This window comes from Methylobacterium sp. FW306-05-D (genome assembly GCF_058782155.1).
The window spans coordinates 1-223,386 of record NZ_JBYSXL010000001.1 but is presented as its reverse complement, the minus strand read 5'-3'; the positions used below and the strand labels follow the sequence as shown (position 1 = coordinate 223,386).

211 protein-coding genes, 3 tRNA genes and 1 riboswitch (1 of these 215 only partly in view) are annotated in these 223,386 nt (G+C 68.8%); of the genes, 128 read left to right on the top strand and 86 right to left on the bottom strand.

Translation table 11 applies throughout. The features are described 5' to 3' along the window. The 7 genes from rpoD to AC3WLN_RS01040 all read left to right on the top strand — a co-directional run. On the top strand, positions 1-1,449 hold the 3' portion of the coding sequence (rpoD, locus tag AC3WLN_RS01070; RefSeq protein WP_492478999.1) for an RNA polymerase sigma factor RpoD. 546 nt of this gene lie to the left of the window's left edge; 1,449 of the gene's 1,995 nt are visible here — the last part of the coding sequence; the start codon falls outside the window, past its left edge; its stop codon occupies positions 1,447-1,449. Between the two features lie 314 nt (positions 1,450-1,763). Then, a complete protein-coding gene (locus AC3WLN_RS01065) occupies positions 1,764-3,011 on the top strand; it encodes an adenylate/guanylate cyclase domain-containing protein (RefSeq protein ID WP_492478997.1) in 1,248 nt (415 codons plus the stop codon). Positions 3,012-3,067: 56 nt separating this feature from the next. Further along, a riboswitch (TPP riboswitch) is annotated at positions 3,068-3,196 on the top strand. A gap of 77 nt (positions 3,197-3,273) precedes the next feature. Then, positions 3,274-4,479 carry a glycine oxidase ThiO gene (thiO, locus tag AC3WLN_RS01060; protein ID WP_492478995.1) on the top strand — a complete coding sequence of 402 codons (1,206 nt, stop codon included), beginning with the start codon at positions 3,274-3,276 and terminating at the stop codon, positions 4,477-4,479. Further along, a complete protein-coding gene (gene thiS, locus AC3WLN_RS01055) occupies positions 4,476-4,688 on the top strand; it encodes a sulfur carrier protein ThiS (protein ID WP_492478994.1) in 213 nt (70 codons plus the stop codon). The genes thiO and thiS overlap by 4 nt, the downstream gene beginning before the upstream one ends. A gap of 2 nt (positions 4,689-4,690) precedes the next feature. Continuing rightward, positions 4,691-5,476 carry a thiazole synthase gene (locus AC3WLN_RS01050; RefSeq protein ID WP_463770141.1) on the top strand — a complete coding sequence of 262 codons (786 nt, stop codon included), beginning with the start codon at positions 4,691-4,693 and terminating at the stop codon, positions 5,474-5,476. Positions 5,477-5,531: 55 nt separating this feature from the next. Next, positions 5,532-6,188, top strand: coding sequence for a thiamine phosphate synthase (locus tag AC3WLN_RS01045; protein WP_492478992.1), 657 nt, complete (start codon positions 5,532-5,534; stop codon positions 6,186-6,188). A 17-nt stretch (positions 6,189-6,205) separates the two neighbouring features. Beyond that, on the top strand, positions 6,206-7,279 hold the full coding sequence (locus AC3WLN_RS01040) for an NAD(P)H-dependent flavin oxidoreductase (protein WP_492478991.1): 1,074 nt from the start codon (positions 6,206-6,208) through the stop codon (positions 7,277-7,279). On the opposite strand, the gene AC3WLN_RS01035 is transcribed toward AC3WLN_RS01040, so the two are convergent. The 6 genes from AC3WLN_RS01035 to map (AC3WLN_RS01010) form a co-directional block, all read right to left on the bottom strand. Next, positions 7,280-8,032, bottom strand: a complete 753-nt coding sequence (locus AC3WLN_RS01035) for a proteasome-type protease (protein WP_492478990.1) — start codon at positions 8,030-8,032, stop codon at positions 7,280-7,282. It abuts the gene before it with no gap. 31 nt (positions 8,033-8,063) lie between these two features. After that, a complete protein-coding gene (locus AC3WLN_RS01030; RefSeq protein WP_492478989.1) occupies positions 8,064-8,891 on the bottom strand; it encodes a transglutaminase family protein in 828 nt (275 codons plus the stop codon). A 37-nt stretch (positions 8,892-8,928) separates the two neighbouring features. Continuing rightward, positions 8,929-9,873, bottom strand: a complete 945-nt coding sequence (locus tag AC3WLN_RS01025) for an alpha-E domain-containing protein (RefSeq protein WP_463770131.1) — start codon at positions 9,871-9,873, stop codon at positions 8,929-8,931. A 143-nt stretch (positions 9,874-10,016) separates the two neighbouring features. Beyond that, positions 10,017-11,456 (bottom strand): circularly permuted type 2 ATP-grasp protein, encoded by a 1,440-nt coding sequence (locus AC3WLN_RS01020; protein WP_056467379.1) that lies wholly within the window; start codon positions 11,454-11,456, stop codon positions 10,017-10,019. A gap of 102 nt (positions 11,457-11,558) precedes the next feature. After that, positions 11,559-12,287, bottom strand: a complete 729-nt coding sequence (gene radC / locus AC3WLN_RS01015; protein WP_463770129.1) for a RadC family protein — start codon at positions 12,285-12,287, stop codon at positions 11,559-11,561. A 10-nt stretch (positions 12,288-12,297) separates the two neighbouring features. Then, complete coding sequence (gene map, locus AC3WLN_RS01010) at positions 12,298-13,128, bottom strand: type I methionyl aminopeptidase (protein ID WP_492478988.1); 831 nt, start codon at positions 13,126-13,128, stop codon at positions 12,298-12,300. 195 nt (positions 13,129-13,323) lie between these two features. Here map (AC3WLN_RS01010) and AC3WLN_RS01005 point away from each other — a divergent pair, with 195 nt between their 5' ends. The 3 genes from AC3WLN_RS01005 to AC3WLN_RS00995 all read left to right on the top strand — a co-directional run bounded on the left by AC3WLN_RS01005 (position 13,324) and on the right by AC3WLN_RS00995 (position 14,903). Next, the gene (locus tag AC3WLN_RS01005; protein ID WP_463770125.1) at positions 13,324-13,578 is read left to right on the top strand and encodes a zinc-finger domain-containing protein; all 255 of its coding nucleotides are present in this window, start codon (positions 13,324-13,326) and stop codon (positions 13,576-13,578) included. 17 nt (positions 13,579-13,595) lie between these two features. Then, on the top strand, positions 13,596-14,780 hold the full coding sequence (locus tag AC3WLN_RS01000; RefSeq protein ID WP_492478986.1) for an FAD-dependent monooxygenase: 1,185 nt from the start codon (positions 13,596-13,598) through the stop codon (positions 14,778-14,780). Between the two features lie 37 nt (positions 14,781-14,817). Further along, a tRNA-Leu gene (locus AC3WLN_RS00995) sits at positions 14,818-14,903 on the top strand. Between the two features lie 32 nt (positions 14,904-14,935). Here the strand turns inward: AC3WLN_RS00995 and AC3WLN_RS00990 are convergent. Together AC3WLN_RS00990 and AC3WLN_RS00985 are read right to left on the bottom strand one after the other, a co-directional pair. Beyond that, positions 14,936-15,790, bottom strand: a complete 855-nt coding sequence (locus tag AC3WLN_RS00990) for a DUF4336 domain-containing protein (protein WP_492478984.1) — start codon at positions 15,788-15,790, stop codon at positions 14,936-14,938. A gap of 506 nt (positions 15,791-16,296) precedes the next feature. Further along, complete coding sequence (locus AC3WLN_RS00985) at positions 16,297-16,698, bottom strand: hypothetical protein (RefSeq protein WP_492478983.1); 402 nt, start codon at positions 16,696-16,698, stop codon at positions 16,297-16,299. Between the two features lie 279 nt (positions 16,699-16,977). Here AC3WLN_RS00985 and AC3WLN_RS00980 point away from each other — a divergent pair, with 279 nt between their 5' ends. Together AC3WLN_RS00980 and AC3WLN_RS00975 are read left to right on the top strand one after the other, a co-directional pair. Continuing rightward, complete coding sequence (locus tag AC3WLN_RS00980; RefSeq protein WP_492478982.1) at positions 16,978-17,415, top strand: globin family protein; 438 nt, start codon at positions 16,978-16,980, stop codon at positions 17,413-17,415. A 98-nt stretch (positions 17,416-17,513) separates the two neighbouring features. After that, entirely contained in the window at positions 17,514-18,149 is a 636-nt protein-coding gene (locus AC3WLN_RS00975; protein WP_492478981.1) for a L,D-transpeptidase, read from the top strand. Between the two features lie 38 nt (positions 18,150-18,187). Here the strand turns inward: AC3WLN_RS00975 and AC3WLN_RS00970 are convergent, their stop codons facing one another. Beyond that, positions 18,188-19,231 (bottom strand): GGDEF domain-containing protein, encoded by a 1,044-nt coding sequence (locus AC3WLN_RS00970; protein ID WP_492479030.1) that lies wholly within the window; start codon positions 19,229-19,231, stop codon positions 18,188-18,190. A gap of 532 nt (positions 19,232-19,763) precedes the next feature. Here AC3WLN_RS00970 and AC3WLN_RS00965 point away from each other — a divergent pair. The 7 genes from AC3WLN_RS00965 to AC3WLN_RS00935 all read left to right on the top strand — a co-directional run bounded on the left by AC3WLN_RS00965 (position 19,764) and on the right by AC3WLN_RS00935 (position 29,893). Further along, entirely contained in the window at positions 19,764-21,242 is a 1,479-nt protein-coding gene (locus AC3WLN_RS00965) for a SulP family inorganic anion transporter (RefSeq protein WP_492478980.1), read from the top strand. A 213-nt stretch (positions 21,243-21,455) separates the two neighbouring features. Further along, the gene (edd, locus tag AC3WLN_RS00960) at positions 21,456-23,279 is read left to right on the top strand and encodes a phosphogluconate dehydratase (protein WP_492478979.1); all 1,824 of its coding nucleotides are present in this window, start codon (positions 21,456-21,458) and stop codon (positions 23,277-23,279) included. Positions 23,280-23,311: 32 nt separating this feature from the next. Further along, positions 23,312-23,932: a bifunctional 4-hydroxy-2-oxoglutarate aldolase/2-dehydro-3-deoxy-phosphogluconate aldolase gene (gene eda / locus AC3WLN_RS00955; protein WP_492478977.1), complete on the top strand. Its 621-nt coding sequence runs from the start codon at positions 23,312-23,314 to the stop codon at positions 23,930-23,932. Between the two features lie 230 nt (positions 23,933-24,162). Beyond that, entirely contained in the window at positions 24,163-25,440 is a 1,278-nt protein-coding gene (locus AC3WLN_RS00950) for a dicarboxylate/amino acid:cation symporter (protein WP_492478976.1), read from the top strand. Between the two features lie 71 nt (positions 25,441-25,511). Beyond that, positions 25,512-26,411, top strand: coding sequence for an amino acid ABC transporter substrate-binding protein (locus tag AC3WLN_RS00945; protein ID WP_492478975.1), 900 nt, complete (start codon positions 25,512-25,514; stop codon positions 26,409-26,411). A 616-nt stretch (positions 26,412-27,027) separates the two neighbouring features. After that, positions 27,028-28,653: a porin gene (locus tag AC3WLN_RS00940; RefSeq protein WP_492478974.1), complete on the top strand. Its 1,626-nt coding sequence runs from the start codon at positions 27,028-27,030 to the stop codon at positions 28,651-28,653. A 310-nt stretch (positions 28,654-28,963) separates the two neighbouring features. Next, a complete protein-coding gene (locus AC3WLN_RS00935; protein WP_492479029.1) occupies positions 28,964-29,893 on the top strand; it encodes an amino acid ABC transporter substrate-binding protein in 930 nt (309 codons plus the stop codon). A 40-nt stretch (positions 29,894-29,933) separates the two neighbouring features. Here AC3WLN_RS00935 and AC3WLN_RS00930 read toward each other — a convergent pair whose 3' ends face one another. Beyond that, complete coding sequence (locus AC3WLN_RS00930) at positions 29,934-32,810, bottom strand: ATP-binding protein (protein WP_492478973.1); 2,877 nt, start codon at positions 32,808-32,810, stop codon at positions 29,934-29,936. Beyond that, positions 32,807-33,496, bottom strand: a complete 690-nt coding sequence (locus AC3WLN_RS00925; RefSeq protein ID WP_492479027.1) for a TerC family protein — start codon at positions 33,494-33,496, stop codon at positions 32,807-32,809. Before AC3WLN_RS00925 ends, AC3WLN_RS00930 begins: the two co-directional genes overlap by 4 nt. A gap of 583 nt (positions 33,497-34,079) precedes the next feature. On the opposite strand from AC3WLN_RS00925, the gene petA reads away from it, so the two are divergent. From petA to coaA, 11 genes are all read left to right on the top strand, one after another. Further along, positions 34,080-34,655: a ubiquinol-cytochrome c reductase iron-sulfur subunit gene (gene petA / locus AC3WLN_RS00920; RefSeq protein WP_492478972.1), complete on the top strand. Its 576-nt coding sequence runs from the start codon at positions 34,080-34,082 to the stop codon at positions 34,653-34,655. 33 nt (positions 34,656-34,688) lie between these two features. Beyond that, the gene (locus AC3WLN_RS00915) at positions 34,689-35,975 is read left to right on the top strand and encodes a cytochrome b (protein WP_492478971.1); all 1,287 of its coding nucleotides are present in this window, start codon (positions 34,689-34,691) and stop codon (positions 35,973-35,975) included. 22 nt (positions 35,976-35,997) lie between these two features. After that, a complete protein-coding gene (locus AC3WLN_RS00910; protein WP_492478970.1) occupies positions 35,998-36,888 on the top strand; it encodes a cytochrome c1 in 891 nt (296 codons plus the stop codon). 100 nt (positions 36,889-36,988) lie between these two features. Further along, positions 36,989-37,864 (top strand): S-methyl-5'-thioadenosine phosphorylase, encoded by an 876-nt coding sequence (locus AC3WLN_RS00905; protein ID WP_492478969.1) that lies wholly within the window; start codon positions 36,989-36,991, stop codon positions 37,862-37,864. Between the two features lie 97 nt (positions 37,865-37,961). Beyond that, a complete protein-coding gene (gene hisB, locus AC3WLN_RS00900; protein ID WP_492478968.1) occupies positions 37,962-38,564 on the top strand; it encodes an imidazoleglycerol-phosphate dehydratase HisB in 603 nt (200 codons plus the stop codon). 37 nt (positions 38,565-38,601) lie between these two features. Beyond that, positions 38,602-39,087 (top strand): DUF2628 domain-containing protein, encoded by a 486-nt coding sequence (locus AC3WLN_RS00895; RefSeq protein WP_492479025.1) that lies wholly within the window; start codon positions 38,602-38,604, stop codon positions 39,085-39,087. Continuing rightward, a complete protein-coding gene (gene hisH / locus AC3WLN_RS00890; protein ID WP_492478966.1) occupies positions 39,084-39,746 on the top strand; it encodes an imidazole glycerol phosphate synthase subunit HisH in 663 nt (220 codons plus the stop codon). Before AC3WLN_RS00895 ends, hisH begins: the two co-directional genes overlap by 4 nt. 48 nt (positions 39,747-39,794) lie before the next feature. Beyond that, entirely contained in the window at positions 39,795-40,553 is a 759-nt protein-coding gene (hisA, locus tag AC3WLN_RS00885) for a 1-(5-phosphoribosyl)-5-[(5-phosphoribosylamino)methylideneamino]imidazole-4-carboxamide isomerase (RefSeq protein WP_492478965.1), read from the top strand. Positions 40,554-40,572: 19 nt separating this feature from the next. Then, the gene (hisF, locus tag AC3WLN_RS00880) at positions 40,573-41,349 is read left to right on the top strand and encodes an imidazole glycerol phosphate synthase subunit HisF (RefSeq protein ID WP_492478963.1); all 777 of its coding nucleotides are present in this window, start codon (positions 40,573-40,575) and stop codon (positions 41,347-41,349) included. A gap of 93 nt (positions 41,350-41,442) precedes the next feature. Then, positions 41,443-41,766 carry a phosphoribosyl-ATP diphosphatase gene (locus AC3WLN_RS00875; RefSeq protein ID WP_492478962.1) on the top strand — a complete coding sequence of 108 codons (324 nt, stop codon included), beginning with the start codon at positions 41,443-41,445 and terminating at the stop codon, positions 41,764-41,766. Positions 41,767-41,810: 44 nt separating this feature from the next. Next, positions 41,811-42,815, top strand: a complete 1,005-nt coding sequence (gene coaA, locus AC3WLN_RS00870) for a type I pantothenate kinase (protein WP_492479024.1) — start codon at positions 41,811-41,813, stop codon at positions 42,813-42,815. A 20-nt stretch (positions 42,816-42,835) separates the two neighbouring features. Here the strand turns inward: coaA and thpR are convergent, their stop codons facing one another. Together thpR and AC3WLN_RS00860 are read right to left on the bottom strand one after the other, a co-directional pair. After that, the gene (thpR, locus tag AC3WLN_RS00865; protein WP_492478960.1) at positions 42,836-43,375 is read right to left on the bottom strand and encodes an RNA 2',3'-cyclic phosphodiesterase; all 540 of its coding nucleotides are present in this window, start codon (positions 43,373-43,375) and stop codon (positions 42,836-42,838) included. 4 nt (positions 43,376-43,379) lie between these two features. After that, entirely contained in the window at positions 43,380-44,060 is a 681-nt protein-coding gene (locus AC3WLN_RS00860) for an arylesterase (protein ID WP_492479023.1), read from the bottom strand. 94 nt (positions 44,061-44,154) lie between these two features. Between AC3WLN_RS00860 and AC3WLN_RS00855 the strand changes: the two genes are divergently transcribed. Then, positions 44,155-44,868, top strand: coding sequence for an ABC transporter ATP-binding protein (locus AC3WLN_RS00855; RefSeq protein ID WP_492478959.1), 714 nt, complete (start codon positions 44,155-44,157; stop codon positions 44,866-44,868). A 4-nt stretch (positions 44,869-44,872) separates the two neighbouring features. After that, positions 44,873-47,449 carry an ABC transporter permease gene (locus AC3WLN_RS00850; RefSeq protein WP_492478958.1) on the top strand — a complete coding sequence of 859 codons (2,577 nt, stop codon included), beginning with the start codon at positions 44,873-44,875 and terminating at the stop codon, positions 47,447-47,449. Between the two features lie 9 nt (positions 47,450-47,458). Here the strand turns inward: AC3WLN_RS00850 and AC3WLN_RS00845 are convergent, their stop codons facing one another. Then, positions 47,459-48,457 carry an aldo/keto reductase gene (locus AC3WLN_RS00845; protein ID WP_492478957.1) on the bottom strand — a complete coding sequence of 333 codons (999 nt, stop codon included), beginning with the start codon at positions 48,455-48,457 and terminating at the stop codon, positions 47,459-47,461. Between the two features lie 100 nt (positions 48,458-48,557). On the opposite strand from AC3WLN_RS00845, the gene AC3WLN_RS00840 reads away from it, so the two are divergent. Then, positions 48,558-49,469, top strand: coding sequence for a LysR family transcriptional regulator (locus tag AC3WLN_RS00840; protein WP_492478956.1), 912 nt, complete (start codon positions 48,558-48,560; stop codon positions 49,467-49,469). On the opposite strand, the gene AC3WLN_RS00835 is transcribed toward AC3WLN_RS00840, so the two are convergent. Further along, positions 49,453-50,637 carry a hypothetical protein gene (locus AC3WLN_RS00835; protein WP_492478955.1) on the bottom strand — a complete coding sequence of 395 codons (1,185 nt, stop codon included), beginning with the start codon at positions 50,635-50,637 and terminating at the stop codon, positions 49,453-49,455. The genes AC3WLN_RS00840 and AC3WLN_RS00835 overlap by 17 nt on opposite strands. A 119-nt stretch (positions 50,638-50,756) precedes the next feature. Between AC3WLN_RS00835 and AC3WLN_RS00830 the strand changes: the two genes are divergently transcribed. The 3 genes from AC3WLN_RS00830 to der all read left to right on the top strand — a co-directional run bounded on the left by AC3WLN_RS00830 (position 50,757) and on the right by der (position 53,644). Then, the gene (locus tag AC3WLN_RS00830; protein WP_492478954.1) at positions 50,757-51,365 is read left to right on the top strand and encodes an NnrU family protein; all 609 of its coding nucleotides are present in this window, start codon (positions 50,757-50,759) and stop codon (positions 51,363-51,365) included. A 160-nt stretch (positions 51,366-51,525) separates the two neighbouring features. After that, positions 51,526-52,239, top strand: coding sequence for a tetratricopeptide repeat protein (locus AC3WLN_RS00825; protein WP_492478953.1), 714 nt, complete (start codon positions 51,526-51,528; stop codon positions 52,237-52,239). A gap of 46 nt (positions 52,240-52,285) precedes the next feature. Next, positions 52,286-53,644 carry a ribosome biogenesis GTPase Der gene (gene der, locus AC3WLN_RS00820; protein WP_492478952.1) on the top strand — a complete coding sequence of 453 codons (1,359 nt, stop codon included), beginning with the start codon at positions 52,286-52,288 and terminating at the stop codon, positions 53,642-53,644. A 10-nt stretch (positions 53,645-53,654) separates the two neighbouring features. On the opposite strand, the gene AC3WLN_RS00815 is transcribed toward der, so the two are convergent. From AC3WLN_RS00815 to AC3WLN_RS00795, 5 genes are all read right to left on the bottom strand, one after another. Next, the gene (locus tag AC3WLN_RS00815; RefSeq protein WP_492478951.1) at positions 53,655-54,782 is read right to left on the bottom strand and encodes a carboxylate-amine ligase; all 1,128 of its coding nucleotides are present in this window, start codon (positions 54,780-54,782) and stop codon (positions 53,655-53,657) included. A gap of 36 nt (positions 54,783-54,818) precedes the next feature. Then, on the bottom strand, positions 54,819-55,238 hold the full coding sequence (locus AC3WLN_RS00810; RefSeq protein WP_492478950.1) for a dihydrofolate reductase: 420 nt from the start codon (positions 55,236-55,238) through the stop codon (positions 54,819-54,821). A gap of 41 nt (positions 55,239-55,279) precedes the next feature. Further along, entirely contained in the window at positions 55,280-56,029 is a 750-nt protein-coding gene (locus AC3WLN_RS00805; protein WP_492478948.1) for an SDR family NAD(P)-dependent oxidoreductase, read from the bottom strand. A 7-nt stretch (positions 56,030-56,036) separates the two neighbouring features. After that, positions 56,037-57,527, bottom strand: coding sequence for an amidophosphoribosyltransferase (gene purF / locus AC3WLN_RS00800; RefSeq protein ID WP_492478947.1), 1,491 nt, complete (start codon positions 57,525-57,527; stop codon positions 56,037-56,039). Between the two features lie 107 nt (positions 57,528-57,634). Next, the gene (locus AC3WLN_RS00795) at positions 57,635-58,240 is read right to left on the bottom strand and encodes a CvpA family protein (protein WP_056218968.1); all 606 of its coding nucleotides are present in this window, start codon (positions 58,238-58,240) and stop codon (positions 57,635-57,637) included. A 165-nt stretch (positions 58,241-58,405) separates the two neighbouring features. Between AC3WLN_RS00795 and AC3WLN_RS00790 the strand changes: the two genes are divergently transcribed. Next, positions 58,406-59,095 carry a queuosine precursor transporter gene (locus AC3WLN_RS00790; RefSeq protein ID WP_492478945.1) on the top strand — a complete coding sequence of 230 codons (690 nt, stop codon included), beginning with the start codon at positions 58,406-58,408 and terminating at the stop codon, positions 59,093-59,095. Here AC3WLN_RS00790 and radA read toward each other — a convergent pair. The 17 genes from radA to AC3WLN_RS00705 form a co-directional block, all read right to left on the bottom strand. Next, positions 59,092-60,528 (bottom strand): DNA repair protein RadA, encoded by a 1,437-nt coding sequence (radA, locus tag AC3WLN_RS00785; protein ID WP_492478944.1) that lies wholly within the window; start codon positions 60,526-60,528, stop codon positions 59,092-59,094. The genes AC3WLN_RS00790 and radA overlap by 4 nt on opposite strands. A gap of 49 nt (positions 60,529-60,577) precedes the next feature. Next, complete coding sequence (gene alr, locus AC3WLN_RS00780) at positions 60,578-61,690, bottom strand: alanine racemase (protein ID WP_492478943.1); 1,113 nt, start codon at positions 61,688-61,690, stop codon at positions 60,578-60,580. A 439-nt stretch (positions 61,691-62,129) separates the two neighbouring features. Next, positions 62,130-63,617, bottom strand: coding sequence for a replicative DNA helicase (locus AC3WLN_RS00775; RefSeq protein ID WP_492478941.1), 1,488 nt, complete (start codon positions 63,615-63,617; stop codon positions 62,130-62,132). 290 nt (positions 63,618-63,907) lie between these two features. Beyond that, the gene (rplI, locus tag AC3WLN_RS00770; RefSeq protein ID WP_492478939.1) at positions 63,908-64,471 is read right to left on the bottom strand and encodes a 50S ribosomal protein L9; all 564 of its coding nucleotides are present in this window, start codon (positions 64,469-64,471) and stop codon (positions 63,908-63,910) included. Between the two features lie 30 nt (positions 64,472-64,501). Then, complete coding sequence (locus tag AC3WLN_RS00765) at positions 64,502-65,515, bottom strand: DUF2232 domain-containing protein (RefSeq protein WP_492478938.1); 1,014 nt, start codon at positions 65,513-65,515, stop codon at positions 64,502-64,504. A gap of 167 nt (positions 65,516-65,682) precedes the next feature. After that, positions 65,683-65,970 (bottom strand): 30S ribosomal protein S18, encoded by a 288-nt coding sequence (gene rpsR / locus AC3WLN_RS00760; protein ID WP_056173092.1) that lies wholly within the window; start codon positions 65,968-65,970, stop codon positions 65,683-65,685. Positions 65,971-65,973: 3 nt separating this feature from the next. After that, positions 65,974-66,450: a 30S ribosomal protein S6 gene (rpsF, locus tag AC3WLN_RS00755; RefSeq protein WP_055956175.1), complete on the bottom strand. Its 477-nt coding sequence runs from the start codon at positions 66,448-66,450 to the stop codon at positions 65,974-65,976. Between the two features lie 245 nt (positions 66,451-66,695). Continuing rightward, complete coding sequence (locus AC3WLN_RS00750; RefSeq protein WP_492478937.1) at positions 66,696-66,962, bottom strand: hypothetical protein; 267 nt, start codon at positions 66,960-66,962, stop codon at positions 66,696-66,698. Between the two features lie 29 nt (positions 66,963-66,991). Beyond that, positions 66,992-67,696 carry an MgtC/SapB family protein gene (locus AC3WLN_RS00745; RefSeq protein ID WP_492478936.1) on the bottom strand — a complete coding sequence of 235 codons (705 nt, stop codon included), beginning with the start codon at positions 67,694-67,696 and terminating at the stop codon, positions 66,992-66,994. Between the two features lie 48 nt (positions 67,697-67,744). After that, positions 67,745-68,008 carry a PepSY domain-containing protein gene (locus AC3WLN_RS00740; protein WP_492478935.1) on the bottom strand — a complete coding sequence of 88 codons (264 nt, stop codon included), beginning with the start codon at positions 68,006-68,008 and terminating at the stop codon, positions 67,745-67,747. 64 nt (positions 68,009-68,072) lie between these two features. Then, the gene (locus tag AC3WLN_RS00735; RefSeq protein ID WP_492479021.1) at positions 68,073-68,810 is read right to left on the bottom strand and encodes a pseudouridine synthase; all 738 of its coding nucleotides are present in this window, start codon (positions 68,808-68,810) and stop codon (positions 68,073-68,075) included. Between the two features lie 26 nt (positions 68,811-68,836). Continuing rightward, complete coding sequence (locus tag AC3WLN_RS00730) at positions 68,837-69,757, bottom strand: class I SAM-dependent methyltransferase (protein WP_492478934.1); 921 nt, start codon at positions 69,755-69,757, stop codon at positions 68,837-68,839. 127 nt (positions 69,758-69,884) lie between these two features. Then, on the bottom strand, positions 69,885-70,787 hold the full coding sequence (gene era / locus AC3WLN_RS00725; protein ID WP_463780651.1) for a GTPase Era: 903 nt from the start codon (positions 70,785-70,787) through the stop codon (positions 69,885-69,887). Between the two features lie 124 nt (positions 70,788-70,911). After that, positions 70,912-71,706, bottom strand: a complete 795-nt coding sequence (gene rnc / locus AC3WLN_RS00720) for a ribonuclease III (RefSeq protein WP_492478933.1) — start codon at positions 71,704-71,706, stop codon at positions 70,912-70,914. 13 nt (positions 71,707-71,719) lie between these two features. Next, positions 71,720-72,520 carry a signal peptidase I gene (gene lepB / locus AC3WLN_RS00715; RefSeq protein WP_463770040.1) on the bottom strand — a complete coding sequence of 267 codons (801 nt, stop codon included), beginning with the start codon at positions 72,518-72,520 and terminating at the stop codon, positions 71,720-71,722. A gap of 116 nt (positions 72,521-72,636) precedes the next feature. Beyond that, positions 72,637-73,050, bottom strand: coding sequence for a holo-ACP synthase (gene acpS, locus AC3WLN_RS00710; RefSeq protein WP_492478932.1), 414 nt, complete (start codon positions 73,048-73,050; stop codon positions 72,637-72,639). After that, positions 73,047-73,808, bottom strand: a complete 762-nt coding sequence (locus AC3WLN_RS00705) for a pyridoxine 5'-phosphate synthase (protein ID WP_492478931.1) — start codon at positions 73,806-73,808, stop codon at positions 73,047-73,049. The genes acpS and AC3WLN_RS00705 overlap by 4 nt, the downstream gene beginning before the upstream one ends. 95 nt (positions 73,809-73,903) lie before the next feature. Between AC3WLN_RS00705 and AC3WLN_RS00700 the strand changes: the two genes are divergently transcribed. From AC3WLN_RS00700 to dxr, 9 genes are all read left to right on the top strand, one after another. Then, complete coding sequence (locus AC3WLN_RS00700) at positions 73,904-74,278, top strand: PH domain-containing protein (protein ID WP_492478930.1); 375 nt, start codon at positions 73,904-73,906, stop codon at positions 74,276-74,278. A gap of 169 nt (positions 74,279-74,447) precedes the next feature. After that, positions 74,448-75,515, top strand: a complete 1,068-nt coding sequence (locus AC3WLN_RS00695; RefSeq protein ID WP_492478929.1) for a 30S ribosomal protein S2 — start codon at positions 74,448-74,450, stop codon at positions 75,513-75,515. 173 nt (positions 75,516-75,688) lie between these two features. Continuing rightward, positions 75,689-76,612 (top strand): translation elongation factor Ts, encoded by a 924-nt coding sequence (gene tsf / locus AC3WLN_RS00690; protein ID WP_492478928.1) that lies wholly within the window; start codon positions 75,689-75,691, stop codon positions 76,610-76,612. Positions 76,613-76,795: 183 nt separating this feature from the next. Beyond that, positions 76,796-77,518 (top strand): UMP kinase, encoded by a 723-nt coding sequence (gene pyrH / locus AC3WLN_RS00685; RefSeq protein ID WP_056219019.1) that lies wholly within the window; start codon positions 76,796-76,798, stop codon positions 77,516-77,518. 162 nt (positions 77,519-77,680) lie between these two features. Beyond that, complete coding sequence (locus AC3WLN_RS00680; protein WP_492478927.1) at positions 77,681-78,157, top strand: BLUF domain-containing protein; 477 nt, start codon at positions 77,681-77,683, stop codon at positions 78,155-78,157. A 147-nt stretch (positions 78,158-78,304) separates the two neighbouring features. Next, a complete protein-coding gene (gene frr, locus AC3WLN_RS00675) occupies positions 78,305-78,871 on the top strand; it encodes a ribosome recycling factor (protein ID WP_056189640.1) in 567 nt (188 codons plus the stop codon). Positions 78,872-78,935: 64 nt separating this feature from the next. Continuing rightward, entirely contained in the window at positions 78,936-79,769 is an 834-nt protein-coding gene (locus AC3WLN_RS00670) for an isoprenyl transferase (protein WP_492478926.1), read from the top strand. Positions 79,770-79,771: 2 nt separating this feature from the next. Further along, on the top strand, positions 79,772-80,635 hold the full coding sequence (locus AC3WLN_RS00665; protein WP_492478925.1) for a phosphatidate cytidylyltransferase: 864 nt from the start codon (positions 79,772-79,774) through the stop codon (positions 80,633-80,635). A 12-nt stretch (positions 80,636-80,647) separates the two neighbouring features. Then, on the top strand, positions 80,648-81,811 hold the full coding sequence (gene dxr / locus AC3WLN_RS00660; RefSeq protein ID WP_492478924.1) for a 1-deoxy-D-xylulose-5-phosphate reductoisomerase: 1,164 nt from the start codon (positions 80,648-80,650) through the stop codon (positions 81,809-81,811). Positions 81,812-81,850: 39 nt separating this feature from the next. Here dxr and AC3WLN_RS00655 read toward each other — a convergent pair whose 3' ends face one another. After that, on the bottom strand, positions 81,851-82,495 hold the full coding sequence (locus tag AC3WLN_RS00655) for a TetR/AcrR family transcriptional regulator (RefSeq protein ID WP_492478923.1): 645 nt from the start codon (positions 82,493-82,495) through the stop codon (positions 81,851-81,853). Between the two features lie 141 nt (positions 82,496-82,636). On the opposite strand from AC3WLN_RS00655, the gene AC3WLN_RS00650 reads away from it, so the two are divergent. From AC3WLN_RS00650 to lpxD, 5 genes are all read left to right on the top strand, one after another. Continuing rightward, positions 82,637-83,872: an HlyD family secretion protein gene (locus AC3WLN_RS00650; protein ID WP_492478922.1), complete on the top strand. Its 1,236-nt coding sequence runs from the start codon at positions 82,637-82,639 to the stop codon at positions 83,870-83,872. Positions 83,873-83,880: 8 nt separating this feature from the next. Continuing rightward, positions 83,881-85,461 (top strand): DHA2 family efflux MFS transporter permease subunit, encoded by a 1,581-nt coding sequence (locus tag AC3WLN_RS00645; protein WP_492478921.1) that lies wholly within the window; start codon positions 83,881-83,883, stop codon positions 85,459-85,461. 181 nt (positions 85,462-85,642) lie between these two features. Beyond that, positions 85,643-86,803, top strand: coding sequence for an RIP metalloprotease RseP (gene rseP / locus AC3WLN_RS00640; RefSeq protein WP_492478920.1), 1,161 nt, complete (start codon positions 85,643-85,645; stop codon positions 86,801-86,803). 322 nt (positions 86,804-87,125) lie between these two features. Then, positions 87,126-89,714, top strand: coding sequence for an outer membrane protein assembly factor BamA (gene bamA, locus AC3WLN_RS00635; RefSeq protein WP_492478919.1), 2,589 nt, complete (start codon positions 87,126-87,128; stop codon positions 89,712-89,714). Between the two features lie 45 nt (positions 89,715-89,759). Beyond that, positions 89,760-90,818: a UDP-3-O-(3-hydroxymyristoyl)glucosamine N-acyltransferase gene (lpxD, locus tag AC3WLN_RS00630; protein ID WP_492478918.1), complete on the top strand. Its 1,059-nt coding sequence runs from the start codon at positions 89,760-89,762 to the stop codon at positions 90,816-90,818. Between the two features lie 3 nt (positions 90,819-90,821). Here lpxD and AC3WLN_RS00625 read toward each other — a convergent pair whose 3' ends face one another. Further along, positions 90,822-92,237 carry a Crp/Fnr family transcriptional regulator gene (locus AC3WLN_RS00625; protein ID WP_492478917.1) on the bottom strand — a complete coding sequence of 472 codons (1,416 nt, stop codon included), beginning with the start codon at positions 92,235-92,237 and terminating at the stop codon, positions 90,822-90,824. Positions 92,238-92,563: 326 nt separating this feature from the next. On the opposite strand from AC3WLN_RS00625, the gene fabZ reads away from it, so the two are divergent. Genes fabZ through lpxB form a run of 4 tightly spaced genes read left to right on the top strand, consistent with a single transcriptional unit; the run spans position 92,564 to position 95,908 of the window. Then, on the top strand, positions 92,564-93,019 hold the full coding sequence (fabZ, locus tag AC3WLN_RS00620) for a 3-hydroxyacyl-ACP dehydratase FabZ (RefSeq protein ID WP_463780649.1): 456 nt from the start codon (positions 92,564-92,566) through the stop codon (positions 93,017-93,019). After that, positions 93,016-93,828: an acyl-ACP--UDP-N-acetylglucosamine O-acyltransferase gene (gene lpxA, locus AC3WLN_RS00615; protein ID WP_492478916.1), complete on the top strand. Its 813-nt coding sequence runs from the start codon at positions 93,016-93,018 to the stop codon at positions 93,826-93,828. The genes fabZ and lpxA overlap by 4 nt, the downstream gene beginning before the upstream one ends. Then, positions 93,825-94,739 (top strand): LpxI family protein, encoded by a 915-nt coding sequence (locus tag AC3WLN_RS00610; protein WP_492478915.1) that lies wholly within the window; start codon positions 93,825-93,827, stop codon positions 94,737-94,739. The genes lpxA and AC3WLN_RS00610 overlap by 4 nt, the downstream gene beginning before the upstream one ends. Next, on the top strand, positions 94,736-95,908 hold the full coding sequence (lpxB, locus tag AC3WLN_RS00605) for a lipid-A-disaccharide synthase (RefSeq protein WP_492478914.1): 1,173 nt from the start codon (positions 94,736-94,738) through the stop codon (positions 95,906-95,908). The genes AC3WLN_RS00610 and lpxB overlap by 4 nt, the downstream gene beginning before the upstream one ends. 4 nt (positions 95,909-95,912) lie before the next feature. On the opposite strand, the gene AC3WLN_RS00600 is transcribed toward lpxB, so the two are convergent. Further along, the gene (locus AC3WLN_RS00600) at positions 95,913-96,356 is read right to left on the bottom strand and encodes a DUF805 domain-containing protein (RefSeq protein WP_492478913.1); all 444 of its coding nucleotides are present in this window, start codon (positions 96,354-96,356) and stop codon (positions 95,913-95,915) included. Beyond that, entirely contained in the window at positions 96,353-98,857 is a 2,505-nt protein-coding gene (gene hrpB / locus AC3WLN_RS00595; protein WP_492479020.1) for an ATP-dependent helicase HrpB, read from the bottom strand. The genes AC3WLN_RS00600 and hrpB overlap by 4 nt, the downstream gene beginning before the upstream one ends. 160 nt (positions 98,858-99,017) lie before the next feature. Here hrpB and map (AC3WLN_RS00590) point away from each other — a divergent pair, with 160 nt between their 5' ends. Continuing rightward, positions 99,018-99,767: a type I methionyl aminopeptidase gene (map, locus tag AC3WLN_RS00590; RefSeq protein ID WP_492478912.1), complete on the top strand. Its 750-nt coding sequence runs from the start codon at positions 99,018-99,020 to the stop codon at positions 99,765-99,767. Here the strand turns inward: map (AC3WLN_RS00590) and AC3WLN_RS00585 are convergent. Further along, positions 99,751-99,981: a hypothetical protein gene (locus tag AC3WLN_RS00585; protein ID WP_492478911.1), complete on the bottom strand. Its 231-nt coding sequence runs from the start codon at positions 99,979-99,981 to the stop codon at positions 99,751-99,753. The two genes, map (AC3WLN_RS00590) and AC3WLN_RS00585, sit on opposite strands and share 17 nt — an antisense overlap. A 234-nt stretch (positions 99,982-100,215) precedes the next feature. Here AC3WLN_RS00585 and AC3WLN_RS00580 point away from each other — a divergent pair, with 234 nt between their 5' ends. After that, on the top strand, positions 100,216-100,392 hold the full coding sequence (locus tag AC3WLN_RS00580; protein WP_492478910.1) for a hypothetical protein: 177 nt from the start codon (positions 100,216-100,218) through the stop codon (positions 100,390-100,392). A 161-nt stretch (positions 100,393-100,553) separates the two neighbouring features. Here AC3WLN_RS00580 and AC3WLN_RS00575 read toward each other — a convergent pair whose 3' ends face one another. From AC3WLN_RS00575 to AC3WLN_RS00540, 8 genes are all read right to left on the bottom strand, one after another. After that, the gene (locus tag AC3WLN_RS00575; RefSeq protein WP_492478909.1) at positions 100,554-102,119 is read right to left on the bottom strand and encodes a c-type cytochrome; all 1,566 of its coding nucleotides are present in this window, start codon (positions 102,117-102,119) and stop codon (positions 100,554-100,556) included. Positions 102,120-102,174: 55 nt separating this feature from the next. Continuing rightward, a complete protein-coding gene (locus AC3WLN_RS00570; RefSeq protein ID WP_492478908.1) occupies positions 102,175-102,495 on the bottom strand; it encodes a hypothetical protein in 321 nt (106 codons plus the stop codon). A 3-nt stretch (positions 102,496-102,498) separates the two neighbouring features. After that, the gene (locus tag AC3WLN_RS00565) at positions 102,499-102,996 is read right to left on the bottom strand and encodes a TspO/MBR family protein (RefSeq protein ID WP_492478906.1); all 498 of its coding nucleotides are present in this window, start codon (positions 102,994-102,996) and stop codon (positions 102,499-102,501) included. Beyond that, on the bottom strand, positions 102,993-104,189 hold the full coding sequence (locus AC3WLN_RS00560) for a geranylgeranyl diphosphate reductase (protein WP_492478905.1): 1,197 nt from the start codon (positions 104,187-104,189) through the stop codon (positions 102,993-102,995). Before AC3WLN_RS00560 ends, AC3WLN_RS00565 begins: the two co-directional genes overlap by 4 nt. 4 nt (positions 104,190-104,193) lie before the next feature. Next, positions 104,194-105,537, bottom strand: coding sequence for a BCD family MFS transporter (locus tag AC3WLN_RS00555; protein WP_492478903.1), 1,344 nt, complete (start codon positions 105,535-105,537; stop codon positions 104,194-104,196). After that, a complete protein-coding gene (gene chlG, locus AC3WLN_RS00550; RefSeq protein ID WP_492478901.1) occupies positions 105,537-106,421 on the bottom strand; it encodes a chlorophyll synthase ChlG in 885 nt (294 codons plus the stop codon). Before chlG ends, AC3WLN_RS00555 begins: the two co-directional genes overlap by 1 nt. A 130-nt stretch (positions 106,422-106,551) precedes the next feature. Continuing rightward, positions 106,552-107,997 carry a transcriptional regulator PpsR gene (ppsR, locus tag AC3WLN_RS00545; protein WP_492478900.1) on the bottom strand — a complete coding sequence of 482 codons (1,446 nt, stop codon included), beginning with the start codon at positions 107,995-107,997 and terminating at the stop codon, positions 106,552-106,554. A gap of 85 nt (positions 107,998-108,082) precedes the next feature. Further along, the gene (locus tag AC3WLN_RS00540) at positions 108,083-108,967 is read right to left on the bottom strand and encodes a cobalamin B12-binding domain-containing protein (RefSeq protein WP_492478899.1); all 885 of its coding nucleotides are present in this window, start codon (positions 108,965-108,967) and stop codon (positions 108,083-108,085) included. Positions 108,968-109,278: 311 nt separating this feature from the next. On the opposite strand from AC3WLN_RS00540, the gene bchF reads away from it, so the two are divergent. The 22 genes from bchF (at position 109,279) to AC3WLN_RS00430 (ending at position 133,144) form a co-directional block, all read left to right on the top strand. Beyond that, complete coding sequence (gene bchF, locus AC3WLN_RS00535; protein ID WP_492478898.1) at positions 109,279-109,782, top strand: 2-vinyl bacteriochlorophyllide hydratase; 504 nt, start codon at positions 109,279-109,281, stop codon at positions 109,780-109,782. Beyond that, on the top strand, positions 109,779-111,056 hold the full coding sequence (locus AC3WLN_RS00530) for a ferredoxin:protochlorophyllide reductase (ATP-dependent) subunit N (RefSeq protein ID WP_492478896.1): 1,278 nt from the start codon (positions 109,779-109,781) through the stop codon (positions 111,054-111,056). Before bchF ends, AC3WLN_RS00530 begins: the two co-directional genes overlap by 4 nt. Before the next feature lie 4 nt (positions 111,057-111,060). Beyond that, positions 111,061-112,605 (top strand): ferredoxin:protochlorophyllide reductase (ATP-dependent) subunit B, encoded by a 1,545-nt coding sequence (gene bchB, locus AC3WLN_RS00525; protein WP_492478895.1) that lies wholly within the window; start codon positions 111,061-111,063, stop codon positions 112,603-112,605. Then, positions 112,580-116,290: a magnesium chelatase subunit H gene (locus AC3WLN_RS00520; RefSeq protein WP_492478893.1), complete on the top strand. Its 3,711-nt coding sequence runs from the start codon at positions 112,580-112,582 to the stop codon at positions 116,288-116,290. The genes bchB and AC3WLN_RS00520 overlap by 26 nt, the downstream gene beginning before the upstream one ends. Next, a complete protein-coding gene (gene bchL, locus AC3WLN_RS00515) occupies positions 116,287-117,180 on the top strand; it encodes a ferredoxin:protochlorophyllide reductase (ATP-dependent) iron-sulfur ATP-binding protein (protein ID WP_471755076.1) in 894 nt (297 codons plus the stop codon). Before AC3WLN_RS00520 ends, bchL begins: the two co-directional genes overlap by 4 nt. Before the next feature lie 13 nt (positions 117,181-117,193). Further along, the gene (gene bchM, locus AC3WLN_RS00510; RefSeq protein ID WP_492478892.1) at positions 117,194-117,895 is read left to right on the top strand and encodes a magnesium protoporphyrin IX methyltransferase; all 702 of its coding nucleotides are present in this window, start codon (positions 117,194-117,196) and stop codon (positions 117,893-117,895) included. Then, complete coding sequence (locus AC3WLN_RS00505) at positions 117,892-119,310, top strand: MFS transporter (protein ID WP_492478890.1); 1,419 nt, start codon at positions 117,892-117,894, stop codon at positions 119,308-119,310. Before bchM ends, AC3WLN_RS00505 begins: the two co-directional genes overlap by 4 nt. 12 nt (positions 119,311-119,322) lie before the next feature. Then, positions 119,323-120,099 (top strand): photosynthetic reaction center subunit H, encoded by a 777-nt coding sequence (gene puhA / locus AC3WLN_RS00500; protein ID WP_492478888.1) that lies wholly within the window; start codon positions 119,323-119,325, stop codon positions 120,097-120,099. A gap of 56 nt (positions 120,100-120,155) precedes the next feature. Beyond that, positions 120,156-120,809: a photosynthetic complex putative assembly protein PuhB gene (puhB, locus tag AC3WLN_RS00495; protein WP_492479019.1), complete on the top strand. Its 654-nt coding sequence runs from the start codon at positions 120,156-120,158 to the stop codon at positions 120,807-120,809. Positions 120,810-120,820: 11 nt separating this feature from the next. After that, complete coding sequence (gene puhC, locus AC3WLN_RS00490) at positions 120,821-121,288, top strand: photosynthetic complex assembly protein PuhC (RefSeq protein WP_492478887.1); 468 nt, start codon at positions 120,821-120,823, stop codon at positions 121,286-121,288. Next, the gene (locus AC3WLN_RS00485) at positions 121,285-121,587 is read left to right on the top strand and encodes a hypothetical protein (protein WP_463769956.1); all 303 of its coding nucleotides are present in this window, start codon (positions 121,285-121,287) and stop codon (positions 121,585-121,587) included. Before puhC ends, AC3WLN_RS00485 begins: the two co-directional genes overlap by 4 nt. A gap of 20 nt (positions 121,588-121,607) precedes the next feature. Further along, on the top strand, positions 121,608-122,660 hold the full coding sequence (gene acsF / locus AC3WLN_RS00480) for a magnesium-protoporphyrin IX monomethyl ester (oxidative) cyclase (protein ID WP_492479018.1): 1,053 nt from the start codon (positions 121,608-121,610) through the stop codon (positions 122,658-122,660). A 1-nt stretch (position 122,661) separates the two neighbouring features. Further along, entirely contained in the window at positions 122,662-123,513 is an 852-nt protein-coding gene (puhE, locus tag AC3WLN_RS00475; RefSeq protein WP_492478886.1) for a putative photosynthetic complex assembly protein PuhE, read from the top strand. Between the two features lie 121 nt (positions 123,514-123,634). Next, positions 123,635-124,852, top strand: coding sequence for a 5-aminolevulinate synthase (gene hemA, locus AC3WLN_RS00470; protein ID WP_492478885.1), 1,218 nt, complete (start codon positions 123,635-123,637; stop codon positions 124,850-124,852). A gap of 243 nt (positions 124,853-125,095) precedes the next feature. Next, positions 125,096-126,067 carry a magnesium chelatase ATPase subunit I gene (gene bchI / locus AC3WLN_RS00465; RefSeq protein WP_492479017.1) on the top strand — a complete coding sequence of 324 codons (972 nt, stop codon included), beginning with the start codon at positions 125,096-125,098 and terminating at the stop codon, positions 126,065-126,067. Continuing rightward, positions 126,064-127,761: a magnesium chelatase subunit D gene (locus tag AC3WLN_RS00460; RefSeq protein ID WP_492478884.1), complete on the top strand. Its 1,698-nt coding sequence runs from the start codon at positions 126,064-126,066 to the stop codon at positions 127,759-127,761. Before bchI ends, AC3WLN_RS00460 begins: the two co-directional genes overlap by 4 nt. Positions 127,762-127,771: 10 nt before the next feature. Continuing rightward, entirely contained in the window at positions 127,772-128,683 is a 912-nt protein-coding gene (gene bchO / locus AC3WLN_RS00455) for an alpha/beta fold hydrolase BchO (RefSeq protein WP_492478883.1), read from the top strand. A gap of 89 nt (positions 128,684-128,772) precedes the next feature. Next, positions 128,773-129,372 carry a GNAT family N-acetyltransferase gene (locus AC3WLN_RS00450; protein ID WP_492478882.1) on the top strand — a complete coding sequence of 200 codons (600 nt, stop codon included), beginning with the start codon at positions 128,773-128,775 and terminating at the stop codon, positions 129,370-129,372. 213 nt (positions 129,373-129,585) lie between these two features. After that, complete coding sequence (locus AC3WLN_RS00445; RefSeq protein ID WP_492478881.1) at positions 129,586-130,218, top strand: LysE family translocator; 633 nt, start codon at positions 129,586-129,588, stop codon at positions 130,216-130,218. 94 nt (positions 130,219-130,312) lie between these two features. After that, positions 130,313-131,839, top strand: coding sequence for a phytoene desaturase (locus tag AC3WLN_RS00440; RefSeq protein ID WP_492478880.1), 1,527 nt, complete (start codon positions 130,313-130,315; stop codon positions 131,837-131,839). A 70-nt stretch (positions 131,840-131,909) separates the two neighbouring features. Further along, the gene (locus AC3WLN_RS00435; RefSeq protein ID WP_492479016.1) at positions 131,910-132,986 is read left to right on the top strand and encodes a phytoene/squalene synthase family protein; all 1,077 of its coding nucleotides are present in this window, start codon (positions 131,910-131,912) and stop codon (positions 132,984-132,986) included. Next, positions 132,983-133,144, top strand: a complete 162-nt coding sequence (locus tag AC3WLN_RS00430) for a hypothetical protein (RefSeq protein ID WP_492478878.1) — start codon at positions 132,983-132,985, stop codon at positions 133,142-133,144. Before AC3WLN_RS00435 ends, AC3WLN_RS00430 begins: the two co-directional genes overlap by 4 nt. Positions 133,145-133,150: 6 nt before the next feature. Here the strand turns inward: AC3WLN_RS00430 and AC3WLN_RS00425 are convergent, their stop codons facing one another. Then, on the bottom strand, positions 133,151-134,050 hold the full coding sequence (locus AC3WLN_RS00425) for a carotenoid 1,2-hydratase (RefSeq protein WP_492478875.1): 900 nt from the start codon (positions 134,048-134,050) through the stop codon (positions 133,151-133,153). Beyond that, on the bottom strand, positions 134,008-135,594 hold the full coding sequence (crtD, locus tag AC3WLN_RS00420; protein WP_492478874.1) for a 1-hydroxycarotenoid 3,4-desaturase CrtD: 1,587 nt from the start codon (positions 135,592-135,594) through the stop codon (positions 134,008-134,010). Before crtD ends, AC3WLN_RS00425 begins: the two co-directional genes overlap by 43 nt. Before the next feature lie 30 nt (positions 135,595-135,624). Between crtD and AC3WLN_RS00415 the strand changes: the two genes are divergently transcribed. From AC3WLN_RS00415 to pufC, 12 genes are all read left to right on the top strand, one after another. Continuing rightward, complete coding sequence (locus AC3WLN_RS00415; protein ID WP_492478872.1) at positions 135,625-136,494, top strand: polyprenyl synthetase family protein; 870 nt, start codon at positions 135,625-135,627, stop codon at positions 136,492-136,494. 1 nt (position 136,495) lies between these two features. Continuing rightward, positions 136,496-137,647, top strand: a complete 1,152-nt coding sequence (locus tag AC3WLN_RS00410) for a methyltransferase (protein WP_492478871.1) — start codon at positions 136,496-136,498, stop codon at positions 137,645-137,647. Between the two features lie 111 nt (positions 137,648-137,758). Then, positions 137,759-138,694: a chlorophyll synthesis pathway protein BchC gene (bchC, locus tag AC3WLN_RS00405; RefSeq protein ID WP_492478870.1), complete on the top strand. Its 936-nt coding sequence runs from the start codon at positions 137,759-137,761 to the stop codon at positions 138,692-138,694. Next, the gene (locus AC3WLN_RS00400) at positions 138,691-139,707 is read left to right on the top strand and encodes a chlorophyllide a reductase iron protein subunit X (protein ID WP_492478868.1); all 1,017 of its coding nucleotides are present in this window, start codon (positions 138,691-138,693) and stop codon (positions 139,705-139,707) included. Before bchC ends, AC3WLN_RS00400 begins: the two co-directional genes overlap by 4 nt. Positions 139,708-139,713: 6 nt before the next feature. Further along, on the top strand, positions 139,714-141,294 hold the full coding sequence (bchY, locus tag AC3WLN_RS00395) for a chlorophyllide a reductase subunit Y (RefSeq protein WP_492478867.1): 1,581 nt from the start codon (positions 139,714-139,716) through the stop codon (positions 141,292-141,294). Beyond that, entirely contained in the window at positions 141,294-142,760 is a 1,467-nt protein-coding gene (bchZ, locus tag AC3WLN_RS00390; RefSeq protein WP_492478865.1) for a chlorophyllide a reductase subunit Z, read from the top strand. The genes bchY and bchZ overlap by 1 nt, the downstream gene beginning before the upstream one ends. A gap of 134 nt (positions 142,761-142,894) precedes the next feature. After that, a complete protein-coding gene (locus AC3WLN_RS00385; protein ID WP_492478864.1) occupies positions 142,895-143,110 on the top strand; it encodes a hypothetical protein in 216 nt (71 codons plus the stop codon). A gap of 152 nt (positions 143,111-143,262) precedes the next feature. Continuing rightward, positions 143,263-143,484 carry a light-harvesting antenna LH1, beta subunit gene (pufB, locus tag AC3WLN_RS00380; protein WP_492478863.1) on the top strand — a complete coding sequence of 74 codons (222 nt, stop codon included), beginning with the start codon at positions 143,263-143,265 and terminating at the stop codon, positions 143,482-143,484. 13 nt (positions 143,485-143,497) lie between these two features. After that, the gene (pufA, locus tag AC3WLN_RS00375; protein WP_238278141.1) at positions 143,498-143,686 is read left to right on the top strand and encodes a light-harvesting antenna LH1, alpha subunit; all 189 of its coding nucleotides are present in this window, start codon (positions 143,498-143,500) and stop codon (positions 143,684-143,686) included. 111 nt (positions 143,687-143,797) lie between these two features. Then, positions 143,798-144,622: a photosynthetic reaction center subunit L gene (pufL, locus tag AC3WLN_RS00370; RefSeq protein WP_108034998.1), complete on the top strand. Its 825-nt coding sequence runs from the start codon at positions 143,798-143,800 to the stop codon at positions 144,620-144,622. A gap of 27 nt (positions 144,623-144,649) precedes the next feature. Continuing rightward, a complete protein-coding gene (gene pufM, locus AC3WLN_RS00365; RefSeq protein WP_492478862.1) occupies positions 144,650-145,642 on the top strand; it encodes a photosynthetic reaction center subunit M in 993 nt (330 codons plus the stop codon). Further along, a complete protein-coding gene (gene pufC, locus AC3WLN_RS00360; RefSeq protein ID WP_492478861.1) occupies positions 145,639-146,742 on the top strand; it encodes a photosynthetic reaction center cytochrome PufC in 1,104 nt (367 codons plus the stop codon). Before pufM ends, pufC begins: the two co-directional genes overlap by 4 nt. Positions 146,743-146,841: 99 nt before the next feature. On the opposite strand, the gene AC3WLN_RS00355 is transcribed toward pufC, so the two are convergent. Continuing rightward, positions 146,842-147,204: a c-type cytochrome gene (locus AC3WLN_RS00355; protein WP_492478859.1), complete on the bottom strand. Its 363-nt coding sequence runs from the start codon at positions 147,202-147,204 to the stop codon at positions 146,842-146,844. Positions 147,205-147,398: 194 nt separating this feature from the next. On the opposite strand from AC3WLN_RS00355, the gene AC3WLN_RS00350 reads away from it, so the two are divergent. From AC3WLN_RS00350 to AC3WLN_RS00325, 6 genes are all read left to right on the top strand, one after another. Then, positions 147,399-147,650 (top strand): helix-turn-helix domain-containing protein, encoded by a 252-nt coding sequence (locus AC3WLN_RS00350; RefSeq protein WP_492478857.1) that lies wholly within the window; start codon positions 147,399-147,401, stop codon positions 147,648-147,650. Between the two features lie 182 nt (positions 147,651-147,832). Further along, entirely contained in the window at positions 147,833-149,155 is a 1,323-nt protein-coding gene (locus tag AC3WLN_RS00345; RefSeq protein WP_492478856.1) for an MFS transporter, read from the top strand. Positions 149,156-149,232: 77 nt separating this feature from the next. Continuing rightward, positions 149,233-150,117 (top strand): LysR family transcriptional regulator, encoded by an 885-nt coding sequence (locus tag AC3WLN_RS00340; protein ID WP_492478855.1) that lies wholly within the window; start codon positions 149,233-149,235, stop codon positions 150,115-150,117. A 136-nt stretch (positions 150,118-150,253) separates the two neighbouring features. Further along, the gene (gene gudD / locus AC3WLN_RS00335) at positions 150,254-151,615 is read left to right on the top strand and encodes a glucarate dehydratase (RefSeq protein ID WP_492478854.1); all 1,362 of its coding nucleotides are present in this window, start codon (positions 150,254-150,256) and stop codon (positions 151,613-151,615) included. 43 nt (positions 151,616-151,658) lie between these two features. Next, complete coding sequence (locus AC3WLN_RS00330) at positions 151,659-152,423, top strand: HpcH/HpaI aldolase family protein (RefSeq protein WP_492478853.1); 765 nt, start codon at positions 151,659-151,661, stop codon at positions 152,421-152,423. A 22-nt stretch (positions 152,424-152,445) separates the two neighbouring features. After that, positions 152,446-153,330 carry a 2-hydroxy-3-oxopropionate reductase gene (locus tag AC3WLN_RS00325; RefSeq protein ID WP_492478852.1) on the top strand — a complete coding sequence of 295 codons (885 nt, stop codon included), beginning with the start codon at positions 152,446-152,448 and terminating at the stop codon, positions 153,328-153,330. Between the two features lie 20 nt (positions 153,331-153,350). On the opposite strand, the gene AC3WLN_RS00320 is transcribed toward AC3WLN_RS00325, so the two are convergent. From AC3WLN_RS00320 to AC3WLN_RS00260, 13 genes are all read right to left on the bottom strand, one after another. After that, positions 153,351-154,205: a shikimate 5-dehydrogenase gene (locus AC3WLN_RS00320; RefSeq protein WP_492478851.1), complete on the bottom strand. Its 855-nt coding sequence runs from the start codon at positions 154,203-154,205 to the stop codon at positions 153,351-153,353. Positions 154,206-154,207: 2 nt separating this feature from the next. After that, positions 154,208-154,786: a hypothetical protein gene (locus AC3WLN_RS00315; protein ID WP_492478850.1), complete on the bottom strand. Its 579-nt coding sequence runs from the start codon at positions 154,784-154,786 to the stop codon at positions 154,208-154,210. 47 nt (positions 154,787-154,833) lie between these two features. Continuing rightward, positions 154,834-155,073: a hypothetical protein gene (locus tag AC3WLN_RS00310; protein WP_492478848.1), complete on the bottom strand. Its 240-nt coding sequence runs from the start codon at positions 155,071-155,073 to the stop codon at positions 154,834-154,836. A gap of 48 nt (positions 155,074-155,121) precedes the next feature. Continuing rightward, complete coding sequence (locus AC3WLN_RS00305; RefSeq protein ID WP_492478847.1) at positions 155,122-156,162, bottom strand: formate dehydrogenase subunit gamma; 1,041 nt, start codon at positions 156,160-156,162, stop codon at positions 155,122-155,124. Positions 156,163-156,236: 74 nt separating this feature from the next. Further along, entirely contained in the window at positions 156,237-156,833 is a 597-nt protein-coding gene (fdh3B, locus tag AC3WLN_RS00300; protein WP_056467736.1) for a formate dehydrogenase FDH3 subunit beta, read from the bottom strand. A gap of 16 nt (positions 156,834-156,849) precedes the next feature. Further along, positions 156,850-159,792 (bottom strand): formate dehydrogenase subunit alpha, encoded by a 2,943-nt coding sequence (locus AC3WLN_RS00295; RefSeq protein WP_492478846.1) that lies wholly within the window; start codon positions 159,790-159,792, stop codon positions 156,850-156,852. Positions 159,793-159,799: 7 nt separating this feature from the next. Continuing rightward, a complete protein-coding gene (locus AC3WLN_RS00290; RefSeq protein ID WP_492478845.1) occupies positions 159,800-160,039 on the bottom strand; it encodes a formate dehydrogenase in 240 nt (79 codons plus the stop codon). Between the two features lie 67 nt (positions 160,040-160,106). Continuing rightward, positions 160,107-160,763: a TorD/DmsD family molecular chaperone gene (locus tag AC3WLN_RS00285; protein ID WP_492478844.1), complete on the bottom strand. Its 657-nt coding sequence runs from the start codon at positions 160,761-160,763 to the stop codon at positions 160,107-160,109. Positions 160,764-160,869: 106 nt separating this feature from the next. After that, positions 160,870-161,544, bottom strand: a complete 675-nt coding sequence (locus AC3WLN_RS00280; protein WP_492478842.1) for a DUF3306 domain-containing protein — start codon at positions 161,542-161,544, stop codon at positions 160,870-160,872. Further along, on the bottom strand, positions 161,541-162,041 hold the full coding sequence (locus tag AC3WLN_RS00275; protein ID WP_492478841.1) for a DUF3305 domain-containing protein: 501 nt from the start codon (positions 162,039-162,041) through the stop codon (positions 161,541-161,543). Before AC3WLN_RS00275 ends, AC3WLN_RS00280 begins: the two co-directional genes overlap by 4 nt. Before the next feature lie 74 nt (positions 162,042-162,115). Beyond that, positions 162,116-163,126: a DUF6352 family protein gene (locus tag AC3WLN_RS00270; RefSeq protein ID WP_492478840.1), complete on the bottom strand. Its 1,011-nt coding sequence runs from the start codon at positions 163,124-163,126 to the stop codon at positions 162,116-162,118. A 35-nt stretch (positions 163,127-163,161) separates the two neighbouring features. Continuing rightward, positions 163,162-163,737, bottom strand: coding sequence for a DUF6505 family protein (locus AC3WLN_RS00265; RefSeq protein WP_492478839.1), 576 nt, complete (start codon positions 163,735-163,737; stop codon positions 163,162-163,164). Beyond that, entirely contained in the window at positions 163,734-164,447 is a 714-nt protein-coding gene (locus tag AC3WLN_RS00260; protein WP_492478838.1) for a biotin/lipoate--protein ligase family protein, read from the bottom strand. Before AC3WLN_RS00260 ends, AC3WLN_RS00265 begins: the two co-directional genes overlap by 4 nt. A 316-nt stretch (positions 164,448-164,763) precedes the next feature. Between AC3WLN_RS00260 and AC3WLN_RS00255 the strand changes: the two genes are divergently transcribed. Both AC3WLN_RS00255 and AC3WLN_RS00250 read left to right on the top strand, forming a co-directional pair. Next, entirely contained in the window at positions 164,764-166,761 is a 1,998-nt protein-coding gene (locus tag AC3WLN_RS00255; RefSeq protein ID WP_492478837.1) for a 4Fe-4S binding protein, read from the top strand. A gap of 41 nt (positions 166,762-166,802) precedes the next feature. Next, positions 166,803-167,282, top strand: a complete 480-nt coding sequence (locus AC3WLN_RS00250; protein ID WP_492478836.1) for a GNAT family N-acetyltransferase — start codon at positions 166,803-166,805, stop codon at positions 167,280-167,282. Between the two features lie 7 nt (positions 167,283-167,289). On the opposite strand, the gene AC3WLN_RS00245 is transcribed toward AC3WLN_RS00250, so the two are convergent. After that, positions 167,290-168,798, bottom strand: coding sequence for a c-type cytochrome (locus AC3WLN_RS00245; protein ID WP_492478835.1), 1,509 nt, complete (start codon positions 168,796-168,798; stop codon positions 167,290-167,292). Between AC3WLN_RS00245 and AC3WLN_RS00240 the strand changes: the two genes are divergently transcribed. Genes AC3WLN_RS00240 through AC3WLN_RS00225 form a run of 4 tightly spaced genes read left to right on the top strand, consistent with a single transcriptional unit; the run spans position 168,773 to position 173,704 of the window. Next, entirely contained in the window at positions 168,773-169,930 is a 1,158-nt protein-coding gene (locus AC3WLN_RS00240) for a molybdopterin-binding protein (protein WP_492478834.1), read from the top strand. The genes AC3WLN_RS00245 and AC3WLN_RS00240 overlap by 26 nt on opposite strands. Then, positions 169,927-171,921, top strand: a complete 1,995-nt coding sequence (locus AC3WLN_RS00235) for a molybdopterin biosynthesis protein (protein ID WP_492478833.1) — start codon at positions 169,927-169,929, stop codon at positions 171,919-171,921. The genes AC3WLN_RS00240 and AC3WLN_RS00235 overlap by 4 nt, the downstream gene beginning before the upstream one ends. Next, positions 171,918-172,463: a molybdopterin-guanine dinucleotide biosynthesis protein B gene (gene mobB / locus AC3WLN_RS00230; protein WP_492478832.1), complete on the top strand. Its 546-nt coding sequence runs from the start codon at positions 171,918-171,920 to the stop codon at positions 172,461-172,463. The genes AC3WLN_RS00235 and mobB overlap by 4 nt, the downstream gene beginning before the upstream one ends. Continuing rightward, entirely contained in the window at positions 172,451-173,704 is a 1,254-nt protein-coding gene (locus AC3WLN_RS00225) for a molybdopterin molybdotransferase MoeA (RefSeq protein ID WP_492478831.1), read from the top strand. Before mobB ends, AC3WLN_RS00225 begins: the two co-directional genes overlap by 13 nt. Here the strand turns inward: AC3WLN_RS00225 and AC3WLN_RS00220 are convergent. Beyond that, positions 173,680-174,672, bottom strand: a complete 993-nt coding sequence (locus AC3WLN_RS00220; RefSeq protein ID WP_492478830.1) for a substrate-binding domain-containing protein — start codon at positions 174,670-174,672, stop codon at positions 173,680-173,682. The genes AC3WLN_RS00225 and AC3WLN_RS00220 overlap by 25 nt on opposite strands. A gap of 73 nt (positions 174,673-174,745) precedes the next feature. Between AC3WLN_RS00220 and AC3WLN_RS00215 the strand changes: the two genes are divergently transcribed. Genes AC3WLN_RS00215 through AC3WLN_RS00205 form a run of 3 tightly spaced genes read left to right on the top strand, consistent with a single transcriptional unit; the run spans position 174,746 to position 176,959 of the window. Beyond that, positions 174,746-175,441: an ABC transporter permease gene (locus tag AC3WLN_RS00215; RefSeq protein ID WP_492478829.1), complete on the top strand. Its 696-nt coding sequence runs from the start codon at positions 174,746-174,748 to the stop codon at positions 175,439-175,441. Positions 175,442-175,445: 4 nt separating this feature from the next. Further along, positions 175,446-176,162, top strand: a complete 717-nt coding sequence (locus AC3WLN_RS00210) for an ABC transporter ATP-binding protein (protein WP_492478827.1) — start codon at positions 175,446-175,448, stop codon at positions 176,160-176,162. After that, the gene (locus AC3WLN_RS00205) at positions 176,135-176,959 is read left to right on the top strand and encodes an ABC transporter substrate-binding protein (protein ID WP_492478824.1); all 825 of its coding nucleotides are present in this window, start codon (positions 176,135-176,137) and stop codon (positions 176,957-176,959) included. The genes AC3WLN_RS00210 and AC3WLN_RS00205 overlap by 28 nt, the downstream gene beginning before the upstream one ends. 61 nt (positions 176,960-177,020) lie before the next feature. Here the strand turns inward: AC3WLN_RS00205 and AC3WLN_RS00200 are convergent, their stop codons facing one another. Then, positions 177,021-177,269 carry a hypothetical protein gene (locus AC3WLN_RS00200; RefSeq protein WP_492478823.1) on the bottom strand — a complete coding sequence of 83 codons (249 nt, stop codon included), beginning with the start codon at positions 177,267-177,269 and terminating at the stop codon, positions 177,021-177,023. 11 nt (positions 177,270-177,280) lie between these two features. Further along, entirely contained in the window at positions 177,281-177,928 is a 648-nt protein-coding gene (locus tag AC3WLN_RS00195) for a PRC-barrel domain-containing protein (protein ID WP_492478822.1), read from the bottom strand. Between the two features lie 149 nt (positions 177,929-178,077). On the opposite strand from AC3WLN_RS00195, the gene AC3WLN_RS00190 reads away from it, so the two are divergent. The 4 genes from AC3WLN_RS00190 to AC3WLN_RS00175 all read left to right on the top strand — a co-directional run bounded on the left by AC3WLN_RS00190 (position 178,078) and on the right by AC3WLN_RS00175 (position 184,311). After that, positions 178,078-179,466: a Wadjet anti-phage system protein JetA family protein gene (locus AC3WLN_RS00190; RefSeq protein ID WP_492478821.1), complete on the top strand. Its 1,389-nt coding sequence runs from the start codon at positions 178,078-178,080 to the stop codon at positions 179,464-179,466. Between the two features lie 191 nt (positions 179,467-179,657). After that, positions 179,658-179,927 (top strand): hypothetical protein, encoded by a 270-nt coding sequence (locus AC3WLN_RS00185; RefSeq protein WP_463769848.1) that lies wholly within the window; start codon positions 179,658-179,660, stop codon positions 179,925-179,927. Between the two features lie 101 nt (positions 179,928-180,028). Further along, entirely contained in the window at positions 180,029-180,664 is a 636-nt protein-coding gene (locus AC3WLN_RS00180) for a DUF4194 domain-containing protein (protein WP_492478819.1), read from the top strand. Positions 180,665-180,855: 191 nt separating this feature from the next. Next, a complete protein-coding gene (locus AC3WLN_RS00175) occupies positions 180,856-184,311 on the top strand; it encodes an SbcC/MukB-like Walker B domain-containing protein (RefSeq protein ID WP_492478818.1) in 3,456 nt (1,151 codons plus the stop codon). A 10-nt stretch (positions 184,312-184,321) separates the two neighbouring features. On the opposite strand, the gene AC3WLN_RS00170 is transcribed toward AC3WLN_RS00175, so the two are convergent. Continuing rightward, positions 184,322-184,780, bottom strand: coding sequence for a cupin domain-containing protein (locus AC3WLN_RS00170; protein ID WP_492478817.1), 459 nt, complete (start codon positions 184,778-184,780; stop codon positions 184,322-184,324). 793 nt (positions 184,781-185,573) lie between these two features. On the opposite strand from AC3WLN_RS00170, the gene AC3WLN_RS00165 reads away from it, so the two are divergent. Continuing rightward, positions 185,574-186,362: a Crp/Fnr family transcriptional regulator gene (locus AC3WLN_RS00165; protein WP_492478816.1), complete on the top strand. Its 789-nt coding sequence runs from the start codon at positions 185,574-185,576 to the stop codon at positions 186,360-186,362. Positions 186,363-186,406: 44 nt separating this feature from the next. On the opposite strand, the gene AC3WLN_RS00160 is transcribed toward AC3WLN_RS00165, so the two are convergent. Together AC3WLN_RS00160 and AC3WLN_RS00155 are read right to left on the bottom strand one after the other, a co-directional pair. Continuing rightward, positions 186,407-186,610 carry a ribosome modulation factor gene (locus AC3WLN_RS00160; RefSeq protein ID WP_492478815.1) on the bottom strand — a complete coding sequence of 68 codons (204 nt, stop codon included), beginning with the start codon at positions 186,608-186,610 and terminating at the stop codon, positions 186,407-186,409. A gap of 138 nt (positions 186,611-186,748) precedes the next feature. Then, positions 186,749-189,172 (bottom strand): PAS domain S-box protein, encoded by a 2,424-nt coding sequence (locus AC3WLN_RS00155; RefSeq protein WP_492478814.1) that lies wholly within the window; start codon positions 189,170-189,172, stop codon positions 186,749-186,751. Between the two features lie 314 nt (positions 189,173-189,486). Between AC3WLN_RS00155 and AC3WLN_RS00150 the strand changes: the two genes are divergently transcribed. The 6 genes from AC3WLN_RS00150 (at position 189,487) to AC3WLN_RS00125 (ending at position 195,116) form a co-directional block, all read left to right on the top strand. Beyond that, a complete protein-coding gene (locus tag AC3WLN_RS00150; protein WP_492478813.1) occupies positions 189,487-190,578 on the top strand; it encodes a sensor histidine kinase in 1,092 nt (363 codons plus the stop codon). Beyond that, positions 190,575-191,027, top strand: a complete 453-nt coding sequence (locus tag AC3WLN_RS00145; RefSeq protein WP_492478812.1) for a response regulator — start codon at positions 190,575-190,577, stop codon at positions 191,025-191,027. Before AC3WLN_RS00150 ends, AC3WLN_RS00145 begins: the two co-directional genes overlap by 4 nt. Positions 191,028-191,137: 110 nt before the next feature. Then, positions 191,138-192,436 carry a nickel pincer cofactor biosynthesis protein LarC gene (gene larC / locus AC3WLN_RS00140; RefSeq protein ID WP_492478811.1) on the top strand — a complete coding sequence of 433 codons (1,299 nt, stop codon included), beginning with the start codon at positions 191,138-191,140 and terminating at the stop codon, positions 192,434-192,436. Next, the gene (gene larE / locus AC3WLN_RS00135) at positions 192,433-193,260 is read left to right on the top strand and encodes an ATP-dependent sacrificial sulfur transferase LarE (protein ID WP_492478809.1); all 828 of its coding nucleotides are present in this window, start codon (positions 192,433-192,435) and stop codon (positions 193,258-193,260) included. The genes larC and larE overlap by 4 nt, the downstream gene beginning before the upstream one ends. Beyond that, positions 193,257-193,958 (top strand): nickel pincer cofactor biosynthesis protein LarB, encoded by a 702-nt coding sequence (gene larB, locus AC3WLN_RS00130; RefSeq protein WP_492478808.1) that lies wholly within the window; start codon positions 193,257-193,259, stop codon positions 193,956-193,958. The genes larE and larB overlap by 4 nt, the downstream gene beginning before the upstream one ends. Positions 193,959-194,006: 48 nt before the next feature. Continuing rightward, a complete protein-coding gene (locus AC3WLN_RS00125) occupies positions 194,007-195,116 on the top strand; it encodes an aldo/keto reductase (RefSeq protein WP_492478807.1) in 1,110 nt (369 codons plus the stop codon). Positions 195,117-195,410: 294 nt separating this feature from the next. Here AC3WLN_RS00125 and cynS read toward each other — a convergent pair whose 3' ends face one another. The 4 genes from cynS to AC3WLN_RS00105 are packed head-to-tail and all read right to left on the bottom strand — an operon-like array spanning position 195,411 to position 199,139. Then, positions 195,411-195,899, bottom strand: a complete 489-nt coding sequence (gene cynS / locus AC3WLN_RS00120) for a cyanase (protein WP_492478805.1) — start codon at positions 195,897-195,899, stop codon at positions 195,411-195,413. Positions 195,900-195,948: 49 nt separating this feature from the next. Next, positions 195,949-196,929 carry an ABC transporter ATP-binding protein gene (locus AC3WLN_RS00115; RefSeq protein ID WP_492478804.1) on the bottom strand — a complete coding sequence of 327 codons (981 nt, stop codon included), beginning with the start codon at positions 196,927-196,929 and terminating at the stop codon, positions 195,949-195,951. 5 nt (positions 196,930-196,934) lie between these two features. Next, positions 196,935-197,774, bottom strand: a complete 840-nt coding sequence (gene ntrB / locus AC3WLN_RS00110) for a nitrate ABC transporter permease (protein WP_492478803.1) — start codon at positions 197,772-197,774, stop codon at positions 196,935-196,937. 3 nt (positions 197,775-197,777) lie between these two features. Further along, the gene (locus AC3WLN_RS00105) at positions 197,778-199,139 is read right to left on the bottom strand and encodes a CmpA/NrtA family ABC transporter substrate-binding protein (protein WP_492478802.1); all 1,362 of its coding nucleotides are present in this window, start codon (positions 199,137-199,139) and stop codon (positions 197,778-197,780) included. A 172-nt stretch (positions 199,140-199,311) separates the two neighbouring features. On the opposite strand from AC3WLN_RS00105, the gene AC3WLN_RS00100 reads away from it, so the two are divergent. Beyond that, on the top strand, positions 199,312-201,216 hold the full coding sequence (locus AC3WLN_RS00100; protein WP_492478801.1) for a sigma 54-interacting transcriptional regulator: 1,905 nt from the start codon (positions 199,312-199,314) through the stop codon (positions 201,214-201,216). A gap of 38 nt (positions 201,217-201,254) precedes the next feature. Here the strand turns inward: AC3WLN_RS00100 and AC3WLN_RS00095 are convergent, their stop codons facing one another. Beyond that, positions 201,255-202,988 (bottom strand): hypothetical protein, encoded by a 1,734-nt coding sequence (locus AC3WLN_RS00095; protein ID WP_492478800.1) that lies wholly within the window; start codon positions 202,986-202,988, stop codon positions 201,255-201,257. An 892-nt stretch (positions 202,989-203,880) separates the two neighbouring features. After that, positions 203,881-204,102 carry a hypothetical protein gene (locus AC3WLN_RS00090; protein WP_492478799.1) on the bottom strand — a complete coding sequence of 74 codons (222 nt, stop codon included), beginning with the start codon at positions 204,100-204,102 and terminating at the stop codon, positions 203,881-203,883. A gap of 351 nt (positions 204,103-204,453) precedes the next feature. Here AC3WLN_RS00090 and AC3WLN_RS00085 point away from each other — a divergent pair, with 351 nt between their 5' ends. Beyond that, complete coding sequence (locus tag AC3WLN_RS00085) at positions 204,454-204,927, top strand: Ros/MucR family transcriptional regulator (protein ID WP_492478798.1); 474 nt, start codon at positions 204,454-204,456, stop codon at positions 204,925-204,927. A 111-nt stretch (positions 204,928-205,038) separates the two neighbouring features. Here the strand turns inward: AC3WLN_RS00085 and AC3WLN_RS00080 are convergent, their stop codons facing one another. The 6 genes from AC3WLN_RS00080 to AC3WLN_RS00055 form a co-directional block, all read right to left on the bottom strand. Continuing rightward, a complete protein-coding gene (locus tag AC3WLN_RS00080; protein ID WP_492478797.1) occupies positions 205,039-205,311 on the bottom strand; it encodes a hypothetical protein in 273 nt (90 codons plus the stop codon). Positions 205,312-205,317: 6 nt separating this feature from the next. Further along, positions 205,318-206,418 carry a YncE family protein gene (locus AC3WLN_RS00075; protein ID WP_492478796.1) on the bottom strand — a complete coding sequence of 367 codons (1,101 nt, stop codon included), beginning with the start codon at positions 206,416-206,418 and terminating at the stop codon, positions 205,318-205,320. A gap of 164 nt (positions 206,419-206,582) precedes the next feature. After that, a complete protein-coding gene (locus tag AC3WLN_RS00070; RefSeq protein WP_463769801.1) occupies positions 206,583-206,741 on the bottom strand; it encodes a hypothetical protein in 159 nt (52 codons plus the stop codon). Positions 206,742-207,435: 694 nt separating this feature from the next. Then, positions 207,436-208,926, bottom strand: coding sequence for a peptidoglycan L,D-endopeptidase MepK (locus tag AC3WLN_RS00065; protein ID WP_492479015.1), 1,491 nt, complete (start codon positions 208,924-208,926; stop codon positions 207,436-207,438). A 292-nt stretch (positions 208,927-209,218) separates the two neighbouring features. Continuing rightward, entirely contained in the window at positions 209,219-211,321 is a 2,103-nt protein-coding gene (locus AC3WLN_RS00060; protein ID WP_492478795.1) for a L,D-transpeptidase family protein, read from the bottom strand. A 99-nt stretch (positions 211,322-211,420) separates the two neighbouring features. Continuing rightward, on the bottom strand, positions 211,421-212,914 hold the full coding sequence (locus AC3WLN_RS00055; RefSeq protein ID WP_492479014.1) for a sigma-54-dependent transcriptional regulator: 1,494 nt from the start codon (positions 212,912-212,914) through the stop codon (positions 211,421-211,423). Between the two features lie 297 nt (positions 212,915-213,211). Between AC3WLN_RS00055 and AC3WLN_RS00050 the strand changes: the two genes are divergently transcribed. From AC3WLN_RS00050 to AC3WLN_RS00010, 9 genes are all read left to right on the top strand, one after another. After that, positions 213,212-215,101 carry a M3 family oligoendopeptidase gene (locus tag AC3WLN_RS00050; RefSeq protein ID WP_492478794.1) on the top strand — a complete coding sequence of 630 codons (1,890 nt, stop codon included), beginning with the start codon at positions 213,212-213,214 and terminating at the stop codon, positions 215,099-215,101. Between the two features lie 507 nt (positions 215,102-215,608). Beyond that, positions 215,609-216,973: an ABC1 kinase family protein gene (locus AC3WLN_RS00045; RefSeq protein ID WP_492478792.1), complete on the top strand. Its 1,365-nt coding sequence runs from the start codon at positions 215,609-215,611 to the stop codon at positions 216,971-216,973. A gap of 124 nt (positions 216,974-217,097) precedes the next feature. After that, on the top strand, positions 217,098-217,391 hold the full coding sequence (locus AC3WLN_RS00040; protein ID WP_055955629.1) for an aa3-type cytochrome c oxidase subunit IV: 294 nt from the start codon (positions 217,098-217,100) through the stop codon (positions 217,389-217,391). 70 nt (positions 217,392-217,461) lie between these two features. Next, complete coding sequence (locus tag AC3WLN_RS00035; protein WP_492479013.1) at positions 217,462-218,601, top strand: Re/Si-specific NAD(P)(+) transhydrogenase subunit alpha; 1,140 nt, start codon at positions 217,462-217,464, stop codon at positions 218,599-218,601. A 17-nt stretch (positions 218,602-218,618) separates the two neighbouring features. Beyond that, positions 218,619-219,068 carry a proton-translocating transhydrogenase family protein gene (locus tag AC3WLN_RS00030; RefSeq protein WP_108035050.1) on the top strand — a complete coding sequence of 150 codons (450 nt, stop codon included), beginning with the start codon at positions 218,619-218,621 and terminating at the stop codon, positions 219,066-219,068. Between the two features lie 3 nt (positions 219,069-219,071). Further along, positions 219,072-220,469 (top strand): NAD(P)(+) transhydrogenase (Re/Si-specific) subunit beta, encoded by a 1,398-nt coding sequence (locus tag AC3WLN_RS00025; RefSeq protein WP_492478790.1) that lies wholly within the window; start codon positions 219,072-219,074, stop codon positions 220,467-220,469. A 247-nt stretch (positions 220,470-220,716) separates the two neighbouring features. Then, the gene (gene recJ / locus AC3WLN_RS00020; RefSeq protein WP_492479012.1) at positions 220,717-222,405 is read left to right on the top strand and encodes a single-stranded-DNA-specific exonuclease RecJ; all 1,689 of its coding nucleotides are present in this window, start codon (positions 220,717-220,719) and stop codon (positions 222,403-222,405) included. Positions 222,406-222,473: 68 nt separating this feature from the next. Beyond that, positions 222,474-222,557: transfer RNA gene (locus AC3WLN_RS00015), tRNA-Tyr, on the top strand. Positions 222,558-222,628: 71 nt separating this feature from the next. Next, a tRNA-Gly gene (locus tag AC3WLN_RS00010) sits at positions 222,629-222,702 on the top strand. 480 nt (positions 222,703-223,182) lie between these two features. On the opposite strand, the gene AC3WLN_RS00005 is transcribed toward AC3WLN_RS00010, so the two are convergent. Next, positions 223,183-223,386 (bottom strand): hypothetical protein (locus AC3WLN_RS00005; RefSeq protein ID WP_492478789.1); only part of this gene is annotated, 204 nt, incomplete at its 5' end.

The following is a 223,386-nucleotide window of genomic DNA, read 5'->3' as shown; positions in this document are numbered from 1 at the left end:
CGCGACGAGCTCGTCGACGGCCGGGTGCTCCTGCGCGAGATCATCGACCTCGAGGCCACCTATGCGGGCCCCGACGCCAAGAACGCGATGCAGATCGCCGAAGGCGCCGAGGAGGGCGAGGAGAGCGAGGGAGATACGCCGGCGCCGCCCGAGGGCGACGACGAGGACGACATGGAGAACAACGTCTCCCTGGCGGCCATGGAGACGGAGATCAAGCCGCGCGTCCTCGAGACGTTCGACAACATCGCCAACAACTATCGCAAGCTGCGCAAGCTGCAGATCGAGCATGCCGAGCTCAAGGCCTCGGGCGGCACCCGCACGGCTGCGCAGGAGCGCAAGCAGGACGAGCTGAAGGACGCCGTCGTCACCGACGTGAAGTCGCTCTCCCTCAATGCCAACCGCATCGAGGCCCTGGTCGAGCAGCTCTACGACATCAACAAGCGCCTCATCTCCCATGAGGGCCGCCTGATGCGCTACGCCGAGAGCCACGGCGTCGCCCGCGACGAGTTCCTGCGCCACTACCAGGGCTGGGAGCTCGACCCGAACTGGATGGAGCGCGTCGGCAGCCTCGGCGGCCGCGGCTGGAAGAACCTCGTCGAGAAGGGCTCGAGCGAGGTCGCGCGCCTGCGCGAGCAGATCCTGACCCTCGCCTCGGAGACGGGCCTGGAGATCGGCGAGTACCGCAAGATCGTCAACATGGTCCAGAAGGGCGAGCGCGAAGCCCGCCAGGCCAAGAAGGAGATGATCGAGGCCAACCTGCGCCTCGTGATCTCGATCGCCAAGAAGTACACCAACCGCGGCCTGCAGTTCCTGGACCTGATCCAGGAGGGCAATATCGGCCTGATGAAGGCCGTCGATAAGTTCGAGTATCGCCGCGGCTACAAGTTCTCGACCTACGCCACCTGGTGGATCCGCCAGGCGATCACCCGCTCGATCGCCGATCAGGCCCGCACGATCCGCATCCCGGTGCACATGATCGAGACGATCAACAAGATCGTCCGGACCTCGCGCCAGATGCTGCACGAGATCGGCCGTGAGCCGACCCCGGAGGAGCTGGCCGAGAAGCTGGCCATGCCGCTGGAGAAGGTGCGCAAGGTCCTCAAGATCGCCAAGGAGCCGATCTCGCTCGAAACCCCGATCGGCGACGAGGAGGATTCGCACCTCGGCGACTTCATCGAGGACAAGAACGTCGTCCTGCCCATCGATGCGGCGATCCAGTCGAACCTGCGCGAGACCACCACGCGCGTGCTCGCCTCGCTCACGCCCCGCGAGGAGCGGGTGCTGCGCATGCGCTTCGGCATCGGCATGAACACCGACCACACCCTCGAGGAGGTCGGCCAGCAATTCTCGGTGACCCGCGAGCGCATCCGTCAGATCGAGGCGAAGGCCCTGCGCAAGCTCAAGCACCCGAGCCGCTCGCGCAAGCTTCGGAGCTTCCTCGACAACTGAAGCCTTCGATCGCGCCGGTTCGTCCCGGCGCGCCGATCTTCCGGAAGAGCCGGCTCCTCTCGGGGGCCGGCTCTTTCGTTTCATGATCTTCCACGCCGCCGACACAGGAACGGGGCAGCATCCGACGGTGCGCGGGCTTCGGGTCCGCCTCCCGGCGACCAGTCATCGACGGAACAGGCCAGGCGTGTGTCGCCACGTTGGCGTCGGTGCTCGACGCCTAATCTGTGCGGTTGAAGCGGTCACGCCCGCACGATACTCACGAAACCCGAACGGTCGCCGTTGCCGGACGCCGCTTCTCAACCCACCTTGGCCATATGCTCGATCGAGGCCCGCCCCAGCCTTCCCCCACCGCCGAAGCCGATGGCTCCGAGGCGGCCGATGTCCCGTTCGGCGCGCTTCAGGAATGCGTGGCGCTGCGCGACTGGCTGCTGAGCGAGGGCGCGCGGATGCCGAAGGCCGAGGAACTGCTCTCGGGGCTCGCCGAGCGCCTGATCCGGCTGGACGTGCCGGTGGATCGCGCCACCACGGCCATCGACGCCCTGCATTCCGAGTATTCCGGCGTCGGCCGGTTCTGGACCCGGGAGGCGGGATCCTCCGTCCGCCTGTTCCCGCACGGCGAGGCCTCCGACAAGGCCTACCGCGAGAGTCCGTTCTTCCGCGTCCACGAGACCGGCGAGTGGCTGATCCTCGACCTCGCCGAGACGCCGGACGACGCCTTCGCGGTGATCCCCGATTTGAAGGCCGAGGGCTATCGGCACTACATCGTCGCGCCGCTGTTCTTCACCAACGGCACCCGCAACGGCATCTCGTTCGCGACCCGGTCCGAGGTCGGCTTTCGCGACGAGGACGTGGCGATCCTGCGCTTCATCATGCCGACCCTGGCCGCCGTCATGGAGATGCGCAGCGTCAACAAGCAACTCGACCACGTCCTGCGCATCTATGTCGGCGACGAGCCGCACAAGGCGATCCTCGGCGGCTCGATCCGGCGCGGACACGTCCAGCGCATCCGCTCGGCGATCCTGTTCGCCGACATGCGCGACTATACCCGCATCTCCGCCGACATGACGCCGGAGGAGGCGGTCGACCTCCTGAACATCTTCTTCGATTGCCTGGTGCCGGCCATCGAGCGCGAGGGCGGCGAGGTTCTGAAGTATCTCGGCGACGGCCTGCTGGCGATCTTCCGCGAGCCCGGCGACGACCTGGGGGGCGCCGCCAAGGGGGCGCTCACGGCCTCGCAGAGCGCCATGGCGGCCCTCGCCGAGGCCAATGCGCTCGGGCGCTTCGCCAACCCGGTGGCAGCCGGCATCGCGCTGCATCACGGCGAGGCGGCCTACGGCAACGTGGGCTCGGGCGCGCGCCTCGACTTCACGGTGATCGGGCGCGACGTGAACCTCGCCAGCCGCGTCGCCCGCCTCAACCGGACGCTGGGCGAGCCGATCCTGATGACGAAGCCCTTCGTCGACTTCCTGTGGGACATGCCGGAGCCCCTGGGCGAACACGCCCTCGACGGGTTCGCCCAACCGATGGGCGTCTACCGCCCGGTGCGCCCGCCCGCCGCCTGACGCGCCGGCGCGGCGCAGGCGGGGATTGACCCCGGCGCTCGGACGGCCCACATCAGGGCTGTTCCAGGGAGATCCCCGGCAAGGGGCTGAGAAACCGATGGCCGTCCGTTCGCGGATGGCGGCGCGGAAATCCTTCGAACCTGACCCGGTTCATACCGGCGTAGGGATTGGACCGCGGGTTTCTCCTCAAGCCCGGCACGCTTCACCGCCCGAAGCTGCAGCCCCACCAATCTCGTCGCCCGTTGCGGAGATTGCGTTGGACGTGACCCCGAGTTCCTTCCTCAACCTGCGACGGACGCACGGCGCTGCGCCCCCGGCGGCGGCCGCTTCGGCGCGCAGCGATGTGGTCGTCGTCGGCGCGGGCCTGATCGGTCTGTCGGCGGCCTGGCGCCTGGCGCAGGCCGGGCGGTCCGTGACCGTGCTGGAGCGCGACACCGTCGGCGCCGGTGCGAGCCTCGCCGCCACCGGCATGCTGGCGCCCGCAGCCGAGCACGAGCCCGGCTCCGACCCGCTGCTGCCCCTGGCCCTGGAGAGCCTGTCGCGCTGGCCGGGCTTCCGCGATGCCCTCCAGAATGCAGCCGGGCTCGACATCGACTACCGGGAGGAGGGCACCCTAGTGCTCGCCATCGGCCGCGACGAGGTCGAGCGCCTGCGCTTCCGCCACGACCTGCAGAAGCGCTCCGGGCTCGACGCGCGCTGGCTGACCAGCGCCGAGGTCCGGGCCCGCGAGCCACGCCTGCGGCCGGCCGTCACCGCCGGCTTGTACTGCCCGCACGACCATCAGGTCGACCCGAGCCGGGTGATGGCCGCCCTCGTGCGCGCCTGCCTCGCCGCCGGAATCGTCATCGTGGAAGGCTGTGCGGCGAGCTCCCTGGATTGGAGCGCCGGCCGGGTCACGGGCGTGCACACGGATCAGGGGCTGACCCGGGCCGATACCGTCGTGCTCGCCTCCGGCGCCTGGAGCGGGGAGGCGGGACTCCTGCCCGATCATCTCGCCCTTCCGGTTCGTCCCCTGCGCGGCCAGTCCCTGGCCCTGCGGACCACCGCCCGCACCGGCACCCTCGCGCACATGGTCTGGACCGAGCAGGTCCACATGGCGCCCAAGAGCGACGGCCATCTCGTCGTCGGGGCCACCGTGGAGGATTGCGGCTTCGTGCCCGGCGTCACCGCCGGCGGGCTCTACGCCCTGCTGGAGGGCGCGCGCCGCGTCCTGCCCGGCATCGAGGAGATGGCGGTCGAGGCGGTCTGGAGCGGCTTCCGGCCAACCTCGGACGACGATGCGCCGATCATCGACACGCTGGCACCCGGCCTCGTCGTCGCCACGGGCCACCACCGCAACGGCTACCTGCTGGCCCCCGCCACCGCCGATGCGGTCGCGGCCCTGGTCGTCGAGGGGGCGTTGCCGGACTTCGCCCGGGATTTTGGTCGCGCTCGCTTCGCGCCCGCGCCGCAGAGGGCCATCGCATGAGGCTCACGGTGAATGGCGAAGCCCGCGAGAGCGCGGCCGCCGATCTCGATGCCCTGTTCCGGGAAGAAGCCGAGGAGATCGGCATCGACGGCCCGCAGGGCATCGCCATCGCGCTGAACGGCGCCGTGATCCGCCGCCGCGACTGGGCGGCCACCGTCCTCGCCGACGGCGACCGGGTCGAGATCGTCCGCGCCATGCAGGGAGGCTAGACATGACCGAGATCGCGAACGACACCGATACGCTGACGATCGGGGGCGTGAGCCTGGGCTCGCGCCTGTTCATCGGCACCGCCGGCTACCCGACCCAGAGCATCCTTTTCGACGCGGTGGCGGCCTCCGGCGCAGAGGTCGTGACGGCCTCGATCCGCCGGGTCTCGCTGCAGGGGCACGGCTCCGACACCCTGCGCCGTCTGAAGGGCCACCGCTTCCTGCCCAACACGGCCGGCTGCGAGACCGCGCGCGACGCCATCATGACCGCCGAGCTCGCCCGGGAAGCCCTCGACACGAACTGGATCAAGGTCGAGGTCATCGGCGACCGTGAGACGCTCTATCCGGACGTGGCCGAACTGCTGGAGGCATGCCGCCACCTCGTCGACGACGGCTTCACCGTTCTGCCCTATTGCAACGACGATCCCGTCGTCTGCCAGCGCCTCGCCGATCTCGGCTGCGCCGCCGTGATGCCGATGGGTTCGCTGATCGGCTCCGGCATGGGCGTGGCCAACCCGGCGAACCTCGAGCTGATCTGCCGGCGCTCGCCCGTGCCGGTGATCGTCGATGCCGGCATCGGTACCGCCTCCGACGCGGTCATCGCCATGGAACTCGGCGCCGCCGGCTGTCTCCTCAACACCGCGGTCGCCAAGGCCGACGATCCGGTGCGGATGGCCCGAGCCATGCGCAACGCCGTCCAGGCGGGTCGCGACGCCTACCTCGCCGGGCGCATTCCGAAGCGGGGCCGCGCCGAGCCGTCGAGCCCGCAGCTCGGTCTCGTGGGCTCGTGAACCGGGGGACGGTCGGCGCGACCGCTCTCGGCGCCACGGCGATGGGCGCTCTGCGATGAGCCGATTGCCGTCGCGGCTGCTGGTGGTGACGGACCGGTGCGCGACCCGCGCAGCCGAGGACGCCGCCGGCCAGCTCCGCGACACCCTCGAACGCCTCCTGCGTGCCGGCGCCCGCTGGATCTGGTTTCGCGAGCGCGACCTGGCGCGGGAGACGCGGCGCCCGCTGGCCCGGGACATCGCGCGCCTCGTGACGGCCGAGGGCGGCGTTCTGACCATCGGCGCCGATGCGGCGCTCGCCGCGGAACTGGGAGCGGACGGCGTCCACCTGTCTGGCGGGGCCTCGGCCGCCGCCATCGCCGAGGCTCGCCGATACCTGCCGACGGGCTGCATCGGGGTCTCGGCGCATACGCCGGACGAGGTCGCGAGGGCGGCGCGGGCCGGCGCCGATTACGCCACCCTGAGCCCGATCTTTCCGACCCCGAGCAAGCCGGGATACGGTCCGGCCCTCGGACCGGATGCGCTCGCGACCGCGGCCGGATTCGGCATCCCGGTGATCGCCCTTGGGGGAATCACGGTCGGCCGCGTAGATACCTGCCGCGCCGCGGGCGCCGCGGGCGTGGCGGTGATGGGAGCGCTGATGCGGGGGCCCGATCCGGAGGCCGAGGCGCGCGCCTATCTCGCCTGCCTCGGCGCGGACTCCGACGGTCGGTGAGGAGAGGGAGCCAGCAGATGTGGGGCCAGAACCGTTTCCTCGCGCGCGTGCCGGTGCGGCACCCGATCATCCAGGCGCCGATGATCGGGCCGAAACCGGCGCTCGCCGCCAGCGTGAGCGCGGCGGGCGGCCTCGGCTCCCTCGCCTGCGCGGCCATGACTCCGGAAACCGTGCGCAGCGAGGCCGCGGCGATCCGGGCCAGGACGGACGCCCCGTTCAACCTGAACTTCTTCTGCCACGTGCCGGAGGCCCCCGATGCGGCGCGCGACGCGGCCTGGCGCCGCCGGCTGGCGCCCTACTACCGCGAGCTCGGTCTCGACCCGGAGGCCCCGATCGCGATGGCGCAGCGTTCGCCGTTCGACGCGGCGATGCTCTCGGCCGTCGCGGAGGTCCGACCGGCAGTGGTGAGTTTCCATTTCGGCCTGCCGGAGGCGGCGCTGCTCGAGGGCGTGCGAGCGCTCGGCTGCATCATCCTGTCCTGCGCCACCACCGTGCGCGAGGCGCGTTGGCTGGCCGAGCGCGGCGTGGACGCGATCATCGCGCAGGGGGCCGAGGCCGGCGGACATCGCGGCCTCTTCCTCGGCACCGATCCCGCGACGCAGGTCGGCACGATGGCGCTGGTGCCCCAGGTAGTCGACGCGGTGGACGTGCCCGTGATCGCCGCCGGAGGCATCGCCGATGCGCGCGGGATCGCCGCCGCCTTCATGCTCGGTGCCTCCGCCGTCCAGCTGGGCACGGCCTATCTCCGCTGCCCCGAGGCCGGCCTCTCGACGCCCCACCGCGACGCCCTGCGGCAGGCGCGGGACGAGGACACGACGATCACCAATGTGCTGACCGGCAAGCCGGCGCGGGGGCTCGTGAACCGCATCATCCGGGAACTCGGACCGTTGCGTGCCGATGCGCCGGTGTTTCCCACCGCCGCCATCGGCCTCCAGCCCCTTCGCGTCGAGGCGGAGCGGCGCGGCTCCGGCGATTTCTCGCCCCTCTGGGCGGGGCAGGGGGCGCCCCTTGCCCGCGAGACAGCGGCCGGGCGGCTGACCGCCGACCTCGCGGAGGGCGCGCTCAGCCTTCTCGGCGGCTCGCGACCCTGATCACTTCCCCGTCGCCGGCCCGTAGGGCGGTCGGGGGATCGCCCGGTGGGCGGCTCGCAGGGCCGCCGACCAGCGCTCGCGCAGGTCGTGGAAGTAGCTCTCGCCGGCCTCGATCCGGTGGTTCACCTCGAGGTCCAGGGCATTGCGCCGGGCGACCGCGATGTCGATGGGCAGGCCGACGCCGAGATTCGAGCGCATCGTCGAATCCATCGAGACGAGCCCGACCTTCAGGGCGTCGTAGAGGTCGGTCTCGTACTTCACCGCCCGGTCGAGGATCGGCTTGCCGTACTTGTGCTCGCCGATCTGCAGGAAGGGCGCATCGCCGCTGCACTCGATGAAGTTGCCCGCCGAGTAGATCAGGTAGAGCTTCATCGGATCGGTGCCGATCTGGCCCCCGAACAGCAGCGAGACCGAGAAGCGCAGGTTGGCCGCTTCGAACCCCGCCTTCTCGATCTCCCGCACCCGGCGGATGGCGCGGCCCACGAGCTGCGCCGCCTGGAACATCGTCGGCGCCTCGACGAGCTTCATCTTCGGCTCGCCGGCATCGCCCTCGACGCCCTCGGCCAGGAGGCTGAGGACCGATTGGGTGATGGAGAGGTTGCCGGCGGAGGCCAGCATCATCACGCGCTCGCCCGGTACGTTGAAGTGGTGGAGCTTGCGGTAGGTCGAGATGTCGTCGAGCCCGGCATTGGTCCGGGTGTCGGCGATCATCACCAGGCCCTCCTCGACGAGGACACCGACGCAGTAGGTCATGGTGCGGTCTTTCTCGCACGCCCGTCCGATGTCAGGACTGGACGGATGCCTGTGCCTGCTCGACGCGCAACGTCACGTCGAGCGTTTCTGTCCCGCCGCCCATGCGGCTGCCGCGGATCGGCGCGGCCCCAAGATAGTCGAGGGCCACGGCGACGCGGATATGCGCCTCGGTCGTGGCGATGCCGTGGGCAGCGTCGAATCCAATCCAGCCGAGGCCCGGCACCAGCGATTCGGCCCAGGCATGGCCCGAACCCTGGTCCGCGTCACGGTCGGTGTGATGGTAGTAGCCCGAGACGTAGCGCGTGGGAATCTCGAGGTGGCGCGCCGCCGCGATGAAGAGATGGGTAATGTCCTGGCAGACGCCCTTCTCCTGTGCGAAGGCCTGGGCCGCGTTCGTGCTGGCGCTCGCCGGGCCGGGCGAGAAGGCGACGCGCTCGTGCACGGCGGCCAGCAGCCGGTGCAGGCAGGGCAGGGGTGCCGGATCGCCGGCCGCGGCGACCCCCTGGGCGAAGGCCTGGATGGCGTCGTTGGCGAGGGCCAGGTCCGAATCGCGCAGGTAGAAGACGTCGGGCAGGCGCTCGACGGTGCCACGGACGATGCCGTGCATCTCCAGGGTGTCCACCTCGCCGGTGACGCGGATCGACAAGGCCTCGGCCGGCTCGTCCGCCGTGAACCAGTGCACCACGTTGCCGAAGCCGTCCTCGCGCTCGCTCACCCGGCCGTCGACGGACGGCTCGATGCGCCAGCGCCGGACATACTGCCCGTCATGGTCGCGCGGGCGCAGGCGCAGGACCTGGATCAGACCGCGGGCGGGCTGCTCGTAGGTGTAGTTGGTCTCGTGGAAGACGCGGATTCGCATGCGGCGACCTTTGCGCGGCGTCGGGCCGGGGCCGGCCCTATACCAGATATTGCTCGATGACCGCGGCGCCGAGGCGATTGTTCTCGACAATGAACTCCGTCACGAACTCATGCAGGCCGGAGGAGAAGATGCGGTTGATGTTCTCGCCCTCCAGGCGGGCCAGGGTGTTGCTGGCCAGGCGCTGGCTCGCGCCGCGCCGCCCGTAGGCGTCCGCGATGAGGTCGAGATGCTCCACCAGCATGCCGTAGCAGTTTGTGAAGGAGCGCGGCATCTGCCGGTTCAGGATCAGCAGGTCGGCCACCAGCAGGGGCTTCACGCTCTCCCGGTAGACCCAGTGATAGGCGTTGAAGGCCGAGACCTCGCGCAGGATCGTGGTCCACTGGAAATAGTCGAGGCTGCCGCCGATCTTCTCCGAGGCCGGCAGCAGGATGCGGTACTTCACGTCGAGGATGCGCGCGGTGTTGTCCGCCCGCTCGATGGCGGTGCCGAGCCGGGTGAACCAGTAGGCGTCGTTGCGCAGCATCGTCCGGTAGGCCGAGCCGTCGAAGGCGAGGGAGACGCCCTTCACCCAGTCGAGGAAGCGGGTGAACTCGTCGCGGTTGAGCTCGCGTCCCTCGTAGTTGCGCAGTTCGAGCCAGGCGCCGTTGATGGCGTCCCACATCTCGGTGGTGAGCGCGGTGCGCACGCTGCGGGCGTTCTCGCGGGCGGTCTCGATGCAGGAGCGGATCGAGGACGGATTGTGGGGGCTGAAGGCGAGGAAGTCGCAGACGGTCGCTTCCGTGACGCTGTCGTAGAGGGGCTTGAACACTTCCGGGTCGCCGGCCGAGGCCAGGGCGGAGGCCCATTCGTTGGTCTCGCCGCCGCCGTAGCTCGACGGGAGCGCGGCCAGCCGGAGGGCCGCATCGAGGATGCGGGCGACGAATTCCGCCCGCTCGGCGTAGCGCGAGAGCCAGTACAGGTTGTCGGCGGTCCGGGACAGCATGGGTTTCCATCGGGACGTCGGCCGGCGTCGGGAGCGCAGGCCGCAGGGCGGAAAGGACTATGCCGGAGGCGGCACTGGCTTGGAAAGGCACCCGGCGCGAAAGGCCGGGCCGGATGCCCGGCAATGTCTCTGGCGTCGATGGCTCAGGCGTCGAGGACCCAGGTGTCCTTGGTGCCGCCGCCCTGGCTCGAATTCACGACGAGGGAGCCTTCCTTGAGGGCGACCCGCGTCAGGCCGCCGGGGACGATGCGGATCTCGTCGGAGCCGCACAGCACGAACGGGCGCAGGTCGACGTGCCGGGGCGCGACGCCGGACGCGACGAAGGTCGGGCAGGTCGAGAGCGCCAGGGTCGGCTGGGCGATGAAGCCGTCCGGGGCGTGCTTCAGCTTGCGCCCGAACTCCTCGATCTCGCGCTTGGTGGCGTGCGGCCCCACCAGCATGCCGTAGCCGCCCGACCCGTTGACCTCCTTCACGACGAGGTCGCCGAGGTTGTCCATGACGTAGGCGAAGGCGTCCTTCTCGCGGCAGCGATAGGTCGGCACGTTGTGCAGGATCGGCTCCTCGCCGGTGAAGAACTTCACGATCTCCGGCATGTAGCTGTAGACCGCCTTGTCGTCGGCGATGCCGGTCCCGACCGCGTTGGCGAGCGTCACGGTCCCACGCTCGTAGGCGTTCATGATGCCGGGGACGCCGAGCACCGAATCCGGACGGAAGACCAGCGGATCGAGGAAGTCGTCGTCGAGGCGGCGATACAGCACGTCGACCCGGCGTGGACCCTCGGTCGTGCGCATGTAGACGACGTCGTCCTTGGTGAAGAGGTCGGAGGCCTCGACGAGGTCGACTCCGAGCTTGTCGGCCAGGAACGAGTGTTCGTAGAAGGCCGAGTTGTAGCGGCCCGGGGTGAGCAGCGCCACGGTGGGGTCGCGCGTGGCCGTGGAGGGCGCGAGGCTGCGCAGGGTCGCCAGCAACGCGTCCGGGTAATTCTCCACCGGCGCGACCCGGTGGCGGGAAAACAGCTCCGGGAAGAGCCGCAGCATCACCTCGCGGTTCTCCAGCATGTAGGAGACGCCCGAGGGGGTCCGCGCGTTGTCCTCCAGCACGAAGAAGTCGTTCTCCCCCGTGCGGACGATGTCGATGCCGGCGATGTGCACGTAGAGGTCGTGCGGCACCCGGAAGGCGCGCATCTCCATGCGGTAATGCGGGTTGCGGTAGACGAGATCGGCCGGGATCACGCCGGCCTTGATGCATTCCTGCGCCCCGTAGATGTCTTTCAGGAACGCGTTGATCGCGGTGACCCGCTGCTTGAGGCCCCGTTCGAGGAAGCCCCATTCGGGCTTGGTGATGACGCGGGGGATGATGTCGAAGGGGATCAGCCGTTCGGTGGATTCGTTCGCGCCGTATACCGCGAAGGTGATGCCGATGCGCCGGAACAGCATCTCGGCCTGGCTGCGGCGAGTGTTGAAATGCTCGGGGGGCGTCGTGTCGAGCCAGTGCTTGAGGCTGTCGTAGGCTTCGCGCACGGCGGGGTTGCTCAGCGCCCCGTCGGGCAGCCCGGTCATCTCGTCGAATGCAGCGAGCGCCATTCGCGTCTCCCCCTTGAACACCGTTCTTGTCCAGGCAAGAGGCGCGCCAGCGACCGGAGATCGGAGCCCGCGCACACCGCCCTTGCGTGTACGGTAGCACGTTCAGATCAACTTCAAGCCCTTGAAGCTCGCATGTCCCTCGCGACCCAGGATGATGTGATCGTGGATGACGATGCCGAGCGGGTCCAACACCCCGACGATCTCGCGCGTCATCCGGATGTCCGCCGCCGAAGGCGTCGGATCGCCGGAGGGATGGTTGTGGGCGAGGATGATGGCGGTGGCCGAGAGTTCGAGGGCCCGGCGCGCCACTTCGCGGGGATAGACCGGCGTGTGGTCGACGGTGCCGCGTCCCTGGACCTCGTCGGCGATGAGGTGGTTGCGGCGGTCGAGGAACAGCACGCGGAACTGTTCGCGCGCGGCGAAGGCCATGGTGGCCCGGCAATATTCCAGCACGGCGCTCCACGAGGAGAGGAGGGGACGCTCGGCGATGGCCCCCCGCGCGAGCCGGTGCCCTGCCGCTTCGATGAGCTTCAGGTCGGCGATGACCCCGGGGCCGATGCCTTCAATTTCAGCAAGTCGGGCGGGCTCCGCGCTCACCACCTCGGCAAAGCTTCCGAAGCGGCGGATCAGCGCCTTGGCCAGGGGCTTCACGTCCCGGCGCGGAATGGCCCGGAACAGGGCGAGTTCGAGGAGTTCGTAATCCGGCAGCGCGTCGGCACCCCCTTGCGCGAAGCGGGCGCGCAACCGGTCGCGATGACCGAGATAGTGGGGTTCCGCCTCCTTCGGCGCGTCGTCCGAGGGATCGGGAGCGGACGGCGGCCGGGCGTTCACGGGAGCCGGATCAGCCGGCGGTGGGCGCAGGCTGGTGCAGGCCCTTGGGCGAGAGGGTGAAGATCTCCGCTCCCGTCTCCGTCACCGCGACCGTGTGCTCGAACTGCGCCGAGAGCGAGCGGTCGCGGGTCACCGCGGTCCAGCCGTCGGACAGCACCTTCACGGCGGGACGGCCGAGATTGATCATCGGCTCCACGGTGAAGAACTGGCCGGGCTGGAACTTTACGTCATAGCTCGGCTCGACGTAGTGCAGGATGGTGGGCGCGTCGTGGTAGGTCCGCCCCAGGCCGTGCCCGCAGAAGTCGCGCACCACCGAGCAGCGCTCCGCCTCCGCATAGGCCTGGATCGCCCGGCCGATATCCGTGGTGGAGCCGCCCGGCTTGATCGCCGCGATACCGCGCATCAGGCATTCGTGGGTGATCTCGCACAGGCGCTGGGCCTTGCGGGGCACGTCGCCGACATAGGCCATCCGGCTCGAATCCCCGTGCCAGCCGTCGACGATGAGGCAGATGTCGAGATTGACGATGTCGCCCTCGCGCAGGGGCTTGTCGTTCGGGATGCCGTGGCAGACCACGTGGTTGATCGAGGTGCAGATCGATTTCGGATAGCCCCGGTAGAGCAGCGAGGCCGGGTAGGCGCCGTGGTCCATCGCGAAGGTGTAGGCGAGCTTGTCGAGATGTTCCGTGGTGACGCCGGGCGCGGTCGCCTCCATCAGCACGTCGAGCGCCTCCGCCGTCAGCCGGCCGGCCTTGCGCATGCCCTCGAAGGCCTCCGGTCCGTGAATCGGCGGCTGGGGCGCGCGGCGTCCGCTCTCGGACACGGCCTGTTCGTTCTGGGTCATGGGGACGTTTCGCGGAGGGCATCGGGGCGGGGTCACGCCTTATGTACGGTGACGCGCGCGCGAGGCCAACCCTTCGCGCCCTCCGCACTAGGCTTGCGCCGGGGGAGCGGCTAGAGACGGTTCCCGGCAGACCCCGGCAACACGGATGCCCGCACGAGGACGCGTCTTCGGCGGGCCGGCAGGCAGGACGAGGCGATGGCTGACAAGGCGGTCCCGCATTTCCACAACGAGCCCGGCGTGGCGGTGATTCACGTCGGCTCGAAGGAGTTCATGTGCATCGGGGCCAAGCCCCCGTTCGACCACCCGCACATCTTCCTCGACATGGGCACGGACGACGAGACCATCTGCCAGTACTGCTCGACGCTGTTCCGCTACCGGCCGACGCTGGCGGCCGGCAATGCCGACCCGGCGATCTGCGTCTGGGACGACCGGGCCCCGGCCGCCGCCTGACCCGGCATAGCGGCGCCGTGCCGGCCCTGAACATCGCCATCGTCGGCGCGGGAATCGGCGGCCTGACGGCCGCGCTCACCCTCGATGCCGCCGGCCATTCCGTCACCCTGATCGAGCGCCGCACCGGCTTCAGCGAGGTCGGAGCGGGCATCCAGCTCTCGCCCAATGCCAGCCGGGTGCTGATCGGCCTCGGGCTCGGCGCGGCGCTGCGGCGCGCGGCGAGCGAGCCGCCGGCCGTGGTGGTGCGCGCCCTGCGCAGCGGCGCGGTCATCGGCGGCGTCGCCCTCGGCGCCGGCCTGCGCGAGCGCTTCGGTGCGCCCTATTACGTCATCCACCGGGCCGACCTGCAGACCCTGCTGCTCGACGCGCTGCGCGGGCGGCCCGGCATCCGCCTCCTCGTCGGCCGCGACGTCACCGCCCTCGCCGAGCGGCCGGACGGGGTCGACCTCACCCTGGAGAGCGGTGCCGGGACCCGGACCGAACTCTTCTCGGCCGATCTCGTCATCGGGGCCGACGGCGTCCGCTCGCGTCTGCGGGGCCATCTCGATGGACAGGACCTGCGCTCCGGCCGCGCCGCGGCGTGGCGGGCCATCGTGCCGCGCGAGGCGCTGCCGCCGGAGCTCGACGGGGAGGCGACCGGCCTCTGGCTCGGGCCGGCGCGCCACGTGGTGCATTACCCCATCCGCGGCGGCCAGCACGTCAACGTGGTGGCGGTGGTGCCCGAGCGCACGGGGAGCGAGGGCTGGGGACAGCTCGGCGAGCCGGCGGTGCTGCGGGCGCGTTTTCGCGATGCCGCCGCGCCCCTCGCGGCCCTGCTGGCGGTGCCGGATTCCTGGCTCGTCTGGTCGCTGGAGGATCGCGCCGCGGCCCGTCCCATGGCCCGTGGCCGGCTCGCGTTGATCGGCGACGCCGCCCACCCGATCCTGCCCTTCCTCGCCCAGGGCGCCGCCCTGGCGATCGAGGATGCGGCGATCCTCGCCCAGGTGCTGGACGTCGCCGGTGACGACCCTGGCACGGCCCTGGCCCGCTACACCGCCCTCCGGACGAAGCGGGTGCGACGGGTCCGCCGGGCGGCCCGGGCCAACGGCCGGACCTACCATGCGGGACCTCTCGTCGGCACCGTCCGCAACGCGGTGATGCGTCGGCTCGGCCCGGACGGCATGAACCGCCGCTACGCCTGGCTCTACGGCTGGACGCCTTGATCTGCGCCAGCCGTCCCGCTACCGCTGATCCCGGCATGCGGACGTGGCGAAACCGGTAGACGCACGAGACTTAAAATCTTGCGGCCTTTGGCTGTGCGGGTTCGAGTCCCGCCGTCCGCACCATTGTCCCTGGTAGCTCGGTCAGTTCCAGACCTTCAGCGTCTCGCCCGTCTCAGATAGGCCAGGAGCCCAAGGGCGCCGACGACGACCAGGCCGGCCAGCGCCGTCGAGGTCCGGGCCGGAAGGCCGGACGCTCCCTCCGATCGCGCGCGCCGATCGCCGAGAATCCAGGCGAACGCGTGCCTCAGCTCCGCGGTCGCGTCGCGATCGAACCATTGGCCATGGGCGAAGATGACCCGGTCCGGCTCGAAGGCCACGAGGCGCCGGGCCGCCCTCAGCGTGTCCCGACGCTTCAGACGCAGGAGGAGGCGCAGGTAGAGGGGTGCCTTCCCGTCCGGAGCGACGATTCCGAGCAGGCGGGCGAGGGGCCGCGCGAAGGCCGGCAGCAGATCGCCTTCGAGGTTGATGACGAGATCCGTGAGGAGGAGCGTCCGGCTCGGCCGATGGTAGAGGCAGACCTCCTTGAACACCGGCCCGGCGACCAGAACCTGATCGATCTCGCCCGCCCAGACGCGGGGCGCCCTGTCCGTCAGTTCGGCATCGATCTCCATCCCGGCGCGGCGGACCTGCCCGCGATCCTGGAGCCCCGGCACCGCCCAGGTAATCGCGTCCGGGCACGCCGCCTGCCAATCCTTCAGGAACATCCAGTGACCGATGCTCGGAGCCACGAGGTGCCCGATGCGCCCGAGCCGTTCCAGGGCATGCTGAAGCTCGGGGCGGTAGGCCACCGGCGAGTGCAGCAGCAGTTCGCCACCGGACAACCGCAGCACCGTCATGCGCAGGGGAAGCGGGATACCGCCCGCATGGATGGGTGCGGCGTCGACGATCCAGACATCCTCCGCCACCGGCTTCGGGACATTCAGGGGCGGGTAGCTGAGGTCATGCGCCAAAATTCGGCACTCCGGCTGCGCGGCGGTCTCCACTCAGAACGCCTCGGCCGGACCGGCGGGTCCCTCGCTCGATCCCCGTCAGGACAGGTGGCGGGAGAGGCCCGCCGTGAGTCACGGCGCGGTCACGCCGTGTGACCTCAGGCCGAGCCGGCTCCGCCGTCCGGTTCGCCCCGCACCGCCATGGCGGCGATCAGGGCGTCGAGCGCCAGGGCCATACGGTCCGGCAACGGGGCATCGACCGGCGGAGGAAATGAAAGGGCAAGGGCACGATCGACGCCGATCCGGAACGGGCTTCGATGGCAGTTGTCGGGACGCGGAAAGCAGAGGGACGGGTATTCGAGCTGCATCTAAAATATCGGCTACGGCGCCGTTCGCTGACGGATAGCGAATCTACCCGCGAAGGATGGCAACGCGGGTCTCGCGACGCGGTTGCGCCTCGCGTCGCAGATCGATGGCGGCAGGGGCCGCCGGGATTTCCCCCTGGCGGCCCCTGCGCGTCGATCCGGTTACCAGCCGCCGTGCCAGCGGGGTCGGTCGCAATCGCGCCGATCACCGTAGCCGGCCCGGCGATAGCCGTAGTCGCCATATCCGTCGTCATAGGCACGGACCGCGCGCGGTCTGCGGTAGACCGGGATGTCCTCCTCGTAGCGGTGGACGACCGGCGCCGGGCGGTAGCGGACCACCGGGCCCTCGTCCTCGTCGTCGTAGACCGGAGCGGGCCGGCCGTAGCCGTAAGCCGGCGCTGCGTGGGCCTCGGAGACGGCGGCTCCGAGGAGGGCGCCCGCCGCCAGGCCGCCGATGACGCCGGCCGCGATCGCCCCGCCATTGCCCCGGGCCTGAGCCTCGGGCGTTCCGATCGTGCCGAAAGCCACCAGCGCAGCGGCTGTCAGTGCTGCCAACGTCTTCATCGTCCATCCCCTGCTTCGTCGAGGAGGCCGGCATCGTGCGCGGTCTCGGTGGCACAGCCGGTGTCGTTCCGGCTGTCGAGGAGGAGATTGGCAGGGTGGCGCTGCACGAATGCTGAAGCTTGCCGGCAGGATCCGTTCAGCTTCGGCGTTCGTACAGCTTTGGACGCAGGCGCTGTTCTCGCTGGATGCGGATGCTTTCTCCTTGAGAGATGCCGCGGGTCGGCGCAACAACGGTCGGGATCGCCCCAATACGCCCCTCCCTCCCGCACAGAGTCTTGCATGACCCCGGATCAAGTCGCCCTCGTCCAGGACAGCTTCACCAAGGTGCGGCCGATCGCCGATACGGCCGCCGACCTCTTCTACGGACGCCTGTTCGAGATCGCACCCGAAGTCCGACCGATGTTTCCCGAAGACATGCGCGACCAGAAGAAGAAGCTGATGGCGATGCTCGGGCTCGCGGTGACCAATCTGCACAAGCCGGACGTGGTGGTGCCGGCCCTACAGACCCTGGGCCGCCAGCACGTCTCGTTCGGCACCAAGGCCGCCCATTACGAACCGGTGGGCGCGGCCCTGCTGTGGGCGCTGGAACAGGGTCTGGGCCCGGATTTCACGCCCGAGGTCCGCGAAGCCTGGGTTGAGACCTACGGGCTCGTCGCGGGCGTGATGATGGCGGCGGCCGCCGAAGTCCGGCGCCCGGATGCCACGCCGACCGCCTGATCCCCGGGCGTACGCAGTCCGGTGGCGCGCTCGGGTGGAACCAATGCGTGGCGCAAGCGTAGGCGTTGAGAATCAGTCTGCTGTCCCAAGGGCTTAAGATGCGCTCCCGTCTCACGTCAGTCATCTCCGGTCTCGCCCTGGCGACCATCCTCGCCTGTCCCGCCCTGGCGGAGGTCGTGATCGCCGTCGACAAGGACGCCCAGCGCATGACCGTCACGGTCGACGGCCAGGCGCGCTACGACTGGCCTGTCTCGACCGGTGTCGACGGCTACGACACGCCGAGCGGTGCCCATCGCCCCTTCCGGATGGAACGCACGCATTTCTCGCGCGAATTCGACGATGCGCCGATGCCGAACGCCATCTTCTTCACCGGACAGGGCCACGCCATCCACGGCACGAACCATACCCGGCGTCTCGGCAGCGCGGCGTCTCACGGCTGCGTCCGCCTCGCGCCGAAGAATGCCGCGACCCTGTTCAGCCTCGTCAAGACGCAGGGCATGGGCAAGACGCGGGTCGTGATCGAGGGCAGCACGGTCATGGCTTCGCGTCGCCGGCGGGGAGACGAGGAGGACGGCGTGATGTCGGCCGGGATGCAGATGGGCCGCGAGTCCTACGGCCGTGCCTACCGGCCGGTGGCGGTCGCGCGGCCGGTGCAGCGCCGCGCTCCGGTCTACGAGATTCGCGATCCGTCCGGGTACGGCGACGCCTATTTCGTCGGCGACGGTCTCGACTGAACCGAACTGACGCCACGCGTTCCGCTCAGATCCCGGCATCAGCCCGAGGCGCCGACGGGATACGCGTCCGAGTTGGCCGGTGCCGGCGAGACGCGGACGGAGTCGACCCGGTTCCGGCCGCCGCGCTTGGCGCGGTACAGGGCATCGTCGGCGGCCTTGAGGAGGTCGGTGACGGTGACACCGAGCGCGCCGAAGCTTCCATGCGCAGCCGCAACGCCGACGCTTACGGTGATGCAAGCGCCGTTCGGCAGGCCCGGATGCGGATGGGCGAGTTGCTCGATCGCCAGCCGCAGGCTTTCTCCGATCGCCGCCGCTCGAACCGGCTCCGCCCCCGACAGGAACACGATGAACTCTTCGCCGCCGTAGCGTGCGACCTGGCCGCCATGACGGATTGCAGCTGTCTCGAGCGCCTGCGCCACCTGCCTCAGGCAATGGTCACCGGCCGGATGGCCGGCGGTATCGTTCAGGCGCTTGAAGGAATCGATGTCGATGAGGGCGAGCATGGCCCATTCGCCCCGGTCGCAGGCGTCCGCCCAGCCCGTCTGCAATTGGGCCGTGGCGCTGCGCCGGTTGCGCAACCCGGTGAGGCTGTCCGTCTCGGACAGGATCGTGAGGCGCGCATTGGCGGCGGCGAGGTCGACGTCGCGCGCCGACTTCTCGAGCGTGAGCAGGAACGCCTCCTTGGAGGTCCATTCGCGTGAATAGGCGAGCTTGATCGGTACAAGCGTGAGGCTTGCGATCAGCAGCGGCAGGCCGGTCGCCGCGCTGTGCGGCAGGACGAAGCCCACCACGTAGGCGGCGTAGAGCCCGAAGGCACTGCCGCACAGAACGACGCTGTGTCGGAAGGACAGGGGTGCGATCATGCCGACGGCCATCGGCACGATCACCGCGAGGATAAGGTAGGTGTCCGCATGGATGGCCGGCGCGATCCGGGCACTGTTCAGCACGATGGCCATGTCGAGCAGCGAGATTCCCGTCACGATCCAGGCCTGCCGCCGGGTGCTGGTGACGCCGTGCAGCGCCAGGATCGACAGAAGCCCGGCGGGAAGGAATACACCCAGAGTCAGGAAGGCCGGCACCATGAAATGCTCCGGGCCGAACAGGTCGAAGTCCATCTTCAACGAGATCACGTTGAATACGATGAAGACGAGAAGCCATGACTGAAGGTAGGTGCCCTGAGATCGACTCGTCATTTCTGCGAACTGAGCTTCGAGATCTGCCGGCAGGTGCAGACGATACCAGGGCCTGTGGCGGGCAGCCTCGATCAGGCTTGGACTTGCTTCTGGCATAGGCTCGATTCACCGACGACCCCGGCACGGTAGACGAGATGTGCTTGCAGGCGTGTAAACGGCTGCTGCGTCTGCGGGCGTGCCGGGTCCACCCTGACGACGTCGATGCCCTCCATTGCATCGTGGCGCGATCCTGCTAAGACCCGACCCATGCTGAAGGATCGAGCCAGATTGTACGCACGGCTGACGCCGCCGTAGCCGCCGCTCTCCCGAAGGCTGTCTTCTCCCCCGAGACCCCGTCATGCCCGGCCCGCACCGGTGCCGGGATTCCCGATTCGATTCCCTGCTGCCTAAGGGGCGCGGGGACGATTGGACGTCCGTACCCATGTCCCTGACCAACCTGCGGAGCCAGTGGGCTCCCGATATCACGCGCGAAATCCTGGCCGGCACCGTGGTCGCCCTGGCCCTGATCCCGGAAGCCATCGCCTTCTCGCTCATCGCCGGCGTCGATCCGAAGGTCGGACTCTACGCCTCGTTCTGCATCGCGGTGATCACCGCCTTCGCGGGCGGTCGCCCGGCGATGATCTCCGCCGCCACCGGGGCCATGGCCCTGGTCATGGTGAGCCTCGTCAAGGATCACGGCCTCGGTCATCTCTTCGCCGCCACGATCCTGACCGGGGTGCTGCAGATCGGCGCCGGCGCCCTGCGGCTCGGCAACCTGATGCGCTTCGTCTCCCGCTCCGTGGTCACCGGCTTCGTCAACGCCTTGGCGATCCTGATCTTCCTGGCACAGATGCCCGAACTGATCGGGCAGGGGACCACCGTCTACCTCATGACGGCACTCGGCCTCGGGCTGATCTACGGGCTTCCCTACCTCACCAAGGCAGTGCCCTCGCCGCTGGTCACCATCCTGGTCCTCACCGCGGTCTCGATGGCCATGGGCCTGCCGATCCACAAGGTGGGCGACATGGGCGCCCTGCCCACCGAACTGCCGGTCTTCGCCCTGCCGCAGGTGCCGCTCACCTGGGAGGCCCTGCGGATCATCCTGCCCTACGCGCTGACGCTGACCATGGTCGGCCTGCTGGAGAGCCTGATGACCGCCGCGATCCTCGACGAGATGACCGATACCGGCTCTGACAAGAATCGCGAATGCGCAGGTCAGGGCCTCGCGAACATCGGCGCCGGCCTGTTCGGCGGGATGGCGGGCTGCGCGATGATCGGCCAATCGGTGATCAATGTCTCGTCGGGCGGCCGCGGCCGGCTCTCGACGCTCTGGGCCGGGGCGTTCCTGCTCTTCCTGATCGTGGTGCTCGGGCCCTACGTGGCGCAGATTCCGATGGCGGCGCTGGTGGCGGTGATGATCATGGTCTCGATCAACACCTTCCAGTGGGGATCGCTCAAGACCCTCGCGACGCATCCGAAGAGTTCGAGCCTCGTGATGGTCGGAACCGTCGCCGTGGTGGTGGCGACCCACGACCTCGCCAAGGGAGTTCTCTTCGGCGTCGTGCTCAGCGGCCTCCTCTTCGCCCACAAGGTCACGCGCTATGTCTCGGTGGCATCCGAGCGAAGCGGCACGATCAGGACCTATCGCGTCACCGGGCAGATCTTCTTCGCCACGGCGGAGGCTTTCCACGGCGCCTTCGACTTCCGCGAGACCGGACTGACGGGAATCGTCGTCGACCTGACGACGGCCCATTTCTGGGACGTCACCGCCGTGAATGCCCTGGATCGGATGGTCCTGAAGTTCCGCCACCATGGTATCGCGGTGGAGATCGTGGGCATGAACGACGCCACCGCCACGATGGTGGAACGCCTCGGCACCCATCACAAGCCGGGAGCGGCCCTGGCGGCCGGTGGCCACTGAGGCATAGGCTGGCCCGCAAACTGCAGCGCCCCCCGCAGCGGATGCGGGCCGGCACGGTGCCCCGGTGCCATTGACCGTACGAAGTCTGGTCCGAAATCAGGCCACGCCATCGCGCATCCGTCGCGCTGGCACGATAGATAGATGCTGGTGCGAGCGGTCGCCCCTGGCGCAAGCTGGGAGCGGACTTCGCCTGGATGCGAGGAGAGATTGGCCATGAGCGCGCTTCACCCGGAAATCGCCGCCGTCACGGCGCGCGTGGTCGAACGCTCCGGACCGACCCGGAAGGCCTATCTCGATCTGATCGCACGGGAGCGCGACTCGGGCGTCCACCGCCCGATGCTGAATTGCGGGAATCTCGCGCACGGCTTCGCCGCTTCGGGCGAGGACAAGGCGGTCATCAAGTCGGGCCGGGCGATGAACATCGCCATCGTGACCGCATACAACGACATGCTCTCGGCGCATCAGCCCTACGGCCGCTACCCGGAGCAGATGAAGCTGTTCGCCCGGGAGGTCGGGGCCACCGCACAGGTGGCCGGCGGCGTCCCGGCCATGTGCGACGGGGTCACGCAAGGCCAGCGCGGCATGGAGCTGTCACTGTTCTCGCGCGACACCATCGCGCTTTCCACCGCCGTGGCGCTCAGCCACGGCATGTTCGACGGCGCGGCGCTGCTGGGCATCTGCGACAAGATCGTTCCCGGCCTGCTCATCGGCGCGCTGCGCTTCGGCCACCTGCCGATGATCCTGATTCCGGCCGGGCCGATGCCCTCGGGGCTCGCCAACAAGGAGAAGCAGCGCATTCGCCAGCTCTACGCCGAGGGCAAGGTCGGCCGCGACGAGCTGCTGGAGAGCGAATCGGCCTCGTATCACGGCGCCGGCACCTGCACCTTCTACGGCACCGCCAACTCGAACCAGATGATGATGGACGTGATGGGCCTGCACATGCCCGGCGCCTCCTTCATCAATCCGGGCACGAAGCTCCGTCAGGCCGTCACCCGCGCGGCGGTTCATCGCCTGTCCGAGATCGGCGCCAACGGCAACGATTACCGCCCCCTCGGCCGCTGCCTCGACGAGAAGGCGATCGTGAATGCGGTGGTCGGCCTGCTGGCCACGGGCGGCTCGACCAACCATGCCATCCACCTGCCCGCCATCGCGCGGGCGGCCGGTATCGTCCTGGACTGGGCGGATTTCGACCGGCTCTCGGCGGTGGTGCCGCAGGTGGCCAAGGTCTATCCGAACGGCTCGGGCGACGTGAATCATTTCCACGCGGCCGGCGGCATGTCCTACGTCATTGCCAGCCTGATCGATGCCGGGCTGCTGCACGACGACATCCTCACGGTGGCGGGCACAAAGCTGCGCGATCACGCCCGTGATCCGAAGCTGATCGACGACGCCCTCGTCTTCGAGGATGCGCCCGAGCGCTCGCACGACGAGACCATCCTGCGCAGCCCCGCCAATGCCTTCCAGCCGGATGGAGGCATGCGGCTGGTGAAGGGCAATCTCGGCCGGGCCACCTTCAAGACCAGCGCCGTCGATCCCGCGCGCTGGACCATCGAGGCTCCGGCCCGCGTCTTCGACGATCAGGACGACGTCATGGCGGCCTTCAAGGGCGGCGAGCTTGAGCGCGACGTGGTGGTCGTGGTGCGCTTCCAGGGGCCGCGCGCCAACGGCATGCCCGAACTGCACAAGCTCACGCCGCAGCTCGGTGTGCTGCAGGACCGCGGATTTCGCGTCGCCCTCGTCACCGACGGGCGGATGTCGGGCGCCTCCGGCAAGGTGCCGGCGGCGATCCATCTCAGTCCCGAAGCCCTCGGCGGCGGCCCGCTGGCCCGAATCCGCGACGGGGACATGGTGCGCCTGAGCGTGGAGGACGGCTCCCTGGAGGCTCTGGTCGATCCTGCCGAGTGGGAAGCCCGCGAGGCGGCAACCGCGCCGCTGCCGGCCTTCGGCACGGGGCGCGAGCTCTTCGCCTTCATGCGCCATGGTGCCGATGGTGCCGAGCAGGGCGCCTCCGCCATGCTCGCCGCCGCCGGTCTCTGATCCTCCCGCCTCCGCTGCCAAGGATGCCGCCCATGACCTCCACCATCGATGCCCTGATGCGATCCGTCCCCGTCATCCCGGTGCTGGTGGTGGAAGACGTAGCCCAGGCCGAGCCGATCGCCCGTGCCCTGGTGGCGGGCGGGCTGACCGCCCTCGAGGTCACCCTGCGGACCCCGGCGGCGCTCGACGTGATCCGCGCCATGTCTCGGGTGGAGGGCGCCGTGGTGGGAGCCGGCACGGTGCTCAACCCGCGCGACCTCGACGCGGCCATGGACGCCGGCGCGCAGTTCATTGTCAGCCCCGGCCTGACCGATCCGCTGACCCGCGCCGCTCTCGCCCGTGGCGTCCCTTATCTGCCAGGGGTCGCGAACGCGGCCGACATCATGCGCGGCCTCGACCATGGCCTCGACCGGTTCAAGTTCTTCCCCGCCGAGGCCGCCGGTGGCATCAAGGCGCTCAAGGCTCTCGCCGGCCCGTTCGGGCAGGTCCGGTTCTGCCCGACCGGGGGCATCTCCGAAGCGACCGCGCCGGATTGGCTGGCCCTGAAGCCGGTGCTCTGCGTCGGCGGAAGCTGGGTCGTCCCGTCGGGCGTGCCGGAGCCGGATCTCATCCGGCGCTCGGCCGAGGCGGCGAGTCGTCTCCGGGCCGCCTGAGGGCCGCCGGAGCGGCCCGACCCAACCGGAGGCCCCGCTTGATTGTGGCGGGAAAAGGGCTAGCGTCTCCTGACGAGCGCTGGAAGCGGCACGTCGCGGCCCGGGGTTTTAATCCTCGGATCGCCTGCGTGCCCTCAAGTCTGGCATGCCTCGTGCACACCTGCTCAAGCTGAACCAGGCTCCTGGTTGCCAGAGCGGAGCGTCATCGGACGCGGCGGTGGGGGGAAGCGATGCAATCCAGGCTCACCACGTACATCTTCGTCGGCATGCTGCTCGGAATCGTCGTCGGCTACCTCTGCAACATCACCTGGCCGGACCCGCAGACCTCCAAGGAGATTTCTGGATACATCGCGCTGATCAGCGACGTCTTCCTGCGTCTGATCAAGATGATCATCGCGCCGCTGGTGTTCTCCACCCTCGTCGTCGGCATCGCCCATATGGGCGATACCGCCTCGGTGGGTCGCGTCGGCGGCAAGGCGATGCTCTGGTTCGTCGGCGCTTCGCTGTGCTCGCTGCTTCTCGGTCTGGTGATGGTCAACATCCTCCGGCCCGGCGACAACCTGAACCTGCCGCTGCCCGATGCCGGGGCGACCACGAACCTGAAGGCCGCGTCCCTCTCCCTGAAGGAGTTCGTCACCCACCTCGTGCCGAAAAGCCCGGTCGAGGCGATGGCCAACAACGAGATCCTCCAGATCGTCGTGTTCTCGATCTTCTTCGGCGTGGCCCTGGCGGCCCTCGGCGAGAAGGGCAAGTTGCTCGCGCAAGGCATCGAGGGCCTCGCCGACGTGATGCTCAAGATCACCGGCTACGTCATGGGCTTCGCGCCGATCGCCGTCTTCGCCGCGATCGCGGCCACGATCACGACCCAGGGGATCGGGGTGCTCGTCACCTACGGCAAGTTCATGCTGGAATTCTACTTCAGCCTCGCGCTCCTGTGGTGCGTCCTCGCCCTGGCCGGCTTCGCCCTCGTCGGCTCGGCGATGAAGCGCCTCCTCGACCTGATCAAGGAGCCGTTCCTGCTGGCCTTCTCGACCGCCTCGAGCGAGGCGGCCTATCCGAAGACCCTGACGAACCTCGAGCGCTTCGGCGTGCCGAACAAGATCACCTCGTTCGTGCTGCCGATGGGCTACTCGTTCAATCTCGACGGATCGATGATGTACTGCACCTTCGCGGTAATGTTCATCGCCCAGGCCTACAACATCCCCCTGACCCTCGGGCAGCAACTCACCATGCTGCTACTCCTGATGGTGACCTCGAAGGGGATGGCGGGCGTCCCGCGCGCGTCCCTGGTGGTGATCTCGGCCACGCTGACCACCTTCCATATCCCGGAGGCCGGGCTGCTCCTCATCATCGGCATCGATCAGTTCCTCGACATGGGACGATCGGCCACCAACGTCCTGGGCAACAGCGTGGCGACCGTGGCGGTGGCCAAGTGGGAGGGGCAGCTGACGCTCACCGACCAGCGCCTGGATCGCGACGTCAGCCCCTTGCCGGAGCCGGCGGAATAGCGGATCGGCGTGTGAGCGTCGCCCCGCTGCCGTCGCCGTCGACCGGGTTCCGTTTCACGTCGAGGTCGGACATGCCAGCACGTCGCGTCATCATCGGGCTCCTGGCGGGACTGGGCCTCCTGGCTGGGAGCGCTCCGGCCTCGGCGATCGACGTCCTGGCCGGTACGCTGAAGACGATCGGCCAGACCGGCACCGTGCGGCTAGGCTATCGCGAGAGTTCCCTGCCGTTCTCGTTCAAGGACGGCGCCGGGCAGCCGGTCGGCTACGCCCTCGACCTCTGCCTGGAGATCGTGGACGACATCGGCAAGGAACTCGGACGCAGCGACCTCAAGGTACAGTACGAGCCCGTGACGTCGGAGACGCGGATCGAGGCGCTGACGTCCGGCCGGATCGATTTCGAATGCGGCTCGACCACGGCCAATGCCGAGCGGCGCAAGCTGGTGGCGTTCTCGCCGGTCACCTACTTCAGCGCCACCAAACTTCTGGTGAAGCGCGGCGCCTCGGTCGGTTCGTTCCGAGACCTCGCCGGGCGCACCGTGGCGGTGACCGCCGGCACCACCAACGAGGTCGCCCTGCGCGCGCTGTTCGCCCGCCTCGGCATTCCTGCCACCCTTGTCACCGGGCACGACCATGCCGAGTCCTTCGCGATGGTCCGGGACGGGCGGGCCGATGCCCTCGGTCTCGACGATGTCCTGCTCTACGGCCTGATCGCGGCCGCCCCCGACGGCTCGGCCTATACCGTACTGCCGGACAAACTGTCCTTCGAACCTTACGGGCTGATGTTCCGCAAGGACGATCCCCAGATTGCCGGCCTCGTCACCACGACCTTTCAGCGCCTCGCCGAATCCCGCGAGCTGCGCTGGATCTACGACCGCTGGTTCTTGAAGCGCCTCCCCAACGGAGTCCGCCTAAACGTGCCGATGTCGGACGAGCTGCATACAAACTTTCAGGTGATCGGCCTCCAGGACTGATCTTCGAGCCTTTCGAGCGACCATCGCGATGGATTCTGTCCTACCGCCGAGCGTTCGAGAGGGGGTGCGGGTCGTCGATCGCCCCCGCATTTCGAATCGTCGTGAAGGCCCCGGAGCCGATCCATCGGCAGGATCGGTGTCCGTTATCCCCGACGGGCCCTCCGCAAAGCCCTGACCGGACCTATGGGCACCTGCCGCGATTCTGACCATGGTCTCCCATGGTCGAGGGCCGGGCCGGCCTGCGCAATGTGTCAAAAATCACAGATTATTCCGTATTTTCGGGGACTTGCCGCCACGCTCCGACCGGGGGGCGGACGGTCCACCGACTCTGACCCGCGAAAAACCTGCCCTCGGAACAGTCACTTAGCCACCTGCCGAACGTTGCAACGCCGCAACAGCGCCCCGGAACCGCCACGCCGATCACGATTCCGAGTTGCCGCCGGGAACCCGCTCGCACAGAGTGATCGTGCGCTGGGGGCAACGCCAGGGCAGCAAGACAATTTCCAGCGGTCAACGCTCGGTCATTCAAGAACAAAGGGCCACGCGACTTCGGGATCCATAGAGATCCTAGGCGCAGTAAGCCTTCCCTCGGGTCTCGAAGCTTTTGGAGATATCAATGAAGCTCTTGAAGAGCTCGCTTCTCGCCTCCGCGGCAGGGTTTGCTGCGGTCGCCGGAGCACAGGCAGCCGACCTTCCGGTCAAGAAGGCTGTGCCGATCGAATACGTCCGCGTCTGCTCCGCCTACGGCGCCGGCTTCTTCTACATCCCGGGCACCGACACCTGCATCCGTCTCTCGGGCCGCGCCCGCCTCGACATCGGCTACCAGCCGACCGGCACGCGCAGTTCGAACGGCTCGCAGGGTGACACGACCGGCTACATCGGCCTCGCCCGCATCAACGTCGATGCCCGCACGCAGACCGCCTACGGCACCCTCCGCGCCTTCGTGCGTCTCCAGTTCTCCTCGCGCACCGGCGCCACCGGCGGTCTGCGCTCCGGCACCCAGGAGCGCATCGGCAACGCCTTCGGTGCCACCGGCCAGGATCAGAGCGGCCGCGTCCAGCAGTTCGTGAACACCGACAAGGCGTTCATTCAGTTCGCCGGCCTCACCGCCGGTCGCGCTTCGTCGTTCTTCGACTTCTACGCCCACGACTTCGAGTTCGCCGGCGCGACCGCCAACTCGGACCTGCAGTCCACCAACCTGCTCGCCTACACGAGCAAGCTGGGTGACAGCGGCCTCTCGGCCACCGTCTCGTTGGAAGATCCGTCCTTCCGCCGCAACACGATCTTCTCGCAGGAGTCGCAGGCTGTTGGCGCCCCCTCGCGCGTGCTGGTCACGACGAACGCACTGGGTGTCCCGACCTTCTCGACGGTGGACGTGTCTCAGCGCAACCGCATGCCCGATTTCGTCGGTGTGCTGCGCTATGACGCCGCCTGGGGCTCTGCGCAGCTCTCGGCTGCTGTCAAGGAGCTTAACACCAGCAATGTCATCGGAAACCCGACCATCGCAGGCAGCGCTAACGGCTTCGCCGGCGGTCTCATCGGTCCGGGTCCGTCCGCTTCCAGCGAGTACGGCTGGGCCGTGCAGGGCGGTGTGAAGATCAACATGCCCTTCATCGCCCCGGGCGACACCCTGTACCTGCAGGGCGCCTACGGCGAGGGCGCGACCCTCTACACCGGTTACTCTTCGTACAACGGCAGCTACACCTCGCGCGCCAGCACCATCAACGGTGCTCCGTTCGATCCCTACATGGCCGATGCCACGCTCAACCCGCTCACGGGCAAGATCGAGCTGTCCACCAGCTTCACGGCGGTCGCCTCGTTCCTGCATTACTGGTCGCCTGAGTGGCGTTCGGCCGTGTTCGGCAGCTACGGCGAGATGAACTTCGCTCGCGGTGCTCGCGAGGCGAATGCCCTTGCCTATGCCGGCTCGGCTTTCGCTACAAACGCCAACACGGCCACGTTCATCGGCGCGCCGGGCAGCCGTTCCTTCGCCCTCAGCCCTGTGCTGCGCGACAACTACCAGTTCGTGGCTGGTGGCAGCATCATCTGGTCACCGGTGAAGGACCTCGATATCGGTCTCGAGGGCTTCTACACCAAGATCGGCGCTACCAACGGGCGGATCATCGACCAGACCAACAACGGTACGCTCACGGCTGCGGCGATCAATGCCGGCGCTGCGGTCCGCACGGTGTCTTCGCAGGACACCTTCCAGATCCGCGGCCGCGTCCAGCGCGACTTCTAAGCCGACGGAACGGCACGATCCGGGCTCCCCGCGAGCCCGGATTTCTACAGATCCGAACCTTCGAGACATGCGAACTGGCCCGGCTGAAAAGTCGGGCCTTTTTGCATGGGCATCCCTCCTGCAACGTCCCGGGTTGGGGCGGAAACTACGCAGGGTGGGCGAGCGGCACGGGGTTTGCCAGGGGGAGGTGCGTTCCCAGCTTGGACAGCGCGAAAACAACGATTGCGGCGGCCCGCGCCGCTGCTACGTTGCCCACCTCAGTCCCGTCGATCCCCATTGTGACGATCGACCTCCCGGAGCCAGCCCGCAGATGCGTTCGTGCCACCAGAGATCCACCCTGTCCGCCGTCGCCGTCAGCCTCGGGCTGTCGGTGCTCGCGGCAGGGAGCGCCCAGGCGCAAGAGCTCACCGGAACCTTGAAGAAGATCAAGGAAACCAATGCGATCACCATCGGGTATCGGGATGCGTCGGTGCCGTTTTCCTACCTGGACGGCGATCAGAAGCCGGTCGGCTACGCCCTCGAAATCTGTCAGAAGATTGCCGAGGCGGTGAAGACGAACCTCAAGCTGCCGAATCTCGAGGTCAAGCTGAATCCGGTCACCTCGGCGACCCGCATTCCGCTGATTGCCAACGGCACCATCGACCTCGAGTGCGGTTCGACGACGAACAATGCGGACCGCCAGAAGCAGGCGTCCTTCACCAACACCCACTTCCTGACGGCCACGCGGTTCGTGGCGAAGAAGTCGGCCAAACTCGATAAGATCGACGATCTGAAGGGCAAGACCGTGGTCTCGACCTCGGGCACCACCAATATCCGCCAGATCAACGAGGCCAACACGGCGCGCAATCTCGGCCTGACCATCCTTCCCGCCAAGGATCACGCCGAGGCCTTCCTGATGGTCGAGACCGGCCGCGCCGTCGCCTTCGTCATGGACGACGTGCTGCTCGCCTCGCTCGCCGCCAGCTCGAAGGAGCCGGGCGCCTACGCGATTTCCAGCGAAGCGCTGTCCAAGCCCGAACCCTACGGCATCATGCTCCGCAAGGACGATGCGCCCTTCAAGGCCGTGGCCGACGAGGCCACCGCCAAGCTCTACAAGAGCGCCGAGGGCAAGGCGCTGTACGACAAGTGGTTCACGAAGCCGATTCCGCCGCGCGGCATCAACCTGAACCTCCCGATGAGCGAGGCCATGGCGAAGCAGTTCGCCTCGCCGAGCGACAGTGCCGACCCGGCCGCCTACTGAGCCGACCACAACCGTCTTCGGTGCCCGGACGCCTCGCCCCTCACGGGGCGGGGCGTTCTGCTGTCGAGGGTAGGGCACAGGCTTGATCCATCGGCGTGCCCCGCACGATGAGCCGCTCCATGGTGGCGAATAGCACCGGCCACTCGATCGGCTTGGCCACATGGGCATCCATGCCCGCGGAGCGGCAGCGCTCTATCTCCTCGGGCATGGCGTTGGCGGTGAGGGCGATGATCGGCGTCCGGGGACGATCTTCCTGCCGTTCGCGGACACGAATCGCCTGGGTCGCCGCGAGGCCGTCCTGCCCCGGCATCTGTACGTCCATCAGGATCAGGTCCGGGCGTTCCGGTTCGAAGGCCGCCGTCACGGCGCGCTCGCCGTCATCCACCACGGTGACCGCATGTCCTTTCTGGCGCAGCACCGTGCCGATGATTTCCTGGTTGATGGAATTGTCCTCGGCCAACAGGACGCGCCAATGCGCGGCGGAGGGCTTCTGAAGTGTGGCGCATTGCTGCGCGAGCCCGGCCGCGGGCTCATCCTCGGCTGCGGCCAGGCGCAGCGGGACCTCAAACCAGAATGTAGAGCCTTCGCCGATGTGGCTTTCTGCGCCGATCTCGCCTCCCATCAGGTGCACGAGCCGCTTGCAGATCGTCAGGCCCAGACCGGTGCCGCCGTACTGTCGGGAGGTCGCTTGGTCGGCCTGGATGAACCGCTCGAACAGGTGAGGCAGCACGTCCGGTGCAATGCCGATTCCCGTATCGACGACCGCGATGCGAAGGGTCGACGGCCGAAGTGGCGTGGTCTTGAGGGGCGGCTGCCATCGCACCCGCAGGGTGACGGAGCCGTGCGGCGTGAACTTGATCGCATTGGTCGTCAGGTTGAGGATGATCTGCCGCAGACGCATCGGGTCGCCGACGACCCGGTCCGGAACGTCCGACCCAATATCTGTGGCCAGGCGCGATCCGCGGCCCTGCACGCACTCGGCGCTGAGTTCTCGGCAGCTCTCGATCAGTGCGGTCAGGCCGAAGGGCAGAGACTCGATCTCGAGACGACCGGCTTCTATCTTCGAGAAGTCGAGGATGTCGTTGACGATCTTCAGCAGCGAGTGCCCCGATTCCTGGGCGAGCGCGACGAGCCGCGTCTGGGCCGGACCAAGCGAGGCGTCGTCCCGCAGGATGTCGTGCACGCCGAGAATGCCGGCCAGCGGAGTCCGCAATTCGTGGCTCATATTGGCCAGGAACTCGGCCTTCGCCCGCACGGCAGCCTCGGCGGCGGCCCGGGCGCGGTGAAGGTCGACCTCCTGTTCGTGGCGCTGAGAGACGTCGCGGATCGCGTGGATGATCTGAATGTCACCCTGCTCCTCGATGCACCGGAAGGCGGCCTCGACCCAGAGATCGTGGCCGGCTCGGTGCCGCATCCGATAGACCACCGAGCCGGTCGGCTGTTTCGGTTCGAGGGCGTGCAGCGTGGCCGACAGGTTGGCGATGTCCTCGGGGTGAACGAGGGGGCGCAGGCCGATGCGGTTGGCCTCCTCGATGTCGTAGCCGAGCATGCTCGTCACCGCAGGTGAGATGTAGAGATGGCGCCCGTTGGCATCGTCCAGGACGATGAGGTCCGAGGTATAGTCGGCCAGGAGACGATAACGCGCTTCGCTCTCCCGAAGCCGCTCGTCGGCGCGGCGTCGCTCGGTCACGTCCGTCAGGGTCTGGACGTGGCCGTCGCCTACCAGCATCGGCACGGAGCGCGTCTCGATCACGCGGCCATCGGTGCGGTTGCGCTCCAAGCGGAGTTCGGTGGTGCGCCGCTCGTCGTCGAGGCGCCAGACGCTCGGAGCTTCGACGGCCGTCCCCCAGGTTCCCCTCTCACGCAGGTGCCGGCGCAGGGTCCGGTAGTCCGGGCCGGCGGCGATCACCTCGGGCGGGACGTCCAAGAGTTCGATGGCGCGGCGATTGATGATCGGGATGCGGCCCTTGCCGTCGATCATCAGGAGGCCTTCATCCATGCTCTCCAGGGTGGCTTCCAGCAGGGCGGATTTCTCGGCGAGGGCCCGCTCGACCGATTTCAGCTCGGTGACGTCGGCGAAGACGCCGAAGATGGAGCCGCGAAGGGCTGTCTGCGCGGCCATTCCCGTTTCGCCCTGGCAACTGCCGCGAACCTGCACTTCCCGGATCTCCCCCGAGGGACGCACCAGCCGCAGGGCGACGTCGAAACCCTCGCCCCGACGGATCGCGCCTGCGATCCGTCGGGAGACGGTGGCGCGGTCGTCGGGATGGCAGGCGGCGATACTGCTCTGGATCGTCGGAGCGAAGGTCTGCGGATCGAGCCCGTGGATGCGGTAGACCTCTTCGGACCAGGTCATGGCGCGCGAGGGGATATGCAGGTGCCAGTGGCCTACATGGGCTACATTCTCGGCCATGACGAGGAGACGGTTCGCTTCCCGCGCTTCGGCATCGGTAAGCTTCAGGTGACGAAGGTCGCGCAGGCTGACATGGACCCGCCGCACGGCCCCGGTACCCGGCTCGGGCAGCGGGACGAAGACCATCTCCGTAGCGCCGGCGGCGGCCGATGGGCTGGTCTGATGATCCTGGGTTCGCAGACCCGCACCCGTGGCGACCGCACGATCCATCCCAGCGCGCACTTGTACGACCTGCGACGCCGGCAGCAACGCAGTGAGTTCGCAGCCGATCGCGTCGTTCCCTCGGCCGACGGCTCTGACCGCTGCCGCATTCCAGGCTGCAAGATGAAATTCGCCGGCGGGCGAACGCGTGAAGACGAATTGCCGATCCGGTGAGGCCTCGAACAGTGCCTGCAGCGCATCGGCCGCGGCGAAACCCGCCGTTTCAGCGCCGCCTCGTCCGCCGCGCAGGAGTGCATGCCCGATCCGCCGGATCTTGCCGAGCCACGGCCGGCGTACCGTCATGCAACGCCTCCGGCTCGCGCGTTCCGTTTCCGCGTGAGGATCTGCGCGATGCCGACCACGACGATCGCAGACAATGCGCCGGCGATCTCGGTCGCGTGGGGAATGGGTGCGGTCGTACCGAGGATCAGCGGGTCGGTGGCGATCATCTCTCCGGCGATCCAGCCGAGAAGCGCGGCTCCCGCCCAGAGGATGAGCGGGAAGCGGACGAGCAGGGCGGTGATCAGAGAGGCGCCCATGATGATCAGCGGGATCGAGAGCAGGAGCCCGAACACGAACAGAATCGTATGACCCTTCGCGGCAGCGGCCACGGCGACCACGTTGTCGAGGCTCATCACCGCGTCGGCGATGGCGATGGTCCGGACCGCTCGCCACAGTGTCGTGCTCTCGGCCACCGTCGGATCGGCCTCGTCCTCGCCGACGGCGAGTTTCACCGCGATGACGAGGAGAAGGATGCCTCCGAAGATCCGCAGCAGCGGAATCGCCAGTAAGGATGAAACCACCAGCGCGAACACGATGCGCAGGAGAACCGCGGTGCCGGCGCCCAGCAGGATCCCGGTCCGCCGATGTGTTTCGGGAAGAGACCGGCAGGCGAGGGCGATGACGACCGCGTTGTCGCCCGAGAGCAGCAGGTCGATCCACACGATCTGCAGGATGGCCAGGAAGAACTGCGGATCGCTCACGTCCATCGCATCTCTCGGCATCGTCGGCCTGACGGAACGGCCAAGCAATACGGGTTCGGGTAGCGCATCCGGACGGTTCCGCACAGGCGGCAAAAGGCGGATGTCGCCGTCATGCGATACAACTTCGAGGTGTGACCAATAAATCGGTGATACCGTCGGGAGGGTGGTGCGGCCGGGCAGGGCTTCGGGTCGGTGCCTGCCCCCCGGGACGTCGCCGGGATCGATCACGAAAGCTGCGGACCCTCCCTCGGCGTTCGGTGATATCCTTCCGACTTCGTTGGCCCACGCGCCCCACCACGAGCGCATGGCATGGGACCGACCCCCGGGCCCTGATCGCTTCCGCGCATGCCTCCTGTGGTCATCCTGCGCCACCGCCGGAACGAGGGTGCGGCAGCGAGGGAAACCGCGCATTCTGAAAGGCTTCGCGCCTTGACTTCGGGTGACGCGGGGTCGCATTGCACAAACATGGGGGATGGTGCTTCCGTCCCGCCGGGCTGACATTCCTTTGAAAGCCTCTAAGGTCCCGCCGGCCCTTGCCGCACGGGTGGGATCAGGGTCACCCGGCGCAATCATGCTTGGAGTTTGACACTTGGCGAACACGGCAGCCGATCCCGACAGCTCCCACGGCGCGCCGGACGGCACGCGTCGCGATTTCATGTTTCTCGCGACGGGGGCGGGTCTCGCCGTCGGTGCCGGTGCCTTGGCCTGGCCCTTCGTGGCCTCGATGGCGCCGGATGCCGAGACGATCGCGGCCGGCGCTCCCCTGGAGGTCGACCTGACGCCGATCCAGGAAGGCCAGATCGTCAACGTGTTCTGGCGCGGCAAACTCATCTTCGTGCGCAGTCGCTCGGAGAAGGAGATCAAGGAAGCTTCCGAGGTGAAGCTCTCCGACCTCATCGATCCGCAGCCGGACTCGGCCCGCGTGAAGCAGGGCCACGCCAAGTGGCTCGTGGTCTACGGCAACTGCACGCATCTCGGCTGCGTGCCGATCGGCTATCAGGGACAGTACGAGGGCTGGTCCTGCCCCTGCCACGGCTCTCTCTACGATACGTCCGGCCGGGTGCGCCGGGGTCCCGCCCCGACGAACCTGCCTATTCCGCCCTACGTCTTCGAGTCGGATTCCAAGATCCGGATCGGAGAAGAGGGCGGAAAGGCCGTCGCCTGACGCCCTGAAACAGGATTTGGAGCGGGTCGCCCCATGAGTGGACACGGCAATACCTACGTTCCCAAGAGCGCCTTGGCGAAGTGGTTCGAATCGCGCCTGCCCCTGATCGGGCTGGTGCATTCGTCCTTCGTTTCCTTCCCGGTGCCGCGGAACCTCAACTATTTCTGGACCTTCGGCGCGATCCTCATCGCCATGCTGGTGTCACAGATCGTCACCGGCGTCTGGCTGGCGATGCACTACGATCCCTCCGCCGCCAACGCGTTCAACTCCGTCGAGCACATCATGCGCGACGTGAATTACGGCTGGCTGCTGCGCTACATGCACGCCAACGGCGCGTCGATGTTCTTCGTGGCCGTCTACGTCCACATCTTCCGGGCGCTGTATTACGGATCGTACAAGGCGCCCCGCGAGGTGCTCTACATCCTAGGCGTGATCATCTACCTGCTGATGATGGCGACGGCCTTCCTCGGCTACACCCTGCCGTGGGGCCAGATGAGCTTCTGGGGTGCGACCGTCATCACCAACATTTTGGCGGCAATCCCGGTCGTCGGCGACACCATCCAGAGCCTGCTCTGGGGCGGCTACTCGGTCGGCAACCCGACCCTGAACCGCTTCTTCTCGCTGCACTACCTGCTGCCCTTCATGATCACCGGCGTCGTGATCCTGCACGTCTGGGCACTGCACGTGACGGGCCAGAACAACCCGGCCGGTATCCCGATCAAGTCGGGCAAGGACGCGGTGGCCTTCACCCCCTACGCCACGATCAAGGACGTCTTCGCCTCGGTCGTGTTCTTCGCCTTCTTCGCCTACTGGATCTTCTATCAGCCGAACTATCTTGGTCACGCCGACAACTACGTTCCGGCCAACCCGGCCGTGACGCCCGCTCACATCGTTCCGGAATGGTACTTCCTGCCGTTCTACGCGATCCTGCGCGCGGTGCCGGACAAGCTCGGCGGCGTCATCCTGATGTTCAGCGCGGTCCTGATCCTGGCGCTCGCGCCGTGGCTGGACACCTCGCGGGTCCGCTCGTGCAACTACCGCCCGATCTACCGTCAGTTCTTCTGGCTCTTCGTGGTGGTCACCATTCTGCTCGGCTGGCTCGGCGCCAAGCCGCCGGAGGGGGGCTACGTGATCGCGGCGCGGATCTGCACGGCCTACTACTTCCTGCACTTCCTTCTCGTGATGCCGCTCGTCGGCCTGTTCGAGACGCCGAAGGCTCTTCCCGGCTCGATCCTCGAGACCGTGACGGGACCCAGCAAACAGGTTGGCGGGTCCGGCATGCCGGTGGGTGCCGCGGCCGCACCGTCGTCCAAGGGTTGAGGGCAGGGGACTTTTGAGAACCATGAAAACGACCCGTCTCCTGGCTGCGTCCCTGCTCGCGGCCGTCATGAGCGTCACCGTCGCGTCCGCGGATGAGGGAACCCCTCACCCGCCCCGCGAGAAGTGGAGCTTCGCCGGAACCTTCGGTCGGTTCGATCAGGCCCAGCTTCAGCGCGGCTTCCAAGTTTACAAGGAAGTCTGCTCGAGCTGCCACAGCATGAGCCTGGTGCGCTTCCGTAACCTCTCGGAGGAGGGGGGCCCCGGCTTCACCACCGGGCAGGTGAAGGAGCTCGCCGCCCAGTACAAGGTGAAGGAGCAGAACGATGCGGGTGAGGACGTCGATCGTCCCGCCCGTGCCGCCGACGCCTTCCCGTCGCCCTTCCCGAACGAAAAGGCGGCGGCTGCCGCCAATGGGGGCAAGGCGCCGCCCGACTTCTCGGTGCTCGCCAAGGCGCGTACCTACGAGCGCGGCTTTCCCTGGTTCGTGTTCGACGCGATGCCGTTCATCGGCTTCTCCGAGCAGGGCGTGGACTACATCCACGCGCTCCTGAACGGCTACGAGGATCCGCCGGAAGGCAAGGAGATCCCGGCGGGAACGTACTACAACAAGTACTATGCCGGACATCTGATCGCGATGCCGAAGCCGATCAGCGACGGCCAGGTGACCTACGCCAAGAACGACAAGGGTGAGCCGGTCGTGCCCGAGACGGTCGATCAGTATTCCCGCGACGTCGCGGCGTTCATGGCCTGGGCTGCCGAGCCGCACATGATGGCGCGCAAGGCTCTCGGCCTGCGTGTGATCCTGTTCCTGCTCGTGCTCGCCGGTCTGCTCTACTACGTGAAGAAGAAGATCTGGGCGAAGGTCGGTGGCGAGGTCCACGGCCTCCAGCCGGAGCTGCACAAGACCTACTGATCCGGTACGGGCGGTCCGCCGGGCCGCCCGCCCTTCGTTGACACGGCCAGCGCCGGCGCCCCAAGGAGGGGCGACCGGCGCGAATGTTATGGAGAGCAGGATGACGGCAGCGGTGCTCGGCGTGATGGGCGGGTCCGGGGTCTACGACCTGCCCGGACTCGAGGATGTCCGCGAAGAGCGGATCGCGTCCCCCTGGGGCGAGCCCTCCGACGCCCTGCGCATCGGCCGCATCGGCGAGACCAAGGTGGTGTTCCTGGCGCGCCACGGGCGCGGCCACCGCTTCTCGCCCTCGGGCATCAATTACCGCGCGAACATCGACGTCCTGAAGAGGGCCGGCGTCACCGACCTCGTCTCGCTCTCGGCCTGCGGCTCGTTCAAGGCCGAGCTTCATCCCGGCCTGTTCGTCCTCGTCGACCAATTCGTCGACCGGACCCATGGCCGTGCGGCGTCGTTCTTCGGCGATGGCTGCGTGGCCCACGTCTCCCTGGCCCATCCGGTCGGTCCAGGCCTGCAGGCCCGTATCGCGGCCGCGGCGCAGGCGGAGGACATCGCTGTCCACCGGGACGGAACCTACGTCTGCATGGAGGGGCCGCAGTTCTCCACCTACGCCGAATCCACCACCTACAAGGCGCTGGGATACGACGTGATCGGCATGACCAACATGCCGGAGGCCAAGCTCGCCCGCGAGGCCGAGATCACCTACGCGACGATCGCCATGGTGACCGACTTCGACTGCTGGCATCCGACCCACGATGCGGTCGATGTCGCAGCCGTCGTCGCAGTGGCACGTGCCAATGCCGACAAGGCCGCCCGCCTCGTCGCCCGCCTCGCCCGAGACTTCCCGGCCGAGCGCGAGCCGTGCCCCGTCGGTACCGAGCGTGCTCTGGACGGCGCGATCATGACCGCTCCGGCGCAGCGCGATCCGGCCCTTCTCGCCAAGCTCGACGCCGTGGCCGGACGCGTCCTGAATCGCTGAGCGGGCCGGAGCGCCGGTGAATTCGGCGCGACCTGCCCTTCCCGGGACTCGCTCTTCCCTCTAGAAGGCGGGATCGTCCCCGAACCGGAACCGACCCGTGACCCAAGAGGCCCAGCGCGCCGCCCGCATCAGCCGCAAGACGGCGGAGACCGACGTGCAGGTCGCGCTCGACCTCGACGGAACGGGGCGAGCCCAGGTCTCGACGGGGGTCGGCTTCTTCGACCACATGCTCGAGCTGTTCGCGCGCCATGCGCTGTTCGACCTCGACGTAGCGGTCACGGGCGACCTCCATGTCGACCATCATCACACGGTGGAGGATACCGGCATCGCTCTCGGACAGGCCTTCGCCCAGGCGCTTTCCGACAAGCGCGGCATCGGCCGCTACGCCGATCTTCATCTGCCCATGGACGAGACCCTGACCCGGGTCGCCGTCGATATTTCAGGTCGGCCCTTCCTCGTCTTCCGGACGGAGTTCCGGGTCGAGAAGATCGGGCAGTTCGACACCGAACTCGTGCGCGAGTGGTTCCAGGCCTTCGCGATGAATGCCGGCATCACACTGCATGTCGAGACGCTGTACGGCGACAATGCCCACCATATCGCCGAGAGCTGCTTCAAAGGCTTGGCCCGCGCCTTGCGGCAGGCTGTAACGATCGATCCCCGCGAGGGTGGCCGCGTTCCCTCGACGAAGGGATCACTCTGATCCGCATTCCGGGTCGGAAGGGAGGATGCGAGACGTGATGCGCACCTATACGTTGCACCCCGCGCGGGGTGCCCTTGTCGGCGAGGCCCATGGCCTCGAGCGGGCGCACCTGGTGCCGGACGGCTTCTCCTGGCCGGCCTTCGCCTTCGGTCCGGTCTGGTTCTTCTTCCATCGCCTCTGGCTCGCCGGTCTCGGCGTGCTGGCGCTGCTCGCCCTCCTGGCGTTCGGCGGGCGGTTCCTTGGGCTCACCCCCATCGCCGCCTTCGTCATTACACTCCTGGTGTCGATCCTGATCGGCCTGGAGGCTTCGTCCCTTCGACGCTGGACCTATGCCCGGGCCGGACGTCCGGTGCGAGACGCGGTCACCGCCGCCAATGCCGAGGAGGCCGAGATGAAGGCCGCCGCGCGCTGGCTCGACGGTGCCCCCATTGCGCGGACGGGACCGGCCCCTCACGTCGGCGTCTCCGTGCCGCCGAGTGATCTCGCCATCGGCATGTTCCCCTTCAGCGAGGGTCGACGGTGAGCGTGGAGACCGTCGCGATCATCGATTACGGCTCGGGCAACCTGCATTCGGCAGCCAAGGCCTTCGAGCGGGCGGCCCGCGAGGCCGGCCTCGACGAGACCCGCATTGTCCTGACCAGCGAGGCCGACGCGGTCGCCGGCGCCGACCGGGTGGTGCTGCCCGGTGTCGGTGCCTACGCCGATTGCCGCCGCGGCCTCGATGCCGTGACCGGCATGGTCGAGGCCATGACCCACGCGGCGCACACCCGTGGGCGTCCCTTCCTGGGTATCTGCGTCGGCATGCAGCTCCTGGCGACCCGCGGGCTGGAGCACGCCATCACCGGCGGGCTCGGCTGGATTCCCGGCGACGTCGGACCGATCCAGCCGGCCGACCCCGGCCTCAAGGTTCCCCACATGGGCTGGAACACCCTCGAAATCGACCGGCCGCATGCGCTCCTGTCGGACATTCCGACGGGCGAGGGCGGTCTGCACGCCTACTTCGTGCACAGCTACGCGCTGTCGCCGGAGCGGACGGAGGATCGGGTCGCCCACAGCGACTACGGGGGCCCCGTCACCGCGATGGTGGCACGCGACAACGTCGCCGGCACCCAGTTCCACCCGGAGAAGAGCCAGCGCCTCGGTCTCGCTTTCCTCGCAAACTTTCTGCGCTGGCGCCCCTGAGGCGCGGACCCCACCTTTGACCCGTCCCACCCGAAAGCGAACCGACGCGTGATCCTGTTTCCGGCCATCGATCTCAAGGAAGGGCGTTGTGTCCGCCTCGTACAGGGCGACATGACGCAAGCCATCGTGTTCAGCGACGATCCGGCCGCCCAGGCCGCGGTCTTCGAGGAGCAGGGCTTTTCCTGGCTCCACGTGGTCGACCTCGACGGCGCCTTCGCGGGTGCGCCCATGAACGCCGGTGCCGTCGATGCGATCCTGGCGCGGACCAAACTGCCTGTGCAACTCGGTGGCGGCATCCGCGAAATGCGCACCCTGGAGGCCTGGATCGCCAAGGGCGTCAGCCGGGTCATCATCGGCACCGCCGCTGTGCGCGACCCCGCCTTCGTACGCGAAGCCGCGCGCCTCTACCCGGGCAAGATCGCCGTCGGCATCGATGCGAAGGACGGCCGCGTCGCCGTCGAGGGCTGGGCCACAACCTCGAGCATGACGGCGGAGGAACTCGGCCGCCGGTTCGAGGATGCCGGGGTCGCGGCGATCATCTACACGGACATCGCCCGGGACGGCATCCTGAAGGGCCTCAACATCGAGATGACCCTTGGCCTCGCCCGGGCGGTGACGATCCCGGTGATCGCCTCCGGCGGCCTCGCTTCGATCGAGGACGTCCACCGCATCCTGGAGCCCGATTGCGCGCTGCTGGCCGGCGCCATCACGGGACGCGCCCTGTATGACGGCCGGATCGATCCGCGCGAAGCCCTGGCCGCGATTCGGCGCGCCACCGGCGGGACCGACGCCGCCCCAGCGGCCTGACTCCTTTCAGAGGCCGCCCGTGCTCAAGACCCGCATCATCCCCTGCCTCGACGTCAAGGACGGTCGCGTCGTGAAAGGTGTCCAGTTCCTTGAACTGCGCGATGCCGGCGACCCCGTCGAGGCGGCCAAGGCGTACGACGCGGCGGGCGCCGACGAACTGTGCTTCCTCGACATCACGGCGAGCCACGAGGATCGAGGAACGCTCCTCGATGTCGTCAGTCGCACGGCCGAGGCCTGCTTCATGCCCCTCACCGTCGGCGGCGGCATCCGCACGGTGGCGGATATCCGGACCCTCCTACTGGCCGGGGCCGACAAGGTCTCGATCAACACGGCGGCCGTGAACGATCCCGACTTCGTCGCCCGCGGGGCGGAGAAGTTCGGCAGCCAGTGCATCGTCGTGGCGATCGACGCCAAGCGCACTTCCGGGCCCGACGAGCCTCCGGAATGGCAGATCTTCACCCATGGTGGGCGCAAGCCGACCGGGATCGACGCCATCGCCTTCGCCCGCACCGTCACCGCCCGCGGTGCCGGCGAATTGCTCGTGACCTCGATGGATCGTGACGGGATGCGCTCCGGCTACGATATCGGCCTGACGCGGGCCATCTCCGATGCCGTTTCCGTACCGGTCATCGCATCGGGCGGCGTCGGCGGCCTCGACGATCTGGTGGCGGGCGTGCGCGAAGGCGGCGCCAGCGCGGTGCTGGCGGCTTCGATCTTCCATTTCGGGCAGCACAGCGTGTCCGAAGCCAAGGCTCACATGGCCGCAGCCGGCCTTTCCATGCGCCTCGATCTCTGAGCCCGACTTCCGCACCCCTTGCGTCATGATCCATCGTGCCGCACGGTCGGGCGCACGGCACGATAGGCCCGGTTTCCCCGGGACCAGGATGGTATGACCCAGTTCACGCTCAGCGATCTTGAAGGGCTCGTCGCCGACCGCGCGGCGGCCTCGCCCGAGACCTCCTACACGGCAAAGCTCCTCTCCGGCGGCCCGGCCAAGGCCGCCAAGAAGCTCGGCGAGGAAGCGGTCGAGGCAGCAATTGCCGCCGTGCAGGGCGACCGCGCCGGCCTCGTCAGCGAGGCGGCGGACGTCCTGTATCACCTCTTGGTCGTCCTGCGGGGCGGCGAGGTTTCCCTGGACGAGGTGCTGGCGGAACTTGAGAGGCGTACGAGGCAGAGCGGGATCGCCGAGAAGGCCTCCCGGAGCCCTGCGTGAACGCCGAGCCGCCTTTCGCCGCGTCGCCCCTGTCCGTGACGTCCGTGCCGACGGCTCGGACCGAGCGGCCAGTCGCCAAGGGCCAGGACCCGGTGACCGGAGAGGGCTCCGAGCGGCTGTCGCCCTACCGCCTGTTCACCCGCGAAGAATGGGCGCAACTGCGTGCGGATACGCCCCTGACGCTCGCGGCGGAGGAGGTGGCGCGCCTGCAATCCCTCAACGATCCGATTTCGGTCGAGGAGGTGGAGGCGATCTACCTGCCGCTCTCGCGGCTGCTGTCGCTCTACGTCGCGGCGACCCAAGGACTGTTCAAGGCGACCCAGCGCTTCCTGCTCGCCGAGCACGAGACGAAGGTGCCCTACATCATCGGTCTCGCCGGCTCGGTCGCCGTGGGCAAATCGACCTCCGCCCGGGTGCTCGCCGCCCTGCTGGCGCGCTGGCCGAACACACCGAAGGTCGACCTCATCACCACCGATGGGTTCCTGCTGTCCAATGCCGAGCTGAAGCGCATGGGCGCGATGGAGCGGAAGGGCTTTCCCGAGAGCTACGACACCGCCGCGCTGCTGCGTTTCCTGACCGATATCAAGGCCGGCAAGAAGCGGGTCGCGGCTCCTCTCTACTCCCATCTCGTCTACGATGTGGTGGAGGGCGAGGAGCGCATCATCGAATCTCCCGATATCCTCATCGTCGAGGGCCTGAACGTCCTGCAGCCGGCACGCCTGCCGCGCGACGGCACCGCGATCCCGTTCGTCTCGGATTTCTTCGATTTCTCGATCTACCTCGACGGCCACGAGGACGACCTGCACCGCTGGTACGTCAATCGCTTCCTGCGCCTGCGCCAGACTGCCTTCCGCGATCCCCTGTCCTACTTCCGCAAATATGCCGAGGTGACGGAGGCCGAGGCGATCGAAATCGCCGATACGCTGTGGACGACGATCAACCTGCCGAACCTGCGCGACAACATCCTGCCGACCCGGCAGCGGGCCGGCCTGATCCTCGCCAAGGGGGCCAGCCACCGCATCGAGTCGGTGGCCCTACGCCGCCTCTGAGATCGCCGGCCGTCCGGCACCTAACCCAGCGGATAGGCCGCTTCGACCACGTAGGGACCGCCGCCCTTCGATTCCCGGGCCGAGAACAGCGCGACGCGGTCCGCTGTGAACGTCAGCGGTGTGAACAGGCCGCGCTCGCCGAGATAGCCGGCGACGTCCTCGGCACCGGCCTCGCGGCGCAGGCGGGCGAGGGTGACGTGCGGCGTGAACTTGCGGCGCTCCGGCTCCGCTCCGGCCTCGCGGGCCAGCCGTTCCTGTTCGGCCTGCAGGTCGAGGAGCTCCGGGTTCGGTGCCACCGTGGCGAGGATCGCTCGCGGCCTGTCGCCGCCGAAGCTCGCCAAGCCGTCGAGGGTCACCGCGATGGGAGAGCGGACCCGGGCGTCGATCAGGCGCTCGTGCAGCGCCTCCGCGACCTCGACCTCCACGTCTCCGAGGAAGCGAAGGGTGATGTGATAGTCCGACGGCTCGATCCAGCGGCTCCCGCGCAGGGCCCCACGCTTCAAGGCCAGCGCCTCGGCGATGGTGGAGGGGATCTCCAGGCCGGTGAACAGGCGCGGCACGGGCTCAGCGGGCCTGCGGCTTGAGGCGGTCGAGAAAGGTTTCCACGGTCGGAAGCATGCCGGCCACGATCGTCTCCACGCCCTTCGCATTGGGGTGCAGCCCGTCATCGAGATGGGCCTGGCGGTCGCCGACGATGCCCTCGAGGAAGAAGGGGTAGAGGACGAGGTCGTAGCGCTTGGCGAGGTCCGGATAGATCGCGTCGAAGCGGTCAACGTAGTCCGGGCCGAGGTTGGGCGATGCTTTCATACCCGCCAGAAGGACGGGGATACCCCGCGCTTTCAGCCGGGCGATCATCGCGTCGAGGGCCTTGCGAGTCACGGCCGGGTCGGTACCCCGCAGCATGTCGTTGGCGCCGAGTTCGAGGATGACGCCGTCCGTTCCGTCCGGAACCGACCAGTCGAGACGATCGAGTCCGCCCGTCGTGGTGTCGCCGGAGACGCCTGCATTCGCCACCGCGACCACACGCCCCCGCGCCTTCAGGGCGCGTTCGAGCACCACCGGGAAAGCCGCGCTCGCAGGGAGACGGTAACCGGCCGTCAGGCTATCGCCGAAGGCCACGAGGTTGACGGGAGCCACGTCCGGCGCAGCGCGAAGGGGGAGCGGGGCGAGGCCGAGTGCGGCAAAGAGCGTCATCAGCGCAGCGAGCCCGAAACCGGCATGGCGCGCCGCGCGCGGGCGGACCATATCGGCGAGGCGTGAGACTCCACACAGACCCATTCGTTCACAGCTCCGACCCTGCACCTACGCTGACACCAACTGCTCACAGATCGGTCGCCCGTTGAAGTCCGACAACCCCACCGCGCCGACGGCGCAGACCATCGCCCTCTCCGATATCGACCTGAGCCTCGGCCGCGGTGCCGCCCGCGTGCATGTCCTGCGCGGCATTTCCCTCGACGTGGCGGCGGGCGAGGCGGTCGGTCTTGTCGGCCCGTCGGGCTCCGGCAAGTCGACCCTGCTGATGGTGATGGCTGGTCTCGAGCGCCCCGATGCGGGCCGCATCGTGGTGGAGGGCACCGATCTTGGACGTCTTGACGAGGATGCCCTGGCGCGCTTCCGCGGACGCCGCATCGGCATCGTGTTCCAGGCCTTTCATCTGGTTCCGACGATGACCGCCCTGGAGAACGTGGCGCTGCCCCTCGAACTCGCAGACCAGCCCGACGCGCACCGCCGGGCCCAGGCCGAACTGGAAGCGGTCGGCCTCGGTCATCGTCTGCACCACTATCCGGCCCAGCTCTCGGGGGGCGAGCAGCAACGCGTCGCCATCGCACGGGCCATCGCGCCCGACCCGGCGATCCTCGTGGCCGACGAGCCCACCGGCAACCTCGACGAGGCCACCGGACGTCAGATCGTCGACCTGCTCTTCGCGCTCAAGCGCGACCGCGGCGCGACGCTCGTGCTGGTGACCCACGATCCCGGTCTCGCACGCCTCTGCGACCGCACCGTTCGCCTCCGCTCCGGTCGGGTGGAAGCGCCGGCTCCGGCCCAGGCCTGATCCGATGCATGGCACCTTGCCCAAGCCGAGCGGACCGTCATCCCGTCTGCGCGTCCCGCTCACCCTGCGCCTCGCCCTCCGCGAATTGCGCGGCGGGCTCGCAGGCTTCACCGTCTTCCTCGCCTGCATTGCCCTCGGCGTCGCGGCCATCGCCGGCGTCGCCTCCATCTCGCGATCGCTCACCGAGGGCCTCGGCCGGGAGGGCGCGCGCATCCTGGGCGGCGATCTCACCTACAGCCTGATCAACCGGGAGGCGACGCCCCAGGAGCGTGCCGCCCTCGACGCGCAGGGGCGCGTGTCCGTGGTGACGACCCTGCGGGCCATGGCCGTGGCCGGCGAGACCGGTGCGGCTCTCGTCGAACTGAAGGCCGTGGGCACCGACTACCCCACCACCGGCGACCTCATCACCGACCCTGCCGAGCCCCTCGCCGACCTCCTGGCGGAGCGCGATGGTGCCGCGGGCGCGGTGGTGGACCCGGCCTTGCTGACCCGCCTCGACCTGAAGGTCGGCGACCGCATCACGATCGCGGGAAAGCCCTTCGTTCTTCGTGCCACGCTCGTATCGGAGCCCGACCGCATCGCCAACGGCATCGGCTTCGGGCCGCGGGTTTTGATCACTCACGAGGCCTTGGCCGCGACGGGTCTGATCCGGCCCGGCAGCCTGAACCGGTGGAGCTACCGCCTGCGGATTCCCGGCGCTTCCGACACCGACCTCGAGACGCGCGCCGCCGCCATCGCCAAGGCCGCGCCGGACGCGGGTTGGGAGATGCGGGCGCGCACCAATGCCGACCCGCGCTTTGCCAAGAGCATCGAGCGCTTCACGCAGTTCCTGACGCTCGTCGGGCTGACTGCACTGATCGTCGGGGGCGTCGGGGTGGCCAATGCCGTTGCGGCCTTCGTCGAGCGCAAGCGCGGCTCCATCGCCACCCTGAAGAGCGTCGGTGCGCCGGGCGGCCAGATCGTGGTCCTCTACCTGACGCAGGTGCTGCTGATCGCGGGACTCGGCATCGCGATCGGCCTCGTGGTGGGGGCGCTCCTGCCCTTCGGCCTCGACGCCCTGTTCCACGACGCCCTGCCGCTGCCCCTGAATCCGACCGTCGCGCCCGGGGAGCTCGCCCTCGCGGCCGCCTACGGCTTCCTGACCGCGCTCGCCTTCGCGATCTCACCCCTGGGTCGCGCCCACGATATTCCCGTCTCGGGCCTGTTCCGCGACGTGGTCGATCCGGGCTCCGCCCGCACTCGCCCGCGCTATCGCCTGATCCTGGCCGCTGCCCTGGCGGGCCTTGTCGGACTGGCGCTCATCACCGCCTTCGACCGGCGTCTGGCGCTCATCTTCATCGTCGCCGCCGGTCTCGCCTTCGGGCTGCTGCGCCTCGTCGCCCTCGGGCTGATGGCGCTGGCCCGTCGCCTGCCGCGTCCGCGCATGGCGGCACCCCGGATGGCCCTGGCGAATCTGCATCGGCCGGGAGCGCTCACCCCCGCCATCGTGCTCTCCCTCGGCCTCGGCGTGACCCTCCTGGTCACCCTGAGTCTGATCGATGCCAATGTCCGGCGGACGCTCACGAATTCCCTGCCGGCGAAGGCGCCGAACCTCTTCTTCCTCGACATTCCCTCCAGCGACGCCGACACCTTCCACGCCTTCCTCGGCGGTCTGTCCCCGGGGGCGAAGATCGAGCGCGTCCCGATGATGCGCGGGCGCATCACCGCCCTGAACGGCGTTCCGGCCGGCGAGATCAGAGCGCCCGAGGATGCCGCCTGGGTGCTCGACGGCGACCGCGGCATCACCTACGCCGACGACCTGCCGGAGGGATCTTCGCTGGTCGCGGGGTCGTGGTGGAACGCCGAGGAGGCCCGCACGCCGCTGGTCTCCTTCGATGCGGAACTCGCGGGAAAGCTGAACCTGTCCGTCGGCGGCACCGTGACGGTGAATGTCCTGGGGCGGAGCCTGACGGCCAGGATCGCCAACCTGCGCAAGGTCGAGTGGCGGTCGCTCGGAATCAACTTCGTGATGGTGTTCTCGCCCGGGACCTTCCGGGGCGCGCCGCACTCCGATCTTGCGACCCTCACCCTGCCGAACGGACCCAACGCCAAAGCCGAGGCGACAATTCTGCGAGACGTGGCAAAGGCTTATCCCTCCGTCACCAGCGTCCGGGTGAAAGAGGCCCTGGAGGCGGTGAGCGACATCGTGGCCAAGCTGGTCCTGGCCATCCGCGGCGCCAGCGGCATCGCCGTGGTGGCGAGCCTGTTCGTCCTGGCCGGCGCGCTCGCCGCCGGCCACCGCGCCCGGCTCTACGATGCCGTGGTGCTCAAGACCCTGGGCGCCACGCGGGGTCGGCTGCTCGCCGCCTATACCCTCGAATACGGGGCCCTCGGCATCGCCACGGCGATCTTCGGGCTCGCCGCCGGCACCCTCGCGGGCTGGGTCATCGTCACCCGGGTGATGAAGCTCGACTTCACCCTCGACCTGTCCGGCGCGATCCTGGCCGCGACCCTGGCGGTCGCCTTCGCGATTCTCCTCGGTCTCGCAGGGACTTGGCGCATCCTCGGCCAGAAACCGGCGCCCTACCTGCGCCAGTTCTGAGCGCCGGCGTCACGGCACTTCGATGCCGGCGGTGCCGCCTGCGGCATAGCGTGCGCCGGCGACCGCACCGGGTCTGAACAGGCCGTCGAGTTCGGCGATCTCGGCCGGCGTCAGCGCGAGGTCCACCGCCGCGGCGTTCTCGGCGAGGCGGGCGACCCGCCGAGTACCCGGGATCGGGACCACCCCCGGGCTTCGGTCGACGAGCCAGGCGAGGGCGACCTGGCCCGGACTGGCGCCCCGGCGCGCCGCGAAGGCCGCGAGCCCGTCGAGCAGGCGTCGGTTCCGGGCCAGGGCGTCGGCCTGGAAGCGCGGATTGCCCCGGCGGAAATCGTCCGCCGCGAGCCCGGCTGGATCGAAGTTTCCGGTGAGAAACCCGCGTCCGAGCGGTGCGTATGCCACGAAGGTGACGTCGAGGTCGCGGCAGGTCTGCAGCATTCCCTCCTCGGGCGCGCGGCTCCACAGGGAGTATTCACTCTGGACCGCCGCGATCGGGTGAATCGCATGGGCGGCGCGCAGGGTTTCCGGCGAGACTTCGGACAGGCCGAGTCCGCGCACCTTGCCCTGCTCGACCAGGCGCGCCATCGCGCCGATCATCTCGGCCAGCGGGGTCTCGGGATTGCGGCGGTGGCAATAGTAGAGATCGATGGTCTCGACGCCGAGACGGGCCAGCGAGGCGTCGCAGGCCGCCGTGAGATAGGCGGGCGTGTTGTCGATCCGCCGCTTGGCGCTGTCGGCCGGGCTGTTGGACGGGCGGACGATGCCGAACTTGGTGGCGACCACGACCCGGTCGCGGCGGCCCTTTAGGAAGCGGCCGAGCAGGGTCTCGTTGTGGCCGAGGCCGTAGGTGTCGGCGGTGTCGAGGAAATCGTAGCCGAGGTCGAGGGCCGCCGCGAGGGCGTCGCGGGACTCCGTCTCGTCGGAGGGGCCGTAGAATTCCGACATGCCCATGCAGCCGAGGCCGGGGGCGGACACGGTGAGGCCGGTCTGGCCGAGGCGATGCTGTCGCATGGAGGCTCCTGGGTTCGTGGTTCGCCGCATCGATGTGGCACGCGGCGCGAAGGCCGATAAGATCAACGCTCCGGGACGAACCGTTGAGCGACCTTCATCAATGCAGCGTGCCGATCTCGCCGACCTCGCGGTGTTCGCGGCCATCGCCCGGCATGGCAGCTTCCGGCGGGCCGCCCTCGATCTCGGCGTCTCCACCTCCGCGCTGAGCCACGCCCTGCGAGGCCTGGAGACCCGGATGGGGGTGCGGCTGCTCCATCGCACCACCCGGAGCGTCGCGCCCACCGAGGCGGGGGCCGCCCTGCTGGCCCGGGTCGGCCCGGCCCTGGCCGAGATCGCCGAGGCGGTCGGCGCGGCGGGGGTCTTCCGGGAGACGCTGGGCGGCGTCCTGCGCCTCAACGCGCCGCGCTCGGCCTGCCGCTTCGTCCTGATGCCGCTGGTGGCGCGCTACCTCGCCCGGCATCCGGGGGTGTGCGTCGAGGTCGTGGCGGACGACGCCCTCGGCGACATGGTGGCGGGGGGCTTCGATGCCGGAATCCGCTACGGGGAGCATCTCGCCGGCGACATGATCGCGGTGCCGCTCGGCGGGCCGGCCCGCTTCGCCCTGGTGGGCGCGCCCGCCTACCTCGCCGGGCGGCCGGAGCCCCGGCACCCGGCCGATCTCGCCGGCCACCTGTGCATCCGGCAGCGCTTTCCCGGCGGTGCGATCTATCGCTGGGAACTGGAGAAGGACGGGCGGGAGGTGGTGGTCTCCGTCGACGGTCCGCTCATCGTCAACGATCAGGCCCTGATCGTGGAGGCGGCCCTCGCGGGTCTCGGTCTCGGTCTGGTGTTCGAGGACGGCGTCGGCGCGCACCTCGAATCCAGGCGGCTGGTGCGTCTGATGCCCGACTGGTGCCCGGCCTTCCCCGGCCTGTTCCTGTACTATGCCGGCCGGCGCCAGATCCCGCCCCCGCTGCAGGCCTTCATCGACCTCCTGCGGCGGCCGGAGGCCGGGCTCACGGCCAGACCTTGATGGCCAGGGTGCGCCGCAGGAGATCCCGGTCGGAGGTGATGGTGCAGCCCTCGGTGCGCAGCGTCACGTAGGTGAGGAAGGCGGTGTCGCCGGTATCGTCGAAGTTGCGCCCCCGCGCGTCGGGATCGAGGAGCGACGGGTAGGCGATCAGCCCGCCGGGCGCCTGACAGGGATCGTCGTACAGGGTGGCGCCGGCCAGGAGCAGGCGCGGCGTGTCCCAGGCCAGGAGGTCGCGGGAGGTGGTCCAGTAGAAGCCGGATTGCGGGAAGCCCGCTTGGGCCTTGGCCATGAAGACCGCGATCCAGGCGCCGCTGCCCCGGTGGCGCACCACGGCCCCGACCGGGGTCGGGAACGGCGCCACCGGCGCGCAGGTCGCCGGAGCCCTGGCGGGTCTGGTGTAAGGGTCCGGGAACGCCGCCGTGTAGCCGGTGCCGGTCCAGGCGCGCCAACTCGTCGGATCGGCCGGATCGCGGGTGCGGAACAGGCAGACGCCGGCCGACTGGTCGCTCCCCGGCAGCGTCCAGCCGGTGGTGGAGGCCAGGAAGTAGCGCCAGGTCCCATCCGAAACGATGTTCGACGGATTGAAGAAGCCCCGGTGGCTGCCCTGCCCGACCTCCTGGCGGAAGGGCGCGCCGGCCACCACCACCGGCGGGGCCGCGCGGGTAAAGCTGCGGCCGCCGTCGCGCGAGGCGGCCGCCACCACGCTGTTGTACCAGCACGCCATGTAGTCCTTCGCCCGGCAGCGGCCCGGATGCTCGTTGGCCCGGTACTCGTGATGGACCAGGGCCGCGACGGCGCGGCCGTCCTCCGTCCAGGTGGCGGTGATCCACGAGGCGTCGTCGTAGGCGGCCGGATCGGCCTGGCCGCCGGATTCGAGCACCACCGCGCAATCGAGCGTCAGGGCGTCGAGGCGCGGGCCGCGAAAGGCGCGGTTGCGGTAATGCATGCCGAACAGGGCGACGGCGCCGGAAGCGTCGCGGAAGGCCCGGGCCGAGGCGTCGGGCACGTCGACCCCGTCGCAGGCGTCGCGCCCGGCCTTGAACATCACCACCGGGGGCCCGACCAGGGTCAGGGCGGAGAGCGGCGGCTCGGGCGCCGCCCGGGCCGGGCCGCCGAGGCAGAGGAGGCCGAGCAGGAGCCGGGCCGTGAAGGGGAGGGGGCGCGTCATCGGGAGTGCCTGGACATCGGCCGCAGATTGCGTTTTGAACCGTTACAGTTGGATTGTGCGCAGGCGTTCGGGTCCGGCCCTGTCCACATGTCCCCGTCGACCGTCCGCGAAGGCCTTTCATGCTCCTCCTCATCCTCGGGCTCGTGCTCTTCCTCGGCACGCATGCCTTCTCCATGGCGCGGGCGCGGCGGGCGCGGGTGATCGATCAGGTCGGCGAGGGCCGCTACAAGCTCGCCTACACCCTGACCTCCCTCCTCGGGCTCGTGCTGATCGCCTACGGCTTCCACCTCTATCGCCAGTCCGGCTACATCGCCGTCTGGGACCCGCCGGTCTGGACCCGCCACCTCGCCCTGCTCCTGACCGCCCTGGCCTTCGTGGCCCTGGCCTCCGCCTACCTGCCGGGGCACATCCGCGCCCGGGCCAAGCACCCGATGCTGCTGGCGGTGAAGATCTGGGCCACCGCGCACCTGCTGGCCAACGGCGACCTCGGCTCGATCCTGCTGTTCGGCAGCTTCCTGGCCTGGGCGGTGATGGCCCGGATCAGCGCCAAGCGGCGGGCGCTCGCCCCCGGTGCCGTGGCCGCGCAGCATGGCGGCCCCGCCGCCGCCCCGGCCGGCTGGCGCAACGATGCCCTGGCCGTCGTCATCGGCCTCGGCGTCTGGTTCGTGTTCGCGCGCTACCTGCATCCGCTGCTGATCGGCGTGGCCGCCTGGCCGGGTCAGGCCTGAGGGGACTCCGACCCGGACGCGTCGGGTCCGAGCGGGTCGCGCCCGGTACCAAGCGGGTCGCGCCGCGTGGAAGCCGGTCGCCAACGGCCCGCGCCTGTGATAGGCGCAGGCCTTCCTCTTCATGCAGCGGCCGCTCGGTTTCCGATCGGCGTGAGACGACATGGCCGAAAACAACGAGTTCATCCGCGAGGTCAACGAGGACTATCGCCGCGATCAGGTGGCCGAGATCTGGCGCCGCTACAGCGGCGTGATCATCGCCCTGGCGATCCTCGTGGTGGCGGCGATCGGCGGCTGGCGCTACTGGCAGCACGACCAGCGCGTCCGCGCCGAGGCCGCCTCGGAGCGCTTCGAGGTCGCCAACCGCCTGGCCCGCGAGGGCAAGTCGGCGGAAGCCGACAAGGCCTTCGAGGCGATCGAGGCCGATGCGCCCGCCGGCTACGCCCTCCTGGCGCGCTTCCGCTCCGCCACCGAGGCCGCCAAGCGCGACCCGAAGGCGGGTGCGGCCGAGTACGACGCGCTCGCCAACGACACCAAGGTGAGCACGGGCCTGCGCGACCTCGCCCGCCTGCGCTCGGCCCTGCTGCGCCTCGACGGCGCCGAGCCCGACCCCGCCCTGGCGACGCTCCAGGGTCTCGCCGCCCCGAACGGCCCCTTCCGGCACACCGCCCGGGAGATGCTCGGCCTCGCGGCCCTGAAGCGCGGCGACTACGAGGGGGCCGGCCGCTGGTTCGACCAGCTCGCCGCCGACCCGCAGACGCCGCAGAACCTGCGCCAGCGCATCGAGGTCTACGCGGCCCTGGTGGCCGGCGGACCCGTCACCGTGACCGCCGCGGCCCCCGCCGCGCCGGCCGCTCCCCCACCCGTCACGCGCTGAGCCCTCGACCCGCTTCTCCCGGACGCCTGATCGAAACGAGAACACCATGGATATGCCGACCGTCGCGATCGTCGGACGGCCGAACGTCGGCAAGTCGACCCTGTTCAACCGCCTCGTGGGCAAGAAGCTTGCCCTGGTGGACGACCGCCCCGGCGTGACCCGCGACCGGCGCGAGGGCGACGTCAATTTCGGTGGCCTCGTCTTCCGCATCATCGACACCGCCGGCCTCGAGGAGGCCGATCCAGGCTCCCTGCTGGGCCGCATGCGTGCCCAGACCGAGGCCGCGATCCTCGAGGCCGACGTGGTGCTGTTCGTGATCGACGCCCGCGCGGGCGTGCTCCCGGCCGACCAGCCCTTCGCCGAGATGGTGCGGCGCGCCGGCTGCCCGGTGATCCTCATCGCCAACAAGGCGGAGGGGGGTGCCGGCATGTCGGGCGCCTACGAGGCGTTCTCGCTGGGCCTCGGCGACCCGATCCCGTTCTCGGCCGAGCACGGCGAGGGCATCGGGGAACTGCACGACGCCCTGATCGAGTCGCTGCCGAAGCCCGACGACGCGGACGAGGAGTACGACGACGACCCGTCGAACCGCTCCCTCAAGGTCGCCATCGTCGGCCGCCCCAATGCCGGCAAGTCCACGCTGATCAACCGGATGCTCGGCGAGGAGCGCCTGCTCGTCGGCCCCGAGGCCGGCATCACCCGCGATTCGATCTCCCTCGACTGGGAATGGCGCGGCCGCCGGATCAAGCTCCACGACACCGCCGGCATGCGCCGCAAGGCCCGCATCGACGACAAGCTCGAGAAGCTCGCGGTCTCGGACGGCCTGCGCGCCGTGCGCTTCGCCGAGGTGGTGGTGGTGCTCCTCGACGCCACGATTCCGTTCGAGAAGCAGGACCTGACCATCGTCGACCTGATCGAGAGCGAGGGCCGCGCCCTCGTGATCGGCCTCAACAAGTGGGACCTCGTGGCCGACCAGAACGGTCTCCTGAAGAAGCTGCGCGAGGATTGCACCCGCCTGCTGCCCCAGGTCCGCGGCGTCTCGGTGGTGCCGCTCTCGGGCCTCGCCGGCGAGGGCATCGACAAGCTGATGCAGGCGGTGACGCAGGCCGAGGAGGTCTGGAGCACCCGCGTCTCCACCTCGCGGATCAACGATTGGCTCAGCGCCGCCACCCAGCGCAACCCGCCGCCGGCGGTGTCGGGCCGCCGGATCAAGATCCGCTACGCGACCCAGGTGAAGGCGCGGCCGCCGCACTTCGCCCTGTTCGGCAACCAGCTCGACGGCCTGCCGAAATCCTACACCCGCTACCTCGTCAACGCCCTGCGCGAGGCATTCGAGCTGCCCGGAACGCCGATCCGCCTGTCGCTGCGGACCTCGAAGAACCCCTTCGACCGGGAGAACAAGGGCTGAGGCGGGGCGCTCAGGCCGCCCCGCAGGTGGTCTCCGCCAGCCAGTCCACCACCGCATCGAGCGCCTGCCGGTTCGAGGTGTCGCCGTTGCGTGTCTCTTCGAAGGTCGCGATCTGACGCTCCGCGCTGGTGCCGTGCTCCAGGATGCGGCGGGCCTGCGCCACCTCCGCTTCGCAGCCGAGGGCGGCGGCGTCCTCGGCGACCAGCGCCAGCAGGGCGTCGAGGGCCTGGGCGAAGGGCAGGGCCTCCTCGCGCGCCTCGTCGATCAGCTCGGCCTCGGTGCCGCTGCGCTGGGCCCGCCACAGGTTCTCCTGGGCGAGCGCCCGAGAGACGCCGTCGAGGCCGGCATTGAGGTCCGGTCGCCGCACCACGAGGCGGACGAGGCAGCGGTAGAGCGCCGCGATGGTGAGGGCGTCCTCCAGGCGGGTGCAGGAATCGGCGATCCGCAATTCGAGCGTCGGGAACTTGATGGAGGGGCGCAGGGACCACCACAGGAAGCTCGCATCCTGGATCGAGCCGGCCTGGGTCATGATGCGGACGTAGCGTTCGTAGGCGGCCGTGTCGGCGAAGAGATCGGGCAGGCCGGTGCGCGGCAGCTCGCCGAAGGCGCTGAGGCGATAGGCGCTGAGGCCCGTGGGCTTGCCCTGCCAGAACGGCGAGGAGGCCGAGAGGGCCAGCAGCAGCGGCTGGTAGGGCAGGAGCCGGTTCATCAGGTCGATGCGGGCCTCCGGGTCGGGCACCTCCACGTGGACATGCATGCCGCAGATCAGGCTGCGCCGACCGGCGAGGCCGACGTCGCGCAGGATGCCGCGATAGCGGTCGCCCTTGGTGGGGAGCTGGCGCGCCCAGTCCGCCACCGGATGGGTGCCGGCCGCGAAGACCAGCAGGCCGTGCTCGCGACCGAGCTTGCCGAGAGCCGAGCGCTGGCGGGCGAGCCCGTCGCGCGCCTGGGCGAAGTCGGTGGAGGGCGGCGTGCAGACCTCGACCTGGCACTGAAGCAGCTCGCGCCCGATCTCCGGCAGTTCCTCGCCGGCCTGGACGTGGAAGGGCTTCACCGAGCGGCGCGGCGTGCCGCGCGTCTCGGCATCGGCCAGGAAGTATTCCTCCTCGATGCCGAAGCGGTAGGGGGCTGAGGTCATCGGGAGCCTTGTGGAATGGTCGCTCCCCTCAACCCCTCAGGCGCCGGTTTGTGCCCGCGCGGGGCCCCCGACGAGCCAGGCCGGGTCGAACCAGCGGTCGGCCTCGCCGTCATAGGGCAGGCGGGTGATGTCCCAGTGCTGGATGTACCGGGCATAGACGTCCCAGACCGCGATGCCGCCGCCGACATAGACGCGCCGCCCGGGATAGCGCGCCAGCACTTCCTCCGGGTCCTCGTGGCTGCGGATGACGTCGATGGTCCGGTCCTTGAACGCGAAGTCCGGCACCGACGCGATGGTCTTCGGGCCGGCGATCAGGACGTGGCCCATGGTGACGGCGAAGAACCGCGTCACGTCCTCGACGAAGAGCGGATCGGTGTTGCCCTCCCAGGGCAGGTGCCCGTTCAGGCCGAGCTGTCCGCGAAGGCCGATGGCGCAGATGCAGCGAACGTCGATCATGGGGGTCTCGAGGAACGGGGGAGGAGGGACGGCGTCCGGCGTCAGTCCGCCATCTGCGGCGTCAGGATCCGGTCGCTCGGGAAGTCGTAGATCTTGCCGGATTCGTCGAAGGCGGGGCTCGCGAGGCGCACGAAGTGCGGGGCGAGGTCCTCCGGGGTCTTCAGGGTCGTCTCGTCCTCGCCCGGCATCGCGGCCTTGCGCATCGCGGTCCGCAGGGGGCCGGGATTGAGCAGCATGGCCCGCACCGGCGTCGTCGCCGTCTCGGCCGCGTAGGTGCGGACCAGGGCGTCGAGGGCCGCCTTGGAGACCGAGTAGGGTCCCCAATAGGCCCGGCACTTCTGCGCGGCGCCGGAGGTGACGAAGATGGCCCGGCCCGCATCCGAGGCCCGCAGCAGCGGATCGAACGAGCGGATCAGGCGGTAATTCGCCGTGACGTTGATCTCCATCACCTGCGCCCAGGTCTTCGGCGTCACGTGCCCGATCGGCGTCAGGTTGCCGAGGATGCCGGCATTGCCCACCAGGATGTCGAGGCGCTTCCAGCGCTCGTGGATGCCCGCCCCCAGGCGGTCGATGGCGTCGTAGTCCGTGAGGTCGAGGGGCACCAGGGTGGCGCTGCCGCCGAGGCCCCGGATGGCGTCGTCGAGCTCTTCCAGCCCCCCTTGCGTCCGGGCGACGGCGACGATGTGGGCGCCGGCCTGCGCCAGGGCGAGGGCGGCGGCGCGGCCGATGCCGCGCGAGGCGCCGGTGACGACGGCGAGGCGGCCGGCCAGCGGCTGGTTCAGGTGGCTCATCGGGCGCTCAATCGGCTTCGGCGAGCATGGCGAGGCGGCGCGGCCCCGCGATGGCGAGGTCGGTCAGGCCGGTCGGGTAGTCGCCGGTGAAGCAATGATCGGTGTATTGCGGGCAGGCCTCGTCGCGGCGCTCCTCGCCCATGGCCTTGTAGAGGCCGTCGATGGACAGGAAGGCCAGAGAATCGGCGCCGATGTAGCGGCGCATGCCCTCGAGGTCGTGGGTGGCGGCCAGGAGCTTCTCCCGCTCCGGCGTGTCGATGCCGTAGAAGTCCGGATAGGTGATCGGCGGCGAGGCGATCCGGAAATGCACCTCGCGGGCGCCGGCCTCGCGCATCATGCGCACGATCTTCACCGAGGTGGTGCCGCGCACGAGGCTGTCGTCGACCAGCACGATGCGCTTGCCCTCCACCACGGCGCGGTTGGCCGAGTGCTTCATGCGCACGCCGAGCTCGCGCACCGACTGGGTCGGCTGGATGAAGGTGCGCCCGACATAGTGGTTGCGGATGATGCCCATCTCGAAGGGCAGGCCGGTCTCCTGGGCGAAGCCGAGGGCCGCCGGCACGCCGGAATCCGGCACCGGGATCACCACGTCCGCCGCGGTCGCCGATTCCCGGGCGAGCTCGTGGCCGATGTTCTTGCGCACGGCGTAGACGCTCTTGCCGTTCACCACCGAATCCGGCCGGGCGAAGTAGATGTACTCGAAGATGCACGGCCGCATCGGCCGGGCCGGGGCGAAGCGGATCGACTCGATGCCCTCTTCCGAGATCACCACGATCTCGCCGTTCTCGACGTCGCGGATGAACTTGGCGCCGATGATGTCCAGCGCGCAGGTCTCGGAGGCCAGGATGTAGCGCCCGTCGAGCTCGCCCAGCACCAGGGGGCGGATGCCCATCGGGTCGCGGGCGCCGATGAGCTTCTTGTTGGTGAGCGCCACGATGGCGTAGGCGCCCTCGATCTGGCGCAGGGCCTCGGTGAAGCGCTCGACGATGCGCGGCGCCCGGGAGCGGGCGGCCAGGTGCAGGATCACCTCGGTGTCGGAAGTCGACTGGGTGATGGCGCCGTCGCGCACGAGGTCGCGCCGGATCGAGAGGGCGTTGGTCAGGTTGCCGTTATGGGCGACGGCGAGGCCGCCGCTGGCGAGTTCGGCGAAGAGCGGCTGCACGTTGCGCAGGATGGTGCCGCCGGTGGTCGAGTAGCGCACGTGGCCGATGGCGGCCGGGCCCTCGAGATGCTCGATGGTCGAGCGGTCGGAGAACGAATCCCCGACGAGGCCGGGCCGGCGCTCGGAATGGAAGACCGCCCCGTCGAAGGAGACGATGCCGGCCGCTTCCTGGCCGCGGTGCTGCAGGGCGTGCAGGCCGAGGGCGACGATGGCGGAGGCATCCGGATGGCCGAAGATGCCGAAGACGCCGCATTCCTCGCGCAGCGTGTCGCCGTCGCGGTCGAGACCGTCCACGACCTCGACGGGGGGGCGGACGCTCGACTTGGCTACAGACATGATGATGTCGTTCCCAGCTTGGCCCCGTGCGAATCCCGCCCGGGCACCGTCAAGAAGCCGTCATGTAATCGGCCTTCGCGCCGCGACCAAGCGCGCGGCGACGCAGGTCAGCGTCGCGGGGCGGGCGTGGCTGGCGCCTCGGTGCGGCGCTGGGCCGGGACCTCGCCCTCCGGCGGCTCGACGGGGTCGGCCGGGGTCTCGGTCTTCGGCTTCTTGAACTGCTTCAGCAGCCCCTCCGGATTCTCCGGCAGCTGGGCCACCAGGGCCTCGCCGGACTTCTCCAGCATCGGGCGGCTGCGGGCCTCCGAGGCCCAGGGCGGCATCTTGCCCTGCACGAGCCAGGCCAGGAACACCCAGCCGATCACGCAGATCAGGAAGCCGCGGCCCGCCCCGAACAGGAAGCCCAGCGACCGGTCGATCGCGCCGATGCGCGAGTCGAGGATCATGTCCGACACCTTCACGGTGATGATGGACACCACGATCAGGGTCACGAGGAAGATCGCCGCGATCGAGGCCACCAGGGCGACGGTGGCGTTGGTCACGTGCTGGCTGACGGTGGGCAGCAGGAGCGGGTGGAATTTCCAGGCGATGGCGGCGGCGGCCACCCAGGCGATGATGGCGAGCACCTCGCGGGTCGCGCCGCGCACGGCCGCCAGGAGCGCCGAGACCACGACGATACCCAGCACCACGAGATCGAGAACGGAGAACGGCATCTCTGACGATTGTCACTTCATGGGGCGGAGCGGCGACGATGACCGGATCGTGCGGCTTCCCCCGGCCGCGGCTCTGTATATCGTGCGGAAACTCGGCCGTCACCCTGGCGTGGCGGCCCAATCCCGCCCCGGTCCCCACTGTGTCCTCGGCGGTGCGAGGCTGGCATGGACGCATCGTCGGACGGTTCCGGACGGCAATACCTCGTGCCCATCGCCGGGTTGTTCAGCGGTGTGCTGATCGTCTCGCTGATCCTGGCGGGCAAGATCGTCTCGGTCGCCGGCCTCACCTTCAGCGCGGCGGTGATCGTCTTCCCGCTCTCCTACCTGTTCGGCGACATCCTCACCGAGGTCTACGGCTATGCCAGCGCCCGGCGGGTCGTCTGGGCGGGGTTCGCGGCGCAGCTCGTCTGGATCGCCAGCTACACCGTCGCGGGGGCCCTGCCGCCGGCGCCGTTCTGGCCGCACCAGGCCGCCTTCGAGGCCGTGCTCGGCGCGACCCCGCGCCTGGCGCTCGCCGGGATGGCCGCCTACCTCGTCGGCGAGTTCGCCAACGCCTACGTGCTCGCCAAGCTGAAGGTGCGCCTCGCCGGCCGCAACCTCGCGGCGCGCCTCGTCGCCTCGACCGTGCTCGGACAGGCGATCGACACCGCTCTGTTCGTCACCATCGCCTTCGCGGGCACCTTCGCGACGGCGGATCTCGTCCGGATCGGGCTCAGCGCCTGGGTGCTGAAGGTGCTCTGGGAGATCCTCGCCCTGCCGCTGAGCCTGCCGCTGATCCGCTGGCTCAAAAGCCGGGAGGGCGAGGACGCGGACGACCGGAACACCGATTTCAATCCGTTCCGCCTGAAGGCCTAATCGTCGTCGCCGTAATCGGGCGGGTTGTGGCCGCGACGCTGGGCGACCCGGCGCGGCCCGTTGCTGGCGATGCCCGCCACCATGTCGGCGATGTGGCGCAGGGCCTCCGTCGACAGGGCGTCGCCGCCGCCCTCGCCGCGCCCCTGCGGCATCACCGCCTTGGCGAAGCCGAGCTTCAGCGCCTCCTTGAGCCGGGCCGGCGCCTGCGCCACCGGGCGGACCGCGCCCGAGAGGCCGATCTCGCCGAAATACACCGTCTCGGGGGGCAGCGTCGCTCCCGACAGGGACGAGACCAGGGCGGCGGCGACCGCGAGATCGGCCGCCGGCTCGGAGATGCGCAGGCCGCCCGCCACGTTGAGATAGACGTCGTGGGTGCCGAGGCGGATGCCGCCATGGGCCTCCAGCACCGCCAGCACCATCGACAGGCGGTTCGGGTCCCAGCCCACCACGGCCCGGCGCGGCATGCCGAGGGAGGAGGGGGCGACCAGGGCCTGGATCTCCACGAGGAGCGGCCGCGTGCCCTCCATGCCGGCGAACACCGCGGTGCCGGGGGCGGCGTGGTCGCGGCCCGCCAGGAACAGCGCGGAGGGGTTCGGCACCTCGGCCAGGCCCATATCGGTCATCTCGAACACGCCGATCTCGTCGGTGGGCCCGAACCGGTTCTTCACCGCGCGCAGGATGCGGAAATGGTGGCCCTGGTCCCCCTCGAAGGAGGCGACGGCGTCGACCATGTGCTCGACCACGCGGGGGCCGGCGATCTGACCGTCCTTGGTGACGTGGCCGACGAGGATCACCGCCGTGCCGGTGGTCTTGGCGAAGCGGATCAGGGTCTGGGCGGAGCCGCGCACCTGCGTGACCGTGCCGGGGGCGGATTCCACCGTCTCGGTCCACATGGTCTGGATCGAATCGATGATCGCGAGCGCCGGGGGACGGCCCTGCGACAGGGTCTCCACGATGTCCTCGACATTGGTCTCGGCGGCGAGCTCCACGTTCGCCGAGGACAGGCCGAGGCGCTCGGCGCGCAGGCGCACCTGCGCCACCGCCTCCTCGCCCGAGATGTAGACCACGCGCTCGCCGGTGCGGGCCATGGCGGCGGAGGCCTGCATCAGGAGGGTCGACTTGCCGATGCCGGGGTCGCCGCCGAGCAGGATCACCGAGCCGCGCACGAAGCCGCCGCCGGTGACGCGGTCGAGTTCGTTGATGCCCGAGGGGATGCGCGGGGCCTCCTTGACCGCGCCGGTGAGGCCCTCCAGGGCGAAGACCCGGCCGCGGGCGCGGCTCGGCCGCGTCTTGACCGGCCCGGATTGCGGGCCGGTGGCCCCGGTCTCCTCGACGATGGTGTTCCAGCCGTTGCAGGCCTCGCAGCGCCCGCGCCAGCGATTGTAGACCGCCCCGCAGGACTGGCAGACGAAGGTCTGTTGAATCTTGGCCATCGCGATTCCGCTGGGAGGGACGATCCGGCGCCGCCCCGTCCGGCGGGTCTCAGGCGTCGTGTCCTGTCACATAATGGCGAACATAGCGAGAACCCAGCCCCGTCAGGATCTCGTAGCCGATGGTGCCGGCGGCCCGGCCGACCGCATCGACGTCGAGGCCGTCCCCGATCAGGGTGGCGGTACTCCCGCGCCGGACGCCGGGCGCCTCGGTGACGTCGAGGATGATGAGGTCCATCGAGATCAGCCCGAGGATCGGGCAGCGCACGCCGTCGACCAGGGCGACGCCGCGCCCACTCGCCGCCCGCGGATAGCCGTCGGCATAGCCCAGCGACAGGGTCGCCAGCCGGCGCGGCCCGGGGGCCCGCCAGCGGGCGTTGTAGCCGCAGGTCTCGCCGGCCGCGACGTCGCGGATCTGCGCGACCTGCGCCTCCAGGCGGACGACGGGCCGCATCGGGTTCGGCTTCCACGGGGTCGGGTTGCCGCCGAACAGGGCGTAGCCGGGCCGCAGCAGGTCGTGATGCGCGTCTTCGCCGAGGAAGATCCCCGAGGAATTGGCGAAGGAGCCGGGCAGGCCGGGATGCGCGGCCCGGACCCGCGCGAAATCCGCGATCTGGCGCGCGTTGATCGGATCGCTCGCCAGTTCGGCGCTGACGAGGTGGGTCATCAGGAGGGCGATGCCCGCCTGCGCGATCACCGGATCGCCCGACAGCGCCAGGGCCTCGGGCACGGCGAGGCCGAGGCGGTTCATGCCGGTGTCGACGTGCAGGGCCGCCGGGAGGGTCCGGCCGGCGGAGCGTGCCAGGGCGGCCCACTCGGCGAGTTCCTCGCGGCTGCCCAGGACCGGGCGCAGGTCGTGCGCGACCAGGGTCGGGCCGAGGCCAGGCAGGAGGCCGTTCAGCACGTAGAGCGTCGCCTCGGGCAGGACGGCGCGCGCTTCGATCGCCTCGGCCAGATGCGCGACGAAGAAGGTCCGGCACCCGGCCGCCCACAGCACGGGGGCGACCCGGGCGAGGCCGCAGCCATAGGCGTCCGCCTTCACCACGGCGGCACAGGCCGCCTCCGGCGCCTGGGCACCGAGCCGCCGCCAGTTCTCCGCGATGGCCGCGAGATCGATGGTCAGGTGGGCGCCGTGGGTCGCGGGCCGTTCGATGTGTTGATCCATAATCGTCATTGCGGGGCCATTGGACGGGAGCACCTCGCTCGCCCCGGGGCCAGCCATAGCACACCGTCACGCCGGGGCGCCGGAGGTTCGAGACATCGAACCCGTCGTGTTTCCGGATTCCGAACTCCGCTGCGCGGCCCCGGGATACCGCTCAGTCTCGCTCGCAACCCGGCAAGCCCTGGCACACCGTCATTCCGGGGCGCCGCAGGCGAGCCCGGACCCGCAGGGGCGCGCCAGCGGCGCGCAATCCAGAACCGCCGACAGCATAAAGTCTTGCAACACCTATGTTTCTGGATCCCGGGCTCCGCTGCGCGGCCCCGGTATGACGGGGATCTCACCGCCGTCAGTGCTCGGTTTCCCTCGATCGGAAGCAAATCGGTCTGAACGATGTTCCAGCTTCTTCTCGGGCGAAGGAATGATCGATCCGGAGGCCGACCGCCTACATTTGCTCCGGCAGGCGGTCGGATTGCGCGAGGTCCGAGAAGCGCGTGATGTTGGCGTCGAACTGCAGCTCGACGGTGCCGGTGGGGCCGTGACGCTGCTTGCCGAGGATGACCTCGGCCTTGCCGTGCACGCGGTTCATCTCGGCCTCCCAGGCGAAGAACTCCTCGGTGCCTTCGCGGGGCTTCTTGTTGTTGACGTAGTATTCCTCGCGGAAGACGAACATCACCACGTCGGCGTCCTGCTCGATCGAGCCCGATTCGCGCAGGTCGGCGAGCTGCGGGCGCTTGTCCTCGCGGTTCTCCACCTGACGGGACAGCTGCGACAGGGCGATGATCGGCACGGCCAGTTCCTTGGCGAGCGCCTTCATGCCGGTGGTGATCTCGGTCATCTCCTGCACGCGGTTGTCGCTGCGCTTGCCGCTCCCTGAGAGCAGCTGCAGGTAGTCGACGATGAGGAGGTCGAGGCCCTTCTGGCGCTTGAGGCGGCGGGCGCGGGCGGCGAGCTGCGCGATGGAGATGCCGCCGGTCTGGTCGATGTAGAACGGGATCGTCTGCATGTCCCGGGCGGCGTCGGTGATCTTGTAGAACTCCGCCGGCTGGATGTCGCCGCGGCGGATCTTGTAGGACGGCACGCCCGACTGCTCGGCGATGATGCGGGTCGCCAGCTGCTCGGCCGACATTTCGAGGGAGAAGAAGCCGACGATGCCGCCGTTCTTGGTCTCGGTGCGGCCGTCCGGCAGCTTCTCCGACTGGTAGGCCTTGGCGACGTTGAAGGCGATGTTGGTGACGAGCGAGGTCTTGCCCATGGCCGGGCGCCCCGCGAGGATGATCAGATCCGAGCGCTGCAGGCCGCCCATCTTGGCGTCGAGGTCCGACAGGCCGGTGGCGATGCCCGAGAGCTTGCCCTCGCGCTGGTAGGCCTTGGCGGCCATGTCCACCGCGGCCGTGAGGGCGTCGGAGAACTTCTGGAAGCCGCCGTCGTACTTGCCCGATTCGGCGAGCTCGTAGAGGCGCCGCTCGGTGCCCTCGATCTGGTCGCGGGGCGAGGATTCCACCGGGGCCTCGTAGGCGCCATTCACCAGGTCCTCGCCGATGGTGATCAGCCGGCGACGGATGGCCAGATCGTAGATGGTGCGGCCGTAATCGCCCGCGTTGATGACGGTGGTGGCCTCGGCCGCGAGGCGGGCGAGGTACTGCATCACCGTCTGGCCGCCGAGATCGGCGTCGCCCAGGTAGGTCTTCAGGGTGATCGGCGTGGCGAGCTTGCCGGCCTTGATGAGCTGGGAGGCCACCTCGAAGATCTTGCGGTGGACGTCCTCCATGAAGTGCTCGGGCAGGAGGAAGTCCGAGATCCGGTAATAGGCGTCGTTGTTCACCAGGATCGCGCCGAGCAGGGCCTGCTCGGCATCGATGTTGTGCGGCGCGACGCGGAATTCCTGCGCGACGGGCTGAAGGTTGGCCGTCAGGGCGTTGGGCAGGGCCATGGGCTGATTCGAGGCTCCGACTCGTCGATTCAATCGTCCGCGCGGGGGTCCGCCGCCGCGCGTCGCTATCGCCCGACCATGGCGCCGGCATGGTTAGCCGAACCTTAGCCGATTCGCGCTTTGCGACCTCCCGCCCCCGCGACACCGCTTCCCTGGAGGGGCGGGCGAGTGGACCGGTCGCAGAAACGCCCGCCATCCTCGCGGATGACGGGCGTCCATGCTGGAACAAATGCGGAACTAGTCAACCGCTAAGGGCGCTCATCCCCATTGTTCACCGTGCTGTGGCGCGATTACTCGCGGTCGTCGCCGGCCTCGGCGAGGGCGGCGCCGACCTCGAGGCCGAGATCGTCGAGGTTGAACGCCTCACGCTCGGTGGTCGACTCGCCGCGGGCCTGACGCTCGGCCTCTTCCGGCGAACGGGCGACGTTGACGGTGATCGCGACCTCGACCTCGGGGTGCAGCACGACCGGGACGGTGTGCAGGCCGAGGGTCTTGATCGGCTGGTTGAGGGCGAACTGGTCGCGGCCCACGGTGAAGCCGTCGGCGGTGACGACCTCGGCGAGGTCGCGGGTCGAGACCGAGCCGTAGAGCACGCCGGTCTCGCCCGACTGGCGGATGAGCACGAAGCTCTTGCCCTCAAGGGTCTCGGCGACGGACTGCGCCTCGGACTTGCGCTCGAGGTTGCGGGCCTCGAGCTGGGCGCGCTGGGTCTCGAAGTGCTTCTTGTTGCCTTCGGTGGCGCGCAGGGCCTTGCCGCGGGCGAGGAGGAAGTTGCGGGCGTAGCCCGGCTTCACGTTCACGGTCTCGCCCATCTGGCCGAGCTTGGCGACGCGCTCGAGGAGGATGACTTCCATGGTCTTGGTCCTTTGGTTCTACGGTGCGGATCAGGGTCGTCCGGCCGCGTCGCGGGGACGGCGGCGGTCGAGGGCGGTATCGGCGATGCCGAACAGGGTCAGGGCGAGGAGCGCGACGCCCTGGGTGAAGAAGAGGATCAGGTAGAGGCCGAACAGCAGGGCGAGGCGCCCCGGCCGGCCGCGGCTGCGGTCGTGGAAGGCGGCCAGGCCCTGGATCGCGAAGGCGGCGCTGAGCGCCCCCGCCACGGCGATGCCGAGCACGCCCGGATAGCCCGGCACCAGCCCGAGCAGCATGGCGCCCGCCAGCACGGCCATCACCCGGCGCGGCATCATCGTCGCGGCCAGATCCGGCCAGGGGCGGAGCAGGCGCCCGGAGATGCGCACGATGCGGGCCGCGGCCCAGAGGTAGAAGGTCAGCAGGACCGTGAGGCCGTGGGTGGCGAGGCCCGGCGCGATGGCGGCGAGCGCGTTGGCGACCTCGGTCCGGGTCGCCTCGGCCGGGTCCTGCGGGCCCGGCTCGGCCGGAGCCTCGGCGCCGGCCTCCGGCGCGGCCGGCTTCGGAAGGGGGGCGCCCGGATTGGCGGCGCGGTCGGCCCGGACCTGGATCAGCGTCCGGGTCATGCCCCGCAGCTGGGATTGGAAGGTTTCGTAGTTCGGCGCCGCGATCACCGCGATGGCGACGAAGGCGAGGCCGGCCGTGCCGGCGGTCCAGGCGAGCAGGCGCCCGGTCGGGTACCATTCCATCGTCCCGTCGGCGTTCGCGCGGCCGAGCAGGGCGAGGTAGGCGAGCCACCAGGCGGGCAGGGCCAGATAGGCGAAGAAGCCGAGGCCGAGGAAGGGCTGGACCACGACGGCGAGGGCCAGCGCGCCGGTGATTGCGGCGACCAGGGCGGCCCGGTGGCTCCAGCCGAGCCCCACGATCAGGATCGGGAGCGGGGCGAGCAGGTAGAGCAGGATCGCGAGCGCCGTCGCCTTCAGCAGGACGCCGAAGAGGAGGGCGGAGACGAGGCCCGCGCCGATACCGATGCCGAGAAACCGTGTCATCTATCCCGCTGTCCCACTGTCCCGTTCCGGGCAGGGTTAGAGGCGAACCTTGTCGCCCCAACGACTCCCGGCCTTCCTGGTGGATCGGCCGGTACGAACCTGCGTGCCGCGCGTGCGGCGAGGGGCCCCGGCCGGCACGAGGCCGGCGGGGGCGAGCGCCGGGGCGCTTACTTGATCACGTAGGGCAGGAAGCCGAGGAAGCGGGCGCGCTTGATCGCCTGGGCGAGCTCGCGCTGCTTCTTGGCCGACACCGCCGTGATGCGCGACGGCACGATCTTGCCGCGCTCGGAGACGTAGCGCGACAGGAGCTTGACGTCCTTGTAGTCGATCTTGGGCGCGTTCGCGCCCGAGAAGGGGCAGGTCTTCCGACGACGGAAGAAGGGGCGGCGTCCGCCGCCCGCACCACCACCAGCTCCGCCAGCGGCGGGCGCACCGGGTCCAGCACCAAATGCCATGACTTAAGCCTCCCCGCCGAAGCTGCGCTCGGGGCGGTCGCCCCGGTCGCCGCGATCACCCCGGTCGCCGCGATCGCGGTCGCCGCCGAATCCACCACCGCCGAAGCCTTCGTCGTCACGACGACGGCCGCGCTCACGATCCTTGCGGTCGTCGCGGTCGCGCTTCTGCATCATCGCCGACGGCTCGGACTCGAGCTCTTCGACGCGGACGGTCATGAAGCGCAGGACGTCCTCGGAGATCTGCATCTGGCGCTCCATCTCGGCCAGAGCCGCCGGGGGGGCGTCGACGTTGAGGAGCGTAAAATGCGCCTTGCGGTTCTTCTTGATGCGGTAGGCGAGGGACTTCACGCCCCACATCTCGATCTTCTCGACCTTGCCGCCATTGGCTTCGATGACGCCCTTGTAGGTCTCGACCATGGTCTCGACCTGCTGGGCCGTCACGTCCTGGCGCGCCAGGAAGACGTGTTCGTAGAGAGGCATTAACGGGCCCTTCATATCCAAAGGGACCCGACGGCACGGGATACGTGCGGAAAAGGGAGCGTCGGGCCGGTTCGTACGCGAGATCGCCCGGCGCCAAGCCCTTCGAGCCGTTTGAAGGCCCGAGCGGTTGATCGAAGGCGGAGACACGGGACGACGGGACAACCCTCTTCAGGGTTCGGCCCTGTGCCGATGGAATCGGCACCGTCCGTTCAGCCCCCAGCCGGAGCGAACGCGAGGGGGTGCGCTTAAAGGAGTTGTCCGCGATTGGCAAGTTCCGCGAGCCAGCCGGGAAGCGGAGTGATCGGTGTGCTGCCGAACCTGATCGGATTGAACCGGAGGGCGAGCGTGAACAGGGCGATGCGATTCGACCTCAGGGTCGATTCTGCAAAGTTCGATTCGTCGGCTCTGAACGACAGGATCGGACAGTTTTCGATTTGTCGATCGGGGGCGAGTTCTATCGGACGCGAAACGCTCGTCTCCACAGGATCGAATGCCAGCGTCGCATCGATCAAGGCGACCGACAGACATCGCGCCTCGATCGTCAGGCGTCGGGATCGCGCCCCATGGTTTGACGCTCGATCGCCTCGACGCTCTCGACCGCCTCGTGGTGCCGCAGGCGCTCCACCAGCGCATCGAGGGCGCCGCGATCCACGTGCACGAGGCAGAGGGTGATCTCGTCGAGGCTCGCCGCCTCGCGTTGGCGAATCACCATCTGGCGCAGCTTCGAGGCGCATGGTCCGGCGATCCCGCGCAGGCTGTCGATGGTCAGGGCGCCGTGGCGTGCCATGATGCGCAGGTCGTGTCGCTGGCGGCGTTCGCGATACCGTTCCTCCAGCGGCTTCATGCCGGCGAGGATGGTGAGCACGATCACGGTCGTGGCGATGGCGGGCACGTAGAGGCCGCCACCGGCCGCGAGGCCGATGGCCGCGACCGCCCAGAGGCTGGCGGCCGTGGTCAGGCCCTTCACCACCTCGCCGCGCAGCAGGATGGTGCCCGCCCCGAGAAATCCGATGCCCGAGACGACCTGCGCGGCGACGCGGGAGGGGTCGAGGGTGACGTTGGGCCGCCCCAGGATGTCGGCGAATCCGAAGGCGGACACGATCATCAGCAGGCACGAGCCGACGCAGACCAGCATGTGCGTGCGCATGCCGGCGGCCCAGACCAGGCGCTCGCGCTCGAAGCCGATCACGCTGCCGAGGAGTGCGGCCGCCAGCAGGCGGCCGACCATGTCGAGGTTGCTCAACATGCCGTGTCCCTCATCGTGCGAGCGAGATCCGGCGGCCGGTTCGTGCCCTCACTTGTCGGGCTTCTCCGACAGGATGGCGCCGGTCTTCGGGTCGGCGTGGAACTGCATCTTCACGCCGTTCTTCACGCCCTCGCCCTCCCAATGGCCGTCATCGGCCTCGAACTCGGTGATGCTGGTATAGCCCGCCGCCATCATCTTCTGCTTGACCTGATCGGCCGGCATCCAGTCGGCCCCGGGCGTGTCCGCTCTCGACGAGCCGATGGCGCCGGCACTCAGGGCGAGGGCAAGGACAAGAGTCGCAAATCGGTTCATGAGGCACCTCGCGCTGATATAGCCGGCTATCAAACGGGGGGTGGGCGCTCTGGTTCCGGGCGGGTCAGGCGCTTCCGCCCGCGAACACGGCGGCGATGTCTGCCTCGTCCAGGATGCGGTAGGCGCCGGGCTCGAGATCCGGCGGCAGGCCGAGGCCACCGACGCGGTCGCGGTGCAGGGCGGTGACGTGGTTGCCCAGCGCCGCGAACATGCGCCGGACCTGATGGTAGCGGCCCTCGTGCAGGGTCACCACCGCAGCGGTCTCGCCCTCGGCTTCGAACCCCACCGGCAGGAGCGGCTTCTCCTCGCCCTCCAGCATCAGCGTGCCGGAGGCGAGGGCTGCGCCCTCGGTGCCCGTCAACGGGCGGTCCAGGGTGACGCGGTAGCGCTTGGCCACGTTGGCCTTCGGGGCGATGATCCGGTGGAGGAGGGCGCCGTCGTCGGTGAGGAGCAGGAGGCCCGAGGTCTCCTTGTCGAGGCGCCCGACCGTCGAGAGGGCCGGGTCGCGCCGGCGCCAGCGCTCGGGCAGCAGGCCGTAGACGAGGGGGCCGGCCTCCTTGTGCGAGCAGGTGACGCCCAGCGGCTTGTGCAGCATCAGGGTCAGGCCCGGCGGCGGATCGAGGGGGTCGCCGTCCACCGTCATCCGCTGCGCGAGGTCCGGCGTCACCGGGATGCGCTGGTCCGCGTCGCGCAGGGGCGTGCCGTCGAGGACGACGAGGCCGGCGCGGGTGAGGAGGGCGATCTCCCGGCGCGAGCCGTAGCCCATGTTGGCGAGCAGCCGGTCGAGGCGCAGCTGGGCGATCTTGTGGGCGGTCTTGGCCGGGCGCGTCACCGGCGCGCCTCGTAGACCTTGTAGCCGCCGGCGGAGGCCTTGAGCTCCACGCTCTTGAAGGCCGCCTTCAGGGGGGCCTCGTAGGGCAGGTGGGTGTTGGCGGTGAGCCAGAGGCTGCCGCCGGGGCGCAGGGCTTCCGCCGCCCGGCCGATGAAGGCCTGGCCGAGGGCCTGGTCCTCGGCGCCGCCGTCGTGGAAGGGCGGGTTCATCACCACGAAGTCGAGGCGCGTCAGCCCGAGGCCGCCGGCACGGATGTCGGCCCAGCGCAGGGTGGCGCGCGGATCGCCGACATTGCGCGTCGCCATCTCGATGGCGCGCCGGTCGAGGTCGATCAGCGCCAGGGCCGTCACCTTGGGCGAGTGCAGGACCGCCCGGGCGAGGATGCCGAGGCCGCAGCCGAAATCGGCGCCGGCACCGGCCAGCGGCGGCAGGTTGGCGAGGAGCAGCGCCGTGCCGGGATCCAGGCGGTCGTAGGAGAAGATCCCGGCCTGGGTGCAGAGGGCGAGGTTGTCGATGTGGCGGGGGCCGCCCTCGTGGATCGCGTCCTCGAGGCCGGCGGCCGTCTCCGGGCGCGTGCCGACGCAGATCCGGTGGTGGCGCCGCGCCTCCTCCTGGACCGTGCAGCCGAAGCCGGTGAGTTCCTTGGCGAGGCGGCTGCCGCCGCGATCCTTCGGGGCCAGCGCCGTCAGGCGCCCGCCGGGCCGCAGGGCCTTCAGCCCGAGCGCCAGCACGTAGCGCCGCTCGATCGTCCCGGCGGGCGCGAGGATGTCGAGGCGGTCCAGGCTCCCGGGAGCCAGGTCCTCGAGGCGGGCCGCGCCGGGGATCAGCGGCGAGACCTGCACCGCGTGCGGAGGCACCTCCACCAGTTCCAGGGGCGGCGCGCCGTAGACGGCTTCCGAGACAGGCATGGTGGACATCGTAACGGGATCCGGCGCGACGGCGCGCGCGCCTCGACGGCTCAGGGCGTGACAGGAAATCGGGAGGCTCGGCCAGCGCGCGACAAGAATCGCCGCGGCGTCGATCTCCCTTCCTCATAGCCCATGCTCAGCCGCGCGGGAACTCCAGACCCATCTCCCGGTAGCGCGCCGGATCGTCCGCCCAGTTCTCGCGCACCTTCACGTGCAGGAAGAGGTGCACCGTCTGCTCGGCCGCTTCCGCGATCTCGTGGCGGGCCGCCTGGCCGATCGCCTTGATGGTCTGGCCGCCCTTGCCGAGCACGATGGAGCGCTGGCTCTCGCGCTCCACGAAGATCGTCTGCTCGATGCGCACCGAGCCGTCGGGGCGCACCTGCCACTGGTCGGTCTCGACGGTGGAGCGGTAGGGCAGCTCCTCGTGCAGGCGGTCGTAGAGCTTTTCGCGGGTGATCTCGGCGGCGAGCATCCGGATCGGCGCGTCTGAGACCTGGTCCTCCGGGTAGAGCCAGGGGCTCTTCGGCATCATGCCGGCCAGCGTCGTCTTCAGCGCCTCGATGCCGTCGCCGTTGAGCGCCGAGACCATGAAGGTGTGTTGGAACGGGATACGCTCGTTGAGGCTGGCCGCGAGGGCCAGCAGGCGGTCGCGCGGGATCAGGTCGATCTTGTTGAGGATCAGCACCTTGGGCCGCTTCACGTCCGGCAGCTTGGCCAGGATCGCCTCGACCTCGTCGGTCACGCCCTTGCGGGCGTCGATGAGCAGGCAGACGGCGTCCGCGTCCGAGGCGCCGCTCCAGGCCGAATGCACCATCGCCCGGTCGAGGCGGCGCTTGGGCGCGAAGATCCCGGGGGTATCCACGAGGATGATCTGCGCGGTCTCGTGCATGACGATGCCGCGCACCAGGGCGCGGGTGGTCTGCACCTTGCGCGAGACGATCGAGACCTTGGTGCCGACGAGGCTGTTCAGCAGCGTCGACTTGCCGGCATTGGGAATCCCGATCAGCGCCACGAAGCCCGCGGTGGTGTTCTCCGGCATCGTCACCGCGGGGAGCGGCTGCAGGGGCGGGGGGGCGACGTCGTCGTCGCCGTCGAAATCGTCTTCCGGCAGTTCGTCTTCCGGCAGACCGTTCTCGGGGAGATTGTCTTCGGGCAGCGCGTCGTCAGGCATCGGAGGCATGTCCTTCATCGACGTCCGCCGACGTCTCCTTGGTTCGAGAGGTGTGGGGCCCGGTGATCTCCCGCTCCAGCACGAGGCGGGCGGCCTCCTGCTCGGCGAGGCGTTTCGAGGGGCCGACGCCGATGCCGGCCTCCAACCCCTCGACGCGGACCGCGATGTGGAACACCGGCGCATGGTCCGGCCCGGAGCGGTCCACCACGTCGTAGACTGGGATCGGCAGGGCGCGGGCCATGGCCCATTCCTGCAGGGCCGACTTGGCGTCGCGGCCGCGCGGGGCCGCCGTGTCGGTGTCGGGGGTGAAGGCGGCGTTGACGATGCCCTTGGCAACCTCGTAGCCGGCATCGAGGAACACCGCGCCGAGGATCGCCTCGCACACGTCGGCGAGGATGGTCTGGTTGCGCCGCCCGCCGCTCTGGACCTCGCCGGGGCCGAGGGCGAGGTGCGGACCGACGTCCCAGGCGGTGGCGACGGAAGCGCAGGTCTCGCGCCGCACGAGGCCGGCGAGGCGCCGCGACAGCTCGCCCTCGTCGGCCTGCGGGAAGGCGTCGTAGAGGAGGTCGCCGATGGCGAGGCCGAGGACGCGGTCGCCGAGGAATTCCAGGCGCTGGTAGCTGCCGAGGCGGCCGTTGCCGCCGGCCTTGCTCACGTGGGTGAGGGCCTGGGCGAGCAGCCTGGGATCGGCGAAGACATGGCCGATCCGGGCCTCGAGCACCGCGAGGTCGGGCTTCGGACGGGGCGCGCGCCGCGCCCGGCTGGAGGGACGCGCCTCTTCGGTCACGATGTCTGACGTCCTAGTGGATGGTCGTGAACAGCCGGTTCCAGCGCACCTTCGCCGGCCAGTTCCAGATCTGCCACGCCGGCGTGCCTTCGTCGATGGAGAAGAAGATCATCTCGGCGCGGCCGACGAAGTTCTCGAAGGGCACGAAGCCGACATTGGCGAGATCGCGCGAATCGGTCGAGTTGTCGCGATTGTCGCCCATCATGAAGAAGCGGCCCTGCGGCACGGTATAGGGCTCGGTGTTGTCCCAGTAGCCGTTGTCGCCGTCGCGCTCGATCACCCGGTGGGTGACGCCGTTGGGCAGCGTCTCGAGGTACTGCTCGGCCTTGGCCTGCTCGCCGTAGGGCCCGGTGGTCTCGAAGGGCGCGATCTTCTCGCGCTTGACCGGCACGTCGTTGATGTAGAGCAGCCCGGCCTTCATCTGGACCTTGTCGCCCGGCAGGCCGATGACCCGCTTGATGTAGTCGGTGGAATTGTCCTTCGGCAGCTTGAACACCGCGATGTCGCCGCGCTTGGGCTCGGCTGCCCAGACCCGGCCATCGGCCGTGAACGGCAGGTACTCGCTCAAGGGCAGGGAGTATTTCGAGTAGCCGTAGGAATATTTCGAGACGAACAGGTAGTCGCCGATCAGCAGCGTCGGGACGAGGGAGCCGGACGGGATGTTGAAGGGCTGGAACAGCAGCGTGCGCACCACGAGCGCGATCAGCAGCGCCTGTCCGCCGACCTTCAGCGTCTCCTTGATGCTCGCCCAGGTGCCGGTGTCAGCAGCCTTGAGGTCATGCTTGGTCTGCTGGTCCACGCGGGCACGTTCCATCTGGCTGCCATCTCCGGTTCGACGCTGGCACCCGGATTCCGGGCGGCTTCCGTCGTCGACGGTCGACCGGCGGCATAGACCATGCGGAAAGGCGCCGCAACGCGGGGCCTCGTCAGCTAAGTCTGCACCGTGCTGTCCGGCACCGCCTCGATGATCACGAACGCCTGAGCCATGGGCGGATCGTCCGTGAGGGTGATGTGCAGCTTCGGCGCGTGTCCGGCCGGCACCATCGCGGCGAGGTGTTCGGCCGCCGCACCGGTCAGGCGCAGGGTCGGGCGGCCGCCGGGTAGGTTGACCACCTCCATGTCGCGCCAAAACACGCCCCGGGCGATGCCGGTGCCGAGCGCCTTGGCGCAGGCCTCCTTGGCGGCGAAGCGGCGGGCGTAGGACGGCGCCCGCGCCGCGCGGGCGTCGCACTTGGCGCGCTCGCCGTCGGTGAAGACCCGGTGGGTGAAGCGCTCGCCGTAGCGCTCCAGCGACTTCTCGATCCGGCGGATATCGCAGAGGTCGGAGCCGATGCCGAGGATCATGCCCGGGCCGCGTCCATGGCGGCGCGCATGTCGCGGATCGCCTGGGGCAGGCCGACGAAAATCGCCTCGCCGATCAGCGCGTGCCCGATGTTGAGCTCCGCGATCTCGGGAAGGGCCGCCACCGGGCCGACGCTGTCGAGGGCGAGGCCGTGGCCGGCATGGACCTCGAGGCCGATCCCCGCGCCGTGGGCGGCCGCCCGGGTGATCCGGTCGAGTTCGCGCACCGTCCGCTCCGCGTCGCCCTCGGCCACCGCCTCGCAGTAGCTGCCGGTGTGCAACTCGACCACCGGCGCCCCGAGGCGCAGGGCCGCGTCCATCACCGCCTCGTCCGGCTCGACGAAGAGAGAGACCCGGATGCCGGCTTGCCCCAGGCGGGCGATGCGGGGCCGCAGCGAATCCTGCCCCCCGACGATGTCGAGGCCGCCCTCGGTGGTGCGCTCCTCGCGCTTCTCCGGCACGAGGCAGGCCGCGTGCGGCTTCAGGCGGATCGCCAGCCCGATCATCTCGTCGGTGGCCGCCATCTCGAAGTTGAGCGGCACCGTCAGGATGCGCGCCAGCGTCTCCATGTCGGCGTCGCGGATGTGCCGGCGGTCCTCGCGCAGGTGCGCCGTGATGCCGTCCGCCCCGGCCTCCACCGCCGCGCGGGCCGCGCGGATCGGGTCCGGCGCGCCGCCGCCGCGGGCGTTCCGGACGGTCGCGACGTGGTCGATGTTGACGCCGAGCCGGAGGCGGCTCGGCCGGGGGGCGGGGGACGACATCGTTTCGGACTCCGGGCACGGGCAGGGCGGCCTGACGGAACGGCGCACGCGCCCCTACATAAGGGAGGCGGGGCTTCAGGGGGATACGGCGCGCGATGGGTTTTCTCGATGGACTGCTCGGCCACGGCGGCGACCTCACGCCAGCGGAGGTGAACGAGCAGATGGCCGGCATCCTCACGGAGGGCGAGCCGGTCCGGGTCGCATTCCGGCTGATCCGAGACCTCATCGTCTTCACGGACCGCCGCCTGATCCTGGTGGACAAGCAGGGCATCACGGGCCGCAAGGTCTCGTACCTGACGGTGCCCTACCGGGCGATCACGTCGTTCTCCGTGGAGACGGCGGGCAGCTTCGACCTCGATTCGGAACTCGCCATCTGGGTGTCGGGCCGGGCCGAGCCGATCCGCAAGACCCTCAAGCGGGGCGCCAACATCCTCGGTATTCAGCAGGCGATCGCGGCCTCGATCCGCTGAGCGGAGTCAGCGCCGGCAAACCTTGCCTCGGGGGCCGGGCTCTGTTAAGGCCCCGCCCATTCCACACGCGGAGCCGGCCTCATGCCTGAATGAGGCGTTTCCGGTGGTCGTCGTCCCTCGGGCGCGATCGCTTCCTCCGCGGCGGTACCAACCGGAGAGTACAAGAGACATGGCCGTTGATTTCACCATGCGTCAGCTTCTCGAGGCCGGCGCCCACTTCGGACACCAGGCCCACCGCTGGAACCCGAAGATGCAGTCCTACATCTTCGGGACGCGCAACAACATCCACATCATCGACCTCGCCCAGACCGTGCCGGCCCTCCACCAGGCCCTGCAGGCGGTGAGCGACACCGTCGCCAAGGGCGGCCGGGTGCTGTTCGTCGGCACCAAGCGCCAGGCGGCCGACACCATCGCGGAAGCCGCCAAGCGCTCGGCCCAGTACTACGTCAACTCCCGCTGGCTCGGCGGCATGCTGACCAACTGGAAGACCATCTCGGGCTCGATCCAGCGCCTGCGCAAGGTCGACGAGACCCTCGACGGCGGGGCCCAGGGCCTCACCAAGAAGGAACGCCTGATGCTCGCCCGCGAGAAGGACAAGCTCGAGAAGGCGCTGGGCGGCATCAAGGACATGGGCGGCGTGCCGGACCTGCTGTTCGTGATCGACACCAACAAGGAGCAGCTGGCGATCAAGGAGGCCCAGCGCCTCGGCATCCCGGTGGCGGCCATCGTCGACACCAACTGCAACCCGGACGGCATCACTTACGTCGTCCCCGCCAACGACGACGCCGGCCGCGCCATCGCGCTCTACTGCGACCTGATCGCCCGCGCCGCCATCGACGGCATCTCGCGCGGCCAGGGCTCGATGGGCGTCGATCTCGGCGCCTCCGAGGAGCCGGTCGCCGAGGAGCTGCCGGCCAACGACGACGCAGCGACCTCCGTCGAGTCGGGCTCGGTCAACCAGGCCGACGTCGCCGCCCTCGTGGAGTCCACCGAGCACTTCGAGCTGCTCTCGGCCCCCCGCGGCGCGCCCGACGACCTGTCGAAGCTCCACGGCGCCGGCCCGCAGATCGTGCAGAAGCTCAACGAGGCGGGCATCTACCACTACTGGCAGCTGGCCTCCATGAGCGCCGACGACGTCGCCAAGGTCGATGCCGACCTGAAGCTCAACGGCCGCATCGTCCGCGACGGCTGGGTCGACCAGGCCCGCGGCTTCGTCGAGGCCGCCGCCGCCGCCTGATCCCGCTGCGGCGGCCCGTCATCGGGCCGCCATCGCCAGATCGGACAATCCAAGCTGAAGCCCGGTGCTTTCCATGAGCGCCGGGCTCATTCGCTTCAGAAGACTTTCGCGCTCCGACCATGACGCGCGCGTCGTCAGACTTCGTCTTCCATACGACACGGAAAGGACCGGCCATGGCCAACATCACCGCCGCACTGGTGAAAGAGCTCCGCGAAAAGACCGGCGCGGGCATGATGGACTGCAAGGGCGCGCTCAACGAGACCGACGGCGACATCGAGGCCGCGGTCGACTGGCTGCGCAAGAAGGGCCTCGCCAAGGCCGCCAAGAAGGCCGGCCGCGTCGCCGCCGAGGGCCTCGTCGCCGTCGAGTCCGCCGGCCACCATGCCGCCATCGTCGAGGTGAATTCCGAGACCGACTTCGTCGCCCGTAACGACAGCTTCCAGGCCTTCGCCCGCGAGGCCGCCAAGCTTGCGCTCGACACCGACGGCACGCTGGAGGGCCTCGAGGCCGCCACGTTCCCGGGTGCCACGACCACGGTCAAGGAGAGCCTCGCCAACCTCATCGCCACCATCGGCGAGAACATGACCCTGCGCCGCGTCGCCAAGCTCGACGTGACCAAGGGCGTGATCGCCTCCTACGTCCACGGTCAGGTGGTCGAGGGCCTCGGCAAGATCGGCGTGCTCGTCGCGCTGGAATCCGAGGGCGACGTCGAGGTGCTCTCCACCCTCGGCCGCCAGATCGCCATGCACGTCGCCGCCACCAACCCGGTGGCGCTCGATGCCGCCGGCGTCGACCAGGCGACCCTCGACCGCGAGATCAACATCCTGCGCGAGAAGAACGTCGGCAAGCCCGAGAACGTGCTCGCCAAGATCGTCGAGAGCGGCCTGAAGAGCTACTACAAGGAGGTCACCCTCCTGGAGCAGCCCTTCGTGCATGACGGCTCCAAGACCATCAGCCAGGTGCTGAAGGAGGCCGAGGCCAAGGCCGGCGCGCCGGTCAAGCTCACCGCCTTCGTGCGCTATGCCCTCGGCGAGGGCATCGAGAAGGAAGAGGCGCCCGACTTCGCCTCCGAGGTGGCCGCCGCCGCGCGCGGCTGAGCCCGTCCTTCCCGCGCCGGCTGGCCCGGGACGGCATCGGCAGGAAAGCCTCGGTTTGTCAGGAGGGGCGGCGGCAGACATGCCGTCGCCCCTCGACGTTCCGACCCTCCTTGGGCTAGACACCCCTCCGCTTCCGATTGGCTCTCCGACCTGATCCAGGCCGGGTTTGAGGGGACTGGCTCGATGCCGGAGACCACACCGTTTCGCCGCGTCCTCGTGAAACTCTCCGGCGAGGCCCTGGCGGCTCCCGATGGATACTGGCTGCATCCCCCGACCCTGGCCGGCATCGCCGACGACATCGCCCGCACCCGCGAGGCCGGCGTCCAGATCGCCCTGGTGGTCGGCGGCGGCAACATGATCCGCGGGGCGCGCATCTCGGCCGCCGGCTGGATCGACCGCGCCACCGGCGATTCGCTGGGCATGATGGCGACGGTGATGAACTCGCTCGCCCTGGAGACGGCCCTGAACGCCGCCGGCGTCCCGGCGCGCACGATGTCGGCGGTCTCGATGCCGACCATCTGCGAGACCTATGCCCGCCAGCCCGCCCTGCATCACCTCGACAAGGGACAGGTGGTGGTCCTCGCCGGCGGGACCGGCAACCCCTTCTTCACCACCGACACCGCCGCCGTCCTGCGGGCGGCCGAGCTGCGCTGCGACGCGGTGCTCAAGGCCACGCAGGTGGACGGCGTCTACTCCGCCGATCCGAACCGCGATCCCACCGCCACCCGCTACGACCGGCTGACCCACGACGAAGCGATCGCCCGCGACCTCAAGGTGATGGACACCGCCGCCTTCGCGCTGGCCCGCGAGAGCCGCCTCTCGATCGTCGTCGGCTCCGTCCACGCGCCGAGCTCGATCCTGGCGATCCTCACCGGCGGCGCCCCGGCGACCCAGGTCGTTCCCTGAGGCCGCGTCGTCGCGCCGGCCAGGTCCGCGCCGCGTCCCGGCAAGTCTCCGGAAGTCGTCGCAGCGGGCCGGCCGGCCGAACTCAGCATTTGTAGAGGTTTTTCGCGTCTCCTGACGCTCGGAGCCGCCTGCCATCGCACCGGGCGGTCGCTGAGCGCAGCCATGGCCCTTTCGCAGATCGTTTTCTACAGCCACAACCTTCTCACCCTGCACGGGGGAACGCTGCGCGACATGGTCCGGGACATCCTGGCCTCCTGCAACCGCTACACGCGGGCCTCTGGATTCACGGGGGCGCTGATCTTCAACGAGAAGTTCTTCCTGCAGGCCATGGAGGGAGACCCGGTCGCGCTCTCCGATCAATTATGGACCCTTGCGGCCGATAGCCGCCACAGCGGCATGGTCCTGATCGCGGCGCGTACGATCGAGCAGCGCGACTTCCGGGGCTGGACCGTCGGCTATGCCGGGCATTCCGAACCGCTCGACACGCTCTACCTCCGGTACGGCCCGAAGCCGAAGCTCGATCCGACGCAGATGTCCCTCGCCGGCGCGGTCGGCCTCCTGCGCGCCTTCGCCGAGGTCGACGGAAACCACTTCGTGCAGCGATCCGGTGCCGCGGCTCCGGCCGCCGCCAAGGCGTAGGCCGGGCCCGCGCCGATCCCCCGAAGCGTTTCCCGGCCAAACGGCATCGCGCCATTTGCGACCCACCGGATTTTGGTTCATTGAGGCCCACGAACGGGCCCCGGCGGCCCGGCCCATTCCCTCCAGTTCGCGTCGGGACAGTCCAGCATGGCAGCCATTCCAGAATTCGACCTGAATGACATCAAGCGTCGCATGCAGGGCGCCGTCGCTTCGCTGAAGGGCGATCTCGGATCTCTCCGCACCGGCCGGGCCACGCCCAGCATCCTCGATCCGATCCAGGTCGACGCCTACGGCGCGATGATGCCGATGGCCCAGGTTGCAACCGTGAGTGTGCCCGAGCCGCGCCTCCTCAGCATCTCGGTCTGGGACCGCGGCATGATCGGCGCCGTCGAGAAGGCGATCCGCGAATCCGACCTCGGCATGAACCCACAGACCGAGGGGCAGACCATCCGCCTGCGGGTGCCGGAGATGAACGAGCAGCGCCGCAAGGAGATGGTCAAGGTCGCGCACAAGTACACGGAGGAGGCGCGCGTCGCCGTCCGTCACGTGCGCCGCGACGGTCTCGACCACCTCAAGAAGCTGGAGAAGGACGGCGCCATCAGCGAGGACGACGAGAAGCGTCAGGCCGGCGAGGTCCAGAAGGCCACCGACCAGTTCATCGCCGAGATCGACGGCGTGCTCGCCGCCAAGGAGAAGGAGATCATGCAGGTCTGAGTTCCTCGAGAGGGGATCGGGGCCACGTGTGATCGGCACGAGAGACGGTTGGGGGAGAAGCGCGTTGGGTCGCTCAGAAGGCGCGCGTCACATCGAGACGGCGAGGGGGCACGGGACGGAGGCCGGGCTGGGCGTCTCCGACGCCGCGGCAGCGGTCTATCCGGGCACCCCCGTGCCCGCCGTGGCGCCGGCGCCGGCCCATGTCGCCATCATCATGGACGGCAACGGCCGCTGGGCCGCCGGCCGCGGGCTGCCCCGCGTCGAGGGGCACCGGCGCGGCGTCGAGGCGGTGCGCCGCGCGGTGCGTTCGGCCATCGAACTGGGCGTGCGCTACCTGACGATCTACAGCTTCTCCTCCGAGAACTGGCGCCGGCCCCCCGCCGAGGTCGCGGACCTGATGGGCCTGATGAAGCTGTTCGTCCGCCGCGACCTGGCGGACCTGCACGGCAACAACGTCCGCATCCGCATCATCGGCGAGCGCGACGGCCTTCCGCCCGACATCGCCGGACTGCTCGACGAGGCCGAGCAGCGCACGCGCGCCAATACCGGGCTGACCCTGATCGTGGCCTTCAACTACGGCGGGCGCCAGGAGATTCTGCGCGCCGTCCGCACGCTGGCACGGGCGGTGGCGGCCGGCCGGCTGGCGCCGGACGCCATCGACCTCGACGCCCTCACGGGGGCCCTCGACACCACGGGGATCCCGGACCCGGACCTCGTGATCCGCACCTCCGGCGAGCAGCGGCTGTCCAACTTCCTTACCTGGCAGACGGCCTACGCGGAATACGTGATCGTTCCGGAGTTCTGGCCGGACTTCGACCACGCCGCGTTCCGGGCCGCCATCGACGAATACCACCGCCGCGACCGTCGCTTCGGTGGCCTCAGCGGCAAGGCCGGCTGACCGTGGCCCCCGGGGAGGCGGCACCCGCCTCGCAGCGCGGCCTGTTCGCCGGCCGCGAGTTCCAGGCCCGGCTGGTGTCGGCGATCCTGCTCGGCGCCGTCGTGCTGGCGGCCCTGGTCCTGGGCGGCTGGCCCTTCGCGGTGATCTGGCTCGCCGCCGGCATCGTCTTCGCGGCCGAGTGGATCGGCATGAGCGCGGTGCTGCCCCAGCGGGGTGTTCTGGCCCTCACGGCCGCCACCCTGGTCGGCCTCGTCCTCTGCCAGCACGGCGGCGCGGCGCCCGCGGCGACCCTGTCGGTCGGCGCCCTCGGCGCCCTCCTGGTGGCGGTGGCGGCGCGGGGCGGCCCCGGCCGGGTGCGCGCGCTCGCGGGGCTGGCGAGCTCGGCGGTGATCGCCCTGGTGCCGACGGCCCTGCGCGACGATCCCGGCATCGGCATCCTCGGCCCGGCCTGGATGTTCGCGGTGGTCTGGTCCACCGACATCGTCGCCTACTTCACCGGGCGCACCTTCGGCGGACCCAAGCTGATGCCGCGGGTCAGCCCGAAGAAGACCTGGTCGGGCGCCCTCGGCGGCCTCGCCGCCGGAACGCTCGCCGGCGTCGCCCTCGTGCTGGTGGCGCGCGACCACGGCTGGAGCGACCTCGCCACCGCCTCGCTCGCGCTGGTCGCCCTCGTCAGCGCCACCGCCTCGATCCTGAGCCAGGGCGGCGACCTCGTCGAATCCGCCCTGAAGCGCCGCTACGGCGTCAAGGATTCCGGGCGCTCCATTCCCGGCCATGGCGGCGTCATGGATCGTCTCGACGGCTTCTTCGCCGTGGCCGTCCTGGCCGGCTTCTATCTCATCGCCCGCCGCTTCGTGGCGGCCTGAAGGACCCTTCCGTTGCTGACCGTCACCATCCTCGGCGCCACCGGCTCCATCGGCCAATCCACCATCGACCTGCTGCTCCAGCATCCCGACCGCTTCCGCATCGGCGGCCTCGTGGCGGGCCGCGACGTCGAGGCCATCGCCCGGCTCGCCGGCAACCTGCAGCCCGACTTCGTGGCCCTGGCCGACGAATCCGCCGGGCCCGCCCTGCGCGATGCGCTCGCCCATACCAACATCCGGAACGGGGCCGGCGAGGGCGCTGTCCTCGAAGCGGTCGCCCGCGAGGCCGACATCGTGGTGGCGGCGGTGAGCGGCGCCGCGGGCCTGCGCCCGACCCACGCGGCGCTCAAGCTCGGCCGCACCGTGGCGCTGGCCAACAAGGAGAGCCTGGTCTGCGCCGGCGACGCCTTCATGCGTGACGCCAAGCGCTACGGCGCCACCCTGCTGCCGGTGGATTCCGAGCACAACGCCCTGGCGCAGGCGCTGGGCGACGGCCGCCTCGACGACGTTTCGAAGATGACGATCACCGCCTCCGGCGGTCCCTTCCGGACCTGGACCCGCGAGCGCATCGCCGCGGCCTCGCCCACGGAGGCCGCAGCCCATCCGACCTGGTCGATGGGCATGAAGATCAACATCGATTCGGCCTCCCTGATGAACAAGGGCCTGGAGTTGATCGAGGCGCACCACCTCTTCGCTCTGGAGCCGGAGCGCCTGGACGTCATCGTCCACCCGCAATCGATCGTGCACGGCCTCGTCTACTGGCGCGACGGCGCGGTGACGGCGGGGCTCGCCATGCCCGACATGCGGGTGCCGATCGCCCATTGCCTCGGCCTCGGCGAGCGCCTGACGATCGCGCGCGGGCGCCATCTCGACCTCGCCGCCGCCGGCAGCCTGACCTTCGAGGCCGCCGACGAGGCGCGCTTCCCCTGCCTGGCGATCGCCCGGGCGGCGCTCGCCGCCGGGGGCGCCGCCCCGACCGTGATGAACGCCGCCAACGAGATCGCGGTGGCGGCCTTCATCAGGCGCGCGATCGGCTTCTACGGCATCGCCGACCTGGTCGAGCGCGCCTGCGAGCATTTCGCCGGGCAGTACCGGACCGCACCCGAGGACGTCGACGAGGCCCTGGCCATCGACGCCGAGGTCCGTCGCTGGAGCAGCCAGGCCGTCGCGGCGGCCTGAGCCGCCTTCAAGGATGCCGTCGCGGCGGCCCGGTCGTCGTCAGGCCTCCGGGCCGTAGCCCGCCAGGAACACGCGCACGGCTTCGCCGACATTGTGCTCGATCTCCGCCTGGGCGGCCCCGTCGCCGGCGTTGAAGAGCAGCCGGGTCAGCAATCCGGCCTGGCACATCTGCAGGAACTGGCGCGCGGCGAGGTTGGTGTCCGCCGGGCGCAGCCGCCCGGCCGCGACCTGCGCGTCGAGATAGGCGGCGAGCCGGGTCGTCCCCTGCACCAGCCCCGCTTCGAAGAAGGCTTGGCCGAGGCGCGGGAACTTCTCGCAGGCGCCGATGACCATCCGGATCACCGTGACGTGCTCGGGCCGGATCATCTCGGCGAGGTAGCTGCGCCCCAGGCGCGTCAGCACGGCCCGCAGGTCGGGGTCGTCGGCGTCGAGCCGGAACAGCACCTCGGCGAGGCCGCGCTTCTCCGCGAGCGCCAGGTCCTCGAACAGGGCTTCCTTGCTGTCGAAGTAGACGTAGAGCGTCCCCTTGGAGACTCCCGCCGCCCTTGCGATCTCGCCCATGCTGGCGCCGTCGAAGCCCGCGGTCATGAAGACCGCGCGCGCGCCGTCGAGGATCTGGCGACGCTTGTCGGTCTCCGGCGATGTGCGTTCGCGCGCATCGCGGGTGGCTTCTGTGGTCGCCATGGTCGTGATCCTCATTGACCGAACGGTTCGGTCATAATATCCCGAAGCCTCGCGAGGCGCCAGCGTTCGCGACCCAGAAAATGACCGAACGGTTCGGTCAATCGCTTGCGAGAGCGGGATCGACACCATGGGATCGATGCCATGAGCCTGCGCGAAGACGACGGCATCCGAGCCGAGCCGAGCCTGGTCGAAGACCGCGCGACGAGCGCCGCCTCTCCCCCGGTCGAGGCCGGGCCGGCAGCGCCGCAGACGCCCGTCGTGATCGCGCCGCCGCCGGCGGAGGCGCCGGCCAAGCCCCGGCGCGCGCGCAAGGTCGTGCTGGCGACCCTGCTCCTCGCCGGCCTCGGCGGCGGCGCCTACAAGGCGCATGACTGGTGGACCGTGGGGCGCTTCTTCGTGAGCACCGACGATGCCTACGTGCAGGCCGACATCTCGGTGCTGGCCGCCAAGATCCCGGGCTACCTCGCGGCGGTGCCGGTCGTGAACGGGCAGACGATGCACAAGGGCGACGTGATCGCCCGCATCGACGACGGCGATTATCGGCTGGCCGCCCAGGCCGCGCACGACAAGCTGGTGACGCAGCAGGCCGCCATCGCCCGGATCGCCCGGCAGGTCGAGGCCGCTCAGGCGCAGATGCTCCAGGCCTCGGCCCAGATCGACGCCAACAAGGCCGACGCGGTGCGGGCCGCTTCCGATTACGCCCGGCAGCAGCAGCTCGAGAAGGTCGATTTCGTCGCCAAGGCCCGCATCGAGCAGGCGCGGGCCGACCGCGACCGGACGGACGCCGCCGTGAAGGGGGCGGAAGCCTCCCTCGTCGCCATGCGCGCCAATGTCGAGGTGCTGCGGGCTCAGGGCAAGGAAGCGGAGGGACTGGCCGCCGAGCTGCGCACCGCCGAGGCCCGGGCCGCGCGCGATCTCGCCTTCACCACGGTCCGGGCGCCCTTCGACGGCGTGGTCGGCAACAAGGCGGTGGAGGCCGGCGCCTACGTCTCGCCGGGCTCGCGCATCGCCGCCCTGGTGCCCCTGGAGAGCGTCCGCATCGACGCCAACTTCAAGGAGACCCAGGTCGAGCGCATGCATCCGGGCCAGCGCGTCCATATCGCGGTGGACGCCTATCCGGACCGCGACATCGTCGGCGAGGTCGAGTCCCTCTCGCCCGCCTCCGGCTCGGTCTTCAGCCTGCTGCCCCCCGACAACGCGACGGGCAACTTCACCAAGATCGTCCAGCGCCTGCCGGTGCGGGTGCACGTGCCCGCGGACGTCGCCCGCGAGGGCATCCTGCGTCCCGGCCTCTCCGTCACCGTCCGGGTCGATACCCGAGAGGGCGCGCAGGCGGCCGCCGGCGAGGACCGCGTCCGCACGGCCGAACGGCGCTAGGCCCTCGGATGGCCGCCACCGCCGCCCTGGGACCCGCCGCGCCGGTCGCCGAGCCGCCGCTGGACCGCCGCCGGATGCTGGCGTTCGTCTGCATGGTGTTCGGGATGTTCATGGCGATCCTGGACATCCAGATCGTCTCGGCCTCCCTGGCCGAAATCCAGGCCGGCCTCTCGGCCTCGGGCGACGAGATCCCCTGGGTGCAGACCAGCTACCTCATCGCCGAGGTGATCTCGATCCCGCTCTCCGGCTTCCTGTCGCGGGTGGTCTCCACGCGCTGGATGTTCGTGATCTCGGCCGGCGGCTTCACGCTGATGAGCCTGATGTGCGCCACCTCGACCTCCATCAACGAGATGATCGTCTGGCGGGCGGCGCAGGGCTTCATCGGCGGCGGCATGATCCCGACGGTCTTCGCCTCGGCCTTCACGATCTTTCCGCCTTCGAAACGCTCCATCGTCTCGCCGATGATCGGCCTCGTGGCGACGCTCGCGCCCACCATCGGGCCGACGGTGGGCGGCTACCTCACCGACCTGTTCGACTGGCACTGGCTGTTCCTCGTCAACGTCGTGCCGGGGATCTTCGTCACGGTGTCCACCTACCTGCTGGTCGATTTCGACGAGCCGAACCTCGCCCTGTTCAAGCGCTTCGACTGGTTCGGGCTGGTGTTCATGGCGCTGATGCTCGGCTGCCTCGAATACGTCCTGGAGGAGGGGCCGAACCACGACTGGCTCGCCGACGAGGCGGTCTTCGCCTGCACGGTGATCTGCCTGACGGCCGGACCGGCCTTCTTCTGGCGCGCCTTCACGGCCGCCGAGCCGATCGTCGACCTGCGGGCCTTCTCCGACCGCAACTTCACCGCCGGCTGCATCTTCAGCTTCGTCCTCGGCATCGGCCTCTACGGGCTGACCTACCTCTACCCGATCTATCTCGGGCGGGTGCGCAGCTACTCGGCCCTGCAGATCGGCGAGACGATGTTCGTCTCGGGGCTCTGCATGTTCGCCACCGCGCCGATCGCGGGGCGCTTCTCCGGCAAGGTCGATCCGCGCCTGATGATGGGGCTCGGCTTCCTGGGCTTCGCCACCGGCACCTGGATGGTCACCGGCCTGACCAAGGACTGGGATTTCTGGGAGCTGCTCGTGCCGCAGATCCTGCGCGGCTGCTCGCTGATGCTGTGCATGATTCCGATCAACAACATCGCGCTCGGCACCCTGCCGCCGGCCCGGATGAAGAACGCCTCCGGCCTCTACAACCTGACCCGCAACCTCGGCGGCGCCGTCGGCCTTGCGCTGATCAACACGGTGCTCAACGACCGCTGGGACCTGCACCTCGCGCGCCTGCACGAGCGCTTCACCTGGACGAACACCGCCGTCCTCGAGCGCCTGGAGATGACGCGCCGGCAGTTCGAGGTGCTCGGCGGCAACGCCGACGCCATGGCCCTGAAGGCGATGATGAACACCGTCAGGATGCAGGGGCTGGTGATGGGCTTCACCGACGTGTTCCTGGTGCTGACCGTCCTGTTCGTGGCCATGGCCTGCGCCGTGCCCTTCATCCGGCGGCCCCGCGCGGCGGCCGGCGCCGGCGGCGGACACTGACCGGCACAGGCCTCGGGCGCCGGCCCGGTTCTTTACCCTGTGCCCGGGAAAGCGGGGACAGGGCCGCCCGATCATCCCCCTGCGACCGCAAAACCCGCGCGAAAGGTTTGCGTTCGCGTCCGGCGCATCCGATCTGCTACAGCGGAACGACGGCCCCGGGGGAGGCCGGGAGGATCGACCAATGGACTTCCTGAACGCCATGGGCGGCACGGCGAGCGGTTTCTTCGGCGCCGTGATTCCCTTCCTGATCGTGCTGAGCATCGTCGTGTTCGTGCACGAGATGGGACATTTCCTGGTCGGCCGCTGGTGCGGGGTCGGCGTCCACGCCTTCTCCCTCGGCTTCGGGCCGGAACTGTTCGGCTTCAACGACCGCCACGGCACGCGCTGGAAGCTCTCGGCCATTCCCCTCGGCGGATACGTCAAGTTCCACGGCGATGCCAACGGCGCCAGCGTTCCCGATCCGGAAGCGGTCGCGCGCATGACCCCGCAGGAGCGGGCCACGAGCTTCCCGACGCAATCCCTGCCCAAGCGCGCCGCCATCGTGGCCGCCGGGCCGATCGCCAACTTCATCCTCGCCATCGCGCTGTTCTCCGGCGCCATCTACTTCGGCGGCCGATACGAGACGCCGGCCCGGGTCGAGGCGGTCATGCCCGACAGCGCCGCGGCCCGGGCCGGCTTCGAGCCCGGCGACGTGATCCGCGCCATCGGCGGGTCGCGGGTCGACAGCTTCACCGACATGCAGCGCACGGTCTCGGGCGCCGCCGGCTCCAGCCTGACCTTCACGGTCGAGCGCGGCGGCGAGACCCGCGAGCTCGTGGCCGTTCCGGAGCGCAAGGAGGACGTAACGCCCTTCGGCCGCCATCGCTTCGGCCGCCTCGGCATCCAGGGGCCGAAGGCCACCGAGGCCAAGCTCGTGCATTACGGCCCGGTCCAGTCCCTGGGCCTCGGCACCTACGAGACCTACTTCGTGGTCGACCGGACCATCGACTACATCGGCAAGCTGGTCACCGGCCGGGAATCCCCCGACCAGCTCTCCGGCCCGATCGGCATCGCCCGGGTCTCGGGCGCGGTCGCCCAGAGCGGCGGCCTCGGCGGGCTGATCGGCCTGATCGCGCTGCTCTCGGTCTCGATCGGCCTCCTCAACCTCTTTCCCGTGCCCCTGCTCGATGGCGGCCACCTGCTGTTCTACGCCTTCGAGGCCGTGCGCGGCCGGCCCCTGAGCGAGCGGGCCCAGGAGATCGGCTTCCGCATCGGCCTCGCGCTCGTGCTGTTCCTGATGCTGTTCGCCGCCTGGAACGACATCCTCAATCTCGGCGCCTCCTGGGGCGCGCGCGGCACCTGAACGGGCGCCGGGATGTCCCGGCGGGTCCCGCTTCGGGACACGCAAACGCCTCGATCTTAACCACAAACGACCGTGCACGCGGAACCTCCGGGTTTCGCGTGCAACCGTTTGTTGACCCTGTTCGACGATCGGCCCGGGGCGTTAAGTGACCGGAAGGCCACGTCTCCCCAAAATCCCCAGTGAGCGGGACCCCCCGGCGTTTGCTTAACGTGGGAATCCCGATAGAAGCTGAGCTTGGGACCAGGTGTCAGGACGCCCGGAAAACGGGCGCCTGGCTGCGGGTGCAAACTCGCGCTGAAGATATAAAGAGACGGGCGATTACATGATGTCGATGACGGGGAAGCGCCGGCGTAAGTCGGCGGAACAGACCATCGTCCTAGTCGCCGCGGCGGCCGCTGGCCTCGTTCTCGGTGGAACCGCTCAGGCGCAGCAGATCGTCGTCCAGGGTAACAAGCGTGTCGATGCCGACACCATCCGGTCCTACGTGACCGGCACCGCCTCCGGGTCGCCCGAGGAAGCCCGCCGCAACCTGCTGGCGAGCGGCATGTTCTCCGACGTGAAGGTCTCCCGCAGCGGTGCCAGCACCGTCGTCAGCGTCCGCGAGAACAACCTGATCAACCGGGTGGTGTTCGAGGGCAACAAGAAGATCGAGAAGGCCACCCTCGAGGGCGAGGTCGAGGCCAAGGCGCGCGGCGCCTTCAGCGAGGCCGTGATCCAGGCCGACATCCAGCGCATCAAGGAAGTCTACCGCCGCGCCGGACGTGGCACGGCGAAGGTCACCTACCGCACGGTGGACCTTCCGAACGGCCGCCTCGACGTGATCTACGTGATCGAGGAAGGCGACAAGACCGGCATCAAGGCGATCAATTTCGTCGGCAACAACGCCTACTCGTCGTCGAAGCTGCGCGAGCTGATGTCCTCCTCGGAGATGAACTTCCTCAGCTTCATCAAGACCTCGGACGTCTACGACCCGGATCGCATCACCAACGACCTCGACATCGTCCGGCGCTACTACCTCAAGAACGGCTACGCCGATTTCCGCGTCGTGAACGCCGATGCCCGCTACGTCGAGGGCGAGGGCGATGCCGGCTGGGTCGTCACCGTCACGGTGGAGGAGGGCGAGCAGTACCGCGTCGGCGCGGTGGCGATCGACTCCCGCCTGCCGGGCCTCGACACCCAGACCCTCGACGGCGAGATCCGCTCCCAGGTCGGCGACGTCTACAACGCCGAGGACGTGGAGCGCACCCTCAACGGCGTGACCAATCAGGTCGGCCGCCAGGGCTATCCCTTCGCACAGGTGCGCCCCACCGGCCAGCGCGACCGCGCCACCCACACGGTGGCCCTCGGCTTCGTGGTCGAGGACGGCCCGCGCGTCTACGTCGAGCGCATCAACATCCGCGGCAACACCCGCACCCGCGACTACGTCATCCGCCGCGAGCTCGATATCACCGAGGGCGATGCCTACAACCGGGTTCTGACCGACCGGGCCGAGCGTCGCCTGAACGGCCTCGGCTTCTTCAAGAAGGTGCGCTTCTCCAACGAGCCGGGCTCCTCGGCCGACCGCGTGATCATCAACATCGATGTCGAGGATCAGCCCACGGGCTCGTTCTCGGTGGCCGGCGGTTACTCCACCCAGGACGGCATCATCGGCGAGGTTTCGATCTCGGAGTCGAACTTCCTCGGCCGTGGCCAGTACGTCCGCGTGGCGGGCACCGGCGGCCAGTACTCGCGCGGCTTCGACTTCTCGTTCACCGAGCCGTACTTCCTCGGCTATCGCCTCGCGGCCGGCTTCGACGCCTTCTACAAGTACAGCGACCAGACCCGCTACTCCCGCTACGAGACCACGGTCTATGGCGGCCAGCTCCGGGTCGGCCTGCCGATCACCGAAGAGTTCGGCGTGACGCTGCGCTACTCGCTCTACAACACAGAGCTGAAGGTCCCGAACACGGTCAAGCGGCCGTACAACGACTGTTCGAACCCGATCCCCGGATACACCGCGACCTACGCCGCCAACGCAACCCTTCCGGGTCTCAACCCGGGTGACCCGGTACGAAACGTCGGTGGTCAGGCGATCTACCCGAACTGTGCCCTCGACGGCGAAGCCTCGATCGCGCTCAAGGGCTCGCAGGGCAACACGCTGACCTCGCTCGCCGGCCTGACGCTCGCCTACTCGACCCTCGACAATCTGGGTTCGCCCCGCAACGGCCTCTATGCCGAGCTGAAGCCCGACGTCGCGGGCCTCGGCGGCGACTCGAAGTTCTTCCGCGTGACCGGCGACGCCCGGTACTACAAGGAGCTCTACGAGGACGTGGTCGGCTTCGTCCGCTTCCAGGGCGGCCACATCACGGCTCTGAACGACCAGCCGCTGCGCATCACCGACCAGTTCTTCCTCGGCCCGTCGCTGGTCCGCGGCTTCGCGCCCAACGGCATCGGCCCGCGCGACGTCGGCATCAGCGACAGCCGCTCCAACGCCATCGGCGGCTCGACCTACTTCGGCGGCACCGTGGAGGTTCAGTTCCCGCTCCCCGGCGTGCCGCGGGACCTCGGCCTGAAGGGCGCGGTCTTCGCCGATGCCGGTACGCTGTTCGGCTATAACGGCCGCACGCAGTTCAACGTGAACGGCGACGCCTTCATCAACGGCATCGCGCCGGGTGGCGCCTGTAACTTCAACCAGAACACCATCGGCGTCGAACCCGAGTGCGTGAACGTTCGCGACAAGATGACGATCCGCTCCTCGGTCGGTGCCTCGATCCTGTGGAACTCGCCGCTGGGCCCGATCCGCTTCGACTACGCCTACGCCCTCTCGAAGGACGAAGGCGTGAAGGCCTACGATGCGACCGGCAACTACCTCGGCCGCGTCGGCAAGGACCAGCTGCAGGCCTTCCGGTTCTCCGGCGGCTCGCGGTTCTGACCCGGAGCGCTGCCTCCTTTCGGGGAGGCAGCGCGTTGTGACGGCATGTCAGATCCGATCTTCTTCTCCGCGACCACCACCCTCAGCCTCGGCGCCATCGCCGAGGCTGCTGGCGTTTCGCTCCCCGAGGGTGCGAACCCGGACGGCGTGATCTCGGGCGCCGCGCCGCTGGAATCCGCCACGCCGGACGACGTCGCCTACATGGACAATGCCCGCTACGGCGACGCGCTCGCCGCGACGCGGGCCGGGCTCTGCCTGGTCTCGCCGCGCTTCGCTCCGCGCGTCCCGTCCACCACCGTGGCCCTCGTCCTGCGCGATCCCTACCGGACCTATGCCGGGCTCCTCGCCCGCCTCCACCCGGAGGCGATGCGCCCGGGCTCACTCTTCGGAGCGGCCGGTGTCGCCCCGGGGGCGCATATCCATCCGGAGGCCCGTCTCGAGCCGGGCGTGCAGGTCGATCCCGGGGCCGTCATCGGCCCCGGCGCGGAGATCGGCTCGGGCACTGTCGTCGGCCCGAATGCCAGCATCGGCCCGCGGGTCCGGGTCGGGCGCGACTGCTCCATCGGCGCGGGCGCGACCCTGACCCATGCCCTCCTCGGCAACCGCGTCATCGTCCATCCGGGCGCGCGCCTGGGCCAGGACGGCTTCGGCTTCGCCATGGGTCCCGGCGGCCACCTGAAGGTGCCGCAGATCGGCCGCGTCATCGTCCAGGACGATGTCGAGATCGGCGCCAACACCACGATCGACCGGGGCGCCAGCCGCGACACGGTGATCGGCGAGGGGACCAAGATCGACAACCTCGTGCAGATCGCCCACAACGTCGTCATCGGGCGCCACTGCGTCATCGTCTCGGGGGTCGGCATTTCCGGCTCGACCACCCTGGAGGATTACGTCGTCCTCGGTGGACAGGTCGGCGTCGTCGGCCATCTGCGCATCGGCATGGGCTCGCAGATCGCCGGCTCGTCGAACGTGAACCGCGACGTGCCGCCGGGCAGCCGCTGGGGCGGAACGCCGGCCAAGCCCGTCCGGGCCTGGTTCCGCGAGTTGACGACCCTCGCCCGCCTCGCCGAGCGCTCCCCGGGCCCCGACGAGCCGAAGGCCTGAGCCTCAGCCGCGCTGGCGTCGATCCTGCGGGTGGAGGTACGCGCCCGTGAACCCCGCCAGGGCCTTCAGCCGGTCGCGGTCGCGGACGATCAGCCTCCCGTCGGCCAGGTCGAGGAGGCCGCGGCCGTCGAGGTCATGGATCACCCGGGTCACGTGAACGACGGGAAGACCCGTCGCCTCCGCGAGGTCGGTGTGCCTCAGGGGCAGCGGACGCCCCGCCTCGCCGACGAGGCCGACCGCCGCGGACCGTTCCTGCAACTCGCACAACAGGTGCGCGATCCGCTCCAGCGGGCCCCGCGACCCGAGCCCGATCAGCCACTCCCGCAGGGTCGCCTCGTCCACCCGGGCGGTCATGCGCAGGGCGGCCGCGATGCCGGGATGGTTCCGGGTGAGGTCCAGCACGGTCGGGCGGTCGAGCCGTACGATCCGGCCCTCCGTGAGGCTCATGATGGTTTCATCCGTTCCCAGGGGCGCGAGGTCGAGATCGCAGGAATCGCCCGGGAGCAGGTAGGCGGTACTCTGGCGCCGGTCTGGGCCGAGCCGGCGCGTGCGGCACGCCAGGCCCTCCATCATCAGGACGATCCCGCCGGGACGGTCGTCCGCGCGGAGGAGGTCGGTCCGGGCCGGCACGGTGACCGCGTCCTCGGTGAGGCGGTGCAGGTGGTCGCGCTCGGCGGCCGTGAGCGGAACGATGCCGTGCAGCTTGCGAACGACCGGATTCGCGGCCTGCGCCTCCGGGGACCGGCGCAGGCCGCGCGCGGATCGGCCCGGGGCAGCACCGGGGGCCTCGAGCGCCAGGACGAGCAGCCCGGCCAACTGCTCCAGGATACGGGCATCCTCGCGATCGAACCGGGCGGTGATGTCATGGTGCAGGGCCCACAGCACGCCGAGGCCGTGCCCGGCCCCATCGCGCAGGGGCGTGAACAGACCCTCCAGCGGGGGAGCGTCGGCGTCCTCGAAGAGGCCGGCGAAGGGACGGCTCACGAGAAGCGTGGCGTTCGCGTCGCGGCATCGGCGGGTCGCATCGCGATCCTCCGGGAGGCGAAGGCCGGCCCGGTCGGCCAAGGGACCGGTCGAGGGACCGGCGACCAGACCGGCCACCCGGCTCCAGACCAGGGCGTCCGAGCCGGGCTCGACGAGGCTGAAGCCGGCCGAGCCGCATCCGCAGAGCCGGATCGCGACCTTGAGGATCGTTCGGCCGGCCGCGTTCGGATCGGACACCAGGCGCGGCGCGATCTCGCCGATGGCCGCCGACAGGGCCGCGACGTCCAACGGCCTGGCCGGCCGGTCGGCGAGGCCGTCCGAGATCACGGCATCTCCGGGGCGGAGAGCCTGAACGTTGTTGCCCGTCGGAAATCCGCTCAGTCCTGATGTCACGGTCTCGCCGCGCGCGAGCCGATCCTTGTCGGGCGAAACCATCAGGTCTTGTTCTCGTAGAGGAAGCGCATCGGATGCGGGCCGTTGCTGCGTCGATCGATTTGGTTTCTCAGGCACTCGGCACAGACGTCAAGATCGACGAAACTCTACTGCGGCGATAGCCTCAGATCGACGACGACAACGTGGCGATCGGTCGCTCCGAAGTGAGGCCCGGGACGGGGCCGGGCCGGAGCTTTCGCGCCCGAGGGCTTGCATCCGCCGGGCTTCTGCCGAATGAAGGCGCATCCTCCAGGTCTGGCGGCGAACGGGAATGAGGCGGGGCGGCGGGGGCGCCGACGCGCAGTAGGGTAATGCAATCGATGAACGACATGCCGCGTGAACTCGGCTCGGCTGATATCCAGAAGGTTCTGGAACTGCTGCCGCACCGCTATCCCTTCCTGATGATCGACCGGATCGTCGAGATCGACCGCGACCAGAGCTGTGTCGGGATCAAGAACGTCACGATCAACGAGCCGCAATTCACCGGGCACTTCCCCGGCCTGCCGGTCTTTCCCGGCGTGCTGTTGATCGAGGGCATGGCCCAGACCGCCGGCGCCATCTGCTGCCGCCACATCATGAGCGACGACCTGCGCACCAAGCAGGTGTTCTTCATGACCATCGACAAGTGCAAGTTCCGCAAGCCCGTCGTGCCGGGCGATACGGTCCGCTACCACATGACCAAGATGAATCACCGCCGCACCATGTGGTGGTTCCGCGGTGAGGCGCGGGTCGACGGCGCCCTGGTTGCCGAGGCCGAGATCGGCGCGATGCTGGTGACCGAGTGAGCACCGACGCGCAGATTCACCCCAGCGCGGTGATCGAGGACGGTGCGACCCTGGGCGAGGGCGTCCGGGTCGGTCCGTTCTGCCATGTCGGCCCGGCCGTGACCCTCGGGGCGGGCTGCGAGCTCGTCAGCCACGTGGTGGTGGCGGGCCGGACCACGATCGGTCCCCGGACCCGGCTCTACCCCTTCGCCTCCATCGGTCACCCGCCGCAGGACCTGAAGTTCAGGGGCGAGGCCTCGACCCTGACGATCGGGGCCGATTGCCTGATCCGCGAGGGCGTGACCATGAATCCGGGCACGGCCGGGGGCGGGCTCGAGACCACGGTGGGCGACAACTGTACCTTCCTGGCGAACAGCCATGTCGGCCACGATTGCCGGGTCGGCGACGGGGTGGTGTTCTCCAACAACGTCATGCTGGCGGGTCATTGCAGCGTCGGCGACTACGCGATCCTCGGCGGCGGAGCGGCCGTGATCCAGTTCGCGCGGGTCGGCGCCCACGCCTTCGTCGGCGGCTTGTCCGGCCTGGAGAACGACTGCATCCCCTACGGGATGGCGCTGGGCAACCGGGCCTACCTGTCGGGCCTGAACATCATCGGGCTTCAGCGGCGGGGCTTCGCCCGCGAGGACATCCACACCCTGCGCCGGGCCTATCGCCTGCTCTTCGCCAACGAGGGCACGCTGATGGAGCGCCTGGAGGACGTCGCCGCCGAGTTCGAGTCCCATCGGGCCGTGGCCGAGATCGTCGCCTTCATCCGCGCCGGCGGCAAGCGTTCGCTCTGCACCCCGCGCGAGACGCCGAGCGCGGCTTGAGCGCGAACCCGGCGCCGGCCGCGCGCATCGCCTCCGCACCGGCGGCGCTGGTCCTGGTGGCGGGCGCCGGCCGCCTGCCCGAGCTCGTGGCCGCCTCGCTCGACCGGGCGGGGCGCCCGTTCCGCATACTCGCGATCCGCGGCTTCGCCGAGCGGGCGATGCGGGCCCGCGCCGAGGCCACCGTCGACCTCCTCGACATCGCCGGCATCCTGGCGATCCTCAAGGCCTGGGGGCCGGTCAGCGTGGTGCCGGCCGGCGGCGTCTCTCGGCCGAACCCGGCCGCGATCCTCAACGCCGCCGCGGCCCTGCGCAACCGCGATGCCCTCAAGGCGATCTCGGGCGGGGGCGACGACCGGCTCCTGCGCGGGGCGCTCGCGCTCCTGGAGGAGCAGGGGCACGGCGTGGTCGGCGTCCACGAGGTGGCGCCGGATCTCCTCAGTCCCGAGGGCGTGCTCGGCCGGCACGCGCCCGACGCCGCCGCGCGCGACTCCATCGCGGGCGGCCGCGCCCTGCTGGGGGCCCTGTCCCGCTACGATGTCGGCCAGGCCGCGGTCATGGTCGGGCAGCGCGCCCTGGCGGTCGAGGGGCCGGAGGGAACCGACCGGATGCTGGCGCGGGCGCGGATGCTCGGCCGCCGGCCCTTCGGCTACGGCAGCGCGCAGGCCGGAACCGTGCTGGTAAAATGCGCCAAGATCGGCCAGGACCTGCGCGTCGACCTGCCGGCGATCGGCCCGCGGACGGTCGCCAACGCGGCGGCGGCGGGGTGCGCCGGCCTCGCGATCCAGGCGGGCTTCACCCTGATCATCGACCGTCCGGCCACCATCGCGGCCGCGGACCGGGCCGGCCTGTTCCTCCTCGGCCTGGGGCCCGAGGCGGGCGGTCCGGCGGCCAGAACGGGATCGGATTCATGAGCGAACCGCAGGGCGGGCGGGTGATCTGGCTGGTGGCGGGCGAGGATTCGGGGGATCAGCTCGGGGCCAAGCTGATGCGCGGCTTGCGCGACCTCTCCGACCGGCCGATCCGCTTCGGCGGCGTCGGCGGCGAGGCCATGGCGGCGGAGGGCTTCGCCTCGCTGTTCCCCATCGATGACGTGGCGGTGATGGGCTACCTGCCGGTGGCCGCCCGCCTGCGCACCCTGCTGCGCCGCATCCGCCAGACCGTGCGCGACGTCGTCGAGGCCCGGCCGGACGTCCTCGTCATCATCGACAGTCCCGGCTTCACCCACGCGGTCGCCTCCCGGGTGCGCAAGCGGATGCCGGACCTGCCCATCGTCGACTACGTCTCGCCCAGCGTCTGGGCCTGGCGCCCGTGGCGGGCGGCGAAGATGCGCCCCTTCATCGACCACGTCCTCGCCTTGCTGCCATTCGAGCCCGAGGCGCACCGGCGCCTGAACGGGCCGGCCTGCACCTATGTCGGCCACCCGCTGATCGAGCGGCTGGCGGACCTGCGCCCCGGCTCCTCCGAGGCCGAGGCCCGCCTGGCGGGGCGTCCGGTGCTGGCGATCCTGCCGGGGTCCCGCCGCTCCGAGATCGAGCGCCTGATGCCGGTCTTCGGCGCGACCCTGGCGCGGCTCACGGCCCGCTTCGGGCCGATCGAGGCGGTGCTGCCGGCGGTGACCCGGCACAGGGCGCTGATCGAGCGTCTGGCACTGGCCTGGGACGTGCCGGTCACCCTCGTCCACGGCGAGGCGGCCAAGCACGCCACCTTCCGCCGGGCGCGGGCGGCGCTCGCGGCCTCCGGCACCGTCACGCTGGAACTGGCGCTGGCCGGCGTGCCGATGGTGGTCGCCTACAAGGTCTCGCGGATCGAGGAAGCGGTGGCGCGCCGCCTGATCCAGGTGCCCACGATCGTGCTGCCGAACCTGATCCTCGGCCAGAACGCCATGCCGGAGTTCATCCAGGGGGAGTGCACCGCGCCGCGCCTGGCCGATGCCGTCGCACCGCTGCTCGCGGGCGAGCCGGCGCGGGCGGCGCAGGTCGAGGCGCTCGCCCGTATCGACAGCCTGATGCGCCTGCCCGACGACGAGCCCCCGAGCCGGAGCGCCGCCCGCATCGTCCTGGCCGCCCGTCGCGCCGCCTGACGCGTCAGGCGCGGGACGGAACCGGGCCGTAGCGGTTGGGCTCCGGGTTTCCCGCCCGGAACACCGTCTCGACGAAGAACCAGACGAAGAAGCCGAGCATCGCCAGCACCAGGGCGATGACCGAGAGGGGATGGGCATCCACGATCCGCTCCAGGGGCAGGACGCCGACGGTTTCCGTCAGGACGTAGAGCCCGAGCCATCCGCCGCTGCGGTTCCGGTCGTGCAGGCGCCGGACCGTCTGGATTGCGAACGCACCCATCACCGGCAGGATGCCGGCGACCGCCAGGAAACCGGGCCAGCGCAGGCCGAGGCTCGCCAGCCAGATCCCGAGGCAAAGCAGCCCGAAGCCGAGCAGCAGCGTGCGGATCAGCAGATGCCGGTAGGCGGGCGCCGCGAGGCGTCCGCGCAGATCGTAGAGGCTAAGGGCGGTCCGGAGGCGTCGCGTCACGTGCCCCTCGGCTTCACGCGCCGGGTCGGCGGTTCGGCGACCGGGTCCTCCGGCCAGGGATGCCGGGGATAGCGTCCGCGCATCTCCGCGCGCACGGCGCTCCACGATCCGCGCCAGAAGCCCGGCAGGTCGCGGGTGATCTGGATCGGCCGCGAGGCCGGCGAGAGCAGGTGCAGGACGAGCGGGATGCGCCCGCCGGCGATGCTCGGATGACGTTCCAGCCCGAACAGCTCCTGCACCCGGACGGCCAGCACCGGGCCGCCCTCGGCGTCGTAGTCGAGGGCAATGCGCGAGCCGGTGGGCACCTCGACATGGGTCGGCGCCTCCGCGTCGAGGCGGGCGCGCAGATTCCAGGGTATCAGGGCCTGGAGGGCGCGCGCCAGGTCGTCGGCGGAAATTCCGTCGAGGCTGGTGCGCCCGACGATCTCGGGCGCCAGCCACGCCTCGATCGTCGCCAGGAGATGGGCGTCGGAGAGGTCCGGCCAGGTCTCGGGCTCGGCCTCGCGCAGGAAGCGCAGGCGGGCGCGCCACTGCGTCAGAACCGGCGTCCAGGGCAGCGCGGGGAGACCGATCTCGGCGACGCCGCCCGCCAGGATCTCGGCCGAGGCGAGGTCCGGCGGGACCGGCAGGGTGCGCTCGCCCAGGGTCAGGGCCCCGAGGCGCCGCAGGGACCGGGCGCGCAGGGCCCGCGCGCTCCGATCGAAAACGACCTGCGTCGCCGCCTCGATCCTCGCCCCGAACAGAGCCTCGATCGCCTCCAGGGTGATCGGAGCCGCGGCGAGGATGCGCCCCTGCGCGGCGGTGCCCGTGATCTCCGCGACCACGAGGAAGGGCTCGCGGGCCAGGGCCGAGGCCGCGTCGACCCGCCCGGCCCGGCCATTGGCCATCACGAACTCGCCGTCCCGGCCGCGGGCCCGCGCGACGCGGTCGGGATAGGCCAGGGCGAGGAGCGGGCCGGCCTCGGTCATGTCGAGCCCGGCCGGCGCGCTCGCGCGCGGCCCGGCGAAGCCCTCCGCCTGCCGGGCCCACCCCTGGGCGAGGCGGCGCATGTCCGTGGCCCGCTGGGCCCGGTCGCGGGCGAAGCGCTCGGCCCGGTGGGTCACGTCGGTGTCGTCCCCGCCGAGGCCCCGCTCGACCAGCACCGCCGCGAGATCGGCCGCCGCGCGGGCCGTGCCGTATCCGGCCGCGCCGACGACCATGCGGGCGAGGCGCGGCGGCAGGGGCAGCGCGCGCAGGGCGCGGCCGGTCTCGGTGAGGCGGCCTTCGGCCTCGATCGCGCCGAGGTCGCGCAGCATCGCCCGCGCCTCGGCCAGGGCCGGCGCGGGCGGCGGGTCGAGGAAGGCGAGCGTCGCCGGATCGGAGACGCCCCAGGCGGCGCAGTCGAGCACCAGGCCGGACAGATCGGCGGCGAGGATCTCCGGGCGGGTGAAGGGCTCCAGGGCGTTCGTGGCCGCCTCCGCCCAGAGCCGGTGGCAGATGCCCGGCTCGGTGCGGCCGGCGCGGCCGCGGCGCTGGTCGACGGAGGCGCGGGAGGCCCGCGCCGTGACGAGGCGGGTCAGCCCGAGGCCGGGCTCGTAGACGGGCACGCGCGACAGCCCGGAATCCACGACGATGCGCACGCCCTGGATGGTCAGCGAGGTCTCGGCGATGCTGGTGGCGAGCACCACCTTGCGCCGGCCGGCCGGCGCGGGGGCGACGGCCCGGTCCTGCTCGGCCGGCGTGAGGGCGCCGTACAGGGGGGCGATCTCGGTGGCCTCGTCCACCCGGTCGGCCAGCAGAGCCGCGACCCGGCGGATCTCCCCCTGGCCCGGCAGGAAGGCCAGGACCGAGCCGGGATCGGCGCGCAGGGCCCGCAGGATGGCCTCCGCCATCACGTCCTCGATCCGGCGGCTCGGGTCGCGGTCCCAGTGGCGCGTCTCCACCGGGTAGGCGCGCCCCTCCGATTCGATCACCGGGGCGGCGCCGAGGAGACCGGCCACGCGGGCGCCGTCGAGGGTCGCCGACATCACGAGGAGGCGCAGGTCCTCGCGCAGGGCGCCCTGTGTGTCGAGGGCCAACGCGAGGCCGAGATCCGCGTCGAGGGAGCGCTCGTGGAACTCGTCGAACAGCACGGCGCCGATGCCCGTGAGTTCCGGGTCGTCGAGGATCATCCGGGTGAACACGCCCTCGGTGACGACCTCGATCCGGGTGCGGCCGGAGATCTTCGAGCCGAGGCGCACCCGCAGGCCGATGGTGTCGCCGACCCGCTCGCCGAGGGTGGCGGCCATCCGCTCGGCCGCCCCGCGGGCGGCGAGGCGGCGCGGCTCCAGCAGGATGATCTTGTCGGAGGGTCGCAGCCAGGGCGCGTCGAGGAGGGCGAGGGGCACCCGGGTGGTCTTGCCGGCGCCCGGCGGCGCCACGAGCACGGCGGAGGGGCCGGCCGCGAGCGCCGCGCCCAGGGCCGGGAGGGCGGCCTCGATCGGCAGGTCGGATATGGCGGCGGTGGGGGCGGGATGGGCCATCACGGTGCTGGTGACGCGATCCGGCGCGATCCGCAAGCCGCGGGGATGCCTTGACCGAATGCGGCTTCGTCCGGACGCGGCAGGTCGGCTATGGGTTTTCCTCAGCGCGAGAAAGCGCGCGAGCGTCCGGGCCATCCGGGCTGCCCCGGGGACCAGCGACATGACGGTATCGAGCGATGACGACCTGGCGGCGCTGAAGCGGATCGGGCGCATCGTCGCCGGCACGCTCGAGGCGATGGGCCGGTCGATCGAACCCGGCATGACGACGCTGGAGCTCGATGCGCTGGGCCGGCGGCTGCTGGAAGGCGCCGGCGCCCGGCCGGCCCCGGAACTGGCCTACGGCTTTCCCGGCGCCACCTGCATCAGCGTCAACGAGGAGGTCGCGCACGGCATTCCGGGTCCCCGCCGGATCAACCCGGGCGACCTCGTCAACATCGACGTCTCCGCGGAGAAGGACGGCTACTTCGCCGATACCGGCGCCTCCTTCGCGGTGCCGCCCGTGACCCGGGCGGTGGAGCGGCTGTGCAAGGACGGACGGCGGGCGATGTGGACCGGCCTGCGCCAGGTCGGGACCGGCAAGCCGATCGCGGCCATCGGTCAGGCGGTCGGGGCCTTCGCCCGCCGCAACGGCTACACCCTGGTACGCAACCTCGCGAGCCACGGCGTGGGCCATTCCCTCCACGAGGAACCGACCGAGATCGCCACCTGGCCCGACGCCTCCGAGCGGCGGATCGCGACGGAGGGCCTGGTCTTCACCGTGGAGCCGTTCCTCTCCCTCGGCGCCGAATTCGCCGAGGACGGCGACGATCCCTGGACCCTCTACAGCCGGCCGAACGCGCTCACGGTGCAGTACGAGCACACGGTGGTCGCCACCCGCAACGGGCCGCTCGTAGTCACGGTGGCGGGCTGAGGTCGGCCGGCGGCGGTCTGGTGCCCGCACCCTTGCCGGCGTAGACGCCCATCGTGAGGGACGATCCGGTCGCCTGGCGGCGTCCGGGGCGCGCGTCGGCAAGGAGATCGACGTCTTCGTAGCCGGTCGGCCCGGTGAGGTCGCAGACCGCCCGTCCGTCGAGCAGGAACCGGACGCGCCCCGCGTCGCCGTGCCCGTCGGTCGCCTCCAGCACGATGTCGTGCTCGACCCCGACGGCGAAGGGCGCCGTTGCGAGAAGGCGCTGCGGCGCGAACGTCCCTCCAGTTCGGACTCAACGCCGCGACCCTGCGACGCCCCCGAGGGCCGCAAATGAAGGGTGATCGCCGAACCTCGAAAGGCGACCACAGAATTCAATAAACATTATGGCCAAGTTGGAACTGTCAAAACCTGTTTTCGATTGACCGTCTGCAGTAACACAGAGGGCGAAATGCAGGATCAATACCTGATCTTCGGACTGGCGCTGGCGACGTTCGCTCTGGTCATCGGCGCCCTGCTGGTGATGCGCGCCCGCGTCGCGGCGCGCAAGAAGTCGCCGGAACGCTCGGCCTTCGTCGAGACGCATGGCGGCCCGCCGCGGCCGAACCGGCCCGGCACGGACCACTGAACGTCCCTCGCGTCGCGCTTGGCGAGCGGGCGCCTGGGGGGCGCGTCTCGGCATCGGCGTGCGCGCAGGACGCGCGACGAATCGAACCCAGAGACATCAAAACCAGGACTACGTCACCGGTGCAGGGGCCGCGGCGTGCCGGACGCCGCGGCTCGTCTCCGTCAGGGGGTCGGCGGCGTCCCGGTATTGGCGGCCTTCAGCTCCGGGTTCCGCAGCTGGGCATAGGTCACGCTGGCGAAGCTGCCGATCACCGCGTGCCAGCCGGCCTGGTCGTAGCGCGTATCGTTCCGGCCGGCCTTGCAGAAGGCCGTCGTCAGCCCGTTGACGATGTCGTCGCCCTTGGCGTCCGGGACGGCCGCCCTGATCTTCGGCAGCAGGGCATTGATCGTCGGGATGAAGTTCTCCGGGTCGAGTCCGGTGAGGCTTCGCGCGGCGCCCGACTCGTCCACCGCCTTGGCGATGTCCGGCTGGGCGATCTCCGCACAGGGCGCGGTGCCGGCCAGCATCGTTTCGGTGGCCTTGCGCGCCGTGGCGACGACGCCGCGCTCGCGGATCACCGGCGCGGCGTTGCCCCAGGCGTTGCGGACGTAGTCGGTGACGTCGGCCACCTCCTGGTCGGTCATGCCGGCACCGATGGCCGGCATCGGCGCGTAGCCGTTCTGGGCCGAGAGACCGCCGAGGATGACCCGGATCACCGTCTCGGGTCCCTGCGCCTGGACCGAGGTGTTGCCGGCGAGCGCCGGGATCGCGCCCTCGACGCCCTTGCCGTCCGGCTTGTGGCAGGAGGAGCAGTAGCTGAGATAGGTCGCGGCGCCGGGGGCGTCGGCCTGGTTGAAGGCCTGGATGTCCTTGACCTTGTAGCTTTCCTTCGCCTTCTGCGTGCGCAGGTAGGCCACCATCGCCTTCAGGTCCGCGTCGGTCATCTTCGACAGCGATTCCTGAATGGTCTGGCGCATCGGCCCGGCCGCGACGCCGGGCTGGTTCCCGGGGGCAGCGCCGGTCTTCAGGTAGGTCACGACCTGTTCGTCGCTCCAGCCGCCGATCCCGGTATGGTCGTCGGGGGTGATGTTGGGCGCGTACCAGCCGTCGATGACGCCGCCGCCGAGCTTGCCGGCCAGACCGCTGTTGCCGACGATCTTGTTGGCGTTGTGACACATGCCGCAATGGCCGAGCCCCTCGACGAGGTAACCGCCGCGGTTGACCTCGGCGCTCGCCTGCGGGTCCGGTTGGAACTCCCCGGCCGTGAAGAAGGCCGTGCGCCAGGTGATGAGGGCGGTGCGGATGTTGAAGGGGAACGGGATCTGGGAGGGCTTGCGCGGCTCGTGCACCGCCGGCAGCGACTTCAGATAGGCGAAGATCGCGTCGGAATCGGCGCGGGTGACCTTGGTGTACCAAGCGAAGGGAAAGGCCGGGTAGAGGTAGGAGCCGTCCTTGGTGATGCCCTCGTGGAAGGCCCGGTAGAAGTCGTCCGCGCTCCAGGTGCCGAGCCCGGTCTCGGGATCGGGCGTCAGGTTCGGCGTACGGATCTTTCCGATCGGCGTGTTGAGCACGTAGTTGCCGGCGAAGGGCTTGCCGTCCGGCGCGGTGTGGCAGGCGACGCAGTCGCCCGCGGTGGCGAGGTACTCGCCCCGCTTGATCAGGTTGGCGTCCTGGGCCGAGGCGCCGTGCGCGCCGAATCCGAGGGCGAGGCCGGTCCCCAGGCGGAGAGCGGTGCGGCGGTAGTCCATGACGTCTCTCCGGGTCTGTGGTGTCGGGGGCGGTCGGGCGCGGGATTCCGCGCGCCTAGCGCGGGTGCGCGTCTCTCGGGAGTCCGGGAGGCGGACGGACGGGGTCGGCGGGGCCCAGGCCGAGGCGCAAGGCCATCTCGATGAGATGGGCGAGCCCGGCCAGGGCGAGGCATCCGGCGATCACGGCCCAGCCGGCATCGGTCAGGGCACCGCGCAGCGCCAGCATCAGGGCCGCGCCGGAGGTGAGGTTGCACAGGAGGGCGAGCGGCCAGACGCCCCGCGCCCGGCGGCTCCACAGGATCACGCCCAGCGCCTCGAGGGCGACGAGGAGCAGGATCGCGTCGATCAGGTGACCGCTGGCAAGGAGGGACTCCATCGCTCACGCGCTCCGGAACGGGCCGTTCAGGCGGACGATCGCCCGGTTGAGGCAGGCGGCGATTCCGACCCAAAGGAGGTAGGGCAGCAGCAGAAGGGCAGCCATCCCGTGCACGCGCCCTGTGACAATGATGAGCACCCCGATCGAGAACCAGAGGAACAGCACCTCGACGAAGGCCCAGTCCGGACGGCGCAGGCGGAAGAACAGGCCGCTCCAGGCGATGTTGAGCACGGCGTTCACGGCGTAGGCGGCCACTAGGGCGGTGCGTGAGGAAGCGCTCGCGTCGGCGTTCCAGGCGAGCACGGCCGAGACCGCCGTCAGGGTGAAGATGGTCGTCCAGACCGGACCGAAGGCCCAGTCCGGCGGCTTCCACGCGGGGCGCCGCAGAGCCTGGTACCAGGGTCCGGTCGTGGTCAGGAGCCCGCCCGCCAGGGCGACGAGGATCGCGGCGGCGGCGGCGACGCCGGCCGGCCCCCAGCCCCCCAGGCCGTCCAGACTCAAGGTGACACCCAGCGGAACAGGTGCGCGAGGTCCTTGAAGAAGATCCGGGCATGGGCGGCAGGCTTGGCCCGGACCAGCTCCTTGTTCATGTAGGAATCCCAGGTGAGCTGCTGCACGTCGCGATCCCGGCAGATCGAGACGAAGCGCTCGCGCAGACCGTCGTTGCGATACCAGACGGCCTGCATGATCCGCAGGATCAGGAAGACCCGCCCGTGCAGCCGCATGAAGTTGCGCCGGGCTCCGGCCAGTGACCGCGCCTGGCCCGTCGCGAGGAAGGTCTGGGCGGCCTCGGCGGCCAGGCGTCCGCCCAGCATGGCGTAGTAGATGCCCTCGCCCGAGGCCGGTGCGACGATGCCGGCGGCATCCCCGGTGAGGAGGACGTCGCGGCCGTTGTCCCAGCGGCGCAGGGGCTTCAGGGGGAGGGGGGCGCCCTCACGCCGGACCGTCTCGCCGCCTTCGAGGCCGGTGGAGGCGCGCAGGGCTCGGATGGCGCCCCGCAGGGAGAAGCCCTTGCGGGCGCTGCCGGTGCCGATGCTGACCGTGTCGCCGTGCGGGAAGACCCAGGCGTAGAAGTCAGGCGAGAGCTTGCCCTGGTAGTAGACGTCGCAGCGGGTGGCCTCGACATCGTGGGTTCCGGCCTCCGGCACCCGGACGATCTCGTGATAGGCGAAGACCTGCCGCATGGCGGCGTGGCCGGGAATCTCGGCGCGCCCGACCGCGGAACTCGCCCCGTCGGCGCCGATGACGAGCCGGGCCCGGGCGGCGCGGGGAAAGCCGTCCTGGAGGTAGTGCACGCAGGTGCCCTCCGCGTCGCGCTCGATATGGCGGAAGGTGGCCGGCCGGAGCACCGCGCCTGCCTCGGCGGCACGCTCCCGCAGCCAGGGATCGAAGTCCGCCCGGTCGACCATGCCGACGAAGCCGTCGCCGATCGGCATGTCCACCCGCTTGTCCTTGGGCGAGACCATCCGCGCCGAGCGGATGCGGGCGACGAGGAGGTGGTCGGGAATCGCGAAGTCGCGGATCAGGCGGGGCGGGATCGCGCCGCCGCAGGGCTTGATCCGCCCCGGCTTGTCGAGGAGCAGCACGCGCCGTCCGCTCCGCGCGAGGTCGGTGGCCGCGGTCGCGCCCGCCGGGCCGCCGCCCACTACCACCACGTCGTAGGTTTCGAGGTCGGTGTCCCGGACGGCTGCCATGATCTCACCTCGTGGAAAGCGATGCCTCGAACGACGATCGGTGACGCAGGGCCCGCGGCACCTCGGTCGCCGGCGCATGGGCGATGCGCAGGGCGAGGGCGGCGGCGAAGACGAAGAGCAGCGCCTCGGCGGCGAACACGCTGGCATAGGCGTCGACGACCCGCGGCGTGACGAGGCGGGCGAAGTCCACCGCGACGGTGCCGAGGAAGCCGCCGGCCCCGAAGGCGACGCCCTGGGCCGCGCCCCAGACGCCCATCCGGGTGCCGCGCTCGGCCTCGCCGCCGGCCCCGGCCAGCGCCATCATCGAGCCGATGGCCGCCACCGCGAAGATGCCGTTGAACAGCCCGAGGGCGAAGACCGGGACCCGCAAGGGGAAGTCGGCGCCCGCGAGGCCGCCCGCCGCGATGGCGAGGAGCGCCAAGGCCGAGCCGATGCAGCCCAGGGTGGTCCAGACCTTCAGCGAGCCGAGCACCGGGCCGCCGATGCCCATGGTGAGACCCGCCACCGTCAGCATGCCGGCGAGCACGCCGCCGTGCTGCAGGCCCGCGAGCTTGGTGGTGACCCCGGGAGTCATCGCGAAGACGAGGCCGGCGAAGGGCTCGAGGATCAGTTCCTGCGCGCTGTAGGCCAGCATCGCCATGAAGATGAAGATCGTGAAGCGCCGGGATTCCGGCTCGGCCCAGACCCGTGCCAGCACCTCGCGGAAGGGCCGCTTCTCGGCCGCGTCGGTGCCGGCAGACGGGCGCGCCGCCGGCTCGACGCCGCGCAGGGCGAGGGCGGCCAGCGTGAAGGCCAGGAGGGAGACCGCGCCGGACACGGCGACCAGCCGCGCGCCCGAGAAGGGATCGAGAAAGTGCCCGGCCAGCGGCGCGGTGATGGCGAAGCCCGCGATCATCATGACCCAGACCACGGTGGCGGCGGCGCCGCGGCGGCGCGCCTCGACGCCGGTGGCGAGGAGCACGAGGAGGGAGGTCCCGGCGGCCCCCGCGCCCATGCCGACCGTGAGGAACGACAGCACCGCCAGGGCGAGGCCGGCGCCCTGGTGCGTCTCGGCGAGGGCGGTGGCCACGGCCGCGCCGAAGCCCCCGAGCGCCAGCGCCGCCATGCCGCCGACGATCCAGGGCGTGCGCCGGCCGGTGCGGTCGGAGCCGTAGCCCCAGCGCGGGCGCAGCACCTGGACGGCGTAGTGCAGCGCGATCAGCCCGCCCGGCACGATCGCCGGCAGGGCGAGTTCCACCACCATCACGCGGTTGATGGTCGAGGTCATCAGGACCACCACCGAGCCGAGGGCCGTCTGGACGAGGCCGAGCCGGACGATGGCGAGCCAGCCGAAGGACGGGTTCGGCATCACGGACCTCCCTGGACGAGGGGCCGCAGGGCGAAGGCCGCCACCAGCATGCCGAGCACGTAGAGGGTGGTGCCGGTGCCGTTGTACCAGGCGGCCCGCTCGCGGGGCGCGGCGAGGAGCCGCCGCATCAGGACGAACTGGCCGAGCAACAGGGCGGCGATCACCGTCGCGTGCCAGGGGCGGTTCCAGGCGAAGAGCAGCAGGAGCACCGCGACCTGCGGCGCGGCCATGACGAGGCAGGCGAGGCGGGCGGCTCCCAGGGTGCCGAGCTGGACCGGAAGGGAGCGGATGCCGGTGCGGCCGTCGCCCTCCACCGACTTGAAGTCGTTCAGGGTCATGATCCCGTGGGCGCCGATGGAATAGAGCAGCGCCACCAGCAGCACCCGCCCGTCCGGCACGGCCGCCGCCATCACGGCGGCCCCGGTGAACCAGGGCAGGCCCTCGTAGCAGAGGGCGACCGCCGAGTTGCCCCACCAGCCGTTGCGCTTCAGGCGCAGGGGCGGCGCGCTGTAGATCCAGGCCAGCACGAGGCCGAACAGGGCGGCGCCGAGGATCCAGGGGCCGAGGGCCGCGGCGACGAGGAGCGACAGGAGTGTCCAGCCGGCGGCGACGTAGAGACCCCAGCGCCCGGGCACCCGCCCCGAGGGGATCGGCCGGTGCGGTTCGTTGATGGCGTCGACGTGGCGATCGTACCAGTCGTTGACGGCCTGGGAGGTGGCGCAGACCAGGGGGCCGGCCAGGATCACCCCGGCGGCGATCACCGGCCACTGCCCGGAGGGCGAGGCGCCCGAGGACACCACCCCGCAGGTGAAGGCCCACATCGGCGCGAACCATGTGATCGGCTTCAGGAGCTCGACGAGGGCGCTGGGTGCAGGCGTTGCCATGGCGCGACGCTAGATTTTTACGCGCACAGGTGTCAATTTTGATTTACAACATCTTCGTGAAGCCGCCCGCGGCGAGAAATATAATACAATTTTTGCGGCGGAGATCTCGCGGTGACACCCGCCGGAGGCGTCAGGCCTCGTCGACGGCGTCTCGTCCGTCGAGGTCGCCGATGCCGTAGCGGTGCATCTTGGCGTAGAGGCCCTGACGGCTCAAGCCGAGCATCTCGGCCGCCGAGGCCCGGTTGTCGCGGGTGATGCGCAGGGCGGCCTCGATGCACAGGCGCTCGATCAGGTCGGTCGATTCGCGCACCAGGTTCTTCATCGAGACGCGCCCGACGAGTTCGGTCATCTGCTCGACGGAGCGCGGCAGCTCGCGGCCGCCGGAGACCGCCGCGGCGCGCCGCGGCGTGGCGCGCAAGGTGAAGCCGATGCAGGGCTGGCTCCCGCCCGTGACCGTGACCGCGGCGACCTCCACATCCTCGAGGCTGCCGTAGGCGCCGCGGATATGGGTGGGGAAGTGGCGCACGGAGCCGTGCTGGGCCAGCGTGGAGAACAGGGCCGCGGCCTCGGATTCCTCGCGCCCGATCCAGGTGTCGAGGGGCTGGCCGCGGACCTGCTCCTCGGTGGCGAGCTGGATCAGGTCGAGGAAGGCCGGATTCGCCGTCAGCACCCTGCGGGACGGATCGGTGACGACGAAGCCCTCCGGCAGGTTCCGCAGCACGTCGAGGGCGCCGGCACCGGTGCGGGCCGCACCCGTCTCCGCCGGCTCCGGCGCGGCGAGGCGCACGAGGATGCTGGTGGCGTTCTCCTGGCGGAACAGCGAGGCGGCGACCCGGACCGTGCCGCGTCCGTGCCCGAGCCTGGCCTCGAGGTCCGCGGCCTGCCCCGTCACCCGGAGCCCGGCGAACAGCGATTCGAGATCGCGGGCGCCGCCGGCGTCGAACAGGTCGACGGCGTCCTGCCCGAGGATCCGCTTCTCGGCACGGCCGATCAGGCGCGAGGCGGCCGGATTGACCTCGGTCACCCGGCGCGTGGCGGCGTCGACCACGAGGACCGGCTCGGACCCGAGCTGGAACAGCAGGCGGTAGCGGGTCTCGGCCCCGCGCATGCGCAGGTAGTCGCGCTCCAGGGCCTGCTGCGTCTCGGCCAGGGTCCGCTGCAGCGAGGCCATGGCGCGCAGGTTTCGACCGAGCACGAGGATCTGCCCGTCCTTCGCCAGCCGCATCGCAGCGTAGCGCACGGGCAGGTCGGTGCCGGTGGGCGAGAGGTGGTTCACCTGGCGCCAGCGGGTGACCGCGTTGGGCGCGGCATCCTTGAGGAGGGCGGCGATCTTCGGGCGGCTCTCCACCGTCACGGTGTCGACCCAGGGACGGCCGAGCCAGGTGTCGCAGCCCTCGTCCGCGAGATCGGCGCTGCCGAAGGTCGCTTCACGGATCACGCCGTCGCCGTCGATGACCAGGGACAGGTCCGTCGCGGCAGCCACCAGCAATCCCGCCGCCTGCGCGTCGAGGGGTCCGAGTGACTTTTGAAGCGCCGCGAGCGCATGGCTCGCGGCAGGAAGCACCAGGCTGGTCACGGATCACCACGTCGGGCTGTGATCGGGCAGATCGGTTCGGGCAGGTCGGATCAGTGCGGGAGGCTGTTTCGATCTGGTGTATCTTTCAGCAGGGTCTGACCGGCAGATCAAGCAAGCATTCGGCAACGGACAGGGCGGTGCGGGCGTCGCCGGCGCTCGCATCGGCTCCGACCCGCCGAAAGCTGTCGGGATCGTCCATGAAGGCGGGGCCGCCGACGACGACCCGGAGCGCCGCGTTTCGCGAGTTGCGGCGCAGGGCCGTCACGGTCTCGGTCATCGTCGGCAGCAGGGTCTCGCAGGCGAGGGAGAGGCCGACGATGTCGAACCATTCCTCCCGGATGCACCGCAGGGCGTCCTCGTCCGGCCGGGTGAGGGTACAGGTCACGGACCAGCCCGCCTCGCGAAAGAACTGTTCGACCACGGTCAGGCCAAACCTGTGGGAATCTCCCGGACAGGGCAGCAGCAGGATCTTCCGGTTGACGGCCGGCGCCTCGGCCTCGCTGCGAAATCGGCTCGTGATCTCCCGCATGATCCGCTGCAGCCGGCCCATGGCGCGCGTTACTTCGACGAAGTCGCAGAGATCCTCCTCCCACAGGGCGCCGAGGTGGCGCGCCGTCGGCGCCATGAGATCGAGGAGGAGGCTGTCGGTCCCGAGGCCGCTCGCCAGGAGCTCGGCGAGCCGGCCCTCCACGTCGTCGCCGGCCGGATCGAGCATCAGGGTCGTGAAGGCCGCGATCTGCTCCGCGCTCGGCAGCACCTCCGTCGGCTCGGGGGCCGGCTCGACCCGGTGGGCCAGCATCAGGCGGGGAATGATCTCGGCTTCGACGACGCGCGCGAGGTCCCGCTGCAGGCGGATCGCTTCCCCGAACACCGCGAGCTGCGCCGTCACCCCGGCCTCGCACAGGTCCGCGACATCCCGACTGGATGGTTCGTAGCGCAGACGATCCGCGAACTGCCTCACATCATCCATTGGTCCCTCCCAATGTGGCTGACGGCTTGTTTCTGTCGGTTCGATCTTGCGCGTCGAATTCCGGGTCTTCTGAGTTCGCGCCTCAGTACCCCGGCGCCGGGGAGGGCCGGCCGTGCCGACACCTGCAATGAAGCTGCACGATACGCTCGAAATGCGCTTTATCAATAGAAGCGCTATAACTATTTTGCATTCAATCTGTCATCAGCTTTTGACGTAAAGCTGGCTTGACACCTTTGGGCCACCTTCCTAACCTCACTTCAACGAAGCCCGGCGACCCGCTCGCACAGGCTTCCGAAAGGGGGGCGGACAGCATGATCCGGAGAGCGGACAGGCCCAGGCGACCTCTCTACGACGCCGAGCAGCGCGCCCGCCGCGACGCCACCCGCTGGACCCTGGTCCAGGGCGTCCTGGCCCCCCTTCAATTCCTCGTGTTCGCCGTGAGCCTCGGGCTCGTCCTGCGCACCCTGTGGACGGGGGAGGGCGCCGGTGCCGCCAACGCCTCCGTGGTGGTCAAGACCCTCGTCCTCTACGCGATCATGGTCACGGGCTCGATCTGGGAGAAGGCGGTGTTCGGCCGCTACCTGTTCGCCCCGGCCTTCTACTGGGAGGACATGGTCAGCATGCTGGTGCTGGCCCTGCACAGCGCCTACCTCGTGGCCTTGGCCACGGGCGCCCTCGACACCGGCGGCCTGATGCTCCTCGCGCTCGCCGCCTACGCGTCCTACGCCGTCAACGCCGCGCAGTTCCTTCTGAAGCTCCGGGCCGCCCGGCTCGAGGCGATGCCGTCCGGCCTCGTCGCGGAGGGCGCGCGATGAACGCCCACGCGCCGATCCCCACCCTTGATGCGGGCTGCGACATCCGCCAGGAGCGCGGCCAGCGGGCGGTGTTCTGCGGGCTCACCGGCATCGTCTGGCTTCACCGCAAGATCCAGGACGCCTTCTTCCTCGTGGTCGGCTCGCGCACCTGCGCCCACCTCATCCAGTCCGCCGCCGGGGTGATGATCTTCGCCGAGCCGCGCTTCGCCACTGCGATCCTCGACGAGCGGGATCTCGCCGGCCTCGTCGATGCCAACGAGGAGCTCGACCGGGTGGTCCGCCGCCTCATCGAGCGCCGCCCCGACATCCGCCTGCTGTTCCTCGTCGGCTCCTGCCCCTCGGAAGTGATCAAGCTCGACCTGTCGCGCGCGGCCCAGCGCCTGTCCCGCACGTTCCATCCCGACGTGCGGGTGCTGAGCTACTCGGGCAGCGGCATCGAGACCACCTTCACGCAAGGAGAGGATGCTTGCCTCGCCGCCCTGGTGCCCGAGATGCCCCGCGCCGCCGAGGCCGACGCGCCGGCGCTCCTGGTGGTCGGGGCCCTGGCCGACGTGGTCGAGGATCAGTTCGCCCGGCTGTTCGCGGATCTCGGCATCGCCGAGGTCGCGTTCCTGCCGGCCCGGCGTGCCGGAGCGCTGCCGAAGGTCGGGCCGAACACCCGCTTCCTCCTCGCCCAGCCCTTCCTCGCCGACACGGCCCGCGCGCTGGAGGCGCGGGGCGCCGGGCGTATCGCCGCGCCGTTCCCCCTCGGGGCCGAGGGCACCACCGGCTGGCTCGCCGCCGCCGCCGAAACCTTCGACGTGCCGGCGGAACGCTTCGCCCGCGTCACCGCCCCCGGGCGCGCCCGCGCCGCCATCGCCCTCGACCTCTACCGGGCCCGGCTCGCCGGCCGGCGGGTGTTCTTCTTCCCCGATTCGCAGCTCGAACTGCCGCTCGCCCGCTTCCTGTCCCGCGAGATGGGGGCGGAACTGATCGAGGTCGGCACGCCCTACCTGCACCGCCAGCACCACGCGCCAGAATTGGCCCTGCTGCCCGCCGGCACCCGGGTCGTGGAGGGCCAGAACCTCGACGCGCAGATGGACCGCTGCCGGGCGGAGAAGCCCGATCTCACGGTCTGCGGCCTCGGCCTCGCCAACCCGCTCGAAGCCGAGGGCCTGCCGACCAAGTGGTCGATCGAGCTGCTGTTCACCCCGATCCAGGGCTACGACCAGGCCGGGGACCTCGCCGAACTGTTTTCGCGGCCGCTGAAGCGGCGCGACCGGCTGGAGGTCTGAGGCCATGCAGCTCACGCTCTGGACCTACGAGGGGCCGCCCCATATCGGCGCTATGCGGATCGCCACCGCCATGAAGGGCCTGCACTATGTGCTGCACGCCCCCCAGGGCGACACCTACGCCGACCTGCTCTTCACCATGATCGAGCGGCGCGACGCCCGCCCGCCGGTGACCTACACCACCTTCCAGGCCCGGGATCTCGGCGCCGACACCGCCGCGATCTTCCAAGACGCCGTGGCGCAGGCCTACGCGCGCTTCCACCCGCAGGCGATGATCGTCGGCGCCTCCTGCACCGCCGAGCTGATTCAGGACGATCCAGGCGGCCTCGCCCGCGCCCTCGACCTGCCGATCCCGATCATCCCGCTCGAACTCCCGGCCTACCAGAAGAAGGAGAACTGGGGCGCCTCGGAGACCTTCTACCGCCTCGTCCGGGCGCTCGCCGCCGGCGCGCCGACGCCCCGTGCGGAGCGCCGCCCGCTCTGCAACGTCCTCGGTCCGACCGCCCTCGGCTTCCGCCACCGCGACGACCTCGTCGAGATCACCAGAATCCTGGCCGCGCTCGGCATCGACCTGAACGTCGTCGCGCCGCTCGGCGCGACCCCGGCCGATCTCGGGCGCCTCGGCGCGGCGGACTTCAACGTCGTGCTCTATCCCGAGATCGCCCGCGCCGCCGGCCTGCACCTGCAGAAGACCTTCGGCCAGCCGATGGTCGAGATCGTCCCGATCGGCGTCCAGGCCACCATCCGGTTCGTCGAGGCGGTGGCCGCCGCGGCGGGCGTCGATCCCACGCCGGTCCTCGCCGGCGCCCCCTCGCGCCTGCCCTGGTACTCGCGCTCGGTCGATTCGACCTACCTCACCGACAAGCGCGTCTTCATCTTCGGCGACGCCACTCACGCGCTCGCCGCCGCCCGGGTCGCCGCCACCGAACTCGGCTTCAAGGTGGTGGGTCTGGGCACCTACACCCGCGAATTCGCCCGCGAGGTCCGTGCCGAGGCGGCGCTCCACGGCATCCAGGCCACGATCACCGACGACTACCTCGACGTCGAGGCGGCGATCCAGGTCGCGGGGCCGGAACTCGTGCTCGGCACACAGATGGAGCGCCACATCGCCAAGCGCCTGGGGCTGCCCTGCGCGGTGATCTCGGCCCCGATCCATGTCCAGGATTTCCCGGCCCGCCACTCGCCGCAGATGGGGTTCGAGGGCGCCAACGTCCTGTTCGACACCTGGGTCCATCCCCTGATGATGGGCCTGGAGGAGCACCTGCTCGGCATGTTCCGCGAGGATGCCGAGTTCCACGGAGAGGCGACGCCGTCGCATCTCGGGCCGGGCCACGCCGTCGCGCCGGCCCCGACCCTGCCGGAGGTGCTGCCGGCGCAAGCCGACCCGATCCTCCTGACCTGGGCGAGCGATGCCGAGAGGGAACTGAAGAAGATCCCGTTCTTCGTGCGGGGCAAGGCCCGCGCGAACACCGAGCGCTTCGCGCGGGAACGCGCCCTGCCGCTCATCACCGTCGAGACCCTGTACGATGCCAAAGCGCATTTCGGACGCTGAGCGCCCGGCGCTCCGGGTCGTCCTCGTGACGATGGACAATCACGTGGCGAGCGCCCTGGAGCGCGCCCGCCAGCGGCTCGCCCGCGACCTGCCCGGCCTCGTCCTCGATTTCCACGCGGCCGCCGCCTGGGACACGGACCCCGCCGCCCTGGAGGCCTGCCGCGCCGACATCGCGCGGGGCGACATCGTCATCTCCACCATGCTGTTCATGGACGAGCACGTCCGCGCCATCCTGCCGGCGCTCCTGGCGCGGCGGCCGCATTGCGACGCGATGATCGGCTGCCTCTCGGCCAGCGACGTGGTGAAGACCACCCGCCTGGCCCGCTTCGACATGGACGGCACCAAGCGCGGCGCCCTGGATTTCCTCAAGAAGCTGCGCGGCAAGCCCGGTGCCCAGGGCAACGGCGCCCGCCAGATGGCGATGATCCGGAAGCTGCCCAAGATCCTGCGCTTCATCCCGGGCTCGGCCCAGGACGTGCGGGCCTACTTCCTCACCTTGCAATACTGGCTCTCGGGCTCGGACGAGAACATCGCCAACCTCGTGCGCTTCCTCGCCGGGCGCTACGCCGCCGGTCCGCGCGAGAGCTGGCGCCGGATCGCGGCCGCGCCCGCGCCCCTGAGCTATCCCGAGACCGGCCTCTACCATCCGCGCATGGCCGGCCGGATCGGCGAGGACGTGACGAAGGTGCCGACGCCCGCCGGCCCGGTGAAGGGCCGCGTCGGCCTCCTCGTCATGCGTTCCTACGTGCTGGCCGGGAACACCGCCCATTACGACGGCGTCGTCGCCGCCCTGGAGGCGCGGGGGCTCGCCGTCGTGCCGGCCTTCGCCAGCGGCCTGGACAACCGCCCGGCCGTCGACGCGTTCTTCCGCCGCGACGGCCGCCCGACCATCGACGCCCTCGTCTCGCTCACCGGCTTCTCCCTGGTGGGCGGCCCGGCCTACAACGACGCCGCGGGCGCCCAGGCGCTGCTCGCCGAACTCGACGTGCCCTACCTCGCCGCCCACGCCCTCGAGTTCCAGACCCTGGAGCAGTGGGAGGGCTCGGACCGCGGCCTCTCGCCGGTCGAGGCCACCATGATGGTGGCGATCCCCGAGCTCGACGGCGCGACCAGTCCGATGGTGTTCGGCGGGCGCTCCAGCCGTTCGCTGGGCTCATCCGCCCGCGACATGGTCGTGCACCCCGAGCGCGCCGACATGCTCGCCGCCCGCATCGAGCGCCTCGTTGCCCTGCGCCGCAAGGCGCGGGCCGAGCGCCGGGTCGCCATCGTACTGTTCGGCTTCCCGCCCAATGCCGGCAGCATCGGCACCGCCGCCTTTCTGTCGGTCTACCACTCGCTCCACAACACCCTCGCGGCCATGAAGGCCGAGGGCTACGCGGTCGAGGTGCCCGAGAGCGTCGACGCCCTGCGCGAGGCCGTGCTCGCCGGCAACGCCGCTCGGTTCGGCACGCCCGCCAACGTCCATCACCGCATCCCCGCTGACGAGCATGTCCGGCGCGAGCGGCACCTCGCCGAGATCGAGGCGCAATGGGGTCCGGCGCCCGGGCGCCAGAACAGCAACGGCGCCCAGATCTTCGTGCTCGGGGCCCAGTTCGGCAACGTCTTCGTCGGCGTGCAGCCGGGCTTCGGCTACGAGGGCGACCCGATGCGCCTCCTGTTCGAGCGCGGCTTCGCCCCGACCCACGCCTTCTCGGCCTTCTACCGCTACCTGCGCGAGGATTTCCGCGCCGATGCCGTGCTGCATTTCGGCACCCACGGGGCGCTCGAATTCATGCCCGGCAAGCAGACCGGCCTCTCCGGCGCCTGCTGGCCGGAGCGTCTGATCGGCGCCCTGCCGCATGTCTACCTCTACGCCGCCAACAATCCCTCCGAGGGCCTGCTGGCCAAGCGCCGCTCCGCCGCCACCCTGGTGAGCTACCTGACCCCGAGTCTGGCCCAGGCCGGGCTCTATCGCGGCCTCATCGACCTCAAGGCCTCGATCGAGCGCTGGCGCGGCCTGGAGCCGGGCGCCGTGGCCGAGCGCCGCGACCTCGCCGATTTGATCCAGGCGCAGGGCGCCGGTCTCGACCTCGTGGCCGCCGAGCCGGTCTGGGACGCCGACCTCGCCGGCCAGGTGCACCGCCTGGCCACGGCCCTGCACGAGCTGGAGCACACCCTGATCCCGCACGGTCTGCACGTGACGGGCGCGGCCACGCCGCCGGAGGAGCGGACCGACATCCTCCTCGCCCTGGCGGAAGCCAGCCACGGCCTCGTCCCCGAGCGGGCCGGCCTCGCGGCTCTGGTGGCCGGCGCGGCCATCGACGTGGCCCTGGCCCAGGGCGGCCTCGGCCTCACCGAGGCGAACCGCGCCGCCTTCGCGTCCCTGCGCCGGACCGATCTCCTGTTGTCACAGGATCACGAGATCCGGGGGCTGCTCGCGGCCCTCGACGGCCGCTTCGTCGCCCCCGTGGCCGGCGGCGACCTCCTGCGCAACCCGGACATCCTGCCGACGGGACGCAACCTGCACGGCTTCGACCCCTACCGGCTGCCCTCCGCCTTCGCGCTGGCCGACGGCGCCCGCCAGGCGGCTCGCCTTCTCGCCCGCTACCGCGACGAGGGCGCGGCGCTGCCCGAGAGCATCGCCCTGGTGCTCTGGGGCACCGATAATCTGAAGAGCGAGGGCGGCCCCATCGCCCAGGCCCTGGCGCTGATCGGCGCGGCCCCGCGCTTCGACGGCTACGGCCGCCTCTGCGGCGCCACCCTGATTCCGCTGGAGACCCTTGGGCGCCCCCGCATCGACGTGGTCGTGACGCTGTCGGGGATCTTCCGCGATCTCCTGCCGCTGCAGACCAAGCTCCTGGCGGAGGCCTCCTACCTGGCGGCCACCGCCGACGAGCCGGTGGAGGTCAACTTCGTGCGCAAGCACGCCCTGGTGCTCCAGGCCGAGCACGGCATCGACCTCGAGACCGCGGCGCTCCGGGTCTTCTCCAACGCGGAGGGCACCTACGGCGCCAACGTCAACGCGCTTGTGGAATCCGGCCGGTGGGAGGACGGCGACGAAATCTCCGAGACCTTCGCCCGGCGCAAGTCCTTCGCCTACGGCCGCACCGGCGTACCGACCGCCCAGCGGGCCCTGATGGGCGCCGTGCTGGCCACCGTCGACCTCGCCTACCAGAACCTCGATTCCGTCGAGGTCGGCGTGACCTCGGTGGACCATTACTTCGACGGTCTCGGCGGCATGGGCCGCGCCGTCGCCAAGGCCCGCGGCGAGGCGGTGCCGATCTTCATCAGCGACCAGACCCGCGGCGAGGGCGTGGTCCGGACCCTGACCGAGCAGGTCTCCCTGGAGACCCGCACCCGCATGCTCAACCCGAAATGGACCGAGGGCATGCTCGGCCACGGCTACGAGGGCGTGCGCCAGATCGAGGCGCACCTCACCAACACCCTGGGCTGGTCGGCCACCACCAACGGCGTCGCCCCCTGGATCTACCAGCGCATCACCGAGACCTACGTCCTCGACCCCGCCATGCGCGCGCGCATGGCGGCCCTCAACCCGACCGCTTCGGCCAAGGTGGCTCACCGGCTGATCGAGGCGCACCAGCGCGGCTTCTGGACCCCCGACGCGGAGACGCGCGACGCGCTCGACCGCGCCGAGGAGGAACTGGAAGACCGCGTCGAAGGCATCACCGCAGGGGTCGCCGCATGAACATCGCCATCCGCAATCCCGTCGCCGCGCGCCAGCCCGAGGGCAGCGTCCAGGTCGAGCTCGACCCGAACCTGAAGATCGGCACCGCCAAGGTGTTCGCCGTCTACGGCAAGGGCGGCATCGGCAAGTCGACCACCTCGTCGAACCTGTCGGTGGCGTTCTCCAAGCTCGGCAAGCGCGTGCTGCAGATCGGCTGCGACCCCAAGCACGATTCGACCTTCACGCTGACGAAGCGCCTCGCCCCGACCGTGATCGATGCCCTGGAGGCCGTGCAGTTCCACTCCGAGGAGCTGCGCATCGAGGACTTCGTCGCCGAAGGCTACAACGGCGTCATGTGCGTCGAGGCCGGCGGCCCCCCTGCGGGCACCGGCTGCGGCGGCTACGTCGTCGGCCAGACGGTGAAGCTCCTGAAGGAGCACCACCTCCTGGAAGACACCGACGTGGTGATCTTCGACGTGCTCGGCGACGTGGTCTGCGGCGGCTTCGCCTCGCCGCTCCAGCACGCCGATCAGGCGCTGATCGTCACCGCCAACGACTTCGACTCGATCTTCGCCATGAACCGGATCGTGGCGGCGATCCACGCCAAGGCGAAGAACTACCCCGTGCGGCTCGGCGGGGTCATCGCCAACCGCTCGGCCAAGACCGACGAGATCGACCGCTTCAACGCCGCCGTCGGCCTGGAGCGCATCGCCCACTTCCCCGATCTCGACGTGGTCCGGCGCTCGCGCCTGAAGAAGGCGACCCTGTTCGAGATGGAGGAGACGCCCGAACTCCTGGCCGTCACCACCGAGTACATGCGCCTGGCCGCCCATCTCTGGGCCGGCGGCAAGCCGCTCGATGCGATCCCCATGAAGGACCGCGACCTGTTCGAATTCCTCGGCTTCGATTGAGGGGGAGCGCGCCATGACCTCGCCCGGCTACGCGGCCCGCCGCTCGCAGCTCACCACCTACTTCGACCGCACCGCCGTCGAGGCCTGGGCCCGGCTGACCTCGGACGCCCCGGTCTCGAAGATCCGCGCCACGGTGCGGGCCGGGCGCGACGCCATGCGGGCCAATCTCCTGTCCTGGCTGCCCGCCGACCTCACCGGCCGGCGCCTCCTCGACGCCGGCTGCGGCACCGGCGCCCTCAGCCTGGAGGCCGCCCGCCGCGGCGCCGAGGTGGTCGCCATCGACGTCTCGCCGACCCTGATCGGGCTGGCCCGCGAGCGCACGAGCCTGTCGGGCCCGGGGCGCATCGACTTCCGGGTCGGCGACATGCTGGACCCGGATCTCGGCCGCTTCGACTTTGTGGTCGCGATGGATTCGCTGATCCACTACGCCACGCCCGACATCGTCCGGGCGCTCGCCGCCCTGGCCGGGCGGACCGACGCCGCGATCCTGTTCACGGTGGCGCCGCGCACGCCGCTCCTGACCCTGATGCACATGGCCGGCCGGGCCTTCCCGCGCGGCGACCGGGCGCCCGCCATCGTCCCCGTGGGCGAGGCGGACCTGCGCCGGCGTGTGGCGGCGGAGCCCGCCCTGGCCGGCCTCGGGATCGCGCGCGCGCGCCGGGTGAACAGCGGGTTCTACCTGTCCCAGGCCTTCGAACTCCGGCGGGTCCCATGACCCGCCTCGGCGCCTCCCTGTCCCGCGCGATCCAGCGCGTCGGCCCCGGCTTCCTCCCCTTCGCCGACGCGGCGACGGCGGAGCTGCCCATGGGGCGCCTGCTCCGGCTCGCCCTGTTCCAGGTCACGGTCGGGATGGCCGCGGTGCTGCTCATCGGCACCCTGAACCGGGTGATGATCGTCGAGCTGGCGGTGCCGGCCTGGATCGTGGCCGTGATGCTGTCCCTGCCGCTGATCTTCGCGCCGTTTCGCGCGCTCGTCGGGTTCCGTTCGGATACGCACCGCTCGGTCCTGGGCTGGCGCCGGGTGCCCTACATCTGGTTCGGCACGCTGCTGCAGTTCGGCGGGCTCGCCATCATGCCCTTCGCCCTGCTGATCCTGTCGGGCGACACCACCGGGCCGGCCTGGCCCGGCCACGTCGCCGCCGCGCTCGCCTTCGTCATGGTGGGGGCGGGCCTGCACACCACCCAGACGGTCGGCCTGGCGCTCGCCACCGACCTCGCCCCCGCCCATGCGCGGCCGCGCGTGGTGGCGCTCCTCTGCGTCATGCTGCTGGCCGGCATGGTCGTGAGCGCCGTCGCCTTCGGGCTCCTGCTGGCCGATTTCTCGGCCCTGCGCCTGATCAAGGTGATCCAGGGCGCCGCCCTCCTGACCATCGTGCTGAACGGCATCGCCCTCTGGAAGCAGGAGCCCCGCGCCCCCGGCCGCACGGCACGCGCGTTGCCCCGGCCGGCCTTCTCGGACTCCTGGGCGCTCTATGCCGGCAAGGGCCGGGCGCGCCGCCGCCTCGTCGCCACCGGGCTCGGCACCGCCGCCTTCTCCATGCAGGACATCCTGCTGGAACCCTATGGCGGGCAGATCCTGCACCTGCCGGTGGCGGCCACCACGGCGCTCACCGCCCTGCTGGCCGCCGGCGGCGGACTCGGGCTCCTCGTCGCCGCGCGCTGGCTCGACCGGGGCGGCGACGCCTTCCGGGTCGCGGCCTCCGGCGCGGTGGTGGGCATCGCGGCCTTCTCCGCGGTGGTCTTCGCCGCGCCCCTCGATTCCGCCCGGCTCTTCGCCGTGGGGGTCTTCCTGATCGGCCTCGGCGGCGGTCTCTTCGCACACGGCACGCTCACCGCCTCCATGGCCAAGGCCGGCCCCGAGGATACCGGCCTCGCTCTTGGCGCCTGGGGCGCCGTCCAGGCGAGCGCCGCCGGCCTCGCCATCGCGGCCAGCGGCATCCTGCGGGATCTGGGCGCGCATCTCGCCGAATCCGGCCGGCTCGGCGAGGCGCTGAACCTGCCCTCCACCGGATACCTCATCGTCTACCATCTCGAGATCGCGCTGCTGTTCGCGACGCTGCTGGCCATCGGCCCGCTCGTCCGCGCCGAGAGCCGCACGCCGCTCCCGCGATCCCTGCCCCGCTCAGCCTGAAGGAGACCGGCCATGCCGAGAGGTGAAATCACGGGCTACGTCGACGTCGCGCAGGTGGTCCTCTACGCGTTCTGGATCTTCTTCGCCGGCCTCGTCTTCTACCTGCGCCGCGAGGATCGCCGCGAGGGCTACCCGCTCGAATCCGAGGCCGCCCGCGGCCGAGCGATGCCGCCCGACCCGTTCCTGATCCCGTCGCCGAAGGCGTTCCTCCTCTCCAACGGCCACGTGAAGCACGCGCCCCAGACCGGGGAGCGCACCCCCTGGACCTACCGCGGCCACAAGCACGAGGTCTGGCCGGGCGCGCCCCTGGAGCCCGAGACGGACGGCCTGCACGACGCCATCGGTCCCGGCTCCTACGCCAACCGCGAGGACAGCCACGACGAGACCTGGGACCGCGAGAAGCGGATCGTGCCCCTGCGGGTGGCCGACCACTTCGTGGTCCACGAGCTCGGCCCGAACCCCATCGGCATGTCGGTCTTCGGCGCCGATCGGCAGGTGGCCGGCACGGTGAGCGACCTCTGGGTCGACCGGGGTGAATCCATGGTGCGCTACTACGAGGTCGAGCTCGGCGCCGGCGGCCGGCGGGTGCTGATGCCCGCTACTTTCTGCCGGACCGGCCGGTTCTCGCAGACGGTGACGTGCGAAGCCCTGCTGGCGCACCAGTTCGCCGACGTCCCCACCACCAAGGACCCGGATTCGGTCACCCTCAACGAGGAGGAGCGGATCATGGCGTTCTACGGCGGCGGCACCCTCTACGCGACGCCCACCCGGCAGGAGGCCATCCTGTGAGCCGGTCCATCGAGCGGCCCGCGCCGCAGCCCTCCACCAAGCGGCCCGGGCCGCACCTGCCCGCCAACGCCTTCGACGCGCCGCCGGGCCTGCCGGCGCCGCTGCCGGCCGGCGAGCACATCCTCTGGCAGGGCCGCCCCTGCGGCTTCGGCATCGCCTTCCGGGCGCTGCATCTGCGCCTCGTCGGCCTCTGGTTCGCCGGGCTCGCCCTCTGGGCGGCGCTGCCCGCGGCCCTGTCCGGACGGGTCCTGGAGGCGGCCTCGATCGCCCTGCCGACCCTGGCGATCGGCACCGGCGCCGTGCTGCTCCTCGGACTTCTCGGCTGGCTCTCAGCCCGCACCACCACCTACACCGTCACCAACCGCCGGGTGGTCCTGCGGGTGGGCATCGCCCTGCCGATGACCCTGAACCTGCCCTTCGCGCTGGTAGAATCGGCCGGCTGCCGCCTTTACCGCGACGGCAGCGCCGACTTGCCCTTGCGCCTGCGCCCGGGCAACCGGGTCGCCTACCTCCACCTCTGGCCCCATGCCCGGCCCTGGCACGTCAACCGCCCCGAGCCGATGCTGCGCACGGTGGCGCAGGGCGCCGAGGTGGCCGAGATCCTGGCCCGCGCGCTGGCCGCCCATCGTGCGGCGCCGGAGGAGGCGGCCGGCCCGGTCATCCTGCGGCCGCGGGTGGCGCCCGGCCCGCGCCTCGCCACCGCGAGCTGACGGAGACGATCATGAACCCCCATCCGCTCGCCAGAACCGCCGGCCGGACCTCCCAGGCCCTCGTGGCCGGCGTCGGCCTCCTCGTCGCCTTCGTGGTCGCCGCCGTCACCGTCGGCCGGGTCGAGAGCATCGGCCTGACCCGGATGGAGCCGGCCCGCCCCGTCCAGAGCCTCGCCCTGCGCGTCGACGACGCGACGGACGGCTCGATCACCCTGCGGGACGCCGAGCACGGCGACCTCGTCGCCACGGTCCGCCCGGGCGAGGACAACTTCATCCGCGCCACCCTGCGGGGCTTCGCACAGGGCCGGCTCCGGGCCGGCCTGCCGCGCGACGTCCCCTTCCGGCTGACGCGGTTCGACGACGGCGCCCTCCGGCTCGACGACGCGCTCACCGGGCGCAGCGTCGATTTCGGCGCCTTCGGGCCCTCGAACTTCGCGGCCTTCGCCCGCCTGATGCCCCGAGACGGAGCCGCACGATGATGGCCTGGCTGAACGGACGCCGCAGCGTCGACGTCCCCTGCACCGTCGAGATCGAGCAGACGCCCGAGAGCCTGCACGCCCACGTGGTCCTCGACGCGGCCTTCGAGATCGAGCCCGGCGACGCCGTGCAGGTGCACGACGCCCCGACCTCGGTGCCCTACGGCGAACGCCTCGTGGTGCGCCGGACCGCCACCGTGACCCGCGCCGGCCGCCTGGAGCGGCTCTGGACCAAGCTCGCGGGCCACCTCGAACTCACCGAACTCTACGAAGTCAGCTTTTCCGAGAGGAGGCGCCTGTGACCGCAGCGATCCAGCAGCCCATCCCGAAGCTTCCCCTGAACGAGGCGACCCGGGCCGCGCAGGAGACGACCTTCCTGTCGCCGCGCTTCTACACCACGGATTTCGAGGAACTCGACCGAACCGACGTCGAGCCGGTCCGGGCGGAGTGGAACAAGCTCATCGCGGAATTGCGCGCTGACCCGAACAAGCGTCACTTCACCCGCAACGCGGATTTCGACTGCGACATGTCCGGGCTCGACCCGGCCCTGCGCAAGGAATTCATGGATTTCCTGGTCTCGTCGATCACCGCCGAGTTCTCGGGCTGCGTGCTCTATGCCGAGATGCGCAAGCGGGCGAAGAACCCGGACATCCGCGAGCTGTTCGGCTTCATGAGCCGCGACGAGGCGCGGCACGCCGGGTTCATCAACGACGTGCTGAAGGATTTCGGCATCGGCGTGGACCTTGGCTTCCTGACGAAGTCGAAGAAGTACACCTTCTTCCGGCCGAAGTTCATCTTCTACGCCACCTACCTGTCCGAGAAGATCGGCTACGCCCGCTACATCACGATCTTCCGCGAACTGGAGCGCAAGCCCGAGCGCCGCTTCCACCCGATCTTCAAGTGGTTCGAGAAGTGGTGCAACGACGAGTTCCGTCACGGCGAGGCCTTCGCCCTGCTGATGCGCGCCAACCCGAAGCTGACCTCGGGCGTGAACCGCTACTGGATCAAGTTCTTCCTCCTGGCGGTCTTCGCCACGATGTATGTCCGCGACCATTGCCGGCCGGCCTTCCACGAGGCGCTCGGGGTCGATCCGACCGACTACGACTTCCAGGTCTTCCGGATCACCTCGGAGATCTCGAAGCAGACTTTCCCCCTGACACTGGATCTCGACAATCCGCGCTTCAAGCGGGCGCTGGACCGCCTGCTGGTCTGCTCGGAGAAGATCGCCGACGCCAAGGTGCAGGGGGGTCTCCTCGGCAAGCTCAAGCACGGGTTCTGGATCGCCGCCTCGGCGGTGAACTTCGCCCGGCTCTACGCCCTGCCGACCCTCGACAACCCGATGCCGGCGGAGATCCGCCTCGAGCCGGTCTGGTAGGATGGCGGCCTACGCGCTTCCCGCCCTCTACGCGGTCCTGGTCTGGTGGTTCTCCACCGGCCTGATCCTGCTCCTCGACCACCGCCCGCGCGCCACGCACGGGGTCAGCATGGCGGCGGGCACGGGGGTGCTCGCCCTGGCCCTCTGGGCGATCGGTGCCTCGGCCGGGGATGCCAGCGCGGGAAGCGCCTACGTCGCCTTCACGGCGGCCCTGGTGGTCTGGGGCTGGCAGGAGATGAGCTACTACATGGGTTTCGTCTCCGGCCCGCGGGCGGTCGGCTGCCCCCCGGGCGCCCGGGGCTTCCGGCGCTTCCGGGCGGCGGCGGCCACCAGCCTCTGGCACGAGGCGGCCATCGTCGCCGGCGGCCTCGCGATCCTGGCCCTGACCTGGGGCCAGCCGAACCACTTCGCCCTGTGGACCTACCTCGTCCTGTGGGGGATGAACCTCTCGGCCCGCCTCAACCTGTTCCTCGGGGTGCGCAATCTCAACGCCGAGTTCCTGCCCGAGCACCTCGCCTATCTCGGCAGCTACCTGCGGGTGCGCGCCATGAACCCGCTGTTCCCGGTCTCGGTGACGGCGGCCGCCCTGGCCACCGCCGCCCTGGCGCTGGCCGCGCTCGCCGAGGGCGTCAGCGCCCACGAGGTCGCGGGCCTCAGCATCCTGGCGACTCTGATGGCGCTCGCCACCCTGGAGCACGGCTTCCTGATGCTGCCGCTGCCCTCGGCCGCGCTCTGGCAATGGAGCCTGCCGAAAGCGGCGCGCGGCGGCCCGGTGCCGTCGCCGGTCCCGGCCGCGCGCGGGGAGGGGGCCCGCGTCGGCGAGCCCTGCCTCGCCGAGGCCGAAGGGCGCTGAATTTCCCGGTCCGCTCCGGCGGGCCGGCCCAACCGATGCCGCCGCGGCGGCGAGAGAGGCGAGCGGGCCGAAGGCCGCCGTTCACAGGAAGCCCGCCGTTCAACGAGGGAAGGGGACAGGCATGAACTACGAAGAGATCTTCGGCTCTGCTTTGGCCGGCCTGCATCGCGAGGGACGCTACCGCGTCTTCACCGACCTGGAACGGCAGGCGGGCCGCTTCCCGCACGCCACCCACCACACCCCGGCCGGCACCCGGCCGGTCACCGTCTGGTGCTCGAACGACTATCTCGGCATGGGCCAGAACCCGGCCGTGCTCGGGGCCATGCACGAGGCCCTGGACCGCTGCGGCGCCGGGGCCGGCGGCACCCGCAACATCTCGGGCACCAACCACTACCACGTGCTGCTGGAGCGCGAGCTCGCCGACCTCCACGCCAAGGAGGCCGCGCTGCTCTTCACCTCCGGCTACGTCTCGAACTGGGCGGCTTTGGGCACCCTCGGGTCGCAGATGCCCGGCTGCGCGATCTTCTCCGATGCCGGCAACCACGCCTCGATGATCGAGGGGATCAAGGCTGCCCGCGCCGAGCGCCACATCTTCCGCCACAACGACCCCGAGGACCTCGACCGCAAGCTGCGCCTGGTCGACCCGGCCCGGCCGAAGCTCGTGGTCTTCGAGTCCGTGTATTCCATGGACGGCGACATCGCCCCCATCGCTGAGATCTGTGACGTGGCCGAGGCGCACGGCGCGCTCACCTATCTCGACGAGGTCCACGCCGTCGGCCTCTACGGCCCGCGCGGCGGCGGCATCTCCGAGCGCGAGGGCCTCGCCCACCGCCTCGACGTCATCGAGGGCACCCTCGGCAAGGCCTTCGGGGTGCATGGCGGCTACATCACGGGCTCGGCCAAGCTCTGCGACTTCGTGCGCAGCTTCGCCTCGGGCTTCATCTTCACCACTTCCCTGCCGCCGGCTGTGGCGGCGGGCGCGGCGGCCAGCATCCGCCACCTCAAGTCCAGCGGCACCGAGCGCGCCCGCCATCAGGAGCGGGCCGCCACGGTCCGGGCCCGCCTCGACGCCGCCGGCATCCCCTACCTGCCCAACGACAGCCACATCGTCCCGGTGATGGTCTACGACCCCGTGCTGTGCAAGGCAATCAGCGACACGCTGCTCGACGAGTTCGGCATCTACGTCCAGCCGATCAACTACCCCACCGTGCCACGCGGCACCGAGCGCCTGCGCATCACGCCCTCGCCGCTGCACTCGGACGAGGACATCGACCACCTCGTCGACGCCCTGAGCACGATCTGGGGCCGGATGGGCGTCCAGCGCGCGGCGGCCGAGTAGGGCGCACATCGTCCCTTCCCCTGCGCGGGGGAGGGAACCCGCACCAGGCGGTTGAGACGAAGGCGGGAAACCAGACCCATGATCGTGAACGGATCGATCCGAGCGATGCCCCCGAAATCGGTCTCCGCGGCCACCGGCGAGGCGCCGATCCTCCGGGCCGCGGGGCCGGCCAAGGCGGCGCGTCCCGAAGCGGTCGCGTCCCCGCCGACCTTTCCCTTCTCGGCCATCGTCGGCCAGGACGAGATGCGCCGGGCGCTCCTGATCGCGGCCGTCGATCCGTCGGTGGGCGGCGTGCTTGTGTTCGGCGACCGCGGCACCGGCAAGTCGACGGCGATCCGCGGCCTCGCCGCCCTGCTGCCGCCGATGGCGGCGGTCGTCGGCTGCCCCTATGCCTGCGATCCCGGCCGGCCGGCCGAGCACTGCCACCGCTGCCGCGAGCAGGCGGTGCTGCGGGCCGAATCCGTTCCCGTGCCGGTGGTGGACCTGCCGCTCGGGGCCACCGAGGACCGGGTCGTCGGCGCCCTCGACCTGGAGCGCGCCCTGACCCGCGGCGAGAAGGCCTTCGAGCCGGGCCTGCTGGCCCGGGCCAATCGCGGATTCCTCTACATCGACGAGGTCAACCTGCTGGAGGACCACCTCGTCGACCTCCTCCTCGACGTCGCCGCCTCCGGCGTGAACACCGTGGAGCGCGAGGGCCTGAGCATCCGGCATCCCGCCCGGTTCGTGCTCGTGGGCAGCGGCAACCCGGAGGAGGGGGAGCTGCGGCCCCAGCTCCTCGACCGCTTCGGCCTCGCCGTCGAGGTGACGACGCCCACCGACCTGCCGACCCGCATCGACGTGGTCCGCCGCCGCGACGCCTACGAGCGCGATCCGGCGGCGTTCTGCGCCGGCTACGGCAAGGCCGACCGCGCCATCCGCAAGGCGCTCACCGCCGCCCGCGCGCGGTTGCCCGCCCTCGCCGTGCCCGACGCCACCCTGGAGGCCGCCGCGCGGCTCTGCTTGGCGCTCGGCACCGACGGCCTGCGCGGCGAGCTCACGCTGATGCGCACCGCCCGGGCGCTCGCCGCCTACGAGGGCGCTGAGACGGTGAACCTCGACCACCTCGCCCGGATCGCTCCCTCGGCCCTGCGCCACCGCCTGCGCCGCAACCCCCTCGACGAATCCGGCTCCACCGCGCGGGTCGCCCGCGCCGTGGAGGACATCTTGGCCCGATGAGCCCGGCCTGGGTCCGCGCCCTGCGGGTGGCGCGCCTCGCCGCCGCCGATCCGCGCGGCTGCGGCGGCGTCCTCGTCCGGGCCGGGGCCGGCCCGGTGCGCGACCTCTGGCTCGACCGCCTCGCGGGGGAGCTCGCACCGGGCCGGCCCATGCGCCGGATGCCGGCGGGCATCGCCGACGACCGCCTGCTCGGCGGCCTCGACCTCGCCGCGACCCTAGCGGCCGGGCGCCCCGTCGCCCAATCCGGCCTCCTCGCCGAGGCCGATGGCGGCTTCGTCGTCGTGCCGATGGCCGAGCGCCTCGCGCCCGGCACCGCCGCCCGCCTCGCCGCCGCCCTGGATGCCGGCGCGATCCGGGCCGAGCGCGACGGCCTGGCGGCGCGGGCCCCCGCCCGGATCGGCCTGATCCTCCTCGACGAGGGCGAGGGGGACGATGCCCGGGTCCCCGAGGCGCTGGCCGACCGCCTCGCCTTTCGCCTCGACCTCATCGGCCTCGCCTGGGGCGACACCCGCGCCGACGAACCGGCCGACCCGCCGGACCCGGACGAGGCGGCCTTCGATCCCGACGCCGCGGTCGCCGATCTCTGCGCGGTCGCGGCCGAACTCGGCATCCCGTCCCTGCGCGCGCCGCTGCTCGCGCTGCGGGTGGCCCGCCTGCTGGCGGGCGGCGGGGCACTCCGCGCCGAGGACGTCCGCGAGGCCGCCTGCCTCGTGCTTGCGCCGCGCGCGACCCGGCTGCCGCCGAGCACCGAGCAGGCCGAGGCGCCACCCCCGGAACGACCCGAGCCGCCCGCGGCGGACGAGGCCGCGCCCTCCGATGCGGCCCTCGAACCGGGCGCGGAGAGTCTCGTCGAGGCGGCCCGCGCGGCGATCCCGCCCGATCTCCTCGCCCGGCTGGCCCAGGCCGGATCGGCGCCCCAATCCCCGAAGGCGGGCCGCGTCGGCGCCGTGATGCAGGCGCCGCGCAGCGGGCGCCCGGCCGGCACCCGGCCCGGCTCGCCCCGCACCGGCCGCCTCGCGCTGCTGCCGACCCTGCGGGCCGCCGCCCCCTGGCAGCGCCTGCGCGCCGGCGCCGACGCCTCCCCCCGCCTGATCCGGGTCCGCAGCGAGGATTTCCGGATCACCCGGTTCCGCCAGCGCAGCGAGACCACCACCATCTTCGCCGTGGACGCCTCCGGCTCGGCCGCCCTGGAGCGCCTGGCCGAGGCCAAGGGCGCCGTCGAGCTCCTCCTGGCCGAGGCCTATGTCCGGCGCGACCGGGTCGCCCTCGTGGCCTTCCGGGGCGCGGGGGCCGAGATCCTGCTGCCCCCGACCCGCGCCCTGGCGCGGGCCCGGCGCGGCCTCTCGGCCCTGCCGGGGGGCGGGGGCACGCCGCTGGCGTCCGGCCTCGACGCGGCGGGCGATCTTGCCCGCGCCGTCCGGCGCGGCGGCGGAACGCCCGTGGTCGTGGTGCTCACCGATGGGCGCGCCAACGTCGCCCGCTCTGGTGCGCCCGGTCGGGCGGCGGCCGGCGCCGACGCCCTGAACGCCGCCGGCCTGCTGCGCGCCGCCGACATCCGCGCGATCCTCATCGACACCGCGGCGCGCCCGCAGGAGGCCGCCCGGCGGCTCGCCGAAGCGATGGGCGCGCGCTATGTCCCCCTTCCCTACGCCGATGCCGCGGCCATGAGCTCCGCGATCCGCTCGGCACGCTGAAGGATCCGCGATGCCTGCGCCGAGCGACCGGCCCCAGTGGGAGCGCGACGGCGCGGATTGGCCCAACCGGGCCGCGAGCCGGTTCGTCCGCGCCGCCGACCTGACCTGGCACCTGCAGGAATTCGGGGCGCCGGACGCCCCGGTCGTGCTGCTCCTGCACGGGACCGGCGCCGCGACCCATTCCTGGGCCGGCCTCGCGCCGCGCCTCGCCGAGCACTTCCGGGTCGTCGCCCCCGACCTGCCAGGCCACGGCTTCACCGACCCGCTGCCCGCCGGGCGCCTGTCCCTGCCGGGCATGGCGGCGGCGATCCGTGATCTCCTCCGGACCCTCGACCTGTCCCCGGATCTCGTGGTCGGGCATTCCGCCGGGGCGGCGATCCTGGTGCGGCTCTGCCTCGACGGCCTGAACCCCCGCCTGCTCGTCGCCCTCAACGGCGCGCTGACGCCGTTCCCCGGCCTCGCCTCGGTGCTGTTCCCCGGCCTCGCCCGGATGTTGTTCCTCAACCCCGTCACCCCGCGGATTTTCGCCTGGACCGCCGACCGCCCGGCGGTGGAGCGCCTGATCCGCGGCACCGGCTCGCGCCTCGATGCCCGCAGCCTCGATCTCTACCGGCGCCTGTTCCGCCGCCCCGGCCACGTGGCCGGCGCGCTGGGCATGATGGCGAACTGGGACCTGGCCGCCCTCGACCGGGACATCGCCCGGCTCGCCGTGCCGACCGTTCTCCTCGTCGGCGGGGACGACAAGGCGATTTCGCCCGAGACCGCCTTCGCGCTGAAGGACCGCCTGCCCGACGCCCGGGTCCGCCTCATCCGCAACCTCGGGCATCTCGCCCACGAGGAGGCGCCGGATCGCATCGCCGAGGAGATCGTGACGGCCTATCGCGATCGGGCCGCCGGCGGCCCGTCCGCCGCCGGGGCTTGACGCCGGCGCAGCCTGACCGCACCGACGGGCCCACGATGTCCGATGGCGATCCCGGCCCGGTCCGGCATGCGTCCGCGAGGTTTCCGCCCATGGCCCTGACGCCCGTCACCCTCACCGGCCGGCACGTCGAACTCGTGCCGCTGGCGCACGACCATGCCGGGGCGCTCGCCGAGGCGGTGCGGGACGGCGAGCTCTGGCGCCTGTGGTACACCGCGATCCCCGCGCCGGAGCGGATGGCGGCCGAGATCGAGCGCCGGCTCGGCCTGCAGGCGGCGGGCACCATGCTGCCCTTCACGATCCTCGACGGACCCGGCGGGCGCCCGGTCGGCATGACCACCTACATGAACATCGACGCCGCCGGGCCGCGGGTGGAGATCGGCTCGACCTGGTACGCCGCGCGCGTCCAGCGCGGCCCCCTCAACACCGAGGCCAAGCGCCTGCTGCTCGCCCATGCCTTCGACGGGCTCGGCTGCCTCGCCGTCGAGTTCCGCACCCACGTGATGAACCAGGCGAGCCGGCGCGCCATCGAGCGCCTCGGCGCGCGCCTCGACGGGATCCTGCGCCACCACCAGCGCCTTGCGGACGGCTCCCTGCGCGACACCTGCGTCTACAGCATCGTCGCGCCGGACTGGCCGACCGTGCGCGCCCACCTCACCTGGCAGCTCGAGAAGCCGCGCGAGCGCGGCTGAGTGGGTGTCGCATCCGCGCCAGCGCAGCTTGACGTCCCGTCCCGAAGGCATTCTCGCCCAGGCCGAGGGAGGTGGCTGGGGTTGGTCGGCCGTGTCCCGTAGCCAGCGCGCCCCCAATGTCCCATGACGGGGAGCCGGCGCGGATCGTGCGCCGGCCGCTCCAGCCGCCCGGGCTCGCCCGCCCCCAGGCTTCTCACGGAAGGGGACCCCACGATGCCCGTAACCACGAGCCTCCTCGCCTTCGCGGCGATCGCCCTCGGCATGGCCCTGACGCCCGGGCCGAACATGGTCTACCTGATCTCGCGCTCGATCTGTCAGGGGCCGCGGGCGGGTCTGATCTCGCTGGGCGGCGTCGCCCTCGGCTTCGTGGTCTACATGCTGTGCGCCGCCTTCGGCATCACGGCCCTCGTCCTGGCCGTGCCCTTCGCCTATGACGCGATCCGCATCGTCGGGGCGTTCTACCTGCTCTGGCTCGCCTGGCAGGCGGTGCGGCCCGGCGGAGTCTCTCCCTTCGCGGTGCGGGCGCTGCCGCCGGACAGCCCCCGGAAGCTGTTCCTGATGGGCCTCCTGACGAACCTGCTCAACCCGAAGATCGCGGTGATGTACCTGTCGCTGCTGCCGCAGTTCATCGACCCGGCGCAGGGCAGCGTCTTCGTCCAGGCGCTCGGCCTCGGGGCGATCCAGATCGTGCTCAGCGTCGCGGTCAACGCCGCGATCGCGGTCTCGGCGGGGTCGATCGCCCTGTTCCTGACCCACCGGCCGTCCTTCGCCCTGGTCCAGCGCTGGATCATGGGAACGGTCCTGGCCGGCCTCGCCGTCCGGATGATGACCGAGGCCCGGCGCTGATCCTTCGGCTTCGGCCCCGACCTCTCGACAGCGTGCGGGAGCGTTGACGGAATCCCGCTTGCGCTCGACGCGGAGTGGCGAATAGTGTCAGGTTATGTTGACACTCGCCGACTCGCCGAGCCTCGCGACGACCCGGTCTCCCCGCCCGCACGCGGTGGTGATCGGGAGCGGCTTCGGGGGGCTGGCAGCGGCGGTGCGTCTCGGCGCGCGGGGCTACCGGGTGACGGTGTTGGAGCGGCTGGAGCAGCCCGGCGGACGGGCCCGCGTGCACCGTCAGGACGGCTTCACCTTCGATGCCGGGCCGACCATCGTCACGGCGCCGTTCCTGTTCGAGGAACTCTGGAGCCTGTGCGGGCGGCGCATGGCCGACGACGTCACCCTGGCGCCGATGCTGCCCTTCTACCGCATCCGCTTCCCGGACGGCGCCACCTTCGACTACAGCGGCGACCCGGAGGCGATGCGGGCCGAGGTGGCGCGGTTCTCGCCCGAGGACGTCCCCGGCTACGAGCGCTTCATGGAGCGCAGCGCCGCGATCTGCCGGGTCGGCTTCGAGGAACTCGGGCACGTGGCCTTCTCCTCGGTCCGCGACATGCTGCGGATCACCCCGTCGCTGCTGCGCCTGGGCGGCCACCGCTCGGTCTACGACCTCGTGGCGCGCCACATCCGCGACGAGCGCCTGCGCACCATCTTCAGCTTCCACCCCCTGCTGATCGGCGGCTCGCCCTTCCGGGCCAGCGCCATCTACTGCCTGATCGCCCATCTGGAGCGACGCTGGGGCGTGCACTTCGCCATGGGCGGCACCGGCCGGCTGGTCGACGGCCTGGTCGGCCTGATCGAGGGACAGGGCGGCGCCATGCGCTACCGGGCGGAGGTCGCCCGCATCGACGTGGCGGCCGGATGCGCCACCGGCGTCACCCTCGCCGACGGCACCCGCATCGCCGCCGACATCGTCGTCTCCAACGCCGATTCCGCAGAGACCTACCTGTCCCTGCTCGGCGGGGAGGGCCGGGCCTGGCACCGGGCGAAGCTCAAGGCCTCGTCCTCCTCGATGGGCCTGTTCGTCTGGTACTTCGGCACGAGCCGGCAGTTTCCCGACATCGCCCACCACACCATCCTGATGGGGCCGCGCTATCGCGAGCTGATCGAGGACATCTTCGTCCGGAAGGTGCTGGCCCCCGATTTCAGCCTCTACCTGCACCGCCCCACCGCCACCGACCCGCTGCTGGCGCCGCCGGGCTGCGATGCGTTCTACGTGCTGGCGCCGGTGCCCAACCTCGCCGGGGGACAGGACTGGTCGGTGCTCGCGGAGCCCTACCGGCAGGCCATCGCCGACAGCCTGGAGGCCTCGGTGATGCCGGGCCTGACGGACGCCATCGTGACCTCCCGCGTCACCACGCCGGCGGATTTCGCCGGCGACTTCCTGAGCTATCGCGGTTCCGGCTTCGGGCTGGAGCCGGTGCTGACCCAATCGGCCTGGTTCCGGCCCCACAACGCGTCGTCGGCCTTCCGGAACCTCTACCTCGTCGGCGCCGGCACCCATCCGGGTGCCGGGCTTCCCGGCGTCCTGTCCTCGGCCAAGGTTCTCGACACGGTGGTGCCGGATGCGCGTCTCTTCGCCTGAAAGCGTTCGGCCCGAACGCCCCTTCTTCGACGTCGTCCGGCGCGGGCCGGAGCGGCCGCCGCTCTGGGCCATGCCCCATGCGGATGCGGCCGACCACGCCGCCTGCCGGACCGCGATCCGCGACGGCTCGCGCAGCTTCTTCGCCGCCTCCGCCCTGTTACCGGTCCGCGTCCGGCGCCCGGCCTACGGGCTCTACGCCTTCTGCCGCCTCTCCGACGACGCGGTGGACGACGCGCTGGCCCGGGACAGGCCGGCGGCCCTGGCCCGCCTCGCCGTGCGCCTCGCCCGCATCTACGACGATGCCCCCTCCGACGCCCCCGCCGACCGGGCCATGGCCGACCTCGTCTCCGCCCACCGGCTGCCCCAGGCCCTGCCCGCCGCCCTCATCGAGGGGCTGGCCTGGGACGCGCAGGGGCGCCGCTACGAGACCCTGTCCGACCTCACCGCCTACGCGGCCCGCGTCGCCGGCAGCGTCGGCGCGATGATGACCGTGCTCATGGGCGTGCGCGACGGCGCCGTGCTCGCCCGGGCCTGCGACCTCGGCGTCGCCATGCAGTTCACCAACATCGCCCGCGACGTCGGCGAGGATGCCAGGGCCGGGCGGCTCTACCTGCCGCTCGCCTGGATGCGGGAGGCCGGGCTCGACCCCGACGCCTTCCTGGCCGACCCGGTCGCGGGCCCCGGGCTGCGGGCGATCGTCGGCCGTCTGCTCGCCGTCGCCGACTCGCTCTATGCCCGCGCCGAGGCCGGCATCCCCGGGCTGCCCCTCGATTGCCGCCCCGCCATCCGTGCCGCCCGCCTGATCTACGCCGAGATCGGCCGCGATCTCGAGCGCGGCGGTCTCGACCCGGTCGCCACCCGCGCCCGTGTTCCCGGCCGCCGCAAGGCCGCGCTGATGGCCCGCGCCCTGCTGCCGCTGGCCGCCTCGTCGGCCTGGACCGCGCCCGGTCATGCCGGGTCCGCCCCCGGCGGAGTTGCGCTCGGCGACTTTCCCTTGGCCGAGACCGCCTTCCTGGTGGAGGCCGTGGCCGCGCAGCCCGTGCCGGTGCCGCCGGCCTGGTGGAACGTCCCCGCCCAGGCCGCCCGGGTCCTCGACCTCATCGAGACCCTGCGCGAGCGCGAGGGCATCCTGCCGGTCGGGCCGTGAGCGATTCGCTCTTCGCCGCCTTCGACATCGGCCTGGTCTTCGCCCTCGCCCTCGGGCTGGCGATCTGGCAGCTCGTCGTCCTGAAGCGCGGCATCCGGCGCGACCGGGCGGAGGCCGAACGCGCCGCGGCCGAGCGGGCGAAGGGCCCGCCGGCCTGACCGGACTCACCGGGTCCGGCGCGGCATCCGGAACGGCAGCATCAGCCGCACCAGCGGATGACTGTAACGCGAGAGTGACAGACTCTCGTGCATCGGGGTCACTGCCTCGCCGCGCAAGGTCGACCGTATACACGAGCGCGCGTAGAACGGCGTATTCTCGAAAGTACGCGCGACCTCGACACGTCCATCGTCGCTGCGCGTGTCACGCCGCATGCGCCAGAACCGCGTCGGCGGCAGCGCGACGGGCCGCGGCGGATCGATGTCCCGGGGCGTCCCGTCGGCGGCAAAGCACAGGGTCAGCTCCTGCCGGCTGCCGTCCTGGCGATTGACGTCGTAGAGGATCGCCGCCCCGTCGCGCAGGTCGGCCCGGCACCAGGTCCAGTCGCGGAAGGCCGCCTCGAGCGAAGTGTCGCCATGGTTGGTGTCGAAGTAGGCGGTCCCGCGCCAGGCGATCCCCGGCTCCTCCAGCGCCACCTCCACCGGGGAGGAGGGCGCCATCGGCCACCAGCGATGCTGGCCCCGGGCGTCGAGGTGGTGCGGTCCGGGCGTGAAGCCGCCCGGGTGCAGCCGCACCGTTCCCCGGACCCGCGAGGGGATCGGCGCCGTCACCTCGTCGAGGCGGATCGTCAGCGTGGTGCCGTCCCAGGACAGGCCGCTCGGTCCGATCCGGATCTGGTCGGCGTCGCGGTGAAGGCTCGCGCGGCCCCGCTCGGTCATGCAGAAGCGGTTGGCCCGCTCCCCGTAGAGCACGACGTTGACGGCGCAGTGATCGAAGGGGTCGCGGGTCGGGTCCCAGGCGTAGTAGGGCGAGAACACGCTGCCGATGAATGCGATGATCGTCAGGCCCTGCCGCCCGTCCGCGCTCAGGGCGTCGACGTACCACCAGACGTAGCCGTCGCGATCCACCCGCGTATCGAAGCGCGGGCGCCACTCCGGTCCCGCAGCAGGCTGTCCGCCGCGATCCGCCCGGACTGCGCCGCCATCGGCACGCCCGGTCCCGGATGCACGCTCCCCCCCGCGAGGTAGAGGCCCGGAATCCGTGTGCGGGCGCCCGGACGCTTGAACGAGGCCATCCAGCCGTGGGACGCCCGCCCGTAGAGCGCTCCCACCGATCCCGGGAACAGGCGCGCGAACTCCGCCGGCCCCGTCGTCACCGGCTCCGCCGTCTCCGAGAAGGTCAATCCGCTCGCGCTCAGGCGCCGCCGCATCGTGGTCACGCATGTCTCGATCTCCGAGGGGGTGAAGGTCCGGGCCGGGGCGTTGACGAGGCAGAGCAGGCGCTCGGGCCGGGCCGAGGGAGACGGCGTGTCGCTCCGGTCCTGCGCGCAGACGTAGACGGTGGGGTCGTCCGGCAGATGCCCGGCACGGATACGGGCGAACTCGGCCGCGTAGTCGCCGGAGAAGAACACCGTGTGCCGCGAGAGTGGAAAGCCCTCGGTGCGCGCCTGCAGGCAGAGGGTGACCGCCGAGAGCGAGCGGTCGGCGACCGGGACCGTGTCGGCCGCCCGGGCGGCGTCCCGTCCGAGGAGGCCGTCGGCCAGGGCCGCCACGTCGGCGTTGCAGACCACCGCATCGGCCGGCAGGCGCTCGCCGTCGTCGAGGTCGACGCCGACGACGCGCCCGCCCTGGACGGCAATGCCGCGGGCCGGCGTCCCGTAGCGGAATCCCGCGCCGCGCTCGGCCGCGAGTTCGGCGACGGCGCCGGCGAGGCGGCTGAGGCCGCCGGCGACGTGCCAGACGCCCTGGCTCTCCACATGCGCCACCAGCATCAGGGTGGCGGGCGCCGCGAAGGGCGACGAGCCGCAATAGGTCGCGTAGCGTCCGAAGAGCTGGCGCAGGCGCGGATCGGCGAAGTAGTCGCCGAGCGCGCGCCACAGGGTGGTGAAGGGCTGGATCCGCCAGAGGTCGCCCATCCCCGAGAGCCCGGCCCGGCGGGTCAGGTCGATCGGGCTGGGGCGCTCGCCGCGGATGAACGGCCCTTCCAGGGTGGCGTAGACCTCGGCCGCCCGGGCGCGGAACCGGCGGTATCCGTCGCGCTCGCGCGGCCCGGCGAAGTTGCCGATCGCTGCCTCGGACGCTTCCGGATCGGCGTGGAGATCGAGCGCCTCGCCGGGTCCCCAGGCATGCCGGGCCAGGATCGCAGCCGGTTCAAGGGCGACATGCGCGGCGAGGTCGGCGCCGCACTCGGCGAAGATCTCCTCGAACACCCAGCGCATGGTGAAGACGGTCGGACCGGCATCGACAGCGGTGCCGCCCACCGGAACGCGGCGCATCTTGCCCCCCGGCCGCTGGTGCTGCTCCAGCACCGTCACGTCGATCCCGGCTGCGGCGAGCCGCAAGGCCGCCACGAGGCCTCCGATTCCGGCGCCGATGATGACGACCTTCACGCCGGTTCCTCCGTCAATCGGTTCTGTCTTGACGACTGTCAATAAATACTGACACCTTGTCATAGCAAGAACAAGTGACAGGGAGGGACATCCATGGACGCCAACCGTCGCATCGAGCAGGCTTTGGATGCCGCCGTCGCCCACCTGGAAGCCCCCGGAGCGCCACCTCGCCTCGCCGAGTCGATCCGATATGCTGTCTTCCCCGGTGGACACCGCATCCGGCCGCGCCTCTGCCTCTCCGTCGCCCGGGCCTGCGGCGACGATGATCCGGCGGCTTCGGACGCCGCGGCTGCGGCGATCGAACTTCTGCACTGCGCCTCTCTCGTTCACGACGATCTGCCGTGCTTCGACGATGCGCCGCTCCGGCGTGGCCAGCCTTCGGTCCATGCGGCCTTCGGCGAACCCCTGGCCGTGCTGACGGGCGACGCCCTCATCGTTTCGGCATTCGAGACCCTCGCCCGCGGCGCGGCGCGCAGCCCGAAGCGCCTCGCCGCCCTGGTCGGTCTCGTCGCCCGGGCCGCCGGCTCGCCCTCCGGCATCGCCGCCGGACAGGCCTGGGAATCCGAGCCGACCGTGGCACTCACCGAATACCAGCAGGCCAAGACCGGGGCTCTGTTCGCCGCCGCGACGGTCACGGGTGCCGCCGCCGCCGGCGCGCCGTCGCTGCCTTGGCGTCTCCTGGGAGAGTGCCTCGGCGAAGCCTACCAGGTGGCCGACGACTTGCGCGACGTCGCCTGTCGTCAGGAGGAGGTCGGCAAGCCCGTCGGTCGGGACTCGACCCTTGGCCGGCCGAATGCGGCCGCGCTTCTCGGCATGGGAGGCGCGCTGGCGCGGCTGAAGGGGCTCGTTCGGGAAGCCGTTGACGTCATACCGGACTGTCCCGGCGCGGAGACCCTGCGCGCCGAGATCGTGGCGCAGACGCGCCTGTTCCTGCCGGCGAGCCTCGCGCAGGAGCTGGCCTGAGGTGGCGCGCGGCGCCACGCTCGATCCGCAGGTTCCGCTCGGCGCCGGTGGCCTCCGTGCGCGTTGGTACGCCCTCCGGGCCCGCATCGTGGCCGACCCGCGCTTCCAGCGCTGGGCTGCCGGCTTCCCGCTGACCCGGCGCATCGCACAGTCGAACACCCGGGCGCTCTTCGATCTCTGCGCCGGGTTCACCTATTCGCAGACCTTGTTCGCCTGCGTCCGCCTGGATCTCTTCGACATCCTGTCCGAGGGGCCCGTCCCGGAAGCGACCTTGGGTGCACGCATGGGCCTGCCCGCCGAGGCTGCGGCACGCCTTCTCAGGGCGGCGGCCTCCTTGCGCCTGATCCGATGCTTGCCGGATGGACGCTATCTGTTGGCGGATCTCGGTGCCGCCCTGGTCGGCAACCCGTCGGTCGCCCGGATGATCGAGCATCACGCCCTGCTCTACGACGACCTGCGCGATCCCGTCGCGCTCCTGCGCGGCGAGGCGGGGCGGACCCATCTCGCGGGTTACTGGCCCTATGCGAGCGAGGATGGGGTCGGTCTGAAGGCGGAATCAGTTGCGGCCTATAGCGGCCTGATGTCGGCCTCGCAGGCCTTGATCGCCGAAGATATTCTCGATGCCTACCCGATGCGGCGCCACGCCTGCCTGATGGATGTCGGCGGTGGCGAGGGCGCCTTTCTCGCGGCGGCGGGCGGAACGGCGCCCAGCCTCCGGCTCCGATTGTTCGACCTGCCGGCGGTCGCCCGGCGTGCGGAGGAGCGGCTTGCACGGGCCGGGTTCGCAGACCGCGTCGAGGCGTTCGGCGGGAGCTTCCACTTCGATCCGCTTCCGCACGGCGCCGATGTGATCACCCTGGTGCGGGTCGTCCACGATCACGACGATGCGGCCGTCCGCATCCTGCTCAAGGCCGTCCGGGAGGCGCTGCCCCCGGGCGGGCGTCTGGTCCTGGCCGAGCCGATGAGCGGCACGCCCGGCGCAGGGCCGATCACCGACGCCTATTTCGGGTTCTACCTGCTGGCGATGGGGAGCGGGCGCTGTCGCACGGTCGAAGAATTGACGGTGCTGCTCGCCGAAGCTGGGTTTGCGCAAACCCGCGAACTCGTCACCCGGCGTCCACTCCTGACGCGCCTTCTCGTGTCCACGCGATAAGACAGCGATAAACGTAAGTTGGGCTTGACGTTCGAAAGTGTCTATCTAGGATGACATAACGAGTTCAAAGCGAAACGAACCGAGTCGGTGGAACAGGGGAGGGCAGGCTCGATGCAAGCGAACGCCGTCGTCCTTCGCGCTCCGGGCAAGCTCGGCATCGAGAGCCTTGACATTGACGCTCCCACTTCCCGCGATGCGGTCGTCGCCGTGCGTTGGAGTGGAATCAGTACCGGGACAGAACGCCTCCTCTGGACGGGCCGGATGCCTGCCTTTCCCGGAATGGGTTATCCGCTGGTGCCCGGCTACGAGTCCGTCGGCGAGGTGGTGGAGGCCGGCGCCGACAGTGGCGTCCGCCTCGGACAGACCGTGTTCGTGCCCGGTGCCCGGTGCTTCGGACCCGTGCGTGGGCTCTTCGGCGGGGCTGCCTCACATCTCGTCAGTGCCGGGGATCGGCTGGTGCCCATCGACGAGGCCTGGGGGGAGCGTGGAGCCCTGATCGCGCTGGCCGCCACGGCACGCCATGCCCTCGCGGGCATCGACCTGCAGCGTCCGCTCCTCATCATCGGCCACGGCGTGCTTGGGCGTCTGGTCGCGCGGATCGCCCAGGCGCTCGGCGGAAGCCCTCGGGTCTGGGAAACCAATCCCGTCCGCCGCTCGAACGACGAAGCGTATCCCGTTTTCGCTCCAGATGGCGACGACCGGCAGGACTACGCCACGATCCTCGATGTCAGCGGCGACTCCGCGATTCTCGATACGGCCATCGCACGCCTCACCCAGGGCGGCGAGATCGTTCTCGCCGGCTTCTACGAAGGCCGTCTCGGGTTCGACTTCGCGCCGGCCTTCCTTCGCGAAGCCCGTATCCGCGTGGCTGCGCAATGGCGGCCGGAGGATCTCGCCGCGACCCTTGCGATGGTCGCTGCCGACCGCCTCTCTCTCGACGGCCTCGTCACACATCGGCGCCCGGCCGCGGATGCTCCCGATGCCTACCGCACGGCCTTCGGCGAGCCCGAATGCCTGAAGATGATCTTGGATTGGAGAGCCGCATGAACATCCAGCTGAAGAATACGCAGCTGAACGGCGGCGCCCTGAAGGCCTCCGATGCCCTGCGTGCCGAGGCCGGCATCGAGCCCGACCCCGTGCCGGTGGTCGCCACGAAGGCCACGCAGATCATCGCGATCTACGGCAAGGGCGGCATCGGCAAGTCGTTCACCCTGGCCAATCTCAGCTACATGATGGCCCAGCAGGGCAAGAAGGTCCTGCTCATCGGCTGCGATCCGAAGAGCGACACCACCTCGCTCCTGTTCGGCGGACGCGCCTGCCCGACGATCATCGAGACCTCGACCAAGAAGAAGCTCGCCGGCGAGGCGGTCGCGATCGGCGACGTCTGCTTCAAGCGCGACGGCGTCTACGCGATGGAACTGGGTGGACCGGAGGTCGGGCGCGGCTGCGGCGGCCGCGGTATCATCCACGGCTTCGAACTCCTGGAGAAGCTCGGCTTCCACGAGTGGGGCTTCGACTACGTCCTCCTCGACTTCCTCGGAGACGTGGTCTGCGGTGGCTTCGGTCTGCCGATCGCCCGCGACATGTGCCAGAAGGTCATCGTCGTCGGTTCGAACGACCTGCAGTCGCTCTATGTGGCCAACAACGTCTGCTCGGCGGTCGAGTACTTTCGAAAGCTCGGCGGCAACGTCGGCGTGGGCGGCCTCGTCATCAACAAGGATGACGGCACCGGCGAGGCCCAGGCTTTTGCGGCAGCCGTCGGGATCCCGGTCCTGGCCTCGATCCCGGCCGACGACGACATCCGCAAGAAGAGCGCGAACTACGAGATCATCGGCCGGCCCGAGAGTCCCTGGGGCTCCCTGTTCGCCGACCTCGCGCAGAACGTCCACGAGGCGGCTCCGAACCACCCGATGCCCCTCAGCCAGGACGGGCTGCTCGGCCTGTTCAAGGGCGAGGCCGTCGGCCGGGGCGTCACCCTGGTGCCCGCCACCTTCGAGGATATGTGCGGCACGACGCAGGTCGTGAAGCCGTCCCTCGAAGTCGTCTACGACGAGGTCTGACGCATCATGGCCGTCACCCTCGATATCGCCGATCTCCGCGCCCGTAAGGAGCGCCCGGCCTCGCACCTCGCGCCGGCGCCCTCAACGTCCGCCGAGCTGGTGAACCTCGCCGCCGCGAAGGAGGATGGTCTCGGCTGCCATTCCGGCAAGGCCACGATGCGGGCGGCCGCCGAGGCCGCCGGGATGTCCGATACGCTGGAGCAACTCCGGAAAGACTACCCGACGGGCCCGCACGACCAGCCCCAGAGCATGTGCCCGGCCTTCGGCTCGCTCCGCGTCGGTTTGCGGATGCGCCGTACGGCGACGATTTTGTCCGGCTCGGCCTGCTGCGTCTACGGGCTGACCTTCACCTCGCATTTCTATGGGGCGAAGCGGAGCGTCGGCTACGTGCCCTTCAACTCCGAGACTCTGGTAACCGGCAAGCTGTTCGAGCATATCCGCGAGGCAGTGTTCCAGGTGGCCAAGCCGGTCGACTACGACGCCGTCGTGGTCATCAACCTCTGCGTGCCCACCGCCTCCGGCGTGCCTCTCCGCCTCCTCCCCAAGGAGATCGACGGGGTCCGCATCATCGGCATCGACGTTCCCGGTTTCGGCGTTCCCACGCATGCCGAGGCCAAGGATGTGCTGGCCGGTGCGATGCTGAAATTCGCCCGCTCGGAGGCCGAGCAGGGTCCCGTCCAGGCTCCCCGTACCGGCCGAGCCGAGCGTCCTACCGTGGCTCTCCTCGGGGAAATGTTTCCCGCCGATCCGGTAGTGATCGGTGGTCTCCTGGAGCCCCTCGGTCTCAGCGCCGGTCCGGTCGTTCCCACGCGGGAGTGGCGCGAACTCTACGCAGCGCTCGACTGCACGGCCGTGGCGGCGATCCACCCGTTCTACACTGCGTCCCTCCGCGAATTCGCGTCTGCCGGGCGACCGATCATCGGCTCTGCGCCTGTGGGGCACGACGGCACCGCCGACTGGCTCGACCGCATCGGCGAAGCCTGCGCCGTGCCGCGCGCCACGGTCGAGGCGGCAAAGAACCGCGTTCTTCCCATGATCAGGGGCGCGCTCAGTGCAAATCCGATTCGGGGCCGTATCACCCTGTCGGGCTACGAGGGCTCCGAGTTGCTGGTCGGCCGTCTCCTCGTGGAGAGCGGCGCGGATCTCGCCTACGTCGGCACCGCCTGTCCCCGCACGCCGCATTCCGAGGCCGACCGGGACTGGCTCGAGGCCCGGGGCGTCACGGTCCGCTACCGGGCGTCCCTCGAGGACGACCTTGCGGCCCTGATGGATGTCCGGCCTGACCTCGCGATCGGAACCACGCCCGTGGTGCAGAAGGCCAAGGCGCTGGGTATTCCCGCCCTCTACTTCACCAACCTGATCTCGGCCCGTCCCCTCATGGGCGTGGCCGGCGCCGGGTCGCTTGCCAAGGTCATCAACGCGGCCCTCGGCAATCGGGCGCGCTTCGACGCCATGCGGGACTTCTTCGACGGGGTTGGCACGGGTCACGCCGCCGGCATCTGGGAGGACGTGCCCAAACTCCGCCGCAACGTCGCGTCGGCGACGCGCGGCAAGCCCGCTCATGATCCGATCGGGGAGATGGTCTGATGCTCGTCCTCGATCACGACCGGGCGGGCGGCTACTGGGGCGCCGTCTACGTCTTCACAGCCATCAAGGGCCTGCAGGTCGTCATCGACGGTCCGGTGGGCTGCGAGAACCTGCCCGTCACCTCGGTGCTGCACTACACCGATGCCCTGCCGCCGCACGAATTGCCCATCGTGGTCACGGGCCTCGCCGAGGAAGAACTCGGCCGCCACGGCACCGAGGCGGCAATGAAACGGGCGCACGCCACCCTCGACCCGGCCCAGCCGAGCGTGGTGGTGACGGGCTCCATCGCCGAGATGATCGGCGGCGGTGTGACGCCGGAGGGCACCAATCTCCAGCGCTTCCTGCCGCGCACCATCGACGAGGACCAGTGGCAGGCTGCCGACCGGGCCATGGCTTGGCTCTGGAACGAGTACGGCGCTCGGCGCTTCGCCAAGAAGGGCATCCCGGCCCGGCCGCCTCGCCAGGAGGGCGTCAAACCGCGGGTGAACCTGATCGGGCCCGCCTACGGCACCTTCAACATGCCCTCGGACCTCGCCGAAATCCGCCGCCTGGTGGAGGGGATCGGCGCTGAGGTGAACCTCGTCTTTCCCCTCGGCTCGCACCTCGCCGACGTGCCTGCCCTGGTGAATGCCGACGCCAACATCTGCCTCTACCGCGAGTTCGGCCGCCTGCTCTGCGAGGCCCTGGAGCGCCCCTACTTCCAGGCCCCCATCGGCATCCATTCGACCACGCGGTTCCTGCGGGCACTGGGCGAGGCGCTGGGCCTCGACCCCGAGCCGTTCATCGAGCGGGAAAAGCACACCACCATCAAGCCGATTTGGGACCTCTGGCGCTCGGTGACGCAGGATTTCTTCGGCACAGCGAGCTTCGGCATCGTGGCTTCCGAAACCTACGCACGGGGTGTCCGGCACTTCCTCGAGGATGAAATGGGGCTGCCCTGCCATTTCGCGGAGTCGCGCAAGGCCGGTGCCAAGACTGACAACGCCGCCATTCGCGAGATGATCGCGAAGAACCCGCCGCTGGTACTGTTCGGGTCCTTCAACGAGCGGATGTACGCGGCCGAGGCCGGCGCGCGGGCGGTGTTCGTGCCGGCCTCGTTCCCGGGCGCCATCATCCGGCGGCACACGGGCACGCCTTTCATGGGCTTCGCAGGGGCGACCTACCTTGTCCAGGAGGTCTGCAACGCGCTCTTCGACATGCTGTTCCACATCTTGCCGCTGGCCCGCGACATGGACAGGGTCGAGGCGACACCCGCGCGCCTTCACCGCGAACTGCCCTGGGACGAGGCGGCCCGCGCTCGGCTCGACGAAATGGTCGAGGCCCATCCGGTTCTGGTGCGCATCTCGGCGGCCAAGCGCCTGCGTGACGCCGCCGAGCGCGTCGCACGCGGGGAGGGCGGCTCCCGCATCTCCCTGAATCATGTCGAACGTGCCCGCGCCGAGGCCAGCCTGGGAGCCGCCGCATGAGCGCGCATCCCGGCCTCAGCCCCCATTCCTTTTCCGGCTGGAACGGCGCGGCGCCGTCCAGTCGGTCGATGCCGACCCCGCGCGTCCCGAACTGGATGCGTCCCGCCGCGGAACGCCAGAAGGAGATCCATCCCATGCAACGTTCGCTGAATCCGGTGTCGCGCCTGCATCAGGACGAGGTCCAGTTCCGGATCATCCTGGCCACGACCTATCCCTTCTTCCTCGTCGCGGCTCTCGTGCAGCGCGTGATCCCGCAGGCCAAGACCACGCTGCCGCAGAGCCGGCGCTCGGTTTTCGCCGAAGCCCGGGCCATGGCCGTCTCGGCCATTCCCTTCGTGTTCATGGGCTGAGTTCGCCCTCGGGTCGAGGCCTTCCGCCCGCCCCCGATCGACCTCCCGTCCGAACAGGCGGGAAGGACCGCCGAGGCCGCTCCGCGCGGTCCGGTGACACCCGCCGTACCCGGAAATGCGGGCGCGGCTAGTCAAAGCGGAGGTTTGAACCGATGGCCAATGGCATTGTCGAGAAACCGAGCAGCCTGTCCGGGCTGACGGAACCGGAAGCCAAGGAGTTCCACGCGATCTTCTTGACGAGCTTCATCATCTTCACGGCGATCGCCGTGGTCGCCCACATCCTCGTTTGGCTGTGGCGTCCGTGGCTGCCCGGACCGAAGGGCTACGCAGCCCTCGAGATGGCGGCCCAGGGCGTCGTCTCCCTGCTCTCCTGAGAGGACCCTCATCATGCACAAGGTCTGGCTTCTCTTCGATCCGCGCCGCACCCTGGTGGCGCTCTTCACCTTCCTGTTCGTTCTGGCACTGCTGATCCACTTCATCCTGCTCAGCACCGACCGGTTCAACTGGCTGGAAGGCCCCAAGGCACCGCGCGCTGCCAACGCGCAGACGCTGGTTCTGCCGACGATGCCCGCCTGACCGGCGCCGCACCCGACGCGAAGTACCCCAAAACACGGATGATCGGCGGGCGGGCGCCAGGCCCCCCGTCGACCATCGCCGAGATACGTGACGGTGGCCTGGGAGGTCGCGATGGCGATGCTGAGCTTCGAACGAAAATACCGCATCCGCGGCGGCACCCTGGTCGGCGGCGACCTGTTCGATTTCTGGGTCGGTCCCTTCTATGTCGGCTTCTTCGGCGTCACGACGCTGTTCTTCTCAGTGCTGGGCACGGCGCTGATCATTTACGGCGCGGCCCTCGGACCGACCTGGAACATCTGGCAGATCAACATCGCACCGCCCGACCTGAAATACGGGCTCGCCCTCGCGCCGCTTCAGGAGGGCGGCCTATGGCAGATCATCACCTTCTGCGCCGTCGGCGCCTTCTCCTCCTGGGCCCTGCGCGAGGTCGAGATCTGCCGAAAGCTCGGTATCGGCTACCACGTGCCCTTCGCCTTCGCGATGGCGATCTTCGCCTACGTTACCCTGGTGGTGATCCGACCGCTTCTGATGGGCGCCTGGGGGCACGGGTTCCCCTACGGCATTCTCTCCCACCTCGATTGGGTCTCGAACACCGGCTACCAGTATCTGCACTTCCACTACAATCCGGCGCACATGCTGGCGGTGACGTTCTTCTTCACCACAACGCTGGCGCTCTCGCTCCACGGCTCGCTGATCCTGTCCTCTACCAATCCCGGCAAGGGCGAGGTGGTGAAGACGCCAGAGCACGAGGACACGTTCTTCCGTGACACCATCGGCTACTCGATCGGGACGCTTGGCATCCACCGTCTCGGCCTGTTCCTGGCGCTGTCCGCCGGCTTCTGGAGCGCTGTCTGCATCGTCATCAGCGGCCCGTTCTGGACCCGCGGCTGGCCCGAATGGTGGGGCTGGTGGCTCAATCTCCCGGTCTGGCGCTGATCTCGGAATAGGGAGGCTCGTGACACCATGGCCTACTACCAGAACATCTTCTCAGAAGTGCAGGTCCGCCCGATCGAGCCGGAACACGGCATCCCGGTGGATGTCGACAAGCGCTGGGGCCGACCCTTCAACTCCTACCTCTTCGGCCTCATTGGCAACGCCCAGGTCGGACCGATCTATATCGGTTATCTCGGGGCGCTCTCCTTTGCTTGCGGTCTGATTGCCTTCGAGATCATCGGCCTCAACATGTGGGCGAGCGTGAACTGGGACCCGGTCCAGTTCGTCCGGCAATTGCCCTGGCTTGCTCTCGAGCCTCCGCGTCCGCAATACGGTCTCCGGATCCTGCCTCCGCTGGCCGAGGGCGGCTGGTGGCTGATCGCCGGCTTCTTCCTCACCGCCTCGATCCTGCTCTGGTGGTTGCGGCTCTTCCGTCGGGCCAAGGCGCTGGGGCTCGGCTACCACGTGCCTTGGGCCTTCGCCTCGGCGATCTGGCTGTTCCTGGTCCTCGGATTCATCCGGCCGGTGCTGATGGGTTCCTGGAGCGAGGCTGTGCCCTTCGGCATCTTCCCACACCTCGACTGGACCGCCGCGTTCTCGCTCCGCTACGGCAACCTCTTCTACAATCCCTTCCACATGCTCTCGATCGTCTTCCTCTACGGGTCGACGCTGCTCTTCGCGATGCATGGCGGCACCATCCTGGCGGTCAGCCGCTTCGGCGGCGAACGCGAGATCGACCAGATCGTCGATCGTGGAACCGCCACCGAGCGCGCCGCTCTGTTCTGGCGCTGGACCATGGGCTTCAACGCCACCATGGAGTCGGTCCACCGCTGGGCCTGGTGGTTCGCGGTGCTGACGACGCTCACCGGCGGCATCGGCATCCTGCTCACCGGCACGGTCGTCGACAATTGGTACCTGTGGGCGGTCAAGCACGGCGTCGCTCCCTCCTACCCGCAGGTCTACCCGCCCGTCGTCGATCCCTTGAGTGTGTCGCCCACCACCATTCCCGGGGGAGCTCCATGAAGACCTTCTTCACCGTCCTCGGAGCTTCCATCGCCTTCTTCCTCACGGTGGCGATGGTCGGTCTCACAGATTGGGACCGGCCGCCGCTGGCGGTCCATCAGAACGGCTTTCGCGGGACCGCGATGGCGCAGGTCCATACCCGCGACGCCGTCGAGGAGATCAGGGAGGCCAACCTCGCACCGGTACCCGCCGATCCGGCCGAGCCCGGCGAGGAACTCGCCGGTACGACGTACGAGAACGTTCAGGTCCTCAAGAACGTCAGCGTCAACGAGTTCAATCGGCTGATGGCTTCGATGACGGAATGGGTCAGCCCCGAGCAAGGCTGTACCTACTGTCACAACACCGAGAACATGGCCGACGACAGTCTCTATCAAAAGAAGGTCGCTCGCCGGATGCTGCAGATGACGCAGTACATCAACAGCTCCTGGAAGGAGAACCATGTCGGCGGTGCCGGCGTCACCTGCTATACCTGCCACCGGGGTCAGCCGGTGCCGGCCAACATCTGGTTCACCGCTCCGGGTCCGAACCGCCCGGGCGGCTTCATCGCCCGCAACAACGGGCAGAACATGGCGGCGCCGTCGGTCGGCCTGGCCTCGCTCCCCTACGACACCCTCACCGAATACCTCGCCGACAAAACCATCGACAACAACGCGATCCGGGTCAACGCGACGACGGCCCTGCCGACGACCAAGGGCAAGCCGATCCAGGATGCGGAGAAGACCTACGGCCTGATGATCCACATGTCGGAGGGGCTGGGGGTCAATTGCACCTTCTGTCACAACACCCGGGCGATCTCGAACTGGTCGCAGAGCACCCCGCAGCGGACCACCGCTTGGCATGGTATCCGGATGGTCCGGGACATTAACGGCAACTATCTCGAGCCGCTGCTGTCCACCTTCCCGCGGAACCGACTCGGTGCTCTGGGCGACGTACCGAAGGTCAATTGCACGACCTGCCACAACGGAGTCAGCAAGCCGTTGAACGGGGCACACGTGGTCGAGGCTTATCCGGAACTTGCAAAGTCCACCGAAACCGCCAGTGCTGCCGATCCCAAGGCACCCGAGACCACTGCCCCGATGCAGCCGGCCACTCCGCAGTAAACTCGCTTTACCATAGATCAAAGGAAACGCCGCCGAGGTCTCCCCCGGCGGCGTTTCGCTATACAATCGGATCTGATCCCGGTCCGAACGATCTCGGTTTCACTGCTTCTTGGTGGCCAGATAGGCGATCACGTCGTCGATCTTCTTGTCGTCGGGGTAGCCGGCGAAAACCATCTTCGTCCCCGGCACCTTCGCCTTTGGGTTCTTCAACCACTCGTGCAGGTTTGCCTCGTCCCAGGTGATCCCGGAACCCTTCAGAGCAGCGGAGTAATTGTAGCCTTCCTCCGAAGCGGCCTTGCGCCCGACGACACCGGTGAGGTTCGGCCCGACGCCATTCTTGCCGAAGGCATGGCACGCCTTGCAGGGCGCGAATGCCTTCTCGCCCGCTGCGGCATCGCCCTCCGCATGGGCTGCCATGGGCAGCAGAGCGGCAAACAGGGCACCGAAGATCGTATACCGCATGGAGTTTCCTCTCAGATCGCTTTGGGTGACCTGACATACGTAAAGCGCAGCTGCTGAAAGTAACGCGAACGACGCGAAAGTTCACTGTAACGTGATGGTGTTTCCGCGGATTAAAACTGCCGGCCCTATGGCCGATACTCGTGGTGCTGCCTATCCTCAGACCGCCGCGCGCATTTGGTCGCCTGGATAAAGCGATGCCGGTCCAGCCGTCCGACGTTTGTCAGTTCCTCGATCGCTCCGGGTGGAGTCAGGCGCGTCTCGCCTGGGAACTCGGGATCAACCAGCCTCGGATTTCGCGTTTCGTCACCGGCATGAAAAAGCCGAACCGGGAACTGCAGGGTCTGCTCGAAGCCTTTTTCGCGAAGGATCCCCGGGCTCGTTCAAGTCTACACGGGAACGCGATCTCTGCGCTGAGCACAAGCATCATAGGCTCTGCACCCGCCTGAACCAGCGGCCATTCATGCCGTTGAGGTATCGATCCATCCAGTCTTTGTGTTGGACGGCTGGACGAGACGCGCCTTAGCCTTGATCCCGCAAACGGTCGCCGAGGTCCCGTCGGGGCGCTTTCGAGAATGACCGATGTCCACCGAGGCGAAGGCCGGGTGGTCCATTCTCAGGGAGAGACGCCATGGGCGCCGGTCTGGTCATGACCGCGGCGAAGCGGAGCCGTATACGGCTTCTCATCGTCACGATGCTGTTTATCGCCACCACCATCAATTACGCCGATCGTGCGACGCTCTCGATCGCCGGTCCCTCGCTCGCCAAGGACCTCGGCCTCGACGCCGTCTCCATGGGCTACGTCTTCTCGGCCTTCGCCTGGTCCTACGTTCTCGCTCAGTTGCCCGGCGGATGGCTGCTCGACCGCTATGGGGCCAAGTGGGTCTATGCCGGCGCGATCTTCCTCTGGTCGACCTTCACCCTGATGCAGGGGGCGGTCGGCTTCTTCACCGGCTTCGCCGCCGTGGCGGTGCTGTTCAGCCTGCGCCTTCTCGTCGGTTTGGCCGAGGCCCCGGTCTTTCCGGCCAATGCGCGTATCACCGCGGCTTGGTTTCCCACCTCCGAGCGCGGCACGGCATCGGCGTTCTTCAACTCGTCGCAGTACTTCGCCACCGTGCTGTTCACGCCCCTGATGGGCTGGGTGGTGCACCATTACGGCTGGCATCACGTCTTCACCCTGATGGGAGCCCTCGGTATCGCCTTCGCGCTGCTCTGGATTCAGGTGATCCATGGACCCAGGGAGCACCCGGGGATCAACCAGGCCGAGCGCGATTACATCGAGGAAGGGGGGGCCCTTCTCGACATGGACGGGCGCGGCGCCAGTGCGCCGGTCGATGCCGGCAAGACGATCAAGCAACTGCTGTCCAATCGCATGCTGCTCGGCATCTATATTGGTCAGTACTGCATCACCACCCTGACATATTTCTTCCTGACCTGGTTCCCGGTTTACCTGGTGAAGGAGCGCGGCCTGTCCATCCTGCAGGCGGGCTTCGCCGCAGTGCTGCCGGCCCTGTGCGGCTTCGTCGGAGGCATTCTGGGAGGCTGGCTCTCGGACCTGCTGCTCAAGCGCGGCTACTCGCTGACCGCCGCACGGAAGATTCCGATCGTCGGCGGTATGCTGCTGTCTATGAGCATCATCGGCTGCAACTACGTCCAGGCGGATGCGGTCGTGATCGGCCTGATGGCGCTCGCCTTCTTCGGAAAGGGGATCGGTGCCCTCGGCTGGGCGGTGGTTTCCGATACCTCGCCGCGCTCGACCGGCGGTCTGAACGGCGGCCTGTTCAACACCTTCGGCAATACCGCCGGCATCACCACGCCGATCGCCATCGGCTACATCGTTCAACAGACCGGTTCGTTCAACGGCGCCCTCGTCTTCGTCGGCCTGAACGCGCTCGTGGCCGTGTTCTGCTATCTCGTCATCGTCGGCGAGATCAAACGGGTGGAGTTGCACTGATCGGCTCTCTCCGTTCGAACCGTCACGGAACCGCGGCCGTGGGGAAACCCCCGGCCGCATCGTCGTCGCGAGGCGTGATGCTCGATTTCGGCCAACTCCGCTGCTTTGCCGCTGTCGCGGAGGAACTGCATTTCGGTCGAGCGGCGGCGCGTCTGAACATGACGCAGCCGCCGCTGTCGCGGCAGATCCAGGTCCTGGAGCGGGTTCTCGATGTGCAGCTTCTTGATCGAACGAGCCGTTCGGTCCGGCTTACCGCCGCCGGGCGCAGCTTTCTTCCGGAAGCGCTGCGGATTCTGAGGCTGGCCGAAACGGCGACCTACGTGACGCGGCAGGTCGCCGCCGGGCGGGCAGGCGTCCTGAAGCTCGGATTCACCGCGGCCTCTGCCTATGATTTCCTGCCGCGCCTCGTCATCGCCTGCCGGGGCGCGATGCCGGACGTCACCCTGTCGCTGCGTGAGATGGTGACCAAGGATCAGATCGAGGCGATTCTTTCCGGCCAGATTGATGCCGGGTTCATCCGCCCGCCGGTCAACCATCCTGAACTCGAAGCCGAACAGGCACTGGCCGAGCCACTGGTCGTCGCACTGCCGGCGGACCATGCTCTCGCCGACCGGACGACCCTCAGTCTCGGAGATCTTCATGGGGAGGCCTTCGTAGGCTACGCCCCCCATGAAGCGAGTTACTTCCACGACCTGCTGGTCGGGTTGTTCGCCGGGGCCGGACTTCATCCGCGCATCGTCCAGCAGTTGACCCAGATTCACTCGATCCTCGCCCTCGTGCGTGCCGGTATCGGCATCGCTCTCGTGCCGACAGCCGCCGAGCGCCTCCGCTTCGAAGGCATCGCATTCCGGCCGCTCGCCCTCGTGGCACCGAGACCGGCCGAGCTTCATCTGGCCTGGAAGCGAGACAGCGATGTGCCGCTCCTGGCCCATCTGCGGGCGCTCCTCCGCGACCTCGCCTGACATCGCGTCGGAGATCGATGCGATCCCTGCATTGATCGATCCATCCTTTGGTTTGGACCGGCATCGCCGGGGTTCCTAGAACGGAGAACGCAAGACGGCGCGCAGACGCCGCGGCAGCAGATTCGGGAGAACATTCATGCAGCTCGATTCCAAGGGCTCATCACCGCGCGGCGCTTCCCGCACCCCGGTCGTGACCGCCATGAAGGTGGTGCCGGTCGCTGGCCGCGACAGCATGCTGCTCAATCTCAGCGGTGCCCACGGCCCGTTCTTCACGCGCAATCTCGTGATTCTCACCGATTCCACCGGCGCCACGGGCCTGGGCGAAGTCCCCGGTGGTGAGCGAATCCGGCAGACCCTCGACGATGCCGGCGACCTCGTCATCGGTCGCCCGATCGGCGAGTGGCAAGCGGTGCTGAACGCGATGCGCACGCGCTTCGCCGACCGTGATGCCGGTGGCCGTGGTCTTCAGACCTTCGATCTGCGCGTGACCATCCATGCCGTCACGGCCGTCGAGTCCGCTTTTCTTGATCTGCTCGGTCAATTCCTCGACGTGCCTGTGGCAGCCCTCCTTGGGGAGGGCCAGCAGCGCGATGCGGTCGAGATGCTGGGCTATCTGTTCTATGTCGGCGACCGCCGGCGCACCGATCTTCCCTATCGGGAGCCGGAGGCCCGCGACGGCTGGTTTCGGCTGCGTGACGAGGAAGCGCTGAGCCCCGACGCGGTGGCACGCCTCGCAGAGGCCGCCTACGAGACCTACGGCTTCAACGACTTCAAGCTGAAGGGGGGCGTGCTCTCGGGCGAAGAGGAGATCGCGGCGGTGACCGCGATCCACGAGCGCTTTCCCAAGGCACGCGTCACCCTGGACCCGAACGGCGCCTGGTCGCTCACGGAGGCCATCGCGTTGTGCAAGGGCCGTGGTGACGTCCTCGCCTACGCCGAGGACCCCTGCGGAGCGGAGAATGGTTTCTCCGGTCGAGAGATCATGGCCGAGTTTCGGCGCGCCACCGGTCTTCCCACCGCGACCAATATGATCGCCACCGACTGGCGCCAGATGAACCACGCCATTCAGCTCGGTTCGGTCGATATCCCGCTGGCCGACCCCCATTTCTGGACGCTTGCCGGTTCCGTCCGTGTCGCCCAGCTCTGTCGAGACCATGGCCTGACCTGGGGCTCGCATTCGAACAACCACTTCGACGTGTCGCTCGCCATGTTTACCCACGTGGCCGCCGCAGCTCCCGGGCGGGTTACCGCCATCGATACCCACTGGATCTGGCAGGACGGCCAGCGTCTGACCAAGGAGCCCCTGCAGATCAAGGGCGGCCTTGTGAGGGTGCCCGAGCGTCCGGGCCTCGGGATCGAAATCGACTGGGCCGAGGTCGAGGCTGCGAACGCACTCTACCAGCGCCACGGACTCGGCGCCCGCGACGATGCGATCGCGATGCAGTTTCTGATCCCCGACTGGACCTTCGACAACAAGCGCCCCTGCCTCGTCCGATAATCCCGCCTCGCGCGCTGAACACATAAATCCCGGAGACGCGACGATGACCGACATCCTCACCAATCACTTCAAGGCGGCCTTGAATGCCGGACAGCAGCAGATCGGTCTCTGGTGCAGCCTCGCCAGCCCGATTTCGACAGAGGTCGTCGCCGGTTCGGGCTTCGACTGGCTGCTCCTCGACATGGAGCACTCCGCCAACGACCTGCGCGACGTCTACGCGCAGGTTCAGTCCATGATGGAGAGCCGAGCCCACGCGATGGTGCGGGTGCCGAGCGATGAGCCCATCACAATCAAGCGTATTCTCGACACCGGCGTGCAGTCGCTGATGATCCCCAACATCGACGATGCCGACCAGGCACGCCGCGCCGTCGCCGCGACACGCTACGCCCCGCGTGGCGTGCGTGGTTTCTCGCAGGCGCCCCGCGCCGCCCGCTTCGGCCGCATCCCCGACTATCATGCCCGCTGCGAGGCGGAGATCTTCGTCGCGGTCCAGATCGAGTCGCGTCGTGCCCTGGACAACCTTGAGGAGATCGCCGGCGTGGAGGGCGTCGACGGCGTCTTCATCGGGCCCGGCGATCTCTCGACCAGCCTCGGCTATCTCGGCCAGCAGAACCATGCAGACGTGGTCAAGGTGGTGCAGGACACGATCGCTCGCATCCGCAGCACCGGCAAGCATGCCGGCATCCTCACCGCCAACGAAGACCTGGCTCACCGCTACATCAAGGCCGGCACCCGCTTCACCGCGGTCGGCTCGGATATGGGTCTCCTCGCCCGCAACTCCGAAGCGCTGGCCGCGCGCTTCCGCTGACGCCATCACCTGGGAGACGGACATGAACGTCGGATTCATCGGCCTCGGAATCATGGGCGCGCCCATGGCCGGCCACCTGATTGCGGGCGGACACAGCCTCGCCCTCAAGACCCGCCGGCAGGTGCCCGAGGTTCTGGTCTCGGCCGGCGGCAGGGCCTGCGCGACCGCGGCCGACGTCGCCGAACACTCGGACGTCGTGATCCTGATGCTGCCCGACACACCCGACGTCGAAGCCGTCCTGTTCGGTGTCGACGGTGTCGCCAAGGGCGTCAAGCGCGGGGCCGTGGTGGTCGACATGAGTTCGATCTCGCCCATTGCGACCCGCGACTTCGCAGCGCGCCTCGCCGACCAGGGCGTCGACTACCTCGATGCTCCCGTGTCGGGCGGCGAGGTCGGTGCCAAGAACGCGGCGCTCTCGATCATGGTCGGCGGTAAGGTCGAAGTCTTCGAACGGGTCAAGCCACTCTTCGACCTGATGGGCAAGGCCGTGACGCATGTCGGCGACACAGGGGCCGGTCAGGTAGCGAAGGTCGCGAACCAGATCATCGTGGCGCTGACCATCGAGGCGGTGGCCGAGGGGCTGCTTTTCGCCTCCAAGGCGGGGGCCGATCCGGCCAAGGTTAGACAAGCGATCACCGGCGGCCTTGCGACCTCGCGCATCCTCGAACTGCACGGGGAGCGCATGATCAAGCGGACCTTCGATCCGGGCTTCCGCATCGCCCTGCACCAGAAGGACCTGAATCTCGCCCTGGAAGGCGCCAAGTCGCTCGGCCTCGCCCTACCCGGCACGGCGCTGACGCAGCAGCTGTTCTCGATCTGCGCCGCCAACGGCGTGGGTGACAAGGACCACTCGGCCCTCGTTCGCGCCCTCGAGATCATGGGAAACCACCCCGTGGCCGAAGGCTAGCGCCGCGAGCCTTCGGCCGGTCAAATCCGGGCGAAGGCCGCCGCATCCGCGACCTGTGCAGTTGTCGGCGTCACGCCGGTATAGCGGATGAACTGCTCCAGGCCCTGCAGCACCAGGACCGAATGGCCCTCGATGCGAGGCTTGCCCAGACCTTCGGCCGCGATCAGGAACGGCGTCCGCGACGGCAGAGCCACGACATCGAAGGCGACCGTCGCGGCAGCGATCGTCAGCTCGGGAAACGCGAGGGTTGCGGCCTCCGCACCTTCCATTCCAAGCGGCGTCGCGTTGATGAGGAGCGGCGCGGAGTGATCGCCGAGTTCGATCGCATGGGTGAAGCCATAGCGTGCTGCCAAGGCGCCACCCGCTGAGCCATTGCGGGCGATGATCGTCCCTTCCCGGAAACCGCCATCGCGCAGCGCCGCCGCGACGGCTTTGGCCATGCCGCCGGAGCCGCGAAGCAGGAAGGGCGTCGCCGGATCGATGCCCTGCTGCGTCAGCAGGCGACGCACGGCGATGTAATCCGTGTTCGACCCCGTGAGACGGCCATCGTCATTGACGATTGTGTTGACGCTCTCGATCGCACGCGCGGAGGGATCGAGCGCATCGAGAAGGGGGATCACGCGTTCCTTAAACGGCATCGAGACCGCGCAGCCGCGAATGCCGAGGGCACGGATGCCGGCGATCGCGCCCGGCAGGTCGCTGGTCGCGAACGCCTTATAGACGTAATCGAGTCCGAGCAGCGCGTAGAGCCGGTTATGAAAGCGCGAGCCGAAATGGCCAGGACGTGCCGAGAGCGACATGCATAGCGTCGTATCTCGTCCGATCGGCGGACGTCTGGGGAGGTCGCTCTCCTCGAGATCCCGATCTCCGGACATTCTCAGGGCTGGGAAGCGGTGAAGAACCTCGGATTCAGGGCCGCGAGGGCGAGGAGGGGCGGGGGCATGATGACTCCGGCAACCCGCATGGCGCGAGCGGCCGCGCGGCACGACGCCTGATCGTTCGCTCCAGCGGCTGCCTCGATCTGAGCCACGACCGCTGGATCGGGCTTCGGGCTCGGTGCGGGGGCACCGGGCGCGGGCGGAGCTTTCGCTGCGGCATTGGCCTGCGCCAGGGCGGTCTTACCAGCGCTGATGGGCGCCCTGGTGTCGCTGCTCGATACTTTTGCGTCGGTGTTCGTCGGCCCGCTCAAACCGGATTTCTGCTGCGGATCGCCCCCGGCCGTCGAGGGCTGTCCGTCGCTCTTGCCCGACGAATTCGAGACGGCAGTCGCCTGTGCCGGTGGCGTTGCCGCCTCTTGCTTCTTCTCCTCGGGCTTCTTCACGAAGGCCGCCAACTCCTGGCAGAGGTTCGCCGGACCCTTCGCAGCCGGCGCGGGTGCGGAGTCCTGCGCGAAGGCTGCGGGCCCTACGAGGCAACTCGACAGCAGCAAGGCGGCGATAGGCAGGTGGCGATTCATCTGCATTCCCCTGGAGTCCAGGTCCTTCGGTCGGTTCGGTTGCGCGCTCAGGAACGCTTTGGATGCGAGGGCTCGCCGGTCGCCTTGCCATGGGCCGATTCACCAGTGTCGTTGGTCCTCGGATCGCCGTTCCATTTCTCGCCCACGAGGTTGGTGCCCGGCTCCGACACGCGGGCGCCGGACGTCGCGAAGGCCTGATAGGCGAACTTCTGATTGCTCGTCAGGGCATACATGGCGGCGACACCGAGCCCGATGGCCGCGATGATGGCGAGGATGAAGGCTTTCATGATCGATTTCCTCGTCGCCGCGCGGGCGCCTTCGGGCAGGTGGGAGGATTACTCGGCAGCAGCGGGATGACGCCCGGAGAGTTGCGGGCCGCTGGCGGTCTTCGCCTGCTCCTGCTCCACCCAGAGATCGTGGTGCGCCCGGGCCCAGGCCAGATCGACCTTGCCGCTCCCCATGGCATCGTAGGCGCCCTTCATGCCGAGCGTACCAATGTAGATGTGCGCAAGGATGCCGGCGATGAAGGCGATGCCGATCAGCGAGTGGATCACCTGCATGACCTGCATGCCATTGATGTCTAGCAGCGCGAAGGGGAACAGCATCATCAGGCCGGTGACGCTCATGGCGACGCCGAAGCCGGCGACCATCCAGAAGACGCCCTTCTGGCCGGCGTTGAAGCGGGCCGCGTGCGGGTGCTTGTTGCCGATGAAGCCGCCGCCGGCCTTGATCCAGGCCCAGTCCAGGCGGTTGGGGATGTTGTCCTTGATCCAGACCACGAACATCATCGCGACGCCGAACATGAAAGGCCAGGCCAGGTAGACGTGGCTGTACTTGGCCCATTGCGCCAGGGCGCCGAAGGCCTCGGGGCCGATCAGCGGCATCAGCAGGCGCTTCCCGAAGATGTAATTCAGGCCGGACAGCGAGAGGATGATGAAGCACACGGCCGTCATCCAGTGCGTGAAGCGCTCGAAAGTGTTGAAGCGCAGGATCTTCCGACCGGATTCCTGACTGTGCTCCGTGAGGATGCGCCCGCGCCAGAGGAAGAACGCGCCCAGCGCGGCGATCATGCCGAGAATGAAGGCGGCACCAATCCAGGGCAAGTAGTGCTCGCGGAACGACTGGTACTCGCGGCCCTGCGGCTGGATCAGGTTCGCGGCCTTCCGGTCGGGGATGCTGATCCGGCCGGTGATCTTGTCGGCATTCTTGAAGAGGAATTCCTCGTTGACCGAATCCGCCGTGGGCTTGGCGCCCATCGGATTCTGCCCATCCTGGGTGATCGGGTTCTGCGCCTGGGCGGGCGCGAACGCCGCCGGTGCGGCCAGGAGCGTCGTGGCGACGACGAGGGTGCTGAGAAGCGTGACTGCCCGCCGCATCGGCGTTCCTTTCGATGGGGTATCGTCGCGAGATCGCCGGAGGTCCGGCGATCCCATGGGCGAAGATGCAGCGTTCAGAGCGCCACGGTCTCGCGGTAGGCCGTCTTCCAGCCCCAGGCGCCCGAGCCGTAGCCGCGCTTGATCACGCGCTGCTTGTAGATCTCGGCGATCATCTCACCGTCGCCGGCGAGGAGGGCCTTCGTCGAGCACATCTCGGCGCAGAGCGGCAGCTTGCCCTCGGCGAGGCGGTTCGAGCCGTACTTCTCGTACTCCGCCACCGACAGGTCCGGCTCCGGGCCGCCCGAGCAGTAGGTGCACTTGTCCATCTTGCCGCGCGAGCCGAAGTTTCCGACGCGCGGATATTGCGGTGCGCCGAAGGGACAGGCGTAGAAGCAGTAGCCGCAGCCGATGCAGATGTCCTTGGAGTGCAGCACCACGGCGTCAGCCGTGGTGTAGAAGCAGTTCACCGGACAAACAGCCGCGCAGGGCGCGTCGGTACAGTGCATGCACGCCATCGAGACGGAGCGCTCGCCGGGCTTGCCGTCGTTCAACGTCACGACGCGACGACGATTGATGCCCCAGGGCACCTCGTGCTCGTTCTTGCACGCGGTCACGCAGGCGTTGCATTCGATGCAACGGTCGGCGTCACAGAGGAACTTCATACGGGCCATAGTCGATGCGCTCCTCTCACGCGGCCTTGATCTGGCATAGGGTGCACTTCGTTTCCTGCATGCCCGTCACAGGATCGAAGCCGTAGGTGGTGACCGAGTTGACGCTCTCGCCGAGCACCACCGGGTCGGTGCCCTTCGGGTAGTAGTCGCGCATATCCTTGCCCTCGTACCAACCCGAGAAGTGGAAGGGCATGAACGCGACGCCCTTGCCGACACGGTCGGTGACGAGCGCCTTGACCTTGGCCTTCGAGCTGTTCTCGGCGCCGGTGACCCAGACCCAGGCCCCGTCCTTGATTCCACGCTCGGCGGCATCCCCGGTGTTGATCTCGACGAACATGTCCTGCTGCAGCTCGGCGAGCCACGGGTTCGACCGGGTCTCCTCGCCGCCGCCCTCGTATTCCACGAGTCGGCCCGAGGTGAGGATGATGGGGAAGTCGCGCGCCACATTGCGCTCGACCGCCGCCTTCTGCACCGAGAGGCCGATGTTCGGCATGCGGAACTGCCGCTCGTCCGGTCGGGTCGGATACTTCGCCACGAGGTCGGGACGGGGGGAGTAGACAGGCTCGCGATGCACAGGCACGGGGTCGGGCAGGTTCCAGGCATTCGCCCGGGCCTTGCCGTTGCCGAACGGGATCACGCCGTGGTCGAGGCAGACACGCTGGATGCCGCCCGAGAGGTCGGTCGCCCAGCTCACGGTATCCGGCTTGTCGCCACCGATCTTTAGGATGGTCGCGAGCTCGTCGGCTGTCAGGTCCTTGTCCCAGCCGAGCTTCTTGAACACCCCGAACGTGAATTCCGGGTAGCCGTCGGTGAGGTCGGAATCCTTGGTGAAGCTGTCCTCGGCCAGAAGCGTCTGGCCGTTGCGCTCGGTGCCGAAGCGGGCTCGGAAGGTGCTGCCACCGTCCTTCACGTGAAGCGACGTGTTGTAGAGGATCGCCGATCCCGGATGGCGAAGCTCGGGCTTGCCCCAGCACGGCCACGGCAATCCGTAATAGTCGCCGCCCACCTCCGGATCGTCCTTGGGCGCCCGCAGGGTGATGAGGTCGAACTTGTGCTGATTGCGCATATGCGCCTTCAGACGCTCCGGGCTCTGGCCGGTATAACCCGTCGACCAGCCGCCGCGGTTGATCTCCCGCAGCAGGTCCTCGGCCGAGGGGATGTTGTTCTCGACCTTGATGTTCTTGAACAGCGTCTCGGCAAAGCCGAGCTTCTTGGCTAGAAGGTAGAGCACCTCGTAGTCGTTCTTGGACTCGAAGGCTGGCTTCACGATCTGCTCGCCCCACTGGAGCGAGCGGTTGGAGGCCGTGCGGGACCCGTCCATCTCGAGGGAGGTGCAGATCGGCAGCAGGTAGGTGTTGTCCTGCCGGGCATCGAGGGCCGCGAAGGTGGTCGGGTGCGGATCGGCGACCACCAGCAACTCAAGCTTGTTCATGCCCTCGATCGCCTCGGGCAGGCGGGTCACGGTGTTGCCGCCGTGGCCGAAGACCATGAACGCCTTGATCGGACTGCGCTGATCGATCTGCTCCGGGGGCAGGTTCACGGCGTCGAACCAGCGCGTGGAGGTGATGCCCGGCGCCTCCATGTTCTCCTTGCGCGAGCGGGCCTTGCGGCCGGCTGCGGCGGGAACCTCGTCAAAGCGGGACTGCAACCACTCGTAGGGCACGTCCCAGACGCGAGCCCAATGGCGCCAGCCACCCTCGACGAGGCCGTAGTACAGCGGCAGCGATGTGACATCGAGGCCGAGATCGGTCGCGCCCTGCACATTGGTATGGCCGCGGAAGATGTTCGCCCCAGTGCCGGGCTTGCCGACGTTGCCGGTGGCGAGACACAGGATGCAGAGAGCGCGCACGTTGGCGGTGCCGACCGTGTGCTGGGTCGCGCCCATGCACCAGATCAGGGTCGCGGGCTTCTCCTTGGCGAACTTCTCCGCCACGCGGCGCAGCTGCTCGCCGGGCACGCCGGAGACGCGCTCGACTTCCTCGGGGGTCCACTTGGCGACTTCCTTGCGGACGTCGTCCATGGCGTAGACGCGCTGGCTGATGAACTCCTTGTCCTCCCAGCCATTCTGGAAGACGTGCCAGAGGATGCCCCAGACTACCGGGATGTCGGTGCCCGAGCGGATGCGCACGTACTCGGTGGCGTGGGCGGCCGTGCGGGTGAAGCGCGGATCGATGACGATCATGTTCGCGCGGTTGATCTCCTTGCCCGACAGGACGTGCTGCATGGAGATCGGGTGCGCCTCGGCGGGGTTGCCGCCCAGGATGATCATCGTCTTGGCGTTGCGGATGTCGTTGTAGGAGTTGGTCTGGGCGCCGTAGCCCCAGGTGTTGGCGACGCCCGCCACCGTGGTCGAGTGGCAGATGCGCGCCTGGTGATCGACGGAGTTGGTGCCCCAGAAGGCACCGAATTTGCGCATCAGGTACGCGGCCTCGTTGGTGAACTTGGCCGAGCCGAGCCAGTAGACCGAGTCCGCGCCGTTCTTCTCGCGGATGGCGCCGAGCTTGTCGCCAATCTCCTCGATGGCCTGCTCCCAGGAGACGCGCTGCCACTGGCCGCCGACGAGCTTCATCGGATACTTCAGGCGGCGGTCGGACGAGACCAGCTCACGGATGGCAGCGCCCTTGGCGCAGTGCGTGCCGCGGTTGATCGGGCTCGCATAGGACGGCTCCTGGCCGACCCAGACGCCGTTCACCACCTCGGCCGTGACGGTGCAGCCCACCGAGCAGTGGGTGCAGACGTTCTTCTTGATCTGCACGTCCGGCGAGGTCGCCGAGGAGCCGGCCGCTCGCGCCTGGCGCACCGAGCCGAGCTGGATCGTGCCGGCTGCCGCCAGGGCGCCGGCGGTCAGGCCGGACTTCTTCAGGAAGCCGCGGCGGTCGAGCACGCCGGCCGCGAGGCCCGCGGCGACGGCCTGGTGCTTGGTGCGGCTCGCCTCGCCGCTCTTGCGCTTGGTCAGCATCGCGGGCTCACTTCTTTCCGGCGTTCGTGCTGTTCTGGAGAGTTTCGTAGCCGTTCGTCCGGTAGAACGCCTTCACCTCGTCGCTGAGGCGATAGCGCGACCGGGTCTCGTCCGTGCCGGGATCGTAGGCCTGAGCCTCGGTTACGGACATGGGGGATGCCATGCCGGCCGCGGCCGCCACTGTGCCGCCTCCGAGGGCGCGGAAGAATTGGCGACGGCCGAGCTGGTCCTTCTGATCCTGTCCCATCGCCCACACTCCCCATGTGGCGTCTGCCCACTCTGGCATCACGCCATGACCCAAATGGATGGATGCCTCAGGCATCCATCGTGAAAGCCGCCGCCTCGATTTCGAGGAAGGCCCGTCCCAGCGCGCCGACCGGACGGTAGAGGCGTGCCGCCTTGGCCCGCTCAAGGTCGGCAAAGAAGAGTTCGCCCCACGGCGCGATGTGCCGGAGGAAGAACGCGCGGGCCATTCCCGGCTCCGCTTCGAATCGTCCGGCCGTAAGCCCCGCCATCACATCGAAGAGAATCGCGAGATGATCCTCGGGTTCGGCGGTCCCGGGGTCGCGCTCGATCCCCAATCCCGCGAGATCCTCGCGAACCCGAGCGAGGGGCCGCTCGTTGAGGAACCCCGTGAGGTAGTAGGAGGCGTAGGGCAGAAGTTCTCCGCGACCGACCCCGACGAAGAGCGCGAAGTACTCACGTTCCGCGGCGTCAGCCGAGGTTTCCCTGGCGAGGGACGCCAGAGCTGCCACCTCTCGCCCCAGCACGCTGTCCCCGCCCTTCAGATCAGCCAGTGCGGCGAGAAGCTCGGGTGTCGGCGGTCGGCCGAGGAGCACGGCAAGAAGATCATATTGCTGTGCACGCAGGTAATCGACCTCATCCACGGTCGTTCCGGTCGGGTCAATCCGATCCGTCACGTCGAGACCCACTTCCCCCCGATGCTCTGACAACGGCGTACCGGAACGCATACGACTCCTCTACCCTTCCGGCCCCGCGCTGCTCCACCTCGGGTGCAGCCTAGTTTGTATTGATAATAAAAAGCGTTTCGCGGAACGGCAATCGCGTTTCTGCGGATTAGCTCGGCAGCGCTCCGCCATGGCGTCGCAGGGGCGAAACAATTGCTGGCGATTGAAACGCGCGAACTGCGTTTTTCGGTGGATGAAGGGTCGCCTCCTCGACGTGCGCGACGTCGGTCTCCTGGGCTAAGGCGACTTGCGGTTCTGCCTCGATTACCTCCGTAACCGGCGGGACGACCGTGGGCTCCTCGTCGTTTCCAGGATCATCAGGAAGGGAGTCTTCGGAGGGACGAGGCGCATGCCCGGTCATGATGCGCTCGACCATTGCCTTGATGTCGTCGGTGGGTAGCATCGGGCCCATCCCTGGAACGCCTCCGGGCGTGTTCCAATCGTAGGCGTAGTCCCGAGCTTCGCTGACGAAGTCGCGGATTGCGGGATCGACGGACCACATCCGACGCAGAGCGGCCTTGCGCAGCGCCGCCGGGATCCCCGCACGCAGGAACGGGGCGAGCTCGGTCTCGGCCGTCAAATCCTCGATCTTCGGCAATCGGGCGATCGCGTCCGCGAGACCTTCGTCTTTGAGCGCCGTATTTGCGGCGAGGTCGGCTTCACCCTCCGGCTGCGCTTCCAGCGGAGCGTCGGGGGTTCCCGGCGCCGGCGAGGCCGGTACGCGTCCCCGCAGGCGGACCTCTTGCTTGCGCCGCGCCCAGCGCGAGAGGATGCCCTCGTTCATTCGCCACGTCCCCGGCCCTGGCCGCCACGCGCCAAGGCCTCCGGATCTGCGCGATCGCGCTTGCGCTTCTCGAACTTCCGCTCGACGTGGAAAGCCTCGAAGAAGGCCTGCAGGACGCCTTGGCACTCGGCCGGCATTGGCACGGCTTCGACGATTTCGCCGATGCCCTCCGCCATCGCCTCGCCTTCATAGGGATCGGCTGTCACCGTCGCGATCTCGTAGGCGTCTTCGTCGAGCTTCCGAAGGGCGACCCACAGGGACGGGCGACCCGACACGAGGTTGTCCCGGTAATGCGAGGTTTCCGCGGGATGCAGCAGCACATCGTAGGACCCAGCGTAGAAGATTGTTTCCTCCACCGTTTCCGAAAGGCGTGTCCAGTTGGCTACCGGAGGCGCTGCCGGAAGCGCGGAGACAGGCATCCAGGCATGGGTCGCCCAGGGGCCGCGCAGGCGCCGGCGCGCCACGAGAATCCCGACCTCGAAATGGTTCTGGGGCATGGTCCGATCCTGCAATGGCTCGCGGCGATCTCGCTCACCGGACATTGCATCAACGTGCGAAGGGTCGTTCGGCATTAGCAGGGCGCCAAAGCTGTCTTGAGGGGAAGACCTGCGACCAGGTTCTGCGGCTTCATCGTGACGAGGTTCGCACCATTCGCCGCGAGCAGAAGGTAGACCGGCCGGTCTGCGACCGAGTCTTCGAGACGAGTTCGATCCACGAAGGTCATGCTGAAGATCGCGATCACGCGCTCCTGGTCGGTGTTCGATACGGATTCGCCGCGCCATAGGGCATTGCCGATCCGCGTGGCCTCGGCGTCGAGGCCGACGAACCAACGCCAGTCCGAATCCTCGAGCCGATCCAGGGGCGCAACCCGGACCTCCTCGCTCAGGAGGTGTCCGATGAATGTCTCGATCACCCGGGCGAGACCCTCGCGGCTGCGCGCGCTCGAGCCGAGGTTCAACGCCATCGAGAAGGCATCGGACCGACTCCAGTAGCTCCAGGCATTCTCCTCGTTGAGGATGTCGAGTTCGTTCGCCGCATCCTTGCCGAGCATCGCCACCAGGGGCGAGAGCGGCGCGCTGCCCTCTCGCGCCTCGATCACCTCGGCATCGGCCAGCAGGACCGCGCCGTCGAGCCGGCTGATCCGCTGTGGCCGGAACATCAGTTCAGCCGCACGCAGAATGAACGGGTCTTCGCAGCCGTCGAGGGCATTGCGCAGGATCAGATGCACCAGCTGGTTGAGGAACAGGGAGGGGATTCCCTGCAGTCCCTCGTGGACCATTCCGAGATAGGCCGCCTCGATAGAGCGTGCGGTCAGCAGGCGGTCGCGGAAGGCGAGGAGAACCTGCCAGTTCTCGCGCGCGTCCGGATCGATGATGGACGTGACGGCCTCCGACGGAACGGTGCGGCGCGGCTGAGCGAGAAGGTCGGCATAGAGGCGCCGCTCTGCATCACAGGCATCTTCCGGCGGCACGAGCTCCGGGCGAGCGAGATAGGCGAGGATCAGCTCATCGGTGACGGCCAGCCCGCCACCCTCCGTACGCTGTGTCAGATGATGGCCGCTGGAGACCCAGAACTCCGTCATGGCAGGGTCTGTCCGGCAGAGATGTGTGACATCGATCAGGTTCCCGAAGCGGTCGAAGCCCGCGCGAGACCGATGAGGTCAGCCCGTTCCTCGGGCTCCTCGTCATCGGTCTCCACGAAGCGGAAGGCGCGAGCATGAGCATGCAGGCGGTCGGCACCCGGCGTCCCGGCATCCCGTTGGTGAAGCGTCCGAAAGGCTTCCGAGATCTCGCCATTCGTCTGCGTCCGGTGCATCGCCACGACGCTTCCGACCGGGACACCGCAAAGCGAGGCTGAGAAGTCGAGCTCTTCGCGGGCCGCCGCCAGCGCCGTCTCTCGGTCCGGTGCACCAAGATGCTCGTGGATGTGCTGGGCGAGGATCTCCGCCGCCGCCTCGCGCTCGGCTTCGGTGGCCTCGCTCACGACCACGAGGGTCGAGAATCCCAGCGAGGTGACTCCGACGAAACCGGATCGGAAGGCGGCGCGGGCCTTGCCCTCGAGCGCCGTCAGATCCTGGTCCCAGAACAGGAACGATCCCGTCACTGCCCATTCGCCGGGCTCGGCTGGATGCGCGAAGACGAAGGTATCGGACGGGTCGAGCCGCAAGGTGCGCGGCAGCCTGAGCGCCGTCATAGTCGGACCATCCCGGTGTGCGGATCGAGCCACGCGGGCTCCTGTAGCAAGGACGCCAGGGGCCAGCGCTCGGCATCGCCGAGGATGATGTCGCCGACCGGATCGATACGCACCTGCAGGCCCGCCGGTGTCGGCAGGTGCGCAAGGTAGCGCGCCGCAATGCCCGCGAAACCATCCTCCGACCAGACGGAGAACGTGCGGACGAGATTTCTGGCAAAGCTCTCCACCAGGGGATCGCGGATCTCGGCCGGAAAGCCTTCTTCGTCGAGGGCGGTGGAGTTTGGGGTGAGGCCTGGATCACCCGCTCCGGTCTTGGAGAGAATCAGCATGGCTGAGAAGATCAGCCAATCCGGAACGGCGTCCTCGGCGCACACCTCGGGCCAGCCCAAGCGCCCGCCTCCGAGGCGGGCACCATCGAAGATCAGCGTGTCGGGCCAAGCGAAGGTCAGCGGCATCTCTGGTGGCCCATGGGAACCGACCGCGTCCGCCAGTGCCGTCATGGCCGCGAGGAACACGCGGCGGGCGGAGGCCAGGGGTTCGTCCGGTGCCAAAATCACCGCGAGATCAAGGATGCCAGAGCGCTCGACCAGCAGGAGGGTCCCAGCCGCATCAGAACCCGCGCGATCGGCAAGGGCCAGCGCCTCCCGGAATGCATCGGCTCCGGGCGGTGCCGCGCGTGCGGTGAAGACCGGTGGGAGGGCGAGGGCCATCGGGTCGATTGCGGGGGGCAGCGTTGGCATCGCGGGGTGGAGGGAACTCGACGTTGAATTCAGGGTGACGACACTTCCGGACGACATGTCTTGCCGATGACCGCACCACAAGCCGCAAGATGCGCGTGGGACGCGACGTCGCTGCGCGCCGGTGTCGGATCGTAGTTTTGAACCGTTTGAGTATATGGGATACGAGCGACGACGCGAAGGGGCCATCTGCGCGCCTGTTCGTCCACCGTCGCAATCCTTCTGTCGCTCGATTTAGGGTCCATCCGTGTCAGACCGTATCGTATTCGCCTGCTCCTGCGAAAAGACGATGCCGCTCGATGCCGATGCGATCGGACGCGGATGCGCAGGAACCGTGAAGCTCGCAGATCAGCTCTGTGGCCGAGAACTGGACCGGTTCCGCTCCGCCCTGCAGGCCGGCGGGCCCGTGACGGTCTCCTGCACGCTGCAATCGCCGCTCTTCGACGAGGTCGCCTCCGAGGTCGGCGCAGAGGATCGCGTCGCCTACGCCAAGATCCGAGAGACGGCGGGCTGGTCGGCGCAGGCACGCGAGGCCGGTCCGAAGATGGCAGCACTGCTGGCAGCGTGCGCCGAGCCCGTGCCGGACGCCTCGACCGTGGCGATCGAGAGCCAGGGTGTCGCGCTGATCTACGGTCGCGACGCCGATGCCATCGAGGTCGGACGCCGACTCGCCGAACACCTCGACGTGACGGTGCTCCTGACCCGGCCCGAGGCCGTCGAGCCCCCCATCCGCAATGACTTCCCGATCGTTCAGGGCACCGTCGCCGGCGCCAAGGGCCGGCTCGGCGCCTTCGAGTTGCGCATCGACGAATATGCGCTTCCGGCGCCTTCGTCTCGGTCGCAACTTCTGTTCGGACCGAGCCGCAACGGGGCGAACTCGACCTGTGACATCGTCATCGACGTCACCGGCGGCACGCCCCTGTTTCCGGCACACGAAGTTCGGCTCGGCTACCTCCGAGCCGATCCACGCGACCCGGCCTCGGTCGAGCGCCTGATCGCGGAGGCGTCTCACCTCGTCGGCACCTTCGACAAGACACGCTTCGTCGATTTTCACGCCGAGCTCTGCGCCCATTCGCGCTCGCGCATCACCGGCTGCACGCGTTGTCTCGAGGTCTGTCCCACCGGGGCGATCACGTCGGCCGGTGATACGGTCGCGATCGATCCCTACATCTGTGCCGGCTGTGGAAACTGCGCCTCCGTCTGTCCGACCGGCGCCGCGGCCTACGCATTGCCGCCGGCCGACGCGCTGATGCGGCGTCTGCGCGCCCTCATGCTGGCCTACGGAGCAGCCGGGGGCCGCGATGCCGTGGTGCTGTTCCATGATGGCGCCCACGGCGAACCTCTGATCGATGCGCTGGCCCGCCACGGCGATGGTCTGCCGGCCCGGGTCCTGCCGGTGCGAGTGAACGAGATCACCCAACTCGGTCCGGAAGCCTTCGCGGCGCTCTTTGCCTACGGCGTCACCGGCGTGCGTATCCTCGCCCGCGACCGGCCGAAGCACGACTTGGATAGCTTGCGCCGCGCCGCCGTCCTCGGCGATACCCTCGCGCGCGGCCTCGGCTATGGGGGTTCCGGTCCGGACCCCGTCGTCTCACTGATCGAGACCGACGACCCCGATACCCTGGGGGCGGCGCTGGCGGCGACCTCCATCGGCACGCCGGCGCGAGCGCCGTCGCGGTTCATGCCGGTCGGCGGTAAGCGCGAGGTGCTGCGCTTCGCATTCAACGAGATGCATGCAGCGGCGCCGGAACCGGTGGCGCGGGTGGCCCTCGCTGCGGGGGCGCCGTTCGGCGGATTGAATTTTCGAACCGAGGATTGCACGCTCTGCCTCGCCTGCGTCGGCGCTTGCCCGACTCATGCGCTCTCGGACAGCACCGACCGTCCGTTCCTCGCCTTCGAGGAGAACCTCTGCGTCCAGTGCGGTCTCTGCGCCAACACTTGCCCGGAGAGCGTCATCACGCTGGAGCCCGGCGTCGATTTCGAGGCCTGGGCTGCACCGCGCCGGGTCGTGAAGGAAGAAGAGCCGTTCGCCTGCATCGCATGTGCCAAACCGTTCGGGACGCGCAGCACCATCGAGCGGGTGGTGGAGAAGCTGCGCGATCGACACTGGATGTTTCGGGGCGAGGCCGGCGAGGCGCGTGTCCAGGCACTCATGATGTGCGAAGACTGTCGCGTCGAGGTCGCGGTGAATCAGGGGTTCGACCCCCATGCAGGCCCTGAGCGCGACCGTCCGCGGACCACCGAGGATTACCTGCGCGAGCGCGCCGCCCGCGGCGAGGCGATCTAGCCCGATTGGCGATCTCGATGGGTGCCCGGATGTGGCGGAGCATGCAGGCGCGTGACCTCGGGCAGGTCGTCGCCCTCGCCGACCGCCTGTTTCCCGACCATCCGGAGGCGGCGTCGTATTTCGCCGAGCGGCTGGCGCTGGGAGCCGACCTATGCCTCAGCTTGAGCGATGAGGAACACAACATCATGGGTTATGCGATGGCGTATCCCTGGCCTCTCGGCTGTATTCCACCCTTGAACGAGCCGCTGGCGTCGGCGCCAGCGGCGGAGGGCGGTGCCTACCTGCACGACCTGGGAGTCGCCCCGGAATTTTCGGGGTTCGGGTATGCGCGTGCCGGTTTAGCGACGCTGGTCACCCGGGCGCGCCGGGCTAGCGTGCACTGCCTCGCCCTGGTCGCCGTCAACCGGTCGGTCCCATTCTGGCAGCGTCAGGGATTCCGATCGCACGAGCTTGATCCTGCGATGGCAACGAAGCTCGCGAACTACGGCGCGGAGGCGCGTTACATGATGCGGTCCCTGTAAGATCCGATCAGCGCGTGGCCGTGGCGCTTTCCAGGAACTTCACGAGCGCCTCGCGGTCTTCGGCCTGGGTGATGGTCTGTTCGGGCATCCGCGTCCCGGGGGTGTAGCGGGCGGGGCCGATTTCGAAGAGCTGGGCGATGGTTCGCGCGTCCCAGACGATGTCCATGGCCTTCAGGGCGTCGGAGTATCGATAGCCCGGCGCGGTGGCGATCCGCCGGCCCATGATGCCGGCCAGGGTCGGGCCCGCACGTGGTCCCTCCTCGGGGGTCAGGGCGTGGCAGGCGACGCAGGCGCGGAACACCTCGGCGCCGCGATCCCCATGATAGGCGGCGAGCGTATCGGCGGGACGGGGCATCGCCAGAGCCCCGATCGGCTCGCCGGTCAGCGCATTCCAGCGCCGGACCAAGCGATCGCTCCCGCCGGTGAGGAGCTCGCGTCCGTCCGGCCGCCAGGCGATGGACCAGACCGGAAGGCCCGGGCCGACGAGCCGATGCAGGACCGTCGCCGATACCCGATCGATGAGCGCGACCGCACCTCCCGCGGTGGCGGCCGCGATTCGGGTGCCGTCGGGGGAGGGGGCCAGGGCGATCACCGGATTGGGTCCGATCTCGATGGACGCGCGGACGGTGCCGTCCGGGCGGAGGAGGCGCACGACCGCGTCTCCGCCCCCGACCGCGACCTCGCCATCCGGCGTCACCGCCAGTGCATTGAGGATGGTCGGAAGCGTGAGGACGACCGGCACGCCCTTCGGATCATCGGCGGAGGGCCAGATCCGCAGTGTCGCGTCGTAACCGGCGGTGACGGGCCGCCCGTCCGGAAGGAAGCCGACGGCGTTGACGTTGCCCTGATGGCCTTCGAGCACGCGGGCCGGCCCACCGCCGATGGGCCGGATGTGGGCCGTCCCGTCCCACGAGGCGGAGGCCAGCAAGCTCCCGTCGGGGGAGACGGCCAGCCCCGCCACCGGTCCCGTGTGTTCGGCGAACACCCGCTCGGGCTCGGACTGACCGGCCCGCCAGAGGGCGACATGGCCATCCTCCGAGGCCGTGACTAAACCGCCGTCGGCCAAGGCCGCGACGGCGTTCACCGCACCGTCATGAAAACGCAGGACGGTCAGCGCTGCCCCGGTGTCGATCGCCCAGACGATCGCAGCCTGATCAAAACCGCCGGAAATCGCCAGTCCACCTCCCGGCGCGACGGCCAGGGCCCGCACCGGGCCGCCATGTCCGCGCAACTGTGCATCGGCGGGTGACCCGGACAGGCATACGGCGAGGAAGCAGACGGCAAGTGCTTGCAGCAGCGTGGCGTGCTTGACCAAGGCTTCGTCGAATCCCCGCAACGCATCCCCCGGGATGAAGCGCCGGAACCTCGGCGCGCCCTCCAGATCTAGACGATCCACCGCTGGAATGTCGCCGCGCGAGGACGGGACCCGGTGACGCGGTATGTCCGGGAGCCGCTTGATCATCGCTCGGCGATGGCGCATCGCTCGGGGCATGATCGCTCCCGCCCGCAGCGCCATCGAGACGGAGGCCGGTTCGTCCGCATCGGGACCCGCACCGCGCCGTACCGCGTCCTCGGCCCTGATGCCCCTGGTACAGGCCGTCGGCGCGCTGACGGAACGCGTAGCGCCCGTCGCCCCCGAGGCCGTGCCCCTCGGCGAGGCTCTGGGCGGAATCTGCGCGAATGACTGTCACGCGCCGCGAGCCATCCCCGATCGGCGGACCGCCCTGCGGGATGGCTGGGCCGTTCACGGCACGAACGTCATCGGCGCTTCGCCCTATGCGCCAATCCTCGCTCCACGCGGACTTCCATGGATCGAGGCCGGTGACCGGCTGCCGGACGGCACCGACACGATCCTTCCGCCCGAAGCGATCGAGGGGACGTCCATCGTCGCCGATGCGCCCATCGGGGGAGGGATTCGTGCCATCGGTGCGGAAGCCGCGGCCGGCGCCCTGCTGGCGGCCACCGGCCAGCGGATCACGGCTCTGCACCGCCTCGCTCTCCAGGCGGCCGGAATCGAGAGTATCGCCCTGCGCCGGCCGCGTCTGACCCTGGTCGTCGCCGGGTCGCCCGAACGCGATACCCTGTCGCCGCTCCTGGCGCACCTCATGGCCGAGGAAGGCGCGACGGTCGCCGAGGTCGTGATCGCTGGGACACCGGAGGCGATCGCGGACGTGCTGCGGACGCAGGATGGCGATGCCATGCTGGTGATCGGCGGCACGGGGTTCGGCCGAAACGATCATGCCGCGGCCGGGTTGGCCGCGGCCGGAACGCTAAAGGCGCACGGCATCGCCCTCAGGCCCGGCGAAACCGCAGGCTTCGGCGAGGTCGGAGGACGCGCCGTGCTGCTGCTGCCGGGGCGTCCCGATGCGGCTCTGAGCGTCTTCCTCACCCTCGGTCGCCCGCTGATCGCGAAGCTGTCCGGAGCCGTTCCCCTCGCGAAGATCTCCGCGCCTCTCCTGCGCAAGATCGCCTCCACCATCGGCCTCAGCGAACTCGTCTACGCCCGCCGGACGCCCGACGGTCTCCTGCCGCTCGGCAGCAGCGATTTGCCTCTCGCCGGTCTGATCCAGGCCGATGCGGCGATCCTGGTCGATCCGGAATCGGAAGGCTGCGCCGCCGGCAGTGTGGTTTCGGGCCTATCCCTGTGAGCGCCGCAGTGCCGAGCGACAGCGATCCCGACGAAGCCGCCTTTCTCGTTCGGCTGGCACAGGCCGCCCGCCAGGAACAGTTTCTCACCGTCGTCAGTCGCGAGGAGGCCATCGAACGTTTCCGGGCGGCCGTGCCGCACAAAGCTCTGCCGGCCGAGGCCGTCGCGCTCTCCGATGCCCTCGGACGGGTGCTGGCCCACGACGTCGCCTCGCCTATCGACGTACCCCCCTTTGACCGCGCCCTCGTCGACGGCTTCGCGCTGCGTGCGGTCGACACCGAGGGTGCTGGTGAGGCCGAGCCTCGCCGCCTGACCCTCAACCGTGAGATCCTCGCCTGCGGGGTCGCGCCGGCCCTGGCCGTGGCCCCCGGCACGGCGACGCCGATCGCCACGGGCGGGGTCGTGCCGCGTGGCGCCGATGCCGTGGTCATGGTGGAGCAGACCGAGTTCCGGCCGGACGGCTTCGCGATCGATCTCGCGCAGCCGGCGCGGCCGGGCCAGTTCATCGGCTATGCCGGGGCCGACATGGCCTCGGGCGAGACCGTCCTGCGCAAGGGAATGCTCGTCACAGCGCGGGAGATCGGCATGCTGGCCGCCTGCGGACTCGCTGCCGTCGCGGTCGTTCGCCGCCCCCGTGTGGCGGTCCTGTCCACCGGAGACGAACTGGTCGCTCCGGGCGAATGGCTGGTGGCGGGATCGATCTACGATTCCAACGGACCGATCGTGGCCGCCACCGTGATCGAGAACGGTGGCACGGTATGGCCGCTCGGCATCGTTCGCGACGATGAGGCGGCTCTGGAAGCGGCCCTGCGCGCTGCCGTCGCTGAGAGCGACATCGTCGTCCTGTCGGGCGGGACCTCGAAGGGCGCTGGCGATGTCTCGCACCGCATCCTCCAGCGTCTCGGCGAGCCCGGCATCCTTGTGCACGGCGTCGCCCTGAAGCCCGGTAAGCCGCTCTGCCTCGCGGTGGCCGATGGGACCCCCATCGTCGTGCTGCCGGGCTTTCCGACCTCGGCGATGTTCACCTTCCACGATGTCGTGGTGCCTCTCGTGCGGGCGATGGCGGCCCTGCCGCCGCGGGAGGAGACCAGCGTCACCGCGATCCTGCCCGAGCGGGTCCCCTCCGAACGCGGCCGCACGGAGTTCGTGATGACCGCCCTGGCGGAGACGGAGGACGGCCTGCGTGCGCTTCCCCTGGCGAAGGGCTCCGGTTCGGTGACGGCGTTCTCGCAGGCCGACGGTTTCTTCGCGGTCCCCGCCGCCCGGGCCGGCATGGAAGCCGGCGAGACCGTGTCCGTCACCCGCCTCGGTGCCGGCGTCCGGCCGCCGGACCTGACGATCATCGGAAGCCACTGCGTCGGCCTCGACCGGGTGATCGGGCGCCTCGCCGAGCGCGGGCTCCGGGCACGGACCATCTGGGTCGGCTCGGCCGGCGGACTCGCCGCCCTTGCCCGGGGCGAATGCGATCTCGCCGCGATGCATCTCCTCGACGGCGAGACGGGAGTCTACAACCGGCCATTCCTTTCGCCCGGCATGGTGCTGGCCGAGGGTTGGGGGCGCCTCCAGGGTATCGTCTTCCAGCCCGACGATCCGCTGTTCGAGGGCCGTTCGGCGGCGGAGGCCGTGGCGGCGGCCCTCGCCGAACTGGAGACCGTGATGGTCAACCGCAACACAGGTTCTGGAACCCGGGCCCTGATCGACGGCCTCCTGAACGGCGTGCGCCCGCCGGGCTTCTGGAACCAGCCACGCTCGCACAACGCGGTGGCGGCGGCAGTGGCGCAGGGCCGGGCCGACTGGGGCGTCGCCATCGCCACGGTGGCGCGCGCCTACGGCCTCGGTTTCCTGCCGCTCGCCGACGAGCGCTACGATTTCGCTTTCCGGGGCGACCAGCGTGACCGGCCGGCGCTGGCCGCATTCCTGGCGTGCCTGCGCGAGCCCGAGACCCGCGCCCTCCTGGACGAAGCCGGGTTCTCGCCCGTGGACGCATCGTGAATCGCGCGCGCGTCATCGGCCTCGCCGGTTGGAGCGGCGCCGGCAAGACCACCCTCCTGTCCCGTCTGATCCCGCTGCTCGTGACCCGCGGCGTGAAGGTGGCGACGATCAAGCATGCGCACCACGCCTTCGACGTCGATCGGCCCGGCAAGGATTCCTACGTTCACCGCGAGGCCGGAGCCTCCGAGGTCATCGTGTCCTCGTCGCGGCGCTGGGTTCAGATCCACGAGATCGGCGATGAGCCGGAGGCAGGGCTCGGCGACCTCCTGCGCCGTCTCTCGCCTTGCGACCTCGTCATCGTCGAGGGCTTCAAGCGCGAGGGCCACGCCAAGCTCGAGGTGCATCGCACCGCCAACGGCAAGCCGCCGATCTATCCCGACGATCCCCGCATCGTCGCCGTCGCGAGTGACCGAGCCTTCCCAAAGGCCGCGATACCGGTCATCGACCTCGACGCCATCGCGGTCATCGCCGATCTGATCCTCGCGTTGGCGGAACCGCTGGAGACGGCGCTGGCGCATGTGGAGGGATCATGGCCCAGCTGACCGACGATTGCTTCGCCTTCGGCGGCGCGCTGATGCGCATCGAGGACGCCGTGGCGCTGATCGGCGAGCGCCTCCCGGTGCTCGCCGGCACCGAGTGGCTGGCCCTCGGGCAGGCCGACGGGCGGATCGCGGCCGAGGATGTGCCGGCGCTGCATGATGTCCCCCCATTCGCGAACTCGGCCGTCGACGGATACGCGGTCCGGTATCGCGACCTCAGCCCGGATGGCGAAACGCGGCTCGCGGTGCGTGGCCGGCTGCCGGCGGGTGCGGCCGCCGAGGCCGTGACGGCCGATGGCGGTGCGATCCGGATCTTCACCGGTGCTCCGATGCCGCCGGGGGCCGACACCGTTTTCATGCAGGAGGACGTGCGGCGCGAGGGCGATGCGGTCATGCTGCCGCCGGGGCTGAAGCGGGGCGCCAACGCCCGCGACGCCGGAGAGGACATCGCGCGCGGCGCCTGCGCAATCCCGACCGGACGGCGCCTGCGCCCGCAGGATCTCGCCCTCGCGGCGGCCTCGGGGCACGACCGGATCGCGGTGCGCACCCGCCTGCGGGTGGCTCTGTTCTCCACCGGCGACGAACTCACGGAGCCCGGAGCGCCGCTGCCTTCCGGTGCGATCCACGATTCGAACCGGGTGATGCTCGCGACCCTGCTCACGCGTCTCGGCGCCGCCGTCGTGGATCTCGGCATCCTGCGCGACGAGCCCGACGCCCTCTCCGCGCGCCTGCGGCAGGCGGCGCGCGACCACGACCTGATCCTGACGTCGGGCGGCGTCTCGACGGGCGAGGAGGATCACGTGAAGGCGGCGGTCGAGGCGGTGGGTTCCCTGATGTTCTGGCGTCTGGCGATCAAGCCCGGCCGTCCGGTGGCGATGGGTGTGGTCGATGGCACGCCGTTCGTCGGGCTGCCGGGCAATCCGGGCGCCGTCTATGTCACGCTCCTCTTCGTGGTGCGCCCGCTCCTCGCCCGCCTCGGCGGCGCCCTCGAGGTCGCGCCCCTCGGCCAACCCGTCCGGGCGACCTTCGCCTATCGCAAGAAGGCGGGTCGGCGCGAGTTCGTTCGGGTCAGCGTGGCTCTCGGTGGCGACGCCGTCCTGGAAGCGGTGAAGTACCCTCGGGAGGGCGCCGGCGTTCTCTCGTCGCTGACGGAAAGTGATGGGCTCGTCGAACTCGGCGATGCCGTGACGGCCGTGGCGCCGGGGGATATCCTCACCTTCTACCCGCACGCCGTACTCTGGTAGCCGAGGGTGGCGCCAGCCGCACGGGTGGCGGCCTCCACCAGCCCGGCCAGCACCGATTCATCCACGCTGGTCCGCGCCGCCAGGAAGTAGGTTTCCCAGCCGAACGGATGGAAGGCGAGGCCGAAGCGCTCGGCAACCGCGGGCGTCCCCATCCCGACATCCGCCGTGCCGGTGGCGATCAGTGCGGCGACGGCCTGATGCGTGAATTCCTCGGTCTGGGCGCCCCGGATCGCCCCCATGTCGAGGCCGGCTTCGGCGCAGAGGCGCTCGAACCAGATGCGGGTGCCGGCCCCGCGCTGCCGGTTCACGAAGCGCAGTCCGAGGCGGGCGATGTCCTGCACGCACGTCACGCCCCGCGGATTGCCCGAGGGCAGCATCAGACCCTGCTGGCGGCGGAACAACGGCCTCACGGTGAGGTCCGGGTCGCGGAACAGGACATCGAAGGGCGACGGCGCCGGGCCTTCCGAGCCGTAATGGAAACCAGCTGCCTCAGCTAAGCCTGCACGGAGGTGTGTCAGGGCATCGAGACTCCCGGCCACGGCCAACTCAATGCCTGGAATGTCATCGAGGACGCCCAGGAGCAGGGGATCGTGGCTCGCGGCGAGCCGCAACGTGGCGGGCGCACGGATCTCCAGCGACCGCAACGCCACGGCGGTCCGGTCCGCCTCGGCGGCGAGGATCGGGCCGAGCCGGTCATACATCTCCGCCAGCGCCGCGTGCAGCGCGCGGCCGTAGGGTGTGAGGGCGGTGCCGTGGCCCTTGATCTTGATCGCCACCGGCTGTTCCAGCGCTGTCTCGAGGCCAGAGATTCGGCTCCAGGCCGAGCGATAGGAAATCCCAAGTTTCCGTGCCGCCGCGAGAAGGGAGGTCGAGTCGGCGAGGGCGTCGAGCAAGGCAAAGGTCTGGCGCAGTGCGAGACCGTTCCAGTCGCCATCGGCTTGCAACGCCAGGGCGGTCAACGTTGGCATCGGCAAGGTCTTTCCTATTGATCTTTCCCTTCACGCCGTATCATCCCGCGAGGCTTCACACAGCCCGGGACCGATGCTTCAGACCTTCCAAGAGACGATGTCACGTCTGGCCACCCTCGACCGCGACGTCCTCGCGATCGCTTGGCTGTCCCTGCGCGTCAGCCTGACGGCCGTGGGGATAGGGCTCTGCATCGGGATTCCGGTCGGTGCGTTCCTGGCGGTGGCCAATTTTCCGGGGCGGCCGGTGCTGGTCGGGCTTCTCAACGCCTTCATGGGTCTGCCCCCGGTCATCGTCGGGCTGATGCTCTACCTCGTGCTGTCACGTTCGGGGCCACTTGGGTCCCTTGGCATCCTGTTCACCCCCGCCGCGATGGTGGCGGCCCAGGCGGTGCTGGCGACGCCGCTCGTCGCTGCGCTCACGCGGCAGGTGGTCGCTGATGCGGAGGCGCATCTCGGCGAGCAGCTGCGCTCGCTCGGCCTGTCGGCGCCGCACCGGGCACTGGCGCTGATTCATGACACCCGCTTCTCCCTGGTGACGACCGCACTCGCCGCATTTGGACGGGCGATCTCGGAGATCGGCGCCGTACTCGTCGTGGGCGGCAACATCGACGGTCACACCCGCACGATGACCACGGCGATCTCGTTGGAGACCCAAAAGGGCGACCTCAGCCTCGCCCTGGCGCTCGGGCTGGTGCTGATCGGCCTCGTCGTCCTGGTCAACGCGGTAGCGGCGGTCCTGCGCGCCCACGCCGTGCGCTCCTACGGCTGACCCGATGCCCGCGATCGAACTCGACAGCCTCACGCTGGCTCGAAACGGCACCACCATTCTCGATGGCCTGAGTGCCCGCATCCCCGCCACCGGCATCACGGCGCTGATCGGGCCGAACGGTGCGGGTAAGAGCGCCACGCTCCGGGTCATCGACGGTCTGCTCAGGCCCGATACCGGCGCGGTACGGATCATCGGCGCCGGCTTCGTCCGCCGTGCCTTCGTCTTCCAGCGGCCCGCCTTGCTGCGGGCGAGTGCCATTGCCAACGTCGCTCTCGCGCTGAAGCCCCTCGGTCTGTCGCGGGCCGAGCGGACGAGCCGCGCCCGCGCCGCGCTCGTCCGCGTCGGCCTCGGCGACCGGGCAGCGGCACCGGCGACGCGCCTTTCGGGCGGCGAGCAGCAGCGCTTGGCTTTGGCCCGCGCCTGGGCGGTCGAGCCGGACCTCCTGTTGGCCGACGAACCGACGGCCAACCTCGATCCGGGCGCCACCGAACTGGTGGAAGGCCTCATCACCGACATCGCCCGCCAGGGCGCGAAGGTGGTGCTCGTCTCCCACAATCTCGGACAGGTCACGCGGCTCGCCGCCGACGTCGTGGTGCTTGCCCGCGGGCGCGTCGTCGAAGAGGGACCGACCCGAGCGCTCCTCACTTCGCCCCAGGCCCTCGAGACGCGGGCCTACATCACCGGAGAACTCCCTTGGACATCCTTCGCCGCGGCCTCCTGACCTTCGGCCTCCTGTTCGCCCTGGGCGCCGCTTCCGGCCTGCGGGCCGAACCGGCCTCTATCGTCGTGGCCTCCACCACCTCCACCGAGCAGTCGGGGCTGTTCAAGCATCTGCTGCCCCTGTTCGAGGCGAAGTCCGGCATCGCCGTGAAGGTCGTCGCCCTCGGGACCGGCCAGGCTCTCGATGCGGCCCGTCGCGGCGACGCCGACGTGGTGCTGGTGCACGACCGCCCGGCCGAGGAGAAGTTCCTGACCGAGGGTTTCGCCACGAAGCGTTGGGATGTGATGTACAACGACTTCGTCCTGATCGGCCCGAAGACCGATCCGGCGGGCGTACGCGGCGGTGACGTCGTCGCCGCATTCGACAAGCTCGCGGCAGCCAGGGCCCCCTTCGTTTCGCGCGGCGACCGGTCCGGTACGCACAGCGCCGAGTTGCGGACCTGGAAAGAGGCGGGCGTCGACCTCGCGGCGGTCAAGGGAGATTGGTACCGCGACATCGGCCAAGGCATGGGCCCGGCGCTCAACACGGCCTCGGCCTTGAACGCCTACCTGCTGGCCGATCGCGGAACTTGGCTCTCCTTCAAGAACCGCGGCGATCTCACGATCCTCGTGGAGGGCGACAAGCGCCTGTTCAATCCCTACGGCGTGATGCTCGTCAATCCGGCCCGGCATCCGGGCGTGAAGGCCAAGGAGGGACAGGCCTTCATCGATTGGCTGGTCTCGCAGGATGGTCAAGCCGCCATCGCGAGCTACAAGATCGAGGGCAAACAGCTGTTCTTCCCCAGCGCCGGCCAGTAGCCGTACGGCACGCGAAACGACGGCCGCGCGCGATTCGAACCGGGCGGCCGTTGCAGGAAACTCAGCGGATGTCGCCCGATTGGCGCCGCCGCGCGACGTACCAGACGCCGAGCGCGATCACCGCGATCACGAGGCTGAACCAGATCCAGTTGAAATCCGTGGCCGCCGCATTGGCGGCCGAGGAGTTCGAGCCGGCCGGTCCGGTCTCTGGGATCGACGGGGCCGGATTGGTCGCTTGGGCGAGGGCTGCGCCGAGGGTCGTGGTCCAGAAGAGGACGGTGATCGCCAGGGTGCGGGGCATCGGCATCATCTCATGGGTTCCTAGTTCTCGGCCTTGCGGCCCGCGCCGTACTGGAAGGCCGGAGCTGCAGTGAGCTGCGCCTTCGTCATCCGGATCTCGGCTTCCACGGGCACGCCGCCGGCCAGGGTCGTGGCGCGATCCGCCGTCGGCTTCTTGGTCTCGTCGACGGTGCCCGTAGCCGATGTGACCCGATCGGTGTGCTTGTTCTGGACGGCGCCGAGCACCTCGCGGCTGGTGTCGGCTCCCGGCATCGTTTCGGGCGTCACCCGCGCGGCGGCTTCGGCGCTGGGTTTCGTCTCCGGCGTCGTCACCGAGGTCGGCCCGCTCGTAAGGGGGACGTCCTTCATGTTCCAAGCGACCGTGTCGTAGGCGACCGCCACAAGCTTCTCACCGATACCGAGGAAGCCGCCGACGCCGATCACCACGGCTTCGATCTTGCCGGCGTCGCCGATGAGCACGTCCTCGATCGATCCGACGCGCACGTGATCCATTCCGACCACCGGCAGGCCGATGATCTTCGAGCCGCGGATGGTGCCCGGCAGCGCCTGCACGAATCCGCTGCCGCTCTCCTGTGCTGCCGGCTGCGCAACGGCGCGGCCCTCGGTCAGGGCGGAAACGGCGAGGAAGGACAGGGCGAGGAGCAGGTCGCTCCTGCGGGGGGTCGACATGGCAGACTCCACGAAAACGGCTGGCTTCGCGGAACGCGAACGACCGCCGGACAACGCACCGGCAGCGCTGGGGGTTCAGGTCGGGCCTCCGGTTAGCCGCAAGCGATTTGACTCTCCGCCTCGGTCAGGGCTGATCTCTCCGCCTCGCCATGCTGTTCACGCATCTCTCCGACGACCTGTTCAAGCCCCTCGCCTCGCCGAGCCGGGCTTTCAATGCGGCCCTGCTGCTGCACCTGCACGGCCGTGTCTTCGGGGACACCGCCGAACCGCTGCGTAAGAGCGACCTCCTGACCGCGATCGGGGACTTCGCCGCCGATTTCGTGGACCGGGAGATCGACGACGAGAGCGCGGTGCCCGTCGAGCCAAGCGAGCGCCGCTCGGTGGTCTATCGCCGTCTTCTCGATGCCGGCTGGCTGGTCGAGCGGCGCGAGCGCTACGTCCCGGTGGTCGAATTCGACCCAGAGGCCCGAATGGTCATCGAGGAACTGGCGCGCCTCGACCGGGGGGAGCGGCGATCCTACGGCGGCGCCGTCCTCGACGTGCTGGGCAGCCTCGAGAGTGCCATCGCCAACCCGGCCGAACGCTCCGAGGCCCTCGTGAACGCGGCCAAGTCCGCGCGCACCTTCCTGAGCCATCTGCGCAGCCTCGCCGGATCGATGCGCAAGAGCGAGGAACGCATCCTGCGCGAGGCGGACCAGGGCGTCGCCCTGCGTCTGTATTTCGAGGAGTTCGTGGCACGCCACCTCGTCAGCGACTACCGGACGCTGCACACACGCTTCAATCCGTTCCGCTTCCGGTCCGGTATCGTGCGCGAGGCCGGCCGGGCCCTGCGCGATCCCCTGACCCTCCGGGCGCTGACCGATGCGGGCCTCCGGGAAGGGCGAGCCCCGGACCGTGACAGCGCCGAGCGTGCGGTCCGCAGCGACCTCGCCGAGATCTTGGCGATTTTCGAAGGGCTCGACCGCCACCTCGATGCCGTCGCGGACATCGTCGCCCGCCTCGAGCGCCGGATCGCCGCCACCCTGCGCTACCTCGACCATCGAGACTCCGACAGGATCGAACGGACCGCGGCCGCCCTGCGCGCTGTGGCGGGTGCCGCCGACGAACTCGCCGGCCTGCCCGATCCCCAGGTCTCGTATTTCCGGCCGCCGATCGGCGAGCCACACTGCTACGCGCCGCGTCTGCGCCGTGCGGCGATCGAGTCGGAGCCGTTGCCGGAAATCGAGATCGACCCCGTCATCGAAGCTTTCATCGCGGCCAAGGACGCGTTCCGCGAGCGGGTCGCGGTGACGCCCGAGCGCGTCGTGGCCTTCGTCGAGGCTCGCCTGGGGGCCGAGCGCAGCATCCGCGGATCGCAGATCCGCATCGCCAACGTCGACGACTTCGTCGTCTTCCAGCGCCTGCGCGAGATCGACGTCCTGTTCGACGGCTCCCTGCGTGGCCGCTACCGGCTCTCGCGCGTGGAGGGCCGCGTGGCGAACGGCTGGCTCGACTGTCCGGATTTCCTGCTCGAACGGGCGCCGACGCTAGGCCGGTGAGCGTGGCTGTTCGGGTCTCTGACCGGCTCTATGCTTGGTTCTGCAAATCATCACACGCCGAACTCGGATATCGATGAATCATCGTGTCGACTCCCGGCTCTTGGCAAAAGTCCAGGGCGGGTTCATGCTCGTCTCGATCTCGCGCGCAAGACGTGAGACGAAGAGCCAGAAGTTTGCGGGAGCGTTCGCCCATGACCGCCGCCAAGTGCTTGATTAAGAACGCCTGGATCGCCGCCGAAGTCGGTCGGGAGCGCTGTGAGCGGGTGCTCGTCGTCGAGACATACATCGCCGTGAGTCCCCTGGAACCGAACTACGATCCGGTCCGCTACGAAACCATCGTGGCCGAGGTCCAACGGGTCCTCGCGGCCAATCCCTCTCTCGACCGAGCCTCGATCCTCAGCATGCACCGCGACACGGCCTGCCTCTCCCTGTTTCGCGCGACGCCGGCCGTGGCCGCCTGAACACGGGTCGCGGGTGGGCCAGCAAGCCCTTGGCGCGACGTGCGGGGAGGGGCTAGAGACACCCACCGGCGCGGGCGCATTCCGCGTCCCCGGGGTCCGCCATGCTCGAAGCCTTTCGCGCCATCCTCGACGGCGAGGAGCCGCCGCCGCCCGGCGCGCGTGCGCCTTCGGAGGAAGAACTCACGCGCGCGCTCCAAGTGATGCTGAAGAGCCAGTGCGTCTATGCCGGAACGCCGGGCATCGGGCGCTCGTACGAGCTGGCCCGGCACTACGCCCCGTTCTTCCAGGCCTACTTCGCCTGCCTCGGCTACGGTTTCGAGGTGATGCATCGCGACCAGATGGTGTGCCTCCGGGTCCCGCCGGACGGCATCCGCCACGATGCCCAGGCCGAGCGCCTTCGCAAGGACGAGACCCTGGTGCTGCTCGCCCTGCGCCTCGCCTACGAGGAGGGCCTGCGGGCCCACCGGGTCACCACCGACGGCGTCGTCGAATGCACAACCGACGACATCGTCGAATCGATTCGCACCGCCACGCGCAGCGATCCGCCGGAAGAGGCGCGCCTCACCGAGATCCTGCGCCTCTTCGCCCGTAAGGGCGGCCTGCGCCTCGGCGATCGCGACAAGGTCGAGAAGATCACGCCCCTGATGATCCTTCCGGGGATCGCGGTTCTGTCGCCGGATGCCTGGATGGATCAGATCCGGGCCTGGGGCGCCGCGCGTGGAGACGAGGAAGCCTGACGGATCGGTCTGCGATCCAAAGGCCTCGCGAGAACCTTCCCCACTCGCTGGTCTCAGGCGCGAGGACCGGACACCGCTCGCCGGGATAGGGCGCCACGTCCCCAGCCCGGCATCGGCGGCGGCTTGCATCGGCGGCGCTCAGCGTCCATTCCGACACGGTCTTTTTCGTCTCGGGACCCCCAGCGCCGGCCGTGTACCGCCTCACCGACATCGTTCTCTCCAACTGGTACCTGATCCGCCGCGAGCAGATCCGGATCCGGGGCGCGGCTGCGCTGGTGGGACCGACGGGTGCAGGCAAGTCGACGATCTTCGACGCGGTCGGCACCGTGCTCGCGGGAAACAACGCCAGCCGCCTCGCCCTGAACGCGTCGGCGTCGGGCCGTAGCGCCCGGACCGTGCGAGACTACTGCCTCGGCTGGATCAGTGACCCAGCCGAGGGGGGACGCCCGACGCGCGAAGCTTGCGAGACCCTGATCGTCCTCGTGTTCGAGAACGAGGCGACGGGCCGGGTCGTCTCGGCCGGGCTCGCCCTGGCGGCGCGGGCCGAGGACAGTCGCGAGACCACCCTCTCGCGCTTCGTCCACGTCGGCCATCGCTTCGAGGTCGCCGACTATGTACGCGAGGCACCGGGCGGCAGCTTCGTCGCCCCTTGGGCCGAGATCGCCAAGGACCTGCGGACCCGCGGCGAGACCTTCGACGAATACCGCGCCTCGGGCGAACGCTTTACCGCCGAACTGCTGGGCATGCTGCGCGAGGGCGCTGCGATCCCAGAGCCGCGCCATTTCCTGCGCACCTTCTCCAACGCCGTGGCATTCAAGCCGATCTTCGATTCCTCCGCCTTCGTACGGTCCTTCGTGCTCGAGCCCGAGCCTCTCGATGTCGCGCGAATCCGGCAGTCGGTGGAGACCTGGCGGCGCCTTCTCGAGACCATCGAGGAACTGGAACGGCGCCTCTCCCATCTCGCCCGCATCCTCGGACGCTACGAGACCTGGGCGGAAGCGAGCCTCGCCTCGGCGCTCGGCGACCTGCGTGCCGCCGATGCCGATCTGCGCCGGCGCATCCTCGACAACGTCACCGCGCGCCAGGCGCTTCGTGACATCGCCGAGCGCCTGCGCATCGCCCGGGAGAGCGTCGCCACCAGCCAGGGCTTCATCCGCGAGATCGACGGCGAGATCGCCGGCAAGAAGGCACTGCTGGCCGGCAGTGCCGCCGAGGGCCGCCTCGCCGCTTCCAATGCCGGTCTGGCCATGTTGGCGCGTGACCGGCGCGACCTGGCCGCCCGTGTCGGCGAATTGGTCGGAATCGTCCTGGATGCCGGCAAGCTCGCGGTGATCGTCGGCGAGATCCGCAAGGTATCGCCCGAGGCCGCCCGCCTCGTCGAGGCCTGCGCCCGCTCCGGTCTGCGCCGGGAGGCCAATCCCGAGGAAACGCTGCGTTCCGACGGGCCTCTCGCGGCCTTGATCGGTGGCCTCGCCGGGATGCCGCCGATCGCGACGCCCCTCGAACGGGCCGCGGAGGACGCGGCTCTGCGCGCCCGCGCGTTGGAGAATGAGGCTCAAGCCCGTGCGCCGGCCCCGAATCCGGGCCGGGCGTCGGCTCCGCGCCTGTCCTCCGATGTCGGAGCCTTTCGCGAGGAACTGGCGGGACTCGGCATCGTCGCGACACCGATCTGCGAATTGGCCGAGATCACCGATCCGAAATGGGGGCAGGCCCTGGAGGGACTCCTCGGCGGTGCCCGCGAGGCGCTGGTGGTGCAGCCCGACCGCCTCAACGAGGCCTTCGCCCTTCTCGAAGCGCGCAAGAGCCAGTTCTATCGCTGCCTGCTGGTGAAGACGACGGACACGGCCCGGCGCCGCGGCGGGCGGGACGACGAGGGTCCGCTCGCACTGATCGAGACCGCGGACCCCCATGCGCAGGCTTTTCTCGGCGCGCGCCTCGGCGGCTATGACCTCGCCCCGAACGACGCTGCCCTCGCGCACATGAGCCGCGCCGTGGCGCCGAGCGGACGCTCCACCTCGGGCATGGCCTATTCGGTGGTCCGCCCGGTGCAGTTGATGATGACGCGTGGTCATCGCGGGCCGACCGCCGAGAGCCGCCAGGATTGGGAACAGGCGGTGGCCGAGGCGCGCCGGGCGCGTGCAGAAGCGGATGTCCTGTGCGAGGCCGCCCGGATCGCCGCCGCCCTGGCCCGTCGCCTGTCCGAGACCAACCTCGACCTCGCCGAGCTGCGGGCCGAGGCGGATGCGATCGAGGGCCGCCGCCGCAGCCTGACCACCGAGCGAGAGACCGTGGAGCGCGTAGGGACCGGCGTACTGGAAGCCGAACTCGCCGAGCTTGCGAAGGAGCGTTCGGCCTACCTCACCGAGCTTGTCCAGGTGCTGGAGCCGAAGCGCGACCTGCTCCTCGGCGAGGAAGCCGGGCTGAAGGCCAAGGTGGCGACGAGCCGAGAGGCGGCTCGGGCCGCACTGCAGGCGCGCCGGACCGCCTACCAGCGCTGGAGCGGCGGCGACAGTATGCGCATCCGCCTCGTCCGCCCGGACGCTTTCGACCCGCAGGGGCTGGGCACGCTGCGAGCCGAGCGTGCGGACCTTGATGCCAAGGCTTTGGCGAGCCTTGGCAACACCGCCCGCGCCCGTGCCCGGGAGGCGGCCGAGACGGCCCGGACGCAGGGGAGGGCGGCCGAGCGGGACCTTGCCGAGTACTGCGTGCAGTGGCGCGTCGAGAATCCGCTGGGTGCAGGCGATGCCCCGGCCTCGTTCGGCTATGGCTGGGCGAAGCGGGCCCACGACGAGGTGGCGGGTCACGAACTGCGGCGCTATCGCGACCAGGCGAAGCGGGCTGAGAGCGAAATGCGCCGCCTGATGATCGAGGACCTGCTGACCCGGCTCGCCGACAAGTTCGAGCGCGTTCGTGCCCGCCTCGATGCTCTGAACGAGCGCCTGTCGAGCCAGACGTTTACCGGACAGACCTATGCGTTCGAGGCAGAGGTCGACCGGCGCTACGCCGCGGTCCACGCCCTGGCCACCGAGGTCGCGCGCTCCCCCGACGCCGCCCAGGCGATCCTGCCGGACGAGGGCGGCGCGATCCCGGACGGCCCGCTCTCCGCGGCCATCGACGAGATCACGGCCCTGATCGCAGGCGAAGAGAGTGCGGCGCGGCTCGCCGATTACCGGAACTACTTCGTCTACGAGATCGGTATGCGAGACCGGGCGGGCAACCGCACGACCATGTCGAATCGGGCCCTGCGCGGGTCCGGCGGCGAGGCGCAGGCGCCGTTTTACGTGGCCATCGCCGCCTCGCTCGCGTCGGCCTACTATCCGGGCGACCGGCCGGGCGACGAGAATCCGGGGCTCGGCCTCTGTCTCCTCGACGAGGCGTTCTCGAAGCTCGACGTGCGCAACAGCCAGGCCCTCGTCGATCTCTACCAGGCCTGGGGTCTGCAACTCCTCATCGCGGCCCCGGAGGACAAGCGCACCACGTTGACGGAGGTGATGGATACCATCGTCACCGTCTACAAGAGCCCCGACCTCACCTCCGTCCGGATCGAGGCGGAGCATCCGCTGGAAGCCGCCAAGCGTGCGCTCGCGGCGATCAATCCCGAGCGCCAGGGCATCGAGGGCTTCCGGATCATCGACGCCGCCGAGTAGGGCGGCCGCGCTACCAGACCGGTTCCGGGCCGTACCAGGTGAAGTGCTTCTTGACCGGCTCGATTACCTCCCAGGTGCCGGAGAATCCGGCGGGCGTCACGAAGGCGTCGCCGGCTCTGTAGGTCTTCGATACGCCCTCCGCGTCCGTGACCGTCACGATGCCCTCGATCAACTGGATGAATTCCGCCCGGCCGAAATCGATGCGGAACTTTCCGGGCTGGCAGGTCCAGATCCCGGCCGCGAAGAGGTCGTCGGGGCTCTTGTAGATATAAATCGCCGTCTGCTTCGGTTTGCCCGACAGGATGTGCGAGCGCTCCGGCCAATAGGCGGTTTCCGTCGGCTGAACCGCCGGGAAATCGTGGGTCCTGCGCACCGGCCCCTCGCGCAGCGGGGGAGGGGCGGAAACTTGGCGCCAGGACGGCATGGTCCCGACGAGAGCCATCAGCGGCCCCGCGAACGTATGAAGCAAACGTGCGATTTCCATCCGGCACCCTGGGCAGATCTTCAGGATCAGACTCTCGGAAGCGCGTCGGATTCGCAAGTCCACCAGAGTTGCTTAGCAAGCCTTCCGCAGAGGATCGTTAATAGATTCTCAAATAAACATTTTCTAAACCCGATTGACAATATTCGGTGTCGTCACGGGATTAATCCACGATCGATCAACCGCTGGCCGTTCGTTCACAAGTTGCGCTCTCTGTCACGGCCTCGGTAATCTATGGATCGTTCTCCGCCATCACCCTGGTGCAGCGATCCTGGAGCATGTCCGGGAAAGGTGAGCGGACGGGGCATTGCGACCGGACTTTCGCCTCTGGCTCACGGATCGCCTCCATCAGCGCCGCTCGGGACCTATCCGGTCCTGCTTCAGCGTTCGCGACAGATGGGGCGGATTTTCAGAGGGATAACCGGACCGCAGCCACGACCTGGCGAGGGTCAAGTACACCGAGTGCTCTCTCGAACGACAAACGGTCGTTCAAGTGGACATCGATAAGTCATCATCCAAACGGATGATGTCACGGTATCCTAACATTTGTTAGTTAGGTATCGAACATATAGTCAAGCGATGGAAACATACAGGTCGGATTCGACATCTGCGCTTGCGTCGATTGTATTTTTTGTTCTTATTTGGTCAGCGAATTTGAATGAAGCGCACGACGTCTGTCAACGGATCGATTTCATGCAAACGAAGAGACCACGACTTAGAGTGGTCACGGGCGTTGGCGTGATCGTTTCCATCGAAGACATCGCAATTGGGAGTTCGTGAGATGGCGCAGGCCCTCAGCAGCTCGGCGGTCGTCGACCGGACTATCTTCTCGGCGGCGGAAGCGTCGGCCTCTCCGTTCCTACAGAAGCTCGACGCGTATCACGACCTGTCATCCGAGGACCGGAATGCTCTGTCGCGTCTCATGACGGCATCGAGAGATTATCCGGCCCATACCGACATTCTGCGCGAAGGAGAGCAGGTCGATGGCGTGCTGATCGTTCTCCGGGGTTTCGCTTGTCGCAACCAATTCCGTCAGAACGGTGCGCGCCAGATCACCGCCTATCTCGTACCGGGCGACCATTGCTACCTCGAGGCCGGCCTCATCAACCGGATGGATCATACGGTCAGTACGCTCTCACCCTGCCGCGTGGCACGGGTCGCGTCGGATGCGCTGCACGCCGTCGCCCGTCAGCACCCGGCCATACGCCAAGCCCTCCGGATGAGCATTCTCGTTAACGAGGCGACCTTGCGCGAGTGGATCGTCAACATTGGCTGCCGCACCGCAGCGGAGCGCATCGCGCATCTGTTCTGCGAACTCCATGTGCGACTGAGCAGCGTCGGGCTGGCGCGGGGCATGACCTATGACTTGCCACTGACGCAGAGCGACATCGCCGTGACGGTCGGATTGTCGAACGTCCACGTCAACCGTTCACTTCAGGCCTTGCGGCGACAGCGCCTCATCGCGCTCTCCGGGCGCCGGCTGACCATCCTCGACTGGTCGCGCCTCAGCGAACTGGCGGAATTCAATCCGAGCTACCTGCAACTCGGGCAGCCGACCCTGGATGGCTGAGGCGCACCGGAGCGGCAGCTGCCGCCCCGGCGCACCGCTGCCGCTCAGGATCTGAGGGTAGACTGGGGGTCGACGGTGCCGGTTTCGGTCTCCGATTGGTCGTCCGACGCCTCCTCGAATGCCTGTATCCAAGCCGCACGGTCCTCGCTTCCCTCGGCGTAGGGGCAGCTCTCGCGCTGCTTGCCATAGAGGCGGGCATTCCGGCCCTTGATGAATGGGCTGTCGCTCGCGGTCGCTCCGTCGCTCATGTGTGCTGTCCCGATGATTGCGCGGCATGGAATGATCCGGGTTGGGTCAGTTTCGCCGCCGTGTCGCGGGTCAACCCGAAGCGCTCCGGTCTGGTTCATCCTGTCGGGACCATACTGGCGCGATCGTGCGGGGCGCTCTCACGCGCCGCGCGGGTGGCCGAGCGCGACGGCGCGGCGCAGGATGCGGGACAGGTCCTCCACCGAGTAGGGCTTGCGCAGCAATTCGAACCCGTGCGTGCCCTGCTCGGCGATGACGTGGCTGTATCCTGAAGCCAGGACGACCGGTAGCCCGGGGTGACGGGTCTGGATCGCCTGTCCCAGGTCGATCCCGTTCATGCCCGGCATCACCACGTCGGAAAAAATCACGTCGAAGGCGCTCTCCGCCGCCTCGAGCACTTGAAGGGCCTGCTCCGCATCGGTGACCCAGCGGGTGACGTAGCCGAGTTCCTGGAGCGCTTGGGTGGCGAAGGCGCCGACCTCGAGATTGTCCTCGACCACCAGCACGCGCGTTCCGTGGCCGTCGGCCAGAATGGCCGGTTCCGGCAGATCCGCCTGAGGCGCCACCGCGCCGCGGTTTCGCGGCAGGAAGAGGGTGAAGGTGGTGCCGTACCCGAGGGTACTGTCCACCACGACCTCGCCCCCGGACTGCTTGGCGAAGCCGAAGACCTGCGACAGGCCGAGGCCGGTACCTTGACCGACCCCCTTCGTGGTGAAGAACGGCTCGAAGATCCGGTCCAACACCTCTGGCGGAATGCCCGAGCCCGTGTCGGAAACCGAGACAGCGACGAAGTCGCCACGGATCCGAGGATGCGCCCGGACAGCCGGGATCGCGAGCGCCCGGGTCACCCGAATTCGAAGGCGGCCCTCGCCATCCATGGCATCGCGGGCATTCACGACCATGTTGACGAGGGCGGTGTCGAACTGGCTTGGGTCGGCGTCGACGAGGTAGGTCAGCGGCGTTCCATCTGGGGCGAGACTCGGATCGATCTCGGTCTCTACCTGGATACGGGCGCCCGTGAGGGTACCCACCATATCGGCCACCGAGGCGACGCTCCGTGCCACGTCGAAGACTTCGGGGCTGAGGGCCTGACGTCGCGCGAAGGCGAGGAGTTGGCCGGTCAGCTTGGCGGCCCGGGAGACCGTATCGGAAATCGCCCCGATGTAGCGCTGGCGGCGCTCCTCCGGCAGATCCGGCCGCTTCAGGAGATCGGTCGAGGATTTGATGACCGTCAGGAGGTTGTTGAAGTCGTGAGCGATGCCACCCGTGAGCTGGCCCACCGCCTCGAGCTTCTGCGACTGGCGCAATTGCTCCTCCAGCAGCTTCCGCTCGGTGACGTCGCGGCCGGCGGCGTAGAAATGGTCTCCTTGAGGGATCGCGTTCCACGAGATCCAGCGTACGCCGCCGTCGGCCGTTCGCATACGGACATCGATGTTGTCGATGACGTTGCCCTTGGCCAGGCGCGTGAAGGCTTCGGTCGCTGCCGGAATGTCGTCCGGATGCAGATGGGCATCGAACCGCGAACCGGTGAGGACGTTCGCAGGCCAGCCCAACATCTCCGACCAGGCCGGGTTTACCGCCCGATAGATGCCGTCGAAACCGCAGATCACGAGAAGGTCGCGACTGGCGCGCCAGACGAGGTCGCGCTCGGTCGTCCGGTCTCGCGCCGTGGTGCGCAGCAGGGTCTCGGCCTCGCGCCGCTCGGTGATGTCGTTGAAAAGAATTGCGACGCGGTGCTGGACCGGCTCGCCTACGCGCAGGGCATGGACGTCGAACCAGCGTCCGAGGGCAACCGCGCCGCTCTCGAACCGCACGGGCCTGCCGGTCAGGGCGACTTCGCCGTAGATCTCGAGCCAGCGCGGTTCGAGATTCGGGATCACCTGGCTGACCCAGCAGCCGACCACCTCACCGAGACCGGCCTGGCGTTCGAAGGCCGGGTTGACCTCAAGGAAGCGATAGTCGACGGGACGGCCGCCGGAATCGAACCGCATCTCGACGATGCAGAATCCGGCATCGATGGCATCGAACAATGTCCGGTAGCGCGCCTCGCTCTCGGCGAGCTTGCCCTCCTCCGTGCGGAAGCGGGTGACGTCGAGTTGGCTACCGAAGAAGTAGATCAGCCGTCCGTCAGGGGCGAAGACGGGGCTGACGTAGAGTTCGTTGCGAAACGCGCTCCCGTCACGATGATAATTGACGATCTCCACGACGACGTCGCGCCGGGCCGCGATGGCGTCGCGGACCCGCGCGACTTCGGCGGGGTCGGTCCCGCTCCCCTGGAGGAAACGGCAATTGCGCCCCAGCAATTCTACCGCGCCGTAGCCGCAGAGATCCTGGAAGGCGCGGTTGGCGAAGACGATGGGATTATCCGGCAGGTTCGGATCGGTGATGATCATCGGCATGCGGGTCTTCTCCGCTGCCGTGAACAGGAGGTCAGCGCTCGCGGCCGAGGTCCGCTGGCCCGGATTGGGCGCATGGATCATGGCGTCGCGCTGCGCTCGCAGCGCTGCTATCTCCGCCTGGAGTTCCAATTCTTTCAGACGAAGCCGTGCGCGTGCGTCGTCCATGACCCCCCGTGTCGTCTCGAACGGAACGCGTCGCAGCCGGAGCCACCGGCCCCGCGTCGCGATTCGTGCCGCGTGACGCCTCCCTAACCGACGTCCGTCGGTCCGTCGATGACGGGCTGTGCCGATGAACCGATCCACACCGGAACCAACCCGCAGACCGTGGATTGCAGTAGACGCCGAACGGAGACCTATGCCTGCAGGCCACTGGACCCTGCCGGCGGTATGGGACATGCACGGCCTCTGAGATGCCTCACCGGCCGGCCTCACCGCCGTCCAATCCCAGGAAGCGATCGTTCGTGCCGAATTCAGGACCGATGCAGACGTTCGATACGACCACCACCACCCTGCCGACCCTGCGGCGCGGCTCGCAATTGCACGAGACCGAGAGGCGGCTGAACGCAGTCCTGAACAATGCGTCCGTCGCGATCTTCCTGATGGATGACCGGCAGCACTGCGTCTACATGAACCGGGCGGCCGAACTGCTCACCGGCTTCACCCTGCCGGAGGTGCTCGCTCGCGACTGCCCCTTGCACGACATCGTGCATCACACCTATCCAGACGGGCGACCCTTCCCGCTCGCCGAATGCGCCATCGATCGGGCTTTCCCGGAGAACAACCAGGAGCGCGGCGAGGAGGTCTTCGTGCACAAGGACGGGCACTTCTACCCCGTCGGCTTCACAGCGAGCCCGATTCGCGACGACGAGGCGCGGATCATCGGTACGATCATTGAGGTTCGCGACATCACCGAGGAAAAGGCTGCGGCCGAGCGCCAGCGGCTGCTCACCAACGAGTTGAACCACCGGGTCAAGAACACTCTGGCCACGGTCCAGTCGATCGCCGCGCAGACATTTCGGGGCAAGACCGACACGGTGGCGCGTCAGACGTTCGACGCTCGCATGGTTGCCCTTTCGAATACCCACAACGTACTGACTGCGGAGAATTGGGAGAGTGCCAGCCTGCGCAGCGTCGTCGAGGGCGCGCTCGCCCCGCATGCTCTCGCGGAGGTGGAAACCGGTCGGTTCGATCTCGTCGGCCCGGACACCCGCCTGCACCCGAAGGTCGCCGTGACCTTGGCGATGGCGCTTCACGAACTCATGACCAACGCTGCGAAGTATGGCGCGCTCTCGGTTCCCGAGGGGCGGGTCAGCGTTCGCTGGACCCTGGAGCCGGCGGGCGACGGCGAACGACTCGACCTCGTCTGGACGGAAACCGGCGGGCCGACCGTCACCGAACCCGCCCGCAAGGGCTTCGGCAGCCGGCTGATCGAGCGGCAGCTGCCGATGGAGTTCGACGGCACCGCGACGCTGACGTTCGCGCCGGCCGGTGTGACGTGCCACCTGCAGATTCCGCTGACAGCGCTGGGCTGGCACGGCCAGGACCTCGTGACGGGACGGACCGGTCGATGAGTGCCCTTGAGGGGCGACGCGTCCTGCTGGTCGAGGATGAGAGCCTTGTCGCCATGCTCGGCGAGGACATGCTGCTCGACCTCGGCTGCGAGGTCGAGATCGCCATGCGGCTCGACAAGGCGGTGGCCCTGGCCCGCGGAACGGACCTGGACCTGGCGATCCTCGACGTGAACCTCGGGGAGACCTGTAGCTACGCCGTCGCCGACGTCCTGTTCGAGCGCGGTATCCCGTTCATCTTCGCCACCGGCTACGGTGTCTCCGGTATCGAGCCTGCCTATGGCTCCGTGCCAGTGATGCAGAAGCCCTATCAGATCGCCCAGATGGAGCGGCTGCTGCGCCACCTGCTGACCTGCGAAAGCCTGCCCGCCAAGAACGGCGCGCAGCCGCTCGCCTGCGGTTGCTCGTTCTGGGCCAAGGTCGTCGGTCCACACCAGATCAGGGCGGACTGAACGCACCCGCTGCGGCCTTCGGTCCCCATGCGCTGGCGCTTGTCGGCGGACCTTTCCGACCGATGTTGGGTTCGCCCAATGCGGTGACGAGACAACGAACGCCAGAGCGCATGCAGATCCACCTCGACGCCCTCGGCGGCATTGCCGGCGACATGTTCGCCGCCGCCCTCCTCGATGCTTTTCCGGAACAGGAAGCCGGGGTGCTGGCCAGCATCTGCGCTGCGCTGCCGGAGGTGTCGTGCGAACTTGTCCGGCATAACGACGGCATTCTGTCCGGCCGGCGCTTCCTCGTGGCGCGCCGCGGGAGTGAAGGGGACCGGGCCGAGGCCGGCCATACCCACCGGCATCACGACCACGATCACAACTATGCACCCAACCATGAGCCGGAGCATCACCATGCCGCGAACGCGCACGGCCATCGCCACTGGTCGCGCATACGTGCGGACCTCGAGGCCTCCCCGCTCGAACCGGCCGTGCGAAGCCATGCCATCGGTATCTTCTGCCGTCTCGCCGAGGCTGAGGCACGGGTCCACGGCATCGCCATCGAGGCGGTCGCCTTCCACGAGGTCGGCGCCTGGGATTCGATTGCCGACATCGTGGCGGCTGCGCACCTGATCGCGGCTCTCGATGCCGAGGCCTGGAGCGTGTCGGCGCTGCCCCTCGGGTCTGGGCGGGTCCGCACGCAGCATGGGCCGCTCCCGGTGCCCGCTCCTGCCACGAGCCTTCTCATCGAGGGGTTCGAGACCTTGGATGACGGCGTGCCGGGCGAGCGCGTGACCCCGACGGGGGCGGCGATTCTCCGCCATCTTCGGAATGTCGCACCGCCCCTGGCGGCAGAACCGAGGATTCTGAAAGGATCGGGCATCGGCTTCGGAACGAAGGTGCTGCCCGGCTTGAGCAATTGCTTGCGCGCCGTCGTCTACGAGGCTGCGGCGGCACGGGGGAGCGGCGAGCACCGCGACCTCGGCGTGATCGAATTCGAGGTGGATGACCAGTCGGCGGAGGATCTCGGCATGGGCCTCGACCGCCTGCGCGCGCATCCCGACATCTTCGATGTCGTTCAGATGCCGGTCTTCGGCAAGAAGGGACGGATGATGACCCATGTCCGGGCGCTCGCCCGCGCCAGCGCGATCGACGCGGCGCTGGCCGCCTGCTTTCGCGAGACCACGACGATCGGCCTGCGGCATCGGATCGTCTCTGGCACTGCCCTGCCGCGGCGGATGCATACCGTCGTCGTCGAGGGGCAATCCGTCCGCGTGAAGGTGGTTGATCGGCCGGGCGGGCGTACAGCCAAGGCGGAGGCGGACGACGCGGTCGCTCAGGAAGGCCACGCAGCCCGTGCCAATCTGCGCCGCACCGCCGAGGGCTTGGGGCTCCGGGCCGACTCCGAGGAGGGAGGCGCGGCATGAATAGTGAATTTCTGCTGCGGCTGAATGAGGTCCTGCGGGAGATTGGACCGCTCGCGGTCGCGGTGAGCGGTGGCGTCGACAGCCTCACGCTGGCCGAGACCGCCCATCGCCTGCTTGGTGCCGAGGGGGCGCTGATGGTGCATGCCGCTTCGCCTGCCGTACCGACTGAGGCGACACAGCGCGTCCGGGACGAAGCGGCTCGGGCGGGCTGGTCCCTCCGCGTCGTCGAGGCCGGCGAGTTTGCCGACCCGAATTACCGTGCCAACCCGGTCAACCGCTGCTTCTTCTGCAAGACCAATCTCTACGGGACGATCCGCCAGGTGACCGACCGGACCATGGTGTCGGGCGCTAATCTTGACGATCTGGGTGAGTACCGGCCGGGGCTCGATGCCGCGCGCGAGCACGGTGTGCGCCATCCCTACGTGGAGGCCGGACTCGACAAGGCCATGGTGCGGGGACTGGCCCGCAACCTTGGCCTCGGGGCTGTGGCGGAACTGCCGGCTGCGCCGTGCCTGTCGAGCCGGGTCGAGACCGGAATCCGGATCGAGCCAGAGACCCTTGCCTTCATTCATGCCGTCGAGGGCTTGGTGAGCCGCAGCCTGGAGGCGGGGAGCGGACCGCGCCGTGCCGTGCGTTGCCGCGTCCGAGCGGCCGGGATCGTGGTAGAACTCGACCCCGAAAGCCTCGCTGCTCTCGACGTTCCGCGTCGGACCGCCCTGGCGGCGGAAATTCGCGCCAGCACGCCGGTGAACCTGCCGCAGGCTCCCGTGCGCTTCATGGCCTATCGCACCGGCAGCGCGTTTCTGACGGGCGCGGCCCGATGAGCGTCGCCGACGAATTCGTCCTCGACTTCGCCCGCCCCGAGCGGATCGGCTTGGAAGAGGCGATCTACGCCGCCGGTAAGTCGCCCGTTCAGATCGACGCGATCCTGGAGGCCGCCGCGGCGCGCGGCGCACCGCTCCTGCTGACGCGGCTCGATCCCGACAAGCACGCGGCCCTCGCAGAGTCCCATCGCGCACGGATCGATTACTGCGCGGTGTCGCGCACGGCCATCTTCGGCCAAGCCAGGCCGATGACCGGGCCGGCGCGGATCGGCATCGTCGCAGCCGGCACCTCCGATGTTCCGGTCGCGCGCGAGGCCGAGCGGACCCTGGCCTATCAGGGCCACGCCACGACCCTGTTCGCGGATGTCGGCGTCGCCGGGCTCTGGCGCCTGACCCGACGGCTCGACGAAATCCGCGCCCATCCAATCCTCATCGTGGCCGCCGGCATGGATGCGGCCCTGCCGAGCGTCGTCGGCGGCCTCGTCGCCAGCGCCCTGATCGCGGTACCGACCTCCGTCGGCTACGGTGTCGCCGAGGGCGGCCGCACCGCTCTCGATGCGATTCTCGCGAGTTGTGCCCCCGGGATCACCGTCGTCAACATCGACAACGGTTACGGCGCCGCCTGCGCGGCGATGCGTCTTCTGCAGGCCGCCCGTGCCCTCTCGGATCTCGCGGCCGATGACGGAATACGCGCCTGACATGCCGTACGACACCCGTATCACCCCCCTTCACACCGGAGAGCAGACATGGAACGCCGCAGCTTCCTACAGGGCGCCGCCGCCGGCGCCGGACTCGCCGCCACCAGCAGCGCCGGCGCGGCCGTGACCGCCCCCGGCCTGCTCAATACCCGTCCGAAGGACCCGGCCGACCTGCCCTTCGTCACCGATCCCGGTGAGCGCCGGGGCGAGATGCTCTATCGATCCTTCGGTCGCCATGACGAGAAAATCTCGGCGATCGGTATGGGCGGTTTCCATCTGGGCAAGAACGCGGTCTCCGATGATGAGGCAACCCGCCTGATCCATGCCGGCATCGATCGCGGCATCACGTTCATGGACAATTGCTGGGACTATAACGGCGGCCGCTCGGAGTTGCGCATGGGCGTTGCCCTCTCGCAGGACGGTTACCGTGACAAGGTGTTCCTGATGTCCAAGATGGACGGCCGTACCAAGCAGGAGGCGATGCGGCAGATCGACGAATCTCTCAAGCGTCTGCGCACCGACCGTATCGATCTCGTGCAACACCACGAGATTCTACGCTTCGACGACCCGGACCGGGTCTTCGCCGAGGGGGGCGCGATGGAGGCCTTCGTGGAGGCCAAGAAGGCCGGCAAGCTGCGCTACATCGGCTTTACGGGCCACAAGGACCCACGCATCCACCTGCAGATGCTCGAAGTCTCCGAGGAACGTGGCTTCCAGTTCGACTCGGTGCAGATGCCGCTTAACGTCATGGATGCGCATTTCCGCTCGTTCGGGCACCTCGTGTTGCCCTACCTCGTGCAGCACGGCATCGCAGCGCTCGGCATGAAGACCTTCGGCGATGGGGTCATCCTGAAGAGCGATGCACCGATCAAGCCGCTCGAATACCTGCACTTCTGTCTGAACCTGCCGACCAGCGTCGTGATCACTGGCATTGAAAGCCAACGCGACCTCGATCAGGCGTTCGAAGCTGTCAAGACCTTCAAGCCGATGGACAAGGCGAAGGTCGCCGAGTTGCTGGATCGCAGCAAGCCCTACGCGCTGCAGGGTAAGTACGAGCTGTTCAAGACCTCCGCCACCTTCGACGGAACGGCCAAGAACGCGGCCTGGCTCGGCGAAGACGTGGAGAGCGTGAAGAAGCTTGCGCCCACAATGGAGTGAAGCCGTACGGCCATCTCGGGGCGGTAAGTCGGTACCAGCCGAAAACCTCTACACAGGATCTTTGGTCGCACCACGTCATCCCGGAGCCGCAAACCGGAGCCCCGAGCCCCACACGCCGGCGGTGCAAAGCTTGCCACCGTCGGCGGTTATGGATTCCGGGCTCGCCTCCGGTGCCCCGGACCGACGCGGTGTGATCCGCCATCGTTTTGCTATGCAGAGAGCGGCGTGACGTCGTAGCTTAGGGCAACCCGGTGCGGTCGGCGAACATCGCGGCGATGCTCGCCGGCGGGCCGATCAGCCTTCCTTGAAACCGTAATCCGGCACGCCTTCCTCGTTGCCGTAGTACTTGTACGGCAGGAACTTGCCGGAAAGGTTCATCTTCACCCGGTCGCCCTTGTTGTTGGGCTCGCGCTCCATGGTCATGTTGAAGTCGATGGCTGACATGATGCCGTCGCCGAATTCCTCTTGGATCAGCTCCTTCCAGGTGGTGCCGTAGACCATGACCAGTTCGTAGAAACGGTAGATCAGCGGGTCCGTCGGGGGCATCTGCGCGATCGAGCCGCGATAGGGGGCCTCATTCAGCATCCGTTCCTCGGCCTGGGAGAGACCGAACAGAGCGGCGGCCTTGGCGGCCTGGGCCTTTGGCAGCTTCATCTGGCCCATGCAGGCGGCGGTGATCAGAATTGGAGAGATGCCGCCGATCTCATCTTGGATGTACTTCCAGGTCCAGCCCTTCTCGCGCTTGATGTCGAGCAGTTTCTCGGTGAGGTCTTCGCGCTTCATGACTTGCACTCCGTGCCGGATTGGAAGAGGTGGGTCGAAAGAGGGAAGGTCAGGCGCGCCGGGCGGGAGCAGCGTCCGCCGAGAGGGCGGCGGCATCGGCTTCGCTCAGGCTCGGGCGGATCACCGGCGGATGGCGCGGGTCGTAGCCGACCGGCATCGCGTCCCGCAGCGTTTTCGAACGACTGATTAGGAAGTCCATCAGGTGGTTGCGCAGGGCGTAATAGCCCGGTGCATGGTGCAGCTGCGTGCGGTCCCGGACCTTGGGCAACGGATTCTCGACGATTTCTGCGACCTTGGCCTGCGGTCCATTGGTCATCAGCACGATGCGGTCCGCGAGGTAGATCGCCTCGTCGACGTCGTGGGTGATCATGAAGACGGTCTGGCCAGTCTCGACGCAGATGCGCCGGACTTCGTCCTGAAGCGTCCCCCGCGTCAGGGCGTCGAGCGCCGAGAACGGCTCGTCCATCAGCAGGATCTTGGGATCGATGGCGAGCGCACGCGCGATGCCGACGCGCTGCTTCATGCCGCCGGACAATTCGGACGGGCGCTTGTGCTCGGAGCCCGCGAGTCCGACCGTCGCGATAGCTTTCTCGGCACGAGCGTTCACCTCGGCACGCGAAGCCTTCCGCCACCGCGAAGAGACCGCGTAGGCGACGTTGCCCAGCACCGTACGCCAGGGCAGCAGAGCGTGGCCCTGGAAGATCACCGCCCGGTCGAGGCTGGTGCCCTCGATCGCCTGCCCATCGACGATGACGACGCCCTCGCTCGGAGCCTCGAGCCCGGCGAGGATGTTGAGGACTGTGGTCTTGCCGCACCCGGAATGGCCGATCATGCAGACGAACTCGCCTCGCCGCATCGGCAACCACAGGTTCTCGAACACGGTGGTGCTCTTGCCCCCCGGCGCCGGGTAGCGCCGGGCGATGCCTTCAATGGAGATGAATTTTTCCGCAGACGGCATGGTCTGGGACGACATGCAGGTGTCTCCGGTCGAGTCTGAGGGTCGGGTACGGAAGGGAACCAGGGTGGCCATGGTGCTCATTCCGGAAAGGTGACGAGGCGTTGCGCCCGCGCCAGCACTTGGTCGAGGATCATGCCCACGAGGCCGATGACCAGGATCGAGGTGATCACATTGGTGATCGAGAGGTTGTTCCACTCGTTCCAGACGAAGTAGCCGATGCCGGTGCCCCCCACGAGCATCTCGGCCGCCACGATGACGAGCCAGGCGATGCCGATGGAGATACGCATGCCCGTGAGGATCGTGGGCGCCGCTGCCGGCAGGATCACCGTCACCGCCCGACGGAATGGGCCGACCTCCAGGGTGCGGGCGACGTTCAACCATTCCTTGCGCGTTCCGGCGACCCCGAAGGCGGTGTTGATCAGCATCGGCCAAAGCGAGCAGATGAAGATCACGAAGATCGCCGAGAGCCCGGAATCCTTGATCGTGTAGAGGGCGAGCGGCATCCACGCCAAGGGCGAGACCGGCTTGAGAAGCTGGATGAAGGGGTCGAGGGCCCGGCCCATCAGGGGTGACATACCGATGAGGAAGCCGATCGGGATCGCCACCAGGACAGCGAGGCCGTAGCCCAGCGCCACGCGGCCGATGGAATAGGCGAGCTGGATGCCGAGGCCCTTGTCGTTGGGCCCCCGGTCGTAGAAGGGGTCCTTGAGGTGCTTCCACAGGGTGGCGCCGACGTCGAGCGGCCCGGGCATCGCCGACTTGCCGGTGGTGGCGCTCTGCCCCATCAGGGCCGCGTATTCCGGGTCCATCGCCTCGGTCTTGGCCGTGCCCCCGACGGCGACCTGCCAGGTGAGCAGGAAAGCGAGGAGCAGGGCCAGAGAGACGAGGCCGGCGCGCACTGAGAGGCTGGCGGCCATGGCTCAGCCCGCCCGCTTGATCTTGAAGGACTCGAGGTATTCCTTCGGCTTGGCCGGATCGAAGGTCTTGCCCATCACCACGAAGGTCTTCGTGGTCGTCTCGGGCGGGGTGAGGCCGTTCTGCTTCATCAGCTTGGCGGCATCGGTGGCGAGGTAGACCTTGGCCGCGACGGCCGCATAGTCGACGTCGCCCTTGATCTGACCCCAGCGCTGCATCTGGGTCATGATCCAGACCGCGAAGGACTGCCACGGAAAGGCGTCGAAATCGACGCGATCCGGCACCTTGCGCACGGTGCCGAGCCCGTCCGCGAAGGTCCCGGTCAGAACCTGCTCCACCACCGTGACGGGTTGGTTCAGATAGTTGGCCGGGGCGATCTGCGCGGCGATCTCCTTCCGGTTCTCGGCCTTCGATGCGTAGGTGGTGGCCTCGATGATCGCCCGCAGCAGAGCCGCATAGGTGTTCGGAGTCTGGGTGACGAAGTCCTGCGACGCGGCGAAGGCGCAGCAGGGATGCCGGTTCCAGATCTCCTTGGACAGGAGGTGGATGAAGCCCACGCCGTCATAGACCGCGCGCTGATTCACCGGATCGGGGGCGAGGAAGCCGTCAATGTTATCGGCCCGAAGGTTCGCGACCATCTCGGGCGGCGGTACCGCTCGGATCTGCACGTCGGTGTCGGGGTCGATCCCGGCTTCGGCGAGATAGTAGCGCAGCAGGTAATTGTGCATCGAGTAGTCGAAGGGCACCGCGAGCTTGAAGCCTTTCCAGTCCTTCGGATCGCGCCGGTCCTTGTGCTTCATGGCCAGCGTGATCGCCTGCCCGTTCACGTTCTCCACCGCCGGCATCGTGTAGGGCTGCGGATTCGAGCCGACGCCGAGGGAGATCGCGATCGGCATCGGTGCCAGCATGTGTGCGGCGTCGTATTCGCGGTTCAGCGTCTTGTCGCGGATCACCGCCCAACCGGCGGTCTTCACCACCTCGACGTTGAGTCCCTGCTTCTCGTAGAAGCCCATGGGCTTCGCCATGATGATCGGCGTGGCGCAGGTGATCGGGATGAAGCCGATCTTCAGGTCGGTCTTCTCCGGCTTGGCACCCTGCGCGAAGGCTTCAGCGATGAGGCGGGTGGGGAGGAACTGGCTGACGGCGGCGAGCGCCGTCGCGGCGCCCACGCTGCGCAGGAAAGCGCGCCGCTCCGCATCCTGCGGGAACAGCGCCCGCATCACCGTGCCTTCGACGACGCGTTCGATCCGAGCATCTGCGCTCGGTACGGCTGCGTCGTGTTCACCCTGTGATCTGTGCGTCCCGCACGAGCAGCCGCCTCGACTCAGGCGGTAGGACGCGTCGAAGGGATTGTCGAACAGGGCCATGGCTGCCTCACCGCATAAGGGTGCATGGAAGTCTGCAAACGGTATGCCAACCAGAAAATCGAAATAGATTAAGCGGTAGCAATATCTTAGTAGGTTGATCGACAATCACGAGATATCGTGATCTACGGTATCTCGTGATTTATACAACGATATTTCGTGATCGAGAGGTGACATGGGTGTCGATCTGCTCCGAAGCCCCGACTTCGGTGTCGCTTTCGAGGAAAGCCGCGAGGCGATGTTGGTCCTGGACCCGCAGGCTGACCGGGTCGTCGAGGCCAACCCGGCAGCCGCGGATCTGCTCGGCTATCCCCGTTCATCCCTCCGGGGCATGCTCGCGAGCGCCCTGCACCCGGGGCAGCGTCCCACCCTGATCGTGTTCACCCAGGGCGTCGAGGCGAAGGGGCAATGGTGGACCCACGCACTTACCCCGCGCCACGGAGCAGGGAAGACCCTGCGACTGGAATATGCCGGTTCGCTGCTGACGAGTGCTTCGCCGCTGATGCTGGTGATCCTCGCGGACCTCGACGCGCGCCGCCAGCGTCAGGTGGATGCTCAGGCCGATGCTCACATGCGGGCCGGCCTATCCGAATGGCAGCGGATGGAGCGGATATTTCGCGATATCGAGCGCGAGAACCAATTGATCCTCCGTGCGGCGGGGGAGGGCATCTACGGGGTCAACGCCGAGGGGGTAACCACCTTCGTCAACCCAGCTGCCGAACGGATGCTCGGATGGCCCGCCGCCGAACTCGTCGGCCGGGACATGCATGCCGCCGTCCACCACACGCACCCGGACGGGGCGCATTACCACCACTGCGACTGCCCGATCTACGCCGCGTTTCGCGACGGCGCGGTCCATCAGGTCGACACAGAGGTGTTCTGGAGGCGCGACGGCACCGCATTTCCTGTAGAATACACCTCGACCCCGATCCGCGACCGAGGCCAACTCCTCGGGGCCGTCATCGTCTTCCGCGATATCGGTCCCCGACGTGAGGCCGACGAACGTCTTCGCCAAGCGCTCGCGGAGGTCGATTCGCTACGCGAGCGCCTGGAACTCGAGAACGCCTACCTCAAGGAGGAAATCCGGCTCGAGAGCCACCATCAAGGCATCATCGGCCGCTCACCGGCCATCGAGGCCACTCTGCGGCAGATCGATGTGGTGGCCGGTACTGACGCCACCGTCCTCGTCACCGGGGAATCCGGCACCGGCAAGGAGTTGATCGCCCGTGCGATCCACGAGGCCAGTCGCCGCTGCGGCCGCCCCCTCATTCGTGTGAACTGTGCCGCCGTGCCCCGCGAACTCTTCGAGAGCGAGTTTTTCGGCCACGCGAAAGGTGCCTTCACGGGTGCGGCCCGCGACCGGGTCGGACGTTTCGAACTCGCCGATGGCGGCACGCTGTTCCTCGACGAGGTCGGCGAAATCCCCCTCGATCTCCAGGGCAAGCTCTTACGGGTCCTACAGGAGCGCTCGTTCGAGCGGGTGGGCGAGGAGCGTACCCGCGCGGTCGACGTTCGGTTGATCGCGGCGACGAATCGCGACCTACGCGACGAGGTGCGGCGCGGTCGCTTCCGCGAGGATCTGTATTTCCGCCTCAACGTGTTTCCGATCGCCGCCAGTCCCCTGCGTGAGCGGCCGGAGGACATTCCACTGATTGCGCATCACTTCCTGAAGGGGGCAGCTCGGCGCCTGAACATCGCCGAGCCGCGTCTCACGGAAGGCGATGTCCGTCGCCTCATCCGCTATCCCTGGCCGGGCAACGTGCGGGAACTAGAGAATGTGATCGAACGGGGAGCGATCCTCGCGGTGCGCGGACGGCTCCATCTCGATCTACCGGACGTCGATCCGTTGCCTCGGGGACGGGAGGCCATTGCGCCGATCTCGCTGATGCCGACGCCCTTGACCGAGTTCGAGCGACGCGCCCGCGAACGAGCCGAGATCGAGGCCGCTCTCGCCCAGGCCGGAGGCAAGGTTTTCGGGCCGGGGGGCGCGGCTGAGATGCTCGGACTCAAGCCGACAACTTTGGCGTCGCGGATGAAAGCGCTCGACATCGCCCGCGGAACGTTCCGCGCGCGGCGCTGATGCATGATCCGAAGATCGGTGATCGGGATGCTCGTCCTCTACGCGAACAGCATCGTGTCGGACGGTACATGGACCGTGAAGGCCTTGCCTTCCGCGACCCAGCCCACGCCTGCCGCCCCGTTATTGATGCCTGCGGCTTCCTCGGCGCTTCCCGCGAAGTGATGCAGCCCGGTGACTTTGTTATAGAACCGCTCCAAGGTCATATGACCAGGGCCGGCCGCATCGTCGTAGGCCTGGAATGCGATCCCTTCGTAGTGATAGCTCGATCCCGACGTGATCAGCTGATCGCGCTCCACCACGCTGTCGGTCAGGAAGTGGGTCCCGGTCTTGGTCTCCAGGAACCGGAACACGTCGTGGGTGCCGGCGCCCTTGTCCGGCGTACTCCAGGGACTTCCCTCATAATTGAAGGTCGGCATCGTGCTCTGGATCTGCTGCTTCTCTGTTTGGCTCGTCGTGTAGAAATGATCGCCCGTCTTCGTGTCATAGAAGCGAAAGATCGAATGCGTATCGTCGATCGTCGGCCCCGTAGCTGGAATCGTGGTTTGTGCATTCGCGACAGGAGCGGGAGATGCGACCGGCGTCGGGGACGTGGTCGTGGTCAAGCCGACCTGGCTCGGTGCCACCAACGCCGCCCCTGCACCTCCGGATTGCGATGACAACGACTGAATAATCGACTCACCGTTGGTCAGTTTGAGGGTCGAAAACTTTTCGCCGGCATTCAGATTCATGTTCCAATTGTTGTAAAGATGAGTTGCTGAAGAGGGCATGTAGAAAACGTTGTTGTAATGATAGTCGCCTGTCTGTTTAAAGAACGAGTCTCCGGTATTGAGATACATGGCATTGTCGTGGAATGAGATTTGGCCGGGCTGGTAGGCCGCATCCAAAAAGACACTGGCCATCTGTTTGGTGCTGTTGTTTTGCTCAGCGATGGAGTTGTTGCTGACATCTACGTTGGCGAAAGTGCTCGCGAACGCTCCGCCGCCATTATGGAGCACGAGAAAGCCATTGTTGTTCAGGCTTACATTGTTGGAGATCGAAATATTCGTCAGTGTACTTTTGGGTCCGCCGGCCTCAATGAATCCAACACTGTTTTCGACCCAGTTATGGTGGATCTTGATGTTATCCATACTCCCGAACAATTCGAACCCACCACCGTCATAATTATAATCGTAGCTTTGAGCTTTTCCGTTGACGACCCGATTGTAAGAAATTTCGTTGTTGCTATTTCCTATCAAAACGCCGACTGCGCCGTAGTCGTCGTTTTTGACGTCGGACGTATTCTTCACCATTTTCAGATCGTGGAAATAGCTCTGCGTCACGAGGTTGTTCGTGCCGTTGAGCATGACGCCTTCGCCGACGTTGCTTGCCTCTACGTTTCGGATCGTTACGTTGCTTGTTGTCTTCATGACGTTGATGCCGCCTTGTCCGGCCGCACCAATGTTCAAGCTATCAATCACGATATATTTCGAGTTGGCGATGTTGATCCCGTCCGAATACCCCGTGGCAGTGTTGCTGATGACTGCGGCCGGACCCATACCATAGGTGGTGAAGGTGATGGGTGCGTCCGCGGTACCGGATGCACCGATGGTCAATGCGCCGGTGCCCGGCGTCGACACCGTGTAGGCGGTACCCGCCTTGAACGCGACCGTGTCGCCAGCCTGGAGCTTCAGCTTGTTGACCGCATCGAGACTGGCGAATGGTGTATCGGCCGACCGACCGCTATTCTTGTCGCTCGCTGCTGATGAAGATGCGTCCACGTAGTAGATCGTCATCGAACTGTCCCGGAGAACGGTAAAATTGGCTATTGTTGATTCGTAGTTCCGGGTTGCTTACCGAGCGTTAAGCCGCATGCTTAAGCAATTCTTGTCGAGCTAATTTCAGTTGTCGGATCGCTGATCGCGCCGGCGGTTGCCCAAGTCTTGAGACGTGCGGCATCGCACGGCATGTGAATTAAACGGTGCCTGGTCCCGACCCGAAGTCGCTCCGTGACGCCTCTCGTCGATACGAAGCCGGGAGGGTGTTTTCCGCTCGACGAAGCGGATCCTCGGATCGCCTCCGGCATCAGGAAGTCACCGCCAGGGGCAAATCCGCTGGAGCGATTCGGGCGAGGGGTCAGCGCTTCAGAAATTTGCTCAGCGTTCTCTTCGAAAAGAAAACTGGAAGTCGGCTGCAGCCGACCTGTCGAAGTCGATGTCGCAGCCCCGAATGCCCTCAAGGCTTACTTTCTCCGGAGTCCAGGATCGCTCCCTCCTTCTCGATGCACATTCCTGGTCGGCGCCGGATTGCTACCACTATCGACAACGTTGCTCGGGCAATCCACGATGACCGACACGCTTCGAGCTGCCGAATTGCTGCGCCGGCCGATTCCTTCGCTTGGCGAGATCTTGCTTGCGATCGGTATCGGCACCTCGCGGCGCTGCGAGGTGCATCGGCGTGCGCGGGCCTCGGGGCTACGACGGCGCCGAGAAGCTGATCGGACGCAAACGCGTCACGCTGGTCGATGCCGAGGGGTACGTCCTGACGCTCGCCGTGGTGCCCGGCCAACGTACAGGATCGCGACACACTGCCGGCCCTCGATGACGGCAGCCAGAGGAGACCCAGCCTGCGTCTGGCCCTCCTCGACGGCGCCTTCACGGCCGAGCGCTGCCAGGAGTCGTGCGACCTTCACGGCATGCCCATCGGATCGTCGAGAAGCTGCCGGATCAGAAGGGCTTCGTCGTGCTGGGACGGCGCTGGCTCGTCGAGCGGAGCTTCGGCTGGCTCGGCCACTGGGGCGGTCTGCACCGCAAGCGAGCCGGCCGACTCGATGCCGCAACCCGTCGTCTCGCCTGCGTCGCCAGCCTTATGGCCGCCAACGCCCTCGACAATCCAGCCAAAAACAAACACCTCAAGCCGGCTCTGAGATCGGTTAGCAGCACCGCACCCGCCCAGAGGTGCGCTTCGACTTGCCGGGTCCTATTCCGACACCTGGATCGCCCCTCGCGATCTGGAGAAGGAGGCTATGGACAACGCTGGGTCTATCGACCGCGCCCGGATGGTTGTGCTCTCAGGCTCGCTCGAACACAGAAGCAATCATCGGCAGTACGCTTCCGGAGGAAGCGTCTCTGTTGTGGACATCTCTTACCTGTGATGCGCATGTCTGGCATGTTCTTTGGCCAAACTGCCCAATGCCGCTTGATAAATATCGACGGATGCGCGATCTGCTGCCCTGGGGGCACAGGGAAAAGAAAACTACGCATGTCCGAAAGCACCGAAATTCAAATGACCGACTTCGTCGATCTGGCGGCCGATATCGTCGCCGCCTACGTGTCGAACAACCCAGTCCGGACCACCGATCTCCCGGACCTGATCCGCAGTGTTCATGCTGCCCTCAACGGTCTGGTCACCGGCGTTGCGCAGCCGACCGAAGAAATTGCGCCCGAGAAGCCGACTGCTGCGCAGATCCGCAAGTCGGTGATGCCAGACGGCATCGTGAGCTTCCTCGACGGCAAGAGCTACAAGACGCTGAAGCGGCACTTGAGCAGCCACGGCCTCGATCCGCACAGCTACCGCCAGCGCTATGGCCTCCCGGCCGATTATCCGATGGTCGCTCCGTCCTACGCAGCGATGCGCTCGGAACTCGCGAAGTCCATCGGGCTTGGCCAGGTTGCGAACCGCAACGAGGACGAGGATGTGCAACCGAAGGCCAAGGGCCGCAAGCAGGCCGCCTGATCGGTTACATCATGTTCTGCCCCGAAGCTCCGTGTCCGTCTCTGGCGTGGGGCTTCGGCGGTGTAAACGATCCGCCTCGCCAGCCCTGGTGCGAGATCGTTTTGTTTCGTCTCAGAGCCAGCGCTCGTCGAGATCCGTCGCATTGCGGGCCGTGATCGCCTGCGTTTCGTCACCGTTGGCGAAGATCACCACGTCGTGCGGGCCAACGTCGCGGGTCGCATCGAAATCCCAGCGGCGGTGAATGACCCGCGGTCCGCCGAAAACCCGATACGCATTCCAATATCGATCGTCGCGAAAACCGATATAGTGGATACTCCGCGGCGGTTGCTCGGATGCCATGTCGGCGCCGGCAGGCTGCTGCGCTGATGCGCGGTCGGCCACCATGGCGGTTTAGCGCCCTGCCAGAGAGGCGGGCTGGCCCGGCAGCGCCAGCCGGTTGCCCGTGTCGATGAGGTTGTCGCCGACGACGCGATAGATGCCCAGGTTACGGTCGACGTAGTTTCCGACGTAGACGTAGGCTCCGGACGGACTGAACGCGATGCCCTGGGTGACCGCACCCGCCTCGGCCGTGGACACGAGCCGGATACCGTCGGGGGAAATCGCCAGCAGGGCGACCGCGCCGGTGGGCGTGTAGGCTGGACTTCTGTGCGGTGCACTCGAGCCTCGAACCACGGAGACGGCCGCATGACGTCCATCGGGTGCGATCGCCAAGGCTTCGGGGGTGTCATCGATGCCCAGATGATCGATGACGCGGGGGCGAGGGCCGTCAACTCGGATCACACTCACCGTATCGGCGTGACCATCGCTTGGCTCCGGTCCGGTATTGCCGGTTAGAGCCAAAGAGCCATCGGGTGTTACGCCGAGTCCATACGCGCCGGAGCCCACCGGCATGTCGAGGTCGTGCTCGTAGCGCATCTGCGGCCCATCGATCGCCAGAACACCGATGCGTCCGACCTTGTTCTTCGCCACGAGGGCGCGTCGTCCGTCGGGCGCGAAGGCGACCGCCGCCGCTTCGTCGCCGACATCGATCGTTGCGACAGCCCGTACTTCCAAGCCTCGGATCGTCAGGGCCGTCACGCTGCGTCCCTCACGGTTCGCGACGAGAGCGAGGTCACCGGCCTTCGAAATCGCAAGACCAGACGGCTGAGGCCCGATCCTCACCGTCTCGACGAGGCGGGCCGGGCTCGCTTGCAGGTCGATGACGTGGAGCCGGTCGTCGGCCCGGGCGTACCAAGCCGTTCCTTCTCGGTGCATGAGGACCGAACTTGCGACCAAGCCGACCTTGCCGTTGGGCGTGATCCGGAGATTGGTCGGCGGACCGTAGACCGAATTGTCGAGCGAAAGAGTCTGGACGAGACGGGGCTGGGCCTCATCGGTGACATCGATGATCCCGACCGCGTCCTCGCCGTTCGGTCCATTGCGACTGCCGTCCGGCTCGAAGAAGGTCTTCCCGTCCAGACCGACGAGCATCAGGGCCGGCGCGTCGGCCATGGCTGGCACCATGCTTGAAAGGAGAAGCGTCAGAAGGGCGGCTGACGAGGCGCGAATGGAATACGGGAGCATCATGCTGCCCATCTAGGGCATTGATGGCGCAGATCTCGTCTGCGCCGAATCCCGGATCCTGAGTGGCCTCCGGCTCGGGGCGAACTCATTTCTCACCGGAACAGGCGCAGCCCCGCACCCAAGAGCCCCAGCCCTGCGATCACCAGGGTGCCACCGGCCCATTCCAGCGCAGCGCGTCGGTGAGGGATATTCTGTGCCGCCGCTGCCAGCGCGGTACCGGCCAGCAGACAGCTTGCGCTGATCGTAAACATCACGAACCGCCTCCCTTCAGACCTGAAGCCATTGCGGTCCTCATCGATCGATTGCCGAAATCTCCCAGTGCCTGGGTTCGCCTTTCTCCTTGAAATGCCGGGTCGACCGCATACCCCATTTGGGGGATCTGTGCAGCTTTCTCACATGACAGATTACGTATCTCGCCCCCAGATGATAGAGATATTCAGTCAGCGCGGAGCTTGGTCGTTTTCCATACGGACCACACAAGGGTGTTCGTGAAAATCTTTTCGGTACGAAATTGGGTGGCCAGTCAGTCGCCAGTCATCCTTGCTCGGCTGAACATCACATGCGAAGCGAGCTATGGTTCCAGAGAGCAGGAAATCTAATATACAATCAGAGGTTGCTTGAGAATATAGTTGTCAAAAATGTCCGATGAAGTGAAGCGCCCTTCGTATATCCATGTCGAGCTCAAGAGCCACGACCCGTACACGTCGCGAGCGATGCCGATTGCGTGAGCGCAAGCCGCTTCGCAAGCCGGAGTACAATTCGTTCGCCTGTAAGCGCCGCATTTTGTGATTCGCAAGTGGCCGATCTAGGGCAAAGCTTCCTGCGAAAATCGCTGGCTCAAGGGGTAGGTATCCAACGGGGCCGGCTCTGCAGACGGCAAGCGGGGAGGCGACGCGCCAGGTTGTCTGATGAATACAATTGGTGCCTCTTCAGGGATGATTCCTGTCAGCGAAGGCCGGAAGTTACCCGTGCGGCGGCTCCGCTGAAGCGAGAGGCGGCCAAGTCGTCGCCGGGGCTACGTGCCGAGAAGCGTGTCGCAACGCCGGCCGGCGGCGTGACGATAGCACCCGGAGCCGCGTCGAGCTTCGCCTTGGCGTTGGCGAGCCTCACTGGGGCGGCGCGGCTCGCTGGTTCGGCGTCCGCGGCCGCTGCGGCGAAGAGGGCACGAAGCTGAGTGCGTGAGTCGGCATTCGCCGGGACGAGGGCTGCGCGAGCGGGTATCTGCGTCGTGGCCGGAGCCAGGTTTGCCATCCCTGCCATGCCGAGGCCGGCGACCTGAACCGCAGGCCGTGGCGGCGGCAGTGGCATCGTCAGGGCCGCCGTGACGGCCGCGAATTCCGCCGGGCGTCGGGGCGGGAGAGGCAGCGCAACCGCGACGGCCGGCTCGGAAGCCGGCGTCCCGGCCGTGGCCGGTGTTTCGCCTGTCAGCAGGCTCTGTGCATCGCGTCCGTCACGGCGAAGGAGATTACCCGCGAGCGCCTCGTCGGTGGCAGGAGCAGCGTAAGCGAGGGCGGCGCGAGCGCCGACCGAATCCTCCGGATCGGCGCTGGCGACGACGACCGGCGTCGGCTTACCCCGCGTCCGCTCGAACGCCTTGGTGGCCGCCTGGATCGGCGGTGCCGTTTCCTGCGCACGTCCACCACCAAACAGGCTGGCGAAGAAGCCCTTGACGCTCGGGCCGTCATCCTCGTCCATCTGCGCCACTTCCGTAACGCCGAGAACGGTGCCGCCGCGCGAAAGAATCTCGGCGCGGGCCAGCTCGTAGCCGGGGAGGGGGCGATTGTCGGAAGGCAGGTGAACGGTTTTACCGTCCGGGAACAGGCGCGCCAGCTGCTCGTGCGTCATGCGCGGCCAGGACCGGACCGAGCCGACATCGAGGTGCACGAAGGGCGAGTTCGAGCGCGGATACCAGCCGACGCCGCCGCGCTGCATCCGCATGCCAACCGCGCGAATCTGATCGATCGAGACGTCCGGCAGATAAAAGTCCATGGCCTTGCCAAGCATGTGCTGGCTGTACTCGGCGACCATTCTCGACCGCCGCCGCAGCATCGCGTTGGTGCCCGGTGAGCGATAGGCGGAGACGACGTTGATCGGCTCCTGCGAGCCTACCGAACGGTAGGCCTCCCAGACCGTGTCGAACAGCCGGGGATCCATCTTGATCGGCTCGTCGACGCGCCAGTCGCGCAGGAGCCAATTCAACTGATCGAGAGCCGCGCGGTCATAGCGCCCGTCGCGCTTGAACGTCACGGTCAAGCTTTCCTTGGTGTGCGTGTGGTAGATCGAGATCGTTCGGGTGTCACCGTTGGCGACGGCGTCCTGGGTGCCGCGCGTTCCAACGACCAGTGCGAGCCCGAAGCTGAGTATGACGCCGGCGAGGCGGCCGGCGCGCTTTGAAACGAAGAGGTGCTGGACCGAACGGTCGTATCGCGGAAGCATACCCACCGTGGTCTCACCCTCTACCCAATCGCGCGCGGTGCACGGATCATGGTGAACGCAAGGTTGCCGAAAACCGTAAACGTCCGGTTATCGGGTCCTCGGCGCTTCGCCGCTCGTCGATCGAATGGCTAAGTCTCAACCGTGGCAAAATCGTGCCGCGATGTGCGTGGACGCACCGGAGAGACTTTCTTCCTTTCGATAAGACTTTTCAGGCAAGTCGAATGGGAAGCTCTGACGATTTTCCGGAATTTCTTGCGGAGCGCGCGGCGTCAATCGCCACGGGTCACTGGTCCTACCACCACCCGTTTGAGGGACGGGTCTGACGCGGCGTCCAAAGGTCGGGCTCTCCGAAATCGGCAGGCGGACGGACGGCGGCACGGGCCGCCGTCACGCCCTCGGAATTCACCTCGCGCACCCGCTGGCGCCGAGCCTCGACCACCGGCTTCGGCGTACCTGTCAGGGCCGGGCCGGTTCGCGCTGTCACCGCCGGCTTCTTCTGCGTGCCGCGCCGGGAGTCAGGCGTCTTACCGTCTGTCCCGCGGGCCACGAGAAGGCTGCCGGGACTGAGGCCCAGAGCGATCTTCATGCGCGAATCGTAGCCGTAGAGGTCGGGCAGCGTGCGGACCGTTCCAGCTTCATCGATCGAGGTCGTGAAGTAGGCGAGATGGACCGGGAGCTTCTCGGTCAGCCGGATCTGGCGCTCACCCTTGCCGATGAGCTTCTTCAGGCGCTCGCTCGACCACGCCTCCGGCAGGACCGCGTCGGCGAACCTGAACGGGTCCTCGACCCGCACGCAGCCGTGGCTGAGTGCACGATGGGCGGACGAGAACAGGCTGCGGTTGGGCGTGTCGTGCAGATAGACGGCGTGGTTGTTCGGGAACATGAACTTGATGAAGCCGAGGGCGTTGCGCTCGCCCGGCGGCTGGCGCACCGATACGTTTCCGTTGCGGTAGACCACCTCGTAGCCGCGGCGCGCGGCATAGTTCGGGTCGCGAGCAAGCCCGGGCAGGAACTCGTTCTTGAGGATTGACGGCGGTACATTCCAGGACGGATTGACGACGGCGTACTCCATCATACCGGAGAAGATCGGGGTCGGGGATTCGGTCTTGCCGACGATGACCCTTGCCTCGTCGCGCTGACGTCCATCCCGGATCACCCGCACGCGAAACTCCGGGATGTTGACCATGACGTAGTCGCGACCGAGGTCAGACGGCAGCCAGCGCCAACGCTCCATGTTGACGATGAGCGCGGCTTCCGCGTCGTCGGTGCGCGTTGCGGCCTCCGGCCGGGCAAGGGCGGCGACCGTCTGCACGGTCAGGGCGCCGTTGGCGGGCAGGCCCCGCGAACGCTGGAAGGCCGCCACCGCCGCGACTACGCTGGCATCATAAGAATCTGGATCGCCCGGTGCGGCATCGAGAGTGCCAGCCGTCCGGGCCTCGAGGCCAAAGCGGCTGCGCAGGGCCGGAACTCGCGGGTCCGTCATGCCGAGCTTCAGCACCGGCCCAGGTGGCAGTTGCACGCTGGATGCGGGTTGAGCCTGCCCATACCCACGCAGTGTCGCGAGACGTGCCTTCAGGGCGAAATAGCCGGGCTGGGCTGGATTGTAGCCTTGAAGCAGAGATCCGGCAGTCGCCCCGCCTGAAGCGATGCGAGAGAGCACGGCGTCCGGCGCCGGCAGGTCCAGGGCGGGCGTGATCAGCCGCGACAGGCTGGCGAGGTGGACGCGGCCACCCCGTGCATCGCGGGCATAGAGCACCACGGCGGCCGAAAGCTTGAGATCCGCATCGGCGATCTGGGATTCAGTAGCCCTCTGCGTGCCGAGGACCGGTACGGGATAGGCGGAGGCGGCCAACCCGTCCTCGCCGGCGGCGGCCAGACGCGCGGCGGCGGACTTCGCCGCGGAGGTCAGGGCTCCGTCGACGATCCAGACCGGCTTGAAGGCGCCGAGCGCATAGAAGGCTTGGATCGCCTCGCGGTCCTTCGTCGAGAGCCTCGCCAGGAGGGGAGCCGGATCGGCCAGCCGCGCGGCGATGGCCGCGGCCTGCGGGTCTGTCGGCAGGGGCGGTGACGCCGTCGCCTCGGTGGTGGGCGATGTTCCAGGCGTGGATGGGTTCGCGTCCGCCGCGGGAGCCGAGCTCGGCACGTTCCCATTGACGACGGTCGCCGAAGGGTCATGCTTGGCCGGCTCGGAAGCAGCCGGATCGACCGAGGCCCTGTGCATGACGGGGTCCGAGATCGGTGTCTCTTGAGCCGGTGCTGGCTGGACCCGAGGGCTTCGGACCTCGAGAGCCGGATCAAGTGTTCGCCCGTCGGAGACCTGAGCGTGAGCCCCGTAGCCGACGCAGCCTGCCAGAAGGGCGGACAGCGCGACGGAGGCGGAGCGCGAAACGCCCATGGTGGCAACTCCTCGGAACCGACCGTTCCGGCCGATGGGACTAGGATAATCGGATCATGCGGGCGCGTGCGCAATCGTACGCTTTCCGCTGGGCATTCGTCAGGCGGCGGCCTCGTCGGCCTTGTCCTCGTCCGCGAGGCCGAGGTCCTTGAGCTTGCGATAGAGGGTGGATCGGCCAATTCCGAGGCGGCGCGACACTTCCGACATCCGGCCGCGATAGAACTGAAGGGCGAAGCGAATGATCTCCGCCTCCAGCCCCTCCATGGTCTTCATCTCACCGGTTTCCTCGGCGACGAGGCTCATGGCATGCGGGTCGCGCACTTCCACTCGGACGATCTCGCGCACCGGCTCGGGCGCGCCGCCCTGGACCATCGGCTGGACCGGTGCGGCGGGGATGCGGATATCGAAGCCTTCGACCTGCGCGGCGATCTGGGGAAATTCAGAGACGGTGAGCTCGTCCCCATCCGCCAGCACGACCGCGCGAAACAGTGCGTTCTCCAACTGACGGACGTTGCCGGGCCAGCCGTAGCGGGTCAGCAGCGCCATCGCCTCGGGCGTGATGGCCCTGACCTTCTTGCCCTCCTCGGCGGCGAAGCGCGCGCAGAATGATCGAACCAGATCCGGAATATCCTCCCGGCGGGCGCGTAGGGGCGGCAGGGTCATGGGGAAGACGTTGAGGCGGTAATAGAGATCTTCGCGAAATCGGCCCTGCTTCACGAGGTCGAGGAGCGAACGGTTCGTCGCCGAGATCAGACGGATGTCCACGCGCACGCTGCGCTTTCCGCCGACCGGGTCGACCTCGCCTTCCTGCAGGGCACGCAGGAGCTTGACCTGCGCGTCGAGGGGCAACTCACCGATTTCGTCGAGGAAGAGCGTTCCGCCCGAAGCTTCCACGAACTTGCCGACATGTCGCTCGGTCGCCCCGGTAAACGCGCCTTTCTCGTGGCCGAACAGAGTGGATTCGACGAGGTTATCGGGAATCGCCCCGCAATTGACGGTGACAAAGGCCTTGCCGCGCCGGTCGCCGGACCCCTGGATCGCCCGGGCCAGCACTTCCTTGCCAACGCCGGATTCACCCTCGATGAGCACGGGGATGTTCGATTTGGCCGACCGCTCGGCGAGGCGGATCACGCGCTCCATGTCCGGGCTGCGAGATGTCAGGTCCTTGAAGGTGAGTGCGCCGGAGGCGCGCCGACGCATGCGCCGGACTTCCTCTTCGAGCTGATCGACCTTCAGAGCGTTCTTGATCGAAACCTGCAGGCGCTCGGCCCCGGCGGGTTTGACCACAAAGTCCGTGGCTCCGGCCCGCATCGCCGTGACGACGGCGTCGATCGAGCCGTTCGAGGTTTGCACGATCACTGGAACGTCGAGGCCGGTCTTCCGCATTTCAGCCATCACCCCGAGGCCGTCGAGGCCGCCGGGCATGACGAGGTCGAGGAGCACCACGTCGATCGCATCGCCGGACCGAAGCGTTTCGAGGCCCTGCTCACCGCTTTCGGCCACCTTTGCTTCGAAGCCGAGACGGCGGACCATCGCCTCCGCGAGTCGGCGCTGCACGGGATCATCGTCGACGATCAAGACCGTTGTCGACATGGGGCAGCCTCGCTGTTCGCAAGCGCAGGGTGGCCGGCGACGGGGAGTCGTCCGAGCGCCATCTTCGCCGGCGTGTTTCGTTTCGAACCGCAGGGTGGCCCAAGAGCGTAAAGCCGCGCTTAACGACGATCCGACTTTTCCGACGGCGGCGATCTCGCATCGTGTGGGCGACTCGCCCGTCCCCTGACAAACCGTCTCGGCCCTCAGGTTTCTGCCGGTTTCGGATTGATCGGACGGCCCCTGCACTCGATATCACCGCGCACGGCACTCACCGGGCCGAGAGGGAACGAGACCATCATGCCGAGCCGAGCCGTCGCCCATGCCACTCGTTCGGGCATCGTTGCGAATGCCGAAGGGGCCAGTGCCGCCAGGGCCGCCGCGCACGCGGCCGATCTTGGAGCGTTGCCGGAATGGGATCTTTCGGACCTCTACGCCGGGATCGATTCTCCGGATTTTACAGCCGATCTCGCACGGGCGGAGATCGCATGCGCCGAGTTCTCCGAGCGCTTTGCCGGACGCCTTCTGGCGATCGCCGAAGGGCCCGAGGCTTCGGCCGAACTTGCCGAGGCGGTCGCAGCTTATGAAAGCATCGAGGACCTGCTCGGCCGTCTGATGTCCTTCGCGGGCTTGGTCTATTCCGGCGACACCACCGACGAACTGCGCGAGAAATTCTACGGCGACACCCAGGAGCGCCTGACCACGGCCTCCAGCCACTTGCTGTTCTTTGCCCTCGAGCTCAACCGCGTCCCCGATGCGGCGATGGACCGGGCGATGACGGCCGGCCCGCTCGCCCATTACGCGCCCTGGATCGAAGACCTGCGGCGAGAGAAGCCCTTCCAGCTCGACGACCGGACCGAGAAGCTCTTCCTCGAGAAGTCCGTGACTGGGCGCTCGGCCTGGAACCGCCTGTTCGATGGCACCATCGCTTCACTGCGCTTTTCCGTTCAAGGCGAGCAACTCACCCTGGAGCCGACTCTCAACAAGCTCCAGGATCCGGACGGTGCCATCCGCCAGGAAGCGGCGGGCGCCTTGAGCGAAGTCTTTCGCGCCAACCTGCGCACCTTCACGCTGATCACCAACACGCTCGCGAAGGACAAGGAGATCTCCGACCGCTGGCGCGGCTTCAAGGATGTGGCCGACGCGCGCCACCTCTCGAACCGCGTCGAGCCTGAGGTGGTCGCCGCCATGGTAGAGGCTGTCCAGGCCGCCTATCCACGCCTGTCGCATCGCTATTATCGTCTGAAAGCGAAGTGGTTCGGTCGCGACACGCTGCCCTATTGGGATCGCAACGCGCCTTTGCCTCAGGTCGACCAGCGTACCATCCCCTGGAGCGAGGCCCGCGATACCGTACTCGATGCCTACCGGGCCTTTTCGCCTCGTATGGCTGACATCGCCCGGACGTTCTTCGATCGCAACTGGATCGATGCGCCGACCCGGCCCGGCAAGGCGCCCGGCGCCTTCGCGCACCCGACCGTGCCCTCCGTCCATCCCTATGTTCTGGTCAACTACCAGGGGAAACCGCGCGATGTGATGACTCTCGCGCATGAGCTCGGCCACGGGGTGCACCAGGTGCTCGCTGGCCCGAACGGCGCCTTGATGGCGCCGACGCCGCTGACCCTCGCCGAGACCGCCAGCGTGTTCGGCGAGATGCTGACTTTCCGCCGCCTATTGGCTGCGACGGCCAGCCCGAGCCAGCGCCGCGCCATGCTGGCGGCGAAGGTCGAGGACATGATCAACACGGTCGTGCGTCAAATCGCGTTCTACGCCTTCGAGCGAAAGGTTCATCTTGCCCGCGCACAGGGTGAGCTGACGGCTGAGCAGATCAACGGTCTCTGGATGTCGGTACAGGCGGAGAGCCTGGGGCCGGCGATCACGCTCGACGCGGGCTACGAGCCGTTCTGGGCGTATATCCCGCACTTCATCCACTCGCCGTTCTACGTCTACGCGTATGCCTTCGGTGATTGCCTGGTGAATTCGCTCTACGGCGTCTACGCGAAGGCCGAGAATGGGTTCGTCGATCGTTACTTCGCGCTACTTTCGGCTGGCGGTGCCAAGCCCTACAGTGAACTTCTCGCCCCCTTCGGCCTCGACGCCCGCGATCCGGGCTTCTGGCAGATCGGCTTGTCGATGATCGAGGGTATGATCGTCGAATTGGAGGCGATGGAGGCCACGGAGGCGCCTTTGTGATGACTACCTTACATTGAACATTCTGCGCAATGGAAGGTGGGTTGCCATCGAACTCGAGGTCGAGAAGCCAATAGATTCGATTAGATTGGCGTCCGACAAAATCCTTTCGCAACAATTAGGTCGAATCGTAGAACGTGGCGATCTTTTTACTGTGTAAGATCCTTGGGCGGAGAAGTCTGAGTCGTCACTTGATTGGTATCGGCATCCGCATTCAAGCTCGCAAATGCCGATACCTCTATATTCGAAAGATCGTGCACTGTTCTGCTGGCATCGATCGCGTCCTCGGATCGAACAGGATTGATTTCCCTGCGAGCGACCCGGAGCCGTGGTGATCATCCGGGGATCGCAGCTCATGAACTTGATCCAGATTGTGTTCACGCACCGGACACCTGGCGATTGGCTGGAATCCGAGCCGTCGAGCCGCGACCCATGAGCCCGCTGCCCTGGCAGGTGAGGCGGCTGCGCTTATCTCGGGAGAAGCTTTTCCCGACGAGTTGATTGATCCCAATGGCCGACACCGATCGTGAAGCCAACCGCTTCTCCGCCCGAGCCAGCCGCTATGCCCGCGTCGGCGCCAATGTCGGCGGGGTGGCGGCGCGGATGGCCGGTGCCAAGCTGTTCGGCGGTAAGGAAGCACCGACCAACGCGGCGGCCCTGGCGCAGGCCCTTGGTGGCCTGAAAGGTCCGATTATGAAGGTCGCGCAGCTGCTGGCCACGGTGCCGGATCTGCTGCCGCCGGAATACGCCGCCGAACTTCAGAAGCTCCAGGCCGATGCGCCGCCGATGGGGGCGGCCTTCGTGAAGCGCCGCATGATGGCCGAGCTCGGACCAGATTGGCAGCGCCGCTTCCAGAGCTTCGACCTGAAGCCGGCCGCGGCAGCGTCCCTCGGACAGGTCCACCGCGCCACGGCGCAGGATGGGACGCTCCTCGCCTGCAAGCTTCAGTATCCCGACATGCAGTCGGCCGTGGAAGCCGACCTGAAGCAGCTCGAAGTGGCCTTCGCACTGCACCGTCGGCTTTCGTCCTGGCTCGACACCCGCGAGATTGCCAAGGAAATCGGCGCCCGGGTACGGGAGGAGCTCGATTATGAGCGCGAAGCCAAGCACGCTGTCCTCTACGGCAACGTTTTGCGCGACGTCGACGCGGTACGGGTCCCGGTCATCCACAAGGATCTCTCGACGAAACGCCTGCTGACGCTCGGCTGGCTCGAAGGCCAGCGGATCCTGGATTTTGCCGATGCGCCGGTTGAGATCCGCAACCGGTTGGCGCAGTCGATGTTCAAGGCTTGGTGGCATCCATTCAGCCGCGCCGCGGTCATCCACGGCGATCCCCACCTTGGAAACTACACGGTCTTCACGGAAGGTGGGGAAGCCCAGGGTATCAACCTGCTCGACTACGGCTGCGTCCGCATCTTCCATCCGCGTTTCGTCGGCGGCGTCGTCGACCTGTACCGGGGCCTCCTCGACAACGACAACGCTCGGATCGTGCACGCTTACGAGACCTGGGGTTTCAAGAACCTGAACAAAGAGCTCGTCGAGATCCTCAATATCTGGGCGCGCTTCATCTATGGACCGATCCTCGAGGATCGGACCCGAACCGTGGCCGATGGCGTCAAGCCCGGTGAGTACGGCCGTCGCCAGGCCTTCGAAGTGCACCAAGCTCTCAAGGCGCGCGGCCCGGTCACGATCCCGCAGGAGTTCGTGTTCATGGACCGCGCTGCCGTTGGGCTCGGCGCCGTGTTCCTCCACCTTCGCTCGGAGTTGAACTACCATCGGTTGTTTGAGGCCGAGATCGATCGTTTCTCTCTCTCAGACCTCGAAGCCCGCCAGGTCGAGGCGCTGACGACGGCAGGACTTGGATTGCCGGCTTGAAAGCGAGGCGACAAAAAGCCGTTTGAGGCGATTGCGCGGCACGCATGTCGATTGCGAGCGACCTTGGCTTGCGCTAAATCCCCTTGGAACAAATCAAGATGATGCCCTAGGGGACGCCCACAAGATGGCCGATACCAAGACCGTGTCCGGCGCGCATTACAGCCCGGCGATGGATGAGAAGACTCACGAGCAGACCTATCGCGGGTTCGTTCGGTTCGTGGAGATCGGCACTGGTGTCGTGCTGTGCTGGGTCCTGGCCCTCGCCGTCGGCGGAATCCGCGAGGCTTGGCTGACGGCCATCTTCGGCGTGATCCTGTCGGGGGTCGCCGGTGCGGTCGGTGCTCTTGCTCCCGCGATTGGTTGGAAGGCCCCTCTGGCGGTCGGCATTCTGCTGGCCTTGTATCTCGCCTTCGCCTGACCCTCTCCCAACGACATCTCGACTGATTTTGCGGGTCGCCTTCGGGCCGTCCTTTAAGGAGCATTCCTGCATGCGCATCGCTGTATTATCGGAAACCGATCCCGCGGAGCCGCGGGTCGCGGCGGTGCCAGAGACGGTCAAGAAATTCATCGGTCTCGGAGCCGATGTGACCGTGCAGTCCGGAGCTGGCCTCAAGGCTGGGGTTCCGGACTCAGAGTACGAGGCCGCCGGGGCCTCCATTGCCGGTTCGGCCGCGGATACCGCCGGGTCCGCCGATCTCGTGCTCAAAGTGCGCCGCCCGTCCGCCGATGAGATCGGCCTGCTGAAGCGCGGCGCCAGTGTCGTCGCGATCATGGATCCGTATGGCCACGAAGCCGAGCTCGGAGCCATGGCGGATGCCGGTCTCGACGCCTTCGCCATGGAGCTGATGCCCCGCATCACCCGCGCACAGGTGATGGACGTGCTGTCCTCGCAGGCGAACCTCGCCGGCTACCGCGCCGTCGTCGATGGCGCTGCAGAGTATGGCCGTGCCATGCCGATGATGATGACTGCCGCCGGGACCGTTCCGGCCGCCCGCGTCTTCGTCATGGGCGTCGGCGTCGCTGGCCTCCAGGCGATCGCCACCGCGCGTCGGATGGGTGCCGTCGTCACCGCGACCGATGTGCGACCCGCCACCAAGGAACAGGTAGAATCCCTCGGTGCGAAGTTCGTTGCCGTCGAGGACGAAGAGTTCAAGCAGGCCGAAACCTCCGGAGGCTATGCCAAGGAGATGTCGGCAGAATACAAGAAGAAACAGGCCGATCTCGTCACCACGCACATCGCCAAGCAGGACATCGTCATCACGACGGCGTTGATTCCCGGCCGGCCGGCTCCGCAGCTCGTGTCCGAGGCGATGGTCGCCTCGATGAAGCCGGGTTCGGTCCTCGTCGATCTCGCAGTCGAGCGCGGCGGCAACGTCGAGGGCGCCAAGGCCGGTGAGGTCGTCACCACCGAGAAGGGCGTCAAGATCGTCGGCCACCTCAACGTGCCAGGTCGTCTCGCGGCCACGGCCTCCAGCCTCTACGCCCGCAACCTCTACGCTTTCGTCGAGACGCTGATCGACAAGGAGGCCAAGACCCTGGCGGTCAAGTGGGACGATGAGCTCGTCAAGGCGACCAACCTGACCCGTGACGGTCAGGTCTCGCACCCCTCGTTCCAGCCCAAATCCTGATCCCGCCGGAGGTTACGATGGCCACGCTTCCCCCCGATCAGGCCGCCGAGCAGGCGCGCGCCGCCGCCGCTGCGGCCCGAACCGCTGCCGACATAGCGCAGCAGCATGCGCTCCAGGCGCAGAAATATGCAGACGGATTGGGCCACGGGCTCAGCGCCGTGACCCACGGTGCTGTCGACCCCACGGTATTCCAGCTCGCGATCTTCGTGCTGGCGATCTTCGTCGGCTACTACGTGGTCTGGTCTGTGACCCCGGCCCTCCACACCCCTCTGATGTCCGTCACCAACGCGATTTCGTCCGTGATCATTGTCGGTGCGCTGCTGGCCGCCGGCGTTCCGTACGTTGAGCATGGCACCGGTTGGGCCCGCTTCTTCGGTTTCGTCGGCATCATCCTCGCCAGCGTGAACATCTTCGGCGGGTTCCTCGTCACCCAACGCATGCTCGGCATGTACAAGAAGAAGGCCTGAGACATGTCCCAGAACGTCTCATCCCTTCTCTACATCGTCTCCGGCGTCCTGTTCATCATGGCGCTGCGGGGGCTATCACACCCAACGACATCGCGTCAGGGCAACCTGTACGGCATGATCGGCATGGGCCTCGCCATGCTCACCACCCTGGTCGGTCATCCGCCGGCCGGACTCGGAGCTTGGGTCATCGTGATCCTCGGCCTCGCGATCGGTGGCGGTGCCGGCGCGGTCATCGCCAAGCGCGTGCCGATGACGGCCATGCCTCAACTCGTCGCCGCCTTCCATTCGCTCGTCGGCCTCGCCGCCGTGATGGGTGCGGCCGCGACCCTCTACGCCCCGCAGGCGGTGGGCATCCTCGAGAACGGCCACATCCACAAGGAGTCATTGTTCGAGATGGCGCTGGGCGTCGCCATTGGCGCCATCACCTTCACGGGCTCTGTCATCGCCTTCGCCAAGCTCGACGGACGTATGTCCGGCAAGCCGATCATGCTGCCCCAGCGTCATCTCATCAACATCGGGCTGGGTATCGCGCTGGTGGTGCTGATCGCGATCTTCATCGGCAGTGAGAGCAAGGCGATCTTCTGGCTGATCGTCGTGCTGTCGTTCGTGCTCGGTGGACTGCTCATCATCCCGATCGGCGGGGCGGACATGCCCGTTGTGGTCTCGATGCTGAATTCCTATTCCGGTTGGGCGGCGGCCGGCATCGGCTTCACGCTGGGCAACCTCGCGCTGATCATCACCGGCGCCCTGGTGGGCTCTTCCGGCGCGATCCTGTCTTACATCATGTGCAAGGCGATGAACCGGTCGTTCTTCTCGGTCATCCTCGGCGGCTTCGGTGGCGATACCGCGGCCGCCGTCGGCGGTGCCGTCGAGACCCGTCCAGTCAAGCAGGGCTCTGCCGACGACGCGGCCTACATCATGAAGAACGCCGAGCGCGTCATTATCGTGCCGGGTTACGGCATGGCGGTGGCTCAAGCCCAGCATAGCCTTCGCGAGATGGTCGACATGCTGAAGAAGGAAGGCGTGGACGTGAAATACGCGATCCACCCCGTCGCTGGCCGCATGCCTGGCCACATGAACGTGCTGCTCGCTGAAGCGAACGTGCCCTACGACGAGGTCTTCGAACTCGAGGATATCAATGGTGAGTTCCCGCAGGCCGATGTGGCTTTCGTGATCGGCGCCAACGACGTCACCAACCCGGCTGCCAAGACGGACAAGGCCTCGCCGATCTACGGGATGCCGATCCTCGACGTGGAGAAAGCTAAGACCGTGCTGTTCATCAAGCGTGGCATGGGTTCCGGCTACGCCGGCGTCGAGAACGAGGTGTTCTTCCGCGACAACACAATGATGCTGTTCGGCGACGCCAAGAAGGTGGTCGACAGCATTCTCAAGAACCTCTGATCGGCAGTTCGGGAGACGGTCCGAACGACGTTCAGGTCACGCTCCATGAGGGGCCGGCACAGGTTCGCCGGCCCCTCTCTCGTTTTAGGATGCAGCCCTGCGCTGCGCATGGCGCTATGATCCCTCCGTGTCAGCCGCCATCGCCATCCACGCGCCCCGCGCGTTCCTCGACGTCGCCCGTTCGGTCCTCGGCCGGCCCTGGCGAGACCGGTGCGCCGATCCCGCCCTCCAAGCCTATGCGGCGACGATGGTCCAGGCGCATGCCCTGCCCGAACTTCTGGCGCGGGTCCTGGCCGGGCGCGGGATCCGACCATCCGAAGCCGATGCGTACCTCCAGCCGCGCCTTCGCGACCTGATGCCGGACCCGGATTGCTTGGTCGATATGCCGGCAGCCACCGAACGGCTCGCTCAGGCGGTGCTGACTGGCGAGCGAGTCGCGGTGTTCGGCGATTACGATGTCGACGGGGCCGCCAGCGCTGCGCTTTTGGCCGGATACCTGCGAAGCGTCGGCTTGACGGTTCAGATCCATATCCCCGACCGGATCACGGAGGGCTATGGCCCCAACGTCGCCGCCGTGGAGGCTTTACGGGCGGCCGGTGCCACGCTGCTCGTCACCGTCGACTGCGGGACCAGCGGGCATGCCCCCCTTGAAGCCGCAACGGCCTTCGGCCTTGACGTGGTCGTACTCGACCACCACGGCGCACCCGAGCACCTGCCGCCGGCCCGCGCCGTCGTGAATCCGAACCGTCTCGATGATCTTTCCGGTCTCGGACATCTCTGTGCCGCCGGTGTCGTTTTCCTCACCCTGGTGGCTCTCAACCGCCGCCTCCGACGAGAGGCCGGCTTCGCAGGTCGACTGCCCGATCTCGCCGCTGCCCTAGACCTCGTCGCCCTGGCGACAGTGGCGGATGTGGTGCCGCTCACCAGCCTCAACCGCGCCTTTGTCGTCCAGGGGCTCAAGGTGATGCGGACCCGTGGTCGCGTCGGCCTCGCAGCGCTTCTGGACGCCGCATCCTTGGCCGAGCCGCCAGAGGCTTGGCACCTCGGGTACCTCATCGGACCGCGCATCAATGCCGGCGGCCGTATCGGAGATGCCGGTCTGGGCGCGACTCTCCTCACCACGTCGGATCCCGCGGAGGCCGCACGAATCGCGGCGGAACTCGACCGGCTCAATCGTGAGCGGCAGGTGATCGAAGCCGAGGCGGTCGCCGCAGCGGAGGCCGAGATGGACCATGCCCTCAGCCTCAATCCGGACCGCCCGGTACTGGTGGCCGCCTCGGCGGACTGGCATCCCGGCGTCGTGGGGCTCATCGCGGCCCGTCTCAAGGAACGTTTTGGTCGCCCGGCCTTCGCCTTCGCCCTGCGGCCGGACGGTACCGCCACCGGCTCGGGCCGTTCGATCGTGGGGGCGGATCTGGGGCAGGCGGTTCGGAGTGCGGTCGAAGCGGGCCTTGCCCTGAAGGGTGGCGGCCATGCCATGGCGGCAGGCGTCACGCTGCCGAGCCTAGACGTCACGGGCTTTCACGACCACCTCGCGGCATCACTGTCCGCGACCGTGGCGGAGGCACGGGCGGTAGAGGCGCTGCTCGTGGATGGAGCGATGAGTGCGGGCGGCGTCACGGCCGACCTCGTTCGCACGATTCATCGGGCCGGCCCGTTCGGATCCGCTGCGCCGGAGCCGACCTTCGTCCTCCCGCGCCACCGCATCGTCGACGCTGCGGTCGTCGGCAACGGGCATGTGCGAGCTCGCCTGCGTAGCCGCGATGGCCAGGCCATCGGTGCCATCGCGTTCCGTGCCGCGCAGGGACCTCTCGGACAGGCCATCCTTTCTGGCATCGGTCGCGAGGTGCACGTCGCCGGCACGCTTTCGGTCGACACTTGGCGCGGAGCTGAACGGGCGCAAATGCGGATTTGCGATCTCGCGTATTTCGATTGAGCGACGCGGTTGACTCGACGTCGAGCGGTCATCATAAGGACGGCGCGCCGTCGAGAGGCGGCCGGTTTGGGGGAATGTCCCGAGCGGCAAAGGGGGCGGACTGTAAATCCGCTGCGTAAGCTTCGTAGGTTCGAGTCCTACTTCCCCCACCAAACCTTTACCGAGATTCCGAATTCGTTCGGGGTGTCTCGAGCCTTGGCGACCTGCTATGAAGGTCGGCGATGCGGGTGTAGCTCAATGGTAGAGCAGCAGCCTTCCAAGCTGAATACCCGGGTTCGATTCCCGGTACCCGCTCCAGTTTCCTCATCGATGAAGTATCGAGCCAGGCCAGCATCCGCAAATCTGTGCCATTGGCGGAATTTATTCTTTAAAATCCGCCCATTCATATTTTCGTCGAGGCGCCATCTAATGCTAAGATCATGATCGGTGTGCTTGCGATTATTCATATGAACGTTGGGCAGTATTTTTTCCAGTAAAGTTTCTCTGGATACAGCAGACAGATAATGGCTCCGTTGCGGATTTTTGACTGGTGCCGTCTGTGAATGACGAGTATTGAGAACTCACGTTACAGATCTGCGCGCGCGGTGAACTAAGATTTGTATGAGCGCTGGTTTGATCGCCTCTCGGTAATATGTAGATGATTACTTGAGTATATATTTCCAGCTTCTGTCACAATTTTCGAGACCATATTTATAATAGATCTACGTCACGATGAATGCTAACTTACATGAGTTTGGATAATATTCAGGCTTAAAAATCTGCAAATATCTTTATATTTTATTTTTTCAGGGCAGAAATGTGCATTTTGATGTGCTTGCTCGCCTCCGTGCCGTCGCACTTCCTAAGTACGGTTATGAGGTGCGTGGGCCAATCTTTGCTGAGGAAAGATCGGTTGCCAATCTTTGAAGCGAAATGGGACGGAACTGCCCCGTTTCGCGTCACCGCCAACGGGCTGATGCGAACCGATGTCTGCTTATCCAG

What these genes read in the sequence shown, in the direction of transcription:
- AC3WLN_RS01065 (WP_492478997.1), top strand. Translation starts at nt 1,764, where the DNA reads ATGCTCGATCGAGGCCCGCCCCAGCCTTCCCCCACCGCCGAAGCCGAT.
- thiS (WP_492478994.1), top strand. Translation starts at nt 4,476, where the DNA reads ATGAGGCTCACGGTGAATGGCGAAGCCCGCGAGAGCGCGGCCGCCGAT.
- AC3WLN_RS01050 (WP_463770141.1), top strand. Translation starts at nt 4,691, where the DNA reads ATGACCGAGATCGCGAACGACACCGATACGCTGACGATCGGGGGCGTG.
- AC3WLN_RS01045 (WP_492478992.1), top strand. Translation starts at nt 5,532, where the DNA reads ATGAGCCGATTGCCGTCGCGGCTGCTGGTGGTGACGGACCGGTGCGCG.
- AC3WLN_RS01040 (WP_492478991.1), top strand. Translation starts at nt 6,206, where the DNA reads ATGTGGGGCCAGAACCGTTTCCTCGCGCGCGTGCCGGTGCGGCACCCG.
- AC3WLN_RS01035 (WP_492478990.1), bottom strand. Translation starts at nt 8,032, where the DNA reads ATGACCTACTGCGTCGGTGTCCTCGTCGAGGAGGGCCTGGTGATGATC.
- AC3WLN_RS01030 (WP_492478989.1), bottom strand. Translation starts at nt 8,891, where the DNA reads ATGCGAATCCGCGTCTTCCACGAGACCAACTACACCTACGAGCAGCCC.
- AC3WLN_RS01025 (WP_463770131.1), bottom strand. Translation starts at nt 9,873, where the DNA reads ATGCTGTCCCGGACCGCCGACAACCTGTACTGGCTCTCGCGCTACGCC.
- AC3WLN_RS01020 (WP_056467379.1), bottom strand. Translation starts at nt 11,456, where the DNA reads ATGGCGCTCGCTGCATTCGACGAGATGACCGGGCTGCCCGACGGGGCG.
- map (WP_492478988.1), bottom strand. Translation starts at nt 13,128, where the DNA reads ATGACCCAGAACGAACAGGCCGTGTCCGAGAGCGGACGCCGCGCGCCC.
- AC3WLN_RS01005 (WP_463770125.1), top strand. Translation starts at nt 13,324, where the DNA reads ATGGCTGACAAGGCGGTCCCGCATTTCCACAACGAGCCCGGCGTGGCG.
- AC3WLN_RS00985 (WP_492478983.1), bottom strand. Translation starts at nt 16,698, where the DNA reads ATGAAGACGTTGGCAGCACTGACAGCCGCTGCGCTGGTGGCTTTCGGC.
- AC3WLN_RS00980 (WP_492478982.1), top strand. Translation starts at nt 16,978, where the DNA reads ATGACCCCGGATCAAGTCGCCCTCGTCCAGGACAGCTTCACCAAGGTG.
- AC3WLN_RS00975 (WP_492478981.1), top strand. Translation starts at nt 17,514, where the DNA reads ATGCGCTCCCGTCTCACGTCAGTCATCTCCGGTCTCGCCCTGGCGACC.
- AC3WLN_RS00970 (WP_492479030.1), bottom strand. Translation starts at nt 19,231, where the DNA reads ATGGTGCCGGCCTTCCTGACTCTGGGTGTATTCCTTCCCGCCGGGCTT.
- AC3WLN_RS00965 (WP_492478980.1), top strand. Translation starts at nt 19,764, where the DNA reads ATGTCCCTGACCAACCTGCGGAGCCAGTGGGCTCCCGATATCACGCGC.
- edd (WP_492478979.1), top strand. Translation starts at nt 21,456, where the DNA reads ATGAGCGCGCTTCACCCGGAAATCGCCGCCGTCACGGCGCGCGTGGTC.
- eda (WP_492478977.1), top strand. Translation starts at nt 23,312, where the DNA reads ATGACCTCCACCATCGATGCCCTGATGCGATCCGTCCCCGTCATCCCG.
- AC3WLN_RS00950 (WP_492478976.1), top strand. Translation starts at nt 24,163, where the DNA reads ATGCAATCCAGGCTCACCACGTACATCTTCGTCGGCATGCTGCTCGGA.
- AC3WLN_RS00945 (WP_492478975.1), top strand. Translation starts at nt 25,512, where the DNA reads ATGCCAGCACGTCGCGTCATCATCGGGCTCCTGGCGGGACTGGGCCTC.
- AC3WLN_RS00940 (WP_492478974.1), top strand. Translation starts at nt 27,028, where the DNA reads ATGAAGCTCTTGAAGAGCTCGCTTCTCGCCTCCGCGGCAGGGTTTGCT.
- AC3WLN_RS00935 (WP_492479029.1), top strand. Translation starts at nt 28,964, where the DNA reads ATGCGTTCGTGCCACCAGAGATCCACCCTGTCCGCCGTCGCCGTCAGC.
- AC3WLN_RS00930 (WP_492478973.1), bottom strand. Translation starts at nt 32,810, where the DNA reads ATGACGGTACGCCGGCCGTGGCTCGGCAAGATCCGGCGGATCGGGCAT.
- AC3WLN_RS00925 (WP_492479027.1), bottom strand. Translation starts at nt 33,496, where the DNA reads ATGGACGTGAGCGATCCGCAGTTCTTCCTGGCCATCCTGCAGATCGTG.
- AC3WLN_RS00915 (WP_492478971.1), top strand. Translation starts at nt 34,689, where the DNA reads ATGAGTGGACACGGCAATACCTACGTTCCCAAGAGCGCCTTGGCGAAG.
- AC3WLN_RS00910 (WP_492478970.1), top strand. Translation starts at nt 35,998, where the DNA reads ATGAAAACGACCCGTCTCCTGGCTGCGTCCCTGCTCGCGGCCGTCATG.
- AC3WLN_RS00905 (WP_492478969.1), top strand. Translation starts at nt 36,989, where the DNA reads ATGACGGCAGCGGTGCTCGGCGTGATGGGCGGGTCCGGGGTCTACGAC.
- AC3WLN_RS00895 (WP_492479025.1), top strand. Translation starts at nt 38,602, where the DNA reads ATGCGCACCTATACGTTGCACCCCGCGCGGGGTGCCCTTGTCGGCGAG.
- AC3WLN_RS00875 (WP_492478962.1), top strand. Translation starts at nt 41,443, where the DNA reads ATGACCCAGTTCACGCTCAGCGATCTTGAAGGGCTCGTCGCCGACCGC.
- AC3WLN_RS00860 (WP_492479023.1), bottom strand. Translation starts at nt 44,060, where the DNA reads ATGGTCCGCCCGCGCGCGGCGCGCCATGCCGGTTTCGGGCTCGCTGCG.
- AC3WLN_RS00850 (WP_492478958.1), top strand. Translation starts at nt 44,873, where the DNA reads ATGCATGGCACCTTGCCCAAGCCGAGCGGACCGTCATCCCGTCTGCGC.
- AC3WLN_RS00845 (WP_492478957.1), bottom strand. Translation starts at nt 48,457, where the DNA reads ATGCGACAGCATCGCCTCGGCCAGACCGGCCTCACCGTGTCCGCCCCC.
- AC3WLN_RS00840 (WP_492478956.1), top strand. Translation starts at nt 48,558, where the DNA reads ATGCAGCGTGCCGATCTCGCCGACCTCGCGGTGTTCGCGGCCATCGCC.
- AC3WLN_RS00835 (WP_492478955.1), bottom strand. Translation starts at nt 50,637, where the DNA reads ATGACGCGCCCCCTCCCCTTCACGGCCCGGCTCCTGCTCGGCCTCCTC.
- AC3WLN_RS00830 (WP_492478954.1), top strand. Translation starts at nt 50,757, where the DNA reads ATGCTCCTCCTCATCCTCGGGCTCGTGCTCTTCCTCGGCACGCATGCC.
- AC3WLN_RS00825 (WP_492478953.1), top strand. Translation starts at nt 51,526, where the DNA reads ATGGCCGAAAACAACGAGTTCATCCGCGAGGTCAACGAGGACTATCGC.
- der (WP_492478952.1), top strand. Translation starts at nt 52,286, where the DNA reads ATGGATATGCCGACCGTCGCGATCGTCGGACGGCCGAACGTCGGCAAG.
- AC3WLN_RS00815 (WP_492478951.1), bottom strand. Translation starts at nt 54,782, where the DNA reads ATGACCTCAGCCCCCTACCGCTTCGGCATCGAGGAGGAATACTTCCTG.
- AC3WLN_RS00810 (WP_492478950.1), bottom strand. Translation starts at nt 55,238, where the DNA reads ATGATCGACGTTCGCTGCATCTGCGCCATCGGCCTTCGCGGACAGCTC.
- AC3WLN_RS00805 (WP_492478948.1), bottom strand. Translation starts at nt 56,029, where the DNA reads ATGAGCCACCTGAACCAGCCGCTGGCCGGCCGCCTCGCCGTCGTCACC.
- purF (WP_492478947.1), bottom strand. Translation starts at nt 57,527, where the DNA reads ATGTCTGTAGCCAAGTCGAGCGTCCGCCCCCCCGTCGAGGTCGTGGAC.
- AC3WLN_RS00795 (WP_056218968.1), bottom strand. Translation starts at nt 58,240, where the DNA reads ATGCCGTTCTCCGTTCTCGATCTCGTGGTGCTGGGTATCGTCGTGGTC.
- AC3WLN_RS00790 (WP_492478945.1), top strand. Translation starts at nt 58,406, where the DNA reads ATGGACGCATCGTCGGACGGTTCCGGACGGCAATACCTCGTGCCCATC.
- radA (WP_492478944.1), bottom strand. Translation starts at nt 60,528, where the DNA reads ATGGCCAAGATTCAACAGACCTTCGTCTGCCAGTCCTGCGGGGCGGTC.
- alr (WP_492478943.1), bottom strand. Translation starts at nt 61,690, where the DNA reads ATGGATCAACACATCGAACGGCCCGCGACCCACGGCGCCCACCTGACC.
- AC3WLN_RS00775 (WP_492478941.1), bottom strand. Translation starts at nt 63,617, where the DNA reads ATGGCCCTGCCCAACGCCCTGACGGCCAACCTTCAGCCCGTCGCGCAG.
- rplI (WP_492478939.1), bottom strand. Translation starts at nt 64,471, where the DNA reads ATGGAAGTCATCCTCCTCGAGCGCGTCGCCAAGCTCGGCCAGATGGGC.
- AC3WLN_RS00765 (WP_492478938.1), bottom strand. Translation starts at nt 65,515, where the DNA reads ATGACACGGTTTCTCGGCATCGGTATCGGCGCGGGCCTCGTCTCCGCC.
- rpsR (WP_056173092.1), bottom strand. Translation starts at nt 65,970, where the DNA reads ATGGCATTTGGTGCTGGACCCGGTGCGCCCGCCGCTGGCGGAGCTGGT.
- rpsF (WP_055956175.1), bottom strand. Translation starts at nt 66,450, where the DNA reads ATGCCTCTCTACGAACACGTCTTCCTGGCGCGCCAGGACGTGACGGCC.
- AC3WLN_RS00745 (WP_492478936.1), bottom strand. Translation starts at nt 67,696, where the DNA reads ATGTTGAGCAACCTCGACATGGTCGGCCGCCTGCTGGCGGCCGCACTC.
- AC3WLN_RS00740 (WP_492478935.1), bottom strand. Translation starts at nt 68,008, where the DNA reads ATGAACCGATTTGCGACTCTTGTCCTTGCCCTCGCCCTGAGTGCCGGC.
- AC3WLN_RS00730 (WP_492478934.1), bottom strand. Translation starts at nt 69,757, where the DNA reads ATGTCCACCATGCCTGTCTCGGAAGCCGTCTACGGCGCGCCGCCCCTG.
- era (WP_463780651.1), bottom strand. Translation starts at nt 70,787, where the DNA reads ATGCCGGAGAACACCACCGCGGGCTTCGTGGCGCTGATCGGGATTCCC.
- lepB (WP_463770040.1), bottom strand. Translation starts at nt 72,520, where the DNA reads ATGGAACGTGCCCGCGTGGACCAGCAGACCAAGCATGACCTCAAGGCT.
- acpS (WP_492478932.1), bottom strand. Translation starts at nt 73,050, where the DNA reads ATGATCCTCGGCATCGGCTCCGACCTCTGCGATATCCGCCGGATCGAG.
- AC3WLN_RS00705 (WP_492478931.1), bottom strand. Translation starts at nt 73,808, where the DNA reads ATGTCGTCCCCCGCCCCCCGGCCGAGCCGCCTCCGGCTCGGCGTCAAC.
- AC3WLN_RS00700 (WP_492478930.1), top strand. Translation starts at nt 73,904, where the DNA reads ATGGGTTTTCTCGATGGACTGCTCGGCCACGGCGGCGACCTCACGCCA.
- AC3WLN_RS00695 (WP_492478929.1), top strand. Translation starts at nt 74,448, where the DNA reads ATGGCCGTTGATTTCACCATGCGTCAGCTTCTCGAGGCCGGCGCCCAC.
- tsf (WP_492478928.1), top strand. Translation starts at nt 75,689, where the DNA reads ATGGCCAACATCACCGCCGCACTGGTGAAAGAGCTCCGCGAAAAGACC.
- pyrH (WP_056219019.1), top strand. Translation starts at nt 76,796, where the DNA reads ATGCCGGAGACCACACCGTTTCGCCGCGTCCTCGTGAAACTCTCCGGC.
- AC3WLN_RS00680 (WP_492478927.1), top strand. Translation starts at nt 77,681, where the DNA reads ATGGCCCTTTCGCAGATCGTTTTCTACAGCCACAACCTTCTCACCCTG.
- frr (WP_056189640.1), top strand. Translation starts at nt 78,305, where the DNA reads ATGGCAGCCATTCCAGAATTCGACCTGAATGACATCAAGCGTCGCATG.
- AC3WLN_RS00655 (WP_492478923.1), bottom strand. Translation starts at nt 82,495, where the DNA reads ATGGCGACCACAGAAGCCACCCGCGATGCGCGCGAACGCACATCGCCG.
- AC3WLN_RS00650 (WP_492478922.1), top strand. Translation starts at nt 82,637, where the DNA reads ATGAGCCTGCGCGAAGACGACGGCATCCGAGCCGAGCCGAGCCTGGTC.
- AC3WLN_RS00645 (WP_492478921.1), top strand. Translation starts at nt 83,881, where the DNA reads ATGGCCGCCACCGCCGCCCTGGGACCCGCCGCGCCGGTCGCCGAGCCG.
- rseP (WP_492478920.1), top strand. Translation starts at nt 85,643, where the DNA reads ATGGACTTCCTGAACGCCATGGGCGGCACGGCGAGCGGTTTCTTCGGC.
- bamA (WP_492478919.1), top strand. Translation starts at nt 87,126, where the DNA reads ATGATGTCGATGACGGGGAAGCGCCGGCGTAAGTCGGCGGAACAGACC.
- lpxD (WP_492478918.1), top strand. Translation starts at nt 89,760, where the DNA reads ATGTCAGATCCGATCTTCTTCTCCGCGACCACCACCCTCAGCCTCGGC.
- AC3WLN_RS00625 (WP_492478917.1), bottom strand. Translation starts at nt 92,237, where the DNA reads ATGGTTTCGCCCGACAAGGATCGGCTCGCGCGCGGCGAGACCGTGACA.
- fabZ (WP_463780649.1), top strand. Translation starts at nt 92,564, where the DNA reads ATGCCGCGTGAACTCGGCTCGGCTGATATCCAGAAGGTTCTGGAACTG.
- lpxB (WP_492478914.1), top strand. Translation starts at nt 94,736, where the DNA reads ATGAGCGAACCGCAGGGCGGGCGGGTGATCTGGCTGGTGGCGGGCGAG.
- hrpB (WP_492479020.1), bottom strand. Translation starts at nt 98,857, where the DNA reads ATGGCCCATCCCGCCCCCACCGCCGCCATATCCGACCTGCCGATCGAG.
- map (WP_492478912.1), top strand. Translation starts at nt 99,018, where the DNA reads ATGACGGTATCGAGCGATGACGACCTGGCGGCGCTGAAGCGGATCGGG.
- AC3WLN_RS00580 (WP_492478910.1), top strand. Translation starts at nt 100,216, where the DNA reads ATGCAGGATCAATACCTGATCTTCGGACTGGCGCTGGCGACGTTCGCT.
- AC3WLN_RS00575 (WP_492478909.1), bottom strand. Translation starts at nt 102,119, where the DNA reads ATGGACTACCGCCGCACCGCTCTCCGCCTGGGGACCGGCCTCGCCCTC.
- AC3WLN_RS00570 (WP_492478908.1), bottom strand. Translation starts at nt 102,495, where the DNA reads ATGGAGTCCCTCCTTGCCAGCGGTCACCTGATCGACGCGATCCTGCTC.
- AC3WLN_RS00560 (WP_492478905.1), bottom strand. Translation starts at nt 104,189, where the DNA reads ATGGCAGCCGTCCGGGACACCGACCTCGAAACCTACGACGTGGTGGTA.
- AC3WLN_RS00555 (WP_492478903.1), bottom strand. Translation starts at nt 105,537, where the DNA reads ATGCCGAACCCGTCCTTCGGCTGGCTCGCCATCGTCCGGCTCGGCCTC.
- chlG (WP_492478901.1), bottom strand. Translation starts at nt 106,421, where the DNA reads ATGGCAACGCCTGCACCCAGCGCCCTCGTCGAGCTCCTGAAGCCGATC.
- AC3WLN_RS00540 (WP_492478899.1), bottom strand. Translation starts at nt 108,967, where the DNA reads ATGGATGATGTGAGGCAGTTCGCGGATCGTCTGCGCTACGAACCATCC.
- bchF (WP_492478898.1), top strand. Translation starts at nt 109,279, where the DNA reads ATGATCCGGAGAGCGGACAGGCCCAGGCGACCTCTCTACGACGCCGAG.
- AC3WLN_RS00530 (WP_492478896.1), top strand. Translation starts at nt 109,779, where the DNA reads ATGAACGCCCACGCGCCGATCCCCACCCTTGATGCGGGCTGCGACATC.
- bchB (WP_492478895.1), top strand. Translation starts at nt 111,061, where the DNA reads ATGCAGCTCACGCTCTGGACCTACGAGGGGCCGCCCCATATCGGCGCT.
- AC3WLN_RS00520 (WP_492478893.1), top strand. Translation starts at nt 112,580, where the DNA reads ATGCCAAAGCGCATTTCGGACGCTGAGCGCCCGGCGCTCCGGGTCGTC.
- bchL (WP_471755076.1), top strand. Translation starts at nt 116,287, where the DNA reads ATGAACATCGCCATCCGCAATCCCGTCGCCGCGCGCCAGCCCGAGGGC.
- bchM (WP_492478892.1), top strand. Translation starts at nt 117,194, where the DNA reads ATGACCTCGCCCGGCTACGCGGCCCGCCGCTCGCAGCTCACCACCTAC.
- AC3WLN_RS00505 (WP_492478890.1), top strand. Translation starts at nt 117,892, where the DNA reads ATGACCCGCCTCGGCGCCTCCCTGTCCCGCGCGATCCAGCGCGTCGGC.
- puhA (WP_492478888.1), top strand. Translation starts at nt 119,323, where the DNA reads ATGCCGAGAGGTGAAATCACGGGCTACGTCGACGTCGCGCAGGTGGTC.
- puhC (WP_492478887.1), top strand. Translation starts at nt 120,821, where the DNA reads ATGAACCCCCATCCGCTCGCCAGAACCGCCGGCCGGACCTCCCAGGCC.
- AC3WLN_RS00485 (WP_463769956.1), top strand. Translation starts at nt 121,285, where the DNA reads ATGATGGCCTGGCTGAACGGACGCCGCAGCGTCGACGTCCCCTGCACC.
- puhE (WP_492478886.1), top strand. Translation starts at nt 122,662, where the DNA reads ATGGCGGCCTACGCGCTTCCCGCCCTCTACGCGGTCCTGGTCTGGTGG.
- hemA (WP_492478885.1), top strand. Translation starts at nt 123,635, where the DNA reads ATGAACTACGAAGAGATCTTCGGCTCTGCTTTGGCCGGCCTGCATCGC.
- bchI (WP_492479017.1), top strand. Translation starts at nt 125,096, where the DNA reads ATGCGCCGGGCGCTCCTGATCGCGGCCGTCGATCCGTCGGTGGGCGGC.
- AC3WLN_RS00460 (WP_492478884.1), top strand. Translation starts at nt 126,064, where the DNA reads ATGAGCCCGGCCTGGGTCCGCGCCCTGCGGGTGGCGCGCCTCGCCGCC.
- bchO (WP_492478883.1), top strand. Translation starts at nt 127,772, where the DNA reads ATGCCTGCGCCGAGCGACCGGCCCCAGTGGGAGCGCGACGGCGCGGAT.
- AC3WLN_RS00450 (WP_492478882.1), top strand. Translation starts at nt 128,773, where the DNA reads ATGGCCCTGACGCCCGTCACCCTCACCGGCCGGCACGTCGAACTCGTG.
- AC3WLN_RS00445 (WP_492478881.1), top strand. Translation starts at nt 129,586, where the DNA reads ATGCCCGTAACCACGAGCCTCCTCGCCTTCGCGGCGATCGCCCTCGGC.
- AC3WLN_RS00440 (WP_492478880.1), top strand. Translation starts at nt 130,313, where the DNA reads ATGTTGACACTCGCCGACTCGCCGAGCCTCGCGACGACCCGGTCTCCC.
- AC3WLN_RS00435 (WP_492479016.1), top strand. Translation starts at nt 131,910, where the DNA reads ATGCCCCATGCGGATGCGGCCGACCACGCCGCCTGCCGGACCGCGATC.
- crtD (WP_492478874.1), bottom strand. Translation starts at nt 135,594, where the DNA reads ATGACAAGGTGTCAGTATTTATTGACAGTCGTCAAGACAGAACCGATT.
- AC3WLN_RS00415 (WP_492478872.1), top strand. Translation starts at nt 135,625, where the DNA reads ATGGACGCCAACCGTCGCATCGAGCAGGCTTTGGATGCCGCCGTCGCC.
- bchC (WP_492478870.1), top strand. Translation starts at nt 137,759, where the DNA reads ATGCAAGCGAACGCCGTCGTCCTTCGCGCTCCGGGCAAGCTCGGCATC.
- AC3WLN_RS00400 (WP_492478868.1), top strand. Translation starts at nt 138,691, where the DNA reads ATGAACATCCAGCTGAAGAATACGCAGCTGAACGGCGGCGCCCTGAAG.
- bchY (WP_492478867.1), top strand. Translation starts at nt 139,714, where the DNA reads ATGGCCGTCACCCTCGATATCGCCGATCTCCGCGCCCGTAAGGAGCGC.
- bchZ (WP_492478865.1), top strand. Translation starts at nt 141,294, where the DNA reads ATGCTCGTCCTCGATCACGACCGGGCGGGCGGCTACTGGGGCGCCGTC.
- AC3WLN_RS00385 (WP_492478864.1), top strand. Translation starts at nt 142,895, where the DNA reads ATGCAACGTTCGCTGAATCCGGTGTCGCGCCTGCATCAGGACGAGGTC.
- pufB (WP_492478863.1), top strand. Translation starts at nt 143,263, where the DNA reads ATGGCCAATGGCATTGTCGAGAAACCGAGCAGCCTGTCCGGGCTGACG.
- pufA (WP_238278141.1), top strand. Translation starts at nt 143,498, where the DNA reads ATGCACAAGGTCTGGCTTCTCTTCGATCCGCGCCGCACCCTGGTGGCG.
- pufL (WP_108034998.1), top strand. Translation starts at nt 143,798, where the DNA reads ATGGCGATGCTGAGCTTCGAACGAAAATACCGCATCCGCGGCGGCACC.
- pufM (WP_492478862.1), top strand. Translation starts at nt 144,650, where the DNA reads ATGGCCTACTACCAGAACATCTTCTCAGAAGTGCAGGTCCGCCCGATC.
- pufC (WP_492478861.1), top strand. Translation starts at nt 145,639, where the DNA reads ATGAAGACCTTCTTCACCGTCCTCGGAGCTTCCATCGCCTTCTTCCTC.
- AC3WLN_RS00355 (WP_492478859.1), bottom strand. Translation starts at nt 147,204, where the DNA reads ATGCGGTATACGATCTTCGGTGCCCTGTTTGCCGCTCTGCTGCCCATG.
- AC3WLN_RS00350 (WP_492478857.1), top strand. Translation starts at nt 147,399, where the DNA reads ATGCCGGTCCAGCCGTCCGACGTTTGTCAGTTCCTCGATCGCTCCGGG.
- AC3WLN_RS00345 (WP_492478856.1), top strand. Translation starts at nt 147,833, where the DNA reads ATGGGCGCCGGTCTGGTCATGACCGCGGCGAAGCGGAGCCGTATACGG.
- AC3WLN_RS00340 (WP_492478855.1), top strand. Translation starts at nt 149,233, where the DNA reads ATGCTCGATTTCGGCCAACTCCGCTGCTTTGCCGCTGTCGCGGAGGAA.
- gudD (WP_492478854.1), top strand. Translation starts at nt 150,254, where the DNA reads ATGCAGCTCGATTCCAAGGGCTCATCACCGCGCGGCGCTTCCCGCACC.
- AC3WLN_RS00330 (WP_492478853.1), top strand. Translation starts at nt 151,659, where the DNA reads ATGACCGACATCCTCACCAATCACTTCAAGGCGGCCTTGAATGCCGGA.
- AC3WLN_RS00325 (WP_492478852.1), top strand. Translation starts at nt 152,446, where the DNA reads ATGAACGTCGGATTCATCGGCCTCGGAATCATGGGCGCGCCCATGGCC.
- AC3WLN_RS00320 (WP_492478851.1), bottom strand. Translation starts at nt 154,205, where the DNA reads ATGTCCGGAGATCGGGATCTCGAGGAGAGCGACCTCCCCAGACGTCCG.
- AC3WLN_RS00315 (WP_492478850.1), bottom strand. Translation starts at nt 154,786, where the DNA reads ATGAATCGCCACCTGCCTATCGCCGCCTTGCTGCTGTCGAGTTGCCTC.
- AC3WLN_RS00310 (WP_492478848.1), bottom strand. Translation starts at nt 155,073, where the DNA reads ATGAAAGCCTTCATCCTCGCCATCATCGCGGCCATCGGGCTCGGTGTC.
- AC3WLN_RS00305 (WP_492478847.1), bottom strand. Translation starts at nt 156,162, where the DNA reads ATGCGGCGGGCAGTCACGCTTCTCAGCACCCTCGTCGTCGCCACGACG.
- fdh3B (WP_056467736.1), bottom strand. Translation starts at nt 156,833, where the DNA reads ATGGCCCGTATGAAGTTCCTCTGTGACGCCGACCGTTGCATCGAATGC.
- AC3WLN_RS00295 (WP_492478846.1), bottom strand. Translation starts at nt 159,792, where the DNA reads ATGCTGACCAAGCGCAAGAGCGGCGAGGCGAGCCGCACCAAGCACCAG.
- AC3WLN_RS00290 (WP_492478845.1), bottom strand. Translation starts at nt 160,039, where the DNA reads ATGGGACAGGATCAGAAGGACCAGCTCGGCCGTCGCCAATTCTTCCGC.
- AC3WLN_RS00285 (WP_492478844.1), bottom strand. Translation starts at nt 160,763, where the DNA reads ATGCGTTCCGGTACGCCGTTGTCAGAGCATCGGGGGGAAGTGGGTCTC.
- AC3WLN_RS00280 (WP_492478842.1), bottom strand. Translation starts at nt 161,544, where the DNA reads ATGAACGAGGGCATCCTCTCGCGCTGGGCGCGGCGCAAGCAAGAGGTC.
- AC3WLN_RS00275 (WP_492478841.1), bottom strand. Translation starts at nt 162,041, where the DNA reads ATGCCCCAGAACCATTTCGAGGTCGGGATTCTCGTGGCGCGCCGGCGC.
- AC3WLN_RS00270 (WP_492478840.1), bottom strand. Translation starts at nt 163,126, where the DNA reads ATGACGGAGTTCTGGGTCTCCAGCGGCCATCATCTGACACAGCGTACG.
- AC3WLN_RS00265 (WP_492478839.1), bottom strand. Translation starts at nt 163,737, where the DNA reads ATGACGGCGCTCAGGCTGCCGCGCACCTTGCGGCTCGACCCGTCCGAT.
- AC3WLN_RS00260 (WP_492478838.1), bottom strand. Translation starts at nt 164,447, where the DNA reads ATGGCCCTCGCCCTCCCACCGGTCTTCACCGCACGCGCGGCACCGCCC.
- AC3WLN_RS00255 (WP_492478837.1), top strand. Translation starts at nt 164,764, where the DNA reads ATGCCGCTCGATGCCGATGCGATCGGACGCGGATGCGCAGGAACCGTG.
- AC3WLN_RS00250 (WP_492478836.1), top strand. Translation starts at nt 166,803, where the DNA reads ATGCAGGCGCGTGACCTCGGGCAGGTCGTCGCCCTCGCCGACCGCCTG.
- AC3WLN_RS00240 (WP_492478834.1), top strand. Translation starts at nt 168,773, where the DNA reads ATGATCGCTCCCGCCCGCAGCGCCATCGAGACGGAGGCCGGTTCGTCC.
- AC3WLN_RS00245 (WP_492478835.1), bottom strand. Translation starts at nt 168,798, where the DNA reads ATGGCGCTGCGGGCGGGAGCGATCATGCCCCGAGCGATGCGCCATCGC.
- AC3WLN_RS00225 (WP_492478831.1), top strand. Translation starts at nt 172,451, where the DNA reads ATGGCCCAGCTGACCGACGATTGCTTCGCCTTCGGCGGCGCGCTGATG.
- AC3WLN_RS00220 (WP_492478830.1), bottom strand. Translation starts at nt 174,672, where the DNA reads ATGCCAACGTTGACCGCCCTGGCGTTGCAAGCCGATGGCGACTGGAAC.
- AC3WLN_RS00215 (WP_492478829.1), top strand. Translation starts at nt 174,746, where the DNA reads ATGCTTCAGACCTTCCAAGAGACGATGTCACGTCTGGCCACCCTCGAC.
- AC3WLN_RS00210 (WP_492478827.1), top strand. Translation starts at nt 175,446, where the DNA reads ATGCCCGCGATCGAACTCGACAGCCTCACGCTGGCTCGAAACGGCACC.
- AC3WLN_RS00200 (WP_492478823.1), bottom strand. Translation starts at nt 177,269, where the DNA reads ATGATGCCGATGCCCCGCACCCTGGCGATCACCGTCCTCTTCTGGACC.
- AC3WLN_RS00195 (WP_492478822.1), bottom strand. Translation starts at nt 177,928, where the DNA reads ATGTCGACCCCCCGCAGGAGCGACCTGCTCCTCGCCCTGTCCTTCCTC.
- AC3WLN_RS00190 (WP_492478821.1), top strand. Translation starts at nt 178,078, where the DNA reads ATGCTGTTCACGCATCTCTCCGACGACCTGTTCAAGCCCCTCGCCTCG.
- AC3WLN_RS00185 (WP_463769848.1), top strand. Translation starts at nt 179,658, where the DNA reads ATGACCGCCGCCAAGTGCTTGATTAAGAACGCCTGGATCGCCGCCGAA.
- AC3WLN_RS00180 (WP_492478819.1), top strand. Translation starts at nt 180,029, where the DNA reads ATGCTCGAAGCCTTTCGCGCCATCCTCGACGGCGAGGAGCCGCCGCCG.
- AC3WLN_RS00165 (WP_492478816.1), top strand. Translation starts at nt 185,574, where the DNA reads ATGGCGCAGGCCCTCAGCAGCTCGGCGGTCGTCGACCGGACTATCTTC.
- AC3WLN_RS00160 (WP_492478815.1), bottom strand. Translation starts at nt 186,610, where the DNA reads ATGAGCGACGGAGCGACCGCGAGCGACAGCCCATTCATCAAGGGCCGG.
- AC3WLN_RS00155 (WP_492478814.1), bottom strand. Translation starts at nt 189,172, where the DNA reads ATGGACGACGCACGCGCACGGCTTCGTCTGAAAGAATTGGAACTCCAG.
- AC3WLN_RS00150 (WP_492478813.1), top strand. Translation starts at nt 189,487, where the DNA reads ATGCAGACGTTCGATACGACCACCACCACCCTGCCGACCCTGCGGCGC.
- AC3WLN_RS00145 (WP_492478812.1), top strand. Translation starts at nt 190,575, where the DNA reads ATGAGTGCCCTTGAGGGGCGACGCGTCCTGCTGGTCGAGGATGAGAGC.
- larC (WP_492478811.1), top strand. Translation starts at nt 191,138, where the DNA reads ATGCAGATCCACCTCGACGCCCTCGGCGGCATTGCCGGCGACATGTTC.
- larE (WP_492478809.1), top strand. Translation starts at nt 192,433, where the DNA reads ATGAATAGTGAATTTCTGCTGCGGCTGAATGAGGTCCTGCGGGAGATT.
- larB (WP_492478808.1), top strand. Translation starts at nt 193,257, where the DNA reads ATGAGCGTCGCCGACGAATTCGTCCTCGACTTCGCCCGCCCCGAGCGG.
- AC3WLN_RS00125 (WP_492478807.1), top strand. Translation starts at nt 194,007, where the DNA reads ATGGAACGCCGCAGCTTCCTACAGGGCGCCGCCGCCGGCGCCGGACTC.
- cynS (WP_492478805.1), bottom strand. Translation starts at nt 195,899, where the DNA reads ATGAAGCGCGAAGACCTCACCGAGAAACTGCTCGACATCAAGCGCGAG.
- AC3WLN_RS00115 (WP_492478804.1), bottom strand. Translation starts at nt 196,929, where the DNA reads ATGGCCACCCTGGTTCCCTTCCGTACCCGACCCTCAGACTCGACCGGA.
- ntrB (WP_492478803.1), bottom strand. Translation starts at nt 197,774, where the DNA reads ATGGCCGCCAGCCTCTCAGTGCGCGCCGGCCTCGTCTCTCTGGCCCTG.
- AC3WLN_RS00105 (WP_492478802.1), bottom strand. Translation starts at nt 199,139, where the DNA reads ATGGCCCTGTTCGACAATCCCTTCGACGCGTCCTACCGCCTGAGTCGA.
- AC3WLN_RS00100 (WP_492478801.1), top strand. Translation starts at nt 199,312, where the DNA reads ATGGGTGTCGATCTGCTCCGAAGCCCCGACTTCGGTGTCGCTTTCGAG.
- AC3WLN_RS00095 (WP_492478800.1), bottom strand. Translation starts at nt 202,988, where the DNA reads ATGACGATCTACTACGTGGACGCATCTTCATCAGCAGCGAGCGACAAG.
- AC3WLN_RS00085 (WP_492478798.1), top strand. Translation starts at nt 204,454, where the DNA reads ATGTCCGAAAGCACCGAAATTCAAATGACCGACTTCGTCGATCTGGCG.
- AC3WLN_RS00080 (WP_492478797.1), bottom strand. Translation starts at nt 205,311, where the DNA reads ATGGTGGCCGACCGCGCATCAGCGCAGCAGCCTGCCGGCGCCGACATG.
- AC3WLN_RS00075 (WP_492478796.1), bottom strand. Translation starts at nt 206,418, where the DNA reads ATGGCCGACGCGCCGGCCCTGATGCTCGTCGGTCTGGACGGGAAGACC.
- AC3WLN_RS00070 (WP_463769801.1), bottom strand. Translation starts at nt 206,741, where the DNA reads ATGTTTACGATCAGCGCAAGCTGTCTGCTGGCCGGTACCGCGCTGGCA.
- AC3WLN_RS00065 (WP_492479015.1), bottom strand. Translation starts at nt 208,926, where the DNA reads ATGCTTCCGCGATACGACCGTTCGGTCCAGCACCTCTTCGTTTCAAAG.
- AC3WLN_RS00060 (WP_492478795.1), bottom strand. Translation starts at nt 211,321, where the DNA reads ATGGGCGTTTCGCGCTCCGCCTCCGTCGCGCTGTCCGCCCTTCTGGCA.
- AC3WLN_RS00055 (WP_492479014.1), bottom strand. Translation starts at nt 212,914, where the DNA reads ATGTCGACAACGGTCTTGATCGTCGACGATGATCCCGTGCAGCGCCGA.
- AC3WLN_RS00050 (WP_492478794.1), top strand. Translation starts at nt 213,212, where the DNA reads ATGCCGAGCCGAGCCGTCGCCCATGCCACTCGTTCGGGCATCGTTGCG.
- AC3WLN_RS00045 (WP_492478792.1), top strand. Translation starts at nt 215,609, where the DNA reads ATGGCCGACACCGATCGTGAAGCCAACCGCTTCTCCGCCCGAGCCAGC.
- AC3WLN_RS00040 (WP_055955629.1), top strand. Translation starts at nt 217,098, where the DNA reads ATGGCCGATACCAAGACCGTGTCCGGCGCGCATTACAGCCCGGCGATG.
- AC3WLN_RS00035 (WP_492479013.1), top strand. Translation starts at nt 217,462, where the DNA reads ATGCGCATCGCTGTATTATCGGAAACCGATCCCGCGGAGCCGCGGGTC.
- AC3WLN_RS00030 (WP_108035050.1), top strand. Translation starts at nt 218,619, where the DNA reads ATGGCCACGCTTCCCCCCGATCAGGCCGCCGAGCAGGCGCGCGCCGCC.
- AC3WLN_RS00025 (WP_492478790.1), top strand. Translation starts at nt 219,072, where the DNA reads ATGTCCCAGAACGTCTCATCCCTTCTCTACATCGTCTCCGGCGTCCTG.
- recJ (WP_492479012.1), top strand. Translation starts at nt 220,717, where the DNA reads ATGGTCCAGGCGCATGCCCTGCCCGAACTTCTGGCGCGGGTCCTGGCC.